Source organism: Streptomyces sp. NPDC006174, from assembly GCF_040614075.1.
Taxonomy (GTDB): domain Bacteria; phylum Actinomycetota; class Actinomycetes; order Streptomycetales; family Streptomycetaceae; genus Streptomyces.
In genome coordinates, this window is sequence record NZ_JBEXTJ010000011.1 from 115,344 (window position 1) to 280,337 (window position 164,994).

Consider the following 164,994-nt stretch of genomic DNA (forward strand, 5'->3'; position numbering starts at 1 on the left):
GCGGCCCGCGCGATGAAGACCCGCCTCCCGGGCGCCGACATCGCACCGGCCCGGATGCGCACCTGCGACTGGTGGACCGGCCCGCGCCTCTTCATCCTGGTCGACGACTACGACATGGTCTCCGGCAACTCCTTCCAGAGCCCCTTCGAGCCGCTCTTCGAGAACCTGACGCTCGGCTTCGAGATGGGCCTGCACCTGGTCGTCGCCCGCAGCGCGATGGGCGCGGGACGCGGTTTGAGCGACGGCCTGATCCGCCGCCTGGACGAGGCCAACAACCCGGCCGTCCTGCTCTCCTGCCCGCCCACGGAAGGCCGCCTCTTCGGCAACGCGAAGCCGCTCAACCTGCCGCCGGGCCGGGCCCTGCACATCGCGCGGCGCAAGCCACGGCTGATGCAGACGGCGCTGGTGGAGGAGGGCTGACCACTACAGATGTACGGAGGTGGGGCGCCCTTCGGCAGGGGGGCGCCCCACCTCCGTCTCAGCCTTGGCCCGCCGGCCGCCAGCCTCTCGCGCGGGCCCGCGCGAGCGCGAACCCGGCCCAGAGGACGGCGAGGACACCGGCCGTACCGAGGAGCACGAAGAGCGTGGCCCGGCCGGTGGCGCGGTCGGTGTCGGCGGTGTCGCGTACGGCCACGGGTTCGGCGCGCCGCTCCGCACCGGCGGCCGGCGCGGCGGAGTCGCCGAGGACCGTGGTGACGGCGGCGTACGCGTCGAGCTGCGGGATGTCGGCCGGGTACGCGGTGGCGGTGAGCCGACGGGTCACGGAGTCGGCCGGACCGTCGGGATGGGTGGCGCGGACCACGGCGGCGGCCCCGGCGGCGTACGCGGTGGCCACCGCGACGCCTCCGCCGAGGTAGTGCCCGCTCCCGCGCGGCCCGCCGGAGACCACTCCGGCGCCGGGTGCGACCAGGTCGACGGCCGCGGTCGGCAGCGCGCCGTCCGGACGGGCACCTGCGGGCAGCATGTCGGCGACCGCGAGGACACCGGGTTCGCCGGCGGGCCAGTAGGTACGGGAGGGGATCTCGTCGGCGGAGCCGCGCGCCGGCGGCTCCGGGGTGGCCGCGGCGACGACCACCGCGCCGGCCTTGCGCGCCTCGGCGACGGCTCGGGTCAGCTCGGTGTCCTTGCCCGGGAGGGCCACCGCGACGGCGATCACACCGGCCTTGGCCTCGGTGGCTTCGCGTACCGCCGCCGTGACGAGCGCGGGGTCCGGCTGCCCGCGCCGGTCGGTGCCGCGCAGAGCCAGGATCTCGGCGCCTGGAGCGACGCCGGCCAGCCTCGGGGTGGACCCGCCGGACCCGGCGATCAGCCCGGCCAGGAACGTACCGTGTCCGACGCAGTCGTCGGCCGCCTCGCCCTCGGCGGTGACGCGGCCTTTGAGACCGGCCGCCTCGGGGTCGACGCCGGTGGAGATCAGCGCGACGGTGACGCCCGCGCCGGCGGTGTGCCGGTGGAGGCGGTCCAGGTCGAGGCGCTGGCGGGACCAGTCCTGCTTCCTGGCCTTCTCCTTGGAGGCGGGCGTGCAGACGACGGCGTCGGCCCGGGGATCGAGCGCGGTGGGCATGCCGGGCAGCTCCTGGCCCTTCTGGCCGTCCTTCTTGCCGTCGGCGGCGGGGAAGGCGATGGGCGTACGGGGGTGGGGTGCGGCCTGGGCCGGGGCGACGGCCGCCGGGAGCATGAGAGCGGCGGCGAGCCCGGGTCCGTACAGCAGGCGGGTCGTCCTCCGCGCAGGCGGCCTCACTGCGGGACCGCCTTCGTCGCGGCGGTCGTGACGTCGGCCGGGAGCAGGATGCGGAGGTCGTCCAGGGTCGGCGCGGCCAGTGAACTCAGCCTGCCGGCCTGGCGGGTGACCATCGCCTCGACCACCTGGCGGGCCAGGCGCGCGTTGCCGAAGGAGCGGTCGCGCGGCAGCGCGTCGAAGTGCTCCTTGAGCAGCGGCCCGGTGCCGGGCCCACACTCGTACCCCATGGCGGCGGCCTGGGCGCGCACGATGGTGACCAGCTCCTCGGAGGAGTAGTCGGCGAAGGAGATCCGGCGCGGGAAGCGGGAGGAGAGGCCGGGGTTGGAGGCGAGGAAGCGCTCCATCTCGTCGGTGTAGCCGGCCACGATGACGACGACCTCGTCGCGGTGGTCCTCCATGAGCTTCAGCAGGGTGTCCACCGCCTCCTGGCCGAAGTCGGCGCCGCCGCCGCGCGGAGTGAGGGTGTAGGCCTCGTCGATGAACAGCACGCCGCCACGGGCCCGTTCGAAGATCTCGCGGGTCAACTGGGCGGTGTGGCCGATGTAACGGCCGACGAGATCGGCGCGGGCCGCCTCGATCAGCTGGCCGCGTTCCAGCACGCCGAGCTGGGTGAGGACCTCGCCGTAGAGGCGGGCGACGGTGGTCTTGCCGGTGCCGGGCGGGCCGGTGAAGACCAGGTGGTTGCTGAGCGAGGGGACGGGGAGGCCGGCGGCGGCGCGGTGGCGGGCGGTGGTGATGAGGTTGACCAGGTCGGCGACCTCGCGCTTGACCTCGGCCAGGCCGATCATGTCGCCGAGGCGGGTGAGCGGGTCGTCGGCCGGTGCGGCGGGTCCGGTGGCCGAGGCGGCCGCGGTGGCGGAGACGTCGTCGGGCAGGAGCAGCCGCAGATCGTGCTCGGTGACCTGTGGCTGGGCCGAGAGGCGGACGGCCTGCCGGTCCACCATCTCCTCGAACACCCCGCGCGCGGCACGGCCGTTGCCGAATCCGGCGTCCCGGTCCATCGCACCGAAGTGCGCGGCGAGCGCCTCCGCCGTGCCCTCACCCAGTTCGTACTGGTGCTGGGCGCACATGCTCTCCATGATCGCGACCAGGTCCGGCACCGAGTAGTTCTCGAACTCCACGGTCCGCGAAAAGCGGGACGCCAGACCGGGGTTGGAGCTGAGGAAGGAGTCCATCTCGCGGGAGTATCCGGCCGCGACGACCACCACGTCGTCGCGGTGGTCCTCCATGAGCTTGAGCAGCGTGTCCACCGCCTCGCGGCCGAAGTCGGCGCCGCCGCTGCCGCTGTCGGCGGTGAGTGTGTAGGCCTCGTCGACGAAGAGCACGCCGCCGAGGGCCCGTTGGAAGGTCTCGGAGGTCTTGATGGCGGTGCCGCCGACGACCTGGGCGACCAGGTCGGCGCGGGAGACCTCCACCAGGTGGCCGCTGCGCAGCGAACCCAGCTCGGCGAGGATCGCGCCGTAGAGGCGGGCGACGGTGGTCTTGCCGGTGCCAGGAGGGCCGGCGAAGACCAGGTGGCGGCTCATCGGCGGTGCGGGCATGCCGAGTTGTTCGCGGCGCTGGGCGAGCTGGGTCAGGTTGACCAGCGTACGGACCTGCTGCTTGACGTTCTCCAGGCCGATCAGCGCGTTGAGGGCGCCGAGCGGGCCGTCCGCGCGGTCCGGCGGAGGCGCGTCGGCGGCGCCGGAGCCGGCCGGGTCGGTGTTCTCGGCGCTGCCGCTGCCCCAGGCGTCCCGCTTGCCGTTGGAGACGCTGTTCAGGCCGTCCACGGCGAGCCGGTCGCCGGGTGCGGTCTGCACGAGGCCGCCGCCCTCGTTCTCGCGGGCGGTGCAGTTGACGAGCGAGACGGGGGCGGTGGACTCGACGCGGAAGCCGTCCTGGGCGCCGCCGTTGGCCTCGCAGCCGCTGAGCGAGGCGAGCGCGCCTTCGCGGAGCAGGAAGCCGTGGCCCTTGGGAGCGTGCACGGTGGTGCGGTTGGCGGTCAGCTCGCCGCCCGCAGCGACGACCACGCCTTCCTCGCCCGCTGTCTCGACGCGGAAGTCGCGGACGGTGACGTTGCCGCCGTCCTCCACGATCAGGCCGCTGGTCGCGGTGTCGGAGACGCCGCCGCCGGCCAGGTAGAGAGTGGAGCCGGAGGCCACCCGTACACCGGCGCCCTTCGGCCGGACGATCTCGCAGTCCTCGACGCGGCCGCGGGCGTTCCGCGTGGCCGTGATGCCGTCGCCGGCGGGCTCCACCAGCCGGGCCCGGCGCAGCAGCGGGTTGGCTCCGCCCTGCAGCGCGACGGCGGGCGAGGAGCCGATCACCTCCAAGCGGTCCAGCTCGGGCGCCGCGTCCTCCTCCAGGAGCAGCCCGACCCCTTCGCAGTCGCGGACGGTCAGCCCGGTCAGCGCCGGCGAGGACGACCCGGCGACCCGCAGGGCCGCGCCCTGCGCACCGTCGACCCAGCAGTCCTCGAAGGTGCCGCGCGCCCGGTCGGTGACGACGACGCCGTGGCCGCGTGCGCGCGAGACGCGGCAGCGGCGCAGGACGGGGTCGGTGCCGCCGGCCAGCGCGATGCCGTTGCCGGAGGCGCCGGTGACGCGGACGTCCTCCAGGGTGGTGCGGCCCGAACTGCTCAGGTGCACGCCGGTGCTGGTGTCGTGCACGACGGTCCGTACGACGGAGACGGCGGAGTTCTCCTCCAGGGCGATGGAGGGCTTGTCGGTGGAGGAGATGTCGCAGTCCTCGACGGTGCCTCGGGTCTCACCGTTGGCGAGGAGACCGTTGCCACGGGCGCCGCGTACCGTGCAGTCGCGGATCCGCGCCTCGCCCTGCTCGGCGAGGACGATCCCGCTGGTGCCGAGGTGTTCGAGCGTGCAGGACTCGACAGTGGTCGGCGTGGTGGAGGTCACGACGATGCCCGCGCCCTGCGGGTTGCTCACCCGGCAGTCCCGCAGCGCGAGGGAGCCGGTCCCGCCGGCCAGCATCGCGGTCCAGGCGGCACCGACGATCTCGCACCCGTCGAACGCGGCCTGTCCGCGCCGGACATCGACGGCCGGCAGCTCCGCGTCGCCACCGCGCAAGGTGAGTTCGGAGAGCATCACGGCGTCGGCGCGCAGCGCGATCACACTGCCCGAACGCGGCCGGATCTCGACCGTGCCCCGGCCTTCGGCGGCGGTGAGGGTGACCCGGGTGTGGATCACCAGGTTCTCCGCGTACGTTCCGGGCCGGACGCTGATGAGCGCACCGGTACGGGCGGCGGCGAGCGCCTCACCGATCGTCGAGAAGCGGTCCCCGGGGCCGACCGACAGTACCTGGCGCGACACGCACCAACCTCCTTGCTACGGCGGCGTCCTGTGCGGACGCCCCTCTTCACCGGGGACACGGTTCCAGCGGTCCGGCGATGCCATCATGCCCCGTCACGCGCGGACGGCCGCCGGGGGCGGGCTCCCGGCGGCCGGATGCCCGGGTCAGGAGCTCCACTTCTGGTTGGGGTTGCCCGTGCACTCCCACAGGATCAGATACGTGGACGGGCCCCGCTCCTTGCTGTGGTTCGGGATGTCGACGCACATGCCGACGACCGTGTTGACCAGGTCGTGGGCGGGATTCAGGTCGAACTTCTGGGCGGCGGAGCCGTTGCACCAGGCGAGCTGGATGGGGGTGCCGTTGCGGAAGACCGCGTTGGCCACGTCCAGGCACTTGTCCCGGGCCCGGATGGTGCCGTCGGAGCCGATGCGCCACTTCTGGGCGTCGGCGCCGTTGCAGTCCCACATGAAGAGCCGCTGGCCGTCGTTGAAGTTGTGGCCGGGGACGTCGACGCAGCGGCCGGAGAGGTGGCTGCGGAAGGAGAAGGGACCCCGGAAGGTGACGGCGGGCTGGGCCTTGGCGGGCTGGTTCTTCGCCTTGGGTTGGGCCTTGGGCTCCGTCTTGGGCTGTGCCTTGGGCGGATCGGCCTTCTTCGGCGGGTCCTTGGGAGCAGCGCTCTCCTTCTCGGCCTCGTCCTTGCCGCTGCCGGTCGGAGGTACGGCGGGCGGCGGAACGTGCCGTACGGGCTGTTCGGCCTTCTCCGCCTTGTCGGCGCCCTTCTCCTCCTCGGCCGGGGAGCTGGTCTCGGGTGCGGTGACGGCGAACTCTCCGGGCGCCTCCGGCCCGCTCCCGTCGAGCACCGTCCCGGCCGCCGCCGTGGAAGGCTGCTCGGGCCCCTTGTCGTCGTTGCCGGCGAGTACGAGGAAGGGCACGGACACGAGGAGCGCCCCGGCCACCGCCGCTCCGGCGAGCATGGCCTTCCCGGGCCGTCCGACGGGCCCGGCCTCCTGCTGCGGCTTGCCGATGGCGGTGGCGGTCATGGTCCGTACGAGGGCGGGGAGCCGGCTCTGGGCGGCGGCGGAGGCGCCGGGATCGGTGTCGGCCTCGGGGGCGGCGGCCGCTCCGGTCCTGGCCTGCGCAGGGGCGGGGTCAGGCGCGGCGGTCGCGTCAGGCACGACGGAAGGAGCGGGAGCAACGGGAACTGCGGGCGCCGCGCTCGCGGAGGCGTTGGCGGCGGCTGCCGCCTCGCTCTCGGCACCGGACTCCGCGCGAGTCTCCTGAGAGGCGGGGGTCTGCTGAGAGGCAGGGACCTCCTGGGAAGCGGGGGCCTCCTGGGAGGCAGGCACCTCCTGGGAGGCAGGGGTCTGCTGGGACGAACGCGTCATGGGGTCCTCCCTGTGGTGTGGGGCCAGGGTTCGGTGGAGCTGGGGCCGTCCGCCGCGCTCACGGTGCCGGGAAGGCTGTCGGCCGGGACGAGCAAAGGGGCGGCGGCCCCGGCATTGACCATCAGCAGGGCGCCGGAAGCGCTCACCGACCTGGCCAACTCGCTCGCGGGCAGGCTGTCATGGTGAAGTGCCGAGGACATGAATTCATGTGTGGGCGAGGTGAACAGAAGCACCACCGGCACCCCGTCCCGCCCGGCGGCCATGAGCGGCCCGCCGTCCGGCCCGCGCACCACGGAGACGTCCGCCTCCGCGAGTTCCGCGAGAGCTTCCTCGACCGTGCCGTACCCGGTCGCGGCCCGCTGAGCCGCCGCGTCCACGGGATCGGTGGGCTCCGGCCACCCGAGGACCCGGGCCGAGGGCCGGTACGCCGGGTTGGCGCGGTACTCCGCCACGCCACCGTCGGCGTCCGACTGCCACTCGCCCAGCACGGCCCACTCCGGCGGCGTCCGCTCGCCGGTCCACTCCGGATCGACGATGCCGACCCAGTGCCCCGGCGCCCGGCGAGCGGCTTCCCGTACGGCATCGGGCACCATCGAGGCATCAGGAACGGCCAACGGCGCGTCCTGTCGGCCCTCTCGCCGCTCTCCGGCCCGTCTCTCCACCTGAACTCTTGGCTCCGTACGCATTCTTGTGCGCCGAGCGGCCTGCGCGAACCGCCGACAGTGATCAGATCGGGAAGCCAACAGGATGTCATACGACCTCGGTTGATGACGGCTCACCAGAGCTCCGAATCGGGTGCCGACGTGCCCGTTTGCTGCCCGAACAGAGAACGTTCCGGGACCAGTGAGGCGCAGAAGGACAAAGCGACGGGGACGTTCTCGGGGAGACACCGCTCACCTTCCGCGCGACGGGCTACGTTGAGCACGCCACCGAGGAGGAGTCACCGCATGTCCCCCGAACACCCCAACACCGCGGCAGCCAAAGCCCAGACGGAGGAGGCCGCCCCCGCACCGACCGAGGAGACGAAGACCTCAGCGACCACCTCCGAGGCGGCACAGACACCGGCTCCCACTCCAGAGCCGGAAACATCGCCTCCCACCTCCAAAGCGGAGGCCTCGCCACCCACCTCCGAGGCAGAGCCCACCACCCCGCCCGGCGAGACCACCACGGCGGCGAAGACGGCCGAGGAACCCGAGCCGCCCACAGCAGGCCTGGCCGTCGCCACGGCCATCGGCACGACGTCGGCCACCAAGCCCCTCACCGCCACCGACAAGGGACGCCCTCGCACTCCGATCCTGGCAGGTGCGGTGTTCGTGGGCGCCGCGCTGGTGGCGATACCCGTGCTCCTCATGGGCAGCGCGAACGACGAGGAGCCCCGTAACACCGGCACAGCACCGGTGGCCGGAAGCGCCGACACGGTCCTCAACCCGGAACCGGCCCCGGCAGCCCTGGACGACTACGTGGCGGTGAAGCCCACGCCGTCCCCGACCGTACAGAAGAAGATCGCCCCACCACCGGCCCCGGCGGCCCCCGCACCCGCCGCGCCCGCACCGCAACCCAGCAAGAGCCCGCCACCCGAGAAGAAGCCCGAGCCCACCCCCACCCCGAAGCCCAAGCCGAAACCCAAGCCCAAGGCGACGCCCCAGCCCAGCTGGGGCACCCAGACGGTCTCCGCGACCAGCTCGATCGGCGTCGGCCAGTCCTGGGCCACCAACCGCATCCGTATGACGATGCAGCAGGACGGCAACCTCGTCGTCTACAACGAGCAGAACAAGCCCATCTGGGCCGCGATGACCTTCGGCGAGAACCACCGCGCGATCTTCCAGCCCGACGGCAACCTGGTCATCCACAACGGCGACGACCGCGCCATCTGGGCCTCCAAGACCCACGACTTCGGCGGCGCCCAGATGGTCCTCCGCGCCGACGCCAAGGTGGTCATCGTCCACAACGGCAGGGTGGTCTGGTCGACCTGATCCGCCGCGCACTTCGCTCCCACCTTCCCGCCGGCGGAGGAGTACATGGCCCTCCAGGCATCGGGCAACTGGCCACCCCGGTAAGCCTGAACAACAGGCGGCGACCTGGCGGAACCGGACGATACGAGGACATACAGGCAGACTGCCGATGCGCTCAAGTGCCGCCTACAGGCGCTGAATTCTGGCGGACAGCCCGATGGCGACGCTCCTGGAGAAGAGTTCACGGGCGTCGGTACGGGTCCGGGTGCCCCACGCCGAGGACAGGCGGGCCCTGCTCGACCACCTCGACGGCGGGGGCGCGACAGGAGCGGCCCCGGAGGAGGTCGGGGACCTCGCCCACCGGCTCGGGATCCCGCTCCACGAACTCCGTTCCGTCACAGCCTCCTTGGAGGAGGCGTACAGGGAACTGACGGAACGCAGCGTGGAGTACGCGACACCACCGGCCCACGCCGTACGGCACCGACTACGTCGACCACCTCGCGGGCCGCTGGATGACCCGCACCGACGACGCGATGCTCCTCGCCCTGCGCCGGATCGGCACGTAGGGCCTGGGCAACGCGCGAGAACCAGGGTCCGGCCGAGGATCTCAGAGGCAACCTCGATGTACCGGCCGTGCGGGGCAGCGTTGACTGCGAGTTCCGCGACGAGCGGCGCGGCGGTGTCGGATGCCTCGCTGCCGTGCGGCACGTCCCCTGCGTCGAATTGGTGCAGCAAGAGCCGATGGGCAAGGTACTGCGCCGTGGGTTCGAGGCTCACCTGACGCACCATAAGAACGAGCGTCAGATGAGCGTCGAGCCCGTCGTGCACCATTCCCGACGAAGGTCGCCGCAGACTGCTTGCCCCTGCGCTCTCGGGTGAAACCGCAGGTCAGAGCAGTGTGCTTGAACGGCCGTACGTTCCACGTGGTGTCCGGTGGAAAACATGTCGAGCGCATCCCGCCATGCCTGAGAACCTTGGGAAACTGCAGGTCAGAGCCCCTTTGCAGCAGGCTCCAAAATAGCCACGCACTCCACATGATGCGTCATAGGAAACAGATCGAACGCCCGCAGCGTCCGCACCCGGTACCCGCCCTCCGCGAAGTACGCCAGGTCCCGTGCCAGCGCCGCCGGGTCGCAGGCGACGTACGCGATACGGCGCGCCCCCAGCGACACCAGGTGCTTGACCACCTGCTTGCCGGCGCCCGCGCGTGGCGGGTCCAGGACGATCAGGTCGCACTCCGTGATGCCCGTGCGGGGCAGGACCTGGTCGACCTTGCCGTGTTCGATGCGGACGCGGTCCAGGTCCTTCAGGTTGTGGCGGGCGTCCTCGACCGCGCGCTTGCCGGACTCGATGCCGAGCACCGCGCCCTTCTCGCCGATGCGCTGGCCGATGGCGCCGGCGAAGAGGCCGACGCCGCAGTAGAGGTCGAGGGCCGTGTCGTTCTTGCGGGGCAGGAGGCCCTGCATGACCGCGCGGACCAGGGTGTTGGCCGCCTGCGGGTGGACCTGCCAGAAGCCGCCGGAGCCGACGCGGTACGTGCGGTCGTCGGCGCGTTCGCGGACGAAGGCGCGGCCGTGGACTCGGTGGACCCCGCTGTCCTTCTCGTCGACGCGGAGTACGGAGACCGGCTTGTCCAGCTCGACCAGCGGGAGCCGGCCGCCGGGCTTCGGCGTGAGGATGACCTGGCGGTCGTTGGAGCCGGTGGCGGTGATCGCCTCCACCGCGGCGATCTGCGGCCACTCGCGCTTCTCCACGCCGAGCTCGGAGACGCCGGGTGCGGCGATCAGGCAGTGGTCGATCGGCTGGACGTCGTGCGAGCGGTGCTTGCGCAGGCCCGTCCGGCCGTCCGCGTCGATGGCGTACTGGACACGGGTGCGCCAGGCCGGCACCTCGCCCGGCGGGAGCTTGTCGCCCTCGGCCGGCATGACCGTGCCGTCCCAGCCGGCCTCCTCGGGCGTCAGGCCCGCCAGGCGCTGGAGCTGCTCGGCGATCACCTCGCCCTTGAGGCGGCGCTGGGCACCGGGCTTGGCGTGCTGCCAGTCGCAGCCGCCGCACTTGCCGGGGCCGGCGTACGGGCACGGGGCCTCGACGCGGTCCTTGGACGGCTCCAGGATCCGTACCGCATCCGCCCGCAGGAAGCGGGAGTCCGTGTCGCCGTCGGTGACCTTGGCGATGATCTTCTCGCCGGGGAGCGTGTGGCGGACGAAGAGCACCTGGTTCTCGGCGGTACGGGCGATGCAGTGGCCGCCGTGTGCGACGGGGCCGACCTCGACCTCGTACTCCTCCCCGACCAGCGACGACGTGGGTTCGTTCTGCATGAGGGGAGGCTCCAGGGAGGAAGGGGGAAGGCGGGTGCCCGCGGCCGGACAACAGCCCACCAGTCTACGTGGGTGCCACCAGGGTGCTTACCAGGAGACACCCGTCATGCCCCTCATCCCTTCCGGCTCGGCTCCTTGTGCCGGCGCTCCACCGGGCCGCGCCGCACCGAGCCCGGAGCGCTCCAGTCCGCCCGCCTGCGGGCCCGCTGCTTCGCCGCCTCGGAGGACTGGAGCTGGTACGGGACGGAGGTGACCATCACGCCGGGCGTGAAGAGCAGGCGGCCCTTCAGGCGCAGTGCGCTCTGGTTGTGGAGGAGGTGCTCGTACCAGTGGCCGACCACGTACTCCGGGATGTAGACGCTGATCACGTCGCGCGGACTCTGTCGGCGCAGGCCCTTCACGTACTCGATGACCGGGCGGGTCACCTCGCGGTACGGCGAGTCGAGGATCTTGAGCGGTACGTCGATGTTGCGCCGTTCCCAGTCCTCGCGCAGGGCCTTCGTCTCGTCCGGGTCGACGCTGATGGAGAGCGCCTCCAGCTGGTCGGCGCGGATCAGCTTGGCGTAGGCGAGGGCCCGCAGGGTCGGGCGGTGGAGCTTGGAGACCAGGACGATCGCGTGGACGCGGGACGGGCGGACGCTCTCGTCCGGAGAGGTGTCCTCGGCGGAGATCTCGGCGGCGACCCGGTCGTAGTGCTTCCGGATCGCGGTCATCGTGCCGTAGAAGATGACCATGCCGAGCAGCGCGACCCAGGCGCCGTGGCTGAACTTGGTGGCAAGGACGATCACCAGGACCACGCCGCAGAAGAAGGCGCCGAAGGCGTTGATGGCGCGGGACCGGATCATACGGCGGCGCTTGGCCTGGTCCCCTTCGTCGGTCAGCAGACGGTTCCAGTGCCGCACCATTCCGGTCTGGCTGAGGGTGAAGGAGACGAAGACGCCGACGATGTACAGCTGGATCAGGCGCGTGGAGTCCGCGCCGTAGATCCACACCAGCAGGATGGCTGCACCCGCCAGCAGCACGATGCCGTTGGAGAAGGCGAGCCGGTCGCCGCGGGTGTGGAGCTGGCGCGGCAGGTAGCGGTCCTGGGCGAGGATCGAGCCGAGCAGCGGGAAGCCGTTGTACGCGGTGTTCGCGGCCAGGAAGAGGACCAGCGCGGTGGCCGCGGCAAGCATCATGAACAGGAACGAGCCGTGGCCGAAGACCGCCTCGGCCACCTGGGCGATCACCGGGTCCTGGGTGTAGCTCTCGCCGACCGGGACGCCGTCGCGGAGCAGGTCGACGGCCGGGTTCTCGGCCATCTTGACATCGGTGGTCATGGCCAGGGCGATGATTCCGCAGAACATGGTGACGGCGAGCAGGCCCATCATCGCGAGCGTCGTCGCGGCGTTCTTGGACTTCGGCTTGCGGAAGGCGGGCACCCCGTTGCTGATCGCCTCGACCCCGGTGAGGGCGGCGCAGCCGGAGGAGAAGGCGCGCAGGAGGAGGAAGAGGAGAGCGAAGCCCGCGAGTCCCTGGTGCTCGGGTTTGATCTCCAGCTCGGAGGTCGGGGCATGCATCGTGTCGCCGAGGACCAGGCCCCGGAACGCACCCCACAGGAGCATCAGGAAGACGCCGGCCACGAAGAGGTAGGTGGGGACCGCGAACAGCTTCCCCGACTCCTTGACCCCGCGGAGGTTCATCAGCGTGAGCAGCACGATGGCGCCGATCGCGCAGAGCGTCTTGTGCTCGATGACGAAGGGGATCGCGGAGCCCAGGTTCTCCACTCCGGCGGAGATCGACACGGCCACGGTGAGGACGTAGTCGACCAGCAGGGCGCTGGCGACGGTCAGTCCGGCCCGGGGGCCGAGGTTGGTGGTGGCGACCTCGTAGTCGCCGCCGCCGCTCGGGTAGGCACGGACGTTCTGCCGGTAGGAGGCGACGACCGTGAACATCAGGACCACGACGGCCACCGCGATCCACGGGCTGAAGTGGTACGCCGATACGCCCGCGATGGACAGGACCAGGAGGACTTCTCCGGGTGCGTACGCCACCGAGGAGAGCGGGTCGGACGCGAAGACGGGGAGCGCGATGCGCTTGGGGAGGAGCGTCTCCCCCAGCTTGTCGCTGCGCAGCGCCCGGCCGATCAGGATCCTTTTGGGCACGTCGGTCAGTTTGGACACGCTGAGGATCGTAAGCGGAGCCCGTACCGGTCGAGGACGCTTGATCGTCGTGGCACCCCTCTCTCCTGCGGCGGGAGCAGAAATCAGCCGTAATCCTTAACGCAATCCTTGCGATCGGCGCAGCACTTTTACTCCCCCTTTGCCCATGTGTCCGGAGCAACGCACACTCGGAGGAAACAGCGGCCCACGGGCGGCATAAGCTCATCCCCGGGCAGCGCCGAAGTCGTTGCCCCGTTGTTTGCCCGGCAAGCTGAGAGAGAAGTGTGAGCAGCGTGTTTTCGCAGGTCAGCCGGTTGACCAGGACGGCGAGGTAGGCGAACGGTGCACATCGTCATCATGGGCTGCGGGCGCGTCGGAGCCGCTCTCGCACAGACCCTGGAGCAGCAGGGGCACACGGTCGCGGTGATCGACCAGGACCCGACGGCCTTCCGCCGTCTCGGGTCCGGATTCGGCGGTCGCCGGGTCACCGGGGTCGGCTTCGACCAGGACACCCTCCGCGAGGCGGGCATCGAGGACGCCGGGGCGTTCGCCGCGGTCAGCAGCGGCGACAACTCCAACATCATCGCGGCCCGCGTGGCCCGCGAGATGTTCTCCATCGAGAACGTCGCGGCCCGTATCTACGACCCGAAGCGGGCCGAGGTCTACCAGCGCCTCGGAATCCCCACCGTGGCCACGGTCCGCTGGACGGCGGACCAGATGCTGCGGCGGCTGCTGCCCTCCGGCGCGGAGCCGCTGTGGCGCGATCCGAGCGGAGGTGTGCAGCTCGCCGAGGTGCACACGACACCGTCCTGGATCGGCCACCGGATCAGCACGCTCCAGGAGCAGACCGGCGTCCGCGTCGCCTTCCTCACCCGGTTGGGAGAGGCCATCCTGCCGACGTCACAGACCGTCCTGCAGGAGGGCGACCTGGTCCACGTGATGATGCGTACGGACGAGATCGCCAAGGTCGAAGAAGCCTTCGCCGAAGGTCCCGAGGAGGGCGGTCACTGATGCGTGTGTCGATTGCCGGAGCGGGCGCGGTGGGCCGTTCCATCGCCACCGAGCTGCTGGAGAACGGGCACGAGGTGCTGCTCATCGACAAGGCGCCCAGCGCCATCTCGGTGGAGCGGGTCCCGTCGGCCGAGTGGCTGCTCGCGGACGCCTGCGAGATCACGTCGCTGGACGAGGCGGCCCTGCAGCGCTGCAACGTGGTGATCGCGGCGACGGGCGACGACAAGGTGAACCTGGTCGTCTCGCTGCTCGCGAAGACCGAGTACGGCGTGCCGCGCGTGGTGGCTCGGGTCAACCACCCGAAGAACGAGTGGCTCTTCAACGAGTCCTGGGGCGTCGATGTCGCCGTCTCGACCCCGCGGCTGATGTCGGCACTGGTGGAGGAGGCGGTGAGCGTCGGCGATCTGGTCCGGCTGCTGCGCTTCAGCCACGGCGACGCCAACCTGGTGGAGCTGACGCTGCCGCCGGAGTCGGCGCTGGCCGGTACCCGGGTCGGTGATGTGGCGTGGCCCGAGGACACCTCGCTGGTCACCATCATCCGCGGGACGCGGGTGCTGACGCCGAGTCCCGAGGAGTCCCTGGAGGCCGGTGACGAGCTGCTGTTCGTGGCGGCCCAGGCGCGCGAGGAGCAGTTGGAGGATCTGCTGTCGGTCCGCCGCGATCTGTCGTCCGACGACTGACGTGTGAGCAGTCCTGCAGCTGACGCGTGAGCATGAGAGGGGCCCGTAACCGCACAACAGCGATTACGGGCCCCTCTTATACGTACGTCTTACGCCTCCGGGTTGCGGAGAGCCGCCGCGGCCTGCTCGGCCTTGCGGTCCTTCTCCGCCTGCTCCGCGGCCTTCTCCTCGGCCTCCATCTCGGCGAAGACGTCGATGGGCGGCGGAGCCTTCGCGAGGAAGACCCAGGTCAGGTAGACCGCGAGCAGGAACGGCGGGATCTTCAGCGCGACCAGCACCCAGCCGAACTGCGTGGTGTCGGCCCACCAGTAGAGCGGGAAGAGGATCGCGCACTTGGCGAGCAGGATGAGGCCCCAGGCGTAACTCGCCTTGGTGTACGCCTTCTTCCGGCCCGGGTTACGCGTACGCCAGGAGAGGTTCTCCTTGAAGACCGGGCCCAGGATCAGCCCGATCAGCGGGACCCCGGCGGCTGCGGTGACGAGGTAGGCCGTGGCCAGCCCCAGCGTGTAGAGCATGCCCGGCAGGTAGAAGTCCTTGGCGTCGCCCGTCATCATCGCGAAGACGACACCGAAGGCCACGCCGAAGACGCCGCTGAAGGCGTGCTTCACGGTGTCCCGGCGGATCAGCCGTACGGCGACCAGGGCCAGCGAGACGGCCAGGGCCGCGATGGCCGAGACGTGCAGGTCCTTGTTGATGGTGAAGATCGTGACGAAGAGCAGCCCGGGCAGGACCGTCTCCACCATGCCGCGCACGCCGCCGAAAGCCTCGAAGAGCGCGGCTTCGGTGACCGCCTTCGACCCGGCGTCCTGCTGGGCTGCGTGCCTTCCGCCGGCGTTCTCCCGGTCGGTGAGGTGGGACTGGTCCGTATCGGACGTCGGCTTGTCGAGAGACGTCACCGGCTACTCCTTGCCGAGCGGTCGGAGTTCGTATGTGGGGTTGAACAGCACCCGGCGCCCGTGGCTCATGGCGACCCGGCCCGAGGCGATGATCCGGCGCCCGGGCTCTATGCCGACGATGGAGCGCCGGCCCAGCCAGACCACGTCCAACGGCTCGGTGCCGTCGAAGAGCTCCGCCTCCAGGGCGGGCACTCCGGCCCGGGGACGGAGGGTGACGGTCCGCAACGTACCAGCCACCTTGACGATCTGCCGGTCGGAGCACTCGGATATCCGGGTGCAGCCGGTGGCCTGGGTGTCCTCCCGCAGCTCCTCGGACTCCAGGTCCTCCTGGGAGCTGGAGAGCCGGTCGAGCATACGGCGGAAGCGACCGGACGGCCTCTCCGCCCTGCCGGCCTTCTCGTGTCGGGGAACAGCACTCATACCCGAAGGGTACCGGTCCCGCACGCCACCGGCCGAGGCCTGGGTGAACCACTCGAAAGGATGACGCGGCGGGCGTCAGCCGCGCTCGAAGCGGTAGCCCATGCCCGGCTCGGTGACGAAGTGGCGTGGGTGCGAGGGGTCCGCCTCCAGCTTGCGGCGCAGCTGGGCCATGTAGACCCGCAGATAGTTCGTCTCGGTGCCGTAGGAGGGCCCCCAGACCTCCTGGAGGAGCTGCTTCTGGCTGACCAGGCGGCCGGCGTTGCGGACGAGGACCTCAAGGAGGTGCCACTCGGTGGGGGTCAGCCGTACGTCGCGGCCGGCGCGGTGCACCTTCTTGGCGGCCAGGTCGACGGTGAAGCCGGCCGTCTCGACGATCGCCAGGTCCTCGGTGACCTCCTGGCCGACCGGTTCCGAGCGGCGTACGGAGGCGCGCAGGCGGGCCAGCAGCTCGTCCATGCCGAAGGGCTTGGTGACGTAGTCGTCGGCGCCCGCGTCCAGCGCCTCCACCTTCTCGTCGGAGGTGTGGCGCGCGGAGAGGACGAGGATCGGGACCCGGGTCCAGCCGCGCAGGCCCTTGATCACCTCGACCCCGTCCATGTCGGGCAGCCCGAGGTCCAGGAGCACGACGTCGGGGTGGCGGGCGGCGGCGAGCTGGAGGGCGGTCGCCCCGTCGGCGGCGGCGTCGACCTCGTACTTGCGGGCCTTCAGGTTGATCACGAGGGCGCGTACGATCTGCGGCTCGTCGTCGACCACAAGCACCCGGGTCATCGCGGACCTGCCTTTCTGCTGGAGGGGTTGTACGGGGAAGAGGGGGCCGGCTGCACGCGCGGCGGGTCCGTCATGAGGTGGCCTCGGCCGGGAGGACCGCGCGGTCCTCGGCCTGGTCCCGGCCCGGTGCGGCCGTCAGCGTCAGGACCATGGTGAGCCCGCCACCAGGCGTGTCCTCGGCGTCCAGCGTGCCGCCCATGGCCTCGGCGAAGCCCCGGGAGACCGCGAGGCCCAGGCCCACTCCTGCGCCGCGCGGCGCGTCACCGTACCGCTGGAAGGGTTCAAAGATCCGCTCCTTGGCCTCGTCGGGGACGCCGCGTCCCCGGTCGACGACCCGGAGTTCGACGCGTTCGCCGTGCGCGCTGGCGGCCACCGCGATGGGCTCGCTGCCGGGGCTGTACTTGACGGCGTTCTCGACGACGTTGGCGACGACCCGCTCCAGCAGCCCCGGGTCGACGGCGACCATGGGCAGCGTCTCGGGGATGTCCAGGTCGACGCTGCCCTCGGGGACCCCGCCGAGCGCCATCGGCACCACCTCGTCCAGGTCGATCTCGCGGATCAGCGGGGTCACGGTGCCGGTCTGGAGGCGGGACATGTCCAGCAGGTTGCCGACCAGGTGGTCGAGCCGGTCGGCGCCGTCCTCGATGCCTTCGAGGAGCTCGGCCTCGTCCTCCGGCGACCAGGCGACGTCGTCGGAGCGCAGTGAGCTGACGGCGGCCTTGATCCCGGCGAGCGGGGTGCGCAGGTCGTGGCTGACGGCGGCGAGCAGCGCGGTCCTGATCCGGTTGCCCTCGGCGAGCCTGCGGGCCCGGTCGGCCTCCGAGACCAGGCGCTGGCGGTCCAGGACGACGGCCGCCTGGGCGGCGAAGGCGCCGAGCACCCGGCGGTCCTCGGCGGGCAGCACCCGGCCCGACAGCGCGAGCGCCATGTTGTCGCCGACCGGCATGTCCACGTCCGCGTCGTCGGGCCGGGCGACCGGGGCGGGCCCGACGAATCCGGCGCAAGTCCACGGGTCGACGTCGCTGGCCCGCTCCAGCAGGGCGACGGACTCCATCGCGAAGGTCTCGCGGACCCGCTCCAGCAGCGCGTCCAGCGCGGTCTCGCCGCGCAGCACGCTGCCCGCCAGGAAGGAGAGGATCTCCGACTCGGCGCGCAGCCGGGCGGCCTGGTGGGTGCGGCGGGCCGCCAGGTCCACCACCGAGGAGACCGCCACCGCCACCGCGAAGAAGATCACGATGGCGACGAAGTTCTCGGGGTCCTGGACGGTCAGAGTATGGGTCGGCGGGGTGAACCAGTAGTTCAGGAGCAGGGTGCCGACGGCGGCCGAGGCGAGCGCGGGCCGCAATCCGCCGAGCAGGGCCGCGGCGACGGTCAGGAAGAGGAAGAGCAGGACGTCGTTGGCGAGACCAGGGCCGTTCTCAAGGCTGAGCAGAAGCATGGCGAGCAGAACGGACCCCCCGACGCCCACCAGCCACCCCCCGACGATCCTGGCCCGCCCGAGCCGGGCGCCGCGCGCGATGGGCAGGCCACGGCCCTTGGCGACCTCTTCGTGGGTGACGATGTGGACGTCCAGGTCGGGTCCGGACTCCCGGGCGACGGTGGCGCCGACCCCGGGGCCGTAGATGTACTGCCAGGTCTTGCGGCGGCTGGAGCCCAGCACGATCTGGGTGGCGTTGACGCCGCGGGCGAACTCCAGGAGGGCGGCCGGGATGTCGTCGCCGATGACGTGGTGGAACGTTCCGCCGACGTCCTCGACCAGGGTGCGCTGGACGGCGAGCTCCTTGGGCGAGGCGGAGGTCAGCCCGTCGCTGCGCGCGATGTAGACGGCGAGGATCTCGCTGCCTGAGCCCTTGGCGGCCATCCGGGAGGCGCGGCGGATGAGCGTGCGGCCCTCGGGGCCGCCGGTGAGGCCGACGACGATGCGTTCGCGGGCCTGCCAGGTGGTGCGGATGTTGTGCTCGCCCCGGTACTGCTGGAGGTACTCGTCGACCCGGTCGGCGGTCCACAGGAGGGCCAGCTCGCGCAGGGCGGTCAGGTTGCCGGGGCGGAAGTAGTTCGAGAGGGCGGCGTCCAGCTTGTCGGGCTGGTAGATGTTGCCGTGCGCCATCCGGCGGCGCAGCGCCTGGGGCGACATGTCGACCAGCTCGATCTGGTCGGCCCGGCGTACCACCTCGTCCGGGACGGTCTCCTGCTGGCGTACGCCGGTGATCGACTCCACGACGTCGCCCAGCGACTCCAGGTGCTGGATGTTGACCGTGGATATGACATCGATCCCCGCCTTGAGGAGCTCCTCGACGTCCTGCCAGCGCTTGGCGTTGCGGGAGCCGGGCACGTTGGTGTGGGCCAGCTCGTCCACCAGGGCCACGGCGGGCGCGCGCTCCAGGACGGCGTCGACGTCCATCTCGGTGAAGACGGCGGAGCGGTAGTCGATCTCGGAACGCGGGATCTGTTCCAGGCCGTGCAGCATCACCTCGGTACGCGGCCGGTCGTGGTGCTCCACGAGGGCCACGACGCAGTCGGTGCCGCGCTCGACCCTGCGGTGGGCCTCGGCCAGCATCGCGTACGTCTTGCCGACGCCCGGTGCCGCGCCGAGGTAGATCCGGAGTGTGCCGCGTCCCATGGCCCCATTGTCTTCTTCCTGCGGCCGTCCGTGCCGGTGGCCGATGGCGCCGGGTGCGGCTGCCGCTGACGACGCTACTCCGCGAATCCGTGGCTCCGGCACCTGGGAGCGCAGGTGAGAACCGTATTGACGCAACCCTGATGGCAGTGACGCGACCCTGATGCGGGCCTGCCCTCCTCGGGGAGGTCCGCGTTAGTGGGCCGGTCAGGCGGGCGCCGGTCCTGTCCCGTGGAGCGATGTCGGGCCGGTCAGTCGGCGTCCGCCAGCTCCCGCAGGGCGATGTTGAGTCGCAGGACGTTCACCCTGGGCTCACCGACGAAGCCCAGCGTCCGTCCCTCGGTGTGGCGCGCGACCAGCTCGGCCACCCGGTCGGCGTCCAGGTGGTTGCGGGCGGCGACCCGGCGGACCTGGAGCTCGGCGTAGGCCGGCGAGATGTGCGGGTCGAGGCCGGACCCGGAGGAGGTGACGGCGTCCGGCGGCACGTCCTGGAGGCGGACGCGGTGGCCCGGTACGGAGTTGTCGGCGACGACGGCCTCCTTGGCGGCCTTCACCCGGCCGATCAGCTCCTCGTTGTCGCCGGAGAGGTTGGTGGCCCCGGAGAGGAGGAGGTCGTACCGGGTGTTGACGCTGTTGGTGGAGAGCCCGGCGGAGGGACGGGGCTGGAACCACCGCAGGTCGGGTGCGGGCGCCTCGCCGCCCTTCCGCGCCGGGAGGTCGTAGCGCTGGCCGATGAGCTCCGAGCCGACGGTCCGGCCGCCGGCGGTGATCTCCGAGCCGTTGGCCCGGCCGGGAAAGAGGGCCTGGGCCGCTCCGGTGACGGCCAGCGGGTAGAGGACGCCGCAGACCAGGGTGAGGACGAGCAGGGCGCGCAGCCCGGCTCCGAGCAGCCGGGCGGTGGTGCCGGCGTAGGTGTGGGTCATGGCGGATCAGCCGATTCCGGGGATGAGGGAGATGAGCAGGTCGAGGAGTTTGATGCCGGCGAACGGGGCGATCAGGCCGCCGAGCCCGTAGAGGCCGAGGTTGCGCCGCAGCATCGCGTCGGCGCCGGCGGGCCGGTAGCGGACGCCTTTCAGGGCCAGGGGTACGAGCACCACGATGATCAGCGCGTTGAAGACGACGGCCGAGAGGATCGCGGACTCGGGAGAGGCCAGACGCATGATGTTGAGGCGATCCAGCGACGGGTAGGCCACGGCGAACATGGCCGGGATGATCGCGAAGTACTTCGCGACGTCGTTGGCGATGGAGAACGTGGTCAGGGCGCCCCGGGTGATCAGGAGCTGCTTGCCGATCCGGACGATCTCGATGAGCTTGGTGGGGTCGGAGTCCAGGTCGACCATGTTCCCGGCCTCCTTGGCGGCCGAGGTGCCGGTGTTCATCGCGACGCCGACGTCGGCCTGGGCGAGCGCGGGGGCGTCGTTGGTGCCGTCGCCGGTCATCGCGACCAACCGTCCGCCGGCCTGCTCCCGCTTGATGAGGGCCATCTTGTCCTCGGGTGTGGCCTCGGCCAGGAAGTCGTCGACGCCCGCCTCCTCGGCGACGGCCTGTGCGGTCAGCGGGTTGTCGCCGGTGATCATGACCGTCCGGATGCCCATCCTGCGCAGTTCGGCGAACCGTTCCGGCATCCCTTCCTTCACCACGTCCTTGAGGTGGACGACGCCCAGGACCCGGGGTCCGCGCGCGTCCTCGACGGCGACCAGCAGCGGCGTACCACCCGCCGCCGCGATCCGGTCCGCGATCTCGCCCGCGCCACCGGCGACCTCGCCGCCCCGGCCCCGCACCCAGGCGGTCACGGACCGAGCCGCACCCTTGCGGACCCGGCGGCCGTCCAGGTCCACCCCGGACATCCGGGTCCGCGCGGTGAAGGCGATCCACTCCGCACCGTCCGCCGCCGCCTCCTGCCCGTACGGCCCGTGGCGCTCCTCCGCGAGGGCGACGACCGACCGGCCCTCCGGCGTCTCGTCGGCGAGCGAGGAGAGGCGTGCGGCCCCGGCGAGCTCCTCCTCGCCCACCCCCTCCACCGGGACGAACGCGGCCGCCTGCCGGTTGCCGAGGGTGATGGTGCCGGTCTTGTCGAGGAGCAGCGTCGACACGTCGCCCGCCGCCTCGACCGCGCGTCCCGACATGGCCAGCACGTTGCGCTGGACGAGGCGGTCCATGCCCGCGATGCCGATGGCGGAGAGCAGAGCGCCGATGGTGGTGGGGATCAGGCAGACCAGCAGGGCCGTCAGCACGATCATCGACTGCTCGGCGCCCGCGTACACCGCGAACGGCTGGAGCGAGACGACGGCCAGGAGGAAGACGATCGTCAGGGAGGCCAGCAGGATGTTCAGGGCGATCTCGTTGGGTGTCCGCTGCCGTGCCGCGCCTTCCACCAGGCCGATCATCCGGTCGATGAACGTCTCTCCGGGCTTGGTGGTGATCCTGATGACGACGCGGTCGGAGAGCACCTTCGTACCGCCGGTGACGGCCGAGCGGTCGCCGCCGGACTCCCGGATGACCGGCGCCGATTCGCCGGTGATGGCGGATTCGTCCACGGAGGCGACGCCTTCGATCACGTCCCCGTCTCCGGGGACGGTGTCCCCGGCCTCGCAGACCACCAGGTCTCCGATGCGCAGCTCCGTCCCGGCGACCCGTTCCTCACCGGAGCCGGTGACGCGGCGGGCGACGGTGTCGGTCCTGGCCCGGCGCAGGGTCTCGGCCTGCGCCCTCCCCCGCCCCTCCGCGACCGCCTCCGCCAGATTGGCGAAGAGCGTGGTGAGCCAGAGCCAGCCGGTGATCGCCCAGCCGAACCAGTCGCCCGGATCCAGCGCCGCGAGCACGGTGGTGAGCACCGAGCCGATCAGGACGACGAACATCACCGGGGACTTCACCATGACCCGGGGGTCCAGTTTGCGTACCGCGTCGGGCAGGGACCGGAGCATCAGCCGGGCGTCGAGGGTCCTGGAGCCGACGCGGGTCCCGGCGGGCCTGTGGTCGGCGTGCGGCGCCTGTCGCGCCGCACGGGGGTCGGTGAGCGTGCTCATGACGCGAGCCCTTCAGCCAGCGGGCCCAGTGCCAGGGCCGGGAAGTAGGTGAGACCGGTGACGATCAGGATCATGGCGAGGAGCACTCCGCTGAACAGGGGCTTGTGGGTGCTGAGGGTGCCGGTGGTGGCGGGGACGGACCTCTGTTCGGCCAGTGAGCCGGCCAGGGCCAGGACGAGGACGATCGGCAGGAAGCGGCCGAGCAGCATCGCGATGCCGAGGGTGGTGTTGAACCACGGCGTGTCGGCGGCCAGCCCGGCGAAGGCGGAGCCGTTGTTGTTGGCGGCCGAGGTGTAGGCGTAGAGGACCTCGGAGAAGCCGTGCGGTCCCGTGTTCGTCATCGAGTCGCGGGCGGTGGGCAGGGCCATGGCCACGGCGGTGAGGCCGAGGACGAGCGCCGGGGTGACGAGGAGGTAGCAGGCGGCGAGCTTGATCTCCCGGATGCCGATCTTCTTGCCCAGGTACTCCGGGGTCCGGCCGACCATGAGACCGGCGATGAACACCGCGATGACCGCCATGATCAGCATGCCGTAGAGACCGGAGCCGACGCCGCCGGGGGCGATCTCGCCGAGCTGCATGCCCAGCATCGTGATACCGCCGCCGAGACCGGTGTACGAGGAGTGGAAGGAGTTCACCGCTCCGGTCGAGGTCAGCGTCGTGGCGACCGCGAAGACCGCCGAGCCGGCGATCCCGAAGCGGGTCTCCTTGCCCTCCATGGCGCCGCCGGCGATCTCGAAGGCCGGTCCCCGGTGGGCGGACTCGGTCCACAGCATCAGCGCCGTGAAGCCGATCCAGATGACCGCCATCGTGGCGAGGAGCGTGTACCCCTGTCTCACCGAGCCCGTCATCCGGCCGAAGGTGCGGGTCAGCGCGGTCGGGATGAGCAGGATGAGGAAGACCTCGAACAGGTTGGAGAGCGGTGTGGGGTTCTCGAAGGGGTGGGCGGAGTTGGCGTTGAAGTAGCCGCCGCCGTTGGTTCCCAGCTCCTTGATGGCCTCCTGCGAGGCGACCGCGCCGCCGTTCCACTGCTGGGTGGTGCCGAGGAACTGTCCGACGCCGTGGATGCCGGAGAAGTTCTGGATGGCCCCGCAGGCGACCAGGACCAGGGCGCCGGCCACGGATATCGGCAGCAGGACGCGTACGGTGCCGCGCACCAGGTCGGTCCAGAAGTTGCCGAGCTCCCCGGTGCGGGTCCGGGCGAAGCCGCGTACGAGGGCCGCGGAGACAGCCATGCCGACGGCGGCGGAGACGAAGTTCTGCACCGCCAGGCCGCCGGTCTGCACGAGGTGGCCCATGGCCTGTTCACCGGCGTACGACTGCCAGTTGGTGTTGGTGACGAAGGAGGCGGCGGTGTTGAACGCCTGGTCGGGGTCGATCGAGGCGAAGCCCAGGGAGCCGGGCAGGACCCCTTGCGCCCGCTGGAGCACGTAGAGGAACAGGACGCCGACGAAGGAGAAGGCCAGGACCGCGCGCAGATAGGCGGGCCGGCGCATCTCGGCGGACGGGTCGGCGCCGACGGCCCGGTAGATCCACCTCTCGGCCCGCAGGTGGCGGGTGGAGGTGTAGACCCGGGCCATGTGGTCGCCGAGGGGACGGTAGGCCAGGCCCAGTGCCGCGACGAGGGCGAACAGCTGGAGGAGACCGGCGAGGACGGGGCTCATGTCGGGCTCAGAACCTCTCCGGGTGGAGGAGGGCGAGGACGAGGTAGCCCAGCAGGGCGGCGGCCACGATCAGGCCGACGATGTTCTCGGCGGTCACAGTTTGCCCACCGCTCGGGCGATGAGGGCCACCAGCGCGAAGACCGCGATCGTGGTGGCGACGAAGGCCAGATCGGCCATCGTGTGCTCCTAGGGAGGTTCGGTTTCTCGGACCCCCTGAGCAAACCGCCGAAAACGGCTCCCACCAGCGGCGTTGACAGACTCCTTACGGCAGCGGCCCGGCTCTTGACAGTCCTTGTACGTGCCCGATACGCGCCCCATACGCGCCCTCGGCCGGCGGACCGGGCCAGGAGACGTGGAAAGGCCGGTGGGCCGCACCCTGGCGAAGGGTGCGGCCCACCGGCCGCGATGCTGTGGTGACGTACTACCGCTAGCGGACCTCGGTGATCTCCGGGCCACGCTGGAGCTGGCCCATGCCGCCGGAGAACTTCGAGCCCTCCTGCTCCTCCTGCTGGACGCCCTCGGGCACCATCTGGGCGTCGTTGGGGAGCTTCAGGACGATCGGGTCGCGAGGGGCCATCGGGGCCTCCCCGCGGACCACCACGGTGTCCCGGAAGATCGTCTCCAGCAGGCCCGCGGCCTCCGGCTGGACGGCGCCCTGGCCGGAGATGACTCCGCGCAGGAACCAGCGGGGCCCGTCGACGCCGACGAAGCGCACCAGCTGGACACCGTTGGTGCCGTCCGGGAGCTGTACGGGGACCTGCGCGCGCAGCTCCCAGCCCAGCGGGCCCTCGACCTCGTCGATGATGCCGCCCTGCTGCGTGATGCCGGAGGCGATCTCCTCGCGGACCTCGCCCCAGATGCCCTCGCGCTTGGGTGCGGCGAAGGCCTGCAGCTGGACCGCGCTGTCGCGGAGCACGACGGTGGCGGCGACGATCGCGTCACCGGCCACCTCTACCCGCAGCTCCATGCCCTCGACCCCGGGCACGAGAATGCCGCCCAGGTCGACCCGGCCCTCGCCGGGCTGCGAGACCTCGGTGCTGTCCCAGGGTCCGTCGGGCCGGGGGGCCGGCGGAAGATTCGTCCGGCGGGCGCTCGGCGCGGCCCCGTCGGCGCTCTCGTCGGCGACCTGCTCGGCCTCGCGCACCTCGTCCGCCGCGTCCTCGGCGGAACCACTCTTCTTGCGACGTCCGAACACGTCACTGTCCTTCCCGGTCGGATACGACCGAAGCGTAGCTGTTCCCACCGTGGGTGATCCCGCCCTCGGCGACGTCCACCGACGCATGGCCGCCGGTGGACCCGAAGCCCCCTTCGGCCCGCGCCGAGCCGGGAAGTTCCGCCACCTCGTGGAAGCGCACCTTCTCGACCTGCTGGACAACCAATTGGGCAATCCGGTCGAACCGTTCGAACCGCACGCTCTCGCGCGGATCGAGGTTGACCACGATCACCTTGATCTCCCCACGGTACCCGGCATCAACCGTCCCCGGGGCATTCACGAGGGCCACTCCGCAGCGGGCCGCGAGGCCGGAGCGCGGGTGCACGAAGGCGGCGTACCCGTCGGGCAGGGCGATCGAGACGCCGGTGGGCAGCACCGCGCGCTCGCCGGGGGCGAGTTCGGCGGCCTCCGTGGTCACCAGGTCGGCCCCGGCGTCGCCCGGGTGTCCGTACGCCGGAATCGGTACGTCCGGGTCCAGCAGGCGGATGAGTACGTCGACGGGATTGCGGGTCACGGGTTCACCTCGAAGGCACGGGCGCGCCTGACCTGGTCGGGGTCGGACATAGCGGCCTGGATCTCGGCGGGCCGCCCGTTCTCGATGAAGTGGTCCACCTTGACCTCGATGAACAGCGCGTCGGCCCGGACCGCGACGGGGCCCTCGGGGCCGCCGATCCGGCCGGTGGCCGTGGAGTAGATCTTCCGGCCGTGTACGGCGGTGATGCGGGCGTCCAGGTGCAGCACGGTGTCCACCGGGACGGGCCGCACGAAGTCGGTCTCCAGCCGTCCGGTCACCGCGATCGTGCGCAGCAGCCAGTTCAGCGAGCCGAGCGTCTCGTCCAGCGCGGTGGCGAGCACGCCGCCGTGGGCGAGGCCGGGAGCGCCCTGGTGGGCGGGCTTGACGGTGAACTCGGCGGTCACACTCACGCCTTCACCGGCCCGCGCCATCAGGTGCAGGCCGTGGGGCTGTCCGTCACCGCAGCCGAAACAGTGCTCGTAATGCGCGCCGAGAGGCTCCCCGGGAGGCGGGGCGTCCGGGTGCCGCACCGGGGCGACGGCATCGGCCGGGGGTGTCAGAGCTGCTGATGTTCCACTCACAGGCGCAGACCTTACCCGCGCGGCGGCGCGCCGGTCGCGCCGTGCCAAGCTTGGTTCCATGCAGCCTTCCGCACCGCCCTTCGACGAACGTCTCACCGCGCCCCGTTCCTGGTGGTTCATCGCCTTCGGGATCGGTGTCGCCTGTGCGCTGATGCTTCTGCCGCTCGGCTCCCTGCCGCTGCTCGCCGGACTGGTCGGCGGTACGGCGGCGGCCGCGGCCGCGGTGAGCAGTTACGGCTCCGCCCGGATCCGGGTGGTCGGCGGGGCGCTGGTGGCGGGTGACGCCCGTATTCCGCTCTCGGCGCTCGGGGAGCCCGAGGTGCTGGAGGCCGAGGAGGCGCGCGCCTGGCGCACGCACAAGGCGGACGCGCGCGCCTTCATGCTGCTGCGCAGCTATGTGGGGACGGCGGTGCGGGTGGAGGTCACGGATCCGGACGACCCGACTCCGTACGTCTTCCTCTCCACCCGGGACCCGAAGGCTCTGGCGGCGGCGCTGGCCGGCGTACCGGCGGCCTGAGGACGGTCCGTGAGGCGCCGGTCAGGAGCCTTCGATCTCCTTGGGCAGGACGACCGGCACGGCGGGCCGCTCCAGCGGCGGCAGCTCGGCGAGCCGGTCCCAGGGGATCTGCTGCTTGCGCAGGTCGCTCCTGATCCGGTCGGCGAGCTTGCGGGTGTCGCGACGGTTCATCGTGGCGCCGACGGCGGCGCCGATCATGAACGGGATCAGGTTGGGCAGGTTGCGGGCCATGCGCTTGGTGATCTGCTGGCGCAGCTCGCGCTTCATCTGGCCGCCCAGGGCCGTGTTGAGTGTGGTGGGCCGGGTGACGTCGATACCGCGCTCCTCCGTCCACGACGTCAGATACGCGGTGGAGCGCTGGGCGAGGTTGCCCGGCGGGCGGTGGCCGTAGACCTCGTGGAGCTCGGCGACGAGCTTCATCTCGACCGCGGCAACGCCGGTGACCTCGGCCGCCAGCTCGGCGAGCATGGCGGGTGGCACGGGCAGCATGGCGGCCGCTCCGATGCCGGCGCCGACGGTGGCGCTGGCCCGGCTCGCGCCTGCCACCAGCTTGTCGGCGAGCTCCTCGGGCCCCAGCCCGGGAAACTGCTTGCGCAGGGTGGCGAGATCGCGCACCGGGACGCGGGGAGCCGTTTCGATGATCCGGTCGGCCAGCTGGCCGGCCAGGACACGCGCGCCCTCCCCGCCCTTGCGTACCCCCCGTTTCACCGCGTTCAGGCGGCCTGCCCCGGTCGTGGGCTCCGCCTGGTCCTGCTCTCCGCTCCGGTCCGGCAGGCCTGCCGCGCCCGCCACTTCGAGCGAGGCCGAACGGCCCCGCTCGTCGTCGGAGGTACCGGAGTCACCGGGACCGGGGACACCGGAGGGGTCCGGCAGGGCGGCGGACCGCTCGGCAGACGGGCTGACGCCTGCTGCCGGGCCTGTGCCGCCCTGATTCGCCTCCGGTCCGTGCCGGCGCCACGGGCGCCGCTTCCGGAACGGTGTGTCGCCTGCCACGGCCGACCCGCCCTCAGTCGCAGTCGCGGCAGATGGGCTGACCGTTCTTCTCGCGGGCCAGCTGGCTGCGGTGGTGCACCAGGAAGCAGCTCATGCAGGTGAACTCGTCGGCCTGCTTGGGCAGGACCCGGACGGCCAGCTCCTCGTTGGAGAGGTCCGCGCCGGGCAGTTCGAGGCCTTCGGCGGCGTCGAACTCGTCGACGTCGACGGCGGATGCCGTCTTGTCGCTCCGACGAGCCTTGAGCTCTTCGAGGCTGTCCTGGTCCACGTCGTCGTCGGTCTTGCGTGGGGTGTCGTAATCCGTTGCCATGTCGCTCTCCCCCTCTTGGGTGTCTGCGGGTGTCTCAGCGCACGTAACGCGTGAGAGGCCGGACTTGTGCCCGACCTGAGGCGGAGATTTTGCCTCACATCAAGGTCTGTTACTCAATCGACACCCAACCGGCCGCCTCGGTGAGGCTCGGCTTGGGTGGCGATGGGGACCGTACACGGTCCCGACTGTGCAGTTCACAGGCGCCACCCCGTGTACTTCCCGTGATAGCACCCCCCGAAAACCCGGACGATTACCGGCTTTCCGAACCGGATGCGATCACGGAGCGTAGATGACCCGAAAACGGTCTCTGTGATCGATCACACACGGCTCGCCCGGGAACGGGTCCTGAAAATTCCGCCCAAAGCGAACATGGAGATTCGGTGCAGAATCACACCGTGCAGCCTCTCAGACCGGCAGGGTGACGCGCATCACGAGACCGCCGCCTTCGCGGGGCTCCGCGATGATACGGCCTCCGTGGGCCCGCGCGACGGATCGGGCGATCGACAGGCCGAGTCCGACCCCCTTGTCGCTGCCCGTGCGCTCGGTGCGCAGCCGCCGGAAGGGCTCGAAGAGGTTGTCGATCTCGTACGCCGGCACCACGGGGCCGGTGTTCGAGACGGTCAGCAGGGCCTGTCCGGGCTGCACGGAGGTGTCGACCTCCACCCAGCCGTCCTCGGCCACGTTGTAGCGCACGGCGTTCTGTACGAGGTTCAGCGCGATCCGCTCCAGCAGGACCCCGTTGCCCTGGACGACGACGGCGGACCGCTCACCGCGGATCTCGACCTTCCGCGCCACCGCCTCCGCCCGGGCCTGGTCGATGGCCCGGTCGGCGACCTCGGCGAGGTCGACCGGTTTGCGCTCGATGATCTGGTTGTCGCTGCGGGCCAGCAGCAGCAGCCCCTCCACCAGTTGCTCACTGCGTTCGTTGGTGGCCAGCAGCGTCTTCCCGAGCTGCTGGAGCTCGGGCGGGGCCTCCGGATCGGAGAGGTGGACCTCCAGCAGCGTGCGGTTGATCGCCAGCGGCGTGCGCAGCTCGTGCGAGGCGTTGCCGACGAACCGCTGCTGCGCGGTGAACGCGCGCTCCAGCCGGTCCAGCATGTCGTCGAAGGTGTCCGCGAGCTCCTTCAGCTCGTCGTCCGGCCCGTCCAGCTCGATCCGCCGGGTCAGGTCGGTGCCCGCCACCCTGCGCGCGGTCCGGGTGATCCGGCCGAGCGGGGACAGGACGCGGCCGGCCATGGCGTAACCGAAGGCGAACGCGATGATGCTGAGGCCGACGAGCGCCAGCAGCGAACGGTTCAGCAAGGTCTCCAGCGCCTGTTTGCGCTGCTCGTTGACGCAGGCGTTCATCGCCGCGTTGAAGGCCTCCGGGGAGGGACCGTTCGGCAGGGCGCAGATGTCGCTGGCGACCCGGCCGCTCACGATCTCGAACGGCAGCTTGCTGCCCACCTGGAGGGCCTGCGCGGCCAGCATGTAGATGATCGAGAGCAGCAGGATGCCCGCGATCAGGAACATCCCGCCGTACAGCAGGGTGAGCCGTATCCGGATGGTCGGCCGCAGCCACGGGTACGGAGGGTCCTGCTGCTTGGGCTCCCAGGTGGGCTTCGGGGGTGCCGTCGGAGGCGGCGGGGTGGTGGCCATGGTCCTCAGATCCGGTATCCGGAGCCCGGCACGGTGACGATGACGGGCGGTTCGCCGAGCTTGCGGCGGAGCGTCATGACCGTGACCCGCACCACGTTGGTGAAGGGGTCGGTGTTCTCGTCCCAGGCCTTCTCCAGGAGCTGCTCCGCCGAGACGACCGCGCCCTCGCTGCGCATCAGGACCTCCAGCACCGCGAACTCCTTCGGAGCGAGCTGGATCTCCACCTCGTCGCGGAAGACCTCGCGCCGGTTCGGGTCGAGCTTGATGCCGGCGCGCTCCAGGACGGGCGGCAGTGCCACCGTCGTACGGCGGCCCAGCGCGCGTACGCGGGCGGTCAGCTCGCTGAAGGCGAAGGGCTTGGGCAGGTAGTCGTCGGCGCCCAGCTCCAGGCCCTCGACCCGGTCGCTGACGTCGCCGGAGGCGGTGAGCATGAGGACCCGGGTGGGCATGCCGAGCTCGACGACCTTGCGGCAGACGTCGTCGCCGTGCACCACCGGAAGGTCCCGGTCCAGCACGACGACGTCGTAGTCGTTGACCCCGACGCGCTCCAGAGCCGCGGCACCGTCGTAGACGACGTCGACGGCCATGGCCTCCCGGCGCAGTCCGGTGGCCACCGCATCGGCGAGCAGCTGCTCGTCCTCGACGACGAGTACGCGCACAGCGCAGTCCTTCCTTAGGTCCTTCTACGGGTTCACACGGCGAACGGCCCCGAGAGGGGCCGACCGTGTGCGTCCATCCTGCCCGCAACGCGTATAAACCGGCGGTAAGACGGCGCTGGGCCGACCGGGGCCGGAGAAGGGGGCGGAATTACCGGTCAGTTGAGGTTTCTCTGAGTCTGCGCATGGGGAAGAGGGGTTCACACCCGCGATCACGCCCCGGCCCGTGGCACCCCACGGCCCCTTCTCCGTTCCCCGGAGAGCGGCGAGATCACCCGCTCCTCCGGCTCCCCGGCCGGAGGCATCCCGGGCACACCCCCGTGCCACCGACCCACGATGAGGGGGCGCATCATGGACGCTTTCACCGCAGGTCTGCTGCACCGCATCAAGACCACCGAGTCCGACCTCACGCGGGCTCGCGAGGACGGCGACGACTTCCTGGCGGATGTCGAGCAGGGCGAGCTGGACGACTTGCACCGCCTCGCGGCCGAGCACGGCGTGCACATCGGCGCCACAAGCGTCTGAGCCGTACGGGAGAGGGCCCCGGATGCCGTCATGGCGCCCGGGGCCCTCTGCTGTGCTCCGCACCCCGCACAGCCCCCACCAGGGCTTCGGCGGGTCAGTCGTGCCAGGCACCCAGCTCGTCCAGCGCGTCCTGCAGCGGCTCGAAGACGCCGGGCGTGGCCGCCACCGTGAGGTCGCCGTCGGCCGGAAGCCCGGGACGGCCGCCGGTCAGCGCGCCCGCCTCCCGCGCGATGAGGTCGCCCGCGGCCAGGTCCCAGGGGTGCAGTCCGCGCTCGTAGTAGCCGTCCAGCCGCCCGGCCGCCACATCGCAGAGGTCCACGGCCGCCGAGCCGCTGCGCCGGATGTCCCGGAGCCTCGGGATCAGCTGCTGGGCGACGTCCGCCTGGTGGGCGCGGACGTCGCTGACGTAGTTGAAGCCGGTCGAGACGAGGGCCTGGTCGAGCGGCGGTGCGGGCCGGCAGCGCAGGGCGTTGCCGTTCGCGTACGCACCGCCGCCCAGGACCGCCTGGTACGTCTCGCCGCGCATCGGGGCCTCGACGACGCCGACGACCCGCTCACCGTCGCGCTCGGCGGCGATGGAGACGGCCCAGGTCGGCAGGCCGTAGAGGTAGTTCACGGTGCCGTCGAGCGGGTCGATGACCCAGCGGATGCCGGTGGAGCCCGGCGAGCTGGCGCCCTCCTCGCCGAGGAAGCCGTCGTCGGGACGGAAGTCGGAGAGGTAGCCGGTGATCAGCTTCTCGGCGGCGATGTCCATCTCGGTGACCACGTCGATGGGGCTGGACTTGGTCGCGGCCACGCCGAGGTCGGCGGGACGGCCGTCGCGCAGCAGGGCTCCGGCGCGGCGGGCGGCCTCCAGGGCGAGGTCGAGCAGTTCGGACAGGGCGGGGTCGGTCACGGGGGCTCCCAGGGGCTCGACGAGAACACAGGGCGTGCGCGTACTGGAGGCTCTTCTGGCGTACGAGGACGCCACGGGCCACGCGTACGGCAGCGGCTTCACGCGTACGGGCTGTCGGCGCCCGCCGCGGCCGGTTTCGGGGCCCTGGCCGGGCAGCAGCCGACCGGACAGAGGTCATGGGACGGGCCGAGGGAGCCCAGCGCGCAGGGCTTCACCTCGCGGCCCCGCTCACGCGCCGCGCGCTCCAGGAGCAGATCCCGTACGGCGGCGGCGAAGCGCGGGTCGTCGCCCACCGTCGCGGACCGGCGGACCGGGAGCTCCAGCTCGGCGGCCTTCGCGGTGGCCTCGGTGTCCAGGTCGTACAGGACCTCCATGTGGTCCGAGACGAAGCCGATGGGCGCCATCACGACGGCGGGCACGCCTTCGCCGTGGAGGGTCTCCAGGTGGTCGCAGATGTCCGGCTCCAGCCACGGGATGTGCGGGGCGCCGCTGCGGGACTGGTAGACGAGCTGCCACGGGTACTCGACGCCGGTCGCCTCGCGCACCGCCTCCACGATCAGCCGGGCGACCTCCAGGTGCTCCGCGACGTACGCGCCGCCGTCACCGTGCTCCTCCATGGGGCCGGAGGCGTCGGCGGCGGAGGTCGGGATGGAGTGCGTGGTGAAGGCCAGGTGAGCGCTCGTACGAACGTCTTCGGGCAGGTCGGCGAGGGAGGCGAGCACGCCGTCCACCATGGGCTCCACGAAGCCGGGATGGTTGAAGTAGTGGCGCAGCTTGTCCACGCGCGGCACGTCGAGGCCCTCCGCCTCCAGGACCGCCAGCGACTCGGCGAGGTTCTCGCGGTACTGGCGGCAGCCCGAGTACGAGGCGTACGCGCTGGTCGCGAGGACGGCGATCCGGCGGTGCCCGTCGGCGGTCATCTCGCGCAGGGTGTCGGTGAGGTACGGCGCCCAGTTGCGGTTGCCCCAGTAGACCGGCAGGTCCAGGCCGTGGTCGGCGAAGTCCTGGCGGAGCGCGTCCAGCAGCGCACGGTTCTGGGCGTTGATCGGGCTGACCCCGCCGAAGAGGAAGTAGTGCTGGCCGACCTCCTTGAGCCGTTCCTCGGGGATACCGCGGCCACGGGTCACGTTCGCCAGGAACGGAACCACGTCGTCCGGGCCCTCGGGACCGCCGAAGGAGAGCAGCAGCAGGGCGTCGTAGGGAGCGGGATCGCGCAGATCGGACATGACACCGATCCTGCCACCCGCCGCTGACAGCGCGGCAACCGACATCCGACGGTCCGTCGGCAAGAGCCGGAACCCTTGACGGCCGCACGCCCCTTCCGCGCCTCCGCACGCTCCGAAATCCGGTGTCGGGCACCTCCGCACGGCCGTAAGCTGTATCAGCCGGCTACACGCATGACAGGCACGACCGGAGTACCTCTTGCCCAGCCCCTACCGCGCCATCTTCGCCGCCCCTGGTACCAAGGGGTTCTCCGCCGCGGGCTTGTTCGGGCGGATGCCGTTGTCCATGATGGGCATCGGCGTCGTGACCATGATTTCGCAGCTCACCGGCCGTTACGGACTGGCCGGAGCGCTCACGGCGACGCTAGCCATGGCGGCCGCGGTCTTCGGTCCGCAGGTCTCGCGGCTGGTCGATCGGTACGGACAACGGCGCGTGCTGCGGCCCACCACGCTGGTCGCGGTGGCGGCGGTGGCGGGGCTGCTGATCTGCGCGCAGCAGGGCGCGCCGGACTGGACGCTGTTCGTCTTCGCGGCGGGCGCGGGCTGTGTGCCGAGCGTGGGGTCGATGGTCCGGGCCCGCTGGGCGGCGATCTACCGGGGTTCCAGCCGCGAGCTGCACACGGCGTACTCCTGGGAGTCGATCGTCGACGAGGTGTGCTTCATCTTCGGCCCGATCATCTCGATCGGCCTCTCCACCGCCTGGTTCCCGGAGGCCGGTCCGCTGATCGCCGCCGCCTTCCTCCTCGTCGGCGTCTTCTGGCTGACCGCTCAGCGCGCCACCGAGCCGATCCCGCATCCGAAGTCGCTCCACACCGGCGGCTCGGCGCTGCGCTCGCCGGGCCTCCAGGTCCTGGTGGCCACCTTCGTGGCGACCGGCGCGATCTTCGGTGCCGTCGACGTGGTGACCGTGGCCTTCGCCGAGGAGAGCGGCCACAAGGCGGCGGCCTCTCTCGTGCTGGCCGTCTACGCGCTCGGTTCCTGCCTGGCCGGGGCCGTCTTCGGGCTGCTGCACCTGAAGGGGAAGCCCGCGACCAGGTGGCTGGTGGGGGTCTGCGCGATGGCCGTGAGTATGATCCCCCTCCAACTGGCCGGGAACCTTACGTTGCTGGCCGTGGCGCTCTTTGTCGCGGGCCTCGCCATCGCACCGACGATGGTCACCACCATGGCTCTCGTCGAAGCGCACGTACCGCGCACCAAGCTGACCGAGGGCATGACCTGGACCAGTACCGGGCTCGCGGTCGGAGTGGCGCTCGGCTCCTCGGCCGCAGGCTGGGTGGTCGACGCCGCCGGGGCGAAGTCGGGGTACGCGGTGCCCGCCGTGGCGGGAGCGCTCGCGGCGGCGGTGGCGTTCCTGGGGTACCGCCGGCTGGCGAAGCCGGCTCCTACCGGAGGGCGCGGGGAAGATGACCGACACCTACGCACGGACGACGACGAGCGCGTGGCGTAACTGGGCGGGGACCGTCACCGCCCGGCCGGCCCGGGCCGAGTCACCCGCGTCCGTGGACGAGCTGGTGGACGTGGTGCGCCGGGCGCGCGCGGAGGGCCTCACGGTCAAGCCGGTCGGCACCGGCCACTCCTTCACGGCGGCGGCCGCCACCGACGGCGTCCTGATACGGCCGGACCTGCTCACCGGCATCCGCGACATCGACCGTACGACCATGACCGTCACCGTGGAGGCGGGCACTCCGCTCAAGCGCCTCAACACCGCGCTCGCCCGTGAGGGCCTCTCGCTCACCAACATGGGCGACATCATGGAGCAGACGATCGCCGGCGCGACCTCCACCGGCACGCACGGCACCGGCCGTGACTCGGCGTCGATATCCGCCCAGATCCGCGCCTTGGAGCTGGTCACCGCCGACGGCATGGTGCTGGTCTGCTCGGAGCAGGAGAACCCGGAGATCTTCGCCGCGGCCCGGGTCGGGCTCGGCGCTCTCGGCGTGATCACCGCCGTCACGCTCGCCGTGGAGCCGGTCTTCCTGCTGACCGCCCGTGAGGAGCCGATGACCTTCGACCGGGTCACGGCCGACTTCGACCAGCTGGTCGCCGAGAACGAGCACTTCGAGTTCTACTGGTTCCCGCACACCGGCAACTGCAGCACCAAGCGCAACAACCGCAGCGCCGGCCCCGCCGCCCCGCCCAACAGGATGAGCAGCTGGATCGACGACGAGCTGCTCTCCAACGGCGTCTTCCAGGTGGCGTGTTCGGTCGGCAGGGTGATCCCGCCGGCCATCCCGTCGATCGCCAAGCTCTCCAGCCGCGCGCTGTCCGCCCGGACCTACACCGACATCCCGTACAAGGTGTTCACCAGCCCGCGCCGGGTGAAGTTCGTGGAGATGGAGTACGCCGTTCCGCGCGAGCGGGCCGTGGCGGCGCTGCGGGAGGTGAAGGCGATGGTCGAGCGCTCACCGCTGAAGATCAGCTTCCCGGTCGAGGTGCGCACCGCGCCCGCCGACGACATGACCCTCTCGACCGCCTCGGGCCGCGACAGCGCGTACATCGCCGTCCACCTCTACAAGGGCACGCCGCACCGCTCGTACTTCACGGCGGTCGAACGGATCATGACCGCGCACGCGGGCCGGCCGCACTGGGGCAAGATCCACACCCGGGACGCGGCCTACCTGGCGGAGGTCTATCCGCGCTTCGGCGAGTTCACCGCCGTACGCGACCGGCTCGACCCGGACCGGATGTTCGGCAACGACTACCTGCGGCGCGTCCTCGGCGAGTGACTCCCGGTACGCCGTCGGCCCCCTTGAAGCGTCTCAAGGGGGCCGAGGTGTTTCCTGCGGTACGTCGTCACTCGCCGCCGGTGCCGTTGGCAGGCGGGGCCTGCTCGCCCTGGCCGGGGGCGGTCGTCGAGTCGGGGGCGCCGGTCCCGCCGCCGTCGGGGGCGGACGGGGTCGGCGTCGGCGCAGGTGTGGTCTGCCCGTCACCGGAGCCCGAAGGCGTCGGCATGGGCGTGGATCCGGTGTCCGGCTTCTCGCCGCCCGTTCCCGAACCGGGGTCCGGGCTCTGGCTGTTGCCGTCGCTCGGGTCGGTGGCGGGTGCGGAACCGGTGCCGCTGCCGTCCTCGTCGCCGTCGTCCGGCGTCTGCCGCTGGTCCTCCCCGCCGTCCTGGCCGGTCTCTCCGGAAGGCGTCGGACCGGCCGGACCGGAGTCGCGGTCGCCGCCACCGCCGCGTACGACGGAGCCGAGGGTGGTCCCCTTGCCGCCGCTGAGGTCGTTGCCCGAGAACACCTCGAAGGCGGTGATCCCGGCCATGGAGACGGCGAAGACGGCGGCGGCCGCGAGCGCGGGCCGCTTCCAGCCGCGGAGCCTGGTGCCGTGCGTGGTGCCTTCGGTGAACGCGTCGTCCTCGGCGGTCGCACCCGTCGCGGCCTGCGGCAGGACCTGCGTACGGTCTCCGACCTGCGGCAGCATCTGCGTACGGTTCAGGTCCGGCCGAAGCATCCGCGTACGGTCCGGGTCGGCGACGGGCCTCAGCAGCTGCGTGCTCTCCGGGTCGGAGGCAGCGTCCGGGACCACCTCCGGGACCGCGCCCGGGTCGACCGTGGGCAGCACCGTGGTGGCGTCGTCCGTCGGACCTGGCGTCGGCTCCGGTTGCGGTCGCCGCTCGGCGGCTCTGTGCGCCGAGGGAGTCGTCTCCTTCGTGTGCACCGTCACCTGGCGGCCCTCCGGGTGGGTCACCTGGACCGTCACCTCGCGGATCTGCTCGCCGGTGCGGCGGAAGAAGTGCTGGAAGACGGAGCCGCCGCAGGTGGCGACGACGCTCATCACGCCGGCCCCGGCGATCGTGCCGTACACGCCCAGCTGCGAGGCCGCCACGGCTGCCGCGACGGCCGCCACCGCACTCCCGGCGACCTGCGGCAGACTCAGATCGATGCGCCTTTCCTTGGGTTCTGTGTCACTTTCCGACTTCTGAACCATTACCAGCCCCTGCTTGACATCTCTCCCACCATGCAACAGGAAGGGACAAATGAGCGAAGTGGATAGTTCCGTTTCCGGCGATTGTGTGAAGCACAACACGCATCAGGGGCATTTCACGGGGAACCGGGTGACTCAACTCCCGCGCCTCCCGAGAAGTTCGGCGGCGCGCCGGTCCACCCAAGTGGCCCGAATGGAGTACCGTACGAGCCCTGGGGCGGACTCCCACGTGGGGATCCGCAGCTACGGGAGAGGGGCCGGCAGCGGCACTCGAACCGGCGGCGCCAACGCATTGCACGGGTGCTTGCTGCACAGAGCGGCCAAATCGGTCACTTTGGGACGCAAGAGGCAACCGTGTCATGGTGGGGTTCCAGAGTGAGCGCCCGACACGCCGGGCAACTTGGCAAGGTTGTGGCAGGCTGCACCCGGGCAGGTCACACTCGACTAGCGGAAGCAGCGACGCACGTGACGTCGGCAGGCACCACCCGGGAGGTCCCCATGCCCGAACTGCGTGTCGTGGCCGTCTCCAACGACGGCACACGACTGGTGCTCAAGGCTGCGGACAGCACGGAATACACGCTTCCGATCGATGAGCGGCTGCGCGCCGCCGTGCGCAACGACCGCGCCCGGCTCGGCCAGATCGAGATCGAGGTGGAGAGCCACCTCCGTCCCCGCGACATCCAGGCCCGCATACGGGCCGGTGCCTCCGCGGAGGAGGTCGCCCAGTTCGCCGGCATCCCGGTCGACCGCGTACGCCGCTTCGAGGGCCCCGTCCTCGCGGAGCGCGCCTTCATGGCCGAGCGGGCCCGGAAGACTCCCGTGCGCCGTCCCGGCGAGAACACCGGACCCCAGCTCGGCGAGGCGGTGCAGGAGCGGCTCCTGCTGCGCGGCGCCGACAAGGAGACCGTCCAGTGGGACTCCTGGCGCCGTGACGACGGCACCTGGGAGGTCCTGCTCGTCTACCGGGTCGCGGGCGAACCGCACTCGGCGAGCTGGACGTACGACCCGCCGCGCCGGCTGGTCCAGGCCCTCGACGACGAGGCGCGCTCACTGATCGGTGAGAGCGACGGCGCCGCGCCCGAGCCGAGCTTCCCGTTCGTGCCCCGGATCGCCCGGCTGCCGCGCGACCGGCCGCTGGACCGCGCTCTCGACCGGCAGATCGAGCGCCACACCGAGCGGCCCTCGCCGGCTCCGGAGCCGGAGGAGTACGTGAGCAGCGCCTCGGCCGGTGAGCGCGACTCGCTGACCAGCCTGCTGGAAGCGGTGCCGAGCTTCCGCGGCGACATGGTCGTGCCGGAGCGGCCCACGCAGCCCGAGCCGCCCGCGCTGGAGCCCGCGGCCGAGGAGGAGGCCGAGACCGAGGAGCCGCCCGCCGCCGCGGCCTCCGCCGGTGCCGGATCGGCGTACGCGGATGTGCTGATGCCGAGAGCGGTGGCCGGTCACCGCGACCGGCTCACCGGGACGACGGACCGTCAGGCCGAGGCGGACGGGGTCCGTCCGGGACGCCGTGCCGCCGTGCCGAGCTGGGACGAGATCGTCTTCGGCACCCGCCGCAAGAAGCAGGACTGACCGGGAGTGCCGGTCGGTGGGAGAGGGGCCCGTACGCCATCGCGTACGGGCCCCTCTCCGTGCTCCCGATCGTCAGGCCGGCTCGGGGCCGGTGGCGACCGGGCGGGCGGGGTCGGCGGACCATTCGGACCAGGATCCGGGATAGAGCGCGGCGGGGATGCCGGCGATCTCCAGAGCGAGCACCTCGTGTGCGCCGGAGACACCCGATCCGCAGTACACGCCGACGGGCCCGCCGCTCTTCCCCGCTCCGAGCGCGGCGAACCGCTCGGCAAGCCGTTCGGCCGGAAGGTAACGGCCGTCCTCGGTCACGTTCTGCGTGGTCGGGGCGGAGACGGCACCGGGGATGTGGCCGCCGACGCGGTCGATCGGCTCCAGGTCGCCGCGATAGCGCTCGGCCGCCCGTGCGTCCAGGAGCAGTCCCGTACGGGCGAGAGCTGCGGCCGCGTCCGCGTCCAGCGTGGGCAGGGCGCCGGGGTTCGGCCGGAAATCGCCTTCGGCGGGGTGCGGGATCTCGGCGGTGAGGTCGCCGGTCCACGCGGCGAGCCCGCCGTCCAGGACCCGTACGTCCGGGTGTCCCGTCCAGCGCAGCAGCCACCAGGCGCGCGCGGCGGCCCAGCCCTGTCCGCCGTCGTAGACCACGACCGGAGTGTCCTGGCCGATCCCGGCGCGGCGCATCACGGCGCCGAAGGCCTCCGGGTCCGGAAGCGGGTGGCGGCCGCCGCTGCCCGCCGGTCCGGCCAGTTCCGTGTCGAGGTCGACGAAGACGGCGCCGGGCAGATGGCCGGCCTCGTAGTCCGGACGGCCGTGCGGACCGCCCAGCTGCCAGCGGACGTCCAGGAGCACCGGCGGCCGCGGTCCCGCCGACTCGCTCGCGTATGCGGATGCGGTGATGATGGGCTTCATGGGTGCCATCCTCGCGCAGAGGCCGTGGCACCCGTACCAGCGCCCGGGCGGACATACCGCGACAGAGCGGTCTTCGTCCGTCGAGAACCCGGAGAACGCGGCGCGGCCGGAGCCGCACCGGCGCCGGGTGGTGCGAGCATCTCCACGGGGTACGCGGACCGCGTCCTGACCCGGGAGCGCCGTACGCGCCCTGTTCCCTGTCCGGCCACACAACGGTCCGAGGAGAGACAAGACGATGACCGAGGCTGCTGCCCGGCGCACGCCCGGAACACCTTGCTGGGTGAGTCTGATCGTGCACGGCCTGGGCGCGACCCAGGAGTTCTACGGAGCGCTGTTCGGCTGGGAGTTCCGGCCGGGGCCCGACCAGCTGGGCCCTTACGTCCGCGGGCTGCTCGACGGCAAGGAGGTCGCGGGCATCGGCCAGCTGCCGCCGGACCGGCACCTCCCGATCGCCTGGACCACCTACCTGGCGACGGACGACGCGGATCTGACGGCCGAGGCGATCCGCTCCTGCGGCGGCACGGTCGCGGTCGGACCGATCGACGCGGGCGAGGCGGGCCGGCTCGCCATCGCCTCGGACCCGGGCGGGGCCGTGTTCGGCGTCTGGCAGGGCTCGGAGCACGTCGGGACCATGACGGCCGGCGTCCCCGGCACGCCGGTCTGGAACGAGCTGGTGACCCGCGAGACCTCGATGGTCGCGAAGTTCTACCAGACCGTCTTCGGTTACGAGACCGAGGCGGTGGTCTCCGCCGACTTCGACTACCAGACCCTGCACCTGGCCGGCGTCCCGGTGGCCGCGCTGCACGGCGTCGGCCAGTCGCTGCCGCGCGACCGGGGCCCGCACTGGATGACGTACTTCGAGGTCGCCGACGTGGACGAGTCGGCCGCCCGGGTGGTGGAGCTGGGCGGACACATCCTGCAGCCGCCGCGCGAAGGAGCGAGCGGGAGGCTGGCGACGGTGGCGGATCCGGAGGGCGCGGCGTTCACGATCGTACGGACGTCCGAGGGCTGAAACGCCTTCGGGGCGGCTAGGGAGTGTCCGGCGGATCAGGGCCGACAAGGGCGCGGCGTCCGGTGCGGTGCATCGCAAGGCGCCGGCAGCGTCCTCATCGCAGAGCGATTCGGACGTTTCGGCAACGCCGCGAGGGATGGGGCCTCCCCTGCTCGAGCGCAGCCGAGAGCTTGGGGAAGTACCAGGCGTCGTGGACGCGGCTCCGATCCGCCGGACACCCCCTAGCTTTCGGCGGCGACCGGCAGCACGTCCGGCGAGAGCGTGCCCGCGCGGGCCGTCTCGGCGGTGAGCCGGCGGCGGTGGTGGCGTCGGCAGAGCACCTCGTAACCGACCTCGCCCGCCTGCCGGTTGACGTCGCCGACGACGACCTGGGCGCCTTCGACGACCATCTCGCCGTCCACCGTACGGGCGTTGTGCGTGGCGCGGGCGCCGCACCAGCAGAGCGCCTCGACCTGGAGGGCCTCTATCCGGTCGGCCAGCTCGATCAGCCGCTGGGAACCGGGAAACAGCTTGGTGCGGAAGTCGGTGGTGATGCCGAACGCGAAGACGTCCAGGCCGAGATCATCGACGACCCGGGCCAACTGGTCGATCTGGGCCGGAGCGAGGAACTGCGCCTCGTCCACGATCACGTAGTCGACCCGGCCGCCGCGGCTGATCCGGTCGACGATGTGCGCGTACACGTCCATGCCCTCGTCCGCCTCGACGGCGTCCGTCACCAGGCCGAGCCGGGAGGAGAGCTTGCCCTCGCCCGCACGGTCGTCGCGGGTGAAGATCACGCCCTGGAGGCCGCGCGCGGAACGGTTGTGACCGATCTGCAGGGCCAGCGTGCTCTTTCCGCAGTCCATGGTTCCGGAGAAGAACACCAGCTCGGGCATGAGGGGTCGAGCACCTTTCACAGGGAGGGTCACAGAGGGAGAAACGCGGTTACGAGCGTACTTCGAGCAGCGGGACGAGCTGTTCGACGGGGGTCAGCGAGCCGTGCATGCCGACCATCGCCGACTCGTGCGGCTCGTTGACCGACGCCGTGATGACGACGTCGTCGTGGGCGGCGGCGACCACATCGCCGATCCGGCCGTACACCCGCTCGTCGATCACGGGCCCGAACCAGCCCGCCGCGATCGCCTCGTCCCGGCTCGCCACCCAGAACTGCTCGCCGAGCACCTCGCGCCAGACGGCCAGGACGTCTCCCTGAGCACCGGGCACCGCGTAGACATGGCGGGCGCGGCCCTCGCCGCCGAGCAGCGCGACGCCGGCACGCAGCTCCCAGTCCTCGTCGAAGTCGATCCGGGACTGCTCGTCGAACGGGATGTCGATCATGCCGTGGTCGGCGGTGATGTAGAGCGCGGAGCGCGGAGGCAGCTGTTCCGCGAGGCGCTGGGCGAGCCCGTCGACGTACATCAACTGGCCGCGCCAGGCGTCGGAGTCGACACCGAAGCGGTGGCCCTTGCCGTCGACCTCGCTGTAGTACGTGTAGACGAGCGAGCGGTCACCGGCGGCGAGGCGCTGGGCGGCGACGTCCATCCGGTCCTCGCCGGAGAGCCGGCCGAGGAAGGAACCGCCGCTGAGCGCGACCTTGGTGAGCGGCGTGCGCTCGAAGTCCGGCGAGGAGACCTGCGCGGTGCGCACGCCCGCCGCGTCGGCCAGCTGGAAGACCGTCGGATACGGCTGCCAGACCTTCGGCTCGGTCCACGGCCGCCAGCGGAGCTGGTTCATCAGCGCGCCGGTCTCCGGGTCGCGCACGGTGTAGCCGGGCAGGCCGTGGGCGCCGGGCGGGAGTCCCGTACCGACCGAGGCGAGCGAGGTCGCGGTGGTGGACGGGAAGCCGGCGGTGATCGGGCGGCCGGTGTTGCCGAGCGAGGTGGGGAGCAGCGAGTGCAGGAAAGGCGCCTCGTCCGGATGGGCCTTGATCTGCTCCCAGCCGAGGCCGTCGATCAGGAAGACGCAGTTGCGGTCGGCGGGCGTCAGCTCGGAGATGGTGGCGGTGAGGCCTTCCACACCTTGGCCGGCCGCGAGCGTCGGCAGCAGATCGGCGAGCGAGCCGCTGCCGTACGCCGGGACGGGAGCGGTGTCGAGAGCGAGCGGGACCGGGTCCTGCCAGGCGGCCTGGGCCATCACCGGCCGGTCGCGGCGGTGGCGGCCGTGGCCTCGGAGAGGGACTGGGCGAAGGCGAGGGTCTGGCGGACGGCGTCCGGTCCGTCGCCGGCCTCGCTGACGCGCAGGCTCAGGTCGTCGGCGGTGGAGCTGCCCGTGTAGCCGTGGTCGGCCTCGCAGTTGGCGTCGCCGCAGGCGGCGGGCTCCAGGTCGATCCGGGAGACCGCGCCCCAGCCGATGGTGAGGACGACCTCGCGGGGCAGCGTGCCCGCGACGTACTTCTCCGGGTTGGCCACCACGCGGCTGACCACGACGGAGGAGATCCGGTCGAGCTTGACCGACTCCGTGGAGGTGGTGGCGTACGGCGTCGGGGAGGTGGTGTCGGCGGCCTGCTCGTCGGTGTGGCTGACGATGAAGCGGTTCTCGGTCAGCACGAGGACCGTGGCATGGCGGCGGACCTCGTTGGAGTCGAACGTGGTCTCCTGGTGGACCAGGTACGAGGCGACCGGCTCCCCGCCGACGGCGGCCTCGACCGCCTCGGCCACGAGGGCCGGGTAGTAGCCACTGCGCTCGATCGCCGCGCGCAGCCCCTGGGTCGTCGTACCGGTCTTTGCCATGTGCACCATCCTACGGTGGGCCGGTGGCTGCCTGGGACCTGTCAGTAGTTCGGAAGGCGGCGCGGGCCGAGGTCGCCGCGCGGAGGCGGCGGGGCCAGGCGGACGCTCGCGCCGAGGACGGTGAGGCCGGCAGGCGCCACGACCACCGGTTCCAGCGCCACGGAGACCACTTCGGGATGGTCGTCGACGAGCCGCGACAGCCGTAGCAGCAGCTCCTCCAGAGCCGGGGTGTCGACGGGGGCCGAGCCGCGCCAGCCGAAGAGGACCGGGGCCGCCTTGATGGACCGGATCAGCTCGGCGGCGTCGCGGTCGGTGGCCGGAACCAGCCGGTGCGCGGTGTCACCGAGCAGCTCGGAGGGGGCGCCCGCGAGGCCGAAGGAGAGGATCGCTCCGGCGGCGGCGTCGATGGAGGCCCGGACGACCGTGTCCACGCCGCGCGGGGCCATGGACTGGACGACCGGGAGGAGTTCGGCGGGCTTGCCGAGGAGCTCGGTGAACTCTCCGTACGCGCGGCGCAGCGCGTCCTCGTCGGCGAGGTCGAGCCGTACGCCGCCGAGGTCGGCGCGGTGGCGCAGGTGCGGCGCGGTGGTCTTGAGCGCCACCGGATAGCCGAGGCGGGCGGCCGCGGCCACGGCTGCCTCGGGGTCCGGGGCGGGGAGCGTGGGGCGTACGGGGATGCCGTAGCGGCCGAGCAGCTCGCGGGCCTCGTCGTGGGTGAGCGGGCGGCCGCGCGGGTCGGGTGTGGCACCGAGGAGGGTGTCGATCAGGGCGGCGGCACCGGGCTCGTCGGTGGTCTCGTCCAGGAACTCGGGCACCTTGCCCGGTGTGGCCGCCTGGCGCCGCCACTGCGCGTACTTCACGGCTTCGGCCATCGCGCGTACGGCACGTTCGGCGGCGGGGTAGGCGGGGATGCGGCCGGGGCGGGCGGGAGGCTCGGTGCCTTCTTCGGTTTCTTCGGTTGCGGTCTCCGTCGTGGCGGGCGGAGTGGCCGCGGCGGACGGGCCGGAGGGCTGGGCGGCGAGTGTGGTGGGCCGGGTGCGGGGTGCGGCGGTGCTGCTCGCGGCGGCCAGCGCCTCCGCCAGGCCGCCGATCTCCACGTGGACGACGGCCACGGGCTTGGCCGGTCCGCCGGCGGCGGCGCCGCGCAGCGCTGCGGCCAGCACCTCGCCGTCGCCGGTCTCGGCCTCGCCGTTCTCGCCCACCCACGGGATGGCGGTGACGATCACGGTGTCGCAGGTCCCGTCGGCGAGGGCCTCGGCCAGCGCGTCCCGGAAGTCCTGCGGCGAGGCGCCGGTGGTCAGGTCGACCGGCGGGCGCGGGCGGAGCCCTTCGGCGAGGCAGGCGTCGTACGTGAGGAGGCCGAGCGACTCGGAGTTGCCGAGGATCGCGACCCGGGGCCCGGCCGGGAGCGGCTGGCCGGCCAGGAGCAGTCCGGCGTCCACCATCTCGGTCACCGTGTCGACCCGGATCACGCCCGCCTGCCGCATCAGGGCGGAGACGGTGGCGTCAGGGATGCGGCTGACCGGGACGGCGTGGCCGGGCGGGTTGGTGCCGCTGTGCCGGGCGCCCTTCACCACGACGACGGGCTTCACGGCGGCGGTGCGGCGGGCGAGGCGGGTGAACTTGCGCGGGTTGCCGAGCGATTCGAGGTAGAGGAGGGCGACGTCGGTGTCCGGGTCCTCGAACGAGTACTGGAGGAAGTCGTTGCCGGAGACATCGGCCCGGTTACCGGCCGAGATGAACGAGGAGAGGCCCGCGCCCCGCCGGTGGAGGCCGGAGAGGAGAGCGATGCCGATGGCGCCGGACTGGGTGAAGAGGCCGATCCGGCCACGGGCCGGCGACTCCGGGGCGAGGGAGGCGTTCAGCCGGACGGACTCGGCGGTGTTGATGATGCCGAAGGCGTTCGGGCCGATGATGCGCATGCCGTACGAGCGGGCCTGGCGGACCAGTTCGCGCTGGAGCTCTCGGCCGGCGGAGCCCTGCTCGGCGTAGCCGGCGGAGAGGACGACGAGGCCCTGGACGCCGTGCTCGCCGCAGTCGGCGACGGCCTCGGGAACGCGGTGGGCGGGGACCGCGATGACGGCGAGGTCGACCTGCTCGTCGATCTCGCCGAGCGAGCGGTGCGCGGGGACGCCGTCGAGCGTGGTGAGGCCCTCGTCGAAGGCGCGGTTCACGGCGTACGTACGGCCGGTGAAGCCGGCGGCGAGGAGGTTGCGGAGGACCGTGCGGCCCACTCCCCCGGGTGTGCGGCCGGTGCCGATGACCGCGACGGAGCCGGGCGCGAGGAGCCGCTGGACCGAGCGGGCCTCGGCGCGCTGCTCGCGGCCGCGCTGGACGGCGAGCGACTTCTCGGTGGGTTCGAGGTCGAGAGTGAGGTGGACGGAGCCGTCCTCGAAGCTGCGCTGCTGGGTGTAGCCGGCGTCCCGGAACACCTTGATCATCTTGTTGTTGGCGGGCAGCACCTCGGCGGCGAAGCGCCGGATACCGCGCTCGCGGGCGACGGCGGCGATGTGTTCGAGCAGCGCCGAGGCGACTCCGCGGCCCTGGTGGGCGTCCTGGACGAGGAAGGCGACCTCGGCCTCGTCGGCGGGCGCGGAGGCGGGCCGGCCCTGGTCGTTGATGCGGTCGTATCGGACGGTTCCGATGAACTCGCCGCCGATCGTGACGGCCAGCCCCACCCGGTCGACGTAGTCGTGATGGGTGAAGCGGTGCACGTCCCGGTCGGAAAGGCGCGGGTACGGGGCGAAGAACCGGTAGTACTTCGACTCGTCGGACACCTGCTCGTAGAAGCTGACCAGCCGTTCGGCGTCGTCCGTGGTGATCGGCCTGATGCGCGCGGTGCCACCGTCGCGGAGCACCACGTCCGCTTCCCAGTGGTCGGGGTACGCGTGATGCGGACGCTGTTCCGGCGTGGGCTCCATGGGCAAAGCCTACGGCCGGTCTCCCGGTCGCGGAGGGATCGGTACCGGGGCAGTCTGAGGACGGCCGGGGCCTGCCGGTGGGAGGGGAGGCCGGGCACAGCAGTACGCACCGCATGAGAGACTGGTCTAGACAACCGTTGATATGTGAAGGGCAGAACCATGGCTGAGCGCCGCGTAAACGTCGGTTGGGCCGAGGGCCTGCACGCCCGCCCCGCTTCCATCTTCGTCCGTGCCGCCACGGCTTCCGGCGTCCCCGTGACGATCGCCAGGGCCGACGGCAACCCGGTCAACGCCGCTTCCATGCTCGCGGTGCTGGGTCTGGGTGCGCAGGGTGGCGAGGAGATCGTGCTCGCGTCCGACGCGGACGACGCCGAGGCCGCCCTGGACCGCCTGGCGAAGCTGGTCGCCGAAGGGCTCGAAGAGCTTCCCGAGACCGTCTGACGCATTCCGGGACCGTATGACGGTGACGGACCTGAGCCGTGGTTTTCCCTCCGGGGTGACCACGGCTCTTTCGTTGTTCCGAGGCGATGGAGAATTATTTCGGGCAGCACGAACAAAGCCCCCGGCAATTACTTTTCTTTGTATACGGCGCGCTTGTTAATGACGGACACCCGCGATGTTTACGCCGTGTTGCGAAAAACTCACGCGAGGCGGTGGCGCCGCCCGCCGGCCGGCGCGGTCCGGCCGGCGCAGCCGGTGCGCCCCGGCGGCCCGCTCCGCGTGCAGAGCGGTGAGCGCCCTCGCCCGTTCCGCGTCGCCGCGCGCCACCGCGTCCACGATGGCCCCGTGCTCGGCCCAGGAGTCGACCGGTCGGACCGGCTGCTCGACGGCGTACATCCAGGCGATCTTGTGCCGGAGCTGGGTGAGCAGAGCGATCAGGCCGGGGCTGCCGGAGGCCTGGGCCAGGGTCTCGTGGAACCAGCCGCCCAGCGACCGCAGATCTTCGCCCTCGCCGCGGCGGGCCCGCTCCTGGCCCAGCCTGACCAGCCCGCGGAGGACCTTGAGGTGGGCCTCCGTGCGGCGCTGCGCGGCCCGGGCCGCGCCGAGCGGCTCCAGGAGCATCCGCACCTCCAGCAGGTCGGCGGCCTCCTGCTCGGTGGGCTCGGCGACACAGGCCCCGGCGTGCCTGCGGGTGGTGACGAAGCCTTCGGACTCCAGCGTGCGCAGCGCCTCGCGGACCGGGACGCGGGAGACCCCGTACCGCCGGGCCAGCAGCTCCTCGGTGAGGCGGCTGCCGCGCTCGTAGACACCGGAGACGATGTCGTCACGGATTGCCGTGCATACCGAATGCGCGGGAATGCGCATGTCCGAACCTCCGCCTTCATCCCCGCGAAACGCGGGCGGCCGACGCGTGTTCCGTGACTCTATGGCAATCTTCCGCAATTTCCGATGGCAGACCTGAATTGATAGATATCTTCTGGCCGAAGGCCGGGAGCGGAAGGGATCGGTCCGGGCATTCCCGGCGCACGCACGAAGGCCCCGGCGGGAAGTCCGGGGCCTTCGGGAGGAGCGGTGGTGCGCGGTCGGGTCAGACGTTGACGCCGTGCGAGCGCAGGTAGCCGACCGGGTCCATGTCGGAGCCGTACTCCGGAGTGGTCCGGGCCTCGAAGTGGAGGTGCGGGCCGGTGGAGTTGCCGGTGGAGCCGGAGAGGCCGATCTGCTGGCCGGAGGTGACGCTCCGGCCGACGGAGACGCCGATCGAGGAGAGGTGGCCGTACTGGGTGTACGTGCCGTCCGTCATCCGGAGCACGATGTTGTTGCCGTACGCGCCGCCCCAGCCGGCCTCGACGACCGTACCGGCGCCGACCGCGACGACGGAGCTGCCGGAGGCGGCACGGAAGTCCACGCCGGAATGGCTGCCGGAGGACCAGAGCGCGCCGCCGGACTTGTAGCCGGTGGTGACGGACGAGCCGACGACCGGGAGGTGGAAGGCGTTGAGGCGGGCGCGCTCGGCGGCGCGGGCGGCCCGGGCCTTCTCCTCGCGGATCTCCTCGGCGCGGGCCTCGGCCTTGCGCTGGGCCTCCGCCTTCGCCTCGGCCTTCGCGGCCTTGGCCCTGGCTTCGGCGGCCGCCTCGGCCTTCGCCTTGGCGACGGCTTCGGCCTGCCGGTGCTGCGCCTGGGCCTGGGCCTCGATCTGCTCGGCGATCGTGGCGTCGAGGGCGATGGCCTGGGTGAGTCCGGTCTCGGCGACCTTCGGGGTCTCGGAGTCGGCCGCGACGGCCGGAGAGGCCAGGGTGCCGAGGACACCGGTCGTGGTCAGGGCCGCGACGCCGGCGACATGGGCGCCGTGGCGCTTGAGGCGGCTCGGGGCACGGTGCTTCCCGGTGGCACGGGTGAACGCCATGGAGGGGCTGATCCTTTCCTTCCTTCTCGCCTACCGGGTTAGCTGACGGGTTCGGAGCAGGAAGGTCTCCTACGGAGCTCCGCGCCGGTTCGCGGCACGGGGTTCCGATTCACCCCAGGGACTACGTGTGGGTCCCCGGCTCCCCAGGCTCGCGCCTGACGGGGACTCGGCGATGGCTGCCCGGCGCCGCGGATGCGGCGTACGGGTGACGGACAGCCGGGCCGACGCTAGACAAGGCGGCTGTCCGTCACCAAACGGACAGGGGGATTTGTCGTGCATCCCACAGGGCGTAGAGGGAGTTACCTCATCACGATGTGACAAAGGGCCCTAAATGGACAAAGGAGAGGACTCCGGCTTATCGCTCCTCGCCGGGGTCCTCTCCGTCCTGGTGTGCCGACGGTGTGTCAGCCGCTGACGACGGTCACCTCTCCGATGCCGAGCGCCTTCACCGGCTCCGCGATCTGTGCCGCGTCGCCGACGAGGACCGTGACCAGCCGGTCCACCGGGAAGGCGTTGACCACGGCCGCGGTCGCCTCCACGGTGCCCGTCTCGGCGAGGCGGGCGTACAGCTGGGCCTGGTAGTCGTCGGGCAGGTGCTGCTCGACCTGGTCGGCCAGCGTGCCGGCGACCGAGGCGGCCGTCTCGAACTTCAGCGGGGCCACGCCCACCAGGTTCTGCACAGCCGTCTCGCGCTCGGCGTCGGTCAGCCCTTCGGCGGCCAGCGTCCGCAGGACCTTCCAGAGGTCCTCCAGCGCCGGACCGGTGGACTCGGTGTCCACCGAACCGCTGATGGCGAGCATCGCCGCGCCGCCCGATTCGGGCCCGGTCGAGCGCAGGACCTGGGCGAAGGCGCGTACGCCGTAGGTGTAGCCCTTCTCCTCGCGCAGCACCCGGTCCAGACGAGAGGTGAGCGTGCCGCCCAGGCAGTAGGTGCCGAGCACCTGGGCCGGCCAGACGCGCTCGTGGCGGTCGGCGCCGATGCGGCCGATCAGCAGCTGGGTCTGAACCGCGCCGGGACGGTCGACGATGACCACGCGGCCGGCGTCGTCGGCGGTGATCGGCGCGACCGGGCGGGCCTGGGCCGTGTTGCCCGACCAGTCGCCGAGGGTGTCGGCGAGCAGGGCGTCCAGGTCGATGCCGGTGAGGTCGCCGACGATGACGGCCGTCGCGGTGGCCGGGCGGATGTGGGCGTCGAAGAAGGCGCGCACGGCGGCGGCGTCGATCCGCCGCACGGTCTCCTCGGTGCCCAGGCGCGGACGGGACATCCGGGCGGTGGCCGGGAAGAGCTCCTTGGAGAGCTGCTTGGCGGCGCGCCGGGACGGGTTGGCCTGCTCGTGCGGGATCTCGTCGAGGCGGTTGCCGACGAGCCGCTCGATCTCACTCTCGGCGAAGGCCGGGGCGCGGAGGGCCTCGGCGACCAGGCCGAGCGCCTTGGCCAGCCGGGAGGCCGGGACCTCCAGGGAGACGCGGACGCCGGGGTGGTCGGCGTGTGCGTCCAAGGTGGCGCCGCACCGCTCCAGCTCGGCGGCGAACTCCTCGGCGCTGTGCTTGTCGGTGCCTTCGGAGAGCGCGCGCGACATGATCGTGGCCACGCCGTCCAAGCCCTCGGGCTCGGCGTCCAGCGGCGCGTCCAGGACGATCTCCACGGCCACGACCTGCTGGCCGGGGCGGTGACAGCGCAGCACGGTCAGCCCGTTGGGCAGGGCGCCGCGCTCGGGGGCGGGGAAGGCCCACGGGCGGGCGGTGCCCGGGGTCGGCTGCGGGTGGTACTCCATGGCTACTCCAGTCACGGCGGCGTCGCTCACTTGTCCGCTCCCTCGGGCGCGTCGGTGGCCTCTTCGGCGTCCTCGGCCGGCTCGATGGGCTCGTAGACCAGCACCGCCCGGTTGTCGGGGCGCAGGGCCGCGCGGGCCGCCTCGCGCACCTCGTCCGCGGTGATGTCCAGGACGCGTCCCACGGCGGTCAGGGCGAGCTGCGGGTCGCCGAACAGGACCGCGTAACGGCACAGTTCGTCGGCGCGGCCCGCGACCGTGCCCAGCCGGTCCAGCCACTCGCGCTCCAACTGGGCCTGCGCGCGCTCCATTTCCTCCGGCGTCGGGCCTTCCTCGGCGAACCGGGCCAGCTCCTCGTCGACGGCGGCCTCGATCGTCTCCACCTCGACACCGCCGGAGGTCTTCACGTCCAGCCAGCCCAGCGAGGGCGCACCGGCGAGCCGCAGCAGACCGAAGCCCGCCGCCACCGCCGTACGGTCGCGGCGGACCAGGCGGTTGTGCAGCCGCGAGGACTCGCCGCCGCCGAGCACGGTGAGCGCCAGGTCGGCCGCGTCACAGTTGCGGGTGCCGTCGTGCGGGAGGCGGTAGGCGGCCATCAGCGCACGCGCCGGGACCTCCTCGTGGACCACTTCGCGCAGCTGCTCGCCGATGATCTCGGGCAGGGTGCCGTCGCGCGGCGGCTGCTTGCCGTCGTGGGACGGGATGGAGCCGAAGTACTTCTCGACCCAGGCGAGGGTCTGCTCCGGGTCGATGTCGCCGACGATCGACAGCACCGCGTTGTTGGGCGCGTAGTACGTACGGAAGAACGCGCGGGCGTCATCCAGGGTTGCCGCGTCCAGGTCGGCCATGGAGCCGATCGGGGTGTGGTGGTACGGGTGGCCCTCGGGGTAGGAGAGGGCGGTGAGCTTCTCGAACGCGGTGCCGTAGGGCACGTTGTCGTAGCGCTGGCGGCGTTCGTTCTTGACGACGTCGCGCTGGTTCTCCATGGACTCCTCGTCGAGCGCGGCGAGGAGGGAGCCCATACGGTCGGCCTCCAGCCAGAGGGCCAGCTCCACCTGGTGGGTGGGCATGGTCTCGAAGTAGTTGGTCCGCTCGAAGCTGGTCGTCCCGTTGAGCGAGCCGCCGGCTCCCTGGACGAGCTCGAAGTGGCCGTTCCCCTTGACCTGTCCCGAGCCCTGGAACATCAGGTGCTCAAAGAGGTGAGCCAGACCGGTGCGTCCCTTGACCTCGTGGCGCGAACCGACGTCGTACCAGAGGCAGACCGCGGCGACCGGGGTCAGATGGTCCTCGGAGAGCACCACACGCAGGCCGTTGGCCAGGCGGTGCTCGGTCGCTGTCAGGCCGCCGGAGCCGGCCTGTGCGGTGGCCGTGTGACCCATGGGCATGTACGTCCCTTCGATCGCGATACTGGACTTCCTGACCGGTACTTCCTGCCAGACCTGCCACTCTAAGCAAGCGCACCGGCACCTGGCGAAGTTCCCGTTCCGCGGAAGTTTCCGTCGATGGTGTCCCCGGCCCTGCCGCCCGGGACGGCTTCGGACGGGTCGAGGTCCGCGTTGTCAGTGCGGAGGTCCACAATGGTCCGCATCAGTACCCCAGGTTGTCCGATCAGAATCCGTCAATCCGAGAAGGAGTCGCAGCCGCGATGGCCCGCCGTAGCACGAAGACCCCGCCGCCGGACGACTTCGAGGAGAAGATCCTCGACATCGACGTCGTCGACGAAATGCAGGGCTCCTTCCTCGAGTACGCGTACTCGGTGATCTACTCCAGGGCCCTGCCCGACGCCCGCGACGGCATGAAGCCGGTGCACCGGCGCATCGTCTCCCAGATGAACGAGATGGGACTGCGACCCGACCGCGGCTATGTGAAGTGCGCGCGCGTCGTCGGCGAGGTCATGGGCAAGCTGCACCCTCACGGTGACGCGTCGATCTACGACGCCCTGGTGCGGATGGCGCAGCCCTTCTCGATGCGGCTGCCGCTCGTCGACGGCCACGGCAACTTCGGCTCGCTGGGCAACGACGACCCGCCGGCCGCCATGCGGTACACCGAGTGCCGGATGGCCGACGCCACCTCGCTGATGACGGAGGCGATCGACGAGGACACGGTCGACTTCCAGTCGAACTACGACGGCCAGGAGCGCGAGCCGGTCGTCCTTCCGGCCGCCTATCCCAACCTCCTGGTCAACGGCGTCTCGGGCATCGCGGTCGGCATGGCGACCAACATGCCTCCGCACAACCTCGGCGAGGTCATCGCCGCCGCCCGCCACCTGATCAAGCATCCGGGCGCCGACATCGAGACGCTGATGCGCTTCGTCCCCGGCCCCGACCTGCCGACCGGCGGCCGCATCGTCGGCCTGAGCGGCATCAAGGACGCGTACACGAACGGCCGCGGCACGTTCAAGATCCGCGCCACCGTCGCCGTGGAGAACGTGACGGCCCGCCGCAAGGGCCTCGTCGTCACCGAACTGCCCTTCACCGTCGGCCCGGAGAAGGTGATCGCCAAGATCAAGGACCTGGTCTCGGCGAAGAAGCTCCAGGGCATCGCGGACGTCAAGGACCTCACCGACCGCGCGCACGGCCTGCGTCTGGTCATCGAGGTGAAGAACGGCTTCGTGCCGGAAGCGGTGCTGGAGCAGCTCTACAAGCTGACGCCGATGGAGGAGTCCTTCGGCATCAACAACGTGGCACTGGTCGACGGCCAGCCGCTCACGCTCGGCCTCAAGGAGCTGCTGGAGGTCTATCTCGACCACCGCTTCGAGGTCGTGCGCCGGCGCAGCGAGTTCCGCCGCACCAAGCGCCGCGACCGGCTGCACCTGGTCGAGGGTCTGATCGTCGCCCTGCTCGACATCGACGAGGTCATCCGGATCATCCGGGACAGCGACAACTCGGCGCAGGCGAAGGAGCGCCTGATGGCGCACTTCTCGCTGAGCGAGATCCAGACGCAGTACATCCTGGACACCCCGCTGCGCCGGCTCACCCGCTTCGACCGGATCGAGCTGGAGAGCGAGCGCGACAAGCTCAACAGCGAGATCGAGGCGCTGACCGCGATCCTGGAGTCGGACGCGGAGCTGCGGAAGCTGGTCTCCACGGAGCTGGCGGCGGTGGCGAAGAAATTCGGCACGGACCGGCGCACGGTGCTGCTGGAGTCGGCCGGTTCGCAGATCGCCTCCGTGCCGCTGGAGGTCGCGGACGACCCGTGCCGGGTGCTGCTCTCGTCGACGGGTCTGCTGGCGCGGACGGCCAACGCGCAGCCGGTGGAGATCTCCGAGGACGCCCGGCGGGCCAAGCACGACGTGATCGTCTCGGCGGTCGCGGCGACGGCGCGCGGCGACGTGGGAGCGGTGACCTCGACCGGGCGGCTGCTGCGGCTCTCGGTGATCGACCTGCCGCAGCTGCCGAACACCCACGCGGAGCCCAACCTCTCGGGCGGGGCGATGATTTCGGAGTTCCTCACGCTGGAGGCGGACGAGGACCTCATCTGCCTCACCACGCTCGACGAGGCCTCGCCCGGGCTGGCGATCGGCACGCTCCAGGGCGTGGTGAAGCGCGTCGTGCCGGACTATCCGGCCAACAAGGACGAGTTGGAGGTCATCACCCTGAAGGACGGTGACCGCATCGTCGGCGCGACCGAGTTGCGTACGGGCGAGGAGGATCTGGTCTTCATCACCTCCGACGCGCAGTTGCTGCGCTATCCCGCCGCTTCGGTGCGGCCGCAGGGACGGGCCGCCGGAGGCATGGCGGGCGTCAAGCTGGCGGCCGGGGCCGAGGTGCTGTCGTTCGCGGCGGTGGACCCGGCGGCGGACGCGATCGTATTCACGGTGGCCGGTTCGCACGGGACGCTGGACGACTCGGTGCTGACGTCGAAGCTCACGCCGTTCGACCAGTATCCGCGCAAGGGCCGGGCGACCGGCGGTGTGCGCTGCCAGCGGTTCCTGAAGGGTGAGGATGTGCTGGTCTTCGCCTGGGCGGGCGCCACTCCGGCCCGCGCCGCGCAGAAGAACGGCACGCCGGCGAAGCTGCCGGAGCCGGACCCGCGCCGCGACGGTTCGGGCACGCCGCTGCTGGAGAACGTGTCCGTGATCGCGGGACCGCCGCTGTAGGCCTCTTCGTACGGTGAGAAGCGGCCCGGAGGTGTCACGCCTCCGCGGCCGCTTCTTCTCGTACGTCCTCGGGCTCCGGCTCCTGTCGTACGTACCGGAGCACGCCCCACATGGCGCGTTCGGTCTCCGGGGTTTCGGGGCCGGGCTCCGCGCGGCAGGCGGCGAGGCCGGCCCGCAGCGCCTCGGCGTCGATACCGGCGCCGATCATGACGAGCTGGGTGAGCCGCTGTTCGGCCCGCGCCCACGGCTGCGGTACGAAGCGCAGGAACCGGCCGACCGCGTGCAGCGCGTACCGGTGGTCCCGGTCGCCCACACCGAAGTCCGCGAACCCCTTGATCCGGTAAAGGCCTTCGGGCCGCGAGTCGAGGAACGCGATGAAGCGGCGCGGGTCCATGGGGACGTCCGAGGTGAACTCGACGCTCTCGTAGGCCGCGTGGAGGTGGTCGGCGTGATCGCCGTCGCCCGCCTCCTCCCGCAGCAGATCCTCGAAGGTCAGCTGGCGGATCTTCTCCTCGCCGTCCGGCCGCAGCGCCGGATCGAAGAGCAGCTCCGGGTCGATCCGGCCGTGCACGGCGGAGATCACGGCGGCGGGCGCGCTCAGCTCCGCGACCGCCGTGCGCAGCCGCTCCCGCTCGGTCTCCGCCACCCGGTCGGTCTTGTTCAGCACGACGAGGTCCGCGACGGCGAGATGACGGTCGATCTCCCGGTGGCGCTCCCGGACCCCGTCGAACTCGGCGGCATCGACGACTTCGACCAGACCGCCGTACAGGATGTGCGGGTTCTCGCTGGCCAGCAGCATCCGTACGAGCTCCTGGGGTTCGGCGAGGCCGCTCGCCTCGATGACGATCACGTCCAGGCGCGCGGAGGGGCGGGTGAGCGTCTCCAGGAAGGTGTCGAGTTCGCTCGCGTCGACCGCGCAGCACAGGCAGCCGTTGCCGAGGGAGACCGTCGAGCCGACCTGTCCCGCGACGGTCATGGCGTCGATCTCGATGGACCCGAAGTCGTTGACGATCACGCCGATCCGGGTGCCCGCGCGGTTGCGGAGGAGGTGGTTCAGGAGCGTGGTCTTGCCTGAGCCGAGAAAGCCCGCCAGGACGACGACCGGGATCTGCTGGGTGCGGGGCGGGGTCAACGGGGGCCTTCCTCGGTGGGGCGGTCAGAGTGCGGGGACCGGCTGCGGCGGAGGTGTGCCGATGTAGCGGGCCGCCGGACGGATGATCTTCGAGTCCTCCGCCTGCTCCAGGATATTGGCGCTCCAGCCGATCACCCGCGCCGCGGCGAAGGTGGGCGTGAACATCGCGCGCGGCAGTCCGCACAGCTCCATGACGACCCCGGCGTAGAACTCCACGTTGGTGTGCAGCTCCCGTCCCGGCTTGAGCTCGGCGAGGATCGCCTCCACCTGGCGCTCGACCTCCACGGCGAAGTCCACGAGCGGCCCGCCGAAGCTCTGCGCGATGGACTTGAGCATCCGGGAGCGCGGGTCCTCGGTGCGGTAGACGGGGTGGCCGAAGCCCATGATGCGGCGGCCGGAGAGGACCTGCTCACGGATCCAGCCGTCGATGCGGTCCGGAGTGCCGATGGCGTCCAGGGTGTCCAGCGCTCGGCTGGGCGCTCCGCCGTGCAGCGGTCCGGAGAGCGCGCCGACGGCGGCGACCAGACAGGCGGCGAGATCGGCGCCGGTGGAGGCGACGACGCGGCCGGTGAACGTGGAGGCGTTGAAGCCGTGGTCGATGGTGGAGATCAGATACCGCTCGACGGCCCGGACCCGGTCGGGCTCCGGCTCGGCGCCGGTGAGCATGTAGAGGTAGTTGGCCGCGTACGGCAGGTCCGCGCGGGGCTCGACCGGTTCGAGGCCCTGGCCGAGGCGCTGGAGCGCGGTGAGGATCGTCGGTACGGCGGCGCAGGCGGCCAGCGCGTCGCTGCGGCGGCTCTCGGCGTCGAGGTCGTAGACCGGGCGGAATCCGGCGGAGGCGCCGAGCAGCGACAGAGCCGTACGGAGTCCGGCGAGCGGTCCGGAGACGGCGCCCGCGCGGGCGATGGCGGGCAGGGCCTCGGTGACGTCGGCGGGAAGCGCGCGCAGGCTCGCCGTACGGGCGGCGAAGTCGGCGGCCGTTGCTCGGTCGGGCAGCTCGCCGTGGAACATCAGGTACCAGACGTCCTCGAAGCTCCGCGTCCGCGCGAGGTCGATCGCCGCGTACTGGCGGTAGTGGTAGAAGCCCTCGCGGCCACGGACATCGCCGAGTGCGGTGTCGGTGACGACGACTCCGGCGAGGCCGCGCGGGACGGCGGGAACGACAGGGGTGGTGGTCATGGCCGATCTCTCCTCCGTGCATGCAACATTGATTCAACTGTTCATCCTTGACGTTCGATCCGTCAATATTGATTGAATCAATGTGTAGGCGGAGTGGATACGGTGATCCCATGACGGATCAATCAGAGCCCGGCGCCGCGCCTCAGGACGCACCACGGCTGACCACCCGCGAGGCGGCCGAGTTGCTCGGAGTGAAAGCCGAGACGGTGTACGCGTACGTCAGCCGGGGCCAGCTCAGCAGCGTGCGGGCGGCCGGGGGCCGGGGCAGCACGTTCGACGCCGAGGAGGTGCGGGCGCTGGCCCGGCGCTCGGGGCGGCGCGATCCGTCACCGGCCGGCGGCGACCTCGTGTTCCGTACCGGCATCACGCTGATCGAGGAGGACCGGTACTACTTCCGCGGGCTCGACGCGACGGAGCTGGCCCGGAACCACAGCTACGAGGAGGTCGCGGAGTGGGTGTGGACCGGTGAGCTGCGGCCGGGCGCGCGGTTCGCAGCGCCTTCCGAGACGCTGGCTGCCGCTCGCCGGGCGGTCGACGCGCTGCCCGCGCACAGCGGTTCGACGGATCGGCTGCGGGTGGCGGTGGCGGCTGCGGCGGTCACGGACCCGCTGCGGTTCGACCTGTCGCCCGGAGCGGTGCTGAGCAGTGCGCGGAGCCTGATCCCGACGCTGGTGGGCGCGTTGCCGGTGCTCGGCCCACCGGAGGCCGGCGGAGATTCCCTGGCCCACCGGCTCTGGCCACGGCTGACCGCTCGGCCCGCCGACGCCCCGGGCCTCGCCGTCCTGGACACCGCGCTGGCCCTCCTGATCGACCACGATCTCGCGGCCTCCACCCTGGCCGCACGGGTCGCCGCCTCGGCGCACGCCCATCCGTACGCCGTGGTCTCCGCCGGCCTCGGGGTCCTGGAGGGTCCGCTGCACGGCGCCGCCAGCGGACTGGCCCACCGCATGCTCCAGGAGGCCGTGGACCGGGGCAGCGCGGTGCCGGTCGTCGCCGACCATCTGCGGACCGGGCGCCGGGTGCCGGGGCTGGGCCACCGGCTCTACCGGGGCGAGGATCCACGGGCCCGGACCCTGTTCGCGCTGCTGGAGGACGTGCCGCAGGCGGCCGGAGCGCTGGCGGCGGCCCGCGAGGTGGTCGCCACGACGGCCCGCCACGCACCGCTGCACGCCAACGTCGACCTGGCGCTCGCCGTCCTCTCCGTGGCCTACGGGATGGCGGCGGAGGCGGGCGAGACGGTGTTCGCCATCTCGCGCACGGCGGGCTGGATCGCGCACGCGCTGGAGGAGTACGCGGAGCGCCCGCTGCGGATCCGGCCGAGCGGGCAGTACACCGGGCCACGACCCACTCTTCAGCTCTGAGGGCCAGCGCAAATTAGCTACGGATCAGAGGGAATTCTCGCGCGGCGGCTGCGCGGTGGAGCCACGCACCACCAGCTCGGGCTCGAAGAGCAGCTCGTCCGAGGGCACGGTCCGGCCGCCGATCTGCACCGAGAGCAGCTCCACGGCCGCGCGGCCCATGGCCTCGATGGGCTGGCGGACGGTGGTCAGCGGCGGCTCGGTGCAGTTCATGAACGCCGAGTCGTCATAGCCCACGACCGATACGTCGCCGGGGACCGAGAGGCCGCGGCGGCGGGCGGCCCGGACCGCGCCGAGAGCCAGCGGGTCGCTGGCGCAGATGATGCCGGTGACGCCGCGCTCCAGCAGCCGCATCGCGGCGGCCTGTCCGCCCTCCAGCGAGAACATCGCCCGCGCCACCCACTCGTCGGGGATGCTGGTGCCGGCCTCCTCGGCGAGCGTCCGGGCGGCGGCCAGCTTGCGCTGCGAGGGCACGTGGTCGGAGGGGCCGAGGACGAGGCCGATGCGCTCGTGGCCGAGCGAGACGAGGTGGCGCCAGGCCTGTTCGACGGCGACCGAGTCGTCGCAGGAGACGCCCGGGAAGCCGAGGCGGTCGATGGCCGCGTTGATCAGGACGACCGGGATCTTGCGGTCGGCGAGCACCTTGTAGTGGTCGTGCGGGGCGTCCTCCTGGTGGTACAGGCCGCCCGCGAAGACCACGCCGGAGACCTGCTGCTGGAGGAGGAGCTCCACGTAGTCGGCCTCCGAGACGCCGCCCTTGGTCTGCGTGCAGAGCACCGGGGTCAGCCCCTGCTGCGCGAGCGCGCCGCCGACCACTTCGGCGAAGGCCGGGAAGATCGGGTTCTGCAGCTCGGGCAGGACGAGCCCGACCAGCCGGGCCCGCTCTCCTCGCAGCTGAGTGGGCCGCTCGTAGCCGAGGACGTCCAGCGCGGAGAGGACGGCCTGCCGGGTGGCGTCGGAGACGCCCGGCTTGCCGTTCAGCACCCGGCTGACCGTCGCCTCGCTGACTCCCACCTTCTGGGCCACTTGAGCAAGTCGTCGCGTCATGAGCGCAAGATTAGCGCAAGAAGTGCAAGCAGATTGCGCTCCTGACGAACTCCCCGCAGCTCCCAGAACGCCCGTACGAGAACGCTCACAGAAGCCGCGCCGCCAGGCAAGGGGAACGGCCCGGCGAACCCGGTGGATTTCCGCCCGGACGCCACGCCCCTTACCGTCTCTACGATGAACGCCGCACCCCTCTCCGGCCGGGCGCAGCGCCGGTTCGGCTGGCCGCAGCGGGTCTTCTCCCAGGTGCTGCTGATGCAGCTGGCCATCATCACGGGCGTCACCGTGCTGGTCACCGGCCTCTTCCTGGCCCCGCTCAGCGCCCAGCTCGACGACGAGGCGATGCGTCGCGCGCTGGCGATCGCGCAGAGCACGGCCGCCCAGCCCGGGATCGCGGAGGACCTGCGCACCACGGAGCCGTCCGCGTTCGGTCCCGTACAGTCCGCCGCCGAGGAGATCCGGCGGGCCACCGGCGCGGAGTACGTCGTCGTGCTGGACCACCGAGGCGTGCGCTGGTCGCACCCGGAGGCGGACCGGATCGGCGAGGTGGTCTCCACCGACCCCGGCGACGCGCTGCGCGGCCGGGAGGTCATGGAGATCGACAGCGGAACGCTCGGCCGCTCGGCGCGGGGCAAGGTGCCGCTGTTCGGCGGTTCCGGCTCGTCGGAGGTGGTCGGCGCGGTCTCGGTCGGCATCGAGTACGACAGCGTCCGCGCCCGCCTCCTCGGCGCGATCCCGGGCCTCCTCGCGTACGCCGGCACGGCCCTGGCCGTCGGCGCGCTCGCCGCGTACCTCATCTCCCGCCGGCTGCAACGGCAGACCCATGACCTGGCGTTCTCCGATATCTCCGCGCTGCTGACCGAGCGCGAGGCGATGCTGCACTCCATCCGCGAAGGCGTCGTCGCGCTCGACGGGACGGGCCGGGTCCGGCTGCTCAACGACGAGGCGCAGCGGCTGCTCGGGCTCGGCCCCGAGGTGGCCGGCCGGCCGCTGGAGGAGGTGCTGGACGGCGGCCGGACCGCGGATGTGCTGGCGGGCCGGGTGGTGGGCGAGGACCTGCTGGCGGTCCAGGGCGGCCGGGTGCTGCTGGCCAACCGGATGGAGACGGACGACGGCGGGGCCGTGGTGACCCTGCGCGACCGGACCGAGCTGGAACACCTCGGCCGCGAGCTGGACTCCACCACCGGTCTGATCGACGCACTGCGCGCCCAGGACCACGAGCACGCCAACCGGCTCCACACGCTGCTGGGACTGCTGGAGCTGGAGATGCACGAGGACGCCATGGAGTTCGTGACGGAGGTGGTCGGCGTCCACCGGGCGACGGCGGAGCAGGTCACCGAGAAGGTGCGGGACCCGCTGCTGGCCGCGCTGCTCGTCGGCAAGACGACCGTGGCCGCCGAGCGCGGTGTCTCGCTGCGGCTGGCGCCCGGCACGCTGCTGCCGGACCGTGTGGTGGACCCGCGCGGCCTGGTCACGGTGGTCGGCAACCTGGTCGACAACGCCACGGACGCGGCGGCCGGGTCGAAGGACGCCCGGATCGAGGTCGGACTGCGGGCCGAGGGCCGTACGGTGGTGCTGCAGGTGAGCGACAGCGGTCCCGGGATCGCTCCGGAGCGGTACGGCTCGATCTTCACCGAGGGCTGGTCCACCAAGGACCTCCCGGCCCACGGCAAGCGGGGCCTCGGGCTGCCGCTGGTCCGCCGGCTCGCGGAGCGCCAGGGCGGCAGCGTGACCGTCGCCGGGGCCGACGGCGGCGGCGCGGTCTTCACGGTCGTCCTCCCGGAGGCGCTCGGCACAGCGAGCACCACGACAGGAGGCGAACGGTGATCCAGGTCCTGATCGTGGACGACGACGTCCGGGTGGCGGGGATCAACGCCGCGTACGTCGCCAAGGTCGCCGGATTCCGGGTGGCCGCGCGGGCCCACTCGGCGGCGCAGGCGCTGGCCGTGGTCGAGGAGGTGCCGGTGGACCTGATCCTGCTGGACCACTACCTCCCGGACCGCAACGGCCTCGCCGTCGTACGGGAGCTGCGCCGGCTGGGCCGCCAGGTCGACGTCATCATGGTGACCGCCGCGCGCGATGTGGCGACCGTGCAGGACGCGATGCGGCACGGCGCGCTCCAGTACCTGGTGAAGCCGTTCACGTACGCCGGTCTCCGCTCGAAGCTGACCGCGTACGCGGCGCTCCGCCACACGCTCGACGGCGGCGGCCAGGCCGAGCAGGCGGAGGTGGACCGGCTCTTCGGCGCTCTGTGGGCGGCGGGCGAGCCGGACCTGCCCAAGGGCCACTCCCCCACCACCGCCGAACTGGTCCGGCGGGCACTGCGCGACGCGGACGGCCCGCTCTCCGCGCAGGAGGTCGCGGAGAGCGCGGGCATGAGCCGGCAGACGGCGCAGCGCTATCTGAAGCTGCTGGAGCGGACGGGGAAGGTCCGGCTGACGCTGCGGTACGGCGAGACGGGCCGCCCGGAGCACCGGTACGCCTGGGCCTAGGAGCCTTTCAGAGCCTGGCCCGGGCCCGTTTCAGGCCGCCCCCGCTCACGCCGCTCCCGCCCCCGTCAGCGCCCGGACCTCGCTCTCGGCGTGCTTCGCCTCGTCCGGCTTCTCGCGCGAGGTGACCGTGCCGAGCCAGCCCGCCAGGAAGCCGAGCGGGATCGAGACCAGCCCCGGGTTCTCCAGCGGGAAGAGCTGGAAGTCGACGCCCGGGAACAGGGACGTGGCGCTGCCCGAGACGACCGGTGAGACCAGGACCAGGACGACGGCCGGGACGAGGCCTCCGTACACCGCCCAGACCGCGCCACGGGTCGTGAAGTTCCGCCAGAACAGCGAGTAGAGCAGCGCCGGCAGGTTGGCCGACGCGGCCACCGCGAAGGCGAGGCCGACGAGGAAGGCCACGTTGAGGTTCTGGGCGAGGAGGCCGAGCGCGATGGCGACCGCGCCGATGACGGCGGCGGCGACCCGGGCGACGGCCACTTCGCCGTACTGCTTGCGGCCCGGACGGCGGAGCGAGGCGTAGAGGTCGTGGGCGACGGAGGCCGAGGAGGCCAGCGTGATACCTGCGACGACGGCGAGGATCGTGGCGAAGGCGATGGCGGCGACCATGGCGAAGAGAACCGTTCCGCCGGTGGAACCCTCGCCGCCACCGAGGTTGAGGGCCAGCAGCGGTACGGCGGTGTTGCCGGCGGCGTTCGAGGAGCGGACCTCGGCGGAGCCGACCAGAGCGGCGGCGCCGAAGCCGAGCACGATCGTCATCAGGTAGAAGCTGCCGATGAGGCCGATGGACCAGACGACGGACCGGCGCGCGGCGCGAGCGGTGGGCACGGTGTAGAAGCGCGCCAGGATGTGCGGCAGTCCCGCCGTGCCCAGGACGAGGGCCACACCGAGGCTGATGAAGTCGCAGCGCGCGGTCCAGTCACCGCCGTACCGCAGGCCGGGTACGAGGAAGTCCTTGCCGTGGCCGCTGCGTTCGGCCGCGGTGTTGAGCAGGCTGTTGACGTCACCGCGGAAGTGGACCAGGACGAGCACGGTGAGCGCGACCGCTCCGCCCATCAGCAGTACGGCCTTGACGATCTGGATCCAGGTGGTGGCGCGCATCCCGCCGAAGGAGACGTAGATGACCATCAGCGCGCCGACACCGACCACGGTCCACGTGCGGGCCGCCTCGCTCGTCCCGCCGAGCAGCAGGGCCACCAGGGAGCCCGCGCCTACCATCTGCGCGACCAGGTAGAGCACGGAGACGGTGACGGAGGAGGTGCCGAGCGCGGTACGGACCGGGCGCTCGGCCATCCGGGCGGCGACCACGTCGGCGAGGGTGTACCGGCCGCAGTTGCGGACGAGTTCGGCGACCAGCAGCAGGACCACCAGCCAGGCGACCAGGAAGCCGACCGAGTAGAGCATGCCGTCGTAGCCGAAGAGGGCGATCAGTCCGGAGATGCCGAGGAAGGAGGCGGCCGACATGTAGTCGCCGGCGATGGCGAATCCGTTCTCCATCGGCGAGAAGAGGCGTCCGCCGGCGTAGAACTCCTCGGCGGAGCCCTGCCGGTTGCGGCTGGCCCAGGTGGTGATGAAGAGCGTCACCGCGATGAACGCACAGAACAGCAGCAGGGCGAGTGTCTGGTGGTCGCCTCTCAACGTCCTCGCCCTCCCGTCGCCTGCCGTGCGGCTCCTCGCGTCAACTCCTGCGTGTCCCACCGCAGATCGAGCGCGGCCCGGTCCCTGCGCAGCCGCGCGTGGCGTGCGTACGCCCAGGTCAGGAGGAAGGTGGTGAGGAACTGGCCGAGGCCCGCCACCATCGCCACGTTGACCGCGCCGACGACCGGACGGGCCATCAACGCGGGCGCGGTGGTGGCCGCGACGACGTACGCGAGGTACCAGAGGAGGAAGGCGAGCGCGGCGGGCGCCACGAAGCGTCGGTAGCGGCGGCGCACCTCGCGGAAGGCCTCGCTCCGGTGCACTTCCAGGTAGATCTCGGCCGCGCCGGGCCGGGGTTCCGGCTCTCCGGGGCCGGGCGCGCCGTCCACCGCCGCGCCTTCCGCCTCGTCCCAGCCCGCGCCTTCCGCCTCGTCCCAGCCCGCGGCCGACGCCTCGTCCCACGGGTCGTCGAGCCGCACTCCCGCGGCCGCCGGCCCTGCTTCCTTCTCCACCGGGCAACTCCCTTGTCCACGGACCTTTTCGGCCGCGTGGCCCACGATGAGTGGTGGCGGAAGCTCGCGGGCGGGCCATTCGCCCGAATTCACCTCTTCAGGTGACAGAAGTCCCGAACGCAAGCGGGCCCCCGCCCTTCCGGTCATCCGGGAAGGCGGGGGCCTCAAAGAGCTGATACGGCTCCTTACGCGTCGATGCGCGAGCGGTCCAGGGTCGCGGCCGAGCTGGTGATGAACTCCTTGCGCGGCGCGACCTCGTTGCCCATCAGGAGGTCGAAGACCTGCTCGGAGGATTCCAGGTCCCCGATGTTGATCCGGCGCAGCGTGCGATGGCGCGGGTCCATGGTGGTCTCGGCCAGCTGGTCGGCGTCCATCTCACCGAGGCCCTTGTAGCGCTGGATGGACTCCTTGATCCGGACGTTCCTGCGCTGGAACTCCAGCAGCGTCTGGCGCAGCTCGTTGTCCGAGTACGTGTACACGTACTTGTCCTGGCCCTTCTTGGGCTGGACCAGCTCGATCCGGTGCAGCGGCGGCACGGCGGCGAAGACCCGTCCGGCCTCGACCATCGGGCGCATGTAGCGCTGGAAGAGGGTCAGCAGCAGGGTACGGATGTGGGAGCCGTCCACATCGGCGTCGGTCATCATGATCACCTTGCCGTACCGCGCGGCGTCGATGTCGAAGGTCCGGCCGGACCCGGCTCCTATGACCTGGATGATGGCGCCGCACTCGGCGTTCTTCAGCATGTCCGAGACGGACGACTTCTGGACGTTGAGGATCTTGCCGCGGATCGGCAGGAGCGCCTGGAACTCGCTGTTCCGCGCCAGCTTGGCGGTGCCGAGCGCCGAGTCGCCCTCGACGATGAACAGTTCGCTGCGCTCGACGTCGTCGCTGCGGCAGTCGGCGAGCTTGGCCGGCAGCGAGGAGGACTCCAGCGCGGTCTTGCGGCGCTGGGCGTCCTTGTGCTGGCGGGCCGCGATCCGCGTACGGGCGGCGGCGACGGCCTTCTCCAGGACCGCGCGGGCCTGCGCCTTGGCGTCCCGCTTGGTGGAGGTCAGGAACGCCTTCAGCTCCTTGGCGACCACGGCCGCGACGATCCGGTTGGCCGCCGAGGTGCCGAGCACCTCCTTGGTCTGGCCCTCGAACTGCGGCTCCGCCAGCCGTACGGTCACGACGGCGGTGAGCCCTTCCAGCGCGTCATCCTTCACCACGTCGTCCTCGGCGACCCGGAGCAGCTTCTGCGAGCGGAGCGCCTCGTTCACCGTCCTGGTCAGCGAGCGCTCGAAACCGCTGACGTGGGTGCCGCCCTTGGGGGTGGCGATGATGTTGACGAAGGAGCGGACGGTGGTGTCGTAGCCGGTGCCCCAGCGCAGCGCGATGTCGACGCCGAGCTCGCGGGTGACCTCGGTCGCGGTCATGTGGCCGCGGTCGTCGAGGACCGGGACGGTCTCCTTGAAGATGCCGGTGCCGGTCAGCCGCTGGACGTCGCAGACGGCCTTGTCCTGCGCCAGGTACTCGCAGAACTCGCTGATGCCGCCGTCGAAGCGGAACGTCTCCTCCGTCTTGCCCTCGCCGTCGAGACCGCGCTCGTCGCGGACCACGATGGTGAGGCCGGGGACGAGGAAGGCGGTCTGGCGGGCCCGCTGGTGGAGGGTCTCCAGGTTGAGCTTGGCGTCCTTGAGGAAGATCTGCCGGTCGGCCCAGTACCTGACCCGGGTACCGGTACGGGTCTTCGGGACCCGCTTGCCCTTACGGAGGCCGTTGGCCGGGTCGAAGGGGCTGTCGGGGCCCTGCTCGGTGAACATGCCGGGGACGCCGCGGCGGAAGCTGATGGAGTGGGTCGCGCTGTTGCGGTCGACCTCGACGTCGAGACGGGCGGAGAGGGCGTTGACCACGGAGGCGCCGACGCCGTGGAGGCCGCCGGAGGCGGCGTAGGAGCCGCCACCGAACTTGCCGCCGGCGTGCAGCTTGGTCATGACGACCTCGATGCCGGAGAGGCCGGTCTTGGGCTCGACGTCCACGGGGATGCCGCGTCCGTTGTCCCGGACCTCCACGGAGGCGTCGTCGTGGAGGATGACCTCGATCAGGTCGCAGTGACCGCCCAGGGCCTCGTCGACGGAGTTGTCGATGATCTCCCAGAGGCAGTGCATGAGGCCACGGCTGTCGGTGGACCCGATGTACATCCCGGGGCGCTTGCGGACCGCCTCAAGTCCTTCGAGGACGAGAAGGTGCCGCGCGGTGTAGTTGGAGCTGTCCCGGTCGCCGCCTGCTGCGGTCAGCATCGCGGTGGACGGCACGGACGTTTCGGCGGTCACGCGGTTCGCTCCTCGCTGAATTTCATCTGGGCCCTTGGTGGGTATCACGGTCGGCTTCGGTTGCCGCTGAGAGCCTACAGAGGCCTGGTAGAGCGGTTGTAACGCCACCCTCGGGGAATCCTCATGCTAGACGAGCTTCATCCGGGCTCGCATGGATGTTCGATCATTCGTCGGAGTGACGTGCACATCACGTTCCCTTCGAGGCATGAACCATTTAGGCTCCGGGCACGTCCTGATGAACACACCGGCAAGCCGGCCGGCGGGACCCATCCCCAAGACAAGCAATGCGAAACCGTAGCGCTCCGCATACGGCACATTCGCCGCCAACCGGCAACTGACAGCCATCCCGAGAAGAAGTTTCGAAGAAAAGCCACGAGCGGGAACGTTTTCGGCCTGGTTGGATGTTGACCCTGGTACGACAGCTCGTCGAGCTAGAGAAGAGGCGACGTGACTACTGTTCTGACCCCCGCGAGCCCGCTGACCGCAGCAGACCGCTGTGACCGTTGCGGCGCCCAGGCTTATCTGCGCGTCGTCCTGATCAGCGGCGGTGAACTGCTCTTCTGCGCCCACCACGGGCGCAAGTTCGAGCCGGAACTCAAGAAGATCGCCGCGGAAATACAGGATGAGACGGATCGGCTCACCGCCGTGCAGGCGACCGCCGACGAGGACCAACACTGACACCTCGCATCCACGACGAGCCAGGGGCCGGTCCAGGACCGGCCGACGGGCGGCACCCCCACCGGGGGCGCCGCCCGTTCTCGTGTCCTCCCACAGGCCTCCACGGCCCGGTTCAGCCGCTCAGATGCGGCCCTCGGCCCACTTCACGGCGGCCGAGACCCGGGTGTACACACCGGGGCTGCCGACGCGTCCGCAGCCGCTGCCCCACGACACCAGGCCGATGAGCCGCCCACGGGCCACCAGCGGCCCGCCGCTGTCTCCCTGGCACGCGTCCCGCCCGCCCCTGGGATCGCCCGCACAGAGCATCCCTGAGGCGTCGTACGTGCCCTCCCTGCCGCCCGGGTAGGCCCGCGCGCACTCGGCGTCCGGCAGGACCTGGACGCGGGCGGAGCGCAGCACGGAGGCGTACGTACCGGCTCCGGTCGTGTCGCCCCACCCGTAGACCGCCGCGCCCGTCCCGGCCCGGTACGCCTCGTCCCCGGCCCGGGCCATCGGGATGACGCCGCTCCTCGGCAGCGCGCGGGCCAGGGTCAGCACCGCGAGGTCTCCGGCGTTGGTGCCGGGGTCGTACGCCGGATTGACCCAGACCGTCCGGACCGGGATCTCCTGACCGGCGGTGTCACCCAGCCGGTCCCTCCCGGCGATGACGCGCAGGTCCCGCACCCGGCTGACCGGTCCGCCGAGCGCCTCTTCACCCAGACAGTGGGCGACCGTCAGGATCTTCGTGGGCGCCACGGCGACGCCGCCGCAGAACTGGCCCGAGCGCGCTCCGCCGAACCGCTCACGGCTCGACAGGGCCACCGCCCACGGGCTGTCCGCCACGGGGGTCGGCTGTCCGCCGACGACGACGCTGTCGGCGGCGGCCGGGAGCGGGGCCGCGAGAGGCGCCACTGCGGCCGCGGCGGTCAGGGCGAGGAACCCGGCCAGGGCACGGACGACGGGACGGGGCATGAAGGCTCCTGACACTGAGGTGGCAACGATCCACCCAGCGTGATCCAGCCCGTCCGCCTCCGCACCCGCGGACACGCCGGAGGGCCCGGATCCCCTGGGATCCGGGCCCTCCGCCGGTGAATCTTCCGCCCTGTGTTCTAGTCCAGGTAGTCGCGCAGGACCTGCGAACGGGACGGGTGGCGGAGCTTCGACATCGTCTTCGACTCGATCTGACGGATGCGCTCACGCGTCACGCCGTAGACCTTGCCGATCTCGTCCAGCGTCTTCGGCTGGCCGTCGGTGAGACCGAAGCGCATCGAGACCACGCCGGCCTCACGCTCGGAGAGCGTGTCGAGCACCGAGTGCAGCTGCTCCTGGAGGAGCGTGAAGCTCACCGCGTCCGCCGGGACGACGGCCTCGGAGTCCTCGATCAGGTCACCGAACTCGCTGTCGCCGTCCTCGCCGAGCGGGGTGTGCAGCGAGATCGGCTCGCGACCGTACTTCTGGACCTCGATGACCTTCTCCGGGGTCATGTCGAGCTCCTTGGCCAGCTCCTCCGGGGTGGGCTCACGGCCCAGGTCCTGGAGCATCTGGCGCTGGACGCGCGCGAGCTTGTTGATGACCTCGACCATGTGCACCGGGATACGGATGGTGCGGGCCTGGTCGGCCATGGCGCGGGTGATCGCCTGACGGATCCACCAGGTGGCGTACGTGGAGAACTTGTAGCCCTTGGTGTAGTCGAACTTCTCGACCGCGCGGATCAGACCGAGGTTGCCCTCCTGGATCAGGTCCAGGAAGAGCATGCCGCGGCCGGTGTAGCGCTTGGCCAGCGAGACCACCAGGCGGAGGTTGGCCTCCAGGAGGTGGTTCTTGGCGCGGCGGCCGTCCTCGGCGATGATCTCCAGCTCGCGCTTGAGCTTCGGCGCGAGCTTGTCGGCGTTGGCGAGCTTGTCCTCGGCGAAGAGACCGGCCTCGATGCGCTTGGCGAGCTCGACCTCCTGCTCGGCGTTGAGGAGCGGGACCTTGCCGATCTGCTTGAGGTAGTCCTTGACCGGGTCGGCGGTGGCGCCGGCGACGGCGACCTGCTGGGCAGGCGCGTCGTCCTCGTCGTCGTCGGAGAGGACGAAGCCCTTGTTCTCGCCCTCGCCCTCCTCTTCCTCGCCCTTGCCGGCCTTGACCTCTTCGACGGCCTCGTCACCGTCGAGCAGCTCGTCGTCCTGCTTGCCGGACTTCTTCGCCGCTGTCTTCTTGGCCGCCGTCTTCTTCACGGCGGTCTTCTTGGCAGCCGTCTTCTTGGCTGCCGCCTTCTTCGCGGGGGCGGCCGCGACGGCGTCGTCGGCCACCGCGTCCGCACTCTCGGCCGCCGGGGCGGCGGTGGCCGCGACGGTCCTCGTCACGGTGGTCTTCGCCGCGACAGTCTTGGTGGCGGTGCGCTTGACCGGGCTCTTCGCTGCGACGCTCTTGCGGGCGCGCTTCGGCGACTCCGCGGCACTGACCATCAGCGTCACACCCTCTTCCTCGAGGATCTGGTTGAGGCTGCGCAGAACATTCTTCCACTGGGTTGGCGGAATCTGGTCAGCCTCGAAGGCCCGACGCACGTCATCGCCGGCGATCTGCCCATCAGCCTTTCCCCGCTCGATGAGCGCCATCACAGACTCGGACTCGGCGATCTCCGGCGGGAGCGTACGGGATGTGCTGGCCGACACGAACAACCTCTCGGAACGATGGAAACGGCTTCCGGCCCTGCCCTGGAGAGGGCTGGAACCGACGACCGTCGACTGGGGATGTCGCCGACGGCGCGGGTTTGGCCTCAGAACTGAACAGCGCACCCTAGGGCGGCTGTATTCCTTCCGCGGCGGTCACCTCTTAAGTCATCGCGCTGCTTCGAGGAGTGTTACGCCCAATCCGCGTGGCCCGAGTCACACCTCATTCGCGACAAACCGTGCCGGGGCGGGCATCTCCTCACAATAGTGCCGCCGGACCCGTGCGATCCGGCGGCACAGGGCCTGTCGTCAGACTGCCGTCGTCGCCCGGAGGGCGGCCGCGCGGCCGATGGTGCGTGCGATCGCAAGGCGCCGGAACGGTCTCGGATGGGGCCTCCCCTGCTCGAACGTAGTTGAGAGCTTGGGGAAGGAGCTACTTGGCCATGTCGGCAACGCCGGAGGCGGTTCCCCCTGCTCAAGCGAAGCCGAGAGTATGGGGAGTGCGTGCCATGCGCCGCGCGGCAGGCGGCAGTCTGACGACAGGCCCTAGGCCTGTCCACCCCGGCCGAGGACCGGTCAGTTCTGCTCGCGAGGCGCGGGAACGACGCGCTCCACGTCGGGGTGGACGACGAGCAGTTGGCGCATGGCCGCCTCGGCGCCCGCGGAGTCGCCCGACGCCAGGGCGTCGGCGATGCGCGCGTGGTGGGCGAGCGAGGCGTCGCCCGGGCGGTCACAGCCGGTGACCGGGCCGCCGGAGACGTGCAGCGCGGCCGAGACGATGCCGGAGAGGTGTTCGAGCATCCGGTTGCCCGCGGCCTGGATGAGGAGGGCGTGGAACTCGGCGTCGGCGCGGGAGAACGTGATCGCGTCCCCTTGGCCCATCGCGTGTCCCATGATCTCCACCATGTCGCCGAGGCGCTGCTGGAGGTCCTCGCGGCCGTGCCCGGCTGCGAGGCGGGCGGCGAGGGGCTCGATGGTCCAGCGCAGCTCGGCCAGCTCGCGGCGCTGGTCGTCGCGCTGCGGGCCGAAGGCCCGCCACTCGATGATGTCGGGGTCCAGCAGGTTCCAGTCGCTGACCGGACGGACCCGCGTACCCACATTGGGACGCGCGCTGACCAGCCCCTTGGCCTCCAGGACGCGCAGGGACTCGCGTACGACGGTGCGGGAGACCTCGAAACGCTGGCCGATCTCCTCGGGAACGAGCGGGCGGTCCGCGCCGAGGTCGCCGGAGACGATCATCTGGCCCAGCTGCTGGACGAGTTGGCCGTGCAGACCGCGTCCGCGGCTGGCCGCGCCCCGTCGGCTCGCCCGCCCCAACTCGGAATCGGAACCGCCCCAGGGCCGGGCCGCGGCGCGCTCGCCGGCCGGCGCCTCCGTATAGGGATAGCGGTCGAGTTCGCCCGAGCCGGCCAGGCCGGAATCGGCGGAGCGGGCGGCGGTCATCATGGTGTGCGCAAGGGTACTCACGCATCCTTTGTCGGCGCGGCTCGTCCACCCCTTGAGGTCTTTGGTGAAAAGCACACGAAAGGGTGATCGGCGCCCGCGCCGCAATTGACGCCATATACGCATGAACCAGGCATTTCCTAGGGAGTTACGAGCTCCTCTCCTCGCCGCCGGACCGCCGTGATCACCAACGCACCTTTCCGCGAAGGCTGGTGAACAGATACGCACAGATCAGGGCGGACAACGACAGGGTGAGCGCCGCTCCCACGGGCTGCGCGACCACCCGCGCGACGGCCAGGACCCAGCGGTCGGCCTCCTGCGGCAGCTGCCACCAGGCCAGTTCGCGCAGCCTGCCCGGAAGTCCGGTGACCGAACGCGCGGACGGGGCCTCGAACACCTTCTGCACCAGCGGAACCACCAGCACCGGAACAGCCAGTACGGCGGCGATCCCGGCCCCGGCCACCCGGAAGACTCCCGCTGCCAGCAGCCCTGCCCAGGCGCAGCCCACCGCCAGGCATGCCCAACTCGCGCCGAGCGCCACGGCATTGGCCGGAACGATGATCAACTCCGGCCCGTAGAAGAGCCGGAGGCTCTGCGCGCCGCAGACCACGGTGAGCGTGGCCAGCAGAAGGGCGAAGCCCGCGGTCACCGTCAGCTTGGCCACCAGCAGGCCGATCCTCCGTGGCACGGTGCCGCGTCCGGCGGCGAGCGCCGGGTAGCGGAACTCGTCGCCGAAGGAGAGCGCGCCCAGGATGCCCGCGCCCAGGGCGGCGGGCGGCAGCGGCAGCAGCTCGGGCCAGGCGGCGAGTGCGCGCGGCAGGGGCGTGGAGCCGGTGCGGGCGAGCAGGACGGAGAGCGCGGCGGAGACGAGGAGTACGGACGCCATGATCACGGTCGTCGTCCGTACGCCGAGGGAGCGCCGCAGCTCGTAGCGGAGCGGGCGCAGCGGGCCGCGGGCCGGGCGGGCGCGGATCGGCGGCGGCAGTTCGGAGAGGGCGGCGGCGGAGGGCTGCCGGGCCTCACTGGTGTGCGGCGGTGGGGCGGCGGGGCCGGTGTCGCCGATCTCGTCGGCGAGTTGGTGGACCGGGACGCCGTGCCGGAAGGCGGTGTCCCCGACCTCGGCGCAGGTGGAGCCGTACACGGTGAGCCGTCCGTTCGGCTCGGGGACCACCTCGACCGAGCGCTGTGCGGCGCGGGCCTCTCTGCTGACGACCGCGGCGAGCCGGGCCGCATGCGGGGTGCGGACGGCGACGCGGGGACGGAGGCGGGTGCGGGCGAAGTCGGCGACCTCCTGGTCCGCGACGAGCCGACCGCCGTCGACGGTGACGACGTGATCGGCGGTGCGGGCGGCCTCCTTGGGGTCGGCGGTGGCGTACAGGACCGTTCCGCCCTGCGCCGCGTGGGCGCGCAGCAGCCCGTACAACCAGCTGTTCTCGCGCGGGGAGAGGCCCTCCGCCGGTTCGTCCAGGACGAGGGTGTGCGGGTCGCCGAGCAGGGCGGAGGCGAGACCGAGGCGGCGGTCCATCCCCACCGACAGAGTGCCGAGCCGCTGGTCGCCGAGCCCGGCGAGGCCCACGACTTCGAGCATCTCGTCGGCTCGGGTCGCGGGCGTTCCGGCGGCGGCGCAGAGCATCCGGAGCTGGCCACGAGCCGTACGGGACGGATGCCCCGGTACGTCACCGAGCAGGACGCCCACCTCGCGGGCCGGGTGGGCGATGCGGTGCAGCGGCCGGCCGCGGAAGTAGGCGACGCCTCGGCCGGAGTCGAGTTCGAGCATGAGCCGCAGGGCCGCGGTCTTGCCGGAACCGGGGGCGCCGAGCAGAGCGGTGACACGGCCGGGCGGAGCCTCGAAGGTCAGGTCGTCCACGGCGGGAGGAGCGTCGCGACGGGGGGTGCTGGTGAGTCCGATGGCCTGGAGCATCGCTTCTCTCGCGTTCTCTCACGGAAGGTGAGACCGCTCGGCGGCAGAGGGGTACCGCAGCAACATAACGCGACATTTCCGACTTTTCGTGCAGCAGTGGACCCGCGGGTGTTCCGCATCGCTCGGGTCGCCACGGAACCCGCCGTCAGACCTCCGGCCGCAGCATCGGCGGATTGAGCACGGTGGCCGCACCGGCCCGGAACAGCTGCGCGGGCCGGCCGCCCTGCCGTGTGGTGGTTCCGCCGGACGGCACCAGGAATCCGGGAGTGCCGGTGACCTTGCGGTGGAAGTTACGGGGGTCGAGGACCACACCCCACACCGCTTCGTACACCCGGCGCAGCTCTCCGACCGTGAACTCCGGCGGGCAGAACGCCGTGGCCAGCGAGGAGTACTCGATCTTGGAGCGGGCGCGCTCCACGCCGTCGGCGAGGATCCGCGCGTGGTCGAAGGCGAGCGGCGTTGCCTGCTCACCCTCCCTGAGCAGATCCTCCACGGGCGCCCAGCGCGCGCTGTGGGCGTCACCGCCGGCCCGTGGCGCGGGCAGATCCGGCGCGAGGGCGAGGTGGGCGACGCTGACGACCCGCATCCGGGGGTCCCGTGCCGGGTCCCCGTAGGTGGCCAGCTGCTCGAGATGCGCACCGTTGCCGACGGCCGGCCTCGCCGGATCGTGGGCGCACAGCCCCGTCTCCTCGACGAGCTCACGCGCCGCCGCGGATCCGAGATCCTCGTCGGCCCGGACGAAACCGCCGGGCAGCGCCCACCGGCCCTGGAACGGGGTCTCCCCACGGCGGACCACCAGCGCACAGAGCGCGTGACGGCGCACCGTGAGCACGACCAGGTCCACGGTGACGGCGAAGGGCGGGAAGGTCGACGGGTCGTAGGGCGGCATGCCGCGATCATAGTCGTCTGCCTGACGATAAACACTCCCTTCGGGTACTCCGGTGATCAGAGGAATCCTGTGTGCGGGCGGGGTGTGGAGGGAGCCGGAAACGCGCCGCCGCCCTGCGCACCCCGCAGCCCCGCCGACCTCAGCGCCGCGTCCCCGTGCCCCGCCTGCCGTATCGCCTGACATCGCGCACCCGGCGTCCTGCCGGCGCTCCGGGGCCGGTCCGGGCGGTGGCCACCGCCGGTGTGCGCCCCGGCGGGTTCGTGGTCCGGTGGCCGCTTCCGCGTCGCCGTGACCGGTTCGTCGCCGGCCTGACGCTGCGGACATGCAGGGCGGGGGCCCTGGCGGGACCGGTTCCCGGCTCCTCCGCGTCCGGGACCGCCGTATCGGAGCCCGTGGCGTCGCCGCGCAGGCAGCGGCGCAGGGTCTCCGGGTCCAGGCCCTCGTTGCAGGCCCGGTGCAGCAGCTGCGCGAACGTGTACTCCGGGTCCGCGCGGAGCGCCATGGACAGTGCGACCCGTGCGGCGGGCTCGTCGCCGGTGGACCAGGAGACCCAGCCCGCCAGGGTCAGCGGAGCCGCCGCGTGCTCGCCGAACGGACCGACGCAGCGGCGGGCGAGCGTCCGCCAGAGCCTCAGCGCGTGGTGGCCGTCGGGGCCTTCCATCCAGGCCGCAGCCTTGTCACGGGTCTCCCGGTCCTGAAGGCCGAGGATGACGGCGGCGGCCTCGTCCTCGGTGATCAGCTGGTCGTCCCGGAAGTCGGAGACGGCTTCCGGAGCGGACAGCGCCTTCCCTAGGCGGTCCATGAGTGCGTGGGCGAGCGTGAGGGTCTCCTTCGCCACCCGGGCCTTCGCGTGCTCGTCCAGGATCCTCGGCACCAGCGACGCCGCGGCCCGGTCCAGCGCCTGGAGCTGCGCGGATGCCTCGTCCGGCTTGTGCCAGGGCGCGAGGCGCGCCTCCATCTCGCGCAGCGTCCCGCGTACCTGGATTCCCGCGTAGGTCGCCGCCGCGGCCATCACCGTCGTACCGGGCAGGGCCAGAGACTTTCCCTCGTGCGGGCAGCACCGGGTGTCGGGGCAGCAGTAGGACCAGTACCGGCCGTCCGAGATGCAGAGCGCTTCGAGCACGGGCACGTCGAGCGCCCCGCACGCCGTACGCAGGCTCTGCGCGAGCGGCCGCAGGCGCTCCATGGTCGCAGGGCCGCTCGCACCGTCCGGCGAGTCCTGGCAGAGGAAGATCACGATCGCGTCGGGCCGGTCGCCGCGCCGCTCGCTGCCGGAGATCAGGCTCTCCGCCAGCTGCTCGGCGACCGGCCCCCACTCACCGGGCGCTCGCGGAATGCCGAGCCGGAGGCGGCCGCCGAACCGGCCCCGGCCGCCGTGCAGGGCCACCATCACGACGCTGTCGTCGGGATGGAAGCCCATCAGATACGGAAGGGCGTCGGCGAGTTCGGCGGGGCCGCGCAGGGTGATCTGCTGACCGTCGGAGGAGCCGGTGGATTCCTGGTGCTTGTTCATGGCTCGACGGTCCCGCGCGCCGCCGGATCCCGCGACCCCTGTGGATAACGTTATCCACAGGCTCGCCACGCCGTTCGCGGTTTGTGGTCGTCATCGGGTTGCATGGGGGGATGACCAACGCAGATCGCGCAGCACTCAGGGCTTCGGCCGACTCCGTCCTCGCCCGCCTCATCGGGGATGCCACGGGTGAGGCCCGGCTGCGTGAGGACCAGTGGCTGGCGATCGAGGCGCTCGTCGCCGACAAGCGTCGGGCGCTGGTCGTGCAGCGCACCGGATGGGGCAAGTCCGCCGTCTACTTCGTGGCGACCTCTCTGCTGCGCGCGCAGGGCAGCGGCCCGACCGTGATCGTCTCGCCGCTGCTGGCGCTGATGCGCAACCAGGTCGCGGCGGCCGCGCGGGCGGGGATCAGCGCCCGCACGATCAATTCGTCCAACACGGAGGAGTGGGAGAGCGTCCAGGACGAAGTGGCGGCCGGTGAGGTCGACGTCCTCCTCGTCTCCCCCGAGCGGCTGAACAATCCCGATTTCCGGGACCAGGTGCTGCCCCGGCTCTCCGCCGCGACCGGGCTTCTGGTGGTCGACGAGGCGCACTGCATCTCCGACTGGGGTCACGACTTCCGCCCGGACTACCGACGGCTGCGGACCATGCTCGCCGATCTCCCGGCCGGCGTGCCGGTGCTGGCCACCACCGCCACGGCGAACGCGCGCGTGACGGCGGACGTGGCGGAACAGCTGGGGACAGGCGCCGGCACGGACGCGCTGGTCCTTCGTGGTCCGCTGGACCGGGAGAGCCTGAGCCTCGGCGTGCTGCAGCTCCCCAACGCCGCGCACCGGCTGGCCTGGCTGGGCGACCACCTCGGAGAGCTGCCCGGTTCCGGGATCATCTATACGCTGACGGTCGCGGCGGCCGAGGAGGTCACGGCCTATCTGCGGCAGAACGGGCATCCGGTGGCCTCCTACACCGGCCGGACGGAGAACGCGGACCGCCAGCAGGCCGAGGACGACCTGCTGGCCAACCGTGTCAAGGCGCTGGTCGCCACCTCCGCGCTGGGCATGGGGTTCGACAAGCCCGACCTCGGCTTCGTCGTGCACCTGGGTTCGCCCTCCTCCCCCATCGCGTACTACCAGCAGGTCGGCCGCGCGGGGCGCGGGGTCGAGCACGCCGAGGTGCTGCTGCTCCCCGGCAAGGAGGACGAGGCGATCTGGCAGTACTTCGCCTCGGTCGCCTTCCCTCCCGAGGAGCAGGTGCGCCGCACCCTCGACGCTCTGGCCGGCTCGGAACGGCCGCTCTCCCTGCCCGCGCTGGAGCCCCTGGTCGATCTTCGGCGGACGCGCCTGGAGACGATGCTCAAGGTGCTGGACGTCGACGGCGCGGTGAAGCGGGTCAAGGGCGGCTGGATCTCCACCGGCAAGCCGTGGGTCTACGACTCCGAGCGCTACGCCTGGGTCGCCAGGCAGCGGGCCGCCGAGCAGCAGGCCATGCGGGACTACGCCACCACGACGGCATGCCGGATGGAGTTCCTGCGACTGCGGCTGGACGACGAGGAAGCCACCGCGTGCGGGCGCTGTGACAACTGCGCGGGCGCCCGCTTCGACGACAAGGTCTCCACCGCGGCTCTGGACGGTGCTCGCAGCGAGCTGGGCCGGCCGGGGGTGGAGGTGGCGCCCCGCAAGATGTGGCCCACCGGTCTGTCCGCGGTGGGCGTCGACCTCAAGGGACGTATCCCCGCCGGTGAAGTCTCCTCTCCCGGACGGGCGCTCGGCCGTCTCTCCGATATCGGCTGGGGCAACCGGCTGCGCCCCATGCTGGCGGCACAGGCACCGGACGCGCCGGTGCCCGACGATGTCACGGACGCCGTGGTCACCGTGCTCGCGGACTGGGCCAAGGGTCCCGGCGGCTGGGCCTCCGGTGCAGCCGACGCCGCTCCCAGGCCGGTCGGTGTGGTCACCGTCGCCTCTCGCCACCGGCCGCAACTGGTGGAGTCCCTCGGCCGGCGCATCGCCGAGATCGGCCGCATGCCCCTGCTCGGGACGGTGACATACGCGCCGGGCACCGGGGATCTGACGATGTCGCAGACCAACAGCGCACAGCGGGTGCGGGCCCTGCACGAGGCGCTGACCGTCGAGCCGGAGCTGGCACAGGCGCTGGAGTCCGCCGGCGGTCCGGTCCTACTCGTGGACGACCTGTCCGACACCGGCTGGACGCTGGCCGTCGCCGCGCGGCTGCTGCGGCGGGCCGGAGCTCAGGGGGTATGTCCGCTGGTCCTCGCGGTTCAGGGGTGACGGGAGGCGTCATCCGGCCGGAGCTGGGCAGGGATATCAGTAGCATTCCGGCCGATACCCGTCAGCGTCGTCAATTGCTCGTTGCCGCCCGCCGGTGCGCCAGGAAGAATTGGTACCGCTCCCCGCACAGTTCTCGTCGGGCCCGGAAGGGCTGTGCCGCGGCGCGCCCTCACCCGACCCTGCCCGCACCGTGGGCGCGTAGCGAAGGGAGGACCATGACCTTCGGATTCGCCCCGTCCTCAGCCACTTCGATAGCGGCGTTCTCGACCCCACCAGGTGCCGCGGACTCCGTCAACCGCCTTGCCCGGCTGCTCGAACCCGCCGAGTGGGCCTCTGCGGGCATACCGCTGCTGAGCAATCCGCGCGAGGTCGTCAGCGGGCTGCACTCCCGCCACCGGCCGACGCCGGCCACCGCCGTGGTCGCGGTCCTCGATCACGAGGAACGGCTCACGGCGAGCGCCTCGTTCACGCGCCGGGACAGCGCGGCGGCGGACGGCTGGGACTTCCGCAACGCTCTGCTCGCGCAGCTGCGGCGGGTCATCCCGCACGATCTGCGCCGCCGTACTCCGGTGCGTACAGCCGTACTTCTCTACTGCCGTGACGGCGACGAGCGGTGGACGGAGGAGGACGGCGCGTGGATGTGGGGGCTGCGAGACGCGTGCACGTTGCACGGGTTGCGGTGCGGTGCGTACATCACGCTGACCGGCGGCGGCTGGCAGGTGCTCGGGGAAGGGCGGGGCGGACGGCGGCCCAGCTCGCTGTCGCCGCCGGCCCCGCTGGCCGACCTCGTCGCCGAGCAGCAGCCCGCGCTGACGCGGACCGGCGGCGGCTCGGCCGAGGCGCTGCGCCGCTCGGCCGCCCGGTGAGCGGAGAGCCCACCGGAAGCTGAGCCCCGGCCGCCCGTGACGGCGACCGGGGCTCCTGCGTACGACCGTTACGACGGTTCAGACACCCGCGCCGAGTGCGGCGTTGATCGTCTGCGTGTCTCCGCAGACGATCAGCAGCGCGGCGGCACGGTCACGCGCGACGGGCAGCGCGCGGGCGGCGGTGTCACCGGCCTCGCCGTTGACCGCCACGACGACCACGGGCCGGGGCTTGGCCCGGTCGACCGCGGAGGCGTCCGCGAAGAAGACGTCGTCGCCGGCGTCCTGCTGGGCCCAGTACGCGGTCTCGCCGAAGGACAGCTCGTGGGTGGCCCACGGGTGCTGCTCGCCGGTGGTGAGGACCAGGATGTCGCCCGGCGCGCGGCCGGACTCCAGCAGCAGGTCGACCGCTTCCTCGGCCGCGTCGAGCGCTCCGCCGGCCGGGGCCGGGATCAGCTGGAGCTGCGGTCCGGAACGATTCTCCGGCCGACTCGGAACGCCCTGGGGCGCCGAAGGCGCGGGTACGGGTGCGGGGTGTGCGCGCGGTGCCGGAGGCGTGGGGCGCGCGGGGCCGGGGCCCGGACGGCCGGGACGCGGCGTGGCCGCGGAACGCGGACCTGGTACGGGACGGGGGGTCGGCGCGGTTCGGCCGGCGGCCGGGGTGACGCGGGGACCCTGGGCACTCTCGTGAATCTGAGGCTCCTGGAGGAAGAGAGGCAGGAAGGTGGTCTGTCGTGGGCCGACGTCATCGGTCGGCATCGCTGGTGGGCGCCTGCGCGCGGTCAGAATTCGAAGCCGAGCTGGCCCCCGCTTTCGAGTGCGGCCGCCTCGGCGGAAAAACGGACCTTCTTCAGGTGCTGCCACCGCGGCAACGCGTCAAGATACGCCCAGGAGAGGCGGTGATGGGGCGTCGGCCCCCGCTCCTCCAGCGCGGCCCGGTGCACCGGCGAGGGATATCCCGCGTTGGCGCCGAAGGCGAAGTCCGTGTACTCCTCGGACTCGCCGCCCAGCTCGGCCATCATCCGGTCGCGGTGCACCTTGGCGATGACCGAGGCGGCCGCCACCGCGATGCAGGACTGGTCGCCCTTGATGACCGTACGGACCTTCCAGGGGACGCCCAGGTAGTCGTGCTTGCCGTCGAGTATCACCGCGTCGGGCCGGACCGGCAGGCCTTCCAGCGCGCGTACGGCGGCGAGCCGGAGCGCGGCGGTCATGCCGAGGTCGTCGATCTCCTCGGGAGAGGCGTGGCCCAGGGCGTGGGCGGTGACCCAGCTCTCCAGGACGGGCGCGAGCTCGGCACGCCGCCGGGGCGACAACAGCTTGGAATCGGTGAGGCCTTCGGGCGGTCGGCGCAGGCCGGTGACCGCGGCACAGACGGTGACGGGTCCGGCCCACGCCCCGCGTCCGACCTCGTCGACACCGGCAACGGTTCTGGCGCCGGTGGTGGCGCGGAGCGAGCGCTCGACGGTGTGCGTGGGTGGTTCGTACGGCATGGCGCCAGCCAGCGTACGCCGAGAGCGACGGCAGCAACACCCCGGGGCACCGTGCACACCGAGATTCGGCCGCCTGACCCCGGCCGTGGCCGGATCGGTACCGGCCCGGGGCGGGATCAGTAGGGGTCGTAGTCGTCGTGGTCCTGCTCGTAGCCGCCGCGCTCGCCCTCCCGTACGCCGTCCGTGCCCAGCCCGTAGCAGGTGTCGCGATCGGTGGCGGCGGGACGCTCGCGGAGGATCTCCCGCGCCCGCGCCTCGCCCCAGCTGGTGGCGTACCAAGGGGAGTCGGAGGTGTGCAGCTCGCGCTGGATGACCCGGAGCGCGCAGGAGCGCTGCGGCTCCGGCAGCGTGTCGAGGGCCGGTACGGCGTCGGCGGAGAGGTCCTTGAGGTAGTCGAGGTCGATCGAGGTGCGGTCGTCCCGGAAGCGCTGGACGTTCTGTTCGGCGACCACCGCGTCCGGAGAGATCAGCCCGAAGGCCAGGACGGCGGCTCCGGCGCTGACGGCGATCGCGCGCGGCAGGAACCTGGCGCCGAAGACGCCGGCGGCCAGGATCAGGACGAACACGACGCCGAGCCAGAGCTCCATCGCGGCCACGGAGATCCGGAGACGGGTCAGCCCGTACTCGTCGACGTACAGATCCATGCGGCGCAGGGCCGAGGCGACGACGACCAGGGTGAGCACGCAGAGGGTGCCGAGGACGGCGCGTACCAGCGTCCGGTCCCGGCCTGAGCCGCGCGGCGCCCAGCGCAGGGCCAGGGCGATCACGAGAAGGGTGAGCAGGGTGGCCCAGAGCAGCTGCCAGAAGCCCTGGCGGGCGTACTCGGCGTGGTCGAGGCCGGTCTGTTCCCGCACCTTGTCGTAGCCGCCGAGGAGGACGACGAGCTGAAGGGTGATGAACGCGGCGAAGAGCAGATTCAGGACGATGAGCGGGAGAGCCCATTCCGTACGTCCCCGGGGCTTGCCCGGTTTGACGGTGAGACCGTCCCAGCGCACGGGTGCGGCGGCGGTCCGCGCGGCGGCCAGCGCGCCCAGGAGCCCGACGACGAAGAGGAACGTCCGCAACGGGCCGTCGATGATCGACACATCAGGGGTGAGCCGGCCCAGCAGGTCGGCGAAGGCGGCGTCGGCGCCGGCGAAGAGCGTCCCGAACACCACGAGGAGCCCGAGGGCCACGGCCGTGGTGCGTACGGCCGTGCCCCACCGCCCCCGAGAGCCGTCGGCCCGCTCCCGTACCCCGCGCCAGCCCCACCGGGCGCCCGGCACGACCGAGTCCAGCGTGCCCACGGAGCCGAGCAGGACGCCGATCCAGGTCCGGCTGCCGTGCAGCGCGAGCGAGCCCAGCGCGAAGGCCGACACGACGGCCAGGAAGGTCGGCCAGCCCGCGTCCCGGAGCGCGGGCACCACGAGCAGCGCGAGGCCGCCGACGGCCCAGGCGGCGGACCAGGGACGCAGCCGGCGGCCCGCGGCCCGAGCGGCGAAAGCGGCGGCCAGGGCGGCGGGCACGACGACGATCAGGAGGTTCACGCCGAGGCCGTCGCCGAGGAGGAGCGCGCTGAGTACGGCGGTGGCCAGCGCCGCCCAGAGGACGGCGGGCGGGATCAGCGGCGGCGAGGCCGGACGGAGCTTGGCCGTCGCGCCGGGACCCTTGGCGGGCGGCCGCCAGGGCTGACCGGGCTGCCAGGTCTGCTGCGCGCCTTGGGCCCGCTGCCGCTGGGCGTGGAGGTACGCGGGGGTGGCGGGGGGCTCGGTGGCCGCCGGTGACGCCTGCTTGGCGGGCATCGTTTCCGTCGGCTTCGCGTCCGCAGGCGTATCTGACGCAGCGGGCGACCCGGACGCTCCGCCCGCCTCTGACGGTTGTTCGGACATGGGCCCCCTCCCCCACCGGCACCCGCGCACGCACTCAGGCGGCGGGTCGGCCCGGCATCTCATTCGGCGCGCGCCCATGGAGGTCGACCGGCGAGGATCGACCAGGGGCGGCGTGGCGAAAGGTTAATCCCGAACCGGTGTTCGCGAACACTCAGAGTGAGGGCTGTGGCAGGACCGTGACAGACGGTCGGCCCGCCACCGGATCCGTACGGTCAGTGGTGCGCCGGGACCAGCCAGCCGGGCGGCTCCTCCGTCTGCGCCAGCCAGTCGGCCGGCGGCGCGCCGGTCCTGCCGGCGGCGACGACTCCGCCGACGATGGCGCAGGTCGTGTCGACGTCGCCGCCCGCCTGAGCCGTCAGCCAGAAGGCCGCCTCGAAGTCGCCGAGGCTCCTGGCCGCCGACCAGAGGGCGAACGGCACGGTGTCGTGGGCGCTGGTCCGGCGGCCGTTGCCGAGGACCGCGGCGACCGTACCGGCGTCCTGGTAGTCGAGCATGTCGCGGGCCCTGCGCAGCCCGGCGCCGACCGCGCTGCGGGGCACGAGCGCGATGACGCCGTCGAGCAGCTCCTCGGGCTTCGGCGGCCCGTCCGGGGCGGCGGCGAGCGAGGCGGCGGCCGCGACGGCCATCGCGCCGACGACGGCCTCACGGTGCTGGTGCGTGGTGTACGAGGAGATCTCGGCCTGGTGGGTCGCCTGCTCCGGATCGTCCGCGTACCAGGCACCGAGCGGAGCGATCCGCATGGCCGAGCCGTTGCCCCACGACCCCTGCCCGTTGAAGAGCGCCGAGGCCAGCTCGCGCCAGTCGCCACCCTCCCGTACGAGCCGGAGCAGCCGGTTCACGGCCGGTCCGTAGCCGCGGTCGAAGTCGTGGTGCTCGGCGAAGGAGTGCGCGAGCGCGTCCTGGTCGATACGGCCGTGGGCGGCGAGCACGGCCAGGACCGAGGCGGCCATCTCGGTGTCGTCGGTCCACTGCCAGGGGCCGGGCGGCAGGAGGCGCTGTTTGAGCAGCGGGTAGTTGACCGGGACGAAGAACTGGGAGCCCAGGGCGTCTCCCACGGACAGGCCACGCAGGCTGGCCAGGGCGCGTTCGAAGCGCCACTCGGAAGCAGAATCAACGGTCATCGCACAGCCACTCTATCCCGTACGGCCGTACGGTTCCGGGGTGCGCCAGCGCCGGAAGGGCAGGTCGAGGGTGTAGCGGCCGTTCTCACCGAGGAGCAGGGTCCGCGCCTCGCCGTTGCCCGGGTTGGAAAGCGATTCGAACTCGGCGACCGACCAGTGGAACCAGCGCATGCAGAACAGCCGCATGGTCAGTCCGTGCGTGATGAGCAGGACGTTCTCGGGGTGGTCCGGCTCCTCGAAGCTCCGGTGCAGGCTCTCCAGGAAGGCGCCGACCCGGTCGTAGACGTCGGCGCCGGACTCGCCTTGGGCGAAGCGGTAGAAGAAGTGCCCGTAGGCGTCCCGGTAGGCCTTCTGGAGCCGTACGTCGTCCCGGTCCTGCCAGTTGCCCCAGTCCTGCTCCCGCAGCCGGGGCTCCTCGCGGACCCGGACGCGTGCGGGGTCGAGGCCGAAGGCGCGGAACGTCTCGTGGGTGCGCCGGTAGGGCGAGATGTAGACGCTCACCCGCTCGTCGCCGAACTGCTCGCGCAGCCGCGCTCCGGTCTCCTCGGCCTGCCGCAGGCCCGTCGCGGTGAGCCGGAGCGCGTGGTCGGGCTCCCGCTCGTACACCGTGTCGTCGGCGTTGCCCTCGGACTCGCCGTGCCGGACGAGGACTATGCGCTGCGGTCGTGCCATGCACCGACCCTAGGTGGTGTGCGGCGATCACGCGTGTCTGTAGGGACCGCACACGATCCGCAGGGACGACGCGCGACCCCCAGAGGTCGCACGCGATCCGCAGGGAGAACGCGTGAGCCATGAGGAGCGGCGTCAGACCGTCCAGGACGGTTCCAGCTCCACGACGTCGCCCGTCAGTGCGGCCACATCCGTCTCGGTCTGCGCGCGGGCCCCCAGGCGCTGTGCGCCGTCGGCACGGTACTTGCCGCGCTCGGCGCTCGCCTTCCACATCGAGAGCACGAGGAACTCGTTGCCGGGCGCCTCGCCGAAGACTCCGCGCACCATGCCGGGGGAACCGGCCATCGCCGGGTTCCACACCTGCTTCTGCATCAGCACGAAGTGCTCGGCCCGGTCCTCGTGGACGCTGCTGTGTGCGACCCGGACGACGTCCGCCTCCGCGAAGTGGGGCTCGAAACCGGTCTTCACATCGAAGCGGCGCTCGAAGAGCATGACCTGCATGTCACGGAAGGTGCCCGCCTGGCCGGTCGCCGGGCGGTCGTGTCCGCGGGCCATGAACGAGTCGTAGAAGACGCGGTTCTCCCAGAAAGCGAAGACATGGGCGACACCGGGGCGCGTTCGGCTCCACCCGCCGCTCTGCCCCTTGAACCCCGGCTCGCCGCGCAGCCCCGCCCACTTCCGCTGTCCCCGCTCGAAACCATGACGGTCCACCACGGAACAGCGAATCCACTTCACCAGCACCGCGCCATCGTACGGGGCGGAAACGTGGCCGGAGTCACGGTCGCTCGCGAGGCGAGCACCGAGCGCATGGCCCGATTCCGTCGGCCGCCACAGAGGCAGTTGGCGGCGCGGCCCGTTCCGTACATGATCGGGTGAATCGGATGATGAGAACGGTCCAGGGACCGTCGGCCAGGAGGGGAAGTCCGGTGAGCACTCCCAACAAGGACATCGAGAAGGTCGAAGTACGGATCAAATGGGATCCCAGCCCGCACGGTGAACCGGACGTCGACCTGGACATCATCGCGGCGACCTATCCGGCGGACGCGCCGTACGGCAGCCCCGCGTACCTGGTGCACTTCGACAGCCGCTCGCCGGACGGCACCATCACGCTGAACCGGGACAGCAGGACCGGCCAGGGGTTCGGCTATGACGAGGTCATGACGATCGAGCTGGGCAGGCTGGCCGACCGGTACGGCCGGGTGGTCGTCGGCGTCGCCATCCAGCAGCGCGAGGGCCGCAAGACCTTCGGCGAGGTCGGCTCCACCGCGGTGCAGATCCGCGAGGGCTACACGAACCTGCTGGAGGACGACTTCACGGGCGTCGGCCCGTCGACGGCGGCGGTCGTCGCGGAGTTCTCCCGTACCGGTTCGGGGCTGTGGGTGTTCCGTCCGGACGTACGCGGCTTCGACGCCGATCCCGACGCGTTCGCCGCGGTGATGGGGAACCGCGACGCCGGGGCCTGAACCGCATGGACGAGTTCCGGCCAACCCTGCGTCCGCGTGTGCCGAAGGGGACCGGCCAGAGGCCGGTCCCCTTCGGTCACCTACCGCTCAGCCGGGTGTCAGCTGCAACCGCTGGTCGAGCCGCAGCCCTCGCAGATGTAGCAGGAGCCGGCGCGCTGCATCTTCGTACCGCAGGAGAAGCAGAGCGGGGCGTCCGCGCTGATGCCGAGCTGCATCTCGACCAGTTCGGCCGAGGTGTGCGCCGTCGCCGGGGCCGGCTTCTCGGCGGTCTCGACGGGAGCCGCCACCGCCTTCAGCGGCTGCACCGGTGCCGACTGGGCCAGGCTCTCGGTGTCCACGTCCGCCTCGAAGGACGGCTCGTACGAGCCGGTGTCGAGGTGGCGCTGGCGCTCCTCGGCGGAGTGGATGCCGAGGGCGGAGCGGGTCTCGAAGGGCAGGAAGTCGAGCGCCAGGCGGCGGAAGATGTAGTCGACGATCGACTGCGCCATCCGCACGTCCGGGTCGTCCGTCATACCGGCCGGCTCGAAGCGCATGTTGGTGAACTTCGAGACGTACGTCTCCAGCGGGACGCCGTACTGCAGACCGACCGAGACGGCGATGGAGAAGGCGTCCATCATGCCCGCGAGGGTCGAGCCCTGCTTGGACATCTTCAGGAAGACCTCACCGAGACCGTCGTCCGGGTAGGAGTTGGCGGTCATGTAGCCCTCGGCGCCGCCCACCGTGAAGGAGGTGGTGATGCCGGGACGGCCCTTGGGGAGGCGCTTGCGGACCGGGCGGTACTCGATGACCTTCTCGACCGCCGTACGGATGGTCTCCTCGGCCTCCGCGGTGACCTCTTCCTTCTCCTTGTCCTTGGTCTTGGCGGAGAGGGGCTGGCCGACCTTGCAGTTGTCGCGGTAGATCGCGAGCGCCTTGACGCCCAGCTTCCACGCCTCGAAGTAGACCTCTTCGACGTCCTCGACGGTGGCCGTCTCCGGCAGGTTGACCGTCTTGGAGAGCGCGCCGGAGATCCACGGCTGGATGGCCGCCATCATCCGGACGTGGCCCATCGCGGAGATGGAGCGCTCGCCCATCGCGCAGTCGAAGACCTCGTAGTGCTCGGCCTTCAGGCCCGGCGCGTCGATCACGTTGCCGTTCTCGGCGATGTGGGCGACGATCGCCTCGATCTGCTCCGGCTGGTAGCCCATGCGGCGCAGGGCCTGCGGCACCGTGCCGTTGACGATCTGCATCGAGCCGCCGCCGACCAGCTTCTTGAACTTGACCAGGGCGAGGTCGGGCTCCAGGCCGGTGGTGTCGCAGGACATCGCGAGACCGATGGTGCCGGTGGGCGCGATGACGGAGGCCTGCGCGTTGCGGAAACCGTTCTTCGCGCCGAGCCGGATCACGTCCTGCCAGGCTTCCGTCGCGGCGGCCCAGACGGGGGCGTCCAGGTCGTCGGTGCGGACGGCCTTGGCGTTGGCGTCGGAGTGCTGCTTCATGACGCGCTGGTGCGGCTCGGCGTTGCGGGCGTAGCCGTCGTACGGGCCGACGACCGCGGCCAGCTCGGCGGAGCGCTTGTACGAGGTGCTCGTCATCAGCGAGGTGATGGCACCGGCCAGGGCGCGGCCGCCGTCGCTGTCGTACGCGTGACCGGTCGCCATCAGGAGGGCGCCGAGGTTGGCGTAGCCGATGCCCAGCTGACGGTAGGCGCGGGTGTTCTCGCCGATCTTCTGCGTCGGGAAGTCCGCGAAGCAGATCGAGATGTCCATCGCGGTGATGACCAGCTCGACGACCTGGGAGAAGCGCTCGGACTCGAAGGACTGGTTGCCCAGGCCGTCGTCCTTGAGGAACTTCATCAGGTTGAGCGAGGCGAGGTTGCACGAGGTGTTGTCCAGGTGCATGTACTCGCTGCACGGGTTCGAGCCGTTGATCCGGCCGGACTCCGGGCAGGTGTGCCAGGCGTTGATGGTGTCGTCGTACTGGATGCCGGGGTCGGCGCAGGCCCAGGCGGCCTCGGCCATCTTGCGGAAGAGGGACTTGGCCTCGACCTCTTCGATGACGTCGCCGGTCATCCGGGCGCGCAGCCCGAACTTGCCGCCCGCCTCGACGGCCTTCATGAACTCGTCGTTCACGCGGACCGAGTTGTTGGCGTTCTGGTATTGGACGGACGTGATGTCGTCGCCGCCCAGGTCCATGTCGAAGCCCGCGTCACGCAGGGCGCGGATCTTCTCCTCCTCCTTCACCTTGGTCTCGATGAAGGCCTCGATGTCGGGGTGGTCGACGTCGAGGATGACCATCTTGGCCGCGCGGCGGGTGGCGCCACCGGACTTGATGGTTCCGGCGGAGGCGTCGGCACCGCGCATGAAGGAGACCGGGCCGGAGGCGTTGCCGCCGGAGGAGAGCAGCTCCTTGGAGGAGCGGATACGGGAGAGGTTCAGGCCGGCGCCGGAGCCGCCCTTGAAGATCATGCCCTCTTCCTTGTACCAGTCGAGGATCGACTCCATGGAGTCGTCGACGGCCAGGATGAAGCAGGCGGACACCTGCTGCGGCTGAGGCGTTCCGACGTTGAACCAGACCGGGGAGTTGAAGCTGAAGACCTGGTGCAGGAGGGCGTAGGCCAGCTCGTGCTCGAAGATCTCGGCGTCCGCGGGAGAGGCGAAGTAGGCGTTCTCCTCGCCGGACTTCCGGTACGTCTTCACGATCCGGTCGATCAGCTGCTTGAGACCGGTCTCGCGCTGCGGCGTGCCGACCGCACCGCGGAAGTACTTGCTGGTGACGATGTTGACCGCGTTCACCGACCAGAAGTCGGGAAACTCGACGCCACGCTGCTCGAAGTTGATCGAGCCGTCGCGCCAATTGGTCATGACGACGTCACGGCGCTCCCACGCCACCTCGTCGTACGGATGCACGCCGGGGGTGGTGTGGATGCGCTCGATACGCAGACCCTTGCTCGCCTTGGCGCCCTTGGTGCGGGAACCTCGTGCCGGGCCGCTCGCCGTCTCTGTCATGCCGCCTCCCATATGTGGGCGAAAACGCCCTGAAGTGCCCAGTTCTTCCCAGGCACAGTGTGTGTCCGTTGTCCCGCGGGCCGCGCTCGGCCTCGGGAACAGGTCCTGAAGCGCCCGGTCACCGGCCGGCGGACGTGAATCCGGACGGTGACGGGCGGGTACCGCTCAGTCGGCGGCGATGGCGGGCGCGGGGACCTCAAGGGTCTCGCCGCTCCCGTGGTCCTCCGCGGAGGGCCGCTGCGCGCGCAATTCCACGATGGCGGCCTCGAAGTCTTCCAAGGAATCGAACGCCCGGTAGACGGACGCGAAGCGCAGGTACGCGACGAGGTCGAGTTCCTGCAAGGGGCCGAGTATGGCCAGACCCACATCATGGGTGGTCAGCTCGGCGCTGCCGGTGGCGCGCACCGCCTCCTCGACCCGCTGGCCGAGTTTGGCGAGGGCGTCCTCCGTGACGGGCCGTCCCTGGCATGCCTTGCGGACGCCGGAGATGACCTTGGTACGGCTGAAGGGTTCGGTCACGCCGCTGCGCTTGACCACCATCAGCGAGCACGTCTCCACCGTGGTGAAGCGGCGGGAGCAGTCGGGGCACTGGCGGCGGCGACGGATCGACGTCCCGTCGTCGGTGGTGCGACTGTCGACGACCCGGCTGTCGGGGTGCCTGCAGAAGGGGCAGTGCATGGCTCCCAACCCTCCTTCACAGCGCGACTGAATAGCCTCTCCGGCACGCCCTTGCGGGCTCCTCGGAGGCAGTCCCCAGCATAGGCGATGGCTCTGGACCGAATGAACCCAGGACCACAACTTCTGGGCGGCCGGGACGATCCAACCACTAGATCTAGGGTTGAGTCGCAATCTCGGCCCTACCGCGTGTCGCGCCCCGGACGATGCCCGGAGGGAGCGCGGGCCAGGGAAGAGGGTACGGGAATCACGCGGTCCGCGAACCGCCGGGGGCCGGGAGTGCCGACCCGGGATGAAAGACTGGCCGAGGGCCACGGTCAGGCCCTGTACGAACCTTGTACGCACCGCCCGCTCCGTGCTCATACACCTGCGGGAGGCATCACGGCAGCCCTTTATTCGTTTTTCACTCGAACGTGTGTTTGGCGCAACCTTTCGAAAGCTACTACCGTTGTCCAGCTAGGGAGAACATTCGAGAGGGGCCGACGTGACCACGACCGCAGACAGTGCCACCATCACCGCCCGGGACCACCGCTCCCAGAGCCGACTTGAGCCGGTGCATGCCATGAATGACTCAGTCACGAACACGGACGGGCCCGAGCCCGCGCGACCCGGGCGCTCCTTGCCCGGGAGGCCGCCAGGGATCAGGGCGGACAGCTCGGGACTCACGGACCGGCAGCGGCGGGTCATCGAGGTCATCCGCGACTCCGTGCAGCGCCGGGGATACCCGCCGTCGATGCGGGAGATCGGTCAGGCGGTGGGCCTGTCCAGCACGTCGTCCGTCGCCCATCAGCTGATGGCGCTGGAGCGCAAGGGGTTCCTCCGGCGGGACCCGCACCGGCCCCGCGCCTACGAGGTGCGCGGATCGGACCAGCCGAGCACCCAGCCGACCGACACCACCGGCAAGCCCGCCGCGTCGTACGTTCCGCTGGTGGGCCGGATCGCCGCCGGTGGGCCGATCCTCGCGGAGGAGTCGGTCGAGGACGTCTTCCCGCTGCCGCGCCAGCTCGTCGGTGACGGTGAGCTGTTCGTCCTGAAGGTCGTCGGTGACTCGATGATCGAGGCCGCGATCTGTGACGGCGACTGGGTCACCGTGCGCCGCCAGCCCGTCGCGGAGAACGGTGACATCGTCGCCGCGATGCTGGACGGCGAGGCGACGGTCAAGCGCTTCCGCCGTGAGGACGGCCATGTGTGGCTGCTGCCGCACAACTCCGCGTACCAGCCGATCCCCGGTGACGAGGCGACGATCCTCGGCAAGGTGGTGGCGGTGCTGCGGCGGGTGTGAAGAGCGCCGGTCGGTCGACCTGGCGGATACGAAAGAGCCCCGGGACGCTTTACGGCGATCCCGGGGCTTCGTCATGGTGGCCTACTTGCCGTCCGCCTTGGCCAGGGCGTCGATCGCGGCGAGTGAGCGGCGCACCTGGTTGCGGTCCGTCGTGTACCAGAAGTCCGGCATGGAGGCGCGCAGATAGCTGCCGTACCGCGCGTTGGCGAGGCGCGGGTCCAGCACGGCGACGACGCCCTTGTCGCCCGTGGCCCGGACGAGGCGGCCCGCGCCCTGGGCCATCAGCAGCGCGGAGTGCGTCGCGGCCACCGCCATGAAGCCGTTGCCGCCGGCTTCCTCCACCGCCTTCTGGCGGGCGCTCATCAGCGGGTCGTCCGGCCGCGGGAACGGGATCCGGTCCATGACCACCAGCTGACAGCTCGGCCCCGGCACATCCACGCCCTGCCAGAGCGAGAGCGTGCCGAAGAGGCAGGTCTCCGGGTCGGCGGCGAAGTTCTTGATCAGCTCGCCGAGGGTCTCCTCGCCCTGGAGCAGGATCGGCTTGTCCAGCCGGCCGCGCAGCTCCTCGGCGGCCGCCTTGGCCCCGCGCATGGAGGAGAACAGCCCCAGCGTGCGGCCGCCCGCCGCCTCCACCAGCTCCGCCAGCTCGTCCAGCATGTCCGTACGGGAGCCTTCGCGGCCCGGAGTGTTCAGATGCCGGGCGACATAGAGGATGCCTTGCTTCGGATAGTCGAACGGAGAGCCGACGTCCAGCCCCTTCCACGACGGGATGTCGTCGCCCGCCATGCCCTCAGGAGCGAGCCCGAGGGACGCGCCCACGCCGTTGAAGTCGCCGCCGAGCTTCAGCGTGGCAGAGGTCAGGACCACCGAGCGCTCGGTGAAGAGCTTCTCGCGCAGCAGCCCGGAGACCGAGAGCGGCGCCACCCGTACGGAGGCGCCGAACCGGTCGTGCTGCTCGTACCAGACGACGTCGTACTCCGAGCCCTGGGTGATCCGCTCGGCGACCCCGTGGATCGACTCGACCGAGGCCAGGGCCTGCTTCCGTACGGCGTCCTCGTCCTGGACGGACTTGTCGCGGGTGGCGCCCATGGCGGAGATCACCGTACGAGCCGCGTCGCGCAGCGCCATCAGCGCGTACCCGAGGTCCTCGGGCACCTCCTCGAGCCGCCCCGGCAGCGCCAGCTCCATCACGCGCTCGAATCCCTCGGCGGCGGTCTGCAACGCGTCGGCGGCCTTCTCGTTGACGAGCTTGGCCGCACGCCGGACCGCCCGGTTGACCTGCGCCGGAGTCAGCTCGCCAGTGGCGACCCCGGTCACCCGCGAGACCAGCTCGTGCGCCTCGTCCACGATCAGCACCTCGTGCGACGGGAGCACCGGTGCGCCCTCGATGGCGTCGATCGCGAGCAGCGCGTGGTTGGTGACGACCACATCGGCGAGCTTGGCGCGCTCCCGGGCCGCTTCAGCGAAGCACTCCGCTCCGTACGCGCACTTCGTCGCACCGAGGCACTCGCGCGAGGAGACCGAGATCTGCGCCCAGGCCCGGTCCGAGACGCCGGGCGTGAGGTCGTCCCGGTCGCCGGTCTCCGTATCGCTGGACCACTCCCGCAGCCGCAGCAGGTCCTGGCCGAGCTTGCTGGAGGGCGCCGCCGCCTCGAACTGGTCGAACAGCCCCTCCTCCTCGTCCTGCGGGACACCTTCGTGGAGCCGGTGCAGGCAGAGGTAGTTGGAGCGGCCCTTGAGCATCGCGTACTGCGGGCGCCGGCGCAGCAGCGGATGCAGCGCCTCCACCGTGCGCGGCAGGTCCCGCTCCACCAGCTGGCGCTGGAGGGCGAGGGTGGCCGTGGCCACGACGACCCGCTCCCCGTGCGCCAGCGCCGGCACCAGATAGCCGAGGGACTTGCCCGTGCCGGTGCCCGCCTGGACGAGCAGGTGGGCTTGGTCGTCGACCGCCTCGGCGACGGCCTCGGCCATGGCGGCCTGGCCGGGGCGCTCCGTACCGCCGACGGCGGTGACGGCGGCGTGCAGGAGCTCGGGGAGGGATGGCTTCGTCATAGCCCGACCACCCTACGGCGCACCACTGACAACGGCGATCACTCCCGGATCCGGGCAGCGGGGTGCAGCGGGTTGGGAACCGTGCCGTGGATCGCCGCGTGCGGGCGGCTGGAGCGGTCGCGGTAGCCGTCCACGTGCAGCCGGTTGCGGTTGAGACAGAGCCGTTCGATCTCGGGAGTGAGCATGTCGAACAGCTCGAACCGCTCCTTGAGCTCCGGGAAGCGGGCGTGGTGGCGGACGATCTCCGCCCGGACGAGTGACCAGAACGCGTCCTCGCTCACGCCGAGCTGCTCCTCGCAGAGCGGCGACAGATAGCGGAAGACGCCGACGAAGAGGCCGGAGTGGATGAACTGGGTGAGGAAGGACGGCGCCTCCGTCAAGAGGACCGCGCGCACCTCGTCGGGCATGGTGTCGTGCTCCGGCAGCGGGTGGGCACTGATGTTGACGTCGTCGACGAAGTCCTTGATCGCGAGCCGTACGGGCACGTCGTTCTCGTCGAAGACGACGATGGCGTTCTCGCCGTGCGGTGAGAAGACCGTGCCGTACCGGTAGAGGAAGTGCAGGAGCGGCGGTAGCAGGGCGGCGAAGAGGCGGGTGAGCCAGGCGGCCGGGTCGAGGCCGGAGCGTTCGACGAGTTCGGCGGTGAACGCGCGGCCCGCCGGATCCGTATGGAGGAGGGAGGCGAGCGTGCGGGCGCGTTCGCCCGGTGCGAGGCGGGGCGGCAGGGGCTCCCGCCAGATCGCGCCGAGGAGCTCCTTGTACTGGTACGGGGCTTCGGGGAGTCGATCGTAGATCGGGTGTTCCACGGCTACGGAGGCGACCTCGCCGAGGAGGATGACCCGGCAGGTGTCGCGCAGGAACGCATCGGCCTCGCACAGGCCCTGGACCCAGTCGGTGACGGCGGGCGCGGCGAGGGTCCGCTCGGTCGGCAGGCCGCGCCAGACCAGGGTGTTGAGGATGGAGAGCGGCAGCTTCACCGTGTGCCGGTCGGGGCGGGCCACATTGGCGAAGGTGCGGACGGACTGCTGCGGGAGGCGGGCGTCGCCGTCAGCGTGCAGCGCCACGATGTCCCCGTCGGCGATGGCGGGAGCGAAGAGCGGAACGATCCATTCGTCCCACTGCCAGGGGTGGACGGGCAGGTAGAGGTAGCTCTCCGGATCGAGTCCGCGGCCGCGCAGTTCGGCGGCGAACGAGGTGCGTACGGAGGGGTCGAGCTCCTGGGCGTAGAGGTGCTCGGAGGTGGTGAGGCGGCCCACGCCGCGGTACTGCGCGATGCGGGTGCTCACGGCGATCCACGGCAGCTGGAGCGGGCTGCGGGTCTCGGGCGTGAAGCGGGCCGCGTCGGCGGCGGAGAAGCCGAGCCGGCCCTTGCTCGCCACCAGCCAGGGGTGGCCGGTCTGGTGTCCTTCCAGCTCGGCGTAGTCGGCGTCGGCGAGTTGGGCCGCGGTGAGGGCGGTGTGGTCGAGCCGGGCGTCGGCGGAGAGCGTGAGGGTCAGTTCGCGGATGAGGTGGCCGAGGGTGGCGCCGTCGAGGCCGAGGAGGCCGCCGGCGCGGGCGAGGAACCGCAGCGGGTCGCGGAACGGGCGGGCCGTGCCGTCCGAAGTGCCGTTGGAGGCGGCGTGGTTCGATGAGGCGCCGTTGGAGAGGGGGCTCGCCGGCGGGTGGGCCGTCTCGATGGAGTCGGGGTCGACGCGCCAGCTTCCGTAGACGCCTCGGCGGGCCGAGAAGCGGAGCTCGGTGCCGTCGTCGAGCGTGAGGGCGTGCAGGCGGCCGTCGCCGGGCCGGCGTTCGGGCTCGATGATCTCCTCGTACGCGAACTCGCCGAGCATCTTGGCGAGCAGCCGCGCCGCGGCCCGGTCCCAGACCTGCCGGTTCAGCTCCGGCGGGCTGAGGAGTGGGTGGGGCTCGACTGCATCATGGCTCGCGGGATATGTCGGCACGGGGACTCCTCCGGGTGGGACCGATGGGGTTCGAGCGGTGTGGGCGGTGCGGCGCGATGTTCACAGGTGATCACGGTACGTTCGGTCGCGGATCATGAGAGCGGCACGTTTGTCGGGGAGGTCCACCTCTGCGGAGAAGCGGAATCCGGCGCTCAGGAATGCCGATACGGACGGGGTGTTACGGAGGTCCGGCTCGGCGACGACCCGGCCGCAGCGCGGCAGGTTGTCCAGCACGAGGTCGGCGACGGCGCGCAGCAGCGTCGTGCCCACGCCCCTCCCCCGGTTGCCCACGCCTCCGATGAGGAGGTGGATGCCGGTGTCGTGGAGGCGGGCGGGGTAGTGGCGGGCCAGCGGGTCGAGGTCGGCGCGGTAGATCTCCCAGTAGCTCATGGGTGTTCCGTCGAGCACGCCGAGGCAGGGGACGGAGCGGCCGTCGCCTGCGAGCTGCGGCCTCAGATGGTCGGCGGTGACGGATTCGGGCCCGGCCAGCTCCCAGAAGGCGGCGACGGCCGGGTCGTTCATCCAGCGGCTGAGGACGGCGAGATCGCGCTCCAGGACCACCGGGACCAGGTGGAACACTCCGGCCTCGGTGGTAGCTCCGGGCCAGGAGGCCGGGTCGCCGAGCAGCCCGCCTTCGGAGCCGTGTCCCGTTGCAGCCCGGCTCCGGTCCTCGGCGACGAGGGCGAGGAGCTCCTCGGTGAGCTTCAGATCGAGTGTGTCCTCGGTGCCCGTAGGGGCGCCCGGGTCCGTGGGCCCGGGGCCCGGTTCCGGAGGCGCCGCGTCGGATGCGGCGGACGCGTCGGCGGGAGGCACGGTGACACTCTCCTCTCTGGAGCGGGGCCGGGCCCCTCAGGCGTGGAGCGGGTTGGCGATGGTGACGTAGACGGACTGGGTGTCGACCGGGCCGACCAGCTCGTCCAGGCCGTGCAGCCGGGTCAGCAGGTTGGCCTTGCACCGCAGTTGGCGGTTCTGGAGAAGATACGCGGGCAGCGGTGAGCCCAGTTCCGCGTTCTCGGTGAGGAACTGGCGCAGGACGGTGAGCAGGATCTGCTCGTCGGCGAGGCGCTGGGCGCCGAACGCGCCGATGAGACCGAGGACGTTGTTGATGCCCAGGTAGTAGGCGAACCGCTCGTCGGTGACCGGGTCGGAGACGAAGGTGTCGCTGACCGTGCCGATGCCCGGGAGCCGCCGCTCCAGCTCGTCGCGGCGGGAGTCGCGGAAGTAGTAGCCCTGGTTGTCGCGGTAGCGTCCGCCGACCGGCCAGCCGTCCGGGTCGAGCAGGACGAGGGTGTTCTGCTGGTGGGCCTCCAGGGCGACGCCGGCGTGCGCGTCGAGCCAGAGGACGGGATGTACGACGCGGTCCAGGTAGCGCCGGAACCACTCGGCGGAGATGTCCGCGACCGGGCGGCCGGTCCCGGCTGCCAGGGCGGCGACGGCCTCGGCGAGCCGGGAGCGCATCAGAGGCTGTCCGGGCCGGGGCCGCTGTGCGGTGAGCCCGGCGATGCAGACGGCGTCGTTGCCCGGGCCGAAGGGGTTCTGCCGGAGCATCACGTCCAGGCCGGTGACAGGAACGCCTTCGGGGTCGTCGACGGCGAGCCAGGCGGGGTCGCGGACGATGTCGAAGCCCGGGTGGACCCGCTGCCAGCTGTCGGCGAGGCCGGTGGTCAGGAGGCGGTGGACCTCGACGCCTCGGTGCAGCTCCTTGCGGAGGTTCTCGCGGCGGGAGTTGGTGATGCGGACGCCGAGGGAGAGCTTGAGCATCACGCGGGCGCCGGGGCGGTGGACGGTGCGGATGGAGGAGGTGGGGTGCCAGTGCTCGCCGTGCGGGCCGAGGTCGTGCAGCAGGCCGGTCTCCTGGAGAGCGGCGACCTGCGGACGGCTCAGCAGGTCGGCGGCCTGCCACGGGTGGAGAGGCAGGGCGGCGGTGCCGGGCGGCAGGCGCAGCCCGTCGCGGTGCGGAGCGAGGAGCTCCTCGGCGGAAGCCTGGCCGCCGTCGGTCCAGGCGGAGTCGGTGGCGGTGAGGGAGCGGTCCACGGCGAACCAGTGGAGCGGGAAGGAGCCGTGCAGCTCGGGCGAGTAGCGCCGGGACTCCGCCTCGGAGAGCCCTTCGCGGCTCTTGGGCGTGGGGTGGAGCGGGTGGCCGAGGAGGAGGGACTGCTCGGCGGTGAGGAAGAGGTCGGTGTCGGCCGGTTCTGCGGGGTGGCGGCGGCGCTGTTCGACGAAGCCGGCGGTGTGGCGTACGGAGTCGGCGACGCGGGCGACCAGTTCGGCGGAGCCGTTGCGGTCGGCTTCCCGGCCGATGAGGACCGCGACGGTGACGGCGTCGGCGGGCGGGGCCTTCTCGGGTGCGCCTTCCAGGACCGGCGCGCCGAAGCGGTGGGCTCCGGTGGCGGACCAGTAGTGCACGGGGACGAGCAGGGCGGTGCCGGTGGCGGGGAAGTCGACGCGCAGGGTGTCGCCTTCGGGACGCGGCAGGTCGTTCTCCCGGGTCCAGCACCGCAGGAGGCTCTCGGTACCGGCGGCGTCGGCGGCCCGCAGCGGGTCGGGATGGTCCAAGAGGTCGTGTTCGCCGAGGACTTCGCCGTACGAGGCGTCCAAGCCGCCCTCGTAAGCGGCTTTCTGACGGGGCACGGTCGTCGTCGCCTCGGCCGTGCCGGGGGCGGCCGGTCCGTCCTGCCCTCGGTGCTGGGGGGTTCCGGGGCCGTCGGCCTCGGACGCTGAGGTGGGGTTCACGGCGGTCTTCCTTGTGTGGTTCCGGGGATCAGCTGGTCGACGCGGCGGCGGCCCGGCGGTGCGGCGAACGCTCCGCGGCCGCCAGCGCGTCGGCCAGCCGGTCGACGACGGCACTCGCCTGCTCGTCGGTGAGGGTGAGCGGAGGCAGCAGGCGGACAACGGCACTGTGCCGGCCGCCGAGTTCGACGATGAGACCGCGGTCCAGGCACTCCTGCTGGACGGCACGGGCGAGCGCCGGGTCCGGCGGCGGGGCCGGGGCGTGGTCGTCGGCCTCGGCCGGCAGCGGCGCGGCCTCGGGGTCCACCAGCTCCAGGCCGATCATCAGTCCGCGCCCCCGTACGTCGCCGATCCCCGGATGGTCCGCCCGCAGTTTCCGCAGGCTGTCGAGCATCCGGGCGCCCAGGGCCGCCGCCCGCTCCGCCAGCCCGTTCTCCCGGACGTACGCGAGGGTGGCCGCGCCCGCCGCCATGGCGAGCTGGTTGCCACGAAACGTACCCGCGTGCGCGCCCGGCTGCCAGAGGTCCAGCTCAGAGCGGTAGACGATGACCGCGAGCGGGAGGGAGCCGCCGATCGCCTTGGAGAGGACCATGACGTCCGGCACGACACCGCTGTGCTCGACGGCCCAGAAGGCGCCGGTCCGGCCGACGCCGGTCTGCACCTCGTCGGCGATGAGCGGGATACCGCGGACGCGGGTGATCTCGCGCATCCTGCGCAGCCAGGCGTCCGGCGCCGGGTTGACGCCGCCCTCGCCCTGCACCGGCTCCACGATCATGCCCGCCGGAGCCGGGACGCCGCCCTTCTCGTCGTCGAGCAGATGCTCCGTCCAGCGCGCGGCGAGAGCGGCACCGCGCTCGCCGCCGATGCCGAACGGGCAGCGGTAGTCCTGCGGGAAGGGCAGCCGGGTCACCCGGACGTGCCGGGCGCCGCCGGACGCCTCCTGCGCTCCGGCCGTCATGCCGTGGTACGCGCCGGTGAAGGTCAGCAGGCCCTCGCGGCCGGTCGCGGCGCGGACCAGCTTGAACGCGGCCTCGACCGCGTCCGTACCGGCGGGCCCGCAGAACTGGATGCGCGCGTTCTCCGCGAACTCGCGCGGCAGGGTGGCGAACAGCTCGGTGGTGAAGGCGTCCTTGACCGGGGTCGCGAGGTCGAGCACGTGCAGCGGCGCGCCGGAGTCGATGACCTTCCGGATGGCTTCGAGCACGACCGGGTGGTTGTGGCCGAGCGCCAGCGTGCCCGCGCCTGAAAGACAGTCCAGATAGCGCCGTCCGTCCGCGCCCTCGATGGTGAGCCCGCGCGCCCGGACCGGGACGATCGGCAGGGACCGCGCATAGGTGCGGGCGGCCGATTCGCGCAGCGACTGGCGGCGGAGTATGCCCTCGTGCGCGGGGGCCGCGGGAGGAGGTGCCACCGGAGCGGGTTCGGTCACGGACACGGCTCTTGATCCTCCTGCGGTAACAGTTGCGTTGCACGTCGATACGTTTTCGCGCGGACGGAGTGCGGGGGTGAACGCTGTCCTGGTGTCCCCCGTACGTACCAACGACGCCGACCGCAAGGGATCACGGGTAAATCGGAACATCCTCGCGGGGACGGAACCGTGGACCTGCCGCGTACCGTCCCCATCGGCACCGGCATAGTGGGGGCCGCGCAGAGGGCTGGAAGTAGCCCCGAAGTGTCCGAAATGCAGCACGGAGTACCGAGTGACGAAGTCCCAGGGGGATCACCAGATGCGAACCGTTCGCCCGACCGACACCGCGCGCCGCGGCAGCCGCGTACGGCGCGTGCCGCGTGGCGTGCTCGCCGCGACGGCGGCCGTCGCCGTCCTGGCGCTCACCGCCACCGCCTGCGGTCCGGAGGAGGACAACGCGGGCGGTACGACGCCCAGCGCCTCCGCCGTCCCGTCCTCCGACGGCAAGGTCGTCATCCCGGACGATCTGAAGAACCGGCTCAAGGAGCACGGGATCGACCCGGACAAGTGGCGGGACGGCGAGTGGAAGAACTGGGACAAGGACAAGTGGCTGCGTGAGGCCAAGGACTTCGTCAACCCGATCATCGACGGCCTGTGGGACCCGGACCGGATGCGGGAGGCCGACAAGCCTCCGGAGAACCCGGTCGACAACGACATCTCCGGCGACGACGGCGTGACGGACCCGACGCCCGCTCCCGTCCAGGCGGCCGGCGTCGCGACGCCGTACCACGACAACGAGCCGGCGTCCGGCAAGCTGCTCTTCGACGGACCCAAGGGCTCGATGGTCTGCTCGGCGACCGTGGTGAAGGACCCGGCCAACCCCGGCAAGTCCAACATGGTGTGGACCGCCGGCCACTGCGTGCACGCCGGCAAGACGGGTGGCTGGTACCGCAACATCGCGTTCGTCCCGTCGTACAACAACGACGGCCTGTCGCTTGCGGAGCTGGAGACCGCGCCCAAGGAGAAGATCGCTCCGTACGGTGTGTGGTGGGGCCGGTGGGCCCAGACCTCGGAGCAGTGGATCGCTGAAGGTGCGGCGACCGGCGGGCAGGGCGCTCCGTACGACTTCGCGGTGCTGCATGTGACGCCGGAGAAGGGCTCGACGGGCAAGTCGCTGGAGGAGACGGTCGGTTCGGCGCTGCCGGTCGACTTCAACGCTCCCGCCGTTCCGCAGATCCCGTCCCTGACGGCCACCGGCTACCCTGCCGCGCCGCCGTTCGACGGCCAGAAGCTGCTCCAGTGCGAGGACAAGCCGGGCCGTCTCTCGGTCCGCCAGGACGAGCCGACGATGTACCGCATCGGCTGCACGATGACCGGCGGTTCCTCCGGTGGCGGCTGGGTCGCACAGGGCCAGGACGGGCAGCCGGCGCTGGTCTCCAACACCTCGATCGGCCCGATCTCGGCGGGCTGGCTGGCCGGCCCCCGCCTCGGCAAGGAGGCCGAGGGCGTCTACCGCGCGGTCAGCGAGAAGTACGCGGGCCAGTAGGACGCGCGACCGCCGTACGCGGGCCGGTAAGGAGCGACCGCCGTACTCAGGTCGAGTAGGAAGCGACCGCCGTTACGCGGATCAGCTGGACCCTTTCCGCCCGGGTGGCCGGCTCTGTTCGTCGGCCGCCCGGGCGGTTCGTTGTCCGGGCTTCTCGGCGTCGAGTTCCGCGGCTCCGGCCTCCCAGCGGCGGCGCCGCTCGGCGAGGGACTGCTCCCACCACGGGGTGCCGCGTTCGCCGAGGGCCACCTTGGCCGTCTGGACCCGGCTCCGGGCCAGTTTCTCGGCCGCCGGGTCCGCGTTCCGGTGGGAGGCGGCCACCGCGCGCCGGGCTGCCATCAGGTGGCGGCGCAGGCCGGCGGCGACGTCCTCGGGGATCTCCGGGTCGGTGGCCCGCCATCGACGGCCCTTCACCACGATGTAGCGGCCGTCGGGGGTCTGTTCCGGCTGATCGGCGTCCATCCGGCCATGGTGCCCGACGGGCACGGCTACCGGCGTGAGCGCGTGCGGGCGCACGCCGTCAGAACGGCATGTGGCCACGGGCACGCCGACCGGCCGAGCCGCTGCGGCCGACCGCCTTGGAGCTGCTGCGGAACGGCTTGCTGAAGAGCCGACCCAGCGGCCCCGGCGCCTTGCTGCCCGCGCGGGAGCCCAGGCCCAGCGTGCGCTGGGTGCCGCGCTCCGGGTGACGGGAGAACTTGGGCACCAGGAAAGCCAGCACGGCCAGGACGACACAGACGGCGACTATTCCGACGATCATCATAATTTTCTCCTTGCTAGATGGGTGCTGCCGTCGTATGCCCGATGCCCAGCCCTCCAATCACCGTCGGGTCCCGACGGCTTCGCGGCTCGGGCGGGACGGTGTTCCGCGCTCCGGCGGGTACACGGAGGACAACCGAGCGCCGGACCCCCGTACGGCCACGACCGAAAGGTATGGCGATGACCGATTCCACGATGAGGGCGGTGGGCTGGGCGCAGTCCTTCCCCATTTCCGAAGGGGTGCGCGCGGGACGGCACTGGGCGCGCGAGCACCTGGAGACCCTGGAGTGGGCCAAGGACTCGCCCGACACCGTGGATTCGGTGCTGATCGCCGTCTCCGAGCTCATCACCAACGCGCACAAGCATGCCCACAGCGACGCCCAGCTCGTTCTGACCTGGGACAGCGCGTGCCTGCACGTCAGCGTCCACGACTCCAGTCCGCAGCCGCCCGCACCGCGTGACGCGGAGCCGGACGCGCTCGGCGGCCGCGGCATGGCCATCGTCGACGCGCTGGCCGACAGCTGGCAGCACCATCCGCAGCGGGAAGGCAAGACGGTGACGGCGTGTTTCGTGCCTCCGGGCTACAAGAGCACCGGTGCCGCCGGACGCGAGGACCCCGGGAACGCGTGACGCCCGGCCGGGCGGAACCGGTCGGGCGTCTTCGTGCACGGCCTGCGCCGTGCGGTGATCAGTGCGCGGCGGGAACGAACGTCCCCAGCTCCGCGGCCAGTTCCTCGTGGACCTGGGCCTTGAGCAGCGTGCCTTCGGCGGTGTGCTCCTCGGAGAGGACCTCACCTTCGGCGTGCACGCGGGAGACCAGCGCTCCCTGGATGTACGGCACGAGCACCTCGATCTCGACGGACGGGCGCGGCAGCTCGACGTCGATGAGCGCGAGCAGCTCGTCGATGCCTTCGCCGGTCCGGGCCGAGACCGCGATCGCGTACTTCTCGTTGCGCAGCAGCCGCTGGAGGACCAGCGGGTCCGCCGCGTCCGCCTTGTTGATCACGACGATCTCGCGCACGTCGACCGCGCCGACGTCCCGGATCACCTCGCGGACCGCGGCGAGCTGCTCCTCCGGCACCGGGTGCGAGCCGTCCACCACGTGCAGGATGAGATCGGACTCGCCGACCTCCTCCATGGTGGAGCGGAACGCCTCGACGAGGTGGTGCGGCAGATGCCGTACGAACCCGACGGTGTCGGCGAGGGTGTAGATGCGGCCGCTCGGTGTCTCGGCCCGGCGCACGGTCGGGTCCAGGGTGGCGAACAGGGCGTTCTCCACCAGAACACCGGCTCCGGTGAGGCGGTTGAGCAGCGAGGACTTTCCGGCGTTGGTGTATCCGGCGATGGCGACGGAGGGCACCTTGTTGCGCTTGCGCTCCTGCCGCTTGATCTCGCGGCCGGTCCTCATCTCCGCGATCTCCCGGCGCATCTTCGCCATCTTCTCGCGGATCCGCCGCCGGTCCGTCTCGATCTTGGTCTCGCCGGGACCACGCGTGGCCATACCGCCACCGCCGCCGGAACCGGCGCCGCCCATCTGACGCGAGAGCGACTGACCCCAGCCGCGCAGCCGCGGCAGCATGTACTGCATCTGTGCCAGCGAGACCTGCGCCTTGCCCTCACGGGACTTGGCGTGCTGGGCGAAGATGTCGAGGATGAGCGCGGTCCGGTCGACCACCTTCACCTTGACGACGTCTTCCAGGTGGATCAGCTGGCCCGGGCTGAGCTCACCGTCGCAGACGACGGTGTCGGCGCCGGATTCGAGGACGATGTCGCGCAGCTGGAGCGCCTTGCCTGACCCGATGTAGGTCGCCGGGTCGGGCTTGTCGCGCCGCTGGTACACCGCGTCGAGCACTTGCGCGCCCGCCGTCTCGGCGAGTGCGGCGAGCTCCGCGAGCGAGATCTCCGCGTCGCGCACCGTCCCCGAGGTCCAGACACCGACGAGCACGACGCGCTCGAGGCGCAGCTGTCGGTACTCGACCTCGGTGACGTCCTCGAGCTCCGTGGAGAGACCGGCCACGCGCCGCAGGGCGGCACGCTCGGAGCGGTCCAGCTGATCGCCGTCGCGCGCTCCGTCGATCTCCTGGCTCCAGGCGACGTCCTCTTCCATCAGGGCGTCGGCCCGAAGGCTCTCGGTGAGGCTCTCGGGGGTGTTCTCCGTGGCGCTCTGCGCGTCCTGCGCGTCCTGGGGAAGGGAAGAAGAGGAGGTCATTGGATCCTTACGTCGAGAGAATTCTTTACGTCAGTCACAACGTGTGATCTGTCCGGATGATTCCCGATCATTTCCGCCAAGGGTTCCGATCGGTCCCGGCGCCGTCCGCTGTGCCGATGTGTCGATAGTGGCACGGCCTCACCGGGCCCGTCACTGGGGTTTCCCCCAGTCCTCACGGGGTGGCAGCGGGCTCCGCCGCTCGCCAGTCGGGGTGACCGGGCATCGGCGGCGTCTTCTTCCCGTACAGCCAGCTCTCGAAGAAGGCGGTCAGGTCGCGTACCGCGATGCCGGAGGCCAGCCGGATGAAGTCCGCGGTGGTCGCCGTACCGTCCCGGTGGATCCGGACCCAGGCGCGCTCCAGCCGGTCGAAGGCGGCCGCGCCGATCTCCTGGCGCAGCGCGTAGAGGACCAGGGCGCTGCCGTCGTAGACGACCGGCCGGAAGAGGCTCAGCTTCTCGCCATCGGCCGGGCCGTCCGGGTGCGCCGGCGGGCCGCCGTCCGCGCGCCAGCCGTCGGAGAGCTTGTACGCCTCGCGCATCCGCCGCTCCAGCGTCACGCCGCCGTTCTCCTCCGCGTACAGGGCCTCGTACCAGGTGGCGTGTCCCTCGTTGAGCCAGAGGTCGGACCAGGTGGCGGGCGAGACGCTGTTGCCGAACCACTGGTGGGCCAGTTCGTGGACCATCACGGAGTCGACGTACCACTCCGGGTAGGCGGGCTCGGTGAAGAAGGACTTCCCGAAGAGCGAGAGCGTCTGGGTCTCCAGCGCGAAGCCGATGCGGCTGTCGGCGACGAGGACTCCGTACGACTCGAAGGGGTAGCGGCCGACGCGCCGCTCCATCCACTCCAGCTGGGCCGGGGTCTTCCGCAGCCAGGGCTCCATCTTCTCGCGGTCGGCGGCCGGGACGACGTCGCGCAGCGGCAGTCCGTGCGGTCCGGTGTGGTGGTGGACGTGGGAGCGGCCGATGGAGACCTGGGCCAGCTCGGTGGCCATGGGGTGCTGGGTGCGGTAGGTCCAGGTGGTCGTGGCGCCGTTACGGGTGTGGCCGGCGGGCAGTCCGCCCGCGACCGCCGTGAGCTCCTTGGGCGCGGTGATACGGAAGGTGAAGTGCGCCTTGTCGGAAGGGTGGTCGTTGCTCGGGAAGACCCGGTGGGCGGCGTCGGCCTGGTTGGCCATGGCGAGGCCGTCGGCCGTACGGATCCAGCCGCCGTTGCCCGCGGTTCCGGCCGGGTCGCTGGTGTGGAGGACGGTAATATTCAGCGGTACGCCTTCGGCGAGGCGGCGGGGTGCCTGGATGATCAGGTCCTCGTTCCTGCTGCCGAAGTCGGCTGCCCGTCCGTTGACCTCGACGCCCTTCACGGTGCCCCGCGCGAAGTCGAGGTTGATCCGCTCCAGCGGTGCGGTGGTGCGGGCCCGGATCTTGGTGACGGCGTCCAGGGGCTTGGAGTTGCTGCCGTGGTAGGTGAAGGCGATGTCGTAGGCGAGGACGTCGTAGCCGGGGTTGCCCAGCTCGGGGAAGAGCCGGTCACCGATGCCGAGGGGCTCGGGGGCGGGCAGGGCGGCGGCGACGAGGGTGAGCGACGCGGTGGCCAGGAGGGCGGCCCGCAGGCGGCGGGAGAGGAGCGGCATGGACTACCGCTATCAGCGCCGGAGGCCTCCCTGGTGGTGCCGCGCGCCGCACCACCCGAACGAGGCTTGGGTCAGCCGGTGGCGGCCGGGTGCTGGGCGCGGCTGACGTCGTAGACCCCGGCGACGTCGCGCATGGCCCGCATCAGGGCCGGCAGTCCGGCGGCATCGGGAAGCTGGAGCGTGTAGGTGTGGCGGACGCGCTGTTCGCTGGGCGGTTCGACGGTGGCGGAGACAATCGCCGCGTCGGCCGTGGCGATGGCCTCGGTGAGGTCGGCGAGGAGCCGGGGCCGGCCGAAGGACTCGGCGACGAGCGTGACCCGGCAGGCGGCGGTGGAGCGCCGGCCGTCCTCGTCGCGCCAGCGGGCCGCGACCGGCGCGCGGCCGATGTCCCGCATCCGGGCGACGGCGGGACACTCCTGTCGGTGCACGGTGACGGCGCCGCCCCGGACCACGATGCCGACCACGTCGTCCGGCGGCACCGGCGTACAGCAGCCGGCCAGGCGCGTGTGGCTCTCCGGGTCGTCGACGACGACACCTGAGGCGCGTCCGCCGGAACGGGTGCGGGCGGGCGCGGTGGCGTACGGGCCGTCGGGGGCAGGTTCCGTACGACCGTCGGTGCTGTCTTCGTCGGCCTCAGGGCCTTCGGAGGAGGCGGCATCGAGGCCTGCGGCTTCCGGATGGATGGCTTCCGGATGCACGGCCTCCGGGTGGGCGGAGAGCCAGGCGGTGATCGCGATCCGGGCGGCGGGCGTGCGGGCGTGGTCGAGCCACTCCGGGGACGGGCCGGAGGCGGTGTCCTGGGCGAGCAGCAGCTGAACCGTGTCACCGTCGCTGAGGACGGTGGAGAGCGTGGCCAGACGGCCGTTGACCCTGGCTCCGATGCAGGTGTGCGCCCGCTCTCCGTGCTGCGCGTAGGCCGCGTCGACACAGCTGGCGCCGGCGGGCAGGCCGAGGGTCCTGCCGTCGGTGCGGAACACGGTGATCTCGCGGTCCTGGGCCAGGTCGGCGCGGAGCGTGGTCCAGAAGGTGTCCGGGTCGGTGGCAGACTCCTGCCAGTCCAGCAGCCGGGAGAGCCAGCCGGGCCTGGTCGGGTCGGCGCGCTCGTCGGACGGTTCGGCCTGCTGGGCGAGGGTGCCGTCGTGCGCGTACGGGTTCCCCAGAGCGACGACGCCCGCCTCGGCGACCTTGTGCATCCGGTGCGTACGGATGAGGACTTCGGCGACCGCGCCCTCGGGGCCGACGACGGCGGTGTGCAGCGACTGGTAGAGGTTGAACTTCGGTGCTGCGATGAAGTCCTTGAACTCGGAGATCACCGGTGTGAAGCAGGTGTGCAGCTCACCGAGGACGGCGTAGCAGTCGGCGTCCTCACCGACCAGGACGAGCAGCCGGCCGAAGTCGGTGGGCCGCAGCTCGCCGCGTTTGCGGCGGACCCGGTGGACGGAGACGAAGTGGCGCGGCCTGATGAGGACTTCGGCGCTGATGCCCGCTTCCCTCAGGGTCGTACGGACGTTGTCGGCGATGGTGGAGAGCGGGTCCGCCTCGCCCGTCGCGGCGGCGATGAGGGCGCGGGTGTCCTCGTACTCCTCGGGGTCGAGGATGGCGAAGACCAGGTCCTCCAGCTCGGTCTTGAGCGCCTGGACGCCGAGCCGTTCGGCGAGCGGGATGAGGACGTCGCGGGTGACCTTGGCGATCCGGGCCTGCTTTTCCGGGCGCATCACGGTGAGGGTGCGCATGTTGTGCAGCCGGTCGGCGAGTTTGATCGACATGACCCGGACGTCGTTGCCGGTGGCGACGAGCATCTTGCGGAAGGTCTCCGGCTCGGCGGCGGCGCCGTAGTCGACCTTTTCGAGTTTGGTCACGCCGTCGACGAGATAGCGGACCTCCTCGCCGAACTGGTCCCGTACCTGATCGAGCGTCACCTCGGTGTCCTCGACGGTGTCGTGAAGGAGCGAGGCCGTCAACGTGGTGGTCTCGGCGCCGAGCTCGGCGAGGATGAGCGTGACGGCGAGCGGGTGCGTGATGTACGGCTCGCCGCTCTTGCGCATCTGGCCGCGGTGCGAGGACTCGGCGAGGACGTAGGCGCGGTGGAGGATGGTCAGGTCGGCGTCGGGGTGGTGGGCCCGGTGCGCTTCGGCGACATGGCCGATGGCGTCCGGCAGCCGGTCGCGCGGGACGGGGCCGAGCAGCGCCACCCGGCCCAGTCTGCGCAGATCGATCCGGGGCCGGCTCCGCCTGCGCGGCACAGCGGCGGGATCGGCGGCCTCTGCACTCATGAAGCACCTCCGGCGGCGTCGACCGGCGGTGGGGAGAGGCGGACGCTTCTCCGGGCCGGTGCTTGATGCTATCGACCCCACCACGTGGCGCAGTCCGGCTCTCGCCCAGCGTGAAACGGATCACCCATTCGAGCGAAGCTCGGACCGATCACCGTTTCGAGCCGGGGCCACCGAGCGGCGCTTGCCGGTCAGCCGGTGGCCGTTTCCAGCCAGGCCGGGTCGAAGGTGCCCTCGGCGACGATCACGGCCGGGCCGGTCATGTCGACCGAGCCGTCCGGGTGCTCGGTGATGGTCAGCGTGCCGCCGGGGAGGTCCACGCGGTACGTCGCGGGGAGACCGGTCACCGCGGGGTCCGTTCCGTCCCGGCGGGCGGCGGCGACGGCCACCGCGCAGGCGCCGGTGCCGCAGGAGCGGGTCTCGCCGGAACCGCGCTCATGAACGCGCACGGCCACATGGCGCGGGCCCCGGTCGACGACGAACTCGACGTTGACGCCGTCCGGATAGACCGCGGCGGGGCTGACCGGAGGAGCCGAGAGCAGGTCGCCCGCGTGGGCCAGGTCGTCGACGAAGGCGACCGCGTGCGGGTTGCCCATATTGACGTTGCGGGAGGGCCAGCTGCGCTCTCCGACGGCGACCGTGGCGCTCTCCTCGGGGAGCAGGGCGCGGCCCATGGAGACGGTGATGTCGCCGTCCTTGGCGAGATGCACCTGCTTGACACCGCCACGCGTGGCGACGGCGATACCGCCCTGCTCGACGAGGCCCGCGCGCTGGAGGTAGTGCGCGAAGACGCGCACCCCGTTGCCGCACATCTCGGCGATCGAGCCGTCCCCGTTGCGGTAGTCCATGAACCACTCGGCCTCGGCGGCCATGGGCCGGGCCTCCGGGTGGGCGGCGGAGCGGACCACGTGGAGCACGCCGTCGGCGCCGATACCGGCCCGGCGGTCGCAGATCCGGGCGACGACGGAGGCGGGCAGCGCGAGGGCGTTGTCCGGGTCAGGAACGATCACGAAGTCGTTCTCGGTGCCGTGACCCTTGAGGAAGGTGATCTGCGAAGTGCTCACAGGGCAACTGTACGAGCCACCGCCGACAGTCGGCGAGGCCGGACCCGCCGGGCCTCCCGCGAGGACGCCGCAGGCCTCCAGCGGAGGGCGTCAGCGCAGGCGGGCGACGCGCCAGACGGCGAGGGCGACCAGCGCGGCACCCGTGGCGACGTACAGCGCGATCACGCGCCAGTCGATGCGCTCGCCGGAGCCTCGGGCCGGCAGTCCGGGCCAGGTGTGGCCGACCCGGCGGGCCGCCATCATGCCCCAGCCGGCCGCGCAGCAGCTGATCAGGAGACCCAGCATGGCGACCACGGCACCGCCGTCACCGAACTCGAAGGCGAGCGGGAAGGCGAACATCAGCGAGCCGACGGCGGCCAGCGTGATGATGGGCGCGAGCTGCCAGATCCGCATTCTCCGGGCGGGCCGCAGCTCGACCTCGACCTCCGGCGCCACGTCCTGCTCGTCGGGCCCGTCGGGACTCAGCCGCCCCGCGATCTCCCGCGGCGGCGGTACGTCGTGCTGCTCCGTGTCGCGAGGGCCGGCCTCCATCGCCACGCGCCCTCCCTACTCGGACTCCACTGGTGGATCGATGCTCGATGATGGCACGATCACGGGTGCCGAATTGACGGCCTGAGCGTCCCGATGCCATCACGTGATCAGGCTGTGACCGCTCGTTCGATCAACGTCAGCGCCCGGTGCGGGAGTTCTTCCCGGTCAGGCTGTCCGCCGCCGAGCCAGTGGACGCGCGGGTCGCGGCGGAACCAGGAGTCCTGCCGGCGCGCGAAGCGCTTGGTGGCGCGCACGGTCTCGGCCCGCGCCTCCTCCTGTGTGCACTCCCCGGCGAGCGCCGCGAGGATCTGCTGGTAGCCGAGCGCCCGTGAGGCGGTGAGCCCGTCGCGCAGCCCGGACGCCTCCAGCGCGCGCACCTCGTCCACCAGACCCGCCTCCCACATCCGGTCGACGCGCACGGCGATGCGCTCGTCGAGCTCGGGACGCTCCACGTCGACGCCGATCTGCACGGCGTCGTAGACCGGCTCATCGCCCGGGAGGTTGGCGGTGAAGGGTTTGCCGGTGATCTCGATGACTTCCAGAGCGCGGACGATCCGGCGGCCGTTGCTCGCGAGGATGGACCGGGCGGCGTCGGGGTCGGCCTCGGCTAGCCGCCGGTGCAGGAAGCCGGAGCCGCGCTCGGCCAGCTCCTGTTCGAGCCGGCCGCGTACCTCGGGGTCCGTACCGGGGAACTCCAGGGCGTCGATGGCGCCCTTCACGTACAGCCCGGAACCGCCGACCAGGATCGGTGTACGGCCTTCGGCGAGCAGCCGGTCGATCTCCAGCCGGGCCAGGCGCTGGTACTCGGCGACGCTGGCGGCCTCGGTGACGTCCCAGATGTCCAGCAGGTGGTGCGGGACGCCCGCGCGCTCGGCTGGCGTCATCTTCGCCGTACCGATGTCCATGCCCCGGTAGAGCTGCATGGAGTCGGCGTTGACCACCTCGCCGTCGAGTTCCCGGGCGAGAAAGACCCCCAGATCGGATTTTCCGGCCGCGGTGGGACCGACGACGGTGATGACACGGAGGGCTGAAGCGGGACGGTTCACCGGGACAGTCTCCCAAATCTCCGCGGCCCTCCCGCACACCGCCGATAGCGTGGAAGAGCATCAGGAAAACGCTAAAGGGCGAGTAAAGTCGGCAGGAAGGGACAGGTGACGGACAATGGGGGCGGGAGACCGCTCCCGTAGACCGTCCTCACTGCACGGAAGGTGACCCAATGGGGTTCCTGGACAACCTGAAGGCCAAGCTGGGCCCGGCCAAGGAGAAGGTCGGCGACCTCGCGCAGCAGCACGGGGGCAAGATCGAGCAGGGCCTCGACAGGGCCGCGCGCACGGTCGACCAGAAGACCAAGGGCAAGTACAGCGACAAGATCGACACGGGTACGCGCAAGGCCAAGGAGGCCGTGGACAAGCTGGGCCAGAAGGACGGCGGCACCCCCGGCGGCCACGGCACGCCCGGTGCTCCCGGCACCTACGGCACGCCCGGCGCCCCCGGCGCTCCGGGTACGCCCGGCACTCCTGGCACGACCCCGCCTCCTCCGCCGCCCGCCCACTGAACAGACGGCGGCCAAACACCGACGGCGGCACCGGAGCTCTCCGGTGCCGCCGTCGGTGCGTTCAGGTCAGGACCAGGCGGCAACGGTGTAGCCCACGCCGTAGGGCGCGTCCTCGTACAGCAGCCGGCCCGCGAGCCCCGCGCCCCGTGCGGCGCCGCTGAGCAGCTGCCAGGGCGCCCGGCCGGCCGCCTTGAGCTCGTACGCGAGGGTCTCGTCCAGCGCGTCGAGTGCGGCGAGGTCCGCGGAGCCCAGCGCCTCGGTCGCCCGGGCGTCGAAGGCCTCGGCCCGCTCGTCCAGGTAGCCGGGCGCCTTGAGCGTGCGGCAGGCGGTGCCGTCGCCCATCACCAAAAGCGCGACGCGCTCGGCGCGTGCGGCCAGCTCCTGTCCGGTCCGGGCGCACACGGCGGCCGGACTGCGCTCGTCCACCGCGAGCCCTCCGACCGGTGCGCCGGTCCAGCGGGCCCGGTCCAGCAGCCAGGCACCGACGGCGAGCGAGTCCGCGAGCGTCGGTCCCTGCGCGGCCGGGTCCGGCGCGCCGAGGATGACGTCCAGACCGACGCCGAAGCCGCGGAAGGAGCCGTGGCCGCCTGCCGGGTACGCACGGCCCTCTCCCGGCCCGACGACCACGAGCAGATCGGGGCGAGAGGCCGCGAGCACTCCCACCGCGTCGAGGCACGCGGCCCGCGCGGAGTCGAGCTCGGGCGCGGCTCCGGCGGCGACCTCGGGCACCAGGAGCGGCGGACAGGGACACACGGCGGCGGCGACAAGCATGCCGGTCAGCGTACTTGCCGGGTCGCGGAACCCCTCGTACGGACCGGTCGGGCGGAGCCTGAGCCGTCAGCCGATCCCGCAGGCCGGAGCCGCCGCGGCCGGGAGCGGGTTCGGAGCGCCGATGGACGGCAGGCCGAGCATCACTCCGGCCGGCTTGGCGGCGGCGGCCGTGGTGCGCTTCTCCCAGGCGTCGCCCGCGCGGGTGGCCCGTACGGCGAGCGGGGTGCCCTCGGCGAGCAGGTGGTGCGGGGCGGCGTAGGTGATCTCCACGGTCACCACGTCGCCGGGGCGCACGTCCTGGGCGGGCTTGGTGAAGTGGACGAGGCGGTTGTCGGGCGCGCGGCCGGAAAGGCGGTGGGTGGCGCCGTCCTTGCGGCCCTCGCCCTCGGCGACCATGACCTCCAGGGTGCGGCCGACCTGTTTCTTGTTCTCGTCCCAGGAGATCTGCTCCTGGAGGGCGGACAGGCGCATGTACCGCTCCTGCACGACCTCCTTGGGGATCTGGCCGTCCATGTCGGCGGCCGGCGTCCCGGGACGCTTGGAGTACTGGAAGGTGAACGCGTTGGTGAAACGGGCCTCGCGGACCGCGTGCATCGTCTGCTCGAAGTCCTCCTCGGTCTCGCCGGGAAAGCCGACGATGATGTCGGTGGAGATGGCGGCGTCCGGCATCGCGGCGCGCACCTTCTCGATGATGCCGAGGAAGCGCTCCTGACGGTAGGAGCGACGCATCGCCTTCAGTACGCGGTCGGAACCGGACTGCATCGGCATGTGCAGCTGCGGCATCACGTTGGGCGTCTCGGCCATGGCGGCGATGACGTCGTCGGTGAAGTCGCGCGGGTGCGGCGAGGTGAAGCGGACGCGCTCCAGGCCCTCGATCGTCCCGCAGGCGCGCAGCAGCTTGGAGAAGGCCTCGCGGTCGCCGATGTCGGAGCCGTACGCGTTGACGTTCTGGCCGAGCAGCGTGATCTCGGACACGCCTTCGGCGACCAGGGCCTCGATCTCGGCCAGGATGTCGCCGGTGCGGCGGTCCTTCTCCTTGCCGCGCAGGGCCGGGACGATACAGAACGTGCAGGTGTTGTTGCAGCCGACGGAGATGGAGACCCACGCGGCGTAGGCGGACTCGCGGCGGGTCGGAAGCGTGGAGGGGAAGGCCTCCAGGGACTCGGCGATCTCGATCTGCGCCTCCTCCTGGATCCGGGCGCGCTCCAGCAGCACGGGCAGCTTGCCGATGTTGTGCGTGCCGAAGACGACGTCCACCCAGGGGGCGCGCTTGACGATGGTGTCGCGGTCCTTCTGGGCGAGGCAGCCGCCGACGGCGATCTGCATCCCGGGGCGCTTGGTCTTCATCGGGGCGAGGCGGCCGAGGTTGCCGTAGAGCTTGTTGTCGGCGTTCTCGCGCACCGCGCAGGTGTTGAAGACGACGACGTCGGCGTCGCCGTCGGCGCCTTCAGGGGCGCGTACGTAACCGGCGTCCTCCAGGAGGCCCGACAACCGTTCGGAGTCGTGGACGTTCATCTGGCACCCGTAGGTGCGCACCTCGTAGCTCTTCTGGACGTCCACTGCTTCTTCGCTCCGGTTGCCGCTGCTCATGTGACCAGGGTAGGCGGTGGCCGGGCGCGCCTTCGTCCCTGCCCGGCCGGGCCTGGTCACAGGGCCGGTGAGCTGGCAGGATCGCCCGCATGCTCCACGCTCCGTCCCGATTCGGCCGACGCCGCGCCCTGCAGACGGGCGCCGTTCTCGCGGTCGTGCTCGGGCTGCTCGCGTGGTGGCTCCTGCCGCTGGGCGAACGGACGCCCAGTGGGTCGCTGACCTTCTCCACGGGGGTGCCGAGCGGCGTCTACCAGCGGTACGGAGAACGGCTGGAAGGCGCTCTTGCCAAGGACATGCCCGAGGTTTCGATAAAGCTCCTCACCAGCGAGGGCTCTCAGCAGAACCTCGCGCGGGTGGCGACAGGTGAGGCGGACTTCACCATCGCCACCGCCGACGCCGTGGCCACCTATGTACGTGACGGAAGGCCCGGCGCCCATCTGCTGCGCGGCTGTGTGCGGCTCTACGACGACTACGTCCAGCTGATCGTCCCGCGCGACTCCGACATCGGCAGCGTCGCCGATCTGCGCGGCAAACGGGTCGGCGTCGGCCAGGAGGGCTCCGGCGTGCGGCTGGTCGCGGACCGGCTGCTGAACGCGGCGGGCGTCCATCCGCAGCGGGACGTGACGGCGGTGTCGGCGGGCATCAACACCATGCCGGACCGGCTGGTCGCCGGTGACCTCGACGCCTTCTTCTGGTCCGGCGGGCTCCCGACAGGGGCCGTGCAGGAGCTCTCGCAGCGGTTCGCGATCAAGCTGGTGCCGCTGGACGAGACCCTGGTCAAGGAGTTGCAGTCGAACGGCGGCTCCGCCCGCTACTACCGCTCGGCCACGATCCCGGCCGACGCCTACCGCTTCGCGCAGCGCGGTACGTCGGTCTCCACGGTCGCCGTCGCCAATCTGCTCATCACCACGGACCGCACGGATCCGGCCATGACCGAGGCCTTCACCCGTACCGTGATCAACAGCCGGGACGGGATCGGCCGCGAGGTGCACGCGGCCCAGCTCGTGGATCTGCGGACGGCGATCTACACGGACCCGCTGGAGGTCCACGACGGCGCCAAGCGCTACTACCGCTCGGTCAAGCCCTGAGGCGTCTTCGCCGGCAGGCGTGGACCTCAGGGCGTGTGCGGCAGCTCGCGCGGCACGGAGACGGTGACCCGCAGCCCGTGCGGCTCATGGCTCTCGTACGTGATCGAGCCGCCGCCCGCCGCGAGCAGCACGCGCGAGATGGAGAGGCCGAGCCCCGACCCGCTCACGTTCTGGTGGCGGGTGCTGCGCCAGAAGCGGTCGCCGACGCGCTCCAGCTCCTGCTCGGTGAGGCCGGGACCCCGGTCGGCGACCACGACGGTGGTCTCGGTGGTTCCCGGAGTCACCGTGACCCGTACGTCCTGTCCGGCCGGCGTGAACTTCAGCGCGTTGTCGATGACCGCGTCCAGCGCGCTGGAGAGCGCCACGGGGTCGACCCAGGCGGTGGCGGCCGGAGCGCCGTCCTGGACGAGGCGCACGCCCTTCTCGTCCGCCATCGGCCGCCAGGAGGCGACGCGCTCGGCGGTGAGCGGGACGATGTCGGTCAGCTGGAGGTCCGCCTCGGCGTGCTCGGCCAGCGCCAGGTCGAGCAGGTCGTCCAGGACCCGGGCCAGCCGCTTGCCCTCGGTGCGTACGGCGGCGATCTCCTGGTTGCCGTCCGGCAGCTCCAGGGCGAGGAGCTCGATGCGCAGGAGCAACGCGGCGAGCGGGTTGCGCAACTGGTGCGAGGCATCGGCGACGAATGCGCGCTGCTGCTCCAGTACGACCTCGACGTTGTCGGCCATCTCGTTGAAGGACCGGGCCAGCCGCCTCAGCTCCGGGGGCCCTCCGGCCGCCGCGACCCGTGAGCGCATCCGGCCGACGGCGATGTCGTGCGTGGCCGCGTCCAGGACCCGTACCGGGAGCAGCACCCAGCCGGTGAGCCGGACGGCGGCGCCGACCGCGACGAGCATGGCCAGGGCCTCGCCGAGGGCGATGAGCAGCCAGGTCCGCAGGATCCGGGAGCGCATCTCGTCGGTGGGCGAGTCGATGACGACCACGGCGACGACGTCACCGTCGCGCACCACGGGCGAGGCGACGACGACCCGGCCGTCCTGCCACGGCCAGACCTGCGGAGGATCGTGCGAACGGCGGCCGAGCAGCGCCTCGTTGAACGCGGTGCGGCCCTCCCCTTCGGCGGGCAGCATCCAGCCCTCCGGGGCCTTCGCCAGCGCCAGGTCGTTGCGGTAGAAGACGCCGGCCCGGATCCCGTACACCGAGGCGTAGACCTCCAGGTCGGTGGCGAGCGTCAGCCGGCGCTCGTCGTAGGCCGGGACGGTGTCGGTGATCGGCTGGGCGAGGGCGGCGAAGCGGGCGGTGTCGTCGATCCGGTCGATGACCAGGCGCTGCTGCTCGGCGGCGGCCACGCTCACCGCGAGCGGGAAGCCGAGGGTGAGCAGGACGGCCGCCATGAGGGTGATGAGCAGCGGAAGGAGACGGGTGCGCACCGGGGAGGTACCGGCCGGTTACGCGGACGGCGCGACGAGCCGGTAGCCGACGCCCCGCACGGTCTCGATGAGGGCGGGCAGGCGCAGCTTGGAGCGGAGCGAGGCCACGTGCACCTCCAGGGTGCGCCCGGTCCCCTCCCAGCTGGTGCGCCAGACCTCGCTGATGATCTGCTCGCGGCGGAAGACCACGCCGGGCCGCTGCGCGAGGAGGGCCAGCAGGTCGAACTCCTTACGGGTGAGCTGGACTTCGGTGCCGTCGACGCTGACGCGGCGGGTGGGCAGTTCGATCGCGACGGGCCCGAGGCGCAGAGTGGCGACGGGCGTCGGTGCGGTGTCCTCGCCGCTGGTGGTGCGCCGGGCGACCGCGTGGATACGGGCGAGCAGTTCGCCGGTGTCGTACGGCTTGGTGACGTAGTCGTCGGCGCCGAGGTTGAGTCCGTGGATGCGCGAGCGCACATCGGCACGGGCGGTCACCATGATCACCGGGGTCGCGGTGCGCTTGCGGATCTTGCCGCAGACCTCGTAGCCGTCCTGGTCGGGCAGGCCGAGGTCGAGGAGGATGACGCCGAAGGGCTCCTTCTCCGCGGGCAGGAGCGCGCGCAGGGCCTCCTCGCCGTTGCGGGCGTGCACGACCTGGAACCCGTGCCGGGCGAGCACGGCGGACAGGGCCGCCGCGACATGGTCGTCGTCCTCGACGAGCAGCAGTCTCATGGCCCTCCTCTCCGTCTCGCCGGATCTTCCGGTTCACTGGGTCTTCCGTCGCACTGCGTCTTCGGCTCCGGCCGAAACATTCCGTTCAGCGGTGCTTCACGTTCATTTGCCGCACAGGGCATCCACTCCGATGACGGGTGTGCCAGTCAAGAGGTTGCCGGTTACAGCAGGGTTTCCGTTATGCACCCGGTACGCCCGGGCGCTGCGCGTAGCGTCCCCTTCACGCGGAGTGTCCGGTTGCCGCCGGATCGTTATGCTCAATTTCCGCTCAGATGTAATGACGCTGGTCGCACCGCGTCATTAGTGTCCTTGGAACCCGAGGAGGACGGAGCAAGAAGCCGATGAGCGGAGTTTCAGTGACCAAGGCCGCCGAGGAAGCCGCGCCCGCGGGCGACGACCTTGTCGTACTGAGCGACGTCAACAAGCACTTCGGCGCGCTGCATGTGCTCCAGGACATCGACCTGACCATCGCCCGTGGCGAGGTCGTGGTCGTCATCGGGCCCTCCGGGTCCGGGAAGTCCACGCTGTGCCGCACGATCAACCGCTTGGAGACGATCGATTCGGGCGCGATCTCGATCGACGGCAAGCCCCTGCCCCAGGAGGGCAAGGAGCTGGCGCGGCTGCGCGCCGACGTGGGCATGGTCTTCCAGTCGTTCAATCTCTTCGCCCACAAGACGGTGCTGGAGAACGTCGTGCTGGGCCAGACCAAGGTCCGCAAGGCCGACAAGAAGGCCGCCGAGGACAAGGCCCGGGCCCTGCTCGACCGGGTCGGCGTCGGTGTCCAGGCGGACAAGTACCCGGCACAGCTCTCCGGTGGCCAGCAGCAACGCGTCGCGATCGCGCGGGCGTTGGCTATGGACCCGAAGGTCATGCTCTTCGACGAGCCCACGTCGGCTCTCGACCCGGAGATGATCAACGAGGTCCTCGAAGTCATGCAGCAGCTGGCGCGGGACGGGATGACGATGATCGTCGTCACGCACGAGATGGGCTTTGCCCGTTCGGCCGCCAACCGCGTGGTGTTCATGGCCGACGGAAAGATCGTCGAAGAGGCGACCCCCGAGCAGTTCTTCAGCAACCCGCGCAGCGACCGGGCCAAGGACTTCCTGTCGAAGATCCTTCACCACTGACGACCGTCGACCGACGACAACGACCTACGGCATAAGGAAAACTCACATGAAGCTCCGCAAGTCGGCCGCCGTCGCGGCCATCGCCGTCCTCGCCCTGACCGCGACCGCGTGTGGTGGCAAGGAGGGCTCCGCCGGTGACAAACCGGGCGGCACCCAGCCCGGTTCCTCCGAGGCTCCCAAGCTGCCCACGTACGAGGTCGCGAAGGACGTCGCCCTGGACTCGCCGGTCTTCAAGAAGGCCAAGCAGCGCGGCAAGCTGATCATCGGCGCCAAGGCCGACCAGCCCTTCCTCGGCTTCGAGGACCAGTCGACCAAGGAGCGCTCCGGCTTCGACATCGAGCTCGCCCGGATGATCGCGGCGGACCTCGGCTTCTCGGAGAAGCAGATCGAGTGGAAGACCGTCGACTCCGGCGTCCGTGAGACGGCCATCTCCAAGAGCCAGGTCGACTACTACGTCGGCACGTACACGATCAACGACGAGCGCAAGAAGCAGGTCGGCTTCGCCGGTCCGTACTACAAGGCGGGCGCCGACCTCCTGGTCCGCAAGGACGACGACTCCATCACCGGCAAGGAGTCGGTGAAGGGCAAGAAGGTCTGCTCGATCGTCGGTTCCACGCCGCTCCAGGAGATCAAGAAGCCGGAGTACGGCGCGAGCGTCGTCGAGCTGGCCAAGTACTCGGACTGCGTGCAGCAGCTGCTGACCAAGCAGGTCGACGCCGTCACCACGGACGACTCGATCCTCAAGGGTTACGCCGCCGCCAACTCCGGCAAGCTCAAGGTCGTCGGCAAGCCGTTCACCGACGAGCCCTACGGCGTCGGCCTGAACAAGGACGACAAGGTCCTGCGCGACGCGATCAACGACTCGCTGGAGAACCGCGTCAAGGACGGCACGTACAAGAAGATCTACGAGGCCACGCTGGGCCTGTCCGGTGCGGACTACACCGAGCCGCCGGCCCTCGAGCGCTACTGACGCCGTCCCACGGCCGACGCCCCGTCACCGAACGCGTGACCCAGGCGTCCCGTACACCGCCGCCGCTCCTGTGGGGCACGGCGGCGTACGGGGCGCCCCTTCCCCTGCCCTGATGCCGCTGACCGCCGACGCGGAGACCTCATGAACGTACTGCTCGACAATTTCCCAGAGTTCCGCGACGGCTTCATAGGAACCGTGTCGATCACCGCCGTCAGCTCGGTTATCGCCCTGGTCCTCGGTGTCACCATCGCCGGGTTCCGGGTCTCGCCGGTGCCACCGCTGCGGTTCTTCGGCACCGCCTGGGTGACGCTGATGCGCAACACGCCGCTGACGCTGCTCTTCCTGATCTTCTTCTTCGTCGTCCCGGAGATCCTCTTCCCGGGGATGAGCCCCTTCGTGCTCGGCTCGCTGGCGCTCGGCTTCTACACCTCCTCGTTCGTCTGCGAGGCGGTCCGCTCCGGTATCAACACCGTGCCGCTGGGCCAGGCCGAGGCCGCGCGCTCGATCGGCATGACGTTCTCCCAGACGCTGCGGATCGTGGTCCTCCCGCAGGCGACGCGGACCGTCATCCCGCCGCTGAGCAGCATCTTCATCGCGCTCACCAAGAACTCCGCGATCGCCGGCGCCTTCAGCGTCGCCGAGCTCTTCGGCTGGCAGAAGCTGATGAGCGACAAGGGTTACGACATCGTCCCCGTCTTCATCTGGGTGGCCCTCGGCTACCTGGTGGTCACGTTTACCATCAGCGGCCTCTTCCGGCTGCTGGAGCGTCGCATGGAGGTCGCCCGATGAGCGCCAGCGTTCTCTACGACGCCCCGGGCCCCAAGGCTCTCGTCCGCAACCGGATCTACGCCGTCGTCGGCACCCTCGCCATCGCGGCGCTGATCGCCGTCAGCCTGATGCGCCTCGCCGACAAGGGCCACCTGGCTCCGGCGATGTGGGACATCTTCAACTACGCGGGCATCCGGCAGAACATCGCCGACGCCCTCGTCGCCACCCTCAAGGCCTTCGGCCTGGCGGCGGTCGGCTCGCTCGTCCTCGGCGTGGTGCTCGCGGTGGGACGCCTCTCCGACCACAAGCCGATCCGCTGGGCGGCGACCACCTTCATCGAGCTGTTCCGCTCGCTCCCGCTGCTGATCACGATCTACGCCATCTGGGTCGGCTTCCTCACCGACTACTCGATGTGGGCGCTGGCGGCGGGCCTGTCCGTCTACAACGGCTGCGTCCAAGCCGAGGTGCTGCGCGCCGGCGTCAACGCCGTCCCGCGGGGCCAGAGCGAGGCCGCGTACGCGCTCGGCATGCGCAAGACGCAGGTCATGGTCACCGTGCTGATGCCGCAGGCCGTCCGGTCGATGCTGCCGACGATCATCAGCCAGCTCGTGGTGACCCTCAAGGACACCTCGCTCGGCTTCATCATCCTGTACCCGGAGCTGCTCCAGACCGCGCGTCTGATCGCCTCCAACACGCAGGTGAACGGCCAGTACCCGTACGTCTCGACGATCACCGTCGTCGGCACGATCTACATCGTGCTGTGTCTGCTGCTCTCGTCGCTGGCGACCTGGATCGAGAAGCGCGGCCGCCGCGCCAAGACCGGCATCGCCGTGGCGCCGGCCGTCCAGGCTCCCGGAACCATCGACGCGACGGCCGGCACGTTCGGCCCGAACGCCGACGCCACCGGGGGCGCAGGGGGCGCGGGCACCGGGATCGACGGTGCCGGTGGGACCGGAGTGACGAAGGACTGACCCCCACCGGTCTCTCCCGGCGGAAGCATTCGAGGCAGCGGCGCACGCGTCGCTGCCTCGGTCACTTGACGCAAGCACCACCAATGGGTTGCATACGTTCTGTGATCACGCACCCGGCTACCTCTGCCACGTTCCGCATGACCGTACGGGCCGGAGGGCACGCACCGTGGACCCGGTGATCGTCGTCGGCGCCGGGCCCGTCGGTCTGACGCTGTCGCTGGCCCTCGCCGCCCAGGGTGTCCCGTGCGTGCTTCTGGACGAGGGCCCGGGCACGGAGGAAGTGCGTCTGGCCCGCACGGTCGTGCTGCGTGAGGACACCGCCGACCTGGTGGAGCGCCTCGGCGCCACTCTCCTGGAGAAGGACGGGCTGCGGTGGAGCGGGTGGCGCTCGATGCGCCGGAAGCAGCTGATCCGCGATGTTCCGCTGGGCACGGACGACGGCGGTACGCAGGAGCCTGCGCTGCCCTCCCCTCTGCACATCCCGCAGCACGCGCTGGCCTCCGTCCTGCGCGCGGCCGCCGAGGCGGCGCCGCTGGTGAACCTGGTGCCGCTCAGCCGCCTCGACACCCTGGAGCAGGACCGCGACGGCGTCACCGTGCACACCAAGGGGCCCGGTTCGACCTGGTGGCGCGGCAGCTATCTGGTCGGCTGCGACGGCGCCCGGTCGACCGTGCGCAAGCTCTTGGACATCAGGTTTCCCGGTCGTACGGCGGTGGAGCGGCACGCCGTCGCCGCGCTCCGGGCCGAGCTGCCGTGGCCGGGTGAGGCGGTGCTGCACCGGCAGCCGCCGTGGCGCAACGGAGGCGCGGAGATCAGCGCGCGGCCGCTGCCGGACGGAGTCTGGCGGCTGGACTGGCTGCTGCCTCCGCGCGGCGAACTGGTCACCCCGGACGCCCTGATCGCGCGGATCCGGGACACCCTGGCCGGCTGGTGCGGTGAGACCCCGCCGTACGAGCTGCTCGACACCGGCGTCCACACGCTCCACCACCGCCTCGCCCGGCGCTGGCGAGTGCGGCGGGCCTTCCTGGCGGGCGACGCGGCACATCTGCTGGGAGCGCTCGGGACCCAGGGGCTGGACGAGGGGATCCGCGACGCCGAGAACCTGGCCTGGAAGCTCGCCCAGACCTGGCACCACGGCGGCGCCGACCCGCTGCTCGACAGCTACCAGGCAGAACGCCGGGCCGCGGTGGCCGCCCGGCTGCGCGCCGCCGACCAGTCCCTGCCGATACTGCGGGGCGGCGGAGGCCTGCGGACGCTGGTCCCGGGCGCGGTCCGGGGCCACGACACGCTGCTCGCCGACGGCCACCTGGGCCGTGGAGCCCTCGGTGCGCCCCCTTCGTACTCGCACTCCCCCCTTGCACCGCCGCACGCCGAGGCGCACACCGCAGTCGGTACGCCCCCCGGTGCGCCGGTCACCGATGTACGGGTGACGGCACCGGACGGGACCGCCGTGCGGCTGCGCGAGCGGCTCGGGCAGGGACACCCGCTGGTGATCCTGGTGGCGCCCGGCACCGGAGTGTGGGACCGGCGGCACTGGCTGACCGCCGGGATCATGCCGCGTCTGGTGGAGGCCGTGGAGGCGCTGCCGTCCACGGCGGAACTACTGGTCACGGAGAGCTATCCGGGCGCTTCGGCCCATACCGTCCTGCTGGTGCGGCCCGACGGGCATCTGGTGGCCGCCTTCGCGGGTGTACGGCCTGCGGAGCTGTTCGCGGCGGCGCGGGCGGCGCTCGGCGGGTCGCCGGGGGCATCGGGCCGTTCCGGCTCGGATTCCGGTTCCGCGGAGGATGAGGAGAGCGGCGGGGCGGCGCGCGCTCCGGGGCCTCGCGAGCGGGTTCACGCCGATCGGACCGCCAGGATCAATTGACCGTCCTGGGCGCGCGTGGTGTACTCCAGATCATGACCGACACCGATGTGCGCCTGTGGCGGAGGGTCCATATGGACCTCCTCCGTTACGCGGGCTGCGTGTGTCGCCCGTCCTGCTGAATCGCCTTCCTCTGCCGGTCCGTGCCGCTCGCCGCACGGCCGGGATCTCACGCGAACTCTCAGGACGGTCCCTGTGTCTTCCCCTTCTCCCGCCGTGCCTACGGCGGCCCCCTCCGTACCCTCTCCCGCCGCCGCTGTGACTTCCGCTCCCGCCGTCTCCGCGCGGGTCGGCTCGGCCCGTACCGCCTGCTCCGGCCCCACGGTCGCTGAGCTGCTCGACTTCGTACGCCACACCGCCGAGGACACCGCGCTCATCGCCTCTCTCCCGCTCGATCCGGAGGGCCGCACCTGGGTCCGGCTGGACGGTCCCGGCGGCAGCGAGGCGTGGCTGATCGGCTGGCCGCCGGGGACCGGGACGGGCTGGCACGACCATGCCGACTCGGTCGGCGCCTTCACCACCGCGTCCGGCACTCTCAAGGAACACTCGCTCGCCGTCCGGCTGCCCACCGACGGCTGGAAGACCCTGGAGCTGAACGACGGCGTGGACCGGTCACGGGAGCTGGCGGCCGGTCAGGGCCGGGCCTTCGGGCAGAACCATGTGCACGAGGTCCTCAACGAGTCCGACAGCGTGCACGCCGTCTCCGTACACGCCTACTACCCGCCGCTGCCACGGATCCGCCGGTTCAGCCGGACCGGCGCCGTGCTCCGGCTGGAGCAGACCGAGAGCCCGGAGGACTGGCAGTGAGCGGCGACGACAAGGGCGGGGCGGAGCGCTTGGACGCTACGGAAGAGGTGGTCTCCACGGAACAGGTGGTCTCTACGGAACAGGTCGGGATCGACGAGCTGCTGGAGCGGGTCCGGGCCGGTTACGAGCGGATCGGCCCGCACGAGGCGGCGACGGCGGCGACGGACGGCGCGCTGCTGGTGGACATCCGGTACGCGGCGCTCCGGGAGCGGGACGGGCTCATCCCCGGCGCGCTGGTCGTGGAACGCAACGAACTGGAGTGGCGGCTCGACCCGCAGGGCAGCCACCGCGCCGCCGAGGCGGTGAGCCACGACCTCCCGGTGGTCGTCATCTGCAACGAGGGGTACGCGTCCAGCCTCGCGGTGGCGTCGCTGCGGCAGCTCGGGCTGCACCGGACCACCGATCTGATCGGCGGCTTCCAGGCCTGGCGCGCTGCGGGCCTCCCGGTGTCCCCGGGCGCCGACGGCGACTGATGCAGAGCTGGTGAGGGAGGGGGCGGCCACGGGCGTGACGTGGCCGCCTCCTCCCTCACTCGAGGTCATGGCTCACTTCTGAGCGGGACACACCCGAACGCCACACTCCGGTAGAGCCGGCGCCGTGCGCGACCGACATTCACCTCACACAGAGGCGAAATGTACGGAGATGACGCGCTTATGGCGATTCCTGTTCTCACCCCCGACCAGCTCGACGTCCAGGCCTCCCAGCTGCACGACACACAGGCGTGGCAGAGGATCGTCTCAAAGTGGGAGCACACCGCCCCCGAGCCCGTGGCGTCCCCGTCGGACCGTACGGAACCGGCCTGCGCCCAGCGCCCGGCGGCGGCCCACACTCAGCCGCCGGCGGCACCGAACCCGGCCCGGCCTTCCGACTGGCGGAGCCTGCTGTCCGTCCCCGTCGACCGGCTCATCGCGGACACGCTGCGGGCACTGCCTGCGGCGCCTCCGGTCGAGCGCCCCCTTCCCGGCCGGCTGGGAGCGGTCCTGCCCGATCGTGTCCACGCCTGGCGACGGGTCGGCCAGACCGATGTCCGGCCCTCCGTCCACCTCGGCTACGCCCGTCAGATCCTCACCGAGTGGGGCTGGCAGAACACCCCGTACCGCCTGCGCGACGCCCGTGGGGCCCGCTGTGTCTGTGGCGCGCTGCTCACCGCGCACCGGCTCGGCTACGGCTCCGCCACCACCGTGGACCGGGCCGGCGCCTGGCTGATCACCGAGCTCCGCTCCCAGGGCTGGCCCGGCCTGATCGGCCCCTGGAACCGCGCACCGGGCCGCACCGCCACGGACGCACTGGCTCTCATCGACGCGGCCGCTCGGCGGGCGGCCGCAGCGGGACACTGACGGCTCAGGGCCAACAACAAATCCCGCCCCGCCTCCCTCAGAACGGCTCGTCCAGACCCTCCGTGTCCTCGCCCTCCTCCTCCAGCGCCCGGCGCACCACCCGCAGGGCCATGCCCTCCCCGTATCCCTTGCGGGCGAGCATGCCCGCGAGGCGGCGCAGGCGCTTGTCGCGGTCCAGGCCGCGGGTGGAGCGGAGCTTGCGGGCCACCAGCTCCCGGGCCGTCTCCTCCTCCTGGTCGGCGTCGAGCTGCCCGACCGCCTCGTCGATCACGGACGGCTCGACGCCCTTCGTCCGCAGCTCGCGGACGAGGGCGCGACGGGCGAGGCCCCGGCCGTGGTGCCGGGACTCCACCCACGCCCCGGCGAAGGCCGCGTCGTCGATCAGCCCGACGTCCTCGAAGCGTGCGAGGACCTCCTCGGCCGCCTCGTCCGGGATCTCCCGCTTGCGCAAGGCGTCCGCGAGCTGCTTGCGCGTGCGCGGCGTCCCGGTGAGCAGGCGCAGACAGATGTTGCGCGCCTGCTCGACCGGGTCGCGCGGCTCCCCCTTGTCCCGCCGGTCGCGCGGCTCCCCCTGCTCGGCCCTCGACGAGGAGGGGGAACCGCTGCTTCTGGTGGTGGAGCGGGCACGGCGGCCCGCTCCTTCGCCGAACCCGGCGCCCGCGTCCGCTCCCCCGCGTGAGCGGCGCCCGGACCGCGCCCCGCGACCGGTCCCCGGCTCGTAGGCGGACCCGTCCGTGGGTCCGTCGACGAATTCGGGGCCGCCGGGGCCGCCTCCGGGCTCCGCCGGGCTTCCCGGCCACTCCGTACGACGTGTCACGGCCTAGCTCTTGGCCGCCGCGGTCTTGGCCGGCTTCGCCTTGGTGGCCGCAGCGGTCACCGGCTTCGCCGCACCGTCCGCCGCCGCATCCGTGGCCGCGGCTCCTTCCGCGGCCGGCTCGGCGGTCTCGGACTCCGGCCGGACACCGACACCCAGCTTCTCCAGGATCTTCTTCTCGATCTCGTTGGCGAGGTCGGGGTTGTCCTTGAGGAAGTTGCGGGCGTTCTCCTTGCCCTGGCCGAGCTGGTCGCCCTCGTAGGTGTACCAGGCGCCGGCCTTGCGGACGAAGCCGTGCTCCACACCCATGTCGATCAGCCCGCCCTCGCGGCTGATGCCCTGGCCGTAGAGGATGTCGAACTCGGCCTGCTTGAAGGGCGGCGCGACCTTGTTCTTGACGACCTTGACGCGGGTGCGGTTGCCGACGGCGTCGGTGCCGTCCTTGAGTGTCTCGATCCGGCGGATGTCGAGGCGCACCGAGGCGTAGAACTTCAGCGCCCGGCCACCGGTCGTGGTCTCCGGCGAGCCGAACATCACGCCGATCTTCTCGCGGAGCTGGTTGATGAAGATCGCCGTGGTCTTGGACTGGTTGAGCGCACTGGTGATCTTGCGGAGCGCCTGGCTCATCAGGCGGGCCTGGAGACCCACGTGCGAGTCACCCATCTCGCCCTCGATCTCCGCACGGGGCACCAGGGCCGCGACGGAGTCGATGACGATCAGGTCCAGCGCGCCGGAACGGACCAGCATGTCGACGATCTCGAGGGCCTGCTCACCGTTGTCCGGCTGGGACAGGATGAGGTTGTCGATGTCGACGCCGAGCTTCTTGGCGTACTCCGGGTCCAGCGCGTGCTCGGCGTCGATGAACGCCACCGAGCCGCCGAGCTTCTGCGCGTTCGCCACGGCGTGCAGCGTCAGCGTCGTCTTACCGGAGGACTCCGGCCCGTACACCTCCACCACGCGGCCGCGCGGCAGGCCGCCGACGCCGAGCGCGACGTCGAGGGCGGTCGATCCCGTGGGGATGACCTCGATGGGCTCGTTGGGCCGCTCACCGAGGCGCATCACCGCGCCCTTGCCGAACTGTCGTTCAATCTGTGCGAGTGCGGCGTCCAGCGCCTTCTCGCGGTCGGTTCCTGCCATGGGTTCCACCCGATTTGCTTGAGTCGATCGCTTCACGTCAAAGACGCTAACCCCTGCCACTGACAATGGGCCTCGACGTCCTCCCGGCCTGTGGACAACTCCACGGTCGGGCCCGGAAAAACCCGGCCGAAATCCATGAGAATGGATGTTCGATTTTGGTGTCAAGCGCACCACGCGGGGCCGGGCGGCCGGACGGGCGGGCTCGGCCCGGCCGGAACGGTGCCGGAACGGTTGGGTACACCTACGCATTGTTCGACCTGCCCCCAGGGCTCGATTCTTCCTGAGGCGGCGGTGGCTCCGCCCCTCGTGCATCTGCCGGCCCCCCAAGATCGGCATCCGCCGTACGAGGTCGACGTCGCAATCGTCCGGAGCCTCCGCCGCGCCCCTTCCTTCGCCCGTGCCCGGTGTTCGCCGTGCGCGGGCCCAGCCGGGACCGGAGCCGGTCCCGGCCAACCCCTCAGGAGGAATCGCATGGTGTCTCAAGCTGCGGTGTGGCGCGTCGCCGCTGCCGCGTGTGCGGTCGGCGCACTGATCGCCGGTGCCGGTACGGCCGGTGCAGCACCCACGCCCCCGCCCACCGAAGGGCGCATCCTCGGTGCCGACCGGGCCGGCGCGGTGAAGGGCTCGTACATCGTCACCTTCAAGGACTCGGTGGCGCGGGCCGACGTCGACAAGGTGGCGAGATCCCTCACCGGACGGCACGGCGGCAAGATAAGCCACACCTACACCGCCGCCCTGCGCGGCTTCTCCGTGAAGGTGGACGAGGAGCAGGCCCGGAAGCTGGCCGCCGATCCCTCCGTCGCCCGGGTGGAGGCCGACGGAGTCGCGTACGCCCTGGGCACCCAGAACGACCCGACCTGGGGCCTGGACCGCATCGACCAGCGTGACCTGCCGGGCGACCGGAAGTTCACGTACCCCAACACCGCCTCCGATGTGACGGCCTATGTGCTCGACACCGGGATACGCACCTCGCACCGGGAGTTCGGCGGCCGCGCGGTCAACGGCTACGACTTCATCGACAACGACGCCGTAGCCCAGGACTGCAACGGGCACGGAACCCATGTGGCGGGCACGGTCGGCGGTGCGACGTACGGCGTCGCCAAGGCCGTGAAGCTCGTGGGCGTCCGGGTCCTGAACTGCCAGGGCTCCTCCGGCTCCACCTGGGCCCCGGTGCTCGCCGGCATCGACTGGGTGACGAAGAACGCGGTCAAGCCGGCCGTCGCCAACATGAGCATCGGCGGCGGGCGCACCTCCTCGGTGGACGACGCGCTCGCGAAGTCGATCGCCTCCGGCGTCACCTACGTCGTCGCCGCGGGCAACGACGGCGCCAACGCCTGCAACACCTCGCCGGCGGCGGTGCCGAGCGCGGTGACGGTCGGCGCCACCGACAGCCGCGACGCCCGGTCGATCTGGCCGAGCGGCAAATCCTCCAACCACGGCACCTGCCTGGACCTCTTCGGCCCCGGCTCCGACATCGTCTCCGCCTCCCACCTCAACGACACCGGCTCCCGTTCCGACGGCGGCACCTCCATGGCCTCCCCGCACGTGGCGGGCGCGGCGGCCCTCATCCTCTCCGCCAACCCGTCCTGGACGCCGAAGCAGGTCCACGACCGGCTGATCGCCGACGCCACTCCGAACAAAGTCACCGACGCGAAGACCGGGTCGCCCAACCGTCTGCTGTACGTCCCGAACGACGGCGACACCACGCCTCCGCCCACCGGCAAGACCTTCGAGAACACCACCGGCTACCCGATCCGCGACAACGCGACCGTCGAGTCCCCCATCACCGTGAGCGGCATCACGGGCAACGCGCCCGCGACGCTCTCCGTCACGGTCGACATCCGGCACACCTTCCGCGGTGACCTGCGGGTCGACCTCGTCGCGCCCGACGGCGGTGTCTTCCGGCTCAAGGACTACAACGCCAACGACGGCGGCGACGACGTACGCGGCACCTTCACCGTGAACGCCGCGTCCAAGCCCGCCAACGGCTCCTGGAAGCTGCGGGTGAACGACAACTGGGTCAACGACACCGGCACGCTGAACTCCTGGTCGCTGAAGTTCTGACCCGCACCCTTCGGTAACACCCCACCGGACCGCCGGCGATCCATGTCCCGAACCCTGCTGGATCCCGGCGAACCCGGCCGGTGAGACCTCTCCGCGAACCTCACCGGCCGGTGGGGGGACGCCTGCGGCGCCCGCACATGCGCCGCAGGCGTCACTCCTCTTTCGCCCCACCGCCGCGAAGCGCCATCATGCGCAAGGAGCTCCCGCGAGGCCGGAAGGAAGCCGTGAACGCCGACCCGCCGATTCCCCTGCCAGGTGCCTTCATCGGGCGTTCCGCGCTCCTGGACGGCCTCCGCCCGGCGCTCGCCCGGCGGCCCTCCGTCGTGGTGATCACCGGCGAGGCAGGAGTGGGCAAGAGCCGGCTGGTCCGCGAACTCCTCGACACGACACCCTCGTCGCGCACCTTGGTGGCCCGCTGCCAGGAATCGGACGCCCCTTTCCCGTACGCACCGCTCCTGGAGACGCTGAGCCGCTGCCGCCCCCGCCCGGAAGACCTGCCACCGGTGACCGGAGCACTGCGCGGACTGCTGCCCGACCTCGCCGCGCTCCTGCCGCCGGCGCCGCCTCCCGCAGACGATCCACGCACCGGACAGCACCGCGTTCTACGAGCCCTGTGCGCGTTGACGGCGTCCCTGGGGAGCGTGGTTCTGGCCGTGGAGGACCTCCAGTGGGCCGCCGAGGACACGGTCGCCTTCCTTCGTGCGCTGGTATCCGATCCGCCGCCGGAGCTGGGACTCGTCCTCACCGCGCGCAGCCGGACGCTTCCTCACACCGACGCGGCGGAAGGCGACGGGCTCCCTTTCCCGCTGCGCCCGCCGCCCCATGTGGCGCTGGTGGAACGGCACCTCGTACCGCTGTCGGTGGTGGAGACGGGCACGATGGCCGCCGAGCTGCTCGGCGTACGGACGGTGCCTCAGGAGTTCGCCGACCGGCTGCACGGGTGGACGGGCGGCCTTCCTTACGTCATCGAGGAGGTGCTCCGGCGGTGGCCGGACTCCACTACGCGGGTGCTTGAGCCTCCGCTGCCCGCCTCCGTGCGCCGTGCGGTCGAGGAGCGGCTGCGTCACCTTCCTTCGGACGCGCGGCGGGTGGTCGGCGCGGCAGCGGTGCTCGGCGATCCCGCGCCCGTACACCTCCTGGGAGCGGTGGCGGGACTGGGTGAGCGGGAGACCCGTCGTGCGCTCGCTGCGGCGCTGAAAGAAGGTGTCGTACGGGCGGCGGACGGCGGCTACGTCTTCCCTTACGGCCTGGCGCGCAGAGCTGTGTACGAGGCGGTCGCCGAGCCGGAACGGCCCGTACTGCATCTGCGTGCGGCCCGCGCACTCGCCCGGCACGGCGGTCCTCTCCCGCTGGTGCGGGTCGCCGAGCACTACCGGTGCGCCGGTCTCTCCACCGAGGCGGTGCGCTGTCTGGAGGCGGCCGCGGACCGTGCCGCCCGGGACGGGGACGCCGGCGGGGCCACGGACGGTTACCTCGACGCCTTGCGCGGCGGGCCCTCGGCCGTCGTCCGCGACCGGATCGCGCTGAAGCTGGCCCGCGTCGCGCTGAACGCCCGGCCCGGCCCGCAGGTGCCCGCAGCCCTGCGGGAGGTGCTCGATCAGCGTTCCCTCGGTCCCGGGCCGAGCGGCGAGATCCGGCTGCTCCTGGGCCTGTTGCTGCGCAACCAGTCCGGTTCCGGTCTGGAGGCGCTGGAAGAGATAGCGCGGGCCGTTCCCGATCTGCTCGCCGTGTCGACGGGACAGGCCGCGCGGGCGTTGGCGATCATCGCGATCCCCTCTCTCAAGGGCTGGCCGCTCGGCGAGCACCGGCGGCTGCTGGCCGAGGCGGAGCGGCTGCTGCCACAGGTCGACGAGAAGGACCTGCGTTCGGCCGTGCTGGCCAACCGGGCCACCGCGCTGGCCCTGATGGGCGACCCATCGGCGTGGGACGCGGTGGCCGATCTGCCCGACGCCCTCACCGGCGAGGCGGCGGCGCGGGTGCACGCCAATCTGGCGGGGGCCGCGACCGCTCTCGGCCATCCGGTACGTGCCCGCGCCTTCCAGGCCCGGGCGTGGCAGGCCGTCCGGACGAACCATGCCCCGTACCTCGAAGCGTTCGTCGAGACCACGGACATGCTCGCCGCCTTCACGGGCGGCCGGTGGGAGGGGTTGCTGGAGCGGGCCGAGCGCGCCGAGGAGCAGTACGGGGACGTGCCCGACTTCCACGCGGAGGCCCTGCTGGTCTGCGGGCTGCTGCGCCTGCACACCAAGGGCCAGACCGATGTGGCGCGCCGTCTCCTGGAGCGGGCCGTCCGCACCACCGCACTGGACACCGGCATCGTGCTGACCTCCGCAGCGGCCGCCGTGGTGCAAGTCCACCTGGCCGCCGACCGCCCCGCGCAGGCCGTCCAGGCGGTGGAAGGGGCGCTGCACCACGTCCGCCGTACCGGTGCGTGGGTCTGGGCGAGCGCTCTCGCGCCGTCGGCCGTCCAGGCGCTGGTCCGGGACGGCCGGGCCGGTGAGGCCCACCTCCTCGTCGCGGAGCTGGCCGACGGCATCACCGGCCGGGACGCGCCGGCCGCCCGGGCCGCACTGCTGACCTGTCGGGCGCTGCTCACCTCGGCGTCCGGCCTCCAGGCCGGGTCCGGCGGCTCCGATGGCCTGTACGCGGCCGCCACGGACGCCTGGGCGGCCCTGGAGCGGCCCTACGAGGCCGCGTACGTCCGGGAGGCCTGGGGGCTGCGGCTGCTGGCCACGGGAGCGGCGGGCGGCCGTACCGTGCTGCACGAGGCCATCGCGGCCTACCAGGACATCGACGCCGTATGGGATGTGCTGCGCTGTCAGCGCGGGCTGCGGGACCATGGCCAGGTCACCGTGCGCAGGCCCGGCGCGCTGGGATACGGCGACCATCTCTCACCCCGGGAGCGGGCGGTGGCCCGGCTGGCCGCGCTCGGCCTCTCGAACCGTGAGATCGCGCACGAGCTGGTCCTCTCGCACCGGACGGTCGAGCACCATGTGGCGCGCGCTCTGCGGAAGCTGGGCGTGTCGTCCCGTACCGAGATCGGCTCGCAGCTCGGGCTCTGACGGAACAAGTGCCCTACATCAAGGCGATATGCGACCTTCTTCGCTGCCGGAATCGCCGGACAGTGCCCCCGTTACGGGCTCCGCTCTCGCCGGACCCGAGGAGCGGGCCGCGGGATCGCCGTACAGCTGGGCGCCGCCGGCGCGACCGTCTACGTCACCGGGCGCACGAGCGGCTCGCAGCGCTCCGAGATGGACCGGCTGGAGACGATCGAGGAGACGGCGGCCCTGGTCGACGCGGCGGGCGGCCGCGGAATCGCCGTACGGGTCGACCATCTGATCCCCGACGAGGTCAGCGCGCTCGTCGCCCGTGTTTCCAGCGAGCAGGGGGCCCTGCACATCCTGGTGAACGACATCTGGGGCGCCGAGATCGAGTGGGACAGGACGGTCTGGGAGTCGTCGCTCGACACCGGGCTGCACACGCTGCGGCTGGCCGTCGACACGCACGCCATCACCAGTCACTTCGCGCTACCGCTGCTGATCGAGACTCCGGGCGGCCTGGTCGTCGAGATGACCGACGGGACGGACGAGTACAACGCGGCCCACTACCGCGTCTCCTTCTTCTACGACCTGGCGAAGGCCGCCGTGAACCGGATGGCCTTCGCGCTCTCCCATGAGCTCGCGCCGCACGGTGCGACCGCCGTGGCGCTCACGCCCGGCTGGCTGCGCTCCGAGGCGATGCTCCAGGCCCACGGCGTCACCGAGGCCACCTGGCGCGACGCCATCGCGCACGCGCCCCACTTCGCGATCTCCGAGTCGCCCGCCTATGTGGGCCGGGCCGTGGCCGCTCTCGCCCGCGACCCGGAGGTGGCGCGCTGGAACGGCCGGTCGCTCTCCAGCGGACAACTCGCCCAGGTGTACGGCTTCACCGACACCGACGGCAGCCGTCCCGACGCCTGGCGCTATCTGACCGAGGTCCAGGACCAGGGACTGCCCGCCGACGTCACGGGCTACCGCTGACCTCCGGCCGTCCCCGTCCCGTACGCCGCGCCTATCCTTCCCTCCATGTCCCTCCCTTCCGGTCCACGCGGTGGTGGCCTGTCCGCGCGCACGGCCGACATCGGGGTGACCGGCGCCGTCACGCTGTTCGTGGTGGTCTGGACGCTGCTGACCATGCGGTACGAGAGCGAGCCGCTGAACCGTACGGTGATCGGCTGGGCGCTCATCGCGGTGGGCTGCGGGGCCCTGTACTTCCGCCGCCGCGCACCCGTCGCCGTGGCCGCCGTGACGCTGGCCGTCTGCGTCGTCTATTACCCGCTGTCCGTGTACGACGGTCCTCTTATGGTCACGTTCGCGCTCGCGCTCTACACAGCGGCCGCCGAAGGACGGTTCACGGCCGCGGTCGCTCTGGGTGTGGTCACGCTGATCTCCGTCGGGTTCGGTGAGGCGCGCCAGCACGACGGCAACCGGCAGATCGACGACATGTCGCTGTTCATGCTCGCGGGCTGGCTGGTCAGCCTGGTCGCGGTGGGCCGGGCCCAGTGGACGCGCGGCGCCTATCTGGCCGAGGTGGAGCAGCGGGCGCTGGCGGCGGAGCGGGAGCAGGAGGCGCGGGCCGAGCAGAGCGCGACCGAGGAGCGGCTGCGGATCGCCCGGGAGCTGCACGACGTCCTGGGACACAGCATTTCGCTGATCAACGTGCAGTCGGGCGCGGTCCTGCACAAGTTGAGCAAGAACCCGGAGCCCGCAGCGGCCCTGTCCGCCGCCGAGGAGGCCCTGGAGGCGGTCAAGGCCACCAGCAAGGACGCGCTGCGCGAGCTGCGCTCCACTCTCGGCGCATTGCGCAAGCCCGAAGAGACGGCCCCGACCGCACCCACCTCCGGTCTCGACCGGCTCGACGAACTCGTCGCTCGGGCCCGCACCACCGGCATCGAGGTCCGTCTCCGCTCCGAGGGTGAGCGGCGGCCGCTGCCGCCACCGGTCGATCTGGCGGCGTACCGGATCGTGCAGGAGTCGCTCACCAACGTCACCCGGCACGCGCGGGCGACCGGTGCGGTGGTGACGGTCGACTACACCGACGAACGAGCCGTACGGGTGCGGGTCGAGGACGACGGAGAGGGCTCGCCCGAGGGCTCTCCGGCCGGCAGCGGCATCCGGGGCATGGCCGAGCGTGCCAGGGCCTTCGGCGGCGAGCTGACGGCGCGGAACACCACACAGGGCTTCGCCGTGAGCGCCCGGCTGCCGATCGAGGGGACCGAATGATCCGCGTAGTACTGGCCGACGATCAGACCCTGGTACGGGCGGGCTTCCGCTCGATCCTGTCCGACGAGGACGACATCGAGGTCGTCGGCGAGGCCGCCGACGGCGGACAGGCCCTCGCGCTGGCCCACGAACAGCGTCCGAACGTGGTGCTGATGGACATCCGGATGCCCGCGATGGACGGCCTGGAAGCCACCCGCCGCATCACCACCGATCCGCGCCTGGCGGCAGTCCGGGTCGTCATCCTGACCACCTTCGACATGGACGACCACGTCTACGGAGCCCTGCGCGCCGGAGCCTCCGGCTTCCTGGTCAAGGACACCGAGCCGATGGAACTGCTGCACGGCGTACGGGTGGTGGCGCGCGGCGACGCCCTGATCGCGCCGGCCGTGACCCGGCGGCTGATCTCGGAGTTCGCGAGCCGCCGGAAGCAACCCGAGCCGGGTCCGCGCCTGAACGCTCTCACCGAGCGGGAACGCGAGGTCATGGGGCTGGTAGGCGCCGGGCTCTCCAACGACGAGATCGCCGCCCGGCTGGTGCTCAGCCCGGCCACCTCCAAGACCCATGTCAGCCGGATCATGACGAAGCTCGGCGTCCGCGACCGGGCCCAGCTGGTGATCCTCGCCTACGAGTCGGGCATGATCACGCCCGGCTGGCTGGCCTGAGAGCCGTCGAACGCAGAGGTCGAGCGCAGGCCGAGGCGCCAACTCCCGTAGTACGCGGACGGCCGCCGCCGCAACTTCCGTAGTAGGCGCGTTGTCCTCTCCGGGCCGACGCGCACCACCGACCCGCGCACCGAGGCTTCCTGGGTGGATCCGGAATCGCTCGACCTCGCGCGGCTGCAGTTCGCCCTCACCGCCGGGGGCCACTTCCTCTTCGTCGCTCTGACGCTGGGAATGGCCCTCCTGGTGGCCTGTCTCCAGACAGTCGCCACGGTCACCCCTAAGGCAACGCATCAGCGGATGGTGCGGTTCTGGGGACAGCTGTACGTCATCAACTACGCGGTCGGCATCATCACCGGGCTGGTGATGGAGTTCCAGTTCGGGCTGAGCTGGAGCGGTCTGACGCACTACGCGGGCAACGTCTTCGGCACCTCACTGGCCGTCGAGACGATCGTCGCGTTCTTCGTCGAATCGACGTTCCTGGGGCTGTGGATCTTCGGCTGGCACCGGTTCAACCGGTGGGTCCACCTGGCGACGATCTGGGTCGTCGCGCTGACCGCTTGCGTGTCGGCATACTGGATCCTCGTCTCCAACGGCTTCCTCAACAACCCTGTGGGCCACCGCGCCGAGAGCGGCAAGCTGGTTCTCGCGGACGCCGGAGCGCTGCTCACCAACCCCAGTGCGCTGCTGGCCTTCGGGCACATCCTGGGCGGCGCGCTGCTGACAGCCGGCTTCTTCATGGCGGGCGTCAGCGCCTACCACCTCTTCCGGCGCACTCCCGCAGTCGCGTTCTTCGTACGGAGTCTGCGCATCGGCGTGTTCGTCTCCTTTCCGGCCCTGTGGGTCACGGCGGGGTTCGGCGGGGTCCAGCTGGCCTCGCTGACGGATCTGCAGCCGATGAAATCCGCCGTCTTCAGCGGGAAGACGGCGGAGATCGCCGACCTCCAGGCGGAGATGGCCGTCCGGTTCGGCCCCGGCGACTACGTGCCCTCCGAGGTGTGGACGCGCGGCGGCGCCCTGGTGATGCTGCTCGCGTTCGCGCTGATGATGTACCTCTGCCTGGCCGGGACCGTGCTCGCCTGTTTCCGCAAGGCCGTTGAGCGCTTCCGGCTCTGGCATGTGGTGCTGATGGCCGCCGTTCCGCTGCCGTATCTGGCGATGATCAGCGGCTGGGTCTTCCGGGAGGCCGGACGGCAGCCCTGGGTGGTGTACGGGCTGCTGAAGACCGGGGACGCCGTCTCCAGCCACTCCCACGGCACCATGCTCGCCTCGCTGATCACCTTCACCGTGCTGTTCGCGGCGCTGGCCGTCGTCAACGGATGGCTGCTCCTGCGGCACGCACGCCTGGGGCCGGTGGAGACAGGCCTCGGCCACGACGAGCGGCTCTCCGCCGATCCCGTACCCGCTGCTCCGGAAGCCCAGGCCGCTCAGGATCCCGGCGGCCCCGCCGGACCTCCGCCGCCCTTCACCCCCCGCTACTGAGGAGCCGTCGTGGACACCTTGGCCGTCTGCCTGCTCGCCTTCTTCGCCATCGGCTACTTCGTCCTCGCCGGGTCGGACATCGGCACGGGCATGCTGCTGCCGTACCTGGGCGCGGACGAGGACGAACGACGCCTGGTGATCGCCGCCTTCGCGCCGTTCTTCCTGGGCAGCGAGGTGTGGCTGGTGGCCACCGCGGGCGTGCTCGTGGGCTGCTTCCCGGTCCTGGAGGGCGAGCTGCTGAGCGCCCAGTTCACCGTGGTCGTGCCGCTGATCGCCGGGTGGATGGTGCGGGACGCCGGGCTGTGGCTGCGCGGGCGTGGTGGCGGGCGGCGTTGGCGGACGGGGTGCGACGGCGCTGTGGTGTGCGGGAGCTGGGCGGTGGCGCTGGCCTGGGGGTGGCTGCTGGCAGCGCTCTTCGCGGGTGCGCCGGAGCATACGGCCGCCGCGCCGGTCGGGGCCGTGACCGCGCTCGCCGTCGCCGCGCTGTTCGCCGCGCACGGACTGGGCTTCGCGGCCCTGCGCCTGACCGGGCGGCCCTGGACCCGGGCGCACCGGCTCGTCGGACGGACCGGCGCCGGCAGGTCCTTCGCGCTGACCGCCGTCCTGATGGCCGCCCTGCCGCTGTTCGCGGGCCCGGCGCTCCGTCCGACGGCGAACGCGGCGGACCGGGCGTCGCTCACCCTGCTCGTCCCCGTCCTGCTCGCGTTCTGCCCGCTGCTGGTCGCCGCCCAGGCCTGGACCTGGCACACCTTCCGGCACCGGGTGACGCGTCCCTCGTACCTCTGACGCCGCTGCAGGGCCTGTCGTTCGGATCGGGCCGGACCCGCAAGCCCGGCATGATCCGAACGAGAGGCCCTACCCGTCGGCGGGGCCGCCCGTCCGGCCGGGTCCGCCGAGCGCACGGCGTATCCGGGAGGCGACCGACTCGCCGCGCCGCGGTGGAGGGCCGCCGTGCACCCTGGGGTCGTCGGTGACGTCGTACCGCTTCACATAGGCACCCAGGAACGCCTGGAGCGTGGCGACGGCGGGGATGGCGATCAGCGCGCCGACGGCGCCCAGCAGGGCCGTCCCGGCGACCACCGAACCGAAGGCGACCGCCGGATGGATGTCGACCGTCTTCGCGGTCAGCTTGGGCTGGAGAACGTAGTTCTCGAACTGCTGGTAGACCACGACGAAGCCCAGCACCCACAGCGCGTACCAGGGGTTGACCGTGAAGGCGATCAGCATCGGCAGAGCGCCCGCGAGATACGTGCCGATGGTCGGGATGAACTGCGAGACGAGCCCGACCCAGACCGCGAGCGCCGGAGCGTAGGGCACGCCGAGGACGACCAGCAGGACGTAGTGCGCGACGCCGGAGATCAGCGCCATCAGGCCGCGCGAGTAGATGTAGCCGCCGGTCTTGTCGACCGCGATCTCCCAGGCGCGCAGCACCTCGGTCTGCCGGGCCGGCGGCAGTACGGAGCAGAGCGCGCGGCGCAGCCGGGGGCCGTCGGCCGCGAAGTAGAACGAGAACAGGAAGATCGTCAGCAGCCGGAACAGCCCGCCCAGCACCGTGGTGGAGACGTCGAGCACGCCGGTGGCGCTGTTCTGGACGTACTTCTGCAGCCAGTCGGAGTGCAGCAGGCTGTCCTGGACCTGGACCCGGGACAGCTCGGTGTGGAAGGTCTGGTTGACCCAGTTGATCACCGAGTCGATGTACTGCGGGAAGTCGTCGACCATGTCCACGATCTGGCCCGCGAGCATCGACCCCAGGAGGACGACGAACCCGAGACCGAAGATCATCAGTCCGATGAAGACGATGAACGTCGCCAGCCCCCGGCGCATGCCGCGGGCCGCCATCCGCCCCACGGCGGGCTCGATGGCGAGCGCGAGGAAGAACGCGATCAGCACATTGGTCAGCAACCCGATGACCTGGTCGAACGCCCAGCTGCCGAGCTGGAAGCAGGCGTAGAGCGCCAGGGCCAGGACCATCGCGCGCGGCAGCCAGCCCGGCATGCGGGCGGGCGCCGGGCCGGACGGTGGCGCGGGAGGCCCGGCGGGCGGGGCGTCGGACGGCTGGGCCGGAGCGGTCTCGTCTGTCGATGACACGGGACAAGTCTCGCCTACGCCACCGACAACCGGTCCCCCGGCCGGAGAACGCCCGGTGACGGCACGGGTCAGCGCTTGTCGGCGGGAACGTCCACGGCCGAGCAGACCGCGCGCCAGACGTCCTTGGCGTCCCAGCCCGCGTCCAGCGCCTGGTGCACCGTCCGGCCGCCGAGTTCGGCCATCACATGGTCACGGGCGAAGGAGTCCGCGTACACGCCACCGAAGTGGTCCGCCATCCGCTCCCAGAAAATCGTCAACCGCATGCCATCAGTATCGCGCTCCTGAGAGTGCACCGATCCGCCGGGCATGTGCCGGAGCCTCTTTCCCCTCTACGGTCGGTCCATGGCTGGAACCGGAGCACATCCCCTCGTCCGCGCCGAGCACTTCGTCTGGCTCACCGCCCGCGTCCTCGAACAGCGCAGGTTCGCCCACCGCTTCCTCGACGGCGCCCCGGACCCCGTCGAGACGGCGCTCACCGCCTACCGGAACGAGGACGGCGGCTACGCGCACGCGCTGGAACCCGATCTCCGCGGTCCGGTCAGCCAGCCGCTGCACACCGCCCACGCGCTCAGCGTCCTCGACTCGATCGGCCGCTGCGACGGTCTGCGCGTGGAGCGGATCTGCCGCTATCTGAGCGACGTGTCGACCAAAGAAGGAGCGCTGCCCGCGCTGCTCCCTTCACAGCGCGGCTATCCGGCCGCGCCGTTCGTCCCTGTGGTCGACGATCCACCGGCCGAACTGCTCGCGACCGGTCCGATCGCCGGGCTGCTCCATCGCAACGAGGTGTGGCACGCGTGGCTGTTCCGGGCCACGGACTTCTGCTGGAGCGCCGTCGACGCCCTGGAGCAGTCGCATCCGTACGAGATCGAGGCCGCGATCGCCTTCCTGGACGGCGTGCCGGACCGCGCCCGTGCCGAGCGGGCGGCGGACCGGCTCGGCCGGCTGGTGCGCGAGCAGCGGCTCGCGGTGCTCGATCCGGCCCGGCTCGCGGAGTACCCGGTGGCACCGGGCTACGCGCCGGGCGAGCACCACTTCCCGCACGACTACGCCCGTACGCCGGGATCACTGGCCCGCCGCTGGTTCACCGACGAGGAGCTGGAGCGCTCGCTCGACCATCTCGCCGCCGAGCAGCAGGAGGACGGCGGCTGGCCGGTCACCTGGCGGCAGTGGGCACCGGGCACCGCGCTGGAGGGGCGGCCCCTGGTGACGCTCAGGGCCCTGGAGACGCTCCAGGCCTACGGCCGCCTGCCGGGCTGACGAAGGCGGCTGGCTCAGCCAAGCGCGCGAACACCAGCCGTGACCACCACGGCCGCGCCGATGACCACCAGGAAGGGAGCGCGCAGGACGAGCGCGAGCGCCGCGCCGGCGAGTCCGGCGGCCCGGGCGTCGAGGACGAGCTGCTGTCCGTCGCCGAAGGTCTGCTGTGCGGTGAGGGCGGCCAGCAGCGCCACCGGCAGCAGGACGGCCATGCGTCGTACGAGCGGCCGCTCCAGCACTCCGGCGGGGACCAGCAGGCCCGCGTACTTGGCGAGGTAGCAGCCCACCGCCGTCAGTCCGATCGCTATCCAGACGTTCATGAATCCCGTCCGCCCTTCTTCTCCGTCGTCTCCGTCTGTGAGGCCGTCACCGCTCCTCGCTTGCGCCGTCCCATCAGGAAGAGGACGACGGGCGCGGCGAGCGCGGAGAGCAGGACAGGTACGCCGGCCGGCAGGACGGGCAGCAGCGTCAGGGCCAGCAGCACGGCGACGCCCGCCGTGACGCGTTCGGTGGTACTCCTGAGCATCGGTGCGAGCAGCGCGAGGAAGACGGCGGGGCTGGCCGCGTCCAGGCCCCAGGCCTCGGTGTCGCCGAGCGCCTCGGCGCCCATCGCACCCACCAGGGTGGTGAGGTTCCACAGCACGTACAGAGTGAGCCCGGTGACCGTGAAGCCCACGCGCGCGGACCGCCGGTCGGGCTGGGCCACCGTCACCGCGGTCGTCTCGTCGATCACCCAGTGGGCGGCGAAGGGACGTGCCAGGCGCGGAAGGGCCAGCAGCTGCGAGAGCCGCAACCCGTAGAAGGCGTTGCGGACGCCCAGGAAGAACGCTCCGGCCGCGGCCGTGTACGGGTTACCGCCCGCAGCCAACGCTCCGACCAGCGCGAACTGCGAGGCACCGGTGAAGACGAAGAGACTCAGGGCGCAGATCTGGAGCAGGCTGAGCCCGGAGCCGGCGGCCGTGACGCCGAAGGCGAAACCGGAGAGCCCGACGGCGACACCGACGGCGAGCGCGTCCCGTACGACGGCGGCGTCCGGCTTGAGCGGTGGAGTGCCGGGCGGCCCGGCGGCTATGGCACCGGTCACGACGGTGCTCTCTGGGGGTGCTGTCTGTTCTGCCACGCGCCGCACGTTACGGGGACGGTCCCGGCCCGGTCTTGTACGTTCTTGCGCTCCCTGCTTGTACGTTCTTGCGCTCCCGCTTGTACGTTCTCGCGCACCCGGCGTCGTCCCTAGGAGGCGTCCTGTGCGCGTCGGTCCCAGGAGGCGTCCCGTGCACGCCGGTCCTGGGAGGCGTCCCGTGCACGCCGGTAGACGCCTCGCTCGCGCTGGTACGCGCCGGGCGGCACTCCGACGATCCGGGTGAAGTGGCGGTTGAGGTGCGGCTGGTCGGTGAAGCCGACGGCGACCGCGGCCTCGGCGGGGGCGATGCCGGCGTCGAGCATCCGGCGGGCCCGGCGGACCCGGGCGTCGGTGAGCCAGGTGTGCGGCGGCATCCCGTACTCCTTCTTGAAGGCCCGCAGCAGCCCGAACGGGCTGGTGCCCAGCTCGGCGGCGAGCGCTTCCAAGGTGGGCGGCGCGTCCATCCGGCTCTCCAGCGCGCGGCGGGCGCGTTCGGCGTCCCGCGCGCCACCGGCCCGGGGTGTCGCGCCGAGGAGTGAGCTGCCGTGCCGGGTGAGGAGGCGGACCACCAGGACCCTCAGCAGACTGTCGGCGGCCAGCGCGTTGCCCTCCTCGGCGGCCCGGTGCACCTGGGTGATCAGCCGGGCTGCATACGGGTCGGTCACGCGGGTCTCGGCGAACCCCACCGTGCCGCGCAAGGGCGTCACCTCGGCCGCGATGTCGTTGATCACCTGGGCGGAGGGATAGAGCGTGTCGTACGCCCAGCCTTCTGGCCGGCCGGGCCGGGCGGTGTGCGGCACCTCCGGGTTGATCATCACGACGGTGCCGGGGATCGCGTGGACCGTGCCGCCCGGCAGCCCCACGTCCTCCACGCCGCCGGTGACCGCGCCGAACACGTACCCCTCGTGGCTGTGCCGGGGAAAGGTGTGGCGGACGTACCGGGCGCGCAGGAGATCGAGGTCGGGCAGCTCCGGGTACGTCCAGTGCCGCGCCCACTCCGTCGCCCGATCCGCTCCCGCCATGGCCACATTCTCGCAGGTCCCGGCCGTGTGACGCAGGGTGAGGGCCGGGTGCCGGGCGGTGTCGGAGGCCCGTTGTCAGTGTCGGGGTGCACGATGGGGGACATGACCGGCTCCGCTCTCGACGCCTTCTCGCCCGCGACCCGCAGCTGGTTCGCCGGTGCCTTCAGCGCGCCCACCGCCGCACAGGAAGGTGCCTGGCGGGCCATCGGCGAGGGCAGCGACGTGCTGGTGGTCGCGCCGACCGGCTCCGGCAAGACGCTGGCCGCCTTCCTCGCCTCGCTGGACCGGCTGGCCGCCGGTCCGCCGCCCGCCGAGGCGAAGAAGCGCTGCCGCGTGCTGTACGTGTCTCCGCTCAAGGCGCTGGCGGTCGACGTGGAGCGCAATCTCCGCTCGCCGCTGACCGGCATCCGCCAGGAGTCGGTGCGCCTCGGCCTGCCCGAGCCGGAGGTGCGCGTGGGCATCCGGTCCGGTGACACACCGCCCGCCGAGCGGCGCTCGATGGTGACCCGGCCGCCGGACATCCTGATCACCACACCCGAGTCGCTGTTCCTGATGCTGACGTCCTCCGCCCGGGACGCGCTGGCGGGCGTCGAGACGGTGATCCTGGACGAGGTGCACGCGGTCGCCGGTACGAAGCGCGGCGCTCATCTCGCGCTCTCCCTGGAGCGCCTGGACGAGTTGCTGCCCCGCCCCGCCCGCCGGATCGGGCTCTCCGCGACCGTCCGGCCGGTCGGCGAGGTGGCCCGGTTCCTGTCGCCACAGCGCAAGGTGGAGGTCGTCCAGCCGCCCTCCACGAAGGAGTTCGACCTCTCGGTGGTCGTCCCGGTCGAGGATCTGGGCGAGCTGGGCGGTTCACCGGCCACCGACGGGGACGCCGCGCAGGCGGAGAAGCCGTCGATCTGGCCGCATGTCGAGGAGCGCATCGCCGACCTCGTCCAGTCGCACCGCTCCACCATCGTCTTCGCCAACTCACGCCGGCTGGCCGAGCGGCTGTGCAACCGGCTGAACGAGATCGCGTACGAACGGGCCACCGGCACCGCGTTCGACCCGGACAACCCGGACAACCCCGCCCTCGACCTGCCGGAGGCGCACGTTCCCGCCGAGGTCATGGCCCAGTCCGGCGCGGGCCGTGGCGCACCGGCCCTGCTGGCCCGCGCCCACCACGGCTCGGTCTCCAAGGAGCAGCGGGCCCAGGTGGAGGAGGACCTCAAGGCGGGACGGCTGCCGGCCGTGGTGGCCACGTCCAGCCTGGAGCTCGGCATCGACATGGGCGCGGTCGACCTGGTGGTCCAGGTCGAGTCCCCGCCCTCCGTCGCCTCCGGCCTCCAGCGGGTGGGCCGGGCCGGGCACCAGGTGGGCGCGGTCTCCACCGGAGTGGTCTTCCCGAAGTACCGCGGCGACCTGGTGCAGGCCGCCGTCGTCACCGAGCGGATGCGCGAAGGGGCCATCGAGGCGCTGCGCATCCCGTCCAACCCGCTGGATGTGCTGGCCCAGCAGCTGGTCGCCATGGTGGCTCTGGACAGCTGGCAGGCGGACGACCTGCTGGCCTTGGTCCGCCGGGCCGCGCCGTTCGCCTCGCTCCCGGAGTCGGCGTTCACGGCCGTGCTCGACATGCTCGCCGGCCGCTATCCCTCCGACGCCTTCGCGGAGCTGCGGCCCCGCGTCGTGTGGGACCGCGTCGGCGGTACGGTCACGGGCCGGCCGGGCGCGCAGCGACTCGCCGTCACCTCGGGCGGCACCATTCCGGACCGCGGCCTCTTCGGGGTCTTCCTGGCCGGCGCGGACCCGAAGAAGGGCGGCGGCCGGGTCGGCGAGCTGGACGAGGAGATGGTCTACGAGTCCCGCGTCGGCGACGTCTTCACGCTGGGCACCACCTCCTGGCGGATCGAGGACATCACCCGCGACCGGGTCCTCGTCTCGCCCGCCCCCGGCGTTCCGGGACGGCTGCCGTTCTGGAAGGGCGACCAGTTGGGCCGTCCTTTGGAGCTCGGCCGCGCTCTGGGGGCGTTCCTCCGCGAGATCGGCGGGCTCTCCGAGGAGGAGGCGCGGCTGCGGCTGCTGGCCGCCGGGCTGGATGCCTGGGCGGCGGACAACATCCTGGCCTACCTGGACGAGCAGCGCCGGGCCTGCGGCCATGTGCCGGACGACCGGACGATCCTGGTCGAGCGGTTCCGCGACGAGCTGGGCGACTGGCGGGTCGTCGTCCACTCCCCCTTCGGCGCCCAGGTGCACGCCCCGTGGGCGCTCGCCCTCTCCGCCCGCCTCGGTGAGCGGTACGGGATGGACGCGCAGGTCATGCACGCCGACGACGGCATCGTGCTGCGGCTGCCCGACGCCGACATGATGGGCCTGGACCTCCTCGACTTCGACGCCCCGTCCACCACGGACGCGGCGAACGACCAATCGGCCGCGCAGCCCTTCTCGTACGACAGCGAACAGCCACCGGTCGGCGCCACCGATGTGGTCTTCGACCAGGGCGAGGTCCAGCAGATCGTCACCGACCAGGTCGGCGGCTCCGCGCTGTTCGCCGCCCGCTTCCGCGAGTGCGCGGCCCGCGCGCTGCTGCTGCCCCGCCGCTCTCCCGGCAAGCGCACCCCGCTCTGGCAGCAGCGCCAGCGCGCCTCCCAGCTGCTCCAGGTGGCCTCCGAGTTCGGTTCGTTCCCGATCGTCCTGGAAGCCGTCCGCGAATGCCTCCAGGACGTCTTCGACGTCCCCGGCCTCACGGAACTGATGGGCGACCTGGAGGCGCGCCGGGTCCGGCTGGTCGAGGTCACCACCCAGGAGCCCTCCCCGTTCGCCCGCTCGCTCCTCTTCGGTTACGTCGCGCAGTTCCTGTACGAGGGCGACTCACCGCTCGCCGAGCGGCGGGCGGCCGCACTCTCGCTGGACTCCCACCTCCTGGCCGAGCTGCTGGGCCAGGCCGAGCTGCGCGAGCTGCTCGACCCCGAGGTCCTCACCGAGCTGGAGCAGGAGCTCCAGTGGCTCACCGAGGACCGCCGGATCAAGGACGTCGAAGGGGTCGCGGACCTGCTGCGCGTGCTCGGCCCGCTCACCGACGCGGAGCTGGCCGAGCGCGGCGCCGAGCCCACCTGGGCGCCTGAGCTGGCGACGGCCCGCCGGGCCATCCAGGTCCGGATCGCCGGAGCCGACCACTGGGCGGCGATCGAGGACGCCGGAAGGCTGCGCGACGCCCTGGGCACAGCACTGCCGGTCGGTGTGCCCGAGGCGTTCACCGAGCCGGTGAAGGACCCTCTCGGCGATCTCCTCGCCCGCTTCGCCCGGACGCACGGTCCGTTCACCGCCACCCAGGCCGCCGAGCGGTTCGGCCTCGGCACCGCCGTCACGGACGGCGCGCTGCAACGGCTCGCCGCCTCCGGCCGGACCGTCCAAGGTGAGTTCCATCCGGCGGGCATCGGCCAGGAGTGGTGCGACGCCACCGTCCTGCGCCGGCTCCGCCGCCGTTCGCTGGCCGCGCTCCGCCAGGAGCTGGAGCCGGTGGAGCCCGCCGCGCTCGCCTCCTTCCTCCCGCAGTGGCAGCACTTCGGCTCGAACCGGCTGCGCGGCATCGACGGGCTGGCCCGCGCCGTCGAACAGCTCCAAGGAGCACCCGTGCCCGCCTCGGCCCTGGAGAAGCTGATCCTGCCGAGCCGGGTCATGGGCTACACCCCGGCGATGCTCGACGAGCTGACGACCACCGGTGAGGTGATCTGGGCCGGAGCCGGAGCGCTGCCCGGCAAGGACGGCTGGCTCTCGCTCTATCCGGCCGACAGCGCGCCTCTGCTCCTGCCCGCACCGCACCCGCTGGAGCTGTCCGCGCTCCACGAATCCCTGCTCACCACCCTCTCCGGCGGGTACGGCCTCTTCTTCCGGCAGATCGCCGACCAGGTCCGGGCCACCACGCATCCGGACTCCTCCGACCAGCAGCTCGCCGACGCCCTCTGGGAGCTGGCCTGGTCCGGCAGGCTCACCAACGACACCCTCGCCCCGCTCCGCTCGCTCCTCGGCTCGGGCCGGACGGCGGGCTCCACCGCCCACCGCGCCAGACGCACCGTGCCGCGCGGGCGGTACGGATCCCTCACCGCGGCCGCCAGGCCCGCCTCCCGCACCGGCCCACCGACGGTCTCCGGCCGCTGGTCCCTGCTGCCACCACGCGAGCCGGAGCCCACCCACCGCGCCCACGCCCTGGCCCGCACCCTCCTCGACCGGCACGGCGTGGTGACCCGCGGCGCGGTGCAGGCCGAAGGGGTGGAGGGCGGCTTCTCCGCGACGTACCGCATCCTGGCCGCCTTCGAGGACAGCGGGCAGGCCCGGCGGGGCTATGTGGTGGAGGGGCTCGGGGCCGCACAGTTCGCGATGGACGGGGCGGTGGACCGGCTGCGGGCGGCCGCCACGGCCCGCGACCGCCGCGACCCGGGCACCGCGCCCCAGGCCCTGGTGCTCGCCGCCGCCGACCCGGCCAACGCGTACGGCGCCGCCCTGCCGTGGCCGGAGTCCCCGGACGGCGCCGGCCACAAGCCGGGCCGCAAGGCCGGGGCGCTGGTGGTCCTCGTCGACGGTGAGCTCACGCTCTACATGGAGCGCGGCGGCAAGTCCCTGCTCGCCTGGCCCACCGACCCCGACTCGCCGGCGCTGCTGGCGGCGGCCGAAGCTCTGGCCGCCTCCGCCCGCGCCGGTGCGCTCGGCACGGTGACGGTGGAACGGACGAACGGCTCCTCCTCGCTCACCTCTCCGCTGGGCCGGACCCTGGAGGCGGCCGGCTTCCTCGCCACTCCGAAAGGCCTGCGCCTGAGAGCGTGAGCCCCGACGGGCCCACACCGCCGCACCCCACCTCACCGCCCCTGGCCCCATCATGGAGGTATGCCCGAAGGAGACACCGTCCTGCAGACCGCCGCCCGGCTGCACGCAGCGCTGGCGGGCCGGGTCCTGACCCACGCCGACCTCCGCGTCCCCCGGTTCGCCACCTCCGACCTCAGCGGCCGTACCGTCCTGGACGTCACCGCACGCGGCAAGCACCTGCTGACCCGCGTCGAAGGCGGGCTGACCCTGCACAGCCACCTCCGGATGGACGGGGCCTGGCGGATCTACGCACCGGGCGAGCGCTGGCGCGGCGGCCCCGGCCACCAGATCCGCGCGGTCCTGACCAACACCGACCACACCGCCGTCGGCTACCGCCTCCCCGTCCTCGAACTGCTGCGCACCAGCGAGGAGAGCAAGGCGGTCGGCCACCTCGGGCCGGACCTGCTGGGCCCGGACTGGGACCCGGACCTCGCCGTCGAGCGACTCCTCGCCGCACCCGACCGCCCCATCGGCGACGCGCTCCTGGACCAGCGCAACCTCGCCGGCATCGGCAATGTCTACAAATGCGAGCTGTGCTTCCTGGCCCGCGTCACCCCCTGGCTCCCCGTCGGCGCCCTCCCCGAAGGAACGCTCCCCCGGCTGGTCGCCCTGGCTCACCGCCTCCTCGAAGCGAACCGCGACCGCCCCACCCGCACCACCACCATCCGCGCCGAACGCCGCCCCCGCCCGAACGCCCAGGCCACCGCACCCTCGCAACGGCCTCTCCCGCCCCTCCGGGTCCAGGACCCCCTCTACGTCTACGGGAGGATCCGCCGCCCCTGCCTGCGCTGCGGCACCCCGATCCGCAAGATCGACCAGGAGGACCGGCCCACGTACTGGTGCCCGGCCTGCCAATCAGGCCCGACGCCGTAAAGCACAGGACCCGCCCACCTGTTGACGATCCGTCAGATACGCCTCTACGGTCCCGTCATGGCCCTCTCCGTGCATGACGCGTACGACCTCACAGGCCGCTCCGCGTTCGTCACCGGGGCGGCGAGCGGGATCGGCCGGGCGAGCGCCGTGCTGCTGGCGGAGGCCGGGGCCATGGTCCACTGCGCCGACCGCGACGAAACCGGCCTGCGCCGGACGTACGAGGCGATCACGAGCGCGGGCGCCCGGGCCCGTACCCACGCCCTCGATGTCGCCGACCGCGAACAGGTCCGAGCGGCCCTACAGGCGGCGGGAGAGGTCGACATCCTGGTCGCCTCGGCCGGGATCATGCACACGAGCAGTGTCCTGGAGACGGAGGACGAGGACCTGGACCGGGTGCTGGCGGTCAATTTCAAAGGGGGGCTGTACGCCTGTCAGGAGGTGGCCCGCTCCTTGATCGCCCGTTCCGCTCCCGGTTCGCTGGTCACGATGGCGTCCGGCGCCGTGGACTCCGCGAGCGCGGGCCTGCTCTGCTACAGCGCGGCGAAGGCGGCCGTGGTCCAGCTCACGAAGACGCTCGCCTCCGAGCTGGGCCCGCACGCCATACGGCTGAACGCGGTGGCCCCGGGCTGGATCCGTACGCCGATGACCGGCCGGCACGGAGCCGAACAGCAACAGCGGGCGGAGGCCATGATGGCCCGCATCTCTCCGCTGGGCCGGGTCGGTGAACCCGAGGACGTCGCCCACACCGTGCTGCACCTGGCGTCCGACGCGTCGGCCTTCACCACCGGCCAGATCCTCCGCCCGAACGGCGGCGTCGCCATGCCCTGGTGACCCTCGCAGCGAGCCGCGAAGGCCCCGCCGCGAGCCGCCCGCGCCAGGCACCCGCCGTATACCGCCCAGTCCGAGCCCGTGAGGCCCGCTCCCCCGCCCTCGGCCGTCCCACCACCACGCCCACCGACGCCACATGGACCGGCAGCAGGCTCAGCCCCCAGCCGCCCGCCGCCACCGCGCCCTCCACCGCACCGGCCTGCTCCGGCCGGAACAACAGCCGCAGCACCGCCCACCACCACAGCCCGCCCAGGACCAGCGCCGGTATCCATCGCCGTACCATCGCTGCCCTCCTGCGGCCGACGTCCTTTCGGGCAGTTTCCCCTGGCAGCGGCACCGCCGCATGCAGAACGTACGGCCGACGGCTCCCCACACGCGCGGGTGCCCCCGCCGGAGATCGGCGGGGGCACCCGGGGAGGACAGCGGCGCGAGGCGCCGCATGCCCTTACTTGTCGTTGTCGTTGCGCAGCGAGTCCGTGACGCCCTTGGCGCGGTCGCCGGCCTCGTCGACCTTGTCCTTGGCCGTGGCCTTGGTCTGGTCGGCCTTGCCCTCGGACTCCTTGCGGTGGTCGCCGGTCAGCTTGCCGACGGCCTCCTTGCCCTTGCCCTTGAGCTTGTCCATGGCGTTGTCACCAGTCACGATGTCGATTCCTTTCGCTCAGGCACTTTCGGCCTGGAACATCCAGGCGTGCTTCTCGAGGTCTGCTGTCAGTGAGATCAGGATGTCCTGGGTCACGGGATCCGGCGCGTCGGTGACCTCGATGCGTTCCCGCATCCGGCCGATCACCACACTCAAGGCGTCGACGAGCGCCTTCACGGCGTCGGTGTCCTTGATCCAGCCCTCGGGGACGGACCGGATGGCGGTCTCCTTGGCGACGGTCGCGGAGCGGCCGTCCGGGTTGACGCCGAGCGCTGAGGCACGCTCGGCGACCGTGTCGGAGTGCTGGCGGGCCGTGGCCACCACGTCGTCGAGCTGGAGGTGTACGGACCGGAAGCGCGGGCCGACCACGTTCCAGTGGATCTGCTTCGCCACGAGGGAGAGGTCGACCAGATCGACCAGCGCGCCTTGCAGCGCTTCTCCGACGAGCTTGAGATCGCTCTCGGACAGTGGGCTCTTCACCACAGACATGCAAACACTCCCATCCGTCAGGCGTACTGCTGACCGTCGTCAGGCGTTTCACTGACCGTTTCGGCGCACCACTCACGATGACACAAAAGAAACAAAACAGTCATGTTGGCCTCAACCTCCGTCTGCCCGCTTCCTCGCGCCTCACACACGCGAGTCGCACACAGAAAAGGCACATCGAAGGGACGCGCACGGGGCACGCGGAAGAGCGCACACGCGAAAGTCCCGGCCGACCCCTGTGGGGGCCGACCGGGACTTCGGTCGAGCACTGTTGCCGCGCGCGGATCAGGCGGCGACGACGTCCACCGCTTCCGCGGGCGCCTTGATGGTCACCCGGCCCGACGGCACACCTGCGACCGACGAGACGGAGACGGAATTGAGCATGGGACGAACCGGTACTGGGACCGGATCACTGGCAGCTGCCGACTCGGCCAGCTCGGCGAGCGAGAGCTCGTCGCTCACTTCCCGCATGAGCTCGGACATCCGTACGTCAAGCGCGTCGCAAATCGCGGAGAGCAGCTCGGAGGATGCCTCCTTCTGCCCCCGCTCCACCTCGGACAGATAACCGAGCGAGACCCGGGCGGACGAGGAGACTTCGCGCAGAGTACGGCCTTGGCGCTGGCGCTGCCGACGCAGCACGTCACCCAGCAGGCGACGGAGCAGAATCATCGGTGGCTCCCTCCTCGGACCGCGTAGCCGCATCCTTCACGCCCTACCGTACCGCCTTGTGCCGCGGCCGTGCGGGGAGCGATGTCGTGTTCACTCAGGGCTGCAAACATCAATTCCCCCCGATCTGTTCCGTATCCTGTGCCCGCGCATTTGCGTCGAGTTCGCTCACGAGCAGATCGAGGGCTCTTCGCACACTCTCTCTACGGATGTCCGCCCTCGATCCATTCAACCGCAGAGCGGCCACTTTCTCGCCGCCGGAAGGTCCCGCTACCGCAACGTAGACCGTTCCGACTGGCTGCCCGTCCTGCGGCTCCGGGCCGGCGACGCCGGTCGTGGCGATCCCCCAGTCCGCGCCGAGCGCACGCCGCACACCGGCCGCCATCTGCCGTGCGACCTCGGGATCCACCGCTCCGCGCTCCGCCAGCAGGGTCCCGTCCACGCCGAGGATCTCGCCTTTGAGGGCGGTGGCGTACGCGGTGACCGATCCACGGAAGGATTGTGAGGCGCCAGGTACGGAGGTGAGCTCGGCCGCCACCAGCCCGCCCGTCAGCGATTCCGCGACGGCGAGCGTCTCACCGCGCTCCACGAGCCGCTCCAGCGCCCGGGCAGCGGCTGTCACCGCTCGGCCTCCGCGGCGTCGCGCGCCCCCAGGACAGGCTCCACAGCCGCCGGACCACCGGAAACCCGCACAGCCGGCCCGGAATCGTCGGCACCGGAAGCACCACCGGCACCAGAGACACCGGAAGCACCCGCACCACCCCCCGCCCCAGGAGACCCAGCCGCCTCGTTCAGCGCCTCCGCCGTGCGCCCCACGGCCGCACGCTCGGCGGCCAGGCTCCGGCGGCGCAGGACGACGGCCTGGCGTACGTAATCGAGACCGGTGACGACCGTCAGCACGACGGCCACCATCATCATCCAGAACCGCAGTGTGGCCAGCGGCCCGGTGAGCACCAGGACGTACATCCCGGCCGCCGTCCCCTGCGCCAGGGTCTTGAGCTTGCCGCCTCTGCTGGCCGGGATCACCGCGTGCCGGATCACCCAGAACCGCATCAGCGTGATGCCCAGCTCACGGGCGAGGATCACTCCGGTGATCCACCACGGCAGATCGCCGAGGATCGAGAGGGAGATCAGCGCGGCCCCCATGATCGCCTTGTCGGCGATCGGGTCGGCGATCTTCCCGAAGTCGGTGACCAGGTTGTACGCCCGGGCCAGATGACCGTCGAAGAGGTCCGTGATCATGGCGATGGCGAAGGCCGCCCAGGCGAAGGAGCGCCAGGCCGGGTCGTATCCGCCGTTGTGGAAGAGAAGCAGGACGAACCCGGGTACGAGCAGCAGCCGCACCATGGTCAGGATGTTGGCGATGTTCCACAGGCTGGCCTGGTTGACGGCCGCAGTCCCCAGCTTGCCGCCGCGGACCGGCTTCGCGCCGGAACCGCCTGCCGCGGATGCCGGGACTCCCGTCATCTGGCTGCCTCCGCAAGCTCGTGGTGTTCGGCCACCAGGTCGACGCCCTCGGTGCCCACTGCCTTTGCCTCGACCATACGGCCAGGCACGAGTCCCTCGCGTGTGGTGAAGACCACCTGGCCGTCCGTTTCCGGGGCCTGGTGTGCGGCGCGGCCGATCGCGACCTCACCGTCCTCGTCCGACTCGACGGACTCCACGAGCACCTGGAGGGTCTCGCCGACGCGCTCCTCGGCGCGCTGCGAGGTCAGCTCCTCGGCCAGCTGGGAGATATGGGCGAGCCGCTCCGCGATGGTGTCGGCGTCCAGCTTGTTCTCGTAGCCGACCGCCTCGGTGCCCTCCTCGTCGGAGTAGCCGAAGACGCCGATGGCGTCGAGGCGGGCGCCGGTGAGGAAGCGTTCCAGCTCGGCGAGGTCGGCCTCGGTCTCGCCGGGGAAGCCGACGATGAAGTTGGAGCGGGCGCCGGCCTCGGGAGCCTTGGACCGGATGGTGTCCAGCAGCTCCAGGAAGCGGTCGGTGTCACCGAAGCGGCGCATCGTGCGCAGCACGCTCGGGGAGGAGTGCTGGAAGGAGAGGTCGAAGTACGGGGCGACCTTCGGCGTCGAGGTGAGGACGTCGATGAGGCCGGGGCGCATCTCGGCGGGCTGGAGGTAGCTGACCCGGATCCGCTCGATGCCGTCCACGCCGGCCAGCTCGGGCAGCAGGGTCTCCAGGAGGCGGATGTCGCCGAGATCCTTGCCGTACGAGGTGTTGTTCTCGGAGACGAGCATGACCTCCTTCACGCCCTGCTCGGCCAGCCAGCGGGTCTCCTGGAGCACGTCCGAGGGGCGGCGTGAGATGAAGGAGCCGCGGAAGGAGGGGATGGCGCAGAAGGAGCAGCGACGGTCGCAGCCGGAGGCGAGCTTCACCGAGGCGACGGGGCTGGTGCCGAGGCGGCGGCGCAGCGGCGCGCGCGGTCCGGAGACCGGAGCGACGCCTTCGGGGAGGTCCTCGAGGGCCGGGGCGGGCGTCTCCTGGGCGTGGCCGGGCAGCGCCACGGCGGCGTCCTGGCGCTCGGCGGGGCTGATCGGCAGCAGCTTGCGGCGGTCGCGCGGGGTGTGCGAGGCGTGGATGCCGCCGTTGAGGATGGTCTGGAGCCGGTCGGAGATGTCGGCGTAGTCGTCGAACCCGAGGACGCCGTCCGCTTCCGGCAGGGCCTCGGCGAGGTCCTTGCCGTAGCGCTCGGCCATGCAGCCGACGGCGACGACGGCCTGGGTGCGGCCGTGGTCCTTGAGATCGTTGGCTTCGAGCAGGGCGTCGACGGAGTCCTTCTTGGCGGCTTCGACGAACCCACAGGTGTTGACGACTGCGACATCCGCGTCCGAGGCGTCCTCGACGAGGTCCCAGCCGTCCGCTGCCAAGCGGCCTGCAAGCTCCTCCGAGTCCACCTCGTTACGGGCGCAGCCAAGAGTGACAAGGGCGACGGTACGGCGTTCGGGCATGGACTCAAGACTACTTCGTCCCGGCGGCCCTCCCGCCGTGCAGGGTTGCCTGCGCTCTCTCTTGCTACGGGGAGTAACAGGCGGGAGGCCCGTCGGGAACGCCGACGGGCGCCCGGCACGAGGCCGGACGCCCGTCGGAGGGGTGAGGAGGCGCGGACTCAGCCGGCCTCGGGGTCACCCTTGGTGTACGTGAGCCGCTCGACCTGGCCCGGCTCGAAGCGGTCCTGCAGCTTCTTGCCGTTGACGAAGAGCTCGATCGCCCCGGCGTTGCCGAGGACGAGGTCGATGCGCTCCTTGTCCTGGAAGGTCTTGGACTCGCCTTCGAGCAGCAGCCCGTCGAAGAGCAGCCGTCCGTTGTGGTCCTTGACCGAGATCCAGCTCTTGCCCTGGTCCGCGCCGAGCTTGACCGTCACCTTGTCCCGGGGGGCGGCGGCGATGGCACTCTCGGACGGCACGGGCTTGGGGTCGGCGGGCTTGGTGGTGGTGGGCTTGGCCGCGGTCTTGTCGGGCTTGGAGCCCTCCGCGACCTGGGCGGTGTTGGACGGCTCGTCGTCGCCACCGTTGAAGAAGGTGAAGCCGACGAAGCCGATGACGGCGACGATGGCCGCGACCATGGCCGCGGTCCAGTTGGGCCGCCGCGGTTCGGAACGGATGCGCTCCGCCTCGAACAGCGGAGCGGCGGGGGTCGGTGCGGGACGGCCGCCGTGGTCGGCGTCGAAACGTTCGACCAGGGGTTCCGGGTCGATGCCGACGGCGCGGGCGATGTTGCGGATGTGGCCGCGCGCGTACACGTCGCCGCCACAGCGCGAGAAGTCGTCCTCCTCGATCGCGTGCACGATGGGGATGCGCACCCGGGTGGAGCTGCTGACTTCCTCGACCGTCAGACCTGCGGCGATACGAGCCTGCTGAAGGGCACGACCGACCGAAGGCCGGTCGTCTTCGGGGGAGTTGCCGATGGACACGGGGGCGCCTTTCGAGCGTGAGCCACCTGCTGGATGTTCAGTCTAGGGGGGGTACGAAAGGGAGGGGCAACCGGGAGGGACGACTTTGTACGCCATCGGGTTCGCCGGGCGGCCCGGTGGACCTCTCCGCGGACGGAGCGGCACCGGGACCGTGCCCCAGTCGAGGACTGGGCAACCTGGAGTGGGCCGAACAGGGTGGGTGACAAGGGGCTGGGCGGGAGGAGAGGAGCATCGTTCCTCCCCTCCCTCCAACTTGACGTACGACCGCACGAAACGGTTGCCCACGAAACCTTTACGGGTGGATTACCCCTACGGAGCGGATTCCCCGCGGATGACGGCCAACACTCCGTCGAGCTCGTCCGCTTTCACCATCACGTCGCGCGCCTTGGATCCCTCGCTGGGTCCGACGATGTTCCGGGACTCCATCAGGTCCATCAGCCGCCCGGCCTTCGCGAAGCCGACGCGCAGCTTGCGCTGGAGCATCGAGGTCGACCCGAACTGGGTGGAGACGACCAGCTCGGCGGCCTGGCAGAGCAGGTCCAGGTCGTCGCCGATGTCCTCGTCGATCTCCTTCTTCTGCTTCGTACCGACCACGACGTCTTCCCGGAAGACCGGGGCCATCTGGTCCTTGCAGTGCTGGACGACGGCCGCGACCTCGTCCTCGGTGACGAAGGCGCCCTGCATACGGGTCGGCTTGTTGGCGCCCATCGGGAGGAAGAGGCCGTCGCCCTTGCCGATGAGCTTCTCGGCGCCGGGCTGGTCGAGGATGACGCGGCTGTCGGCGAGCGAGGAGGTGGCGAAGGCGAGCCGGGAGGGCACGTTCGCCTTGATGAGGCCGGTGACCACGTCGACCGAGGGTCGCTGGGTGGCGAGCACCAGGTGGATTCCGGCGGCGCGGGCGAGCTGGGTGATGCGGACGATGGAGTCCTCGACGTCGCGCGGGGCGACCATCATCAGGTCGGCCAGCTCGTCGACGATCACCAGGAGGTACGGGTACGGCGACAGCTCCCGCTCGCTGCCCTCGGGTGTCTTGCACTTGCCGGTGCGCACGGCGTGGTTGAAGTCGTCGATGTGCCGGTAGCCGAAGGCGGCCAGGTCGTCGTAGCGCAGGTCCATCTCCCGCACGACCCACTGGAGCGCCTCGGCGGCCTTCTTGGGGTTGGTGATGATCGGCGTGATCAGGTGCGGAATGCCTTCGTACGCGGTGAGCTCGACGCGCTTGGGGTCGACGAGGACCATCCGGACGTCCTCCGGAGTGGCCCGGACCATGATCGAGGTGATCAGGCAGTTGATGCAGGACGACTTACCCGATCCGGTGGCGCCGGCGACCAGGACGTGCGGCATCTTCGCCAGGTTGGCCATCTCGTAGCCGCCCTCGACGTTCTTGCCGAGCGCCACGAGCATCGGGTGGTCGTCCTCGGCCGCGTCGGCGAGGCGCAGCACGTCACCGAGGTTGACCATCTCCCGGTCGGAGTTGGGGATCTCGATGCCGACGGCGGACTTGCCGGGGATCGGCGAGATGATCCGTACGTCCGGACTGGCCACGGCGTACGCGATGTTCTTGGCGAGCGCCGTGATCTTCTCGACCTTCACGGCGGGGCCGAGCTCGATCTCGTACCGGGTGACCGTCGGGCCCCGGGTGAAGCCGGTGACAACGGCGTCGACCTTGAACTCGGTGAAGACGTTGGTCAGCGAGGCGACGACGGCGTCGTTGGCCGCGCTGCGGGTCTTGCCGGGCCCGCCGCGCTCCAGCAGGTCGAGCGAGGGCAGCGAGTACGTGATGTCGCCGGCGAGCTGGAGCTGCTCGGCGCGGGCGGGCAGGTCCCCGGTGCGCTCGGGAGCGGGCTTGGTCAGATCCGGTACGCCACCGGGGCCACCGGGCCCGGAGGACGCGCCGGCCCGGTCCGCGCTCCGGTCCTCCTTCTCCGCGCCGCCGTCCCGCTCGGCCTCCCGGGCTCCGGGCACGGGCGTGGAGCCGGTACGGTCCCGGTCGCGGTCCACCGAGACGCCCTGGGTCAGGTCGGCGACGACCGGCGAAGGCGAAATGCCGTTGAGTACGGCCCCGTCGAGCGCGGCGGCCGCGGCGGCGGCGACGTCCACCGCGTCCAGAGGCCGGTTCATCGCGGGCTGCGCTGCGGGACGGCGGGGCCGCCTGCGCTTGGTGAGGGCCTGCTGCTCGGCGCTGTCGTGGTCGTACACGGCGTCGTCGGCGTCCGGGGCCTGCCGACGTCCGGAGCTGCGCCGCGTCCCGGCGGGCAGCGCCTCGCGCCACTGCTCGTCGTAGCGCTCGTCGTCGTCCTCGTACACCTCGCCGGGCTCGTACGCCGGTTCCACGATGCCGAGGCGGACACCGAGCTGGCGCAGCCGGCGCGGGATGGCGTTGACCGGGGTCGCGGTGACGACGAGGAGGCCGAAGACGGTGAGCAGGACGAGCAGCGGTACGGCGAGGACCTCGCCCATCATGAAGATCAGCGGCTTCGACGCGGCCCAGCCGACCAGCCCGCCCGCGTCCTGCATCGCCTCCGTGCCGTCCTCGCGGCCCGGCGACCCGCAGGCGATGTGGACCTGGCCGAGGATGCCGACGACGAGGGCGGAGAGGCCGATGACGATCCGGCCGTTGGCGTCGGGGCGCTCCGGATACAGGATGAGGCGTACGGCCATGGCGCCGAGCAGTATCGGCGCGAGCAGATCGAGCCGGCCGAACGCGCCGGTCACCAGCATCTCCACCAGGTCGCCGACCGGCCCCTGGAGATTGGACCAGGTGCCCGCGGCGACGATCAGCGCGAGGCCGATGAGCAGGAGCGCGAGGCCGTCCTTGCGGTGGGCCGGGTCAAGTCCCTTCGCACCGCGCCCTATGGAACGGAACACCGCGCCGACGCCGTGCGCCGTGCCGAGCCAGATGGCGCGCACGAGGCGGTAGATGCCGTTGGCGGGGGACGGCGCGGGTTTGGGCGCGGGCCTCTTGGCCGCCGCCTTCTTCGCGGGTGCCCTCTTGGCGGGCGCGGCCGCCTTCTTGGGAGCGGTCTTCCTGACGGGTGCGGCTTTCCTCGCCGGCCCAGGCGTACGGCCGGCGCGCTTCGCGGTGCCCGCTGTGGACTGGGAACCCTTGCCGGACGTACGTGAGGCCATGGTGCCGAGGTTACCGTTGTCGACGCCCGTGAACACGTTCGCCTACTGGTTCACCCGACTGTGTCGCCGCCCGACGGCCGGGAACTGACGCGCCCTCAGCGCGGTGAGCGCTCCGGACGTGGCCCGAAGCCCCTTTGTTCGTACGGCGGACGGGCGGAAAACCTAGCTCTGCGCGGGCAGGATCCCGGCGCCGCCGCCCGTGCCCGGCTCCAGCGCGTCGAGCGCGCGGCGCAGGCCGGTCAGCTTGCGTTCGAGATGGGCCGCCGTGGCGACGGCCGCCGCGTCGGCGGACTCGTCGTCGAGCTGCTTGGAGAGAGCCTCCGCCTGTTCCTCGACCGCCGCGAGCCGCGCGGAGAGCTCGGCCAGCAGACCGGCCGGCTCCTTCTCGTGCGCGCCGTTCGCCTGGCCGTCGCCGTCCAGCTGGAGCCGCAGCAGCGCGGCCTGCTCGCGGAGCTTGCAGTTCTTCATGTACAGCTCGACGAAGACCGAGACCTTGGCGCGCAGCACCCACGGGTCGAACGGCTTGGAGATGTAGTCCACCGCGCCGGCCGCGTATCCGCGGAAGGTGTGGTGCGGTCCGTGGTTGATCGCGGTGAGGAAGATGATCGGGATGTCCCGCGTCCGCTCCCGCCGCTTGATGTGGGCGGCGGTCTCGAAACCGTCCATGCCCGGCATCTGGACGTCCAGCAGAATGACCGCGAAGTCGTCCGTGAGCAGCGCTTTGAGCGCCTCCTCCCCTGACGATGCCCGGACCAGTGTCTGATCGAGCGCAGAGAGGATGGCCTCCAGCGCCAGCAGATTCTCCGGCCGGTCATCGACCAGGAGGATCTTGGCCTTCTGCACCATGGCCCGCCCTCCTCGCCCCGGAAATGCACCGGGTGCCGCCCCAGAGGACGACTCCCTTTCGCCGTCCGTCCTTGTGCCGGTCATGGTAGCCGCACCCCGCCCGTCACCACACCCTGTCACCGTGATGTCACTGTGCACATACCGCAAACGCGGTGGGAGACCAGAAGGTTCCCCGGATACAGGCCGTTCACACCCGTTCGCGCACAGCCGGTCAGCAACTCACACCGATTCATTCAAAATCCGATCACTCTCCGTGCATCCACCGCTCCATCACCGCCAGCAGATGATCAGGATCGACCGGCTTCGTCACATAGTCGGAAGCGCCGCAGTCGATCGCCTTCTCCCGGTCGCCCTTCATCGCCTTCGCGGTGAGCGCGACGATCGGCAGCCCGGCGAACTGCGGCATCCGCCGGATCGCGGTGGTGGTCGCGTAACCGTCCATCTCGGGCATCATGATGTCCATCAGCACGACCGTCACATCGTCGTGCTGCTCCAGGACTTCGATCCCCTCGCGGCCGTTCTCCGCGTACAGCACGGCCAGTCCGTGCTGCTCCAGGACGCTGGTGAGCGCGAAGACGTTACGGATGTCGTCATCGACGATGAGCACCTTCTCACCCCGGAACCGGAACGTCCGCCGAGGCTCCGCAGCCTCCTCCCCCGCCGCCGCGCTCCCCTGCACCCACTCCTCGTGCGGGACGCTCTCGCCGGCCGGCCGCCCGGCAGGCAGCGCGGGCCGCCTGGCCGCGTCCCCGAGAGCCTTGCGCCGCCGCCGGAACACACCCGCGGAGTTGGCCGGGTCTCCGAGCGGAGCGGAGTCGCCGCCCTGCGGCGCCTGTCCGTTCTCGGAGCCGCCGCCCAGCCCCTCGGTGGAACCGGAACCCACCTGCGGGAAGCCCTGGGGCGGCAGTTCGGCGCGGTGCAGCGGCAGGTACAGCGTGAAGGTCGAGCCACGGCCCGGCTCGCTCGCCGCGTGGATCTCACCGCCGAGCAGCCGCGCGATCTCCCGGCTGATGGAGAGGCCGAGGCCGGTGCCGCCGTACTTGCGGCTCGTCGTCCCGTCCGCCTGCTTGAACGCCTCGAAGATCACCAGCATCTTGCTGGAGGCGATCCCGATCCCGGTGTCGGTGACCGAGAAGGCGATCAGATCGGCGTCCGCGTCCCGCAGCAGACCCGACTCCAGCAGATGCTCCCGGATCGCGTTCGGCACATCGGCGCCGGCCGGCCGGATCACCAGCTCCACCGCACCGCTGTCGGTGAACTTCACCGCGTTCGACAGCAGGTTGCGCAACACCTGGAGCAGGCGCTGCTCGTCGGTGTGGAGCGTCGCGGGAAGCTCCGGCGAGACCCGTACGGAGAAGTCGAGGCCCTTCTCCGCGGTGAGCGGGCGGAAGGTCGCCTCCACGTAGTCGACCAGCTGGACCAGCGCGATCCGGGTCGGACTGACGTCCATCTTGCCCGCCTCGACCTTCGACAGGTCCAGGATGTCGTTGATCAGCTGGAGCAGGTCGGAACCGGCCCCGTGGATCGTCTCGGCGAACTCGACCTGCTTCGGCGAGAGATTGCCCTCGGCGTTGTCCGCCAGCAACTTGGCCAGGATCAGAAGCGAGTTGAGCGGCGTACGCAGCTCGTGCGACATGTTCGCCAGGAACTCGGACTTGTAGCGCATCGAGACCGCGAGCTGCTCGGCGCGCTCCTCCAGGACCTGCCGCGCCTCCTCGATCTCGGTGTTCTTCACCTCGATGTCGCGGTTCTGCTGGGCCAGCAGCTCGGCCTTCTCCTCCAGTTCGGCGTTGGACGCCTGGAGGGCCTTCTGCCGGTTCTCCAACTCCTGTGAGCGGTCACGCAGTTGCTCGGTCAGCTCCTGGGACTGCTCCAGGAGCTTCTCCGTCTTGGTGTTGACGCTGATCGTGTTGACGCTCGTCGCGATCATCTCCGCGAGCTGGTTGAGGAAGTCGCGTTGGATGTGCGTGAACGGCTGGAACGAGGCCAGCTCGATCACACCGAGCACCTTGCCCTCGAACAGCACCGGCAGCACGATCACATGGGCCGGCGGCGCCTCGCCGAGGCCGGAGGAGATCTTCAGATAGCCCGGCGGAACGTTGTCCACCTGGATCGTCCGCTTCTCCTCGGCCGCGGTCCCGATGAGCGTCTCACCGGGCCGGAACGAGGTCGGCATCGACCCGGCGGAGTAGCCGTAACTCCCGCGCATCCGCAGCTCGTACGAGGTGTCGTCGGCGCTGTCCGGCCCCACCTCGTCGGAGTCGCCCGGAGACATGGCCAGGAAGAACGCGCCGTGCTGCGCCGAGACCACCGGCGTCAGCTCGCTCATGATCAGCGAGGCCACGTCGTCCAGATCGCGGCGGCCCTGCATCAGACCGGAGATCCGGGCCAGGTTGCCCTTCAGCCAGTCCTGCTCCTTGTTGGCGAGGGTGGTGTCGCGCAGGTTGGCGATCATCGTGTTGATGTTGTCCTGGAGGACCTGGATCTCGCCGGCCGCGTCGACATCGATCTTGAGGTTCAGATCCCCGCGCGTCACCGCCGTGGCGACGGCCGCGATGGCGCGCACCTGACGGGTCAGGTTCCCTGCCATCTCGTTCACCGACTCGGTGAGATCGCGCCAGGTGCCGTCCACGTCCCGCACCCGCGCCTGACCGCCCAGCTGCCCTTCCGTGCCCACCTCACGGGCGACCCGGGTCACCTGCTCGGCGAACGAGGAGAGCTGGTCGACCATCGTGTTGATGGTGTTCTTCAGCTCCTGGATCTCACCGCGCGCGTCGATGTCGATCTTCTTGGTGAGGTCGCCCTTGGCGATGGCCGTGGTGACCGTGGCGATCTGCCGCACCTGGCCGGTGAGGTTGGAGGCCATCGAGTTCACGGACTCGGTGAGGTCCTTCCACGTACCCGACACGCCCGGCACCCGTGCCTGGCCGCCCAGCTCACCTTCCGTACCCACCTCACGGGCCACACGCGTGACCTCGTCCGCGAACGAGGAGAGCGTCGTCACCATCGTGTTGACGGTGTCGGCCAGCTCGGCCACCTCGCCGCGCGCCTCCACGGTGACCTTCTTCGTCAGATCGCCGTTGGCGACCGCGGAGGAGACCCGGGAGATGTTCCGTACCTGGCTGGTCAGGTTGTTGGCCATCAGGTTGACGTTGTCGCTGAGGTCCTTCCAGATGCCGGTCGCACCGCGCACCCGCGCCTGACCGCCGAGAATGCCCTCGGTGCCCACCTCGCGGGCCACCCTGGTCACCTCGTCGGCGAAGTTGAGCAGCTGGTCGACCATCGTGTTGACGGTCGTGACCAGTTCGAGGATCTCACCCTTGGCGTCGACGGTGATCTTCTTGGAGAGATCTCCCTTGGCCACCGCGGTGGTGACCTCGGCGATGTTGCGGACCTGGAGGGTCAGGTTGTTCGCCATGCCGTTGACGGACTGCGTGAGGTCCTTCCACGTACCGGAGACGCCCTGCACCTCGGCCTGGCCGCCGAGGATGCCTTCCGTACCCACCTCGCGGGCGACCCGCGTCACCTGCTCGGCGAAGTTGGAGAGCTGGTCCACCATCGTGTTGAGGGTGTTCTTCAGCTCCAGGATCTCGCCGCGCGCGTCCACGTCGATCTTCTGCGACAGGTCACCGCGCGCCACCGCCGTGGCGACCTGCGCGATGTTACGGACCTGAGCGGTGAGGTTCCCCGCCATCCCGTTCACCGAATCGGTGAGATCGCGCCACACTCCGGCCACACCGGGCACCTGCGCCTGACCGCCGAGCCGACCGTCCGTACCCACCTCGCGGGCCACGCGGGTCACCTGGTCGGCGAAGGCGGAGAGCTGGTCGACCATGGTGTTGATCGTGTTCTTCAGCTCCAGGATCTCGCCCCGGGCGTCCACGTCGATCTTCTGCGACAGGTCGCCCCGCGCCACCGCCGTCGTCACCTGCGCGATCTGCCGCACCTGGGAGGTGAGGTTGCCGGCCATGAAGTTGACGGAGTCCGTCAGCTCCTTCCACGTACCGGAGACGCCGTCCACGCGCGCCTGACCACCGAGGCGGCCCTCGGTGCCCACGTCTCGGGCCATCCGCGTCACCTGGTCGGCGAAGCTGGACAGCTGCGCCACCATCGTGTTGACGGTGTTCTTCAGCTCCAGCATCTCGCCGGCCACATCCACGGTGACCTTCTGGGACAGGTCACCGTTGGCGACCGCCGTGGTGACCTGCGCGATGTCCCGGACCTGACCGGTCAGGTTGCGGAAGGCGGTGTTCACCGAGTCGGTGAGGTCCTTCCACGTCCCGGCGGCACCCGGCACCTCCGCCTGACCACCGAGCCGGCCCTCGACGCCGACCTCCCGCGCCACGCGCGTCACCTCGGAACCGAACGACTGAAGCTGGTCCACCATCGTGTTGACGGTGTTCTTCAGCTCCAGCATCTCGCCGGCCACGTCGACCGTGACCTTCTGCGACATGTCACCGCTGGCCACCGCGGTCGTCACCTGCGCGATGTCCCGCACCTGTGTGGTCAGGTTCCGGAAGACCGTGTTCACCGAATCGGTGAGGTCCTTCCACGTCCCGGCGGCACCAGGAACCTGCGCCTGACCGCCGAGAAGCCCCTCGCCACCGACCTCGCTCGCCACACGTGTCACTTCGTCGGCGAAGGTGCGCAGCGTCTCGGTCATCTGGTTGATCGTCTCGGCGAGCTGGGCGACCTCGCCGCGCGCGCTCACCGTGACCTTCTGCGTCAGGTCACCGCTGGCGACCGCCGTCGTCACCTCGGCGATACCGCGCACCTGAGAGGTGAGGTTGCCGGCCATCGTGTTGACGGAGTCGGTGAGGTCCTTCCACACGCCGGCCACACCCGGCACGGTCGCCTGACCGCCCAGCTCACCTTCCGTACCCACCTCACGGGCGACGCGCGTCACCTCGGAGGAGAACGAGGACAGCTGGTCGACCATCGTGTTGACGGTGTTCTTCAGCTGGAGCATCTCACCGGCCACATGGACGGTGACCTTCCGCGACAGATCACCCTTGGCGACCGCCGTCGTCACCAGCGCGATGTCGCGCACCTGGGCGGTGAGGCGGTACGCCATGGTGTTGACGGAGTCCGTCAGGTCCTTCCAGGACCCGGACATCCCGCGCACCTGCGCCTGGCCGCCGAGCTTGCCCTCGGTGCCGACCTCCACGGCGACCCGGGTCACCTGTTCGGTGAAGACCGACAGCTGGTCGACCAGGTTGTTGACCGTACGAGCGACCTTCAGGAACTCGCCGCGCAGCGGCCGTACCGTCTCGTCCGTCGTGTGCGACCGCAGCTCCATCCGCTGCTCCAGGTCACCGTCGGCGACCGCCGACAGCACCCGGCCCACCTCGGAGACCGGTCGCGCGAGGTCGTCGACGAGCTCGTTGGAGGCGTCGATCGCGGCGGCCCAGGAGCCCTCGCAGGCCCCCGTCTCCAGCCGCTCCGTCAGCTTGCCCTCACGCCCGACCACCCGCCGTACACGCGCCAGCTCACCGGTGAGGTGGAGATTGCGGTCGGCGACCTCGTTGAAGACCGCCGCGATCTCCGTCATCACGCCGTCGCCGGAGACGGTGAGCCGCCTGCGGAAATTGCCGTCGCGCATCGCCACGAGTCCCGCCAGCAGTCTGCTCAGAGCTGCCGCGTCGACCTCGACGGTGCCATTGCGCTGCTTTTTCACGGACTGTCCGCCTTTTGTACGCGTATTCGAACCCCGCGCCGCCACGCCAGACTCCACCGTGTCCCTCCCGCAGGGGTTGACCGTTTCGCTCGGGTCTATCCGGAACCTTGCCCAGTTCCACTGTGGACCACCGCCACAGCACACCGTCAACGGGTGGCCGGGCGGACGTCAAATCGTTGCAACGTACCAGGCCGGAACAGGTCGGCGGGCAACCTCCCCCGCTTGCACCCCATCGCTCCCACCGGGAGACATACTCGTGCGCCCGCGCACGACTCCTGGAGCGTCCTGTCCCGATCTCGGCCCTCGTGTACCCGGCACCCTTGCCGAACGTCTAGCCTGGCAAGCGAATCGAAGCGGCGAGAAACGGGCACAGGACTCGGGGAAGCGACGAGACACCAATATGGGGAGTGCTGTGATCACCGCGCGCGCGGCCGCCACCTTCGAACCGGTCGGGCGCTCGGTCGCGACCGCCCGCGCCTTTGTCCGGGACACCCTCCAGGGGTGGGGATACAACGATGTCGTCGACGACGCCGTCGTCCTCACCAGCGAGCTCGTCACCAACGCCGTCATCCACGCGGGGACGGCGGCCGACGTGCTGTGCCTCCGTACCGAGGACGGCGTACGCGTCGAGGTCGCCGACCACTATCCGGAGCGCGAGGTCCCGCTCCAGAGCAACGGGCTCGACTTCGGCTCACCGGACCGCGAGAACGGCCGCGGCCTGCTGCTCTGCGCCGCGCTCGCCACCCGCTGGGGCGTCGAGTACACGCCCACCCGCAAACATGTCTGGTTTCAGCTGGACCTCCCCGAGCGCCCGGTCGGCATCCGCTCCGCGGGCCCGCTCCTGCCCACCGCGCTGCTGCCCGTCGCGGACCAGCGCGTACGGGTCGCGGTCGTCCAGATCGACCACTCCGGCGCGATCGCCGCGTGGAACGACGACGCGGCCTTCCTCTTCGGCCACGGCGCGGACGAGGTCTCCGGCAAGCAGCTGACCGACTTCCTGGCCTGGCCGCACACACCCGGCACCAACACCGGTATCGCGGACGCGCTCCGCCTCTCCCGCTGGGAGGGCAGCTACGGCATCCGCTGCTCCGACGGCCGCGTCACGCCTGTCTACGCCTCTCACCTGCGGGTCCGCGACACCGACGGCGAACCGTCCACGGTCTGCCTCCTCGTCCGCGACTACGAACGCGCCGTCCTGCAGTCCCCGGTCCGCGCGCCGGTCTCCGACTCCTCGTCCGAGAACCGCACCACGGACCCGTTCGAGGTCTTCATCGGCTCTCCGGCCCCCGACGACCTGGACGGCCTCCTCCAGCGGACGGTGGAGCGCGCACGCGACATGCTCGACGCGGACTCCGCGTTCCTCCTCCTGGCCACCGACGACGAGACGGAGCTGGAGGTCCGCGCCACGACGGGCCTGCCTTCGGCCCGCCAGCGCTTCGCGAGAGTCCCCGTCGAAGCCGGAACGGGACGCTACGGCTCCGCCCGCATGCCGGCCGTCCACGAGGACCTGACCGCCGTTCCCGGCGCCGTCCCGCTCCTCACCGACACCGGGATGCGCTCGGTCGTCACGGTCCCGCTGAAGGTGGAGGGCCGCCTCACCGGCTCCCTGGGCGTCGCGGCCGAAGCGCCGGGACGCTACTCGAACGAGGAGGCCCTGCGCCTCCAGTTCGCCGCCGACCGCATCGCGCTGGCCGTCGAGTCCGCGCGCCTCGGCGAGCTGGAACGGCTGCGCCGCGGCTCGCTCTCCTTCCTCGTCGAGGCCTCCGACCTGCTGGCCGGCACGCTCGACCGGGACCAGACGCTGGCGCTGATGGCCCAGATGACGGTCCCGACCCTGGCCACCTGGTGCGCGGTCTACACGATCGCGGACCAGTCCTCGGACCCGTACCTCTCGTACGTGCTCCACGAGGACGAGGACCTCATCGACGGCCTCAAGGCCCTGCTCTCCAAGATCGACCCGCCGGACCCGGTCCCGACGCCGGGCGCCCGTATCTGGGCGGCGCCTTCGGAGGCCGGTCACCGCGCGGCGCTGTCCACGTCGACCCGCAGCCTGGACCACGACGCGCCGTTGAGCATGTCCACGGCCACCCGCACGATCCTGGCCACGGCCCAGGCGGTCGGCGGCGAGACGGTGGTCCTGCCGCTGGTCGCCCGCAACCGCGTGATCGGCATGCTGACGCTCGGGAAGCCCTCGGACGACCACTTCCGCCAGGAGATCCTGGAACTGGCCGAGGACCTCTCCCGCCGAGCCGCCCTGGCCCTGGACAACGCCCGTCTGTACTCGGAGCGCATGGCGATCAGCCAGTCCCTCCAGCGCAGCCTCCTGCCTCCGGGCCTTCCCGACGTCCCGAACGTCGAGATCGAGGTCATCTACCGCGCGGCCGGCGAGGGCAACGAGGTCGGCGGCGACTTCTACGACGTCTTCCCGATCCACGACGGGGCGTACGGCTTCGCCATCGGCGACGTCTGCGGTACGGGCCCCGAGGCCGCCGCCGTCACGGGCCTCGCCCGCCACGCCCTGCGCCTGCTCGCCAAGGAGGGCTTCACCGGCCCGGCGGTCTTGGAGCGCCTCAACGCGGCCATCCTCGACGAGGGCGCCCGCAGCCGCTTCCTCACGCTCCTGTACGGCGAGCTGTGGCCCCAGGAGGACGGCAGCGCCCTCCTGAAGGTGGTCTGCGCCGGCCACCCGCTCCCGCTGCGCCTGCGCCAGGACGGCTCCGTGGAGCCGGCGGCCGAACCGCAGCCCCTGCTCGGCGTCCTGGAGGACCTGGAACTGTACGAGGAGGAGGTCACCCTCAACCCGGGCGACGTCCTCCTCTGCGTCACGGACGGCGTCACCGAACGCCGCGAGGGCACCCGCATGCTCGGCGACGACGGCCTCGCGGAGGTCCTGTCGACCTGTACGGGCCTGACGGCCGGAGCGGTCGCCGCACGCATCCTGCGAGCCGTGGAGCGCTTCGCGGCGGAGCCCGCATCGGACGACATGGCCATCCTGGCAATGCGCGTCCCGGAGCCGCCGCGTATCTGACTCCGAGGCCGGCAAACGCGAAAGGCCCCCGCCGTGTGGCGGGGGCCTTTCGTTTTCTCTCTGAGCCCCAATGCGGAATCGAACCGCAGACCTTCTCCTTACCATGGAGACGCTCTACCGACTGAGCTATTGGGGCCTCGCTGCGCTGTGGCAACGAGGTAAACCATACACGGGATCCGGAGATGTTCATAACCGCGGCCAGCAGGAGTTCTCCGGGTGCTCCGGCGACAGCTCGGCCCCGGCAGGAGAGCACTATCGGGCGGGCCTGGAACGCAGGAAAGCCCCGCACCACAAGGGTGCGGGGCTTTCCCGGAAAAATTGTTCGGCGGCGTCCTACTCTCCCACAGGGTCCCCCCTGCAGTACCATCGGCGCTGAAAGGCTTAGCTTCC

The 164,994-nt window shown here is 71.4% G+C and carries 133 protein-coding genes, 1 tRNA gene and 1 riboswitch (1 of these 135 cut by a window edge); of the genes, 45 read left to right on the plus strand and 89 right to left on the minus strand.

Features of this window, described 5'->3' with window-relative positions:
* Positions 1-420, plus strand: partial view of a type VII secretion protein EccCa gene (gene eccCa / locus ABZ267_RS24475; RefSeq protein WP_356749026.1) — the final stretch only. Its footprint begins 3,588 nt before the window's first position; the window shows 420 of its 4,008 coding nt (coding positions 3,589-4,008); the start codon falls outside the window, past its left edge; its stop codon occupies positions 418-420.
* Positions 421-478: 58 nt separating this feature from the next.
* Here the strand turns inward: eccCa and ABZ267_RS24480 are convergent, their stop codons facing one another.
* The 4 genes from ABZ267_RS24480 to ABZ267_RS24495 form a co-directional block, all read right to left on the minus strand.
* A complete protein-coding gene (locus ABZ267_RS24480; RefSeq protein ID WP_356749028.1) occupies positions 479-1,741 on the minus strand; it encodes a S8 family serine peptidase in 1,263 nt (420 codons plus the stop codon).
* Entirely contained in the window at positions 1,738-5,049 is a 3,312-nt protein-coding gene (locus tag ABZ267_RS24485; RefSeq protein ID WP_356749030.1) for a right-handed parallel beta-helix repeat-containing protein, read from the minus strand. The genes ABZ267_RS24480 and ABZ267_RS24485 overlap by 4 nt, the downstream gene beginning before the upstream one ends.
* A 144-nt stretch (positions 5,050-5,193) precedes the next feature.
* Positions 5,194-6,414: a ricin-type beta-trefoil lectin domain protein gene (locus ABZ267_RS24490; protein ID WP_356749032.1), complete on the minus strand. Its 1,221-nt coding sequence runs from the start codon at positions 6,412-6,414 to the stop codon at positions 5,194-5,196.
* On the minus strand, positions 6,411-7,007 hold the full coding sequence (locus tag ABZ267_RS24495) for a type VII secretion system-associated protein (RefSeq protein ID WP_356749243.1): 597 nt from the start codon (positions 7,005-7,007) through the stop codon (positions 6,411-6,413). The genes ABZ267_RS24490 and ABZ267_RS24495 overlap by 4 nt, the downstream gene beginning before the upstream one ends.
* Positions 7,008-7,361: 354 nt before the next feature.
* Here ABZ267_RS24495 and ABZ267_RS24500 point away from each other — a divergent pair, with 354 nt between their 5' ends.
* Positions 7,362-8,387: a mannose-binding protein gene (locus tag ABZ267_RS24500; protein ID WP_356363564.1), complete on the plus strand. Its 1,026-nt coding sequence runs from the start codon at positions 7,362-7,364 to the stop codon at positions 8,385-8,387.
* A 968-nt stretch (positions 8,388-9,355) separates the two neighbouring features.
* On the opposite strand, the gene ABZ267_RS24505 is transcribed toward ABZ267_RS24500, so the two are convergent.
* Complete coding sequence (locus ABZ267_RS24505; protein WP_356749034.1) at positions 9,356-10,684, minus strand: class I SAM-dependent RNA methyltransferase; 1,329 nt, start codon at positions 10,682-10,684, stop codon at positions 9,356-9,358.
* Between the two features lie 113 nt (positions 10,685-10,797).
* Positions 10,798-12,846: an APC family permease gene (locus ABZ267_RS24510; RefSeq protein ID WP_356749036.1), complete on the minus strand. Its 2,049-nt coding sequence runs from the start codon at positions 12,844-12,846 to the stop codon at positions 10,798-10,800.
* A 321-nt stretch (positions 12,847-13,167) separates the two neighbouring features.
* On the opposite strand from ABZ267_RS24510, the gene ABZ267_RS24515 reads away from it, so the two are divergent.
* Both ABZ267_RS24515 and ABZ267_RS24520 read left to right on the plus strand, forming a co-directional pair.
* Positions 13,168-13,836: a TrkA family potassium uptake protein gene (locus tag ABZ267_RS24515; RefSeq protein WP_030571488.1), complete on the plus strand. Its 669-nt coding sequence runs from the start codon at positions 13,168-13,170 to the stop codon at positions 13,834-13,836.
* Positions 13,836-14,516: a TrkA family potassium uptake protein gene (locus ABZ267_RS24520; RefSeq protein ID WP_030571485.1), complete on the plus strand. Its 681-nt coding sequence runs from the start codon at positions 13,836-13,838 to the stop codon at positions 14,514-14,516. Before ABZ267_RS24515 ends, ABZ267_RS24520 begins: the two co-directional genes overlap by 1 nt.
* 89 nt (positions 14,517-14,605) lie before the next feature.
* Here the strand turns inward: ABZ267_RS24520 and ABZ267_RS24525 are convergent, their stop codons facing one another.
* The 11 genes from ABZ267_RS24525 to ABZ267_RS24575 all read right to left on the minus strand — a co-directional run bounded on the left by ABZ267_RS24525 (position 14,606) and on the right by ABZ267_RS24575 (position 26,212).
* A complete protein-coding gene (locus tag ABZ267_RS24525) occupies positions 14,606-15,412 on the minus strand; it encodes a DUF3159 domain-containing protein (protein WP_356749038.1) in 807 nt (268 codons plus the stop codon).
* Between the two features lie 3 nt (positions 15,413-15,415).
* Complete coding sequence (locus ABZ267_RS24530; RefSeq protein ID WP_356749040.1) at positions 15,416-15,832, minus strand: OB-fold nucleic acid binding domain-containing protein; 417 nt, start codon at positions 15,830-15,832, stop codon at positions 15,416-15,418.
* Between the two features lie 75 nt (positions 15,833-15,907).
* Positions 15,908-16,600, minus strand: a complete 693-nt coding sequence (locus ABZ267_RS24535; RefSeq protein WP_356749042.1) for a response regulator — start codon at positions 16,598-16,600, stop codon at positions 15,908-15,910.
* 70 nt (positions 16,601-16,670) lie between these two features.
* Positions 16,671-19,220 carry a sensor histidine kinase KdpD gene (locus tag ABZ267_RS24540; protein WP_356749044.1) on the minus strand — a complete coding sequence of 850 codons (2,550 nt, stop codon included), beginning with the start codon at positions 19,218-19,220 and terminating at the stop codon, positions 16,671-16,673.
* Between the two features lie 248 nt (positions 19,221-19,468).
* Positions 19,469-20,140, minus strand: a complete 672-nt coding sequence (locus ABZ267_RS24545) for a potassium-transporting ATPase subunit C (protein ID WP_356749046.1) — start codon at positions 20,138-20,140, stop codon at positions 19,469-19,471.
* A 6-nt stretch (positions 20,141-20,146) separates the two neighbouring features.
* Positions 20,147-22,243, minus strand: a complete 2,097-nt coding sequence (gene kdpB, locus ABZ267_RS24550) for a potassium-transporting ATPase subunit KdpB (protein WP_356749048.1) — start codon at positions 22,241-22,243, stop codon at positions 20,147-20,149.
* Positions 22,240-23,904 carry a potassium-transporting ATPase subunit KdpA gene (gene kdpA, locus ABZ267_RS24555; RefSeq protein ID WP_356749050.1) on the minus strand — a complete coding sequence of 555 codons (1,665 nt, stop codon included), beginning with the start codon at positions 23,902-23,904 and terminating at the stop codon, positions 22,240-22,242. The genes kdpB and kdpA overlap by 4 nt, the downstream gene beginning before the upstream one ends.
* A gap of 7 nt (positions 23,905-23,911) precedes the next feature.
* Positions 23,912-24,001, minus strand: a complete 90-nt coding sequence (kdpF, locus tag ABZ267_RS24560) for a K(+)-transporting ATPase subunit F (RefSeq protein ID WP_356749052.1) — start codon at positions 23,999-24,001, stop codon at positions 23,912-23,914.
* Positions 24,002-24,331: 330 nt separating this feature from the next.
* Entirely contained in the window at positions 24,332-25,099 is a 768-nt protein-coding gene (locus ABZ267_RS24565; protein WP_356749054.1) for a DUF3710 domain-containing protein, read from the minus strand.
* Between the two features lies 1 nt (position 25,100).
* Positions 25,101-25,631: a dUTP diphosphatase gene (gene dut / locus ABZ267_RS24570; protein ID WP_356749056.1), complete on the minus strand. Its 531-nt coding sequence runs from the start codon at positions 25,629-25,631 to the stop codon at positions 25,101-25,103.
* Positions 25,628-26,212: a PaaI family thioesterase gene (locus ABZ267_RS24575; protein ID WP_356363668.1), complete on the minus strand. Its 585-nt coding sequence runs from the start codon at positions 26,210-26,212 to the stop codon at positions 25,628-25,630. Before ABZ267_RS24575 ends, dut begins: the two co-directional genes overlap by 4 nt.
* 58 nt (positions 26,213-26,270) lie before the next feature.
* On the opposite strand from ABZ267_RS24575, the gene ABZ267_RS24580 reads away from it, so the two are divergent.
* Complete coding sequence (locus ABZ267_RS24580; protein ID WP_356749058.1) at positions 26,271-26,729, plus strand: DUF3093 domain-containing protein; 459 nt, start codon at positions 26,271-26,273, stop codon at positions 26,727-26,729.
* 21 nt (positions 26,730-26,750) lie between these two features.
* On the opposite strand, the gene ABZ267_RS24585 is transcribed toward ABZ267_RS24580, so the two are convergent.
* From ABZ267_RS24585 to ABZ267_RS24600, 4 genes are all read right to left on the minus strand, one after another.
* Positions 26,751-27,722, minus strand: coding sequence for a hypothetical protein (locus tag ABZ267_RS24585; RefSeq protein ID WP_356749060.1), 972 nt, complete (start codon positions 27,720-27,722; stop codon positions 26,751-26,753).
* Positions 27,723-27,735: 13 nt separating this feature from the next.
* Complete coding sequence (locus tag ABZ267_RS24590; RefSeq protein ID WP_003965732.1) at positions 27,736-28,032, minus strand: DUF4193 domain-containing protein; 297 nt, start codon at positions 28,030-28,032, stop codon at positions 27,736-27,738.
* A gap of 405 nt (positions 28,033-28,437) precedes the next feature.
* Positions 28,438-29,670 (minus strand): HAMP domain-containing sensor histidine kinase, encoded by a 1,233-nt coding sequence (locus tag ABZ267_RS24595; RefSeq protein ID WP_356749062.1) that lies wholly within the window; start codon positions 29,668-29,670, stop codon positions 28,438-28,440.
* A 5-nt stretch (positions 29,671-29,675) separates the two neighbouring features.
* Positions 29,676-30,329, minus strand: a complete 654-nt coding sequence (locus tag ABZ267_RS24600) for a response regulator transcription factor (protein ID WP_356749064.1) — start codon at positions 30,327-30,329, stop codon at positions 29,676-29,678.
* 348 nt (positions 30,330-30,677) lie between these two features.
* Here ABZ267_RS24600 and ABZ267_RS24605 point away from each other — a divergent pair, with 348 nt between their 5' ends.
* Positions 30,678-30,851, plus strand: a complete 174-nt coding sequence (locus tag ABZ267_RS24605; protein ID WP_356749066.1) for a hypothetical protein — start codon at positions 30,678-30,680, stop codon at positions 30,849-30,851.
* A 94-nt stretch (positions 30,852-30,945) separates the two neighbouring features.
* On the opposite strand, the gene ABZ267_RS24610 is transcribed toward ABZ267_RS24605, so the two are convergent.
* Both ABZ267_RS24610 and ABZ267_RS24615 read right to left on the minus strand, forming a co-directional pair.
* Entirely contained in the window at positions 30,946-31,746 is an 801-nt protein-coding gene (locus tag ABZ267_RS24610; RefSeq protein WP_356749067.1) for an inositol monophosphatase family protein, read from the minus strand.
* Positions 31,747-31,844: 98 nt separating this feature from the next.
* Positions 31,845-32,972, minus strand: coding sequence for a ferrochelatase (locus ABZ267_RS24615; RefSeq protein WP_356749068.1), 1,128 nt, complete (start codon positions 32,970-32,972; stop codon positions 31,845-31,847).
* A gap of 196 nt (positions 32,973-33,168) precedes the next feature.
* Here ABZ267_RS24615 and ABZ267_RS24620 point away from each other — a divergent pair, with 196 nt between their 5' ends.
* Together ABZ267_RS24620 and ABZ267_RS24625 are read left to right on the plus strand one after the other, a co-directional pair.
* Positions 33,169-34,416: an MFS transporter gene (locus ABZ267_RS24620; protein WP_356749070.1), complete on the plus strand. Its 1,248-nt coding sequence runs from the start codon at positions 33,169-33,171 to the stop codon at positions 34,414-34,416.
* Positions 34,373-35,695 (plus strand): D-arabinono-1,4-lactone oxidase, encoded by a 1,323-nt coding sequence (locus ABZ267_RS24625; protein WP_356749072.1) that lies wholly within the window; start codon positions 34,373-34,375, stop codon positions 35,693-35,695. Before ABZ267_RS24620 ends, ABZ267_RS24625 begins: the two co-directional genes overlap by 44 nt.
* Before the next feature lie 67 nt (positions 35,696-35,762).
* On the opposite strand, the gene ABZ267_RS24630 is transcribed toward ABZ267_RS24625, so the two are convergent.
* Positions 35,763-36,893 (minus strand): hypothetical protein, encoded by a 1,131-nt coding sequence (locus tag ABZ267_RS24630; RefSeq protein ID WP_356749074.1) that lies wholly within the window; start codon positions 36,891-36,893, stop codon positions 35,763-35,765.
* Positions 36,894-37,388: 495 nt separating this feature from the next.
* On the opposite strand from ABZ267_RS24630, the gene sepH reads away from it, so the two are divergent.
* Positions 37,389-38,459, plus strand: coding sequence for a septation protein SepH (sepH, locus tag ABZ267_RS24635; RefSeq protein WP_356749076.1), 1,071 nt, complete (start codon positions 37,389-37,391; stop codon positions 38,457-38,459).
* Between the two features lie 72 nt (positions 38,460-38,531).
* Here the strand turns inward: sepH and ABZ267_RS24640 are convergent, their stop codons facing one another.
* A complete protein-coding gene (locus tag ABZ267_RS24640; protein ID WP_356749078.1) occupies positions 38,532-39,362 on the minus strand; it encodes a sulfurtransferase in 831 nt (276 codons plus the stop codon).
* 235 nt (positions 39,363-39,597) lie between these two features.
* On the opposite strand from ABZ267_RS24640, the gene ABZ267_RS24645 reads away from it, so the two are divergent.
* Positions 39,598-40,374 carry a VOC family protein gene (locus ABZ267_RS24645; protein WP_356749079.1) on the plus strand — a complete coding sequence of 259 codons (777 nt, stop codon included), beginning with the start codon at positions 39,598-39,600 and terminating at the stop codon, positions 40,372-40,374.
* A 221-nt stretch (positions 40,375-40,595) separates the two neighbouring features.
* On the opposite strand, the gene ABZ267_RS24650 is transcribed toward ABZ267_RS24645, so the two are convergent.
* From ABZ267_RS24650 to ABZ267_RS24665, 4 genes are read right to left on the minus strand one after another with little or no spacing between them, the layout of a single operon-like run.
* On the minus strand, positions 40,596-41,249 hold the full coding sequence (locus ABZ267_RS24650; protein WP_356749081.1) for a thymidine kinase: 654 nt from the start codon (positions 41,247-41,249) through the stop codon (positions 40,596-40,598).
* Positions 41,250-41,298: 49 nt separating this feature from the next.
* Positions 41,299-42,486, minus strand: a complete 1,188-nt coding sequence (locus ABZ267_RS24655) for a nucleotide pyrophosphatase/phosphodiesterase family protein (protein ID WP_356749083.1) — start codon at positions 42,484-42,486, stop codon at positions 41,299-41,301.
* On the minus strand, positions 42,486-43,082 hold the full coding sequence (locus ABZ267_RS24660; protein WP_356749085.1) for a DUF5998 family protein: 597 nt from the start codon (positions 43,080-43,082) through the stop codon (positions 42,486-42,488). Before ABZ267_RS24660 ends, ABZ267_RS24655 begins: the two co-directional genes overlap by 1 nt.
* A 41-nt stretch (positions 43,083-43,123) precedes the next feature.
* Entirely contained in the window at positions 43,124-46,003 is a 2,880-nt protein-coding gene (locus tag ABZ267_RS24665) for a GNAT family N-acetyltransferase (RefSeq protein WP_356749087.1), read from the minus strand.
* A gap of 159 nt (positions 46,004-46,162) precedes the next feature.
* Between ABZ267_RS24665 and ABZ267_RS24670 the strand changes: the two genes are divergently transcribed.
* Entirely contained in the window at positions 46,163-46,444 is a 282-nt protein-coding gene (locus ABZ267_RS24670) for an HPr family phosphocarrier protein (protein WP_356749089.1), read from the plus strand.
* Positions 46,445-46,600: 156 nt separating this feature from the next.
* Here the strand turns inward: ABZ267_RS24670 and ABZ267_RS24675 are convergent, their stop codons facing one another.
* The 4 genes from ABZ267_RS24675 to ABZ267_RS24690 all read right to left on the minus strand — a co-directional run bounded on the left by ABZ267_RS24675 (position 46,601) and on the right by ABZ267_RS24690 (position 51,504).
* Positions 46,601-47,308 (minus strand): GntR family transcriptional regulator, encoded by a 708-nt coding sequence (locus ABZ267_RS24675; protein ID WP_356749090.1) that lies wholly within the window; start codon positions 47,306-47,308, stop codon positions 46,601-46,603.
* Positions 47,309-47,531: 223 nt separating this feature from the next.
* A complete protein-coding gene (locus ABZ267_RS24680) occupies positions 47,532-48,347 on the minus strand; it encodes a M23 family metallopeptidase (RefSeq protein WP_356749092.1) in 816 nt (271 codons plus the stop codon).
* Positions 48,348-48,360: 13 nt separating this feature from the next.
* A riboswitch (cyclic di-AMP (ydaO/yuaA leader) is annotated at positions 48,361-48,529 on the minus strand.
* A gap of 222 nt (positions 48,530-48,751) precedes the next feature.
* A complete protein-coding gene (locus ABZ267_RS24685) occupies positions 48,752-50,122 on the minus strand; it encodes a pitrilysin family protein (RefSeq protein WP_356749245.1) in 1,371 nt (456 codons plus the stop codon).
* A gap of 26 nt (positions 50,123-50,148) precedes the next feature.
* Positions 50,149-51,504, minus strand: coding sequence for a pitrilysin family protein (locus ABZ267_RS24690; protein ID WP_356749094.1), 1,356 nt, complete (start codon positions 51,502-51,504; stop codon positions 50,149-50,151).
* A 260-nt stretch (positions 51,505-51,764) separates the two neighbouring features.
* Between ABZ267_RS24690 and ABZ267_RS24695 the strand changes: the two genes are divergently transcribed.
* Positions 51,765-54,218: a DNA topoisomerase IV subunit A gene (locus tag ABZ267_RS24695; RefSeq protein WP_356749096.1), complete on the plus strand. Its 2,454-nt coding sequence runs from the start codon at positions 51,765-51,767 to the stop codon at positions 54,216-54,218.
* Positions 54,219-54,252: 34 nt separating this feature from the next.
* Here the strand turns inward: ABZ267_RS24695 and ABZ267_RS24700 are convergent, their stop codons facing one another.
* Both ABZ267_RS24700 and ABZ267_RS24705 read right to left on the minus strand, forming a co-directional pair.
* Complete coding sequence (locus ABZ267_RS24700) at positions 54,253-55,350, minus strand: GTP-binding protein (protein ID WP_356749098.1); 1,098 nt, start codon at positions 55,348-55,350, stop codon at positions 54,253-54,255.
* 24 nt (positions 55,351-55,374) lie between these two features.
* Positions 55,375-56,529: a citrate synthase/methylcitrate synthase gene (locus ABZ267_RS24705; RefSeq protein WP_356749100.1), complete on the minus strand. Its 1,155-nt coding sequence runs from the start codon at positions 56,527-56,529 to the stop codon at positions 55,375-55,377.
* Positions 56,530-56,639: 110 nt separating this feature from the next.
* Here ABZ267_RS24705 and ABZ267_RS24710 point away from each other — a divergent pair, with 110 nt between their 5' ends.
* Positions 56,640-57,890, plus strand: a complete 1,251-nt coding sequence (locus ABZ267_RS24710) for a citrate synthase (RefSeq protein ID WP_356749102.1) — start codon at positions 56,640-56,642, stop codon at positions 57,888-57,890.
* Between the two features lie 24 nt (positions 57,891-57,914).
* Here ABZ267_RS24710 and ABZ267_RS24715 read toward each other — a convergent pair whose 3' ends face one another.
* Positions 57,915-58,934, minus strand: coding sequence for a LacI family DNA-binding transcriptional regulator (locus ABZ267_RS24715; protein ID WP_356749104.1), 1,020 nt, complete (start codon positions 58,932-58,934; stop codon positions 57,915-57,917).
* A gap of 174 nt (positions 58,935-59,108) precedes the next feature.
* On the opposite strand from ABZ267_RS24715, the gene ABZ267_RS24720 reads away from it, so the two are divergent.
* A complete protein-coding gene (locus ABZ267_RS24720; protein ID WP_356749106.1) occupies positions 59,109-60,758 on the plus strand; it encodes a sensor histidine kinase in 1,650 nt (549 codons plus the stop codon).
* Entirely contained in the window at positions 60,755-61,423 is a 669-nt protein-coding gene (locus tag ABZ267_RS24725) for a response regulator (RefSeq protein WP_356749107.1), read from the plus strand. Before ABZ267_RS24720 ends, ABZ267_RS24725 begins: the two co-directional genes overlap by 4 nt.
* 45 nt (positions 61,424-61,468) lie before the next feature.
* Here ABZ267_RS24725 and ABZ267_RS24730 read toward each other — a convergent pair whose 3' ends face one another.
* The 3 genes from ABZ267_RS24730 to ABZ267_RS24740 form a co-directional block, all read right to left on the minus strand.
* Positions 61,469-63,061 (minus strand): cation acetate symporter, encoded by a 1,593-nt coding sequence (locus ABZ267_RS24730; RefSeq protein ID WP_356749109.1) that lies wholly within the window; start codon positions 63,059-63,061, stop codon positions 61,469-61,471.
* The gene (locus ABZ267_RS24735) at positions 63,058-63,540 is read right to left on the minus strand and encodes a DUF485 domain-containing protein (RefSeq protein ID WP_356749247.1); all 483 of its coding nucleotides are present in this window, start codon (positions 63,538-63,540) and stop codon (positions 63,058-63,060) included. The genes ABZ267_RS24730 and ABZ267_RS24735 overlap by 4 nt, the downstream gene beginning before the upstream one ends.
* Positions 63,541-63,758: 218 nt before the next feature.
* The gene (locus ABZ267_RS24740; RefSeq protein ID WP_356749111.1) at positions 63,759-65,885 is read right to left on the minus strand and encodes a DNA topoisomerase IV subunit B; all 2,127 of its coding nucleotides are present in this window, start codon (positions 65,883-65,885) and stop codon (positions 63,759-63,761) included.
* 447 nt (positions 65,886-66,332) lie between these two features.
* On the opposite strand from ABZ267_RS24740, the gene ABZ267_RS24745 reads away from it, so the two are divergent.
* Positions 66,333-66,563, plus strand: a complete 231-nt coding sequence (locus tag ABZ267_RS24745) for a hypothetical protein (protein WP_018516290.1) — start codon at positions 66,333-66,335, stop codon at positions 66,561-66,563.
* Between the two features lie 120 nt (positions 66,564-66,683).
* Here ABZ267_RS24745 and ABZ267_RS24750 read toward each other — a convergent pair whose 3' ends face one another.
* The 6 genes from ABZ267_RS24750 to ABZ267_RS24775 all read right to left on the minus strand — a co-directional run bounded on the left by ABZ267_RS24750 (position 66,684) and on the right by ABZ267_RS24775 (position 74,962).
* Complete coding sequence (locus ABZ267_RS24750; protein ID WP_356749113.1) at positions 66,684-67,514, minus strand: serine protease; 831 nt, start codon at positions 67,512-67,514, stop codon at positions 66,684-66,686.
* Positions 67,515-67,651: 137 nt separating this feature from the next.
* On the minus strand, positions 67,652-69,199 hold the full coding sequence (locus tag ABZ267_RS24755; protein ID WP_018516292.1) for an RNA polymerase sigma factor: 1,548 nt from the start codon (positions 69,197-69,199) through the stop codon (positions 67,652-67,654).
* 573 nt (positions 69,200-69,772) lie between these two features.
* Complete coding sequence (locus ABZ267_RS24760; RefSeq protein WP_356749115.1) at positions 69,773-70,663, minus strand: FadR/GntR family transcriptional regulator; 891 nt, start codon at positions 70,661-70,663, stop codon at positions 69,773-69,775.
* 160 nt (positions 70,664-70,823) lie between these two features.
* Positions 70,824-72,560, minus strand: coding sequence for an ATP-binding cassette domain-containing protein (locus ABZ267_RS24765; protein WP_356749117.1), 1,737 nt, complete (start codon positions 72,558-72,560; stop codon positions 70,824-70,826).
* A 145-nt stretch (positions 72,561-72,705) separates the two neighbouring features.
* A complete protein-coding gene (locus tag ABZ267_RS24770) occupies positions 72,706-73,449 on the minus strand; it encodes an NUDIX domain-containing protein (protein ID WP_356749119.1) in 744 nt (247 codons plus the stop codon).
* Positions 73,450-73,588: 139 nt separating this feature from the next.
* The gene (locus ABZ267_RS24775) at positions 73,589-74,962 is read right to left on the minus strand and encodes a DUF4192 domain-containing protein (protein ID WP_356749121.1); all 1,374 of its coding nucleotides are present in this window, start codon (positions 74,960-74,962) and stop codon (positions 73,589-73,591) included.
* Positions 74,963-75,072: 110 nt separating this feature from the next.
* Here ABZ267_RS24775 and ABZ267_RS24780 point away from each other — a divergent pair, with 110 nt between their 5' ends.
* Together ABZ267_RS24780 and ABZ267_RS24785 are read left to right on the plus strand one after the other, a co-directional pair.
* Entirely contained in the window at positions 75,073-77,244 is a 2,172-nt protein-coding gene (locus ABZ267_RS24780) for a RecQ family ATP-dependent DNA helicase (RefSeq protein WP_356749122.1), read from the plus strand.
* 215 nt (positions 77,245-77,459) lie between these two features.
* Positions 77,460-78,110, plus strand: a complete 651-nt coding sequence (locus tag ABZ267_RS24785; protein WP_356749124.1) for a hypothetical protein — start codon at positions 77,460-77,462, stop codon at positions 78,108-78,110.
* 78 nt (positions 78,111-78,188) lie between these two features.
* Here the strand turns inward: ABZ267_RS24785 and ABZ267_RS24790 are convergent, their stop codons facing one another.
* The 6 genes from ABZ267_RS24790 to ABZ267_RS24815 all read right to left on the minus strand — a co-directional run bounded on the left by ABZ267_RS24790 (position 78,189) and on the right by ABZ267_RS24815 (position 83,999).
* Positions 78,189-78,827 (minus strand): hypothetical protein, encoded by a 639-nt coding sequence (locus ABZ267_RS24790; protein WP_356749249.1) that lies wholly within the window; start codon positions 78,825-78,827, stop codon positions 78,189-78,191.
* Positions 78,828-78,889: 62 nt separating this feature from the next.
* Positions 78,890-79,600 carry a ribonuclease HII gene (locus tag ABZ267_RS24795; protein WP_356749126.1) on the minus strand — a complete coding sequence of 237 codons (711 nt, stop codon included), beginning with the start codon at positions 79,598-79,600 and terminating at the stop codon, positions 78,890-78,892.
* Between the two features lie 116 nt (positions 79,601-79,716).
* Positions 79,717-81,468, minus strand: a complete 1,752-nt coding sequence (locus ABZ267_RS24800; protein WP_356749128.1) for a DUF4153 domain-containing protein — start codon at positions 81,466-81,468, stop codon at positions 79,717-79,719.
* 212 nt (positions 81,469-81,680) lie between these two features.
* The gene (locus ABZ267_RS24805) at positions 81,681-82,589 is read right to left on the minus strand and encodes an ADP-ribosylglycohydrolase family protein (protein ID WP_356749129.1); all 909 of its coding nucleotides are present in this window, start codon (positions 82,587-82,589) and stop codon (positions 81,681-81,683) included.
* Between the two features lie 12 nt (positions 82,590-82,601).
* Positions 82,602-83,261, minus strand: a complete 660-nt coding sequence (locus ABZ267_RS24810) for a histidine phosphatase family protein (RefSeq protein ID WP_356749131.1) — start codon at positions 83,259-83,261, stop codon at positions 82,602-82,604.
* A 132-nt stretch (positions 83,262-83,393) separates the two neighbouring features.
* Complete coding sequence (locus tag ABZ267_RS24815; protein WP_356749133.1) at positions 83,394-83,999, minus strand: YdbC family protein; 606 nt, start codon at positions 83,997-83,999, stop codon at positions 83,394-83,396.
* A 185-nt stretch (positions 84,000-84,184) separates the two neighbouring features.
* Between ABZ267_RS24815 and ABZ267_RS24820 the strand changes: the two genes are divergently transcribed.
* A complete protein-coding gene (locus tag ABZ267_RS24820) occupies positions 84,185-84,721 on the plus strand; it encodes a TerD family protein (protein WP_356749134.1) in 537 nt (178 codons plus the stop codon).
* 98 nt (positions 84,722-84,819) lie between these two features.
* Here the strand turns inward: ABZ267_RS24820 and ABZ267_RS24825 are convergent, their stop codons facing one another.
* Positions 84,820-87,708, minus strand: a complete 2,889-nt coding sequence (locus ABZ267_RS24825) for a vitamin B12-dependent ribonucleotide reductase (RefSeq protein ID WP_356749136.1) — start codon at positions 87,706-87,708, stop codon at positions 84,820-84,822.
* Between the two features lie 165 nt (positions 87,709-87,873).
* Positions 87,874-88,386, minus strand: coding sequence for a transcriptional regulator NrdR (nrdR, locus tag ABZ267_RS24830; RefSeq protein ID WP_356749138.1), 513 nt, complete (start codon positions 88,384-88,386; stop codon positions 87,874-87,876).
* Between the two features lie 481 nt (positions 88,387-88,867).
* Here nrdR and lexA point away from each other — a divergent pair, with 481 nt between their 5' ends.
* Entirely contained in the window at positions 88,868-89,665 is a 798-nt protein-coding gene (lexA, locus tag ABZ267_RS24835; protein ID WP_356749140.1) for a transcriptional repressor LexA, read from the plus strand.
* Positions 89,666-89,746: 81 nt separating this feature from the next.
* Here the strand turns inward: lexA and ABZ267_RS24840 are convergent, their stop codons facing one another.
* The 5 genes from ABZ267_RS24840 to ABZ267_RS24860 are packed head-to-tail and all read right to left on the minus strand — an operon-like array spanning position 89,747 to position 97,822.
* Positions 89,747-91,717 carry an ATP-dependent DNA helicase gene (locus tag ABZ267_RS24840; RefSeq protein WP_356749142.1) on the minus strand — a complete coding sequence of 657 codons (1,971 nt, stop codon included), beginning with the start codon at positions 91,715-91,717 and terminating at the stop codon, positions 89,747-89,749.
* 38 nt (positions 91,718-91,755) lie between these two features.
* Positions 91,756-93,657, minus strand: a complete 1,902-nt coding sequence (locus ABZ267_RS24845) for an IucA/IucC family siderophore biosynthesis protein (protein ID WP_356749143.1) — start codon at positions 93,655-93,657, stop codon at positions 91,756-91,758.
* Positions 93,658-93,717: 60 nt separating this feature from the next.
* A complete protein-coding gene (locus ABZ267_RS24850) occupies positions 93,718-94,470 on the minus strand; it encodes a GNAT family N-acetyltransferase (protein WP_356749145.1) in 753 nt (250 codons plus the stop codon).
* Between the two features lie 36 nt (positions 94,471-94,506).
* Positions 94,507-96,390: an IucA/IucC family protein gene (locus ABZ267_RS24855; protein WP_356749147.1), complete on the minus strand. Its 1,884-nt coding sequence runs from the start codon at positions 96,388-96,390 to the stop codon at positions 94,507-94,509.
* Between the two features lie 28 nt (positions 96,391-96,418).
* Positions 96,419-97,822 (minus strand): diaminobutyrate--2-oxoglutarate transaminase family protein, encoded by a 1,404-nt coding sequence (locus ABZ267_RS24860; protein WP_356749149.1) that lies wholly within the window; start codon positions 97,820-97,822, stop codon positions 96,419-96,421.
* A 292-nt stretch (positions 97,823-98,114) separates the two neighbouring features.
* Between ABZ267_RS24860 and ABZ267_RS24865 the strand changes: the two genes are divergently transcribed.
* Positions 98,115-99,341 (plus strand): hypothetical protein, encoded by a 1,227-nt coding sequence (locus ABZ267_RS24865; protein ID WP_356749151.1) that lies wholly within the window; start codon positions 98,115-98,117, stop codon positions 99,339-99,341.
* Between the two features lie 81 nt (positions 99,342-99,422).
* On the opposite strand, the gene ABZ267_RS24870 is transcribed toward ABZ267_RS24865, so the two are convergent.
* A complete protein-coding gene (locus ABZ267_RS24870) occupies positions 99,423-99,803 on the minus strand; it encodes a hypothetical protein (RefSeq protein WP_356749153.1) in 381 nt (126 codons plus the stop codon).
* A 58-nt stretch (positions 99,804-99,861) separates the two neighbouring features.
* Positions 99,862-100,104: a DUF6411 family protein gene (locus ABZ267_RS24875; protein ID WP_356749154.1), complete on the minus strand. Its 243-nt coding sequence runs from the start codon at positions 100,102-100,104 to the stop codon at positions 99,862-99,864.
* Between the two features lie 176 nt (positions 100,105-100,280).
* Between ABZ267_RS24875 and ABZ267_RS24880 the strand changes: the two genes are divergently transcribed.
* On the plus strand, positions 100,281-100,730 hold the full coding sequence (locus ABZ267_RS24880) for an ATP-binding protein (RefSeq protein ID WP_356749155.1): 450 nt from the start codon (positions 100,281-100,283) through the stop codon (positions 100,728-100,730).
* Between the two features lie 58 nt (positions 100,731-100,788).
* On the opposite strand, the gene hflX is transcribed toward ABZ267_RS24880, so the two are convergent.
* The 6 genes from hflX to miaA all read right to left on the minus strand — a co-directional run bounded on the left by hflX (position 100,789) and on the right by miaA (position 108,847).
* Entirely contained in the window at positions 100,789-102,309 is a 1,521-nt protein-coding gene (gene hflX / locus ABZ267_RS24885) for a GTPase HflX (protein WP_356749156.1), read from the minus strand.
* A gap of 172 nt (positions 102,310-102,481) precedes the next feature.
* Positions 102,482-103,936, minus strand: coding sequence for a M1 family metallopeptidase (locus ABZ267_RS24890; RefSeq protein WP_356749158.1), 1,455 nt, complete (start codon positions 103,934-103,936; stop codon positions 102,482-102,484).
* A gap of 71 nt (positions 103,937-104,007) precedes the next feature.
* A complete protein-coding gene (locus ABZ267_RS24895) occupies positions 104,008-106,209 on the minus strand; it encodes an HD domain-containing protein (RefSeq protein ID WP_356749160.1) in 2,202 nt (733 codons plus the stop codon).
* A 188-nt stretch (positions 106,210-106,397) separates the two neighbouring features.
* Positions 106,398-107,270, minus strand: a complete 873-nt coding sequence (gene dapF / locus ABZ267_RS24900; protein ID WP_356749162.1) for a diaminopimelate epimerase — start codon at positions 107,268-107,270, stop codon at positions 106,398-106,400.
* A 90-nt stretch (positions 107,271-107,360) separates the two neighbouring features.
* A complete protein-coding gene (locus ABZ267_RS24905) occupies positions 107,361-107,801 on the minus strand; it encodes a hypothetical protein (protein ID WP_356749251.1) in 441 nt (146 codons plus the stop codon).
* Positions 107,802-107,908: 107 nt separating this feature from the next.
* Positions 107,909-108,847 (minus strand): tRNA (adenosine(37)-N6)-dimethylallyltransferase MiaA, encoded by a 939-nt coding sequence (miaA, locus tag ABZ267_RS24910; protein ID WP_356749164.1) that lies wholly within the window; start codon positions 108,845-108,847, stop codon positions 107,909-107,911.
* A gap of 170 nt (positions 108,848-109,017) precedes the next feature.
* Here miaA and ABZ267_RS24915 point away from each other — a divergent pair, with 170 nt between their 5' ends.
* Complete coding sequence (locus ABZ267_RS24915; RefSeq protein WP_356749166.1) at positions 109,018-109,356, plus strand: antitoxin; 339 nt, start codon at positions 109,018-109,020, stop codon at positions 109,354-109,356.
* Between the two features lie 66 nt (positions 109,357-109,422).
* Here ABZ267_RS24915 and ABZ267_RS24920 read toward each other — a convergent pair whose 3' ends face one another.
* Together ABZ267_RS24920 and miaB are read right to left on the minus strand one after the other, a co-directional pair.
* Positions 109,423-110,127, minus strand: coding sequence for a class III extradiol dioxygenase subunit B-like domain-containing protein (locus tag ABZ267_RS24920; RefSeq protein ID WP_356749168.1), 705 nt, complete (start codon positions 110,125-110,127; stop codon positions 109,423-109,425).
* A gap of 66 nt (positions 110,128-110,193) precedes the next feature.
* The gene (gene miaB, locus ABZ267_RS24925) at positions 110,194-111,717 is read right to left on the minus strand and encodes a tRNA (N6-isopentenyl adenosine(37)-C2)-methylthiotransferase MiaB (protein ID WP_356749170.1); all 1,524 of its coding nucleotides are present in this window, start codon (positions 111,715-111,717) and stop codon (positions 110,194-110,196) included.
* Positions 111,718-111,806: 89 nt separating this feature from the next.
* On the opposite strand from miaB, the gene ABZ267_RS24930 reads away from it, so the two are divergent.
* Positions 111,807-112,805, plus strand: a complete 999-nt coding sequence (locus tag ABZ267_RS24930) for a TAXI family TRAP transporter solute-binding subunit (protein WP_356749172.1) — start codon at positions 111,807-111,809, stop codon at positions 112,803-112,805.
* 26 nt (positions 112,806-112,831) lie between these two features.
* Here ABZ267_RS24930 and ABZ267_RS24935 read toward each other — a convergent pair whose 3' ends face one another.
* Entirely contained in the window at positions 112,832-114,229 is a 1,398-nt protein-coding gene (locus ABZ267_RS24935) for a HAMP domain-containing sensor histidine kinase (RefSeq protein ID WP_356749174.1), read from the minus strand.
* 18 nt (positions 114,230-114,247) lie between these two features.
* On the minus strand, positions 114,248-114,940 hold the full coding sequence (locus ABZ267_RS24940; protein ID WP_356749176.1) for a response regulator transcription factor: 693 nt from the start codon (positions 114,938-114,940) through the stop codon (positions 114,248-114,250).
* A gap of 341 nt (positions 114,941-115,281) precedes the next feature.
* Between ABZ267_RS24940 and ABZ267_RS24945 the strand changes: the two genes are divergently transcribed.
* The 9 genes from ABZ267_RS24945 (at position 115,282) to ABZ267_RS24985 (ending at position 122,784) form a co-directional block, all read left to right on the plus strand.
* Positions 115,282-116,067 carry an amino acid ABC transporter ATP-binding protein gene (locus ABZ267_RS24945; protein ID WP_356749178.1) on the plus strand — a complete coding sequence of 262 codons (786 nt, stop codon included), beginning with the start codon at positions 115,282-115,284 and terminating at the stop codon, positions 116,065-116,067.
* A 46-nt stretch (positions 116,068-116,113) separates the two neighbouring features.
* Positions 116,114-117,037, plus strand: a complete 924-nt coding sequence (locus tag ABZ267_RS24950) for a glutamate ABC transporter substrate-binding protein (RefSeq protein WP_356749180.1) — start codon at positions 116,114-116,116, stop codon at positions 117,035-117,037.
* Between the two features lie 141 nt (positions 117,038-117,178).
* Positions 117,179-117,826, plus strand: coding sequence for an amino acid ABC transporter permease (locus ABZ267_RS24955; RefSeq protein WP_356749182.1), 648 nt, complete (start codon positions 117,179-117,181; stop codon positions 117,824-117,826).
* Positions 117,823-118,776, plus strand: a complete 954-nt coding sequence (locus ABZ267_RS24960) for an amino acid ABC transporter permease (protein WP_356749184.1) — start codon at positions 117,823-117,825, stop codon at positions 118,774-118,776. The genes ABZ267_RS24955 and ABZ267_RS24960 overlap by 4 nt, the downstream gene beginning before the upstream one ends.
* A gap of 166 nt (positions 118,777-118,942) precedes the next feature.
* Positions 118,943-120,643 (plus strand): FAD-dependent monooxygenase, encoded by a 1,701-nt coding sequence (locus ABZ267_RS24965; RefSeq protein ID WP_356749185.1) that lies wholly within the window; start codon positions 118,943-118,945, stop codon positions 120,641-120,643.
* Between the two features lie 32 nt (positions 120,644-120,675).
* The gene (locus ABZ267_RS24970) at positions 120,676-120,762 is read left to right on the plus strand and encodes a putative leader peptide (protein WP_311307652.1); all 87 of its coding nucleotides are present in this window, start codon (positions 120,676-120,678) and stop codon (positions 120,760-120,762) included.
* A 73-nt stretch (positions 120,763-120,835) separates the two neighbouring features.
* The gene (locus ABZ267_RS24975) at positions 120,836-121,447 is read left to right on the plus strand and encodes a cysteine dioxygenase (RefSeq protein ID WP_356749187.1); all 612 of its coding nucleotides are present in this window, start codon (positions 120,836-120,838) and stop codon (positions 121,445-121,447) included.
* 47 nt (positions 121,448-121,494) lie between these two features.
* Positions 121,495-121,920, plus strand: coding sequence for a rhodanese-like domain-containing protein (locus ABZ267_RS24980; protein ID WP_356749253.1), 426 nt, complete (start codon positions 121,495-121,497; stop codon positions 121,918-121,920).
* 180 nt (positions 121,921-122,100) lie between these two features.
* On the plus strand, positions 122,101-122,784 hold the full coding sequence (locus tag ABZ267_RS24985) for a hypothetical protein (RefSeq protein WP_356749189.1): 684 nt from the start codon (positions 122,101-122,103) through the stop codon (positions 122,782-122,784).
* A gap of 37 nt (positions 122,785-122,821) precedes the next feature.
* On the opposite strand, the gene recX is transcribed toward ABZ267_RS24985, so the two are convergent.
* Together recX and recA are read right to left on the minus strand one after the other, a co-directional pair.
* Complete coding sequence (recX, locus tag ABZ267_RS24990; RefSeq protein WP_356749191.1) at positions 122,822-123,601, minus strand: recombination regulator RecX; 780 nt, start codon at positions 123,599-123,601, stop codon at positions 122,822-122,824.
* A gap of 3 nt (positions 123,602-123,604) precedes the next feature.
* Positions 123,605-124,735, minus strand: coding sequence for a recombinase RecA (recA, locus tag ABZ267_RS24995; RefSeq protein ID WP_356749193.1), 1,131 nt, complete (start codon positions 124,733-124,735; stop codon positions 123,605-123,607).
* Between the two features lie 471 nt (positions 124,736-125,206).
* On the opposite strand from recA, the gene ABZ267_RS25000 reads away from it, so the two are divergent.
* From ABZ267_RS25000 to ABZ267_RS25030, 7 genes are all read left to right on the plus strand, one after another.
* Positions 125,207-126,799: a S8 family peptidase gene (locus ABZ267_RS25000; RefSeq protein WP_356749195.1), complete on the plus strand. Its 1,593-nt coding sequence runs from the start codon at positions 125,207-125,209 to the stop codon at positions 126,797-126,799.
* Between the two features lie 188 nt (positions 126,800-126,987).
* Positions 126,988-129,861 (plus strand): AAA family ATPase, encoded by a 2,874-nt coding sequence (locus ABZ267_RS25005; protein ID WP_356899725.1) that lies wholly within the window; start codon positions 126,988-126,990, stop codon positions 129,859-129,861.
* Between the two features lie 51 nt (positions 129,862-129,912).
* Complete coding sequence (locus ABZ267_RS25010) at positions 129,913-130,818, plus strand: SDR family oxidoreductase (protein ID WP_356749255.1); 906 nt, start codon at positions 129,913-129,915, stop codon at positions 130,816-130,818.
* Positions 130,819-130,863: 45 nt separating this feature from the next.
* On the plus strand, positions 130,864-132,060 hold the full coding sequence (locus ABZ267_RS25015) for a sensor histidine kinase (protein WP_356749199.1): 1,197 nt from the start codon (positions 130,864-130,866) through the stop codon (positions 132,058-132,060).
* The gene (locus tag ABZ267_RS25020; protein ID WP_356749201.1) at positions 132,057-132,722 is read left to right on the plus strand and encodes a response regulator transcription factor; all 666 of its coding nucleotides are present in this window, start codon (positions 132,057-132,059) and stop codon (positions 132,720-132,722) included. The genes ABZ267_RS25015 and ABZ267_RS25020 overlap by 4 nt, the downstream gene beginning before the upstream one ends.
* Positions 132,723-132,866: 144 nt before the next feature.
* Positions 132,867-134,201 (plus strand): cytochrome ubiquinol oxidase subunit I, encoded by a 1,335-nt coding sequence (locus ABZ267_RS25025; protein WP_356749203.1) that lies wholly within the window; start codon positions 132,867-132,869, stop codon positions 134,199-134,201.
* 9 nt (positions 134,202-134,210) lie between these two features.
* Positions 134,211-134,987, plus strand: coding sequence for a cytochrome d ubiquinol oxidase subunit II (locus ABZ267_RS25030; protein WP_356749205.1), 777 nt, complete (start codon positions 134,211-134,213; stop codon positions 134,985-134,987).
* Positions 134,988-135,056: 69 nt separating this feature from the next.
* On the opposite strand, the gene ABZ267_RS25035 is transcribed toward ABZ267_RS25030, so the two are convergent.
* Together ABZ267_RS25035 and ABZ267_RS25040 are read right to left on the minus strand one after the other, a co-directional pair.
* Entirely contained in the window at positions 135,057-136,196 is a 1,140-nt protein-coding gene (locus ABZ267_RS25035) for an AI-2E family transporter (RefSeq protein ID WP_356749257.1), read from the minus strand.
* Positions 136,197-136,357: 161 nt separating this feature from the next.
* On the minus strand, positions 136,358-136,552 hold the full coding sequence (locus tag ABZ267_RS25040; RefSeq protein ID WP_356749206.1) for a DUF3046 domain-containing protein: 195 nt from the start codon (positions 136,550-136,552) through the stop codon (positions 136,358-136,360).
* A gap of 79 nt (positions 136,553-136,631) precedes the next feature.
* Here ABZ267_RS25040 and ABZ267_RS25045 point away from each other — a divergent pair, with 79 nt between their 5' ends.
* Positions 136,632-137,546 (plus strand): hypothetical protein, encoded by a 915-nt coding sequence (locus tag ABZ267_RS25045; RefSeq protein WP_356749208.1) that lies wholly within the window; start codon positions 136,632-136,634, stop codon positions 137,544-137,546.
* A gap of 14 nt (positions 137,547-137,560) precedes the next feature.
* Here the strand turns inward: ABZ267_RS25045 and ABZ267_RS25050 are convergent, their stop codons facing one another.
* The 3 genes from ABZ267_RS25050 to ABZ267_RS25060 all read right to left on the minus strand — a co-directional run bounded on the left by ABZ267_RS25050 (position 137,561) and on the right by ABZ267_RS25060 (position 139,688).
* Positions 137,561-137,866, minus strand: coding sequence for an AzlD domain-containing protein (locus ABZ267_RS25050; RefSeq protein ID WP_356749210.1), 306 nt, complete (start codon positions 137,864-137,866; stop codon positions 137,561-137,563).
* Positions 137,863-138,666, minus strand: coding sequence for an AzlC family ABC transporter permease (locus tag ABZ267_RS25055; protein ID WP_356749212.1), 804 nt, complete (start codon positions 138,664-138,666; stop codon positions 137,863-137,865). Before ABZ267_RS25055 ends, ABZ267_RS25050 begins: the two co-directional genes overlap by 4 nt.
* Before the next feature lie 110 nt (positions 138,667-138,776).
* A complete protein-coding gene (locus ABZ267_RS25060) occupies positions 138,777-139,688 on the minus strand; it encodes an AraC family transcriptional regulator (protein WP_356749214.1) in 912 nt (303 codons plus the stop codon).
* 102 nt (positions 139,689-139,790) lie between these two features.
* On the opposite strand from ABZ267_RS25060, the gene ABZ267_RS25065 reads away from it, so the two are divergent.
* The 3 genes from ABZ267_RS25065 to ABZ267_RS25075 are packed head-to-tail and all read left to right on the plus strand — an operon-like array spanning position 139,791 to position 146,228.
* Positions 139,791-144,485 carry a DEAD/DEAH box helicase gene (locus ABZ267_RS25065; protein ID WP_356749216.1) on the plus strand — a complete coding sequence of 1,565 codons (4,695 nt, stop codon included), beginning with the start codon at positions 139,791-139,793 and terminating at the stop codon, positions 144,483-144,485.
* A 60-nt stretch (positions 144,486-144,545) separates the two neighbouring features.
* Positions 144,546-145,397 carry a DNA-formamidopyrimidine glycosylase family protein gene (locus tag ABZ267_RS25070; protein WP_356749217.1) on the plus strand — a complete coding sequence of 284 codons (852 nt, stop codon included), beginning with the start codon at positions 144,546-144,548 and terminating at the stop codon, positions 145,395-145,397.
* Between the two features lie 57 nt (positions 145,398-145,454).
* Entirely contained in the window at positions 145,455-146,228 is a 774-nt protein-coding gene (locus ABZ267_RS25075; RefSeq protein ID WP_356749219.1) for an SDR family NAD(P)-dependent oxidoreductase, read from the plus strand.
* Here the strand turns inward: ABZ267_RS25075 and ABZ267_RS25080 are convergent.
* The 11 genes from ABZ267_RS25080 to ABZ267_RS25130 all read right to left on the minus strand — a co-directional run bounded on the left by ABZ267_RS25080 (position 146,176) and on the right by ABZ267_RS25130 (position 161,576).
* Positions 146,176-146,508, minus strand: a complete 333-nt coding sequence (locus ABZ267_RS25080) for a hypothetical protein (RefSeq protein ID WP_356749221.1) — start codon at positions 146,506-146,508, stop codon at positions 146,176-146,178. The genes ABZ267_RS25075 and ABZ267_RS25080 overlap by 53 nt on opposite strands.
* A 162-nt stretch (positions 146,509-146,670) precedes the next feature.
* Positions 146,671-146,847, minus strand: a complete 177-nt coding sequence (locus ABZ267_RS25085) for a CsbD family protein (protein ID WP_356749259.1) — start codon at positions 146,845-146,847, stop codon at positions 146,671-146,673.
* A gap of 36 nt (positions 146,848-146,883) precedes the next feature.
* Positions 146,884-147,354 carry a DNA starvation/stationary phase protection protein gene (locus ABZ267_RS25090; protein WP_356749223.1) on the minus strand — a complete coding sequence of 157 codons (471 nt, stop codon included), beginning with the start codon at positions 147,352-147,354 and terminating at the stop codon, positions 146,884-146,886.
* 282 nt (positions 147,355-147,636) lie between these two features.
* Entirely contained in the window at positions 147,637-148,020 is a 384-nt protein-coding gene (locus tag ABZ267_RS25095; RefSeq protein ID WP_003965837.1) for a helix-turn-helix transcriptional regulator, read from the minus strand.
* A gap of 109 nt (positions 148,021-148,129) precedes the next feature.
* On the minus strand, positions 148,130-148,639 hold the full coding sequence (locus ABZ267_RS25100) for a nicotinamide-nucleotide amidohydrolase family protein (RefSeq protein ID WP_356749225.1): 510 nt from the start codon (positions 148,637-148,639) through the stop codon (positions 148,130-148,132).
* Positions 148,636-149,484, minus strand: a complete 849-nt coding sequence (gene pgsA / locus ABZ267_RS25105) for a CDP-diacylglycerol--glycerol-3-phosphate 3-phosphatidyltransferase (RefSeq protein ID WP_356749227.1) — start codon at positions 149,482-149,484, stop codon at positions 148,636-148,638. Before pgsA ends, ABZ267_RS25100 begins: the two co-directional genes overlap by 4 nt.
* Positions 149,481-150,962: a 30S ribosomal protein S12 methylthiotransferase RimO gene (gene rimO / locus ABZ267_RS25110; protein ID WP_356749229.1), complete on the minus strand. Its 1,482-nt coding sequence runs from the start codon at positions 150,960-150,962 to the stop codon at positions 149,481-149,483. The genes pgsA and rimO overlap by 4 nt, the downstream gene beginning before the upstream one ends.
* 158 nt (positions 150,963-151,120) lie before the next feature.
* Positions 151,121-151,924 carry a RodZ domain-containing protein gene (locus tag ABZ267_RS25115; protein WP_356749231.1) on the minus strand — a complete coding sequence of 268 codons (804 nt, stop codon included), beginning with the start codon at positions 151,922-151,924 and terminating at the stop codon, positions 151,121-151,123.
* Between the two features lie 309 nt (positions 151,925-152,233).
* A complete protein-coding gene (locus ABZ267_RS25120; RefSeq protein WP_356749233.1) occupies positions 152,234-155,053 on the minus strand; it encodes a DNA translocase FtsK in 2,820 nt (939 codons plus the stop codon).
* 162 nt (positions 155,054-155,215) lie between these two features.
* Positions 155,216-155,899 carry a response regulator gene (locus ABZ267_RS25125; protein WP_356749235.1) on the minus strand — a complete coding sequence of 228 codons (684 nt, stop codon included), beginning with the start codon at positions 155,897-155,899 and terminating at the stop codon, positions 155,216-155,218.
* A 244-nt stretch (positions 155,900-156,143) separates the two neighbouring features.
* Complete coding sequence (locus tag ABZ267_RS25130) at positions 156,144-161,576, minus strand: HAMP domain-containing protein (protein ID WP_356749237.1); 5,433 nt, start codon at positions 161,574-161,576, stop codon at positions 156,144-156,146.
* 400 nt (positions 161,577-161,976) lie between these two features.
* Between ABZ267_RS25130 and ABZ267_RS25135 the strand changes: the two genes are divergently transcribed.
* Positions 161,977-164,604, plus strand: a complete 2,628-nt coding sequence (locus ABZ267_RS25135) for a SpoIIE family protein phosphatase (RefSeq protein ID WP_356749239.1) — start codon at positions 161,977-161,979, stop codon at positions 164,602-164,604.
* Between the two features lie 63 nt (positions 164,605-164,667).
* Here the strand turns inward: ABZ267_RS25135 and ABZ267_RS25140 are convergent.
* Positions 164,668-164,740 (minus strand) — tRNA-Thr (locus ABZ267_RS25140).
* Positions 164,741-164,994: the final 254 nt, after the last annotated feature.

Coding starts and splice junctions, on each gene's coding strand:
- ABZ267_RS24490 (WP_356749032.1), bottom strand. CDS start 6,414: ATGACGCGTTCGTCCCAGCAGACCCCTGCCTCCCAGGAGGTGCCTGCC.
- ABZ267_RS24495 (WP_356749243.1), bottom strand. CDS start 7,007: ATGGTGCCCGATGCCGTACGGGAAGCCGCTCGCCGGGCGCCGGGGCAC.
- ABZ267_RS24500 (WP_356363564.1), top strand. CDS start 7,362: ATGTCCCCCGAACACCCCAACACCGCGGCAGCCAAAGCCCAGACGGAG.
- ABZ267_RS24505 (WP_356749034.1), bottom strand. CDS start 10,684: ATGCAGAACGAACCCACGTCGTCGCTGGTCGGGGAGGAGTACGAGGTC.
- ABZ267_RS24520 (WP_030571485.1), top strand. CDS start 13,836: ATGCGTGTGTCGATTGCCGGAGCGGGCGCGGTGGGCCGTTCCATCGCC.
- ABZ267_RS24530 (WP_356749040.1), bottom strand. CDS start 15,832: ATGAGTGCTGTTCCCCGACACGAGAAGGCCGGCAGGGCGGAGAGGCCG.
- ABZ267_RS24535 (WP_356749042.1), bottom strand. CDS start 16,600: ATGACCCGGGTGCTTGTGGTCGACGACGAGCCGCAGATCGTACGCGCC.
- ABZ267_RS24540 (WP_356749044.1), bottom strand. CDS start 19,220: ATGGGACGCGGCACACTCCGGATCTACCTCGGCGCGGCACCGGGCGTC.
- ABZ267_RS24545 (WP_356749046.1), bottom strand. CDS start 20,140: ATGACCCACACCTACGCCGGCACCACCGCCCGGCTGCTCGGAGCCGGG.
- kdpB (WP_356749048.1), bottom strand. CDS start 22,243: ATGAGCACGCTCACCGACCCCCGTGCGGCGCGACAGGCGCCGCACGCC.
- kdpA (WP_356749050.1), bottom strand. CDS start 23,904: ATGAGCCCCGTCCTCGCCGGTCTCCTCCAGCTGTTCGCCCTCGTCGCG.
- ABZ267_RS24580 (WP_356749058.1), top strand. CDS start 26,271: ATGCAGCCTTCCGCACCGCCCTTCGACGAACGTCTCACCGCGCCCCGT.
- ABZ267_RS24590 (WP_003965732.1), bottom strand. CDS start 28,032: ATGGCAACGGATTACGACACCCCACGCAAGACCGACGACGACGTGGAC.
- ABZ267_RS24595 (WP_356749062.1), bottom strand. CDS start 29,670: ATGGCCACCACCCCGCCGCCTCCGACGGCACCCCCGAAGCCCACCTGG.
- ABZ267_RS24605 (WP_356749066.1), top strand. CDS start 30,678: ATGGACGCTTTCACCGCAGGTCTGCTGCACCGCATCAAGACCACCGAG.
- ABZ267_RS24615 (WP_356749068.1), bottom strand. CDS start 32,972: ATGTCCGATCTGCGCGATCCCGCTCCCTACGACGCCCTGCTGCTGCTC.
- ABZ267_RS24625 (WP_356749072.1), top strand. CDS start 34,373: ATGACCGACACCTACGCACGGACGACGACGAGCGCGTGGCGTAACTGG.
- ABZ267_RS24630 (WP_356749074.1), bottom strand. CDS start 36,893: ATGGTTCAGAAGTCGGAAAGTGACACAGAACCCAAGGAAAGGCGCATC.
- sepH (WP_356749076.1), top strand. CDS start 37,389: ATGCCCGAACTGCGTGTCGTGGCCGTCTCCAACGACGGCACACGACTG.
- ABZ267_RS24640 (WP_356749078.1), bottom strand. CDS start 39,362: ATGAAGCCCATCATCACCGCATCCGCATACGCGAGCGAGTCGGCGGGA.
- ABZ267_RS24645 (WP_356749079.1), top strand. CDS start 39,598: ATGACCGAGGCTGCTGCCCGGCGCACGCCCGGAACACCTTGCTGGGTG.
- ABZ267_RS24650 (WP_356749081.1), bottom strand. CDS start 41,249: ATGCCCGAGCTGGTGTTCTTCTCCGGAACCATGGACTGCGGAAAGAGC.
- ABZ267_RS24655 (WP_356749083.1), bottom strand. CDS start 42,486: ATGGCCCAGGCCGCCTGGCAGGACCCGGTCCCGCTCGCTCTCGACACC.
- ABZ267_RS24660 (WP_356749085.1), bottom strand. CDS start 43,082: ATGGCAAAGACCGGTACGACGACCCAGGGGCTGCGCGCGGCGATCGAG.
- ABZ267_RS24665 (WP_356749087.1), bottom strand. CDS start 46,003: ATGGAGCCCACGCCGGAACAGCGTCCGCATCACGCGTACCCCGACCAC.
- ABZ267_RS24670 (WP_356749089.1), top strand. CDS start 46,163: ATGGCTGAGCGCCGCGTAAACGTCGGTTGGGCCGAGGGCCTGCACGCC.
- ABZ267_RS24675 (WP_356749090.1), bottom strand. CDS start 47,308: ATGCGCATTCCCGCGCATTCGGTATGCACGGCAATCCGTGACGACATC.
- ABZ267_RS24680 (WP_356749092.1), bottom strand. CDS start 48,347: ATGGCGTTCACCCGTGCCACCGGGAAGCACCGTGCCCCGAGCCGCCTC.
- ABZ267_RS24685 (WP_356749245.1), bottom strand. CDS start 50,122: ATGGAGTACCACCCGCAGCCGACCCCGGGCACCGCCCGCCCGTGGGCC.
- ABZ267_RS24690 (WP_356749094.1), bottom strand. CDS start 51,504: ATGCCCATGGGTCACACGGCCACCGCACAGGCCGGCTCCGGCGGCCTG.
- ABZ267_RS24695 (WP_356749096.1), top strand. CDS start 51,765: ATGGCCCGCCGTAGCACGAAGACCCCGCCGCCGGACGACTTCGAGGAG.
- ABZ267_RS24705 (WP_356749100.1), bottom strand. CDS start 56,529: ATGACCACCACCCCTGTCGTTCCCGCCGTCCCGCGCGGCCTCGCCGGA.
- ABZ267_RS24710 (WP_356749102.1), top strand. CDS start 56,640: ATGACGGATCAATCAGAGCCCGGCGCCGCGCCTCAGGACGCACCACGG.
- ABZ267_RS24715 (WP_356749104.1), bottom strand. CDS start 58,934: ATGACGCGACGACTTGCTCAAGTGGCCCAGAAGGTGGGAGTCAGCGAG.
- ABZ267_RS24720 (WP_356749106.1), top strand. CDS start 59,109: ATGAACGCCGCACCCCTCTCCGGCCGGGCGCAGCGCCGGTTCGGCTGG.
- ABZ267_RS24750 (WP_356749113.1), bottom strand. CDS start 67,514: ATGCCCCGTCCCGTCGTCCGTGCCCTGGCCGGGTTCCTCGCCCTGACC.
- ABZ267_RS24765 (WP_356749117.1), bottom strand. CDS start 72,560: ATGCTCCAGGCCATCGGACTCACCAGCACCCCCCGTCGCGACGCTCCT.
- ABZ267_RS24770 (WP_356749119.1), bottom strand. CDS start 73,449: ATGCCGCCCTACGACCCGTCGACCTTCCCGCCCTTCGCCGTCACCGTG.
- ABZ267_RS24775 (WP_356749121.1), bottom strand. CDS start 74,962: ATGAACAAGCACCAGGAATCCACCGGCTCCTCCGACGGTCAGCAGATC.
- ABZ267_RS24780 (WP_356749122.1), top strand. CDS start 75,073: ATGACCAACGCAGATCGCGCAGCACTCAGGGCTTCGGCCGACTCCGTC.
- ABZ267_RS24785 (WP_356749124.1), top strand. CDS start 77,460: ATGACCTTCGGATTCGCCCCGTCCTCAGCCACTTCGATAGCGGCGTTC.
- ABZ267_RS24795 (WP_356749126.1), bottom strand. CDS start 79,600: ATGCCGTACGAACCACCCACGCACACCGTCGAGCGCTCGCTCCGCGCC.
- ABZ267_RS24800 (WP_356749128.1), bottom strand. CDS start 81,468: ATGTCCGAACAACCGTCAGAGGCGGGCGGAGCGTCCGGGTCGCCCGCT.
- ABZ267_RS24805 (WP_356749129.1), bottom strand. CDS start 82,589: ATGACCGTTGATTCTGCTTCCGAGTGGCGCTTCGAACGCGCCCTGGCC.
- ABZ267_RS24810 (WP_356749131.1), bottom strand. CDS start 83,261: ATGGCACGACCGCAGCGCATAGTCCTCGTCCGGCACGGCGAGTCCGAG.
- ABZ267_RS24825 (WP_356749136.1), bottom strand. CDS start 87,708: ATGACAGAGACGGCGAGCGGCCCGGCACGAGGTTCCCGCACCAAGGGC.
- nrdR (WP_356749138.1), bottom strand. CDS start 88,386: ATGCACTGCCCCTTCTGCAGGCACCCCGACAGCCGGGTCGTCGACAGT.
- ABZ267_RS24840 (WP_356749142.1), bottom strand. CDS start 91,717: ATGACGAAGCCATCCCTCCCCGAGCTCCTGCACGCCGCCGTCACCGCC.
- ABZ267_RS24865 (WP_356749151.1), top strand. CDS start 98,115: ATGCGAACCGTTCGCCCGACCGACACCGCGCGCCGCGGCAGCCGCGTA.
- ABZ267_RS24870 (WP_356749153.1), bottom strand. CDS start 99,803: ATGGACGCCGATCAGCCGGAACAGACCCCCGACGGCCGCTACATCGTG.
- ABZ267_RS24875 (WP_356749154.1), bottom strand. CDS start 100,104: ATGATGATCGTCGGAATAGTCGCCGTCTGTGTCGTCCTGGCCGTGCTG.
- ABZ267_RS24880 (WP_356749155.1), top strand. CDS start 100,281: ATGACCGATTCCACGATGAGGGCGGTGGGCTGGGCGCAGTCCTTCCCC.
- hflX (WP_356749156.1), bottom strand. CDS start 102,309: ATGACCTCCTCTTCTTCCCTTCCCCAGGACGCGCAGGACGCGCAGAGC.
- ABZ267_RS24890 (WP_356749158.1), bottom strand. CDS start 103,936: ATGCCGCTCCTCTCCCGCCGCCTGCGGGCCGCCCTCCTGGCCACCGCG.
- ABZ267_RS24895 (WP_356749160.1), bottom strand. CDS start 106,209: ATGAGTGCAGAGGCCGCCGATCCCGCCGCTGTGCCGCGCAGGCGGAGC.
- ABZ267_RS24905 (WP_356749251.1), bottom strand. CDS start 107,801: ATGGAGGCCGGCCCTCGCGACACGGAGCAGCACGACGTACCGCCGCCG.
- ABZ267_RS24915 (WP_356749166.1), top strand. CDS start 109,018: ATGGGGTTCCTGGACAACCTGAAGGCCAAGCTGGGCCCGGCCAAGGAG.
- ABZ267_RS24920 (WP_356749168.1), bottom strand. CDS start 110,127: ATGCTTGTCGCCGCCGCCGTGTGTCCCTGTCCGCCGCTCCTGGTGCCC.
- miaB (WP_356749170.1), bottom strand. CDS start 111,717: ATGAGCAGCGGCAACCGGAGCGAAGAAGCAGTGGACGTCCAGAAGAGC.
- ABZ267_RS24930 (WP_356749172.1), top strand. CDS start 111,807: ATGCTCCACGCTCCGTCCCGATTCGGCCGACGCCGCGCCCTGCAGACG.
- ABZ267_RS24940 (WP_356749176.1), bottom strand. CDS start 114,940: ATGAGACTGCTGCTCGTCGAGGACGACGACCATGTCGCGGCGGCCCTG.
- ABZ267_RS24945 (WP_356749178.1), top strand. CDS start 115,282: ATGAGCGGAGTTTCAGTGACCAAGGCCGCCGAGGAAGCCGCGCCCGCG.
- ABZ267_RS24950 (WP_356749180.1), top strand. CDS start 116,114: ATGAAGCTCCGCAAGTCGGCCGCCGTCGCGGCCATCGCCGTCCTCGCC.
- ABZ267_RS24955 (WP_356749182.1), top strand. CDS start 117,179: ATGAACGTACTGCTCGACAATTTCCCAGAGTTCCGCGACGGCTTCATA.
- ABZ267_RS24960 (WP_356749184.1), top strand. CDS start 117,823: ATGAGCGCCAGCGTTCTCTACGACGCCCCGGGCCCCAAGGCTCTCGTC.
- ABZ267_RS24970 (WP_311307652.1), top strand. CDS start 120,676: ATGACCGACACCGATGTGCGCCTGTGGCGGAGGGTCCATATGGACCTC.
- ABZ267_RS24985 (WP_356749189.1), top strand. CDS start 122,101: ATGGCGATTCCTGTTCTCACCCCCGACCAGCTCGACGTCCAGGCCTCC.
- recA (WP_356749193.1), bottom strand. CDS start 124,735: ATGGCAGGAACCGACCGCGAGAAGGCGCTGGACGCCGCACTCGCACAG.
- ABZ267_RS25000 (WP_356749195.1), top strand. CDS start 125,207: ATGGTGTCTCAAGCTGCGGTGTGGCGCGTCGCCGCTGCCGCGTGTGCG.
- ABZ267_RS25005 (WP_356899725.1), top strand. CDS start 126,988: ATGCGCAAGGAGCTCCCGCGAGGCCGGAAGGAAGCCGTGAACGCCGAC.
- ABZ267_RS25015 (WP_356749199.1), top strand. CDS start 130,864: ATGTCCCTCCCTTCCGGTCCACGCGGTGGTGGCCTGTCCGCGCGCACG.
- ABZ267_RS25020 (WP_356749201.1), top strand. CDS start 132,057: ATGATCCGCGTAGTACTGGCCGACGATCAGACCCTGGTACGGGCGGGC.
- ABZ267_RS25035 (WP_356749257.1), bottom strand. CDS start 136,196: ATGCCGGGCTGGCTGCCGCGCGCGATGGTCCTGGCCCTGGCGCTCTAC.
- ABZ267_RS25040 (WP_356749206.1), bottom strand. CDS start 136,552: ATGCGGTTGACGATTTTCTGGGAGCGGATGGCGGACCACTTCGGTGGC.
- ABZ267_RS25045 (WP_356749208.1), top strand. CDS start 136,632: ATGGCTGGAACCGGAGCACATCCCCTCGTCCGCGCCGAGCACTTCGTC.
- ABZ267_RS25050 (WP_356749210.1), bottom strand. CDS start 137,866: ATGAACGTCTGGATAGCGATCGGACTGACGGCGGTGGGCTGCTACCTC.
- ABZ267_RS25060 (WP_356749214.1), bottom strand. CDS start 139,688: ATGGCGGGAGCGGATCGGGCGACGGAGTGGGCGCGGCACTGGACGTAC.
- ABZ267_RS25065 (WP_356749216.1), top strand. CDS start 139,791: ATGACCGGCTCCGCTCTCGACGCCTTCTCGCCCGCGACCCGCAGCTGG.
- ABZ267_RS25070 (WP_356749217.1), top strand. CDS start 144,546: ATGCCCGAAGGAGACACCGTCCTGCAGACCGCCGCCCGGCTGCACGCA.
- ABZ267_RS25075 (WP_356749219.1), top strand. CDS start 145,455: ATGGCCCTCTCCGTGCATGACGCGTACGACCTCACAGGCCGCTCCGCG.
- ABZ267_RS25080 (WP_356749221.1), bottom strand. CDS start 146,508: ATGGTACGGCGATGGATACCGGCGCTGGTCCTGGGCGGGCTGTGGTGG.
- ABZ267_RS25085 (WP_356749259.1), bottom strand. CDS start 146,847: ATGGACAAGCTCAAGGGCAAGGGCAAGGAGGCCGTCGGCAAGCTGACC.
- ABZ267_RS25090 (WP_356749223.1), bottom strand. CDS start 147,354: ATGTCTGTGGTGAAGAGCCCACTGTCCGAGAGCGATCTCAAGCTCGTC.
- ABZ267_RS25095 (WP_003965837.1), bottom strand. CDS start 148,020: ATGATTCTGCTCCGTCGCCTGCTGGGTGACGTGCTGCGTCGGCAGCGC.
- pgsA (WP_356749227.1), bottom strand. CDS start 149,484: ATGACGGGAGTCCCGGCATCCGCGGCAGGCGGTTCCGGCGCGAAGCCG.
- rimO (WP_356749229.1), bottom strand. CDS start 150,962: ATGCCCGAACGCCGTACCGTCGCCCTTGTCACTCTTGGCTGCGCCCGT.
- ABZ267_RS25120 (WP_356749233.1), bottom strand. CDS start 155,053: ATGGCCTCACGTACGTCCGGCAAGGGTTCCCAGTCCACAGCGGGCACC.
- ABZ267_RS25125 (WP_356749235.1), bottom strand. CDS start 155,899: ATGGTGCAGAAGGCCAAGATCCTCCTGGTCGATGACCGGCCGGAGAAT.
- ABZ267_RS25135 (WP_356749239.1), top strand. CDS start 161,977: ATGGGGAGTGCTGTGATCACCGCGCGCGCGGCCGCCACCTTCGAACCG.